The sequence below is a fragment of the Streptomyces albiflavescens genome (assembly GCF_014645835.1).
GTDB lineage: Bacteria > Actinomycetota > Actinomycetes > Streptomycetales > Streptomycetaceae > Streptomyces > Streptomyces albiflavescens.
This window is the reverse complement of sequence record NZ_BMMM01000020.1, coordinates 1-177,232: the sequence shown is the minus strand read 5'-3', so window position 1 is coordinate 177,232 and position 177,232 is coordinate 1. Positions and strand designations below refer to the sequence as shown.

General features: G+C 70.2%; 140 protein-coding genes and 6 pseudogenes. 65 read left to right on the top strand and 81 right to left on the bottom strand.

Annotation, left to right across the window (positions count from 1 at the left end):
- From IEY95_RS39985 to IEY95_RS39970, 4 genes are all read left to right on the top strand, one after another.
- A partial coding sequence (locus IEY95_RS39985) for a CoA transferase (RefSeq protein WP_189191144.1) occupies nt 1-823 on the top strand: 823 nt, incomplete at its 5' end.
- A gap of 1 nt (nt 824) precedes the next feature.
- The gene (locus IEY95_RS39980; protein ID WP_189191143.1) at nt 825-2,978 is read left to right on the top strand and encodes an acetate--CoA ligase family protein; all 2,154 of its coding nucleotides are present in this window, start codon (nt 825-827) and stop codon (nt 2,976-2,978) included.
- A gap of 118 nt (nt 2,979-3,096) precedes the next feature.
- Nucleotides 3,097-4,485: an OFA family MFS transporter gene (locus IEY95_RS39975; RefSeq protein ID WP_189191142.1), complete on the top strand. Its 1,389-nt coding sequence runs from the start codon at nt 3,097-3,099 to the stop codon at nt 4,483-4,485.
- Nucleotides 4,485-5,891: an OFA family MFS transporter gene (locus tag IEY95_RS39970; protein WP_189191141.1), complete on the top strand. Its 1,407-nt coding sequence runs from the start codon at nt 4,485-4,487 to the stop codon at nt 5,889-5,891. The genes IEY95_RS39975 and IEY95_RS39970 overlap by 1 nt, the downstream gene beginning before the upstream one ends.
- A 112-nt stretch (nt 5,892-6,003) precedes the next feature.
- Here the strand turns inward: IEY95_RS39970 and IEY95_RS39965 are convergent, their stop codons facing one another.
- The 16 genes from IEY95_RS39965 to IEY95_RS39890 form a co-directional block, all read right to left on the bottom strand.
- Nucleotides 6,004-7,170 carry a sugar phosphate isomerase/epimerase family protein gene (locus tag IEY95_RS39965; protein ID WP_189191140.1) on the bottom strand — a complete coding sequence of 389 codons (1,167 nt, stop codon included), beginning with the start codon at nt 7,168-7,170 and terminating at the stop codon, nt 6,004-6,006.
- Nucleotides 7,171-7,326: 156 nt separating this feature from the next.
- The gene (locus IEY95_RS39960) at nt 7,327-8,754 is read right to left on the bottom strand and encodes an alkaline phosphatase family protein (RefSeq protein ID WP_189191139.1); all 1,428 of its coding nucleotides are present in this window, start codon (nt 8,752-8,754) and stop codon (nt 7,327-7,329) included.
- The gene (eboE, locus tag IEY95_RS39955; RefSeq protein WP_189191138.1) at nt 8,751-9,920 is read right to left on the bottom strand and encodes a metabolite traffic protein EboE; all 1,170 of its coding nucleotides are present in this window, start codon (nt 9,918-9,920) and stop codon (nt 8,751-8,753) included. The genes IEY95_RS39960 and eboE overlap by 4 nt, the downstream gene beginning before the upstream one ends.
- 3 nt (nt 9,921-9,923) lie before the next feature.
- Nucleotides 9,924-10,772, bottom strand: a complete 849-nt coding sequence (locus tag IEY95_RS39950; RefSeq protein WP_189191137.1) for a TatD family hydrolase — start codon at nt 10,770-10,772, stop codon at nt 9,924-9,926.
- On the bottom strand, nt 10,772-11,527 hold the full coding sequence (locus IEY95_RS39945) for an EboA domain-containing protein (protein WP_373294639.1): 756 nt from the start codon (nt 11,525-11,527) through the stop codon (nt 10,772-10,774). Before IEY95_RS39945 ends, IEY95_RS39950 begins: the two co-directional genes overlap by 1 nt.
- Entirely contained in the window at nt 11,524-12,447 is a 924-nt protein-coding gene (locus IEY95_RS39940) for a sugar phosphate isomerase/epimerase family protein (RefSeq protein ID WP_189191136.1), read from the bottom strand. Before IEY95_RS39940 ends, IEY95_RS39945 begins: the two co-directional genes overlap by 4 nt.
- Complete coding sequence (locus IEY95_RS39935) at nt 12,444-13,658, bottom strand: SCO3242 family prenyltransferase (protein WP_373294642.1); 1,215 nt, start codon at nt 13,656-13,658, stop codon at nt 12,444-12,446. The genes IEY95_RS39940 and IEY95_RS39935 overlap by 4 nt, the downstream gene beginning before the upstream one ends.
- Before the next feature lie 224 nt (nt 13,659-13,882).
- Nucleotides 13,883-15,016 (bottom strand): inositol-3-phosphate synthase, encoded by a 1,134-nt coding sequence (locus IEY95_RS39930; RefSeq protein ID WP_189191135.1) that lies wholly within the window; start codon nt 15,014-15,016, stop codon nt 13,883-13,885.
- 189 nt (nt 15,017-15,205) lie between these two features.
- Nucleotides 15,206-16,582 carry a ThuA domain-containing protein gene (locus IEY95_RS39925; protein ID WP_189191134.1) on the bottom strand — a complete coding sequence of 459 codons (1,377 nt, stop codon included), beginning with the start codon at nt 16,580-16,582 and terminating at the stop codon, nt 15,206-15,208.
- 17 nt (nt 16,583-16,599) lie between these two features.
- The gene (locus IEY95_RS39920; RefSeq protein WP_189191133.1) at nt 16,600-19,095 is read right to left on the bottom strand and encodes a PQQ-dependent sugar dehydrogenase; all 2,496 of its coding nucleotides are present in this window, start codon (nt 19,093-19,095) and stop codon (nt 16,600-16,602) included.
- A 94-nt stretch (nt 19,096-19,189) separates the two neighbouring features.
- A complete protein-coding gene (locus IEY95_RS39915) occupies nt 19,190-20,194 on the bottom strand; it encodes a sugar phosphate isomerase/epimerase family protein (protein WP_189191132.1) in 1,005 nt (334 codons plus the stop codon).
- Nucleotides 20,195-20,207: 13 nt separating this feature from the next.
- Nucleotides 20,208-21,503: a Gfo/Idh/MocA family protein gene (locus IEY95_RS39910; RefSeq protein WP_189191131.1), complete on the bottom strand. Its 1,296-nt coding sequence runs from the start codon at nt 21,501-21,503 to the stop codon at nt 20,208-20,210.
- A gap of 109 nt (nt 21,504-21,612) precedes the next feature.
- Nucleotides 21,613-22,662, bottom strand: coding sequence for a substrate-binding domain-containing protein (locus tag IEY95_RS39905; RefSeq protein WP_189191130.1), 1,050 nt, complete (start codon nt 22,660-22,662; stop codon nt 21,613-21,615).
- A gap of 20 nt (nt 22,663-22,682) precedes the next feature.
- Nucleotides 22,683-23,702, bottom strand: a complete 1,020-nt coding sequence (locus IEY95_RS39900) for an ABC transporter permease (RefSeq protein WP_189191129.1) — start codon at nt 23,700-23,702, stop codon at nt 22,683-22,685.
- Nucleotides 23,699-25,258, bottom strand: coding sequence for a sugar ABC transporter ATP-binding protein (locus tag IEY95_RS39895; protein ID WP_189191128.1), 1,560 nt, complete (start codon nt 25,256-25,258; stop codon nt 23,699-23,701). Before IEY95_RS39895 ends, IEY95_RS39900 begins: the two co-directional genes overlap by 4 nt.
- Before the next feature lie 151 nt (nt 25,259-25,409).
- The gene (locus IEY95_RS39890) at nt 25,410-26,591 is read right to left on the bottom strand and encodes an ROK family transcriptional regulator (protein WP_189191155.1); all 1,182 of its coding nucleotides are present in this window, start codon (nt 26,589-26,591) and stop codon (nt 25,410-25,412) included.
- Between the two features lie 228 nt (nt 26,592-26,819).
- Between IEY95_RS39890 and IEY95_RS39885 the strand changes: the two genes are divergently transcribed.
- Nucleotides 26,820-28,157 carry a low temperature requirement protein A gene (locus IEY95_RS39885; protein ID WP_189191127.1) on the top strand — a complete coding sequence of 446 codons (1,338 nt, stop codon included), beginning with the start codon at nt 26,820-26,822 and terminating at the stop codon, nt 28,155-28,157.
- Nucleotides 28,158-28,320: 163 nt separating this feature from the next.
- Here the strand turns inward: IEY95_RS39885 and tnpA are convergent, their stop codons facing one another.
- A complete protein-coding gene (gene tnpA / locus IEY95_RS39880; RefSeq protein ID WP_189191126.1) occupies nt 28,321-28,737 on the bottom strand; it encodes an IS200/IS605 family transposase in 417 nt (138 codons plus the stop codon).
- A gap of 25 nt (nt 28,738-28,762) precedes the next feature.
- On the opposite strand from tnpA, the pseudogene IEY95_RS39875 reads away from it, so the two are divergent.
- Nucleotides 28,763-29,986, top strand: a pseudogene (locus tag IEY95_RS39875) (RNA-guided endonuclease InsQ/TnpB family protein).
- A 56-nt stretch (nt 29,987-30,042) separates the two neighbouring features.
- On the opposite strand, the gene IEY95_RS39870 reads toward IEY95_RS39875, so the two are convergent.
- From IEY95_RS39870 to IEY95_RS39860, 4 genes are all read right to left on the bottom strand, one after another.
- Entirely contained in the window at nt 30,043-30,720 is a 678-nt protein-coding gene (locus IEY95_RS39870) for a GntR family transcriptional regulator (RefSeq protein WP_189191125.1), read from the bottom strand.
- A 168-nt stretch (nt 30,721-30,888) separates the two neighbouring features.
- The gene (locus IEY95_RS39865; protein ID WP_189191124.1) at nt 30,889-31,827 is read right to left on the bottom strand and encodes a beta-ketoacyl-ACP synthase III; all 939 of its coding nucleotides are present in this window, start codon (nt 31,825-31,827) and stop codon (nt 30,889-30,891) included.
- Nucleotides 31,828-31,986: 159 nt separating this feature from the next.
- Nucleotides 31,987-32,115: an MFS transporter small subunit gene (locus IEY95_RS50275; RefSeq protein ID WP_268240543.1), complete on the bottom strand. Its 129-nt coding sequence runs from the start codon at nt 32,113-32,115 to the stop codon at nt 31,987-31,989.
- Complete coding sequence (locus IEY95_RS39860) at nt 32,087-33,415, bottom strand: OFA family MFS transporter (protein ID WP_189191123.1); 1,329 nt, start codon at nt 33,413-33,415, stop codon at nt 32,087-32,089. The genes IEY95_RS50275 and IEY95_RS39860 overlap by 29 nt, the downstream gene beginning before the upstream one ends.
- A 275-nt stretch (nt 33,416-33,690) precedes the next feature.
- Here IEY95_RS39860 and IEY95_RS39855 point away from each other — a divergent pair, with 275 nt between their 5' ends.
- From IEY95_RS39855 to fdhD, 4 genes and pseudogenes are all read left to right on the top strand, one after another.
- Nucleotides 33,691-34,662: a 2-dehydropantoate 2-reductase gene (locus IEY95_RS39855; protein WP_189191122.1), complete on the top strand. Its 972-nt coding sequence runs from the start codon at nt 33,691-33,693 to the stop codon at nt 34,660-34,662.
- Entirely contained in the window at nt 34,659-35,714 is a 1,056-nt protein-coding gene (locus IEY95_RS39850) for a molybdopterin oxidoreductase family protein (protein WP_189191121.1), read from the top strand. The genes IEY95_RS39855 and IEY95_RS39850 overlap by 4 nt, the downstream gene beginning before the upstream one ends.
- Nucleotides 35,715-35,749: 35 nt before the next feature.
- Nucleotides 35,750-35,884, top strand: a pseudogene (locus IEY95_RS39845) (2Fe-2S iron-sulfur cluster-binding protein); the annotation flags it as partial.
- Nucleotides 35,885-35,891: 7 nt separating this feature from the next.
- Entirely contained in the window at nt 35,892-36,755 is an 864-nt protein-coding gene (gene fdhD / locus IEY95_RS39840; RefSeq protein ID WP_189191120.1) for a formate dehydrogenase accessory sulfurtransferase FdhD, read from the top strand.
- A gap of 100 nt (nt 36,756-36,855) precedes the next feature.
- On the opposite strand, the pseudogene IEY95_RS51115 reads toward fdhD, so the two are convergent.
- Nucleotides 36,856-36,984: pseudogene (locus tag IEY95_RS51115) on the bottom strand (MarR family transcriptional regulator); the annotation flags it as partial.
- Here IEY95_RS51115 and IEY95_RS39835 point away from each other — a divergent pair.
- From IEY95_RS39835 to IEY95_RS39815, 5 genes and pseudogenes are all read left to right on the top strand, one after another.
- Nucleotides 36,981-37,492: pseudogene (locus tag IEY95_RS39835) on the top strand (zinc-binding dehydrogenase); the annotation flags it as partial. The pseudogenes IEY95_RS51115 and IEY95_RS39835 sit on opposite strands and share 4 nt — an antisense overlap.
- A 236-nt stretch (nt 37,493-37,728) precedes the next feature.
- The gene (locus IEY95_RS39830) at nt 37,729-38,001 is read left to right on the top strand and encodes a hypothetical protein (RefSeq protein ID WP_189191119.1); all 273 of its coding nucleotides are present in this window, start codon (nt 37,729-37,731) and stop codon (nt 37,999-38,001) included.
- Nucleotides 37,998-38,750, top strand: a complete 753-nt coding sequence (locus IEY95_RS39825; RefSeq protein WP_189191118.1) for a collagen-like domain-containing protein — start codon at nt 37,998-38,000, stop codon at nt 38,748-38,750. Before IEY95_RS39830 ends, IEY95_RS39825 begins: the two co-directional genes overlap by 4 nt.
- A 118-nt stretch (nt 38,751-38,868) precedes the next feature.
- Nucleotides 38,869-40,779 carry a sialidase family protein gene (locus IEY95_RS39820; RefSeq protein ID WP_189191117.1) on the top strand — a complete coding sequence of 637 codons (1,911 nt, stop codon included), beginning with the start codon at nt 38,869-38,871 and terminating at the stop codon, nt 40,777-40,779.
- A gap of 10 nt (nt 40,780-40,789) precedes the next feature.
- Nucleotides 40,790-42,028: a DUF5005 domain-containing protein gene (locus tag IEY95_RS39815; RefSeq protein WP_189191116.1), complete on the top strand. Its 1,239-nt coding sequence runs from the start codon at nt 40,790-40,792 to the stop codon at nt 42,026-42,028.
- On the opposite strand, the gene IEY95_RS39810 is transcribed toward IEY95_RS39815, so the two are convergent.
- Complete coding sequence (locus tag IEY95_RS39810; protein WP_189191115.1) at nt 41,961-43,010, bottom strand: bile acid:sodium symporter family protein; 1,050 nt, start codon at nt 43,008-43,010, stop codon at nt 41,961-41,963. The genes IEY95_RS39815 and IEY95_RS39810 overlap by 68 nt on opposite strands.
- 136 nt (nt 43,011-43,146) lie before the next feature.
- On the opposite strand from IEY95_RS39810, the gene IEY95_RS39805 reads away from it, so the two are divergent.
- Entirely contained in the window at nt 43,147-44,013 is an 867-nt protein-coding gene (locus IEY95_RS39805) for a LysR substrate-binding domain-containing protein (RefSeq protein WP_189191114.1), read from the top strand.
- 77 nt (nt 44,014-44,090) lie between these two features.
- Complete coding sequence (locus IEY95_RS39800) at nt 44,091-44,624, top strand: GNAT family N-acetyltransferase (protein WP_189191113.1); 534 nt, start codon at nt 44,091-44,093, stop codon at nt 44,622-44,624.
- A gap of 55 nt (nt 44,625-44,679) precedes the next feature.
- On the opposite strand, the gene IEY95_RS39795 is transcribed toward IEY95_RS39800, so the two are convergent.
- Nucleotides 44,680-45,660: an Lrp/AsnC family transcriptional regulator gene (locus tag IEY95_RS39795; RefSeq protein ID WP_189191112.1), complete on the bottom strand. Its 981-nt coding sequence runs from the start codon at nt 45,658-45,660 to the stop codon at nt 44,680-44,682.
- Between the two features lie 112 nt (nt 45,661-45,772).
- Here IEY95_RS39795 and IEY95_RS39790 point away from each other — a divergent pair, with 112 nt between their 5' ends.
- The 8 genes from IEY95_RS39790 to afsR all read left to right on the top strand — a co-directional run bounded on the left by IEY95_RS39790 (nt 45,773) and on the right by afsR (nt 59,633).
- Nucleotides 45,773-47,257 (top strand): MFS transporter, encoded by a 1,485-nt coding sequence (locus tag IEY95_RS39790; RefSeq protein ID WP_189191111.1) that lies wholly within the window; start codon nt 45,773-45,775, stop codon nt 47,255-47,257.
- Nucleotides 47,258-47,595: 338 nt separating this feature from the next.
- Nucleotides 47,596-49,422, top strand: a complete 1,827-nt coding sequence (locus tag IEY95_RS39785) for an AMP-dependent synthetase/ligase (RefSeq protein WP_189191110.1) — start codon at nt 47,596-47,598, stop codon at nt 49,420-49,422.
- Nucleotides 49,423-49,586: 164 nt separating this feature from the next.
- Nucleotides 49,587-50,843, top strand: coding sequence for an ABC transporter substrate-binding protein (locus tag IEY95_RS39780; RefSeq protein WP_189191109.1), 1,257 nt, complete (start codon nt 49,587-49,589; stop codon nt 50,841-50,843).
- Nucleotides 50,844-50,865: 22 nt separating this feature from the next.
- Nucleotides 50,866-53,592, top strand: coding sequence for an ABC transporter permease subunit (locus tag IEY95_RS39775; RefSeq protein WP_189191108.1), 2,727 nt, complete (start codon nt 50,866-50,868; stop codon nt 53,590-53,592).
- Nucleotides 53,589-54,395 carry an ABC transporter ATP-binding protein gene (locus tag IEY95_RS39770; protein WP_189191107.1) on the top strand — a complete coding sequence of 269 codons (807 nt, stop codon included), beginning with the start codon at nt 53,589-53,591 and terminating at the stop codon, nt 54,393-54,395. Before IEY95_RS39775 ends, IEY95_RS39770 begins: the two co-directional genes overlap by 4 nt.
- Nucleotides 54,396-54,538: 143 nt before the next feature.
- Nucleotides 54,539-54,850, top strand: a complete 312-nt coding sequence (locus tag IEY95_RS39765; RefSeq protein WP_189191106.1) for a CU044_2847 family protein — start codon at nt 54,539-54,541, stop codon at nt 54,848-54,850.
- Nucleotides 54,847-55,662, top strand: coding sequence for a trypsin-like peptidase domain-containing protein (locus IEY95_RS39760; RefSeq protein WP_189191105.1), 816 nt, complete (start codon nt 54,847-54,849; stop codon nt 55,660-55,662). The genes IEY95_RS39765 and IEY95_RS39760 overlap by 4 nt, the downstream gene beginning before the upstream one ends.
- A gap of 968 nt (nt 55,663-56,630) precedes the next feature.
- Nucleotides 56,631-59,633, top strand: coding sequence for an SARP-family global regulator AfsR (gene afsR, locus IEY95_RS39755; protein ID WP_189191154.1), 3,003 nt, complete (start codon nt 56,631-56,633; stop codon nt 59,631-59,633).
- Between the two features lie 71 nt (nt 59,634-59,704).
- Here afsR and IEY95_RS39750 read toward each other — a convergent pair whose 3' ends face one another.
- From IEY95_RS39750 to IEY95_RS39695, 12 genes are all read right to left on the bottom strand, one after another.
- Complete coding sequence (locus IEY95_RS39750) at nt 59,705-62,167, bottom strand: PQQ-dependent sugar dehydrogenase (RefSeq protein WP_189191104.1); 2,463 nt, start codon at nt 62,165-62,167, stop codon at nt 59,705-59,707.
- 35 nt (nt 62,168-62,202) lie between these two features.
- Complete coding sequence (locus tag IEY95_RS39745; RefSeq protein WP_189191103.1) at nt 62,203-64,245, bottom strand: glycosyl hydrolase family 8; 2,043 nt, start codon at nt 64,243-64,245, stop codon at nt 62,203-62,205.
- 26 nt (nt 64,246-64,271) lie between these two features.
- Entirely contained in the window at nt 64,272-65,657 is a 1,386-nt protein-coding gene (locus IEY95_RS39740) for a carbohydrate-binding protein (protein ID WP_229703670.1), read from the bottom strand.
- Between the two features lie 230 nt (nt 65,658-65,887).
- Nucleotides 65,888-67,630, bottom strand: coding sequence for a carbohydrate-binding protein (locus tag IEY95_RS39735; protein WP_189191102.1), 1,743 nt, complete (start codon nt 67,628-67,630; stop codon nt 65,888-65,890).
- Complete coding sequence (locus IEY95_RS39730) at nt 67,627-69,810, bottom strand: discoidin domain-containing protein (protein WP_229703669.1); 2,184 nt, start codon at nt 69,808-69,810, stop codon at nt 67,627-67,629. Before IEY95_RS39730 ends, IEY95_RS39735 begins: the two co-directional genes overlap by 4 nt.
- Complete coding sequence (locus IEY95_RS39725) at nt 69,807-71,747, bottom strand: glycosyl hydrolase family 28 protein (RefSeq protein ID WP_229703668.1); 1,941 nt, start codon at nt 71,745-71,747, stop codon at nt 69,807-69,809. Before IEY95_RS39725 ends, IEY95_RS39730 begins: the two co-directional genes overlap by 4 nt.
- A 12-nt stretch (nt 71,748-71,759) precedes the next feature.
- Complete coding sequence (locus IEY95_RS39720) at nt 71,760-72,563, bottom strand: polysaccharide lyase family protein (RefSeq protein WP_189191101.1); 804 nt, start codon at nt 72,561-72,563, stop codon at nt 71,760-71,762.
- 6 nt (nt 72,564-72,569) lie between these two features.
- The gene (locus IEY95_RS49655; RefSeq protein WP_229703667.1) at nt 72,570-74,171 is read right to left on the bottom strand and encodes a glycoside hydrolase family 88 protein; all 1,602 of its coding nucleotides are present in this window, start codon (nt 74,169-74,171) and stop codon (nt 72,570-72,572) included.
- Nucleotides 74,168-75,271: a pyrroloquinoline quinone biosynthesis protein PqqE gene (pqqE, locus tag IEY95_RS39710; RefSeq protein ID WP_189191100.1), complete on the bottom strand. Its 1,104-nt coding sequence runs from the start codon at nt 75,269-75,271 to the stop codon at nt 74,168-74,170. Before pqqE ends, IEY95_RS49655 begins: the two co-directional genes overlap by 4 nt.
- A complete protein-coding gene (gene pqqD, locus IEY95_RS39705) occupies nt 75,268-75,456 on the bottom strand; it encodes a pyrroloquinoline quinone biosynthesis peptide chaperone PqqD (protein ID WP_308429389.1) in 189 nt (62 codons plus the stop codon). The genes pqqE and pqqD overlap by 4 nt, the downstream gene beginning before the upstream one ends.
- A gap of 62 nt (nt 75,457-75,518) precedes the next feature.
- Nucleotides 75,519-76,241 (bottom strand): pyrroloquinoline-quinone synthase PqqC, encoded by a 723-nt coding sequence (gene pqqC / locus IEY95_RS39700; protein WP_189191098.1) that lies wholly within the window; start codon nt 76,239-76,241, stop codon nt 75,519-75,521.
- 18 nt (nt 76,242-76,259) lie between these two features.
- Entirely contained in the window at nt 76,260-76,403 is a 144-nt protein-coding gene (locus tag IEY95_RS39695) for a pyrroloquinoline quinone precursor peptide PqqA (RefSeq protein ID WP_189191097.1), read from the bottom strand.
- A 367-nt stretch (nt 76,404-76,770) separates the two neighbouring features.
- Between IEY95_RS39695 and IEY95_RS39690 the strand changes: the two genes are divergently transcribed.
- Nucleotides 76,771-77,562 (top strand): aldo/keto reductase, encoded by a 792-nt coding sequence (locus IEY95_RS39690; protein ID WP_189191150.1) that lies wholly within the window; start codon nt 76,771-76,773, stop codon nt 77,560-77,562.
- A 150-nt stretch (nt 77,563-77,712) separates the two neighbouring features.
- On the opposite strand, the gene IEY95_RS39685 is transcribed toward IEY95_RS39690, so the two are convergent.
- Nucleotides 77,713-78,324 carry a hypothetical protein gene (locus tag IEY95_RS39685; RefSeq protein WP_189191096.1) on the bottom strand — a complete coding sequence of 204 codons (612 nt, stop codon included), beginning with the start codon at nt 78,322-78,324 and terminating at the stop codon, nt 77,713-77,715.
- A 191-nt stretch (nt 78,325-78,515) separates the two neighbouring features.
- Here IEY95_RS39685 and IEY95_RS39680 point away from each other — a divergent pair, with 191 nt between their 5' ends.
- On the top strand, nt 78,516-79,211 hold the full coding sequence (locus tag IEY95_RS39680) for a glycoside hydrolase family 75 protein (RefSeq protein ID WP_189191095.1): 696 nt from the start codon (nt 78,516-78,518) through the stop codon (nt 79,209-79,211).
- 81 nt (nt 79,212-79,292) lie between these two features.
- On the opposite strand, the gene IEY95_RS39675 is transcribed toward IEY95_RS39680, so the two are convergent.
- Together IEY95_RS39675 and IEY95_RS39670 are read right to left on the bottom strand one after the other, a co-directional pair.
- On the bottom strand, nt 79,293-79,994 hold the full coding sequence (locus IEY95_RS39675) for an SDR family oxidoreductase (RefSeq protein ID WP_189191094.1): 702 nt from the start codon (nt 79,992-79,994) through the stop codon (nt 79,293-79,295).
- Between the two features lie 90 nt (nt 79,995-80,084).
- On the bottom strand, nt 80,085-83,645 hold the full coding sequence (locus tag IEY95_RS39670; RefSeq protein ID WP_229703666.1) for a WD40 repeat domain-containing protein: 3,561 nt from the start codon (nt 83,643-83,645) through the stop codon (nt 80,085-80,087).
- Nucleotides 83,646-83,893: 248 nt separating this feature from the next.
- Between IEY95_RS39670 and IEY95_RS39665 the strand changes: the two genes are divergently transcribed.
- On the top strand, nt 83,894-85,441 hold the full coding sequence (locus IEY95_RS39665; RefSeq protein ID WP_229703665.1) for a glycosyltransferase family 39 protein: 1,548 nt from the start codon (nt 83,894-83,896) through the stop codon (nt 85,439-85,441).
- Nucleotides 85,442-85,452: 11 nt separating this feature from the next.
- On the opposite strand, the gene IEY95_RS39660 is transcribed toward IEY95_RS39665, so the two are convergent.
- A complete protein-coding gene (locus IEY95_RS39660; protein ID WP_189191092.1) occupies nt 85,453-86,319 on the bottom strand; it encodes a class I SAM-dependent methyltransferase in 867 nt (288 codons plus the stop codon).
- Between the two features lie 153 nt (nt 86,320-86,472).
- Here IEY95_RS39660 and IEY95_RS39655 point away from each other — a divergent pair, with 153 nt between their 5' ends.
- Complete coding sequence (locus IEY95_RS39655) at nt 86,473-87,243, top strand: phytanoyl-CoA dioxygenase family protein (RefSeq protein ID WP_189191091.1); 771 nt, start codon at nt 86,473-86,475, stop codon at nt 87,241-87,243.
- A 23-nt stretch (nt 87,244-87,266) separates the two neighbouring features.
- On the opposite strand, the gene IEY95_RS39650 is transcribed toward IEY95_RS39655, so the two are convergent.
- Nucleotides 87,267-88,976, bottom strand: a complete 1,710-nt coding sequence (locus tag IEY95_RS39650; protein ID WP_189191090.1) for a glycoside hydrolase family 6 protein — start codon at nt 88,974-88,976, stop codon at nt 87,267-87,269.
- A 24-nt stretch (nt 88,977-89,000) separates the two neighbouring features.
- A complete protein-coding gene (locus IEY95_RS39645; protein ID WP_189191089.1) occupies nt 89,001-90,476 on the bottom strand; it encodes a cellulase family glycosylhydrolase in 1,476 nt (491 codons plus the stop codon).
- A 253-nt stretch (nt 90,477-90,729) separates the two neighbouring features.
- Between IEY95_RS39645 and IEY95_RS39640 the strand changes: the two genes are divergently transcribed.
- Nucleotides 90,730-93,645: a glycoside hydrolase family 48 protein gene (locus IEY95_RS39640; RefSeq protein ID WP_189191088.1), complete on the top strand. Its 2,916-nt coding sequence runs from the start codon at nt 90,730-90,732 to the stop codon at nt 93,643-93,645.
- Nucleotides 93,646-93,815: 170 nt separating this feature from the next.
- Nucleotides 93,816-93,998, top strand: a complete 183-nt coding sequence (locus IEY95_RS39635; RefSeq protein ID WP_189191159.1) for a hypothetical protein — start codon at nt 93,816-93,818, stop codon at nt 93,996-93,998.
- A gap of 858 nt (nt 93,999-94,856) precedes the next feature.
- On the opposite strand, the gene IEY95_RS39630 is transcribed toward IEY95_RS39635, so the two are convergent.
- Together IEY95_RS39630 and IEY95_RS39625 are read right to left on the bottom strand one after the other, a co-directional pair.
- Complete coding sequence (locus IEY95_RS39630; RefSeq protein ID WP_229703672.1) at nt 94,857-96,683, bottom strand: rhamnogalacturonan lyase; 1,827 nt, start codon at nt 96,681-96,683, stop codon at nt 94,857-94,859.
- Nucleotides 96,684-96,819: 136 nt separating this feature from the next.
- Nucleotides 96,820-97,767 carry a helix-turn-helix transcriptional regulator gene (locus IEY95_RS39625; protein ID WP_189191086.1) on the bottom strand — a complete coding sequence of 316 codons (948 nt, stop codon included), beginning with the start codon at nt 97,765-97,767 and terminating at the stop codon, nt 96,820-96,822.
- Between the two features lie 62 nt (nt 97,768-97,829).
- Between IEY95_RS39625 and IEY95_RS39620 the strand changes: the two genes are divergently transcribed.
- Nucleotides 97,830-98,309: a hypothetical protein gene (locus IEY95_RS39620; protein WP_189191085.1), complete on the top strand. Its 480-nt coding sequence runs from the start codon at nt 97,830-97,832 to the stop codon at nt 98,307-98,309.
- Nucleotides 98,306-98,776 carry a hypothetical protein gene (locus tag IEY95_RS39615; RefSeq protein WP_189191084.1) on the top strand — a complete coding sequence of 157 codons (471 nt, stop codon included), beginning with the start codon at nt 98,306-98,308 and terminating at the stop codon, nt 98,774-98,776. Before IEY95_RS39620 ends, IEY95_RS39615 begins: the two co-directional genes overlap by 4 nt.
- Here IEY95_RS39615 and IEY95_RS39610 read toward each other — a convergent pair.
- The 3 genes from IEY95_RS39610 to IEY95_RS39600 all read right to left on the bottom strand — a co-directional run bounded on the left by IEY95_RS39610 (nt 98,751) and on the right by IEY95_RS39600 (nt 101,090).
- Nucleotides 98,751-99,479, bottom strand: coding sequence for a class I SAM-dependent methyltransferase (locus IEY95_RS39610; RefSeq protein ID WP_189191083.1), 729 nt, complete (start codon nt 99,477-99,479; stop codon nt 98,751-98,753). The genes IEY95_RS39615 and IEY95_RS39610 overlap by 26 nt on opposite strands.
- Nucleotides 99,480-99,484: 5 nt before the next feature.
- Complete coding sequence (locus IEY95_RS39605) at nt 99,485-99,790, bottom strand: 4a-hydroxytetrahydrobiopterin dehydratase (RefSeq protein WP_189191082.1); 306 nt, start codon at nt 99,788-99,790, stop codon at nt 99,485-99,487.
- Nucleotides 99,791-100,019: 229 nt separating this feature from the next.
- Complete coding sequence (locus IEY95_RS39600) at nt 100,020-101,090, bottom strand: ADP-ribosylglycohydrolase family protein (RefSeq protein WP_189191081.1); 1,071 nt, start codon at nt 101,088-101,090, stop codon at nt 100,020-100,022.
- A 27-nt stretch (nt 101,091-101,117) separates the two neighbouring features.
- On the opposite strand from IEY95_RS39600, the gene IEY95_RS39595 reads away from it, so the two are divergent.
- Entirely contained in the window at nt 101,118-101,948 is an 831-nt protein-coding gene (locus tag IEY95_RS39595) for a helix-turn-helix domain-containing protein (protein ID WP_189191080.1), read from the top strand.
- Between the two features lie 16 nt (nt 101,949-101,964).
- Here the strand turns inward: IEY95_RS39595 and IEY95_RS39590 are convergent, their stop codons facing one another.
- On the bottom strand, nt 101,965-102,381 hold the full coding sequence (locus IEY95_RS39590) for a hypothetical protein (protein ID WP_189191079.1): 417 nt from the start codon (nt 102,379-102,381) through the stop codon (nt 101,965-101,967).
- Nucleotides 102,382-102,596: 215 nt separating this feature from the next.
- Here IEY95_RS39590 and IEY95_RS39585 point away from each other — a divergent pair, with 215 nt between their 5' ends.
- From IEY95_RS39585 to narI, 6 genes are all read left to right on the top strand, one after another.
- Nucleotides 102,597-103,460, top strand: coding sequence for a Sco1979 family transcriptional regulator (locus IEY95_RS39585; RefSeq protein ID WP_189191078.1), 864 nt, complete (start codon nt 102,597-102,599; stop codon nt 103,458-103,460).
- 57 nt (nt 103,461-103,517) lie between these two features.
- Nucleotides 103,518-104,333 carry an SAM-dependent methyltransferase gene (locus IEY95_RS39580; protein ID WP_189191077.1) on the top strand — a complete coding sequence of 272 codons (816 nt, stop codon included), beginning with the start codon at nt 103,518-103,520 and terminating at the stop codon, nt 104,331-104,333.
- Between the two features lie 136 nt (nt 104,334-104,469).
- A complete protein-coding gene (locus tag IEY95_RS39575) occupies nt 104,470-108,165 on the top strand; it encodes a nitrate reductase subunit alpha (RefSeq protein ID WP_189191076.1) in 3,696 nt (1,231 codons plus the stop codon).
- Nucleotides 108,165-109,757 carry a nitrate reductase subunit beta gene (narH, locus tag IEY95_RS39570; protein WP_189191075.1) on the top strand — a complete coding sequence of 531 codons (1,593 nt, stop codon included), beginning with the start codon at nt 108,165-108,167 and terminating at the stop codon, nt 109,755-109,757. Before IEY95_RS39575 ends, narH begins: the two co-directional genes overlap by 1 nt.
- On the top strand, nt 109,754-110,353 hold the full coding sequence (gene narJ / locus IEY95_RS39565) for a nitrate reductase molybdenum cofactor assembly chaperone (protein WP_189191074.1): 600 nt from the start codon (nt 109,754-109,756) through the stop codon (nt 110,351-110,353). Before narH ends, narJ begins: the two co-directional genes overlap by 4 nt.
- Entirely contained in the window at nt 110,350-111,072 is a 723-nt protein-coding gene (gene narI / locus IEY95_RS39560; protein WP_189191073.1) for a respiratory nitrate reductase subunit gamma, read from the top strand. The genes narJ and narI overlap by 4 nt, the downstream gene beginning before the upstream one ends.
- Before the next feature lie 21 nt (nt 111,073-111,093).
- Here narI and dnaK read toward each other — a convergent pair whose 3' ends face one another.
- The 4 genes from dnaK to IEY95_RS39540 form a co-directional block, all read right to left on the bottom strand.
- Nucleotides 111,094-112,959: a molecular chaperone DnaK gene (dnaK, locus tag IEY95_RS39555; RefSeq protein WP_189191072.1), complete on the bottom strand. Its 1,866-nt coding sequence runs from the start codon at nt 112,957-112,959 to the stop codon at nt 111,094-111,096.
- Between the two features lie 147 nt (nt 112,960-113,106).
- The gene (locus IEY95_RS39550) at nt 113,107-113,532 is read right to left on the bottom strand and encodes an OsmC family protein (RefSeq protein WP_189191071.1); all 426 of its coding nucleotides are present in this window, start codon (nt 113,530-113,532) and stop codon (nt 113,107-113,109) included.
- 187 nt (nt 113,533-113,719) lie between these two features.
- Nucleotides 113,720-115,522, bottom strand: a complete 1,803-nt coding sequence (locus IEY95_RS39545; protein ID WP_189191070.1) for a vWA domain-containing protein — start codon at nt 115,520-115,522, stop codon at nt 113,720-113,722.
- Nucleotides 115,519-116,580, bottom strand: coding sequence for an ATP-binding protein (locus IEY95_RS39540; protein ID WP_189191069.1), 1,062 nt, complete (start codon nt 116,578-116,580; stop codon nt 115,519-115,521). Before IEY95_RS39540 ends, IEY95_RS39545 begins: the two co-directional genes overlap by 4 nt.
- A 292-nt stretch (nt 116,581-116,872) precedes the next feature.
- Here IEY95_RS39540 and IEY95_RS39535 point away from each other — a divergent pair, with 292 nt between their 5' ends.
- Nucleotides 116,873-118,495, top strand: a complete 1,623-nt coding sequence (locus IEY95_RS39535) for a DUF6345 domain-containing protein (RefSeq protein ID WP_189191068.1) — start codon at nt 116,873-116,875, stop codon at nt 118,493-118,495.
- A 174-nt stretch (nt 118,496-118,669) separates the two neighbouring features.
- On the opposite strand, the gene IEY95_RS39530 is transcribed toward IEY95_RS39535, so the two are convergent.
- Together IEY95_RS39530 and IEY95_RS39525 are read right to left on the bottom strand one after the other, a co-directional pair.
- Complete coding sequence (locus tag IEY95_RS39530) at nt 118,670-120,745, bottom strand: phage holin family protein (RefSeq protein ID WP_229703664.1); 2,076 nt, start codon at nt 120,743-120,745, stop codon at nt 118,670-118,672.
- Nucleotides 120,746-120,844: 99 nt separating this feature from the next.
- Entirely contained in the window at nt 120,845-121,312 is a 468-nt protein-coding gene (locus IEY95_RS39525; protein WP_373294638.1) for a hypothetical protein, read from the bottom strand.
- A gap of 84 nt (nt 121,313-121,396) precedes the next feature.
- Between IEY95_RS39525 and IEY95_RS39520 the strand changes: the two genes are divergently transcribed.
- Entirely contained in the window at nt 121,397-122,170 is a 774-nt protein-coding gene (locus IEY95_RS39520) for an MBL fold metallo-hydrolase (RefSeq protein ID WP_189191067.1), read from the top strand.
- Nucleotides 122,171-122,237: 67 nt separating this feature from the next.
- A complete protein-coding gene (locus tag IEY95_RS39515; RefSeq protein WP_189191066.1) occupies nt 122,238-122,858 on the top strand; it encodes a DedA family protein in 621 nt (206 codons plus the stop codon).
- A gap of 155 nt (nt 122,859-123,013) precedes the next feature.
- On the opposite strand, the gene IEY95_RS39510 is transcribed toward IEY95_RS39515, so the two are convergent.
- From IEY95_RS39510 to IEY95_RS39490, 5 genes are all read right to left on the bottom strand, one after another.
- Nucleotides 123,014-124,570, bottom strand: a complete 1,557-nt coding sequence (locus IEY95_RS39510) for an oxidoreductase (protein WP_189191065.1) — start codon at nt 124,568-124,570, stop codon at nt 123,014-123,016.
- Between the two features lie 181 nt (nt 124,571-124,751).
- On the bottom strand, nt 124,752-125,900 hold the full coding sequence (locus tag IEY95_RS39505) for an MBL fold metallo-hydrolase (RefSeq protein WP_189191064.1): 1,149 nt from the start codon (nt 125,898-125,900) through the stop codon (nt 124,752-124,754).
- The gene (locus IEY95_RS39500; protein ID WP_189191063.1) at nt 125,897-127,144 is read right to left on the bottom strand and encodes an aminotransferase class I/II-fold pyridoxal phosphate-dependent enzyme; all 1,248 of its coding nucleotides are present in this window, start codon (nt 127,142-127,144) and stop codon (nt 125,897-125,899) included. The genes IEY95_RS39505 and IEY95_RS39500 overlap by 4 nt, the downstream gene beginning before the upstream one ends.
- 216 nt (nt 127,145-127,360) lie before the next feature.
- The gene (locus IEY95_RS39495) at nt 127,361-128,395 is read right to left on the bottom strand and encodes a hypothetical protein (RefSeq protein WP_189191158.1); all 1,035 of its coding nucleotides are present in this window, start codon (nt 128,393-128,395) and stop codon (nt 127,361-127,363) included.
- A gap of 216 nt (nt 128,396-128,611) precedes the next feature.
- The gene (locus IEY95_RS39490; protein WP_189191062.1) at nt 128,612-129,328 is read right to left on the bottom strand and encodes an ANTAR domain-containing response regulator; all 717 of its coding nucleotides are present in this window, start codon (nt 129,326-129,328) and stop codon (nt 128,612-128,614) included.
- A 119-nt stretch (nt 129,329-129,447) separates the two neighbouring features.
- Between IEY95_RS39490 and IEY95_RS39485 the strand changes: the two genes are divergently transcribed.
- Entirely contained in the window at nt 129,448-130,575 is a 1,128-nt protein-coding gene (locus IEY95_RS39485) for a PAS domain-containing protein (protein WP_189191061.1), read from the top strand.
- Nucleotides 130,576-130,590: 15 nt separating this feature from the next.
- On the opposite strand, the gene IEY95_RS39480 is transcribed toward IEY95_RS39485, so the two are convergent.
- Nucleotides 130,591-131,385, bottom strand: coding sequence for an RNA polymerase sigma factor SigF (locus tag IEY95_RS39480; protein WP_189191060.1), 795 nt, complete (start codon nt 131,383-131,385; stop codon nt 130,591-130,593).
- Between the two features lie 267 nt (nt 131,386-131,652).
- Between IEY95_RS39480 and IEY95_RS39475 the strand changes: the two genes are divergently transcribed.
- The 3 genes from IEY95_RS39475 (at nt 131,653) to IEY95_RS39465 (ending at nt 133,168) form a co-directional block, all read left to right on the top strand.
- The gene (locus IEY95_RS39475; RefSeq protein WP_189191059.1) at nt 131,653-132,030 is read left to right on the top strand and encodes a DUF2795 domain-containing protein; all 378 of its coding nucleotides are present in this window, start codon (nt 131,653-131,655) and stop codon (nt 132,028-132,030) included.
- Nucleotides 132,031-132,134: 104 nt separating this feature from the next.
- Entirely contained in the window at nt 132,135-132,578 is a 444-nt protein-coding gene (locus IEY95_RS39470; protein ID WP_189191058.1) for a CBS domain-containing protein, read from the top strand.
- Nucleotides 132,579-132,625: 47 nt separating this feature from the next.
- Nucleotides 132,626-133,168: a type 1 glutamine amidotransferase domain-containing protein gene (locus tag IEY95_RS39465; protein ID WP_189191057.1), complete on the top strand. Its 543-nt coding sequence runs from the start codon at nt 132,626-132,628 to the stop codon at nt 133,166-133,168.
- On the opposite strand, the gene IEY95_RS39460 is transcribed toward IEY95_RS39465, so the two are convergent.
- The 3 genes from IEY95_RS39460 to IEY95_RS39450 all read right to left on the bottom strand — a co-directional run bounded on the left by IEY95_RS39460 (nt 133,156) and on the right by IEY95_RS39450 (nt 135,656).
- Entirely contained in the window at nt 133,156-133,593 is a 438-nt protein-coding gene (locus IEY95_RS39460) for a maleylpyruvate isomerase N-terminal domain-containing protein (RefSeq protein WP_189191056.1), read from the bottom strand. The two genes, IEY95_RS39465 and IEY95_RS39460, sit on opposite strands and share 13 nt — an antisense overlap.
- Nucleotides 133,590-133,832, bottom strand: coding sequence for a DUF6158 family protein (locus IEY95_RS39455; protein WP_189191055.1), 243 nt, complete (start codon nt 133,830-133,832; stop codon nt 133,590-133,592). The genes IEY95_RS39460 and IEY95_RS39455 overlap by 4 nt, the downstream gene beginning before the upstream one ends.
- Before the next feature lie 204 nt (nt 133,833-134,036).
- Nucleotides 134,037-135,656, bottom strand: coding sequence for an ATP-binding cassette domain-containing protein (locus tag IEY95_RS39450; RefSeq protein WP_189191054.1), 1,620 nt, complete (start codon nt 135,654-135,656; stop codon nt 134,037-134,039).
- 230 nt (nt 135,657-135,886) lie between these two features.
- On the opposite strand from IEY95_RS39450, the gene IEY95_RS39445 reads away from it, so the two are divergent.
- From IEY95_RS39445 to IEY95_RS39435, 3 genes are all read left to right on the top strand, one after another.
- On the top strand, nt 135,887-137,380 hold the full coding sequence (locus tag IEY95_RS39445; RefSeq protein ID WP_189191053.1) for a bifunctional phosphatase PAP2/diacylglycerol kinase family protein: 1,494 nt from the start codon (nt 135,887-135,889) through the stop codon (nt 137,378-137,380).
- Between the two features lie 111 nt (nt 137,381-137,491).
- Nucleotides 137,492-138,313, top strand: a complete 822-nt coding sequence (locus tag IEY95_RS39440) for a class I SAM-dependent methyltransferase (RefSeq protein ID WP_189191052.1) — start codon at nt 137,492-137,494, stop codon at nt 138,311-138,313.
- Nucleotides 138,314-138,355: 42 nt separating this feature from the next.
- Complete coding sequence (locus tag IEY95_RS39435; protein ID WP_189191051.1) at nt 138,356-138,526, top strand: hydrophobic protein; 171 nt, start codon at nt 138,356-138,358, stop codon at nt 138,524-138,526.
- Between the two features lie 222 nt (nt 138,527-138,748).
- Here the strand turns inward: IEY95_RS39435 and IEY95_RS39430 are convergent, their stop codons facing one another.
- Together IEY95_RS39430 and IEY95_RS39425 are read right to left on the bottom strand one after the other, a co-directional pair.
- Complete coding sequence (locus IEY95_RS39430; protein ID WP_189191050.1) at nt 138,749-140,596, bottom strand: transketolase; 1,848 nt, start codon at nt 140,594-140,596, stop codon at nt 138,749-138,751.
- Nucleotides 140,593-141,939 carry an NAD(P)/FAD-dependent oxidoreductase gene (locus IEY95_RS39425; RefSeq protein WP_189191049.1) on the bottom strand — a complete coding sequence of 449 codons (1,347 nt, stop codon included), beginning with the start codon at nt 141,937-141,939 and terminating at the stop codon, nt 140,593-140,595. The genes IEY95_RS39430 and IEY95_RS39425 overlap by 4 nt, the downstream gene beginning before the upstream one ends.
- A gap of 338 nt (nt 141,940-142,277) precedes the next feature.
- On the opposite strand from IEY95_RS39425, the gene IEY95_RS39420 reads away from it, so the two are divergent.
- Nucleotides 142,278-142,631 (top strand): VOC family protein, encoded by a 354-nt coding sequence (locus tag IEY95_RS39420; protein ID WP_189191048.1) that lies wholly within the window; start codon nt 142,278-142,280, stop codon nt 142,629-142,631.
- 187 nt (nt 142,632-142,818) lie between these two features.
- On the opposite strand, the gene IEY95_RS39415 is transcribed toward IEY95_RS39420, so the two are convergent.
- The 14 genes and pseudogenes from IEY95_RS39415 to IEY95_RS39355 all read right to left on the bottom strand — a co-directional run bounded on the left by IEY95_RS39415 (nt 142,819) and on the right by IEY95_RS39355 (nt 158,511).
- Nucleotides 142,819-144,825 (bottom strand): DUF5107 domain-containing protein, encoded by a 2,007-nt coding sequence (locus IEY95_RS39415; protein WP_189191047.1) that lies wholly within the window; start codon nt 144,823-144,825, stop codon nt 142,819-142,821.
- 99 nt (nt 144,826-144,924) lie between these two features.
- Nucleotides 144,925-145,328 (bottom strand): annotated as a pseudogene (locus IEY95_RS39410) (arginase family protein); the annotation flags it as partial.
- Between the two features lie 26 nt (nt 145,329-145,354).
- A complete protein-coding gene (locus IEY95_RS39405; RefSeq protein ID WP_189191046.1) occupies nt 145,355-145,903 on the bottom strand; it encodes a GNAT family N-acetyltransferase in 549 nt (182 codons plus the stop codon).
- A gap of 26 nt (nt 145,904-145,929) precedes the next feature.
- On the bottom strand, nt 145,930-146,178 hold the full coding sequence (locus IEY95_RS39400) for a LapA family protein (RefSeq protein WP_189191045.1): 249 nt from the start codon (nt 146,176-146,178) through the stop codon (nt 145,930-145,932).
- An 86-nt stretch (nt 146,179-146,264) separates the two neighbouring features.
- A pseudogene (locus tag IEY95_RS39395) lies at nt 146,265-146,468 on the bottom strand (CocE/NonD family hydrolase C-terminal non-catalytic domain-containing protein); the annotation flags it as partial.
- 62 nt (nt 146,469-146,530) lie between these two features.
- Nucleotides 146,531-147,481: a S66 peptidase family protein gene (locus IEY95_RS39390; protein ID WP_189191044.1), complete on the bottom strand. Its 951-nt coding sequence runs from the start codon at nt 147,479-147,481 to the stop codon at nt 146,531-146,533.
- Nucleotides 147,478-147,612, bottom strand: coding sequence for a hypothetical protein (locus IEY95_RS50270; RefSeq protein ID WP_268240542.1), 135 nt, complete (start codon nt 147,610-147,612; stop codon nt 147,478-147,480). The genes IEY95_RS39390 and IEY95_RS50270 overlap by 4 nt, the downstream gene beginning before the upstream one ends.
- Entirely contained in the window at nt 147,609-149,582 is a 1,974-nt protein-coding gene (locus tag IEY95_RS39385) for a prolyl oligopeptidase family serine peptidase (RefSeq protein WP_189191043.1), read from the bottom strand. The genes IEY95_RS50270 and IEY95_RS39385 overlap by 4 nt, the downstream gene beginning before the upstream one ends.
- Before the next feature lie 9 nt (nt 149,583-149,591).
- Entirely contained in the window at nt 149,592-150,896 is a 1,305-nt protein-coding gene (locus tag IEY95_RS39380; RefSeq protein ID WP_189191042.1) for a M20/M25/M40 family metallo-hydrolase, read from the bottom strand.
- Nucleotides 150,889-151,722 carry a M55 family metallopeptidase gene (locus tag IEY95_RS39375; protein ID WP_189191041.1) on the bottom strand — a complete coding sequence of 278 codons (834 nt, stop codon included), beginning with the start codon at nt 151,720-151,722 and terminating at the stop codon, nt 150,889-150,891. Before IEY95_RS39375 ends, IEY95_RS39380 begins: the two co-directional genes overlap by 8 nt.
- 75 nt (nt 151,723-151,797) lie before the next feature.
- Nucleotides 151,798-152,523 carry a class I SAM-dependent methyltransferase gene (locus tag IEY95_RS39370; RefSeq protein WP_189191040.1) on the bottom strand — a complete coding sequence of 242 codons (726 nt, stop codon included), beginning with the start codon at nt 152,521-152,523 and terminating at the stop codon, nt 151,798-151,800.
- Between the two features lie 350 nt (nt 152,524-152,873).
- On the bottom strand, nt 152,874-155,357 hold the full coding sequence (locus tag IEY95_RS39365; protein ID WP_189191039.1) for a SpoIIE family protein phosphatase: 2,484 nt from the start codon (nt 155,355-155,357) through the stop codon (nt 152,874-152,876).
- 151 nt (nt 155,358-155,508) lie between these two features.
- Nucleotides 155,509-157,899, bottom strand: a complete 2,391-nt coding sequence (locus IEY95_RS39360; RefSeq protein ID WP_189191038.1) for an MFS transporter — start codon at nt 157,897-157,899, stop codon at nt 155,509-155,511.
- Nucleotides 157,900-158,067: 168 nt separating this feature from the next.
- Nucleotides 158,068-158,511, bottom strand: a complete 444-nt coding sequence (locus IEY95_RS39355) for an SRPBCC family protein (RefSeq protein WP_189191037.1) — start codon at nt 158,509-158,511, stop codon at nt 158,068-158,070.
- 196 nt (nt 158,512-158,707) lie between these two features.
- On the opposite strand from IEY95_RS39355, the gene IEY95_RS39350 reads away from it, so the two are divergent.
- The 4 genes from IEY95_RS39350 to IEY95_RS39335 all read left to right on the top strand — a co-directional run bounded on the left by IEY95_RS39350 (nt 158,708) and on the right by IEY95_RS39335 (nt 162,481).
- Nucleotides 158,708-159,745 carry an Rv2578c family radical SAM protein gene (locus tag IEY95_RS39350; protein ID WP_189191036.1) on the top strand — a complete coding sequence of 346 codons (1,038 nt, stop codon included), beginning with the start codon at nt 158,708-158,710 and terminating at the stop codon, nt 159,743-159,745.
- Nucleotides 159,746-159,902: 157 nt separating this feature from the next.
- The gene (locus tag IEY95_RS39345) at nt 159,903-161,489 is read left to right on the top strand and encodes an alpha/beta hydrolase (protein ID WP_189191035.1); all 1,587 of its coding nucleotides are present in this window, start codon (nt 159,903-159,905) and stop codon (nt 161,487-161,489) included.
- A gap of 60 nt (nt 161,490-161,549) precedes the next feature.
- Entirely contained in the window at nt 161,550-161,948 is a 399-nt protein-coding gene (locus IEY95_RS39340) for a RidA family protein (protein ID WP_189191034.1), read from the top strand.
- Nucleotides 161,949-161,968: 20 nt separating this feature from the next.
- Nucleotides 161,969-162,481 (top strand): GNAT family N-acetyltransferase, encoded by a 513-nt coding sequence (locus IEY95_RS39335; protein WP_189191146.1) that lies wholly within the window; start codon nt 161,969-161,971, stop codon nt 162,479-162,481.
- Between the two features lie 25 nt (nt 162,482-162,506).
- Here the strand turns inward: IEY95_RS39335 and IEY95_RS39330 are convergent, their stop codons facing one another.
- Nucleotides 162,507-163,097: an adenylosuccinate lyase gene (locus IEY95_RS39330; protein WP_189191033.1), complete on the bottom strand. Its 591-nt coding sequence runs from the start codon at nt 163,095-163,097 to the stop codon at nt 162,507-162,509.
- A gap of 373 nt (nt 163,098-163,470) precedes the next feature.
- Between IEY95_RS39330 and IEY95_RS39325 the strand changes: the two genes are divergently transcribed.
- The 9 genes from IEY95_RS39325 to pssA all read left to right on the top strand — a co-directional run bounded on the left by IEY95_RS39325 (nt 163,471) and on the right by pssA (nt 174,407).
- Nucleotides 163,471-165,276, top strand: a complete 1,806-nt coding sequence (locus IEY95_RS39325; protein WP_189191032.1) for a 3-hydroxyacyl-CoA dehydrogenase family protein — start codon at nt 163,471-163,473, stop codon at nt 165,274-165,276.
- Nucleotides 165,277-165,412: 136 nt separating this feature from the next.
- Nucleotides 165,413-166,225: a TetR family transcriptional regulator gene (locus tag IEY95_RS39320; protein WP_229703662.1), complete on the top strand. Its 813-nt coding sequence runs from the start codon at nt 165,413-165,415 to the stop codon at nt 166,223-166,225.
- 433 nt (nt 166,226-166,658) lie between these two features.
- On the top strand, nt 166,659-167,996 hold the full coding sequence (ccrA, locus tag IEY95_RS39315) for a crotonyl-CoA carboxylase/reductase (protein WP_189191030.1): 1,338 nt from the start codon (nt 166,659-166,661) through the stop codon (nt 167,994-167,996).
- A gap of 12 nt (nt 167,997-168,008) precedes the next feature.
- Nucleotides 168,009-170,036 (top strand): ethylmalonyl-CoA mutase, encoded by a 2,028-nt coding sequence (locus IEY95_RS39310; protein ID WP_189191029.1) that lies wholly within the window; start codon nt 168,009-168,011, stop codon nt 170,034-170,036.
- A complete protein-coding gene (locus IEY95_RS39305) occupies nt 170,033-170,998 on the top strand; it encodes an HpcH/HpaI aldolase/citrate lyase family protein (RefSeq protein WP_095937577.1) in 966 nt (321 codons plus the stop codon). The genes IEY95_RS39310 and IEY95_RS39305 overlap by 4 nt, the downstream gene beginning before the upstream one ends.
- 5 nt (nt 170,999-171,003) lie before the next feature.
- Entirely contained in the window at nt 171,004-171,531 is a 528-nt protein-coding gene (locus IEY95_RS39300) for a MaoC family dehydratase (protein WP_189191028.1), read from the top strand.
- A 2-nt stretch (nt 171,532-171,533) separates the two neighbouring features.
- Complete coding sequence (locus tag IEY95_RS39295; protein ID WP_189191027.1) at nt 171,534-172,739, top strand: acyl-CoA dehydrogenase family protein; 1,206 nt, start codon at nt 171,534-171,536, stop codon at nt 172,737-172,739.
- 170 nt (nt 172,740-172,909) lie between these two features.
- Entirely contained in the window at nt 172,910-173,566 is a 657-nt protein-coding gene (locus IEY95_RS39290; protein ID WP_189191026.1) for a phosphatidylserine decarboxylase, read from the top strand.
- Nucleotides 173,567-173,588: 22 nt separating this feature from the next.
- Nucleotides 173,589-174,407 (top strand): CDP-diacylglycerol--serine O-phosphatidyltransferase, encoded by an 819-nt coding sequence (pssA, locus tag IEY95_RS39285; protein ID WP_189191145.1) that lies wholly within the window; start codon nt 173,589-173,591, stop codon nt 174,405-174,407.
- Nucleotides 174,408-174,741: 334 nt separating this feature from the next.
- On the opposite strand, the gene IEY95_RS39280 is transcribed toward pssA, so the two are convergent.
- Nucleotides 174,742-175,896: a glycerate kinase gene (locus IEY95_RS39280; RefSeq protein ID WP_189191025.1), complete on the bottom strand. Its 1,155-nt coding sequence runs from the start codon at nt 175,894-175,896 to the stop codon at nt 174,742-174,744.
- Between the two features lie 180 nt (nt 175,897-176,076).
- Between IEY95_RS39280 and IEY95_RS39275 the strand changes: the two genes are divergently transcribed.
- Nucleotides 176,077-177,153, top strand: a complete 1,077-nt coding sequence (locus tag IEY95_RS39275; RefSeq protein ID WP_189191024.1) for an ADP-ribosylglycohydrolase family protein — start codon at nt 176,077-176,079, stop codon at nt 177,151-177,153.
- Nucleotides 177,154-177,232 lie beyond the last annotated feature (79 nt).

The window sequence follows — 177,232 nt, the reverse complement described above, 5'->3', positions numbered from 1 at the left end:
GTACGAGGTCGTCGCCCAGGCCATGGGCGGGTCCATGGCGACCACCGGCTTCGAGGACGGACCACCCCTGGCGACCGGCGCCCAGATCGGGGACTCGGGCACCGGTATCCACGCCGTGGCGGGGATTCTCGCGGCGCTGTTCCAGCGGGAGAACACCGGGCGTGGTCAGCGGGTCAACGTGGCCATGCAGCATGCCGTGCTCAACCTCTGCCGGGTGAAGCTGCGCGATCAGCAGCGACTGGCACAGGGTCCGCTCGCCGAATATCCCAACGAGGACTTCGGCGACGAGGTTCCCCGGTCCGGGAACGCCTCCGGAGGCGGCCAGCCCGGCTGGGCGGTCAAGTGCGCACCCGGCGGACCGAACGACTACGTCTACGTCATCGTGCAGCCCGTCGGCTGGCAGCCCCTCAGCGAACTCATCGGCAGGCCCGAACTGGCCGACGACCCCGAGTGGTCCACCCCCGAGGCCCGACTGCCCAAGCTCGAGAAGATGTTCCAGCTCATCGAGGAGTGGTCGTCCACCCTTCCCAAGTGGCAGGTGCTGGAGGCGCTCAACTCCCACAACATCCCGTGCGGTCCGATCCTCTCCACCAAGGAGATCATCGAGGACGAGTCGCTGGTCGCCAACGAGATGGTCGTGAAGGTGACGCACCCCGAGCGCGGCGAGTTCGTGACCGTGGGCAGCCCGCTGAAGCTCTCCGACTCCCCTGTGGACGTCACCGGTTCGCCGCTGCTCGGCGAACACAACGAAGAGGTCTACATCGGCGAGCTCGGCCTCGGCGACGAAGAGCTGCGCCTGCTCAAGTCCAGCGGGGTGATCTGACATGGTGACCCAGGACCGGGCCCTGCGGGTACGCACCCTCCTCGACGGCGTACGGGCCGAGGGAAGGGCCGCGCTCACGGCACCCGAGGGCAAGGTGATCGCCGACGCGTACGGGATCGCCGTCCCCGGCGAGGAACTCGCGAGGGACGCGGACGAGGCGGTGGCCTGCGCGGCACGCTTCGGCGGGCCCGTCGTGATGAAGATCGTCTCCCCGGACATCCTGCACAAGACCGACGCGGGCGGCGTGGTCGTCGGCGTGGAGGGTGCGGGGGACGTGCGGGCCGCCTTCCACAAGATCGTCGAGAACGCACGGGAGTACGACCACCAGGCCCGCATCGAGGGCATACAGGTCCAGGAGTTGCTCCCGCAGGGGCAGGAGGTCATCGTCGGCGCGGTGACCGACCCGACGTTCGGGAAGGTCGTGGCCTTCGGGCTCGGCGGTGTACTGGTCGAGGTCCTCAGGGATGTCACTTTCCGGCTCGCGCCCGTGGACGCCGACGAGGCGCTGTCGATGCTGGACTCGATCCGCTCGGCGCAGATTCTGCGCGGGGTGCGTGGTGCGCGGCCGGTGGACAGGCGTGCCATCGCCGACCAGATCCTCCGGGTCTCCGAACTCGTCGCGGACTTCCCGGAGATCGCCGAGGTGGACCTCAACCCCGTGATCGTCACCGCGGAGGGTGCGGTCGCGGCGGACATCCGCGTGATCCTCGCCGAGCGGGCTCCCACCGAGCGCCGGACGCACACGCGCGAGGAGATCCTCAGCTCCATGCGGCGCCTGATGCGACCCTCGTCGATCGCCGTGATCGGCGCCTCCAACGAGCAAGGCAAGATCGGCAATTCGGTGCTGCGCAATCTCATCGACGGCGGCTTCCCGGGTGAGATCCACCCGGTGAACCCCAAGGCCGACGACATTCTGGGCCGCAAGGCCTACCCGAGTGTCACGGACATTCCGGGTGAGGTGGACGTGGCGGTGTTCGCCGTCCCCGCCCCCTCCGTGGCGCCGCTCCTGGAGGAAGTGGGACGCAAGAACATCCCCAACGCCGTACTGATCCCCTCCGGGTTCGCGGAGAGCGGCGAGCCCGAACTCCAGGACGAGATCGTGGCCATCGGCGAGCGGCTCGGCATCCGGCTGCTCGGTCCGAACATCTACGGCTACTACTCGACGTGGCACCACGTGTGCGCCACCTTCTGCACGCCGTACGACGTGAAGGGCGGCGTCGCGTTGACCTCGCAGTCCGGCGGCATCGGAATGGCCGTCCTGGGCTTCGCGCGCACGACGAAGACGGGTGTCTCGGCGATCGTCGGGCTCGGCAACAAGGCGGACCTGGACGAGGACGACCTCCTCACCTGGTTCGGCGAGGACCCGCACACGCAATGCATCGCGATGCACCTGGAAGACCTCAAGGACGGCCGCGCGTTCGTCGAGGCGGCACGCGCCACGGTCCCGAAGAAGCCGGTGGTGGTCCTGAAGGCCGGGCGTACGGCGGCGGGCGCCAAGGCCGCCGGTTCGCACACGGGCGCGCTCGCGGGCGACGACGCCGTGTACGACGACATCCTGAAGCAGGCCGGCGTCATCCGGGCTCCGGGGCTGAACGAAATGCTGGAGTACGCGCGCGCGTTGCCGGTGCTTCCGACTCCCCAGGGCGACAACGTCGTGATCATCACGGGCGCGGGCGGCAGCGGCGTGCTGCTGTCCGACGCGGTGACCGACAACGGCCTGTCCCTGATGGAGATCCCGCCGGACCTGGACACGTCCTTCCGGAGGTTCATCCCGCCTTTCGGGAGCGCCGGCAACCCCGTGGACATCACGGGGGGCGAGCCGCCGTCGACGTACGAGGCGACGATCCGGCTGGGCCTTGCGGACCCGCGCGTCCACGCGCTCGTCCTCGGCTACTGGCACACCATCGTGACCCCTCCCCTGGTCTTCGCCGAGCTCACCGCGCGCGTGGTGGCCGAGTTCCGCGAGCGCGGGATCGAGAAGCCCGTGGTGGCGTCGCTCGCGGGCGACGTCGAGGTCGAGGAGGCCTGCCAGTACCTGTACGAGCGGGGGGTCGTGGCCTACCCGTACACGACCGAGAAGCCGGTGGCCGTGCTCGGCGCGAAGTATCGCTGGGCGCGTGCGGCGGGGCTGTTGGGGGGCGGGTTCATGACGTGAGTGTGCGCGGGGGCGGCCGACGGTGCGCGTCGGCCGCCCTCGGGACCCATAAGCGCACGAAAGGCATTTGGCAGGGGGCGCTGACCAGATCTTTCGACGCAAGGGGTGTTTGAGCAAGATGACAACCACCGATTACTCGACGTCCGTCCCCTATCAAGAGGTGACGGACCGCAACGGCCGCGTGTACCGCGTCGGCGAGTCCGATATCGACATCATGGGCCGCAAGCGCAAATGGATGGTCATCCTGCCCTGGGCGGGCATGATGGGCATCAGCTCCGCCGAGTACGCGTTCACGTCCGCGGAGGACACGCTCCACGAGGCTCACCTGTGGAGCAGCGGACACATCTTCTGGCTCATGGGCGTCTGGGTGTTCTTCCAGGCGGCCGTGGCCTTCCCGGCCGGGCAACTGCGGGAGAGCGGCCGCCTCCCCGCCCGTACGGCGATGCTGCTGGGCGCGCTCGGCACGCTGCTGGGCTATCTGTCGCTGGCCTTCGCACCGCATGTGCTGATCGCCTATCTCGGCTTCGGCATGTGCAGCGGCATCGGAGCCGGCCTCGTCTACGCCACCAGCGTGAACATGGTCGGAAAGTGGTATCCGGAGCGCAAGGGCGGCAAGACGGGCTTCGTCAACGGCGGTTTCGCCTACGGGTCCGTGCCCTTCGTCTTCCTGTTCACGTCGTACATGGATCTGAGCAACTACAAGGGCGTCCTGGTCGCGGTCGGCCTGCTCTGCTGCGCCGTCGTCGCCGTCGCCGGCTGGTTCTACAAGGACCCGCCCAAGGGGTGGTGGCCCGCGGAGGTGGACCCCCTGAAGGCGTCGGACGACCCGAAGATCCGGCGGGCGCTGGAGAAGAACCCTCCGGCGGTGAAGCAGTACACCCCCAAGGAGGCCGCCCGTACCCCCGTGCTCTGGATGATGTGGTTCTGTCTGCTGTGCACGGCCGGGATCAACATCTTCGGCATCGCCTTCCAGGTGCCGTTCGGCAAGGACATGGGCTTCGCGGGCGGGATCGTGGCCACGGCGATGTCTCTGAAGGCCATCGTCAACGGCACCGGGCGCGGCGTCATCGGCTGGATATCCGACCGCGTCGGCCGGCGCCACACACTGATCATCGTGTGTCTGGTGCTGGGCTCGGCCCAGTTCGGTGTGCTGGTCTCCGGCCAGATGGGCAGCATGCCCTTCTTCCTGTTCTGCTCCATGGTCTCCGGTTTCGGCGGCGGCGCGATCTTCCCGCTGTTCGCGGCCATGACGGCTGACTACTTCGGCGAGAACAACAACGCCTCCAACTACGGAATGGTCTACAGCTCGAAGTTGATCTCGGGTCTCGTGGGCTCCGGTATGGGCGCGGTTGTCGTCGGCGCGTGGGACTACCACGGTGCCTTCGTTCTCGCCGGATCCATCGGGCTGGCATCCGCAGTGCTGGCCCTGTTCCTCAAGGCTCCCGGCCGGCCGCAGGCCCGGAGCATCGTTCCCAACCCGCAACCGCTTGGCGAGGAGATGGCGTAATGACGGCGGAACCCATCGCCGCGAAGGACGCGTCGAACGACCACGACGCCTCGAACCGCGCATACCGTGAAGTCTCCGACTCCCGGGGTCGTGTATACCGGATCGGCGAGACCGACCGGGACATCCTCGGCCACTCACGCAAGTTCATGGTGTATCTGCCATGGATAGCCATGATGGCCATCAGCGTCTTCGAGTACGCGTACGGCTCTGCCGAGGACACCTTGTCCCACGCGCACGGCTGGACGCAGAGCAACACCTTCTGGATCCTGAGCGTCTGGGTCTTCTTCCAGGCCGGCATAGCCTTCCCCGCGGGCTGGCTGCGGGAGAAGGGAATCCTGACCGCCCGCAAGGCCATGTACGCCGGCTCGGGTATGTGCCTGATCGGCTTCCTCGCCCTCTCCCACCTGAGCAACGTCCTTCTCGCCATCCTCGGCTTCGGCGTCATCGGCGGCGTAGGGTCCGGCCTGGTGTACGCGACCTGCATCAACATGGTCGGCAAGTGGTTCCCCGAGCGCCGTGGCGCGAAGACCGGATTCGTCAACGGCGGATTCGCCTACGGCTCCCTGCCGTTCATCTTCATCTTCAACTACGGCTTCGACACGGCCAACTACCACCGCGTACTGGACCTCATCGGCTGCTACGTGATGATCGTGGTCTTCGCCTCCGCGTTCTTCTTCAGGGACCCGCCGAAGAACTGGTGGCCCGCGGACATCGACCCGCTGACCTATGGCGGCTCCGAAAAGGGTGCCGCCAGCCTGTCCAAGAACCCTCCCGCGGTGAAGCAGTACACACCCAAGGAGGCCATCAGGACCGGCATGCTTCCGCTCATGTGGATCGCCCTCGTCATGACCGCGGGTGTGTCGATCTTCGGAATCTCCTTCCAGGTCGACTTCGCCAAGGAAGTGGGCTTCGGACCGCTGGTCGCGGCCTCGTCGATGGGCGTCATGGCCGTCATCAACGGCGTCGGCCGGGGCGTGGTGGGCTGGCTGTCCGACACCTGGGGCCGCAAGCAGACCCTGGTGTTCGTCATCGTCGTCCTGGGTCTCGCCCAGTTCGGCGTGATCTGGGCCGGTGACATCCACAGCGAAGCCCTGTTCCTGTTCTTCGCCTTCCTCTCCGGGTTCGGCGGCGGGGCCTTCTACCCGATGTTCGCGGCTCTGACGCCGGACTACTTCGGCGAGAACTACAACGCCACCAACTACGGGCTGGTGTACAGCGGCAAGCTGATCAGCGGCCTGTTCGGCGGCGGGCTGGGCTCGATGGTGGTCGCCGCCTGGGGCTACAACGGTGCCTACGCGCTGGCCGGCGGCGTCTCGATGGTGGCGGCGGCGATCGCGCTGCTGCTGAAGCAGCCGGGGCGGACCCTGGCGGACACGTCCGCTCCGCAGCCGCAACCGGTCGTCTGAGCAAGGGAGTCCTGACCGAACGGATGAGGCGGCCCTCCCCACGACGCGCGTCGTGGGGAGGGCCGCCTCATCCGTTGGCCCCCGTCATCCGTTGGCCCCCGTCATCCGTTGGTCAGGACTGGTGACGCTTCTTGCGCAGGGCCGCGAGATTGTCGTAACCGATCTTCGCGTGCTTCAGCGACTGCCCCGGGTCGGTGGCGCTCGGGGCGTTGTCCTGCTCGACCATCGGGTTGTGGTAGTTCCGCGCGCCGACGCGTGAGAAGAACGTGGTGTAGTCGATGACACCGGTGCCGAACGGCACCATGTCGTAGCCCATGCCGTTCGTGGTGTTGACCGTGCCGTCCTTGGCGTGGAAGAGCGGGTAGCGCTTGTTGTTGCGGACGACGAGCCCCGCGGGATCGAAGACGTTCTCCTGTGTGGAGCCGTCGTGGGCCGTGTACGTGTGGAACTTGTACTGGGCCACGTGCGCCCAGAAGATGTCCATCTCCAGCCAGACCACCTCCGGGTCGGTGATCTTGAGGAAGTACTCCAGCTTGCGGATGCCGGAGCTGCGGGTCGGACGGCCCTGCGCGTCCAGCGGACCGCCGTCGAGCAGGAAGCCGTACGCCGCGTCGTGGTTGTGGGTGTACAGCTTGATGCCCTCACGGCGGGCGATCTCGCCGAGCGCGTTCCACTTGTCCGCGGCCACGTCCCAGTCGGCGCGGTAGGCGCTGCCGGTGGGGTCGCCACCGGTGCCCATGTGCGCCATGCCGAGGATGTTGGCGATCTCCAGGTGCTTCTTGAAGGTGTCCAGGTCGGCCGTCGTGAAGGGCCAGGACGGCGGTATGAAGCCGTGGTTGCCCTGCGCCCGCAGCCCGTACTCGTCGAGCCAGGAGCGCAGCAGCTTGGCACCCTCCACGGACTCCAGGCTCGCGCCGCCCGGGGCGTTGACGTGCTGTCCGTATCCCGCGAACTCCACCTGCCGGTAGCCGAAGCGCGAGAGCTGCTGGAAGACCTCACGGAAACCGGAGGGCAGGTCGGTGGCGAGCGGGTCGCGGCCTGTCGCATCACGGACGGTGTAGAGGATGATGCCGCGCTTGTTCGCGGGGACGAGGACGTCGCCGCCGTGGTCGTCGCCTCTGCCCAGGTCCTGGGCCAGGGCCGGTGAGGCACCGAAGACGGGGGCGGCGATCGCCGCGGTCGCGGCGGCGGTGCAGGTGCTGAGGAAGCGGCGACGGCTGACGCCGAGAGTGCGACGCAGGGCGTCGCCGGTTCCGGATTCGTCGTTGAACGCGGTCACGGTTTCTCTCTTTCGGATCGGTGTTCTGCGGTGGCGGGTGCCGGGAGGTCTGCTGCTCGTGCCCAGGTCGGACGCCTGCCGAGCGCTCGCCGGACGCGTTGTCAGTGGCGCGTGTTTCACTTTCTGTAGTCGCTCGTCACGGCTTGTCAGGCCTCGTCAGGTGAGGCCGGCCAGGTCGAGCAGCAGGGATTTCACTTCGGTGGCCGCGACGCGGCCGGTGACTGCGCGGGGGGTGGAGCAGATGATGAGCGGACCTTCGTCGTCGCTCATGGGGAGGCGGCCGTGGCTGCCTCGAATAGGTGAGGGATCCAGGGGCACGACCGCCATGCGGTAGCGCATGCCGAGCTTCTTGCGGGCCAGAGCCGTGGCCGCCTTCACCTTGACGTAGGGGTCGAGGGGATCCATGAAGAGTTCGACCGGGTCGTAGCCGGGTTTGCGGTGGATCTCGACGAGCTGCGCGAAGTCGGGCGCATGGGCGTCGTCGAGCCAGTAGTAGTACGTGAACCAGGCGTCCGGTTCCGCGACGGCGACGAGTTCGCCGGAGCGCGGATGGTCGAGGTGATGGGTCTTCTTGCCCTCGTCGTCGAGGAGTTGCTCGATGCCGGGCAGGTCGGCGAGCGCCGCCTTCGTGGCCTCCAGGTCCTCGGGCCGTCGCACGTAGACGTGGGCGATCTGGTGGTCGGCGACCGCGAAGGCACGGGAGGCCATCGGGTCGAGGTACTCCATGCCGTCCTGCGTGTGCACTTCGAGGAGTCCGGCGCGGCGCAGTGCGCGGTTGATGTCGACGGGGCGGTCCGCGCGCGTGATGCCGTACTCGGAGAGCGCGACGACGGTACGGCCTTCGGCCCTGGCGTCGTCGAGGAGGGGAGCCATGGCCGCGTCGAGGTCCGCGGCCGCCTGGAGGGAGCGCGGGTCGTCGGGGCCGAAGCGCTGGAGGTCGTAGTCGAGGTGAGGGAGGTAGCAGAGAGTCAGGTCCGGCCGGCGGGTGCGGTTGATGTGCCGGGTCGCGTCGATGATCCAGCGGCTGGAGACGAGGTCGGCGCCGGGACCCCAGAAGTGGAAGAGGGGGAACGTGCCCAATTTCTCGGTGAGTTCGTCGTGCAGGGCCGGGGGCCGGGTGTAGCAGTCGGGTTCCTTGCGGCCGTCGGCGTAGTAGACGGGACGGGGAGTGACGGTGATGTCGGTGTCGGCGCCCATGGCGTACCACCAGCAGATATTGGCGACCGTGTAGCCGGGGTGCGCGCGCCGTGCGGCGTCCCACAGCTTGTCGCCGGACACCAGGCCGTTGTGCTGGCGCCACAGCAGTACGTCGCCGAGTTCACGGAAGTACCAGCCGTTGCCGACGATGCCGTGCTCGCCGGGGTGGGTGCCGGTGAGGAAGGTGGACTGGGCGGCGCAGGTGACGGCGGGCAGGACGGTGCCGAGCGGGGCACGGGAGCCGGACTGGCCGAGCGCCTTGAGATGCGGCATGTGGTCGAGGAGACGCGGGGTGAGACCTACGACGTCCAGGACGAGGAGAGGGGTGGTACGGGGATGCTCGCTGGAGTGCTCGGGCTGGGCTGTCGGCGCCGGCGGCTGGGTCACGGCAGCTCCTTGAGGCCGAGGTCGGTCAACAGGTCACGGGCGAGGGTGAGTTCGGCGGCAATGCCGTCGGCGAGCTGGGCGCGGGCGCGTGGGCGCAGCTCGGGTGGGAGGGCCTGCCAGGTGTAGGTCTCGACCTCCAGATGACGGGTGCGCGGGTGCGGGCCGCCGACCAGGTCGGCAAGCGCCGCCCGGAGTACGGGGAGTGTGGAGGTGAGGGGCGCGGCGGGGGCCGCGTGCAGGGGGACGTGGAAGTGGGCGCGCCATGGGGAGGCGTCGGGCAGAGCGTCGCCCGCCAATGCTTCGCCGAGATCGTCGGTGCCGCGCAGGCCGGCGGCTGTCCGGGTGCGGGTCTGGTGCAGGAAGCGGGGTTCGTCGAAGGCGGCGAGGGCGGTGCGGACTTCGGGGAGATGGGGGTGTTCGGCGTGCAGGGCGGCTGACAGCTGCGATTTGACGACGGGGACGCGGGCTTGCGCGAGCGCGTCCAGGGCGTGGTGCGGGTCTTCGAAGGAGGTGGCGAGGTGGCAGGTGTCGACACAGATGCCGATGCGCTCGTGGCCGATCGCGGTGAGCGGGGCGAGGGCGTCGGTGGTCGTCTCGACCGTGCAGCCGGGTTCGGGCTCCAGGCCGACGCGGATGGAGCGGCCGGTGAGTTCGTGCAGGGCGTCGAGGCGTTCGGCCAGCGTGCTCAGCGCGGTGTGGGCGGTCGCCGCCCGCTCACCGTCGTACGCCGTGCGCCAGGCGAGGGGCAGTGTGGAGATGCTGCCCTCGGTGACGTCGTCGGGAAGGAGCTGGGCGAGGACACGCGCCAGGGAGGTCGTGTGGGCGAGCCGCTCCGGGTCTGCCCAGTCCGGCTTGTAGACGCGGTACTTGACCTCTTCGGCGCCGAAGCCTTCGTACGGGAAGCCGTTGAGGGTGACCACTTCGAGGCCGCGGCGGTCGAGTTCGGTGCGCAGGCCGCGCAGCGCGGACGGGTCGCCGACCAGTGTGCGGGCGGCGTCCTTGGCGAGCCACAGGGCGATGCCGAGGCGGTCTCTTCCCAGGCGTCGGCGGACGGGTTCGCAGTGGTCGCGGAGTTGGGCGACGACGCCGTCGAGGGTCTCGGCCGGGTGGACGTTGGTGCAATAGGCGAGGTGGACGGTGGAGCCGTCGGGGTGACGGAAGCGCATGGCTCACTCCCCGCCGCGGAGGATGGTGTTGCCTTCGTGGGTCGCGTCGGTGCCGGTCACATCGAGCGACAGCCGCCCGCTCAACCCGTAGAAGGCCACGGGGTTGCGCCACAGCACCCGGTCGACGTCGTCGTCGGTGAATCCGGCCTTCAGCAGGGCGTCGCCGACCCGGCGGGTCTTGAGGGGGTCGCTTCTTCCCCAGTCCGCGGCCGAGTTGACGAGCACCTGCTCAGGCCCGTACTCCCGCAGGACCGCGACCATCCGCTCCTCGTCCATCTTGGTGTCCGGGTAGACGGAGAAGCCCAGCCAGCAGCCGCTGTCCTTGGCCTCCTTGACAGTGGTCTCGTTGAGGTGGTCGACCAAGACCCGGTCCGGGGACAGGGCGGACTCGCGGACGGCGTCCAGGGTGCGGCGCAGGCCCGCCAGCTTGTCCCGGTGCGGGGTATGGACCAGCGCGGGCAGCCCATTGTCGGCGGCGAGCTGCAGCTGGGCGGCGAGCGCGGTGTCCTCGGCGGGGGTCATCGAGTCGTAGCCGATCTCGCCCACGGCCACGACCTGGTCCTTGACGAGATAGCGGGGCAACTCGTCGAGGACGGGGACACAGCGGGGGTCGTTCGCTTCCTTGGGATTGAGGGCGAGCGTGCAGTGGTGGGCGATTCCGTACTGGGCGGCGCGGAAGGGTTCCCAGCCGAGGAGCGAGTCGAAGTAGTCGAGGAAGGAGGCGGGTGAGGTGCGGGGCTGGCCGAGCCAGAAGGAGGGCTCGACGACGGCGCGGACGCCCGCGGCGTGCATGGCCTCGTAGTCGTCGGTGGTCCGTGACGTCATATGGATGTGGGGGTCGAAGATGCGCATCAGGACTCCTTGCCGGAGGCGCCGGACGTGCCGGGCGCGCCGGGGCTTCGGGACGTGCCGGTGGGGGTGGCCGTGGGCTCGGTCAGCGCCAGCACGCGGTACAGGTCCTCGGGTACGGGACGGCCCGCGGCGGCGCGTTCGTCGGCGTAGTCGCCGAGCATGCGGGCAAGTTCCGCATCGGCGTGGGCACGTCGGGGCAGGTCGGCCACGTCGTCGACGGGGACGCCGGTGAACAAGCACTTCAGGACGGCGTGGCGCCAGTTGTGGGGGTCCAGGTGCAGGGCCGCGTACGGGCCGACGGCGGCTGCGACGAGTCGGGTGTCGTTGGTGCGCAGGGCGTCCTCGACGAGGGGCAGCGCGTCTGGTCCCGGCACCAGGTGGGGCAGGGCGTGCAGGACGGCGATGCGTTCGGCGGCGGTGCCCTGGCGATAGACGCGGGTGAGTGCGTCCGGCTCGGCGCGGGCGGCGTGCAGCAGGAGTACACGGGCGGCGTCGGCGTGTTCGGGCCCGCACCGGCGCCCGGCCTCGGCGATCCGCAACTCCCAGGCGGAGATGGGGCCGTGGGTGCCGGGGTGGGCGGCGGCCTCGTCGAGGGCCTGGTCGAGCCAGTCGCGAGCAGCTCCGCCGAGATGGGTGTTCAGGCGGGCGTGCAGGGCGGCGAGGGCGGGCTGAGCTCGGGGGCCGACCTGGCTGTGCCGGGTGCCCTGGATGTGGTGGCTGTCCTGGCCGTGCTGGGCTCGGTGCGGGTGGTTCACGGGGTTCTCCCTTCGGGGCCCTCGGGGATCGCCCGGGCCGCGCGGTGGAGGAACGGGAGGGACTGTTCGGCGAAGTGGGGTCCCGCGTGGGAGTGGCGGGGCAGTTCGACGACGGTCAGGGCCTGGTAGCCGGTGGCGGCCAGGGCCTCGAGTACGGGCGGGAAGTCGATCTCCCCGTCCCCGAACGGGAGGTGTTCATGGATGCCGCGGTGCATGTCCTCGATCTGGACGTGCCGCAGCCAGGGGCCGGCGGCACGTACGCAATCGGCGGGAGAAAGGGGTTCGAGGCACTGGCAGTGGCCGATGTCGAGGGTGAGTCCGAGCGCGGCCGGGTCGCCGAGGGTGCGGCGCAGGCGGTGGAAGTCGGCGAGGGTGGCGAGCAGGTGGCCGGGTTCGGGTTCGACGGCGAGAGGGACTCCGGCGCGGGTGGCAGCGTCCAGCACGGGGGTGAGCGCCTCGGCCAGGCGCTTCCACGCGGTGTCCTCGTCCGTGCCGGCCGGGGTGACTCCGCTGAAGCAGTGCACGGCGTGGGCGCCGAGGTCGGCGGCGACTTGGACGGCCCGGGTGAGCAGGCCGACGCGGCGCGCGCGGTCCTCCGGGGCGGGGTCGAGGAGCGAAGGGCCGTGTTTGCGCCGTGGGTCGAGGACATAGCGGGCGCCGGTCTCGACCGTGACGCCCAGACCGAGCGCCGCCAGCCTGTTGGCCACCTTCCCGGTGCGGGCGGCCAGGTCCGGCGCGAGCGGATCGAGGTGCATGTGGTCGAGGGTCAGGCCCACGCCGTCGTAGCCGAGGTCGGCGAGGAGTGCGAGGGCATCGTCGAGTCGGAGGTCGGTGAGGCCGTTGGTGCCGTAGCCGAAGCGGAGGGGGTGCGGGGCCGGGGCGGGGCGCGTGTGGGTGGCCGTGCGGGGGCTCGGGATCATGTGACGCTCACCTTCCTCGCGAACTTGCGGGCCGCTGGGGCGAGCGCGGCGGTCAGCAGGGCGGTGACGGGGGCGCCCGCGCGGGCGGCGAGGGTGGCCTGGAGGGGGATCATGGCGCGGATTCCGCCGCCGACTGCTCGTTGGGTGAGCGGGGGTGAGGGGTTCAGGACGGCGTGGAAGAGCGGGTGGGCGGAGGTCGCCGCGTAGGCGAGGGTGAGCGCCGTGCGCAGGGTGTCCGTCACGGGGTGAGCGAAGGGGCCCGGAGCGGCACCACGTGCCGGGCCGAGTCTCCCGCCGGTGCCGACGCCCGCCTGGCCCGTGTCCATCGGGGCGCCGACACGCCCTGGGTGCAGCGCCGTTGGGTCATCGCCGATCGGCCGGCTCGCACCGGCTCGGCCGTTCGACAGGCCCCAGGCCAGCGCACCTGTCGTGGCCAGCGCGGCCAGCGGCGCCAGCGGCGAACCGCCCTGCGTCTCGCCGCGCGACACCGTGGTCACCGCGAGGGTGTGGGTGGCCAGGGTGAGGGCGGAAGGGAGGGCGCGGCGGAGGGTGCGCGGGTCGGTGGTCGAGACGAGGGGCACGTCCTGGCCGGGCACGGCACGTCCGGTGGTCGCCTGGCCGAAAAGCCGGTCCCGACGGCGAGCCGTACCTGCGGTGGCCGCGGCGCCGAGGAGTACGTCCAGGCCGCGAGCGGCTGCCATCGCCACAGGTCCGACGGGTGTTCGCTTGAGTGTGAGGTCGTACGCCCAGACGGTGGCCGCGAGGGGTGCGGCGACCGCGAGGGAGGGGCGGCCGGCGCGGGCCGCCAGGGCGAGACCCGCCGCGGTCAGGGCTCCGGCCGCCGCGAGTGCCGCGGCCGGGCGTATGCGCCCGGAGGGCAACGGGCGGTGCGGGCGTTCCACGGCGTCCTCGGCCCGGTCGGCCCAGTCGTTCAGGGCCATGCCCGCCTCGTACAGACACAGAGAGGAACCGATAGCGAGCAAGGTGCGAGAGTTCGGGCGGGCGCCCACGGCAGCGGCCCCCGCGAGGGCGTCCCCGGGAACGGTGAACAGGGCGGGCAGACGCAGAAGCTCAGCCCAGGCCCGGGCCTTCGCCCGGGTCCTCGGGCCCAACGCGGCCGACGCGCTCGCCCGGACCGACCCACTCGCCCCCGCCAACCCAGCCGAAGCGCTCGCCCCGGCCAACCCAACCAGCGCGCTCCCCTTGGCCAACCCGGCCACCGCGCTCGCCACAGCCAACCCAGCCGACAGGTTCGTCCTGACCGACCTGGCCGACCCACTCACCCGGACCGACGCGGCCGACCCACTCGCCCCAGCCAACCCAACCAGCCCGTTCCCCTTGGCCAGCCCGTTCCCCTTGGCCAACCCGGCCACCGCGCTCGCCACAGCCAACCCAGCCGACGCACCCGCCACAACCGCCCCAGCCCGCCACAACCTCACCGGCCCTCCCCAGCGAGGCCCCGAAGGTGTCCCGCCAAGCCCGCCAGTGCCGCGTATTGCTCGCCCAGGGCCGAAGGGCCCTCCCCCATCGGGTCCTTGAAGTAGAAGCCGAGTTCGCTCAGCGGGCCGGTGAGGCCGGCCTCGTGGGCGCGCGTCGCCAGACGGGCGAGGTCGAGGACAAGTGGGGCCGCGAGCGCGGAGTCGCAGCCCTGCCAGGTGGTCTGGAGGATCATGCGCGTGCCGAGGAAGCCGTCGAAGGCGATGTGGTCCCAGGCGGTCTTCCAGTCGCCGAGGGAGGGGACGTCGTCGATGTGGGTCTCGCCCTCGGGGGCCGCGCCCAGGGTGTCCGCGAGTACGCGCTCCTTGCCGGCGCTCTTGGCCGCCGCGGCAGCCGGATCGGCGAGGGCGGCCCCGTCGCCACCGCCCAGGAGGTTGGTGCCGGACCAGGCGCGGACCGCCAGCGCGCGCTGGGCGAACATCGGGCCGAGCACCGACCGCAGCAGCGTCTGACCGGTCTTGCCGTCGCGCCCCGCGTAGGGCAGCCCGCTGGACTCGGCCAGGGCGACAAGGGCCGGATGGTGCAGGCCCGTGGAGGGGGTGAAGTTCACGTACGGACAGCCGGCCCGCAGCGCCGCCGCCGCGTACAGCGAGCTGGGTGGCTGATCGGTTCCGACGGCAGCGGGCTCCGTGGAGGCCACGTTCACCACCACCGCCCGGGTCAGGCCCCGGCGGCGTACGAAGTCCCGTATGTCCGTGGCGAAGGCGTCCACGAGGTCGGCCTGGTCGCGGGTGTCGCCCGGCACGGGCCCGCCCGGGCGGATCTCCTCGTCGGCGGCCTCCAGTTCGGCCGCGATCGCCGACGGGAGGCCGTGCGGGAGCACGCCACCGGCGACCAGGGTCTCCGCCCGCTTCGGGAGGGGGCAGCCCACCGTGTCGTGGCCGCCGAAGACGAGGGACGACAGGGCGGGCAGACCGCAGTCGGCGAAGAGGTCGGTCTCGGTGACCATGCCCGTGGGGGCGTGCAGCCCGGCGGTGACGGCCGCGCAGCCCGCGATGACGGTGGTGGCGACGGAGCCGCGCGCTCCGATCAGCCACACCCCCACCCGGGAATCGGAAAGGGACGCGGACATGGGCAGCCTCCTTGTCGTACGTCAGTCAGGAGATTCATCAGCCGGGAGTTGCACCTCCCGGGAATTGCACTTGCCGGGAGTCGCACCAGCCGGGAATTGCATCGGCCGGGAGTTGCATCAGCCGGGAAATACGTCTCCCGGAGAGGCGAGACGGCGGGCGGGAGTACGGCGCCTCCCGCCCGCCGCCGTTCAGTCGCCCGGCGAAGCCCTGAGTGCGATGGGCTTCGAGGGCAGTTCCTTGATCCGGACGTTGCGGAAGGACACCTGGTCGTCGGCTCCGTGGTTCTGGATGCCGACATGCCCGTCGCGCAGGCTCCGTGCCGGATCGGTGTTGGTGAAATCGTTGATCTTCACGCCGTTGAGCCAGACGCGGAGCCGTTCGCCCTCCACGCGGATCTCGTACGTGTTCCACTCCCCCGGCGGGTTCAGCGCGCGATCGCGCTTGGCGATGTCGGCGGACTGGAAGCTGTACACGGCCCCGGTCGTGCGATCGGGGGTGTCGGTCGCGTCGATCTGGATCTCGTAGCCGTTGTTCACCGCCGACCAGGGGTCGTCGGAGGCCGGGAAGCCCACGAAGACACCGGAGTTGTCGTCCCCGGCCACCTTCCAGTCCAGCTTCAGCGAGTACGAGCCGAAGCCCGCATCGGAGCCGGAGCCCGAGCCGGCGTACCAGAGCATCCCCAGCCCGCCGTGCGACGTCAGCGTGCCGTCGTCCGACAGCGAGAACGAGCCCGGTCCCGCCTGCTTCCACGCCGACAGCGACTCGGCCGAGCCGTCGAAGAGCGGCCGGTAGCCGTTCTCCGGACGGCAGTCGGCCTGCGCGTCACCGATGGCGTACCGGATCCCGCCCAACAGATGTGCACGGAAGGCCGGTTCGGCGTAGGACGCCTTGGTGTGGCCGCCCCCGGTGTAGAAGGCGCGGCCGCCCTGGTACTCCTGGCACCAGGCGATCGGATGGTCGCCGCTCATCGTGCCGCCGGTGTACGACGACTCGTCGAGCGAGGCCAGGACATGGGCCCGGTCCCGTGGATTCGAGCGGTAGTTGTACCACTCGTCGGTGCGGTTCCAGGCCTTCGGCAACTCCGAGGTGGCCGGGTTCCCCCGGTCCTCGACGTCGACCGTCGCGGGCTGGATCGCGGGGTGCGACTGGAAGTACGCCCCTGCGAGGCCGCCGTAGAAGGCCCAGTCGTACTCGGTGTCGGCGGCCGCGTGGACGCCCACGTAGCCGCCGCCCCGCTTGATGTACCGCTCGAAGGCCGCCTGTTGGGTGTCGTCGAGGACGTCACCGGTGGTGGAAAGGAACACCACGGCGTCGTAGCGGGCGAGGTTCTTCGTGGTGAAGGCGCCCGCGTCCTCGGTGGCGTCGACCGCGAAACCGCCGGTCGCCCCCAACTCGCGTACGGCCGCGATCCCCTCCGGGATCGAGTCGTGCCGGAAGCCGGCGGTCTTGGAGAAGACCAGGACCCGGCTCTCGTCGGCTCCCTTGGAGGCGGCCGGTCCCGACACACAGCCGATGAGCAGAGCGGCTGCGGCACCCACCGTCAGCATCTGTGCTGATGTGCGCATGCTCGTCACACCTCCCGTCAGCTCGTCGTGAAGGTGAAGTCGTCCACGTCGTAGAGCGCGCCGGTACCGCTCCCCTTGAAGACGAGGTAGAGCGTGGTGGTCCCACGGGGCGCATCCGAGAGATCCGCGCTCACATCCTGGAAGGTCTCCCAGCCGCCGGTCACCGGCACGGTCGCGGTGCCCAGCAGTCGGCCGGTCGTGGAGCCCGCGCGGACCTCGAGCGTGCCGCCCGATCCGGCGGACGCGATGCGTGCCGTGATCTTCGTGGCGTTGCTCAGGACGTACGGCTCGAACGAGATCCAGTCGCCGTTGTTGATGTCGCCGACCGTCTTGCCGCCGTGCGCGGTCGCCTTCGTCTGGACGGTGATGCCCGAGGCGTTGCCGTAGTGCTCGGCCTGGCGGTGCCGGGGCTGGGCGACATGCTGGTCGTGGCTGGTCAGCGCGGCCTGGCCGCCGCCACCGCCGTCGGTGTACTCGGCGTCGAAGACTCCGAAGATGTTCGCGTCCTCGTCATGTCCGCTGCCCGCCCCGGTGTTGATGGTGCCCGAGCAGCCGTTGGCGGAGGTCAGCAGGTGGCCGTGACTGTCGTGGCCGAGGATGAAGTTGACCTTCACCTTGGAGCAGTCGATCGTCGGGTCCTCCGGGTCGGTCACCTTCACCTTGAAGGGCACGGTGTCCCCGAAGCTGAACAGCTGGCCGTCCCGCGGAAGTTCGAGCGTCACCGTGGGCGCGGTGTTGCCGACCACGACCTGCACGCTCGCGCTGCCCGTGCGCCCGCTCGCGTCCTTGGCCGTCACGGTCGCCGTGTAGGTGCCGTTCTTCTTGTACTTGTAGGCCGGGTTCGCCGCCGTCGACTTGCCGCCGTCGCCGAAGTCCCAGCTGTAGGTGAGGGCGTCACCGTCGGCGTCGGTCGAACCGGCGGAGGAGAAGCGGACCTTGAGCGGGGCCTGTCCCGAGGTGCGGTCGGCCGCGGCCTGGGCGACGGGTGAGTGGCCGTCGGTGGCGTTCTCGATGCGGTAGAGGCCCGAGTTCTCGTCCCCGCCGAACCAGGCGGTGCCGTAGTCGAGGACGTACAGCGCGCCGTCGGGTCCGAACGCCATGTCCATCACCTGGGTGCCCGTCCACGGGACGGAGTTGATGGACTGCACGGTGCCGTCGCCGTCCGAGACGATCCGCTTGATCCAGCGGCGTCCGAACTCTCCGGCGAAGAAGTTCCCGTCGTACGCCTGCGGGAACTTCACCGGCGAGTCGAGGGAGGCGTCGTAGTGGTAGACCGGGCCGCCCATCGGGGACTCCGAGCCGCTGCCGAACTCCGGGACGGACGCGCCGTCGTACGGGATCCAGGCGGGCTGGGCCGGGGGCAGGTCGGTGAGACCGGTGTTGTGCGGCGAGTTGTTCTTGGGCGCGTTGCAGTCGAAGCTCGCGCCGGAGGCCTTCGTGCCGAAGTCGTAGTCCACGTAGGCGTCATTCTTGCCCGTGCAGTACGGCCAGCCGAAGTTGCCGGCGCCGGTCACGCGGGCGAACTCGACCTGGCCGCCGGGGCCGCGCGCCGGGTCGGCGGCGCCCGCGTCCGGGCCGTAGTCACCGACGTAGACGATGCCCGTCGCCTTGTCGACGCTGAAGCGGAACGGGTTGCGGAAGCCCATGGCGTAGATCTCGGGGCGCGTCTTGTCCGTGCCGGGCGGGAAGAGGTTGCCGTCGGGTATGGAGTACGAGCCGTCGGCATTCACCTTGATGCGCAGGATCTTGCCGCGCAGGTCGTTGGTGTTGCCGGCCGAACGCTGGGCGTCGAAGGCCGGGTTGCGGTCGGCGCGCTCGTCGATGGGGGTGAAACCGTCCGACTGGAACGGGTTGGTGTCGTCCCCGGTCGAGAGGTAGAGGTTCCCCGCCGCGTCGAAGTCGATGTCGCCGCCGACGTGGCAGCAGATGCCGCGGGACGTCTGAACGTCGAGGATCTTCTTCTCGCTGGCGTTGTCGAGCGTGCCGTCGGCCTTGAGGACGAACCGCGAGAGGCGGTTGACGCCATCGAAGGGCGCGAAGTCGGCGGCGGTGCCGGTCTCCGGGGCGTCGCCCGCCGGGGTGTTCAGGGGCGGCGCGTAGTAGAGGTAGATGTAGCGGTTGGTGGTGAAGTCGGGGTCGATGCCTACGCCCTGCAGGCCTTCCTCGTCGTGCGAGTAGACATCGAGCTTGCCCGCGATCCTGGTGTTGCCCGCCGCATCGGTGAGGCGGAGTTCGCCGTCGCGCGAGGTGTGCAGAACCGAGCGGTCCGGGAGCACGGCGAGCGACATGGGCTCGCCGACCTCGGGCTCGCCCTTGGCGAGGGTGACTTGCTGGAAGTCCTCGGCCGCGGCGGCCGTGGTGTCACCCGGGTCGGCGACGGCTGCGCCGGCCGAGGGTGTGAGGGTGAGGGAAGCGGCCGCGAGCAGCGCGCCGCTCAGCAGGGCGAGTGCCCCGCGGAGTCTTGGACGTCTCGAGTGGCTCGTGTTCTTCCTGTTTCTGGCGTTCGGGTGCACGAAATGCCTCCATGAAGGGGCTGGTCGTACTGGGCGGGTGCGATACGCCGGGGTGCGCCGTCACCCCGGAATGCGTTGAACTCTTCGACGGGGCCTAGTCGCTGCCGCCGAATGCCGCGTCGAACGAAGCCGACGGCGGCTCGAAGTCGTATGCCTTGAGGCGGGTCAGGGCCTCGGGTGCGCCCTGGAGCCGGTCCATGCCGGCGTCCTCCCACTCGACCGAGATGGGGCCCGTGTAGTCGATGGAGCGCAGCATGCGGAAGACGTCCTCCCAGGGGACGTCGCCGTGGCCCGCGGAGACGAAGTCCCAGCCGCGGCGCGGGTCGCCCCAGGGCAGGTGCGAACCGAGGCGGCCGTTGCGTCCGTCGAGCCGCTTGCGGGCTTCCTTGCAGTCGACGTGGTAGATCCGGTCACGGAAGTCGTAGAGGAAGCCGACCGGATCGAGGTCCTGCCAGACGAAGTGCGAGGGGTCGAAGTTCAGGCCGAAGGCCGGTCGGTGGTCAACCGCCTTCAGAGCACGCTGGGTTGTCCAGTAGTCGTACGCGATCTCGCTGGGGTGGACCTCGTGCGCGAACCGCACGCCCTGCGCGTCGAAGACGTCCAGGATCGGGTTCCAGCGCGTCGCGAAGTCCTCGTAGCCGCGCTCGATCATCGACTCGGGCGCGGGCGGGAACATCGCGACCAGGTGCCAGATCGCCGAGCCGGTGAAGCCGATGACGGTGTCGACGCCGAAGGCCGCCGCCGCGCGGGCGGTGTCGGCGATCTCCGCGGCGGCCCGCTGCCGTACGCCCTCGGGTTCGCCGTCGCCCCAGATCCGGGCCGGCAGGATGGCCTGGTGGCGCTCGTCGATGATGGCGTCGCAGACGGCCTGGCCGACCAGGTGGTTGGAGATCGCCCAGCACTTGAGGCCGTACTTGTCGAGGAGCGCGTGCCTGGAGTCGATGTACGCCGGGTCCGCGAGAGCCTTGTCGACCTCGAAGTGGTCGCCCCAGCAGGCGAGTTCGAGTCCGTCGTAGCCGAAGTCGCGGGCGAGGCGGCAGACCTCTTCGAGGGGCAGATCGGCCCACTGGCCGGTGAAGAGCGTGAAGTTGCGCGGCATTCCCAAGGCCTCCTCAGACCGCGATGGGTGTGTAGACGGAGTTCTTCTCGGCGCTCTCCTCGACGGCCGCCAGCACGCGCTGCACCTGCAGCCCGTCGGCGAAGGACGGCACCGGTGGGCGGCCCGATCCGATGGCGTGCACGAGGTCGCGGGCCTGGTGCACGAACGTGTGCTCATAGCCGAGGCCGTGGCCCGGCGGCCACCAGGCGTCCAGATAGGGGTGGTCGGGCTCGGTGACGAGGATGCGTCGGAAGCCCGCGTGCGCGCCGGGTTCGGTGTGGTCGTGGTACGAGAGCTCGTTGAGCCGTTCCAGGTCGAAGGCCAACGAGCCGCGCTCGCCGTTCAGTTCGATGCGCAGGGAGTTCTTGCGCCCGGTCGCGAAGCGGGAGGCCTCGAAAGAGGCGAGGGCGCCGGAGGCGAAGCGGGCGGTGAAGAGCGCCGCGTCGTCGACGGTGACGGCGCCGAAGCCAGGGCCGGAACCGGAGGCGGAACCGGAACCAGAGGCGGATCCGGAACCGGAGCCGGATCCGGAGCCGGAACCGGAGCCGGCGCCCGAGCCCCCCGTCTCCGACACGGCGGACAGCCCGCTCGACGCACCGCCGGGCAGCGGCCGCTCCCGTACGAATGTCTCGGTGAGCGCCGAGACCCCGACGAGCGGCTCGCCCGCCAGAAACTGTGCGAGGTCGACGATGTGCGCGCCGAGGTCTCCGAGCGCGCCCGATCCCGCGAGTTCCTTGCGCAGGCGCCAGGTCAGCGGGAACTGCGGGTCCACCAGCCAGTCCTGAAGGTACGTCACCCGTACGTGCCGCAGGGTGCCCAGGCGCCCCTCGGCGACCATCCGCCGGGCGAGCGACGTGGCGGGTACCCGCCGGTAGTTGAATCCGACCATGGCCAACTGACCACGTGCGAAGGCCTCTTCTGCCGCCGCCGCCATCGCGGCAGCCTCCTCGACCGTATTGGCGAGGGGCTTCTCGCACAGCACGTGCTTGCCCGCGGCCAGGGCGGCGACGGCGATCTCGGCGTGGCTGTCGCCCGGGGTGCAGATGTCGACGAGGTCGACGTCGTCGCGGGCGATCAGGGCGCGCCAGTCGGTCTCGGCCGCCGCCCAGCCGTGCCGGTCCGCCATCGCTCGCACGGCCTGTCCGTCGCGGCCGCAGACCGCGGCGAGGACCAGGCGGCGCGGCAGGTCGAAGACGCGGCCCACGGTGCGCCAGCCCTGTGAGTGGGCGGCGCCCATGAAGGCGTAACCGACCATGCCCACGCCCAATGGCGGCTTCTCGGCCTCGTCGCCCTGGTGCGGCTGTCCCATGCGGATGTCCTCCTCGTCGTCGTGGCGCGGTGGGGGGTGGAGCCTGACCCCGGTGGGACCTGATCCGACGGAAGCTGATCCACCGGACAGGCCCCTGGGGCAGGGCGCATCACTTGAAGCCGGTGGCCATGTACTGCTGGACGTTGTCCTTGTCGACGACGGCCGAGTAGAGGGTGAGCGACGCCGGGATCTCGAACTCGGCGAGGCCACCGATGCCCTTGCCCTGGCCGAGCGCGCGGGCGAGGTCGATCGCGGACGCGGCCATGGTCGGTGGATACAGGACGGTGGCCTTCAGGACGCTGTTGCCGGCGTCGATGGCCTGGAAGGCGGAGAGGGCGCCGGCGCCGCCGACCATCAGGAAGTCGTCACGCCCGGCCTGCTTGATGGCGCGCAGCGCGCCCACGCCCTGGTCGTCGTCGTGGTTCCACAGGGCGTCGAACTTCGGCTGGGCCTGCAGGAGCTGGGCCATCTTGGCCTGCCCGGACTCGACGGTGAACTCTGCGGCCTGCCGGGCGACCTTCTTGACGTTCGGGTAGTTCTTCAGGGCCGCGTCGAAGCCCTGGGTGCGCTGTTTGGTGAGCTCCAGGTTGTCGAGCCCGGCGAGTTCGATGACCCGGGCGTTCTTCTTGTCCTTGAGCTTCTCGCCGATGTAGTGGCCGGCGCTGAGGCCCATGCCGTAGTTGTCGCCGCCGATCCAACAGCGGTATGCCTGCGGTGAGTTGAAGATCCGGTCGAGGTTGACCACGGGGATGCCCGCTCGCATCGCCTTGAGCCCGACCTGGGTGAGTGCCGCGCCGTCGGCGGGCAGGACGACCAGGACGTCGACCTTCTTGTTGATCAGCGTCTCGATCTGGCCGATCTGTGCGGCCGTGTCGTTGGAGCCCTCGGTGATCTCCAGGGTGACGTCCGAGTACTTCTTGGCCCGGCTCTTGGCGTTGTCGTTGATGGCGTTGAGCCAGCCGTGGTCGGCCTGCGGGCCGGCGAAGCCGATGGTGACGTGCTTGCCGGGCTTGTCGTCGGCGGCCGGCTGGCTGTTCGCGGCCGTCTTCTCGTCCTTGGTGTCATTGCTGGTGCAGCCGACGAGGAGGGCACCGGCCGAGACGGCGGCGGTCCCGAAGAGCAGCCCTCTGCGGCTCGTGAGGCTCGTGGGTTCTGGCATGGCGGTGGACCCTTCCCGTGTCAGGTCGTGCTTGCTGTGCGCCGCTGGACCAGGACCGCGGCGACGATGATCGCGCCCTTGGCGATCTGCTGGACGTCGCTCTGGAGGTTGTTCAGCGCGAAGATGTTGGTGATCGTCGTGAAGATCAGGACACCGAGCACCGAGCCGGTGATGGTGCCGCGCCCCCCGCTGAGCAGGGTGCCGCCGATGATCGCGGCCGCGATGGCGTCGAGTTCGTACAGGTTGCCGTTGGTGTTCTGGCCCGAGCCGGACAGGATGATCAGCAGGAAGGCGGCGATGCCGCAGCACAGTCCGGAGAGCAGGTAGAGATACAGCCGCTGGCGTCGTACATCGATGCCGGCGAGCCGTGCCGCCTCCGCGTTGCCGCCGACGGCGACCGTGCGCCGCCCGAAGGTGGTGCGGTTGAGGATCAGCCAGCCGATGACCGTGACGACGGCGAAGACCAGCACCAGCGGCGGTATGCCGAGCACGTACGCGTCGCGCTCGCCGAGTTTCAGGATCCCGTCGATGGTGACGATCTGCGTCTTGCCGTCCGTGATCTGGAGGGCCAGACCGCGGGCCGAGGAGAGCATGGCGAGCGTCGCGATGAAGGGGACCATCCCGCCGTACGCGATGAGCAGTCCGTTGACCAGACCGCAGCCGACGCCGACGAGCACCGCGGTGAACAGGACGCCGGCGAAGCCGTACTCCTGTGTGGCGACGGTGGTGGCCCACACCGAGGAGAGGGCGACGATCGCGCCGACCGACAGGTCGATGCCGCCGGAGGTGATGACGAAGGTCATGCCGACGGTGACGACACCGATCACCGAGGCCTGGGTGAGGACGAGTTGGAGGTTGCGGGTGTCGAGGAACTCGTCGGGCTTGGTGATGCCGCCGATGACGATCAGGGCGGCGAGCACACCGAGGAGCGAGAGGGTGCGGACGTCGGCACGGGCCGCGAGCGTCCGCCACGGGGCGTGTTCCTTGAACGGTGACACCTCGGGGGTGTCATCCCTGGGCGGAGATACGGGCTGCGTCACGACGCCGGGCTCCCTTCACTGGCCACCGGGCTTCCTTCACCGGCCACGGGGCTTCCTTCCATGACGAGGTCGAGTACGCGGTGTTCGTCGAGCTCCTGGGCGGGCGCCGTATGGACGACGCGCCCCTCGCGGAGCACCAGGACGCGGTCGGCGAGCCCCAGCACCTCGGGCACTTCGCTGGAGACCAGCAGCACGGCGAGGCCTTCGTCGGCGAGCCTGCGGATGACCGCGTACAGCTCGGCGCGGGCTCCGACGTCGACGCCGCGGGTGGGTTCGTCGAGCAACAGGACGCGGCAGCCGCGCAGCAGCCAGCGCGCCAGGACGGCCTTCTGCTGGTTGCCGCCGGACAGCGTCCGGATGGGTACCGACGGGTTGTCGGGGCGTAGGGACAGCTCCCGGGTCGCCGCCCGCGCCGCGCCGCGTTCGGCGCGCCGGTCGATCCAACCCCCGTGCGCGAAGCGGGACATGGAGGACACCGACACATTGCGGGTGACGGACTCCAGCATCAGCAGGGCCTGTGCCTTGCGCTCCTCCGGAGCGAGCCCGAGTCCGGCACGGACGGCGGCGCGTACGCTGCCGGGGCGCAACGTCCGTCCGTTCACGCTGACTCGACCCGCCGTCGGCTTCCGCGCCCCGTAGATCGTCTCCAGGATCTCGGAGCGCCCGGAGCCGACGAGCCCGGCCAGACCGACGATCTCGCCGGGGCGCAGGTCGAGGTCGAGCGGGGCGAACTCGCCCCCACGAGCGAGGCCTTGGACCCTGAGCACCGGCTCACCGGGTGGCCGCGACCGGGGCCGGTCCGGAAAGACGTACTCGACATTGCGCCCCGTCATCAGCGCCACGACCTCGCGTGTCGGCGTGGACTTCGCGGGCAGTCCGCCCGCCACCGCGCGCCCGTCCTTCAGCACGGTGACGCGGTCGCCGATACGGCGGATCTCCTCAAGGCGGTGCGAGATGTAGACGACGGCGACACCGTCCGCGGTCAGATCGCCCACGATGCGGAAGAGATTGTCGACCTCGTCGGGGTCGAGGGCCGCGGACGGCTCGTCCATGACGATCAGGCGTACGTCGTGGGAGAGCGCCCTGGCCATCGACACGATCTGCTGCTGGGCCGCGGACAGCTCCCCGACGAGCCGTGCCGGGTCGATCTCGGGATGCCCAAGTCGCTTGAGCAGGGCGGCGGTCGACGATCGCGCCGCCTTCCCCCGTACGACGAAACCGGCTGCCGTGGGTTCGTGTCCGAGATGGACGTTCTCGGCGACCGACAGGCCCTCTACCAGGTCGAGCTCCTGGTAGATGGTGGCGATACCGAGGCGCATGGCGGCGATCGGCGACCTGAGCGTGACATGGTCGCCGCGCCAGCCGATGGTGCCCTCGTCGGGCTGGTGGGCGCCGGCCAGGACCTTGATGAGTGTGGACTTTCCGGCGCCGTTCTGGCCGAGCAGGCAGTGCACTTCGCCGGCCTGGACGTCCAGGTCGACGCCGTCGAGGGCCCGGACTCCGGGGAAGGACTTGGTGATGCCGGACATGGTGAGCAGCGGTGGTTCTGGTGCCATGACGGTTCCCCTTGGCGGGCGTGCGGGCCGGTTGCAGGGCAGGGCGCTTACACGAGCAAGCGTGTTCAGGGCGTGGCAGAGCAGGGCGCTGTGCCGGTGATCTACATGTGACGTGGTGACGCGGGTGAGAACAGGTGGTCGCTTGACGCGGTTACGCGGGTGAGAACAGGTGATCGCTGATCAGCCGGGCTCCGCCGATCACGCCGGCGGTCGGGCCCAACTCCCCGAGGACGATGGGAAGGTTGCCGGTCGCCAGGGGCAGCGACTGACGGTAGACCTGGGTGCGGATCGCGGCGAGCAGCGTGTGGCCGAGGCCGGTGACACCGCCGCCGATCACCACCAGGCCGGGGTTGAAGAACGACACGAGTCCGGCGATGACCTGACCCGTACGGTTGCCGCCCTCACGGATCAGGTCGAGCGCGGTGGCATCGCCCGCCGCGGCCGCGGCGGCGACGTCGACGGCACTCAGGGCACCGTTCGTCTCCAGACGCGTGGCGAGTTCCGCCGAGCGGCCCTGCTGGGCCGCCTCGATGGCGTCGCGCGCCAGCGCGGCGCCGCTGAAGTGGGCCTCCAGACAGCCCCGGTTGCCACAGGCGCACGGACGTCCGTCGGGCACGGCCTGGATGTGCCCGATGTCGCCGGCGCTGCCCGTCGTGCCGCGGTGGACCTCACCGCCGACGACGATGCCGCAGCCGATGCCCGTGCCGATCTTGACGCAGAGGAAGTCGCCCACGGAGCGTGCGACGCCCGCGTGCTGCTCCCCCATGGCCATCAGGTTCACGTCGTTGTCGACCATGACCGGGCAGCCGAGTTCCTGGCTGAGTGCCTCACGGACCGGGAAACCGTCCCAGCCGGGCATGATCGGCGGGGCGACCGGGACGCCCTCGGGAAAGCGGACGGGCCCCGGTACACCGATTCCGGCGCCGTCGAACCCTTCCGCGAGCCCCGAAGCCCTCAACTTGCCCGCCATGGCGAGGACTTGTTCGAAGACGGCGACCGGTCCCTCGCGTACGTCCATGGGCTGGTTGATGTGCCCCAGGACTTCCAGTTCCGCGTTGGTGACGGCCACGTCGATCGAGGTGGCGCCGATGTCGACGCCGAGGAAGCGCAGGGCCGGTGCGAGCCGGATGTTGTGGGAGCGGCGGCCGCCACGGGATGCGGCGAGTCCGTCGGCCACCACGAGCCCGGTCTCCAACAGCCGGTCCACCTCGACGGCCAGCTTCGACCGCGAGAGGTCGATCTGATCGCCCAGCTGGGCCCGGGAGTTGGGACCGCCGTCACGCAACAGGCGCAGCAGCCGCGCCTGGTGCGCGTTCGCGGGTCGTGCCGTCATACGTCTCACGAGCCCCTCCCCGCCTCAATCGGCCTGCGTCCGTCAAGTTCCGGCCACTTCACCGGTCTTGCTTTCGAGGGGAACGTAGCAGCGGCTGCCGGGAGTGGGAAGAAGTGGCGCATGAATTGCCGTCAACTTTCTCCACTCACAGGACAAAGCGAGGTCCGCGCACCGCGAGGGAGGGCGCGTACATACGATCTGCGCAGCGATCGGTTTCGGGGGGAGCTCATGAGCACGGCAGAGGACGAGGGGGCCAACGCGGCCGTGGACCAGGCGGGACGCACGACCGTGGACGAGGCCGGGCGCACGCCCCTGGAAGAGGCAGGGCTCACAGCCCTGGAAGAGACGGGACGCACAGCCCGGGAAGAGGCAGGACGTACGACCGTGGACGAGGCCGGGCGCCGAGTCAGCACCCTGGAGCTCTTCTTCGACCTGGTCTTCGTCTTCACGCTCACCCAGCTCACCGTGTTGCTCACCGCCGATCTGTCCTTCGCGACGGCGGCACGCGTCGCGCTGATCTTCGTGGTGCTGTTCTGGATGTACGGCGCATACGCGTATCTCACCAACCAGGTGCCGCCCGACCGGCCTTCGCGGCGGATCCTCCTGATGCTGGGCATGGGCGCGTTCCTGGTATGCGCCCTCGCCATCCCGCGCGCCTTCGACGACGGCGGAGTCGTCTTCGGCCTCGGCTTCCTGGCCGTCGTGCTCGTGCACAGCGCGCTCTACACCCGTAGCCACGGCCGCGATGTCATCTGGTACGCGGTGCCGAACTCGCTGGCCGCGCTGTCGGTCACGGCGGCGGGCCTGTTCGACGGACTCGCCGCCGACGGACTGTGGCTGCTCGCGCTGATGCTGCAGTTCGTGACGCCGTTCCTGGCGGAGCACGGTCCGCGGCGCCGGGACGGCCGTGAAGCCGCCTTTCTGCGCGCTCAGTTGGGCGGTCTCGACCCGGCGCATTTCGTGGAGCGACACGGGCTGCTGCTGATTGTCGCGTTCGGTGAGTCGGTCATCGCGATCGGCATCGGCGTCGGTGATCTGCCGCTGACGGTGGGCCTGTTCGGCGGGGCCTTCCTCGCTCTCGCGCTGGCGATCGCGCTGTGGTGGACGTACTTCGTGCGCGACGAGCACGGTGCGGAGGTCGTGTTCTCGGCGACCCCGCCGGACCGGCGCTGGCGCCTGGCGATGAACGCGTACTACTACGCCTTCCTGCCCATGCTGCTCGGCATCGCCTATCTCGCGGCGGGCGTGAAGAAGACCCTCGGGCATCTCACCGAGCACCTGCACACCGGCCCGGCCCTCGCGCTCGCCGGCGGGGTGGCCCTCTTTCTCGCCGGCGACGTGGCGTTCCGCGCCGTGCTGCGGCTGTTCCCGGTGAGCTTCCGCGCGGCCGCGGTGCCCGTCGCCCTGGCCACCGCGCTGCTCGGCGTCCGTCTGTCGGCGGTCGCCGAACTCCTCGCGCTGGTGGGCGTGTTGGTGGCGATGCTGGGGGCGGAGGCGCGATGGTCTCCGTGCCGGGCCGGCGCGGAGACTCCGGAGGGCCCCGATTCCCCGGCGGCCGTCGTCTGATCCGCTACCGGGATTCATTCGCAGTGCATCGGGCTTCAGCCCGATGGTGAAGCGAATCTTGTCGTGGCGTCGCGGATTCCTGGTCGGCGGAGCCGGACGTCGCGTGTTCTCCACCCATGGCGCGGAGCGCCGCGATGGCCTTCCCGGCGGAGCCGGGTGATGCTCACACGGGCCGGTTCTGTTGCTCGATGTACTGCTTGACCACGGAGAGCGGGGCGCCGCCGACGGTTCCGGCGAAGTAGGACCCGGACCAGCGCTTGTTGGCCCGCCAGTAGTGCCGCACCAGGTCGGGGAACTCCTGGCGCAGACGGCGGGAGGAGACACCCTTGAGGGAGTTGACCAGCTTGGTGACGGTGACCTTGGGCGGGAAGTTCACCAGGAGGTGGACGTGGTTGCTCACGCCGTTGAACTCCACCAGTTCGCACTCGAAGTCCCCGCACACCGACCGCATGATCTCCTCCATGCGCGTCAGATGAGCATCCGTGAACACCTTGTGCCGGAACTTGGCCACGAAGACCAAGTGCACATGCATCACAAAAACACAGTGCCGACCAGTTCTGATCTTCTGCATCTCACCCATAACCCACGTATGTAGCGTGGCCGTCATGCAGCTTCGGTACAGCTTCCGCCTGTACCCAAACATCGCCCAGCGCACTGCGCTGGCCCAGGCGTTCGGGTGCGCCCGCGTCGTGTTCAACGACGCGGTGCGCGCCCGTGAGGACGCCCGGAAGGCGGGCGCAGCGTTCCCGACGGCCGGTGAGCTGTCCAAGAAGCTGATCACCCGGGCCAAGCAGACCGTGGAGCGGTGCTGGCTGGCAGAGGTCTCCGTCGTGGTGCTCCAGCAGGCTCTGCGTGACGCCGAGGCCGCCTAGCGCAACTTCTTCGCCTCCCTCAAGGGCGCCCGTAAGGGCACGCGGGTGGGTACACCCCGGTTCAAGTCCCGCAAGGACAACCGGCAGTCGATCCGGTTCACGGCCAATGCCCGCTGGTCGATCACCAGTAGCGGGCAGCTGAACCTGCCGAAGATCGGTGCGGTGAAGGTGAAGTGGTCGAGGACCCTGCCCACTCCCCCCTCCTCCGTCACCGTGATCAAAGACGCGGCCGGACGATACTTCGCGTCCTTCGTCATCGACACCGACCCGGCCGCCGACGCCACCGCGATGCCCGACAGCGACCAGATCGTCGGCATCGACCTGGGCCTGACACATTTCGCGGTCCTCTCGGACGGCCGCGTGATCGACTCCCCACGGTTCCTGCGCCGCGCGGAGAAGAAGCTGAAGAAGGCCCAGCGGGACCTGTCCCGTAAGCAGAAGGGGTCGAAGAACCGCGAGAAAGCCCGCTTGAAGGTCGCCCGTGCCCACGCACAAGTGACCGATGCGCGCCACGAGTTCCACCACCAGCTCTCCACGAAGCTGATCCGCGAGAACCAAGCGATCGCTGTGGAGGACCTGGCGGTCAAGGCACTGGCGCGCACCAGGCTGGCCAAGAGCGTGCATGACGCGGGCTGGGCACAGTTCATGGCCATGCTGGAGTACAAGGCGGTCAGGTACGGGCGCACCCTGGTGAAGATCGGCAGGTTCGAGCCGACCTCCCAGACCTGTTCGGCCTGCGGCGTCAAGGACGGCCCCAAACCCCTCCACATCAGGCAGTGGACCTGCCCCGCGTGCGGCACGGTCCATGACCGGGACCACAATGCCGCGAAGAACGTGAAAACGGCCGCCGGACCGGCGGTCGCAGCCTGTCGAGCGCAGGTAAGACCAGGACCCGTCCTGGCACAGCGCGACGAAGCAGGAAGCCACGGATTCTCCCCCGAACCCCGTGCCGCGTAGCGGCACAGCAACGGACGAGAAGGCCAGAATCCTCGGGCTTCAGCCCGAGGAGCAAGTCAATTCTCGCGCTCGTGGTACATCTTCCGCGTGTGTTCCGTGTGGGCGCGCATGACCGCCGTGGCGCGCTGTTCGTCACGGTCCGCGATCGCCGCGATCAGCTCACGGTGCTCGATCCAGGACTGGTGGCCGCGCTGCCGGGCGACCGGTGTGTAGTACCAGCGGACCCGTCGGTCGACCTGTGCGGCCAGCTCGGCGAGGACCTTGTTGCCCGCGAGCTCCATGACCTTGGCGTGCAGCCGGGCGTTCATCGCGACCGCGCCGTCCACGTCGTCGGCGGCCACCGCACGCTCGCCCTCCTCGCAGAGCTCCTCGAGCGCGGTGATGGCCTCGGTACCCGCATGGGTGGCGGCGAGCCGGGCGGCCTCGGCCTCCAGGAGCGTACGGACCGTGAGGAGCTGGTCCGCCTCCTCCTCGGTCGGTTCGTGCACGAACGCGCCCTGGGCGGGCCGCAGATCGACCCAGCCCTCGGTGCTGAGACGCTGCAGAGCCTCGCGCACGGGCTGCCGGGACACCCCCAGGTGCCCGGCGAGTTCGCTCTCGACGAGGTGCTGGCCCGGTTGGAGGGCGCGGGTGGTGATGAGTTCGAGCAGCGCTTCGTAGACACGGTCGCGCAGCGGGCCGGGCCGCTCGAGCTTGGGCACGGCACCCTGCGGCAGTCCTGTCGTCGACAACATGGCGGTCCCTCCTGGGCAGCGCCGTCGCTGCAGTATGAAAGCCAATTATGAATTGTCTTTCGCCTACAGTCTACGGCGCACAAACGCCAGGAGACACAGGAGTTGGGCTCGTCGCACTAGACGTACGAGGGGTCGAACGGGATGCGTAATAGCGGGCGTACGCACAGCTCACGGACAGCGGACGACCTGTCCCGCGTACGACAGATTCCCGCCGAAGCCGAAGAGCAGGACAGGGTCGCCCGTGGAGATCTCCCCGCGCTCCACGAGCTTGGAGAGGGCGAGCGGGATACTCGCGGCGGACGTGTTCCCGGAGTCGGTGACGTCCCGTGCGACGATCGCGTTGACCGCGCCGATCTTCACGGCGAGGGGCTCGATGATGCGCAGGTTCGCCTGATGCAGGACGACCGCGGCGAGGTCCTCGGGGGCAAGTCCGGCGCGCTCGCAGGCCTTGCGGGCGATGGGCGGGAGCTGGGTGGTGGCCCAGCGGTAGACACTCTGCCCCTCCTGGGCGAACCGCGCGGGCGTGCCCTCGATCCGCACGGCGTGCCCCATCTCGGGCACCGAGCCCCACAGCACGGGCCCGATCCCCTGCTCGCCGGAGGCTTCGACCACCGCGGCCCCTGCCCCGTCGCCGACGAGCACACAGGTCGTGCGGTCGCTCCAGTCCGTCACGTCGGACATCTTGTCCGCGCCGATGACCAGCGCCCGGGTCGCGGCACCGGCCCGCACGGCGTGGTCCGCGGTGGCCAGCGCGTGCGTGAAACCCGCGCAGACGACGTTGACGTCCATGGCGGCCGGAGACGGGACGCCGAGGCGGGCGGCGACCCGGGCGGCCATGTTCGGGGAGCGGTCGACGGCCGTGGAGGTGGCGACCAGAACGAGGTCGATGTCGCCCGGGGTCAGGCCCGCCGCCGCGAGCGCCTTGGCGGCGGCGTGCGCGGCCAGCTCGTCGACCGGCTCGTCGGGCCCGGCGATATGGCGCGTGCGGATGCCCACCCGGCTCCTGATCCACTCGTCGCTGGTGTCGACCAGGCCCGCCAGGTCCTCGTTGGTGAGTACCTTGGCGGGCTGGTAATGGCCGACGGCGGCGATCCGTGAGCCGTTCATGAGTGGTCCCCCTTGTTGCCTTGGGTAGCGGGATCCACCAGTCTGATCAGTGACTCACGGGTACGACGGCAGGTGATGCCACAGGAATGGGACGCCAGGCTTGTCGGCTTCTGTCAGACCATTGGACGCCCGAACACCTCCAGCACACATGCCCGGGCCTCACCCCGTGAACAGCTGCTTGGCCTTCAGTACCAGTTCGTACAGGCCGTAGCACAGGGGCGCGCCCACCCACAGCCAGGCGAACGCGATCAGACCCCGCCTACGGGGCGGACTGCTCTCGCTGGACATCGACGGCCTCCCTCGGTGCGGGAATGTGGTGCCGGACATGGACGGGTCGTACCAGCTCGTTGGCGACGAAGCCGACCGCGAGCAGGCCGATCATGATCAGGAAGGAGAGGCCGTAGAGGGACGAGCCGTGCTTGCCCGCCGCTTCCTGGTGGTCGGCGATCCAGTTGACGATCAGCGGACCGAGGACGCCCGCCGTGGACCAGGCGGTGAGCAGTCGGCCGTGGATCGCACCGACCTGGTAACTGCCGAAGAGATCCTTCAGATACGCGGGAATCGTGGCGAAGCCGCCGCCGTAGAACGAGAGGATCACCAGCGCACAGATGATGAACAGCGGCTTCGAGGAGTCGCCGAACCAGGCGATGAGCGCGTACATCAGCGCGCCCACCCCGAGATAGACCCGGTAGATGTTCTTGCGCCCGATCAGGTCGGACGTCGACGACCAGCCGATACGACCGGCCATGTTGGCCGCCGACAGCAGCGCGACGAAACCGGCGGCCGCGGAGACGGACACCGGCGTGGACGTGCCGGCGAAGAAGTCCGTGATCATCGGCGCGGCCTTCTCCAGGATGCCGATGCCCGCGGTCACGTTCATGCAGAGCACGACCCACAGGCACCAGAACTGCGGGGTGCGCACGGCGTTCCGGGCGGAGACCTGCACACCGTCGAGTGCGCTCGGCGCGGACGCGACCGGCTTCTCGCCACGCGGCACCCGCACCAGCAGCACGCCGAGCGACATGAAGACGGCGTACGTCAGCCCGTGCACGAGGAAGGCGAGCGCGATGCCGGAGGAGTCGGAACCGAACGACTTCAGCATCTGCGTGGACCAGGGCGAGGCGATCAGCGCGCCGCCGCCGAACCCCATGATCGCGATGCCGGTGGCCATGCCGGGCCGGTCCGGGAACCACTTGATCAGGGTGGAGACGGGCGAGATGTAGCCGATGCCGAGGCCGATTCCGCCGACGAAGCCGTAGCCGAAGACGATCAGCCAGTACTGCTCGGTGGCGGCGCCGAGGGAGGCGATCAGGAAGCCGGAGGAGAAGCAGACGAGGGCGACGGTCATCGCCCAGCGCGGTCCGTTGCGCTCGACGAGCGTGCCGCCGAACGCGGCCGACAGACCGAGCATGACGATGCCGAGCTGGAAGGGCAGCGCGCTCTGGGTTCCGCTGAGGCCGAGCGCGGATTCGAGCGGCGGCTTGAAGACACTCCAGGCGTAGGCCTGGCCGATGGAGAGATGGACCGACAGAGCGGCCGGCGGGACGAGCCAGCGGCTCCAGCCGGGCGGTGCGACAGGGGGACTCATGATCCCGGACGATAGGAAGCGGTTGCCCGATGGGGAACCCGCGCGACCGAAACTGGTCGACCGTATGCGATGAGCGGTACCCCTGGCGCGACGAACGGTCGACGCAGCCGGGCGAACGGTCGTCGGAGCAGGGCGAACGATCTCCTGAACGTCGCACGAAAGGCCGCCCGAGTGCGACCCAACCCTTGCTGCCGCCGGCTCCATCCTGTAGACAATATTTCGTCGACAGAGTTCGACAGTTCCTCGGTACCCTCGACCGAACGGAGCGCCACACAGTGAAAGTCGCCGTTCTCGGCGCCGGTGCGATCGGCGCCTACGTCGGCGCCGCGCTGCACCGCGCAGGCGCCGATGTGCACCTCGTCGCCCGTGGACCGCATCTGGCGGCCATGAGGCAGCACGGAGTCAGAGTCCTCAGCCCGCGCGGAGACTTCACCGCGCGTGCCCACGCCACCGACGACCCGGCCGAGATCGGGCCCGTCGATTACGTCTTCCTGGGCTTGAAGGCCAACTCGTACGCGGCGTGCGGGCCGCTGATCGAGCCATTGCTGCACGACACCACGGCGGTGATCGCCGCCCAGAACGGCATCCCCTGGTGGTACTTCCACCGGCACGGCGGCCCGCACGACGGCCACCGCGTCGAGAGCGTGGACCCGGACGGCGCGGTCAGTGCGGTGCTCGCGCCCGAACGGGCCATCGGTTGCGTGGTCTACGCCGCGACCGAGCTGGAAGAACCCGGCGTCGTACGCCATCTCGAAGGCACCCGGTTCTCCATCGGCGAGCCCGACCGCTCCCACTCCGCGCGCTGTCAGGCGTTCAGCGAGGCCATGCAGGCGGGCGGTCTCAAGTGTCCGGTCGAGCAGGACCTGCGCAACGACATCTGGCTCAAACTGCTCGGCAACATCTCCTTCAACCCGATCAGCGCGCTGGCCCGCGCGACGATGCGGCAGATGTGCCTGCACGGCGGCACCCGCAAGGTCATCGAGATCATGATGACCGAGACGCTGGCGGTCGCGGAGGCCCTCGGCTGCAAGGTGGGCGTCTCCATCGAGCGGCGCCTTGCCGGTGCCGAGCGCGTCGGCGACCACCGCACCTCCACGCTCCAGGATCTGGAGCGCGGCAAACCGCTCGAACTCGACGTGCTGCTCGCGGCCGTCGTGGAGCTGGCGGAGATCACCGAGGTCCCGGTACCGACGCTCCGAACCGTCCACGCCATCTCGGATCTGCTCGCGCTGCGCACCGCGGCATGAGCGGACACACCCCGGAGGCCTACGCCCGGCTCGAACACCCGCCGGTCCCGGACTCGCGCGACGAGCGCTTCCGGCAGACCGCATGGGACAAGGCGCCGACCCGCCTCGCCCAGGGGCCGAGCCGGGCGCGCGGCACCTTCGGAATGTTCTCCGGCGCTGATGCGAGGAGTGAAATGAACCATGTGGCAGGGAAGTTCGCACGTGTCGTCATGGGCATGGACAACACGTACTCCCACAACCGGCTCGCACCGAACGCCGGCACCGACATCCCGATGGCTCACGCGATCGGCCGGGAGATCATCCGCGCGGGCCTCGCCGACCACGCCCACATCGAAAGGGCGACGACCGGCTTCGATGAGTACCGGCAACTCGTCGAGCCCTGGACCCCCTCGCTCGCCGAGAAGGTGACGGGCGTACCGGCCTCCGCCATAAGGGAGTTGGCGCACGCGTACGCCCGCGACGAGCGCGCCCGGCTGTGCTGGGCACCAGGCGGCACGGAGCACCACAACGGCACGAAGCACCACAACGGCACGGACACCGCGGGCGCGGTGAGCAATCTGTCCCTGCTGACCGGGCACGAGCACGGGCCGAGCCCGACGGAGCGGGTGTCGCCGGGCGGGCGGGATCCACGCACGCCCTTCCGACTCGTCCGGCACGACCCACCGGTCGACCTGACGGACGAGCGGTACCCGATCCGGCTCACCACGGGGCGCCGCCTCGACTCGTACGGCACCGGTGCGCAGAGCGGCAGTTCCGCGTCGCCGCTGCGGCGCGGCGAGTGTGTCGAGCTGTGTCCCGAGGACGCGGAGCACTACGGCGTGGTCGTCGGCGAGAAGGTCCAGGTCCGCTCACGGCGTGGCTCGATGGTGGTGCCGGTGTGGGTGGACACGGCGCTGCCGCCCGGGCTGGCGTTCACGACCCTGCATTTTTCGGACGAAGCGGACATCGAGCCGCCGACGATCGAGGTGAACTGCCCGATCGTGGGGGCGGAGGAGTTCAAGGCCTCGGCGATCCGGATCGAGAAGCTGCCCGTCGCGGCGGTGCGGAGCTGAGGCCGGACATGGACCTGCCCTTCCACCGCGCAGCGGGCCGCGACCTCACCCTGCGCGTGCAGGACAATGAGATCGTGAAGGTCACCGCGCCGTACGACGGCCCGGTGGCCCACGGCAACCTCCGCAGCAAGGGCCGATTCGGCCACCAGCACGTACAGAACCGGGGCTGATCAGGACATGGGACGAGTCACGGAACGACGCAAGGTGATCCGCATCCGGGACGGGGCCGTGAGCACCCGCCCGGACACGCTCGTCGCCGAGGAACCACTGGAAATCCGCCTCAACGGCAAACCCCTCGCCATCACCATGCGCACACCGGGCGACGACTTCGCGCTCGCCGCGGGCTTCCTGGTCAGCGAGGGGGTGCTCGGCGAGGCCGACGAGCTGCAGAACATCGTGTACTGCGCGGGCGCCACCGTGGACGGCTCCAACACGTACAACATCGTCGACGTGCGGACGGCGCCCGGCGTCGTCATCCCCGACATCACGCTCGAACGCAACGTGTACACGACGTCCTCCTGCGGCCTGTGCGGCAAGGCGAGCCTGGACGCGGTCCGTACGACGGCCCGCTGGAAGATCGACGACACGGCGGGCGACACCACACCCCCGGTGCGGCTGGAACCCGAGCTGCTCGCGAGCCTCCCCGACCGGCTGCGGGCGGCCCAGCGGGTCTTCGACCGGACCGGGGGCCTGCACGCGGCGGCGCTGTTCACGGAGGAGGGCGAGCTCCTCGACATACGGGAGGACGTGGGCCGGCACAACGCGGTCGACAAGCTCGTCGGCCGCGCCCTGCAGAACGGCACGCTCCCTCTCTCCCGGACGGTCCTGCTGGTCTCCGGGCGGGCCTCCTTCGAGCTGGCGCAGAAGGCGGTCATGGCGGGCATCCCGATGCTCGCGGCGGTCTCGGCCCCGTCGTCCCTGGCGGTCGACCTGGCCGCGGAGACGGGCCTGACCCTGGTCGGCTTCCTGCGCGGCGCCTCCATGAACGTGTACGCGGGCGAGCACCGCATCGCTCTGCGGGCCGCAGCCCCCCAGGGCTGACCGGCTCCCCGCGACACGGCGGCGGGGCTCCGAACGGCGGGGAGCGCCCCCTGCGCCGACGGAGCCCCGCCTCTGCCCTGCCGCGCCTGGGCCCGCCGCCTCAGCCCGCCGGCGGCTCCGTGCCGGAAATTCGCGTCAGCAAGGCCATGAACTGCTCCCGCTCGGCCGCCGAGAGCGGCGCCAGCAGGGTGTCGTTCGCCTCACGGGCCGCCGTTTCGCAGCGTTTCAGGCGTCACCCGTTTCAGCGCGGGCGACCGCGTCGTCGGGCTCTGCTTCGGGCACGGGTACGCCGACTGCGCGCCCCTGCTCGAAGCCATGGCCACGCCCGTCCCCGAGAACGCGAGCGCCGTCGACGCGGTCGCCCTCGTCCGCAGCGGTCTGGTCGCGCTCGGCGCCGTCGACTACGCCCTCGACGCGGTCGGCGGCGACCTGCTCACCCCGGCCGTCGCCGCGCTCGCTCCGGGCGGACGGCTGGTCGCGTACAGCTCGGCGGCGGGACCGTCCAGGCGTACGACCTGCTCGTGGGCGCCAAGTCGGTGATCGGCTTCCAGATGGCACGGATCGCCCGCGGGGAGCCGGAGTTGTACGAGCGGTGGCGGCAGGAGCTGTGGCGGCTGTTCGGGGACGGCGCGCTCAAGCCCGCCGTGCACGGGGAGTTCGCACTGGAGGACGCCGCGAAGGCGCACGAGGCGATCGAGTCGCGGAGCAACCTCGGCAAAGTGGTGCTGCGGCCCTGACCCATGGACGGCCCGGTGGCGCCGCGGCTGACCGAACGACGGCACGGCGGTACTGGCCGGCCGCCGATGGACGGCGAGGTGATACAGCGCCCGTGATCCGTGACCCTCCGTCACCACCCGTCCGGAGTACCGGACCTGGACGACGTCCGCACATCCCCAGGCGCCCGGGCTCGTTACTTCTGGCGAGTTCCATCGGGCCACGTCCGCGGCCCGTCGTCCGGGTAGGAGGCAGTTACTTGGATGTCGGCACCACCCTGCTCGGCTCGTCATTGGCCTGTGCGGGCGTGCTGGGCGCGGCCGTCGTGGCGTACTTGGGGAAGCGGGGCGAGAACGCCCTGAACGGTTACTCCAGCCTCACCGACAAGCTGCAGTCCGAGCGCGACCGCCTTGAACGCCAGGTCGCCGAACGCGACTCGCGCATCAACGAGCTGTCCTCGCTGCGCGCGGCGGACCAGTCGGAGATCGCCCGGCTGCGCCTCGACATCCACCGCCTCGGAGGTGCGCCATGAACGGGCTCAAGCGGCTGCTCGCCCTGCGCTGGCGCAGCATCTTTCTCGTCTGCGTTCTGATCGCGCTCTCCGGCATCGCGGTGATCCTGTGGGCGCGCATCGACGCCGGAGACCGCAGGGCCGAGGCACTGCGCTCGGAGGCGGACCGGCGCGGCAAGGCGCTCTCCACACTTGCGGAGGACGTGCGCGCGCTACGCGCCCAGGTGGAGGCCGACGGCGGCACCCCGGCGGCCCCGGACCCCTCCGAGGCCGTGGACAACCTCATCGACCGGGTGCGTGTGCCCGCCGGATCGCCCGGATCGCCCGGAGCTCCCGGCGCGAAGGGCGAGCGGGGAGCGGGCGGCAAGGCGGGTGCCACCGGGCAGCGCGGGGCGCGGGGCGAACCGGGTCCCCCGGGGCCGTCCGGCGCGCCCGGCGCGCCCGGCGCCTCGGGAGTGCCGGGCGCGAACGGCTCGCCGGGCCCGGCAGGGCCATCCGGCCCTCAGGGCGATCAGGGATACCCAGGGCAACCGGGTTCCTCCGGTGCGTCGGGCGTGAAGGGCGACAAGGGCGATTCCGGTCCGGTCGGCCCCAAGGGCGACCCCGGACCCACCTGTCCGGACGGCTACACGCTCCAGGCGCCCGCGAACGACCCCGACGCCCTGGTCTGCCGCAGGAGCGGAGCGGGCCCGGCGCCAACTCCCCAGCCCGCGGCCGTACTTCCGGTGCTGCCGCCCCCACGGCGCCGACGCGAACCGGCAGGAACATGACCGGTGCACCCTTCTTGTGGGGTGCCTGAGAGCCCAAGTAGCGTCTGTGACGCGAACGTTGGACGTGGGATGTCCAGAGTATCCGGATTGCCCAGACGCATGAAGGGCAGGTCGCACCATGCCGTCAAGTCTCCGCACACGTCTGAAATTCACTCCTCAAAGACGTCTCAGATCCACCCTCACCGCCGTTCTCACCGCCGTACTCACCACCGCCGCGCTGCTCGCGCTGCCGAGTCCTGCGGGAGCCGAACAGGTCTCCGCCACGGGCGAGTTCGAGCAACAGGTGCTCTTCAAGGCCTCCCAGGATCCCGGCTACGCCTGCTTCCGCATCCCGGCCGTCGTGAAGACGACCGAGGGCACACTGCTGGCGTTCGCCGAGGGGCGAGTCCTCAACTGCGGGGACGCGGCCGACATCGACATCGTGGTCAAGCGCTCCACCGACGGCGGCCGCACCTGGGGCCCCCTCCAGGTCGTCAACGAGGGCGGCGGCGACACGCACGGCAACCCCGCGCCCATCGTGGACCGCGAGACCGGCCGCATCGTGCTGGCCGAGACATACAACACGGGCCGTACGGACAGCGCGAGTTGCTCCGTGCCCTGCGACCGCACCCCGCATCTGCAGTACAGCGACGACGACGGCCTCACCTGGTCTCAGCCGCGCGACCTGAGCGACGAGATCCTCCCGGCCAACTGGAATTCCTGGTACGCCACCGGACCCGTGCACGGCATCCAGCTGACCCGGGGCCGACACGCGGGACGGCTCGTCTTCGGTGTCAACACCGAGACGTGGAACGGCAGTCGTGTCACGGCGAACAACGCCGCGCTCATCACCAGTGACGACGGCGGAGACCACTGGGACATCGGCGCGACCGACTCGTGGCCGATCGCCGACGACGGCACCTTCCGCCAGAAGCCGTCCGAGATGGCGCTCACCGAACGCACCGACGGCTCCGTCCTCGTGAGCGGGCGCGAGCAGGACGGCACCGACCTCGGCCACCGCACGCAGGCCGTGAGCCGCGACGGCGGCGACAGCTTCGTGACCCCCTTCCGCGACGTCCCCGACCTCTACGCACCCCAGGTCCAGGGCTCCACCCTGCGCCTCGGCGACCGGATCCTGCTGTCCTGCCCCGGCGACCCCGATCGCCGCCGGACGATGATGATCCGCTCCTCGTACGACGGCGGACGCACCTGGGACAGCGTGGACCGCGGCACGGTCGTCACCACCGACTGGTCCGGGTACTCGGACATGGTCCGCGTCGAAGGCGACACCGTGGGTCTGATGTATGAGGGCGGCGCGGTCGACGCGCGCGACGAGATCCGCTTCGCCCGCTTCACCGAGGACTGGCTCAAGCCACGCCGTGGCCCGGACCCGACGACGGCCGACCTCGCCCCGGGCACCAAGCGGGCCGCGGTCCTCGGCGGCGCCCAGGAGACGGACGGCGTGTTCGGCGGCGCGCTCGCCTTCGACGGCGTGGACGACGCCGTACGACTGCCCTATCAGGACCGGCTGCCGCTCGGGACGAAGGACTTCACGGCGTCCTTGTGGTTCCGCTACACCGCCACCACCGGTGAGCAGCCGCTGCTGTGGATGGGCGGGATCGGGACGACGCAGCCGCAGGTGTGGGTGCGCGGCGAGCCCGCGTCCCACCGGATCACCGGGCTGATCACCACGAGGAACGGCGCCTCGGCCCCGACATCGGCGTCCGTGCGCACCACGAGCGCGTACAACGACGGCCAGTGGCACCATCTGGCGCTGCGCCGCGGCGGCAGACAGCTCACGCTGTTCGTCGACGGTACGACGGTCAGCACCGCCGATGTGCCCGGATCGGTCAGCCGCAACTCGCCGTTCGGGGTGCACATCGGACAACGGATGGACAGCCGGGCGTTCTTCACCGGCGCGATCGACGACGTACGCGTCTACGACCGGGCGCTGAGCGACGACGAGCTGGCCACGGCGCCCGGGCAGACCGCGCAGACGGAGGACTCCGTCCTGTGGCTGCCCATGGACCATGTGGGCGGAGGCCACTAACGTCCCGTCCGTGCCCGACGACACACGAGCACGACGGCAGAACGGGACTGGGCTCGGCATCCTGCTGGCCCTGGTCTGCGCGGCCGTGCTGCTCACCGCCCTCCCGGACCACGACCGGGAGGGCGGCGGCGCGTGCACGGCTCGTACGCTCAGGTCCTGGACCGCGGACGCGAGGCTCACCGGCGAGTTCGCCCGGTACGGGGACGACGCCGGCCGCACCGACGACTGGACCGGCGGCGACGGCACCCACTCGGTGCGGCTGCCGGACGGGCGGGTGCTGTGGCTGTTCTCCGACACCTATCTGGGCCTGGTGCACGGGCCGCCGAACCCGGTCGGAGAGTCGTACGCCTGGCGCGACACCAGCGCGCCCCTCGTACGCAACTCGGCCGTCGTGATGTCCCGCGAGGGCCGTCTGCGGACGACACTTCCCGCGCCCTTGTTCCCGGACCCGGGTCCGGGGCAGTGGCGCTGGCCGGTGGCTGCCCGCGTCGAGCCCCGCTCCCCCGGCTCCTCGGAAGAGGTCGTACGCGTCCTGATGTGGACCCGCACCACGGGCCAGGCCCCCTGGATCTACGGTGTGCCCACCTCGACCGAGGTCGCCACGCTCTCGCTGCCGGACCTGCGCCTCCAAGGCATCACCACGGTCCTGGACCAGCGTTCCGTTCCGGACGCCTCCCAGCGGGTGCTGTTCGGCACCTCCGCGGTCGACGAGGGCGACTGGACCTACGTCTTCGGCGGCGACGACGGGCAGGCCGCCTCGCGCCCCGCGTCGAAGGCGTACGTCGCGCGGGTGCCGCGCGGCAGGCTCGCCGAACCAGGGGCCTGGGAGTACTGGGACGGCTCGGGGTGGACGGTGCGGGCGCGTCCGGCGCCGGTGCTCGGGGACGGGCAGCGCACGGGCGTGGGCAGCGCGTTCACCGTGGTGCGCGACGGCGGCACGTACGTGCTGTTCACCATGGCGGCCGGCACCGCGGGCCTGACGACGATCACCTCGTACTGGGCGTGCTCGCCGACCGGCCCCTGGCACGGGCCCACCCGGAGCTTCAGCCCGTCGCTGCCCCAGGGCGACGTGGCTGCGTACAACCCGCAGGCGCACCCGGAGCTGAGCGACGGGGACCGGATCGTGCTCAGTTACGACGTCAACTGGCTGGACGCGACGGGCGCCGCGGCGCAGGCGAACCTCAGCCGGAACGTCTCCCTGTACCGACCGCGATTCGTGACTCTGCGACTGGGGGGACCGGGGTCGTAGGCGTCTCGGCGGCCTCGGGGTCGTGGGCACGGCGCCTGGCGATCACCGCGCACACCATGAGCTGCATCTGATGGAAGAGCATCAGCGGCAGCACGGCGAGCGAGGCGTGCGCGCCGAACAGCACACTGGCCATGGGCAGCCCGGAGGCGAGGGACTTCTTCGAACCGGCGAACTGGATCGCGATCCGGTCCCCACGGTTGAAGCGCAGGGCCTTCGCGCCGTACCAGGTGAGCGTGAGCATCACGGCGAGCAGCGCGGCCTCGACGACCAGGAGTCCGGCCAGCCTGACGGGGCTCACCTGGTGCCAGATGCCCTGCACCATGCCCTCGCTGAACGCGGTGTAGACGACGAGCAGGATCGAGCCGCGGTCGACGTATCCGAGGACCTTCTTGTGCCGCGTGACGAATCCGCCGATCCACGGGCGCAGCACCTGCCCGGCGACGAAGGGCACCAGCAACTGCAGCACGATCTTGATGAGCGCGTGCGCGGAGAATCCGCCGCCGCTGTTGCCCAGCAGGGATGCCGCGAGCAGCGGGGTGATCACGATGCCCGCGAGCGAGGAGAAGGAGCCCGCACAGATCGCGGCGGGCACATTGCCCCGCGCTATCGAGGTGAACGCGATCGACGACTGGATGGTCGACGGGACGAGGGTGAGGAAGAGGAGGCCGGTGTACAGGTTGTGCGTCAGGAAGACCGGCTCGAGGCCGCGAGCGGCGAGGCCGAGCAGCGGGAAGACCACGAAAGTGCAGGCCAGGACCGTGCCGTGGAGCCGCCAGTGCTTGAGCCCCTCGACCGCCTCACGTGTGGACAGGCGCGCTCCGTAGAGGAAGAACAGGAAGGCGATCGCGGCCGTGGACCCACCCGAGGCGACATCGGCGCCCGTACCCCGCGCCGGGAAGAGGGCCGCGAGGCCCACCGTCCCGAGCAACAGCAGGATGTACGGGTCGATCGGCATCCAACTCGGCCATTGCAGGCGTTTCAACGGTGCTCCACTACTCGGTTCTGTGCGTCGTCGTACGAGGTCGGGTCGTGCCCTCTCCATCGTCCTCCTCCGGCCCGCAATCGGGAATCCGTCATACTGCTCTGACTGTCATTGCGATTCGCGATAACGTGACACCATGTACGACCCGTCGCAGCTGCGTACCTTCCTGGCGGTGGCCCAAACCCTGAGCTTCACCCGGGCCGCGCGGCGTCTCGGGCTGCGGCAGTCCACGGTCAGCCAGCACGTCCGCCGTCTCGAGGACAACGCCGGGCGGCAGCTGTTCGCCCGGGACACGCACTCCGTGGAGCTCACGGAGGACGGCGAGGCGATGCTCGGCTTCGCGCGCCGGATCCTGGAGGTGCAGGAGCAGGCGACGGCGTTCTTCACCGGGACACGGCTGCGCGGCCGGCTGCGCTTCGGCGCGTCCGAGGACTTCGTCCTCACCCGGCTGCCGGAGATCCTGGAGGGCTTCCGGTACGACCATCCCGAGGTGGACCTGGAGCTCACGGTCGAGCTGTCCGGCACGCTCCACGAGCGGCTCGCGGCGGGCAGGCTCGACCTGGTGCTGGCGAAACGGCGGCCCGAGGATCCGCGCGGCGAGCTCGTCTGGCACGACCGCCTGGTGTGGATCGGCGCGGAACGGCTGCGCCTGGACCCCGACCGCCCGGTCCCCCTGATCGTCTACCCGCCCCCGGGCATCACCCGCGCCCTCGCCCTGGAAGCCCTGGAGCGCCAGGGCCGCCCATGGCGCATCGCCTGCACCAGCGGCAGCCTCAACGGCCTCATCGCGGCCGCCCGCGCGGGCCTGGGCGTCATGGCCCACTCCCGCGGACTCGTCCCGCCGGGGCTGGTCCGCGTACCGGAGCGGGCGGGACTGCCGGAACTCGGCGAGGTCGACTTCGTCCTGGTGCACGGGCAGCGCCGGACCTCCGCCCAGGAGGCCGCGGACGCACTGGCGGCGGCGGTCCTGAGTGGCGGGGTCCGGTTGCACAGGAGATCTTGACGCCTCAACGCCAGGCAGCGGGGGCTGACGCCCGGTGCGGTGAGCGCTGAAAGGAAGCAAAAGGGCAGGATGGGGCCATGAGCGAGATCCGCACCCCCCGTCTTCTCCTGCGCCGCTGGCTGGATGACGACCTCGTCCCCCTGTCCGAGATCCACGCCGATCCCGAGGTGATGCGCTGGGTCGGCGACGGTACGCCGCGCTCCTTGGAGGAGACCGCCGAGGACATCGAGGCGTGGGAGGAGGAATGGGACGAGGAGGGATTCGGGATCTTCGCCGTCGAGCTCCTCGGATCCGGAGAGCTGGCCGGAGCGGTGGGCCTGTACGTTCCGGACTCCCCGCCCGAGGTCGCGGGCCAGGTGGCGATCGCCTGGCGGCTGGGGCGGGCGTTCTGGGGGCAGGGGTACGCGTCGGAGGCGGCGCAGGCCACGCTCGAGTTCGCGCTCCAGGACCGCGGTCTCGACCGGGTCGTCGCCGTATGCCGGGCGAGCGACACCGCGTCCGCGAACGTGCTGGGCAAACTCGGCATGGGGGCGGAGAGCACGACGCGGGACATGGAGACCGGGCACGATCTGCGGGTGTACGGGATCGATCTCACAGAGTTCCAGGCTTAGGGCTCTCCCACACGCTCCGCCGGCACCTGCGCGAGCGTGACAGCGCGCCGGACGTCTACCGTGCCGGCTTCGTGTACGTGAGTTGCTTGACCCGGCGCAGGAAGGGCGTCGTCTCGACGTGCTGCACGCCTTCGAGGCGGCCGAGTCCCTCGCTCAGGTAGGTGTAGAGGCCCGCCGTGTCGCGCACGACGGCGGTCACGACGATGTTCGAGGAACCCGCTGTCGCGGAGGCGAAGGCGACCTCGTCGTGGGTGGCGAGGGCCTGGCCGACGGAGTGGAGCGCGGCCGGAGCGGCCGTGATCCACAGGCAGGCGGCGAGGGGGTAGCCGAGGATCTCGGAGTGGTACTCGGTGTCGATGTACATCGCCCCTGAGGCGATCAGCCCGGCCAGCCGGCGTTTGACGGCGGACTCCGAGCGGCCGGTGGCCCGTTGGAGCTCGGGGTAGCCGGCGCGTCCGTCGCGCTCGAGGGCGGCGACCAGCGGCTCGTCCTCGGGGCCGATCCGGGCGGGACCGGTGGTGTCGGTCGGCTCGGGGCGCAGCGCGGCGATCTGGTCGTCAGTCAGCGCGGCGAACTTGCCGAGCCATCCGTTGGGTCCGCCGTAGAAGCGATGCAGCAGCTGGTGGGCGCGGATCTCCATGATGCTCGGGGTGCGCGGGAGCTTGCCGAGCAGCAGGTCGTCGTGGTCATCGGGGCTGCGCGGGCGCGTCATGCACACCACCTCGGTACCGCCCGAGGCGAGCCCTATCCAGGCGGTGTCGGGGCGCTTGGCCAGCGCCTCCGCGATGGCCTCGACGCTGTCGGGCGCGCAGCGCAGCCGCAGCATCCACTGGTCCTGGCCGAGCCGTTGGGCGTCCCGGACGGCGACGACGCGGAGCCCGCCCTCGGCGCACAGCCTGCGGTAGCGCCGCGCGATCGTCTGGTCGGAGACGCCCAGCACCGCCGCGATCCGGCTGAAGGGCGCCCGGCCCTCCAGCTCCAGCGCCGCCAGCAGCTGCAGATCGAGCTTGTCGAAAGTGTGGGATTCCATCTCCATGAGGCCTGCTCTTGTCGGATTCCGTCGATCGGACGTCGGCAACCGCTCCGATCATCCGGCACGACCTCATCGTACGGAGGCATACGCATCGGTGACACAAGGAGTTGAAGACATGCGTACATGGGGGCCGCTCACGGCGGTGTGCCTGGGCACGTTCATGTTGTTGCTGGACGTGACGATCGGGATCGTCGCGCTGCCGGACATGGCGCGGACGCTGCACGCGTCGCTGAGTGATCTGCAGTGGGTGATCGACGGGTACGCGCTCGCGCTCGCCGCACTGCTGCTGGGGGTCGGGGCCGCGGCCGACATCCTCGGCCGCCGCCGGGTGCACGTGGCGGGCGTGGCGCTCTTCGCGGTGGCGTCGCTGCTGTGCGGGCTGGCGTCCGGGCCCGGGATGCTGGTCGCCGCGCGCGGACTGCAGGGCGTGGGCGCGGCGGCGATGTTCGCGACGACACTGCCCCTGCTCGGCTCGGTCTACCAGGGGCGACAGCGATCGGCGGCGCTCGGGGTGTGGGGCGCGGTCAGCGGCAGCGCGGCCGCGGTCGGGCCGGTGCTCGGCGGGCTGCTCACCGAGGGGCCCGGCTGGCGGTGGATCTTCTTCGTGAACCTGCCCGTGAGCGTGGCGTCGGTGTGGCTCACGCTGAAGGTGGTGCCCGAGTCGCGCGGTCCACGCGGCATGCGCATCGACTGGGCGGGCACGGCTGCGTTCGCGGGCTTCGCGGGGGCGACGACGTACGGGGTGGTGCGGGCCGGGTCCGACGGCTGGACGTCGGCGGTCACGACGGGCTCGTTCGCGCTCGCGGCACTCTCACTGCTCGCGTTCGTCCTCGTCGAGCGCCGGGTGGCCCATCCGCTGCTCGATCTGTCGCTGCTGCGCAAGCCCGCGTTCGTGGGCGTGATGGTGGGTGCGCTCGCCTTCAACGGGGCGGCGTTCGGTGTCATCCCGTATCTGTCGATCTGGATGCAGACGGTGCTGGACATGAGCCCGGTGCGCGGTGGGCTCACGCTGCTGCCGATGACGGGCGCCTCGGTGGTGGTCGCGATCCTGGCCGGGAAGCTGCTGCACGGGGTTCCGGCGCGGCTGACGATAGGCGGCGGGCTGCTGCTGATCGGCTCGGGCGTGTTCTGCCAGGCCGTGCTGGACGCGGGCACCGGCTGGACGGCGCTGGTGCCGGGCCTGGTGCTGGTGGGGATCGGCACCGGGCTCGTCTCCCCCGCGATCGCCGGCGCCGCGCTCGCCGCGGTGCCGCCGGAGCGGGCGGGTATGGCGGGCGGCGCGGTCAACACGGTCCGCCAGCTCGGCTACGCGCTCGGGGTCGCCGTCTTCGGCACGGTGCTGACCTCCCGCATGCAGGACACGCTGTCGCACGACGCGGCCCACACGCTGGCCGGCGGCGGCGCCGGGGCGCTGCGGGGCACGCTGTCGGAGCACGCGCTGCGGGCCGCCTTCGCATCGGGGATCGACGCGGCGTCGGTGGCGGCGGGTGTGACGGGGATGATCGCGGGTGCGCTGGTAGTGATGTTGGTGCGGACACCGCGTCCTGCGGTGAGCGAGGCCGTGCCATCGGCCGAGACGGTGACGGCGTCTCGCCGGTGAGGCCGCGAGGGTGCCGAGCCGGTCCCGGGTCCACCAGGACCGGCTCGGCACCTTTCGCACAGGGCCTCCCGGGGCGGCACGGAGTCCGGAAGCAGAAGTTCCACATTTGGTGTCCGGGGGCCCGCGCACAGTCATCGGGTCGTACAGATTCCGTGGAGATTACGGGCCAGAAACTTACGGAACCGTAAGGGATTCTGTCCCGCCCTTCCCCTTGTGAGGGCATTTCCAAGGCTGACCATTGGATATGCCGTGCCCCCCGGCGATCCGACCCCCCTCCCGCCAGGCGGCCGGGTGGGGTAGCTTTCACGGCGCTGTGCGGAGCGCCACAAGGAGCGGGATTGCGCGAGTTCACCAACCCTCCGTTGGCGTCGGCGCCGCCGGTGGGCGGCCTTGCCGACGTCGTGTTCGACCATGCCCTGGAAGACCCACTGCACATCGCTCTCGGCCGCAAGGACGAGCAGGGGCAGTGGCGCGATGTGACGTCCGCCGAGTTCCGCGACGAGGTGCTCGCGCTCGCCAAGGGCTTGCTCGCCCAGGGGATCCGGTTCGGGGACCGGGTCGCGATCATGTGCCGTACTCGCTACGAGTGGACGCTCTTCGACTTCGCCCTGTGGACGATCGGCGCCCAGGTCGTGCCCATCTACCCGACCTCCTCCGCCGAGCAGGTCTTCTGGATGCTGTACGACGCCGAGGTGTCGGCCGTCATGGTGGAGCACGAGGACCACGCGATGACGATCGCCACGGTCGTCGACCGGCTGCCTCAGCTGCACCAGCTGTGGCAGCTCGACGTGGGCGCCGTGCAGGAGCTGTACGAGGCCGGCGCGCACATCGACGACGAGGTGGTCCACCGGCACCGGCGCGCGGTCACGCCCGAGTCGACCGCGACGATCATCTACACCTCCGGCACCACCGGCCGCCCCAAGGGCTGTGTGATCTCCCACGCCAACTTCATGTTCGAGGCGGACACCGTCATCCAACGCTGGGAGCCCGTCTTCCACTCCAAGCGCGGCGACGAGGCGGCCACGCTGCTGTTCCTGCCACTCGCGCATGTCTTCGGGCGGATGGTGCAGGTCGCGGCGTTCCGCGGGAAGGTCAAGTTCGGGCACCAGCCACAGCTGAACGCGGCGGCCCTGCTGCCGGACCTGGCCGCGTTCCAGCCGACCTTCTTCCTGGCCGTGCCGTACATCTTCGAGAAGGTCTTCAACGCCGCCCGCCGCAAGGCCGAGAAGGACGGCAAGTCGGGCCCCTTCGAGAAGGCCGTCGAGGTCGCCGTGCGCTACGCGGACGCGGTCGAGTCGAAGGCCTGGGGCATCGGACCCGGCCCCTCCGCGAGCCTGCGCATGCAGCACCAGTTCTTCGACAAGGTCGTCTACTCCAAGGTGCGCGCCGCGATGGGCGGCCGGGTGAAGCACGCGATGTCGGGCGGCTCGGCGATGGACCGCCGGCTCGGACTGTTCTTCGCCGGCGCGGGCGTCTCGATCTACGAGGGGTACGGGCTCACCGAGTCCACGGCGGCCGCGACCGCCAACCCACCCGAGCGGACCCGGTTCGGCACCGTCGGCCAGGCGATCCCGGGCACCACCGTGCACATCGCGGACGACGGCGAGATCTGGCTGCACGGCGAGAACGTCTTCCAGGGCTACCTCAACAACCAGAAGGCCACCGACGCCACCCTGCACGACGGCTGGCTCGCCACGGGTGACCTGGGCTCCCTCGACGAGGACGGCTATCTCACCATCACCGGGCGCAAGAAGGAGATCCTGGTGACCTCCGGCGGCAAGAGCGTCTCGCCGGGGATCCTGGAGGAGCGGGTGCGCGACCATCCGCTGGTCGCCCAGTGCATCGTCGTCGGCAACGACCGGCCGTACATCGCGGCACTCGTCACCCTCGACTCCGAAGCCGTCGAACACTGGCTCCAGATGCGCGGCAAGCCGCAGCTGTCCGCCGCCCAGCTGGTGCGCGACCCCGACCTGGAGACCGAGGTGCGGCGCGCGGTGGTGGCCGCGAACACGCTGGTCTCGCAGGCCGAGTCGATCCGTACGTTCCGGATACTGGCCCACCAGTTCACCGAGGAGCACGGGCTGCTGACGCCTTCGCTGAAGCTGAAGCGGAAGGCGATCGAGAAGGCGTACTCGACGGAGGTCGAAGCGTTGTACCGGGCCTGAGCAATGGCTGTATGCGGCCTGAGCAATACCTGACGGCTACCTGAGCAATACCTGACGGCTCACCCGAGCAATACCTGACGGCTCATCACTTACCGACGCGTCAGATATTGACGGGTCGTCAGATTCAACCGAGACTTTCGGTCACCCGACGGAGGGGGACCGACGTGTCGCGACCGATCCGCACCATCACCGCCGCCGTGGCCGCGCTGCTGCTCGCCACTACCGCCTGCAACTCGGCTGCCGACGGCGGAAGTTCGGACAAGGCAGGAAGCTCCGTACGTGGAGTGACCGACGATTCCATCAAGGTCGGCGGCATCGTCTCGATGACGACCGCCACCGGGTACTCCAAGAAGGACACCGACCTCGGCGCGAAGGCCCGCTTCGACCGCGCGAACGCCGAGGGCGGGGTCAACGGCCGGAAGATCGACTACCTCGGCGCCGAGGACGACGGACAGGACCCGGCCAAGAACCTCGCGGCGGCACGCAAACTCGTCCAGCAGGACAAGGTGTTCGCGATCGCGCCGATGAGTTCGACGACCTTCTCGGGAGCGGACTTCCTCCAGCAGCAGAAGGTGCCGACCTTCGGCTGGGGCACCCTGCCCTCCTTCTGCGGGCCGACGTACATCTACGGCTTCGGCGGCTGCATGGTGCCGATGCCCGGCGGCACCATCTCGCAGACCTGGCCGGAGGGGCTCAAGCAGGTGACGGGCGGCTCGCAGGGCAAGTCCGTGGCGATCCTGGCCAATGACAGCGACGCCGGCACCTTCGCCATCCGCACCTACAAGCAGAGCTTCGCCTCGGCGGGCTACGACGTGACCTTCGCCAAGTCGTCCGTACCGGCGGGCGCCGTACCGAGCGACTGGTCGGCATACACCAAGGAGATCCTGCGCAGCGACGGCGGCAAGGCCCCCGACGCCGTGGTCTCCGTCATGCAGACCCCGTACAACATCGGCCTGTTCACGGCGCTCAAGCGCACCGGATACGACGGCGTCCTCACCGATCCCACCGACTACGACCCGTCGCTGCTCGCCAAGAGCGCGACGAAGAAGGCGCTCGACGGGGTGCACATCCTGCTGTCGTTCCAGCCGTTCGAACAGGACAGCCCGGCGATGCGGCAGTTCAAGGAGGACATCACGAAGGCCGCGGGCAAGGACGTCCCGTTGAACATGCACATGATGACGGGATACATGTCGGCCGACCTCTTCCTCGCCATCGCCGAGAAAGCGGGCAAGGACCTGACGGTGGCGTCCTTCCAGAAGGCGGCGGGCGCCTTCTCCGACAAGGGCACGATGGTCGGCGACCGCGCCGAACCCAGGGGGCGGAAGGAGTCGTTCGGCTGCGGAGCGCTCGTCCAGCTCAAGGGCGGGAAGTACGTCGTGTCGGCGCCCTTCAAGTGCTACTCGCCCATTCCCTTCAAGTAGCGGCTTCCGAAGGGTGCTTGGGATGTCGGACCTGTTGGGGTTCGTACTGAGCGGGCTGGTCTCCGGCGCGCTGTACGCCCTGCTCGCGACCGGGCTCGTGCTGTCCTACTCGGCCTCGGGACTGTTCAACTTCGCCCACGGCGCCACCGCTTATCTGTGCGCGCTCGCCTTCTACGAGCTGCACTCCGGCCTCGGCTGGCCCGCCGTGCCGACGGCGTTGCTCCTTGTGGGTGTCGTGGCGCCCGCGCTGGGCTGGGGCTTGGACCGGCTGATGTTCCGCACGTTGGCGCGGGTCGGCGAGACGGCCCAAATCGTCGCCACCATCGGACTGTTGGTCGCGCTGCCCGCACTGGGGCTGTGGATCGTCGAGCTTCTCGAGGACGCGGGCGTGTCCGTCAGACCCGCCGAGAACCAGTTCGGGCTACCTGGGGTCGGGCCGAGCCCGGCGAAGTCGTGGCAGCTGATGGACGGTGTCGGCGTCGACTCGGACCAGTTGATCACCTGGGTGGCGACCGCCGTGGTCGCCATCGGGCTGTGGATCCTGATGCGCCACACGCCCCTCGGGCTCAAACTCCGGGCGGCGGTGGACAATCGCTCGCTCGTGGAGCTGCGCGGCATGAGCGCGGACCGACTGTCGTCGATCGCCTGGATGCTGTCGTCGGCGCTCGCCGGGCTCGCGGGTGTCCTCGCCACTCCTCTCCTCGGCCTGTCCGCCCACGACTTCACGCTCTTCCTCTTCGTCTCGGCGACGGCCGCGGTCCTCGGCCGCTTCGCGTCCATTCCGCTGGCCTTCGCCGGCGGTCTGGGGCTTGGGGTGCTGCAGAACCTGGTCGCCGGTTATGCGACGTTCGCCGAGCGGATCACCGGTTTCCGTACGGCCGTTCCCTTCCTGATTCTCTTCGCCGGGCTCCTGGTGCTGACACGGCGACAGCGGACGGCGGGCACGGCGGCGGCCGTCGACGCACCGCCGGTCGACTACTTGGCGGGCCGGTCATGGGTACGGCGCTGGGGCCCCTGGACTGCCGCCGGGCTGCTGCTCGCCCTCGCCTTCTACACGGTCACGACCCCCTTCTGGAGCGGCATTCTCGCCCAAGGGCTCGCCCTCTCCCTGGTGTTCGTCTCGTTCACGGTGGTGACAGGGCTCGGCGCGATGGTGTCGCTGGCTCAGGCGACGTTCGTGACGGGCGCGGCACTGGTGGCCGGGCTGCTGATGAGCCATGGCTGGCCGTTCGTGGCGGCCACGGTGGTCGGGACCTGCGCGGCCGCCGTACTGGGCGCGCTGGTGGCGCTCCCGGCGCTGCGGCTCGGCGGGCGTTCGCTCGCCCTCGCGACCCTCGCGCTCGCCTTTCTCGCCGACCAGGTCCTGTTCCAGATGGGCTGGTTGAGAAACGGCGACACGGGCTGGGCGATCCCGCGCCCCGTCTTCGGACCGGTGGACCTGGGCGACGACCGCGCGATGGGCGTGGCGATGATCGTGCTCCTCGCGCTGGTCGTGGCGACGCTCAGCGCGCTGCGGGACTCGCCGTCCGGGCGCGCGATGCTCGCGGTCCGCTCGGCTCCGGCGGCGGCGATGGCCTCGGGCGTATCGGTGATCCGCACCAAGCTCATGCTGTTCACACTGTCGGCGGGGCTCGCGGGCTTCGGCGGCGTGATGTACGCGTCCTACAGCACCCGTATCACCGCGACCGACTTCACCGCGATGACCGGGCTGATCTGGCTCGCGGTGGTCGTGGCGGCGGGGGTACGGCGCCCCCAGTTCGCCGTCGTCGCCGGGCTCGTCTACGCGCTCGTACCGCATCTCGTCTCCGACTATGTGACCGACTCCGTCCACCTTCCGGTGATCCTCTTCGGCCTGGCGGGGCTCGCGCTGGCGAACGACCCGGACGGGTACTGCGCCGCCGTGCCGACGCGGTGGCATCAGCGGCGGGCCGCGACGGCCACGCGCACGGCCGAGGTGTCCGATGCCGCGCCACCATCCCCCGAGGCCGCCCTCGAACTCCGCTCCCTCCACGCCGGATACGACGGCGCCCCGGTCCTGCGCGGCGTCGACCTCATGGTGCGCCCCGGCGAGATCCTCGCCCTTCTCGGCCCCAACGGCGCGGGCAAGTCGACCACTTGCCGAGTCGCCGCCGGACTGCTGCGCCCGCTCGGCGGCCAGGTGTACGTCGCCGGACGCGACGCCACCCGCGAACGGGCCGTCGGGCGGTCTCGCGCCGGGGTGGTGCTGGCCCCCGAGGGTCGCGGGATCTTCCCGGCGCTCACGATCGAGGAGAACCTCGCCCTGTATCTGCGGGACAGAGCCGCCCGCGACGCCGTGTACGAGCGCTTCCCCGAACTCGCCGCGCGGCGCGCCGTCCCCGCCGGTTCGCTCTCCGGCGGTGAGCAGCAGATACTCGCCCTCGCGCCGCTCCTCCAGCGACCGCCGACCGTCCTCGTCGCCGACGAGCCGTCGCTCGGGCTCGCACCCCGCGTCGTCGACGAGGTGTTCCGGCTGCTCGTCGAACTGAAGGAGGCGGGCACGGCGTTGCTCCTCGTCGAGGAGAAGGCGACCGAGGTGCTCGGAGTCGCCGACCGCGTCGCGTATCTCGCTCAGGGGCGGGTGACCTGGTGTGGGTCGCGCGCCGAGGTGGAGGCGGACCGGCTGACGGAGGCGTACCTGGGCATCGCGGCCGGGCAGCCGAAACATCAGGGGCCGCAGCCCGAAGGGATTTCCCGGCCATGGACACCCGAGGGGACGGTCCGGCCATGAACACCCGAGGAAATGGCCCGGCCATCAGCGACGCGCCCGTGCTCGAAGCCGTCGGTGTCGGCGTCCGTTTCGGCGGCGTCCGTGCCCTCGACGGCGTCGGCCTCGCCCTGCGCCCCGGCGAGGTCTGCGGGCTCATCGGCCCCAACGGCGCCGGAAAGACCACCCTGTTCGACGCCCTGTCGGGCATCCGCCGCCCCGACGGGGGCCGCGTCCTGCTCGACGGCACCGACATCACCCGCCGCTCCCCCGTCTGGCGCGCCCGCCACGGAATGCGCCGCACCTTCCAGCGGCAGCAGCTGTTCGGCCAGCTCACCGTGGCCGACAACCTGGTGGTGGCGCAGGAGTGGCGCGGCGGCGGGGGCGGCCTCGCGGCGGATCTCCTCGCGGCGCCCACCCGGCGGACGTACGAGAAGGAGCGCCGCGAGCGCGCGGCGGAGGTGCTGCGCTCCTGCGGGCTGGACGCACTGACCGGAGTCTTCGCCGGAGCGCTCCCGGTGGGACAGGCCCGCATGGTGGAACTGGCGCGCGCGGTGGCCGACCCGCCCCGGGTGCTGCTGCTGGACGAGCCCGCCTCTGGAATGACGGCTGGCGAGAGCAGCCAACTGGCCGCTGTTGTACGCCACTTGGCGGATACGGAGGGCTGCGCGGTCCTCCTCGTCGAGCACGACGTCGCCTTCGTCATGCGGCTATGCTCCCGCGTCGTCGTCCTCGACCTGGGCCGGGTGCTGGCCGAGGGGACGGCCGCGGAGGTGCACGCGGACCCGCGGGTGCGCGAGGCGTACCTGGGCACGGCGACCGTCTGAACAGGGTCGCCCGCACACAAGCCGGCTTACCGGGGCGGGACTTGTCCACGGAAGCGGTCGCACCGCCCGAGCCGCGCGACTAGGCTCTCGCCGAGATCACGTACCACCGACGAAGGTGCCGGGCACACGGGGGAAGTACGGTCATGGCCGATGTCAGGGTCGAGACGGTCGCGCTCGACACAGCCGGGAACAGGCAGATCGCCAGCAGAACACGGGCGACGTCGTCCCTCGGCGAGCGCGCCGCCGAGATCGAGGAGGCGATCGTCCAGGCCTCCTCCATCGCCCAGCAGTCCTTGGCGCAGGTCCCCGAGCGCGACGGCTGGCGGATCACCAGCCTGGACGTCACCTTCGGTCTGACCCTCGCGGCCGAGGCCGGGGTCATCCTGTCCAAGGCTTCCGCGGAGGCCTCGTTCGAGGTCACCCTCACCGTGGAGCGCACCCCGGGGAACCCGTGACGGGCACGGGCTACTGGGTCGACCTCTACCAAGCTCAGCGGCGCCTGGGCGGCGGCTTCCTGCTCACCCGCCGGTTCGTGCTCACCGCACTGCACTGTCTGCGCGGCCTGTCGCTCGACGAGAGCGTCGGCATCGAACTGGCCGACGGGGAGCGGGTCGAGGGCCGCGTCTGCCGCCAGGACAAGGAAGCCGATCTGGCCCTCGTCGAGATCGGCGCCGGGCACCAGGTCACCCTGCCGATCCCCGCGGCCGACGTCGCCCGCGACGGGGACCGCTGGCGCGGCCCCTACCGGCCCGCCGCGCACGACGTGCACCTCAGCGGCCGGGTCAGCGCCGGGGCCGCACAGCATCTCTGCGTCGGGGGCGCGACCATCGAAGCGCTGCAGCTCACGGCGGACCAGCATCTCGGCGACTACTCCGGCTACTCGGGAGGGCCGGTCGAGGGGGTGGGGGACGACGGCACCCGGCAGCCCGCGGTCGTCGGCATCCTCATCGAGCAGGCCCCCGACCGGGCCGCCGAGGCCCGCGCCGCCAACGTGCTCTTCGCCGCCACCATCAGGGAGGCGATCCGCCGCTTCGACCACCTCGATGTCGTCCACCTCATCGACGTGCTCAGACCACCGGCCCCGGACCGCGACCACCCCGTCCAGGACGGCGCGACGCCCGCCCGGTTCGTGGGCACGGAGGCGCTCCTGCTCCAGCTCGACGCATGGGCGCAGCGCAGCCTCATCGATCCGTCCCAGATCGCCGAGCTCAAGTTCATGGCCGTGAAAGCGCTCATCGACGGCGAGGGGAACGGGGGCGGCGCATGAACGACGTCTGGCAGGAAGCGATCTCCCACGCCGCCCGCGCACTGCGGGGCGAGAGCGCGGCCGCCGTACGGACCACCCGCGCCGTCGAACGGCTGCGTGCGGACGACCGCGTGCTGCACCATCCGGCCCTGAGCCGCGACTTGGCGCGCCTCACCGCACTGCTCGACGGCGTCGGTCTGCAGAGTGCGTCGCAGGCGCTCCTCCAGCATGTGGCGTCCCGGCTGGCGTGGGACACCGACGGGCTGAACCTCGACAGCGCCTCGCGCAACCAGCTGGCGGTGACGCTGGCCGATCGCGGGTATCTGGCCGCCGCCGCGACGGTACTGTCTTCGGCGTTGCAGTTCGACCCGGGCGGCGGCGCTGCGACCACGAGGACGCTGGCCAATCTCGCGGCGCTCAAGATCCGGCTGGGTGATGTCGAGGGTGCCGCGGAGGCGGCCGCGCAGGCCCGGGAGCGGCTGGCCGCGGTCGACAACACCGAGGAGGAGTTGGACGTACGCCTTCTGGTGACCTCCGTCCTGACGGCGACGGCGCGGCGGCAGGGGCGGCACGACGACGCGGACGCGTTGCTGGACGACCTCGAAAGCGCCGTCCGCCGTCTGGTGGGCCTGCTCGGCGGCGAACACCCGCAGTCCCTGTCGGCGCTGGTGGCCCTGGCCACCGCGGAGTTCGAGTCCGCGCGGGCCGCCGAAGACCGTGATCGGATGGGACGCGCCGCGGACGTGCTGGCCGTCGCCTCGCAGAAAGCCGCCGCGACTGTGGGGGCGCACCATCCGCAGACGGTCGCCGCGCTGCTCAGCCTCGCCGCCGTCGAGGGCGAAGGAGCTCGCGGCCCTCAGGACGACCGCCATGTCGCCGAGGTCAGGGCCCTGTTCGCGGAGGCCGCGCGGCGCGCCGATGTCATGCGGCGGGGGGTGCAAGAAGCGCCGCGGACGGCGATCTCGCCACCCGACCCCGGAAGCCCTCGCATGCCGGAGCTCCGGTGGCACGTCCCCGACACGACCGTCGGGGACGTGCCGCCGGGCCGACCCGAGGAGGGCACAGCAACGCTGCGCTTCAGTGTGCTCGGTCCGGTTCGGGCGTGGCGCGGCGCGGAGGCGCTGCCCACCGGCTCGCCGCCGCAACGGGCCCTGCTCGCCGCCCTGTTGCTGCGCGAGGGCCGCACGGCCACAGCCGCCGAGCTGATCGACGCGCTGTGGGGCGACGAGCCTCCGTCCCAGGCCCTCGCAGCCCTTCGCACGTACGCGTCCCGGCTCCGCAAGGTGCTCGACCCAGGTGTCCTGGCCAGCGAGTCCGGCGGGTACGCGCTGCGCACCGAGGCTGGTTCCGTCGATCTGGCGGTTGCGCAGCGCCTTGTGGCGGAAGCGGAGTCACTCCGTGCGGCCGGCGAACGGGCGCAGGCACGTGACACGTTCAACAAGGCCCTCGCGCTCTGGAACGGAGAGCCCCTGGCAGGCGTGCCGGGCCCCTATGCCGAGGCACAGCGCGTCAGATTGGAGGAGTGGCGGCTTCAACTCTGCGAGACAAGGCTGGACTTGGACCTGGAACTCGGCCGCCACGCGGAGGCGGTCTCGGAGCTCACCGCGCTCACCGCCGCCCACCCCTTGCGCGAGCGCCTGCGCGAGCTGCTCATGCTCTCCCTGTACCGAAGCGGGCGCCAGGCTGAGGCGTTGGCCGTGTACGCGGACACCCGACGCCTGCTCGCCGACGAGCTCGGCGTGGACCCGCGGGCCGAACTGCAGAGGTTGCAGCAACGCATCCTCCAAGCCGACCCGGGCCTTGCGGAACCGTCCGAGGCGCACCGCGAGACGGCGCCGATTGTCGTACGTCCCTCACAACTCCCCGCCACTGTCACCGACTTCACCGGGCGTGCCGCCTTCGTGCGCGAACTGAGCCAGGTCCTTGCCCACACACCTGGCGCCGTCATGGCCATCTCCGCCCTGGCGGGCATCGGAGGTGTCGGCAAAACCACCCTCGCCGTGCACGTCGCGCACCAGGCGCGCCAGAGCTTCCCGGACGGCCAGTTGTACGTGGACCTGCAAGGGACCGGGGCCCGGGCGGCGGAGCCCGAGACGGTCCTCGGCTCCTTCCTGCGCGCTCTGGGCATGGAGGACTCGGCGATCCCCGACTCGCTGGAGGAACGTTCGGCGCTGTACCGCTCGGTCCTGAACGACCGCCGGGTGCTGGTGCTCCTGGACAACGCCCGGGACGCCGCCCAGGTACGGCCGTTGATCCCCAGCACTCCCGGGTGCGCCACACTCGTCACCAGCCGCGTCCGCATGGTGGATCTGGCCGGGGCCCATCTCGTGGACCTCGATGTGATGAGTCCGGACGAGGCGTTGCAGCTGTTCACCAGGATCGTGGGGGCCGAGCGCGTCGACGCCGAACGCCATGCCGCCCTCGACGTGGTCGCCGCCTGCGGTTTCCTTCCGCTCGCGATCCGGATCGCGGCCTCGCGCCTCGCGGCCCGCCGTACCTGGACCGTGTCCGTACTCGCAGCCAAACTCTCCGACGAACGCCGCCGCCTCGACGAACTGCAGGCCGGGGATCTCGCGGTCAAGGCGACTTTCGAGATGGGGTACGGGCAGCTGGATCCGGCGCAGGCGCGCGCGTTTCGTCTCGTCGGCCTCGCCGACGGACCGGACATCTCACTCGCCGCGGCCGCCGCCATGCTCGACCAGCTGCCCGAGGAGACGGAGGACATCTTCGAAGCGCTCGTCGACACCGGCTTCCTGGAGGCCGCGGCACCGGGCCGCTACCGCTACCACGACCTCACCAGGCTGTACGCCCGCGCCTGTGCGGAGCGGGACGAACAACCCCCCAGCGAACGGGGGGCGGCACTGACCCGCCTGCTCGACTTCTACCTGGCCACCGCGACCGGGGTGTACGCGGTGGAGCATCCCGGTGACCGCAGCGTGGAGCATCTGGAACCCGCCCGGTATCCCGGCGTCGAGTTCTCCTATCTCGACGACGCCAGGCGCTGGCTGGCCTCCGAGGCGCAGTGCATCCTGTCCTGCGCCCGCCAGCTCGCCCACGGCTCCGAACTGCGCAGGTCGATCGATCTGTTGTGGAGCGTGAAGGACATCGTGGGGTCCGGGAACTTCCGCCAGTACCAGGACACGGCGGCCGCGGCGCAGCGTGCCGCGCGCGAGGCTCGGGACGCCCAGGCGGAGGGCCGTGCGTGCGCCGCGCTCACCGCGGTCCATCTCACGGCGGGGAACCTGTGGGAGGCCGACGCGGAGGCGCAGCGCGCGCTGGCGCTGGCCGTGGCGATCGACGATCCCGTGACCAGCGCCTGGGTACCGTACGACCGTGGTGTCATCGCGCTCCAGGAGCGCAGGTACACGGAGGCGGACCGTTGTCTGCGGGAGGCCCTGTCGAGGTTCCGTGACGACGAGAACCCGTTCGGTGTGGCCAGTGCGCTGTGCCAGCTGTCCCATGTGGAGGCGAGTCTGCGCAATGTCCGCAGCGCGGTGGCGCTCGCCGAGGAGGCCATCGAGCGGCTCGGCTCCGAGGCCGCCACGCTCGCGCTCGCCGAGTCGCGCTACGCGCTGGGGCTCGCGCTGTCCGCGGCGGGGCAGATTCCCGAGGCCCTGGAGCAGTTGGACCAGGCGCTGGGGATCTACGAGGAGTGCGGACAGGCCCTCGGGGAGGGCATGGCGCGCTTCCGGCGGGCCGAGATACATCTCGGCGCGGGCCGGCCCGCCCACGCGGCCGCGGAGGCGGAGCAGTCACTCGCCGTGCTGGGCCGGGTGGGAGGTGCCCGGCGCAGGGCCGACGTGCTGATCGTGCTGGGTGACGCCATGGAGGAGCGGGGTGAGTCCGCGCGCGCCCGTACCTGCTGGGCCGAAGCCCTCGCGATGTACGAGCAGCTCTCCAGAGCCGAGAGAAACGAGGTCCGGCCCCGGCTGCTCGCCCGGCTGGACGGCCGTACCGCGGACGAGGAGGCAGGTCGCCTCACGGGGACCTGATCCACCCCGCCCGCGGTTGGCCGCGTATCGCGCTGATCGGCGCGTCTGCGGCATGGTCGACCGAACAGGTCCTAGCTGATACTCACGCGGAAGATCTTGTCCGAGCCGTCCGCCGCACCTCCGTTGTTGTCGCAGTTGGTAGTGGAGAGCCAGAGTTGGTCCGCGCCGGGCACCTTGGTGACGGTGCGCAAGCGGCCGTACGTGCCGACGTAGTACGCGGTCGCCGAGCCGACGCTCTCCGTGTCACCGCTGATCGGGATGCGCCACAGGCGTTCGCCGCGCAGCGCCGCCATGTAGATGACGTTGCGGACGATCGCGATGCCGCTGGGCGAGGCCTCGGAGACGGCCCACGTCTTCTTGGGGTTGGTCATGCCGGAGACGGAGCAGCTGCCCTCGCAGGTCGGCCAGCCGTAGTTGCTGCCCGGCTTGATGAGGTTCAGCTCGTCGTAGGAGCTGTTGCCGAACTCGGCCTCCCACAGGCGCCCGTTGCGGTCGAAGGCGAGGCCCTGCGGGTTGCGGTGGCCGTAGCTGTAGACGTAGTTGCCGAACGGGTTGCCGGGTGCCGGCTGGCCCGAGGTCGTCAGGCGCAGGATCTTGCCGTTGAGGGACGTCTTGTCCTGGGCGAGTGACGAGGTCTGGGCGTCGCCGGTCGAGGCGTACAGGTAGCCGTCGGGACCGAAGGCGAGCCGGCCGCCGTTGTGGTAGCGGTTCTTCTTGATGCCCTGGAGCAGGGTCGTGTAGCCGCTCAGGGAGCTGCCGTTGTACGTCATGCGCACGATGCGGTTGCCCTCGGAGGCGGTGTGCATGAAGTACACGTAGTGGTTGGTGTCCCAGTTCGGGTCGACCGCGACACCGAGCAGACCGCCCTCGCCGTCCGTCGTGACGACATTGGGCACGCTCCCCACCTGTGTCTTCGTGCCGTCCTTGGCCAGCTTGAACACCTTGAAGCTGTCGCGTTCGGTGACCAGGGCGCTCAGCCCGTCGGGCATCCAGTAGGTGCCCCAGGGGATCGTCCAGCCGCTGGAGACGGTGGAGATCGACGACGGAACACCGCCGTCGGTGGAGCAGCTCTGCGTGGTGAAGCTGACCGTGTTGCTCTGCGCGGACACATTGCCGGCCGCGTCGCGCGCCACCACGTTCAGCGAGTACGGACTGTTGCAGGCGAGCCCGGTGACGGTGGTCGAGGTCGCGGGCGGGTTGCCCGTGACGGTCTTGTAGACGGTGGTTCCGCTGCGGATGTCGTACGCGACGACGGCCTTGTCGTCCGTCGAGGCGCCCCAGTCCAGGGTGACGCTGTTGGCGGTGACGTTGGACGAGGAGAGCGTCCCGGGCGTCGTCGGGGCCGTGGTGTCGGAGCTCGGCAGCGTGGTGCAGTCCACGGCGGGGCTGGCGAGCGAGGCGTTGCCCGCGGCGTCGCGGGCGATGACGGTGAGGTTGTAGGTGGTGTTCGGGGTCAGTCCGGTGAGGTTCTTGGACGTGATGTCGCCCGCCGTCTCACCGATCTTGTTGCCGTGCTCGTAGAGGTCGTACGCGACGACGCCGACGTTGTCGGTCGAGGCGCTCCAGCTCAGGGTGAGCGCGTCCTCGCCGATGTTCGAGCAGCTCGGCTGGCCGGGCCGGGTCGGTGCCTGGGTGTCGGCGGCGGTACCCACGCGCAGCCGGTCGAGGTTGGGGCCACCGTTGGCAGTGGTGGCCGTGGCGCGGATCTTGTTGCTGCCTGGCGTGAGATCGGCGTTGAGTGTCTTGGTGGCCCAGGTGTCCCAGTCGGCGGTGGCCGGAAAGGACACGTTCGCGGCGACCACCGTGCCGTTCACGGAGATGTCCATCGGCCGGTCGACGGTCGTGCCGTTGGCGTACCGGAAGGCGAGCGAGGCGCTGCCCGCCGAGACCGCGCTGACCGTGAACTCCACAGACGAACCCGTGACGTTGGTGTAGTCGACGAAGCCCGTTCCCGTGTAGTTCAGATGGTTCGTCGCCACCGTGCCCTGGGAGATCGTGGCGTCCTCGGCCTGGTAGTCGGTCGTGGCGGCAGAGACCTCGAAGTCGGCGTAGTCGGTGTTGGCGAGGCCGCCCGCGCTGGTCGCGGTCAGCCGGATCTTGTTGCTGCCCGCGTTGACGGGGACGGTCAGGGACGAGGTCGTCCAGGCGTCCCAGGTGGTGGTGGACGGAAAGGAGTATCCGGCCTTGACGACGGTGCCGTTGACGGCGATGTCGGCGGGGCGGTCGCTGGTCGTGCCGTTGGCGAAGCGCACGCCGAGCGTGGCGCTGCCCGCGGAGGCGGCGTTCACGGTGAACTCGAGGTAACTGCCCACCGTGTTGGGCGTGTTGACGAATCCTGTCCCGGAGTACCCGGCGTAGTTGCTGTCGATGGTGGAGCCTGAGGTGTAGGCCGCGCTCTCCGCCTCGTACCGGGTGGGGGCCGCCGAGGCGGTCTGCGGGACGGCCTGGACGAGTCCGGCACACAGCAGCACGACGGCGCCGACCACGAGGCGTCTGAACCAGACTCTGCGGAGAGCCTTGCTACGGATACGCATGTGAACCTCCTTCATGTATGTCGCGTGCGGTGACTTCAGGGGACCCAGTAGTTGCCGGACGCCACGATCATCGACTGGAGCTGGACGCTGCCGCCGTAGTAGAGCGTGGAGCTGATGGGTGTGGCGACGAGCTTGTTCCACAGGGAGTCGAGCCAGGCCTGTGAGCCGGAATCGGTCATCGCAGTCACGATGAACGGCGCGGTGAACGCCATGTCGTGCCCGCTGTCGTAGGCGGAACCGCTGAGGTGGTAGCCGGTGACGATGTTGTCGGGGTTGCCACCGGTCTTCGACTTGATCCAGGAGTTGAGCTTGCGGGCCGAGGCGAGCGAGACGGAGTCACCGCTGGTGACGGCGTCGGCGCCGATGCGCCAAGGGTCACGGCAGGCGTTCCAGCTGTAGTCGCCGTCGTTGGGGCCTTCGAGGACCTGTCCGCCCGCGGGCTTCGGGGTGGTGTTGGTGTTGACGATGAAGTCCGCCAACAGGCCGGTGCTCGGCGCGTAGTTGGCTTGCTGACTGGTGATCAGGTTCTGATGGGCGCTGCGGATCGTGTCCCACGCGGCATCGCCGGTGGCCCGCCTGAAGGCCCGGAAGTGGTCGATCATCCAGTCCGAGGAGCGCGTGATGTAGTAGTACTGATCGCCCGACGTGGACCAGTCGCCGAGCTTCATGAGGTGGGTACTCGAGTTGACCTCGCCGGCCTTGATGGCGTTGATGTGCTTCACGGCCAGGCTCTTGTAGTCGTACGTTCCCGCGCTCCCCCACTGCTTGTCGGCGAGCAGCAGCCCGTACGCCACGTCGAGGTCACCGTCGGTCGCCGAGTCCGAGCCGTCGACACTGGTGCAGGAGGAGTCCTGCTCGGCGGCGAGCAGGTTGGAGTTGTGCACCGAGGGATGCGCCAGCATGTACTTGACCAAGCCGTCGAAGATCTTCTTGGCGTCCGGGTCGGCGCCCGCCATCAGGGCGCTGACGACCATGCCGTAGCCCTGCGCCTCGGCGACGTAGGGATGGTCGGCGTCCGGCGAGATCACCTCGTACCAGCCGTTGCCGCAGTTCTGCTTGACGAAGGCGGACTTCCAGGCGTTGTACTTGCTGACGACGGCCTGGTCGAGGGTCGACTGCGCACCCGTGGGCTTCAACGTGCCTGTCGCGTACGGGAATTGATGACTCCCGAAGGGAACGGCAGGACCGCCTCCGCCGCCCGAGGGGCTGCCGAGGGTGAGCTTGTCGAGGTTGGGGCCGCCGTTGGCGGTGGTCGCGGTCGCCCGGATGGTGTTGGTGCCCCCGTTCAGGGAGGCGTTGACGGTCTTGGTGACCCAGGTGTCCCAGTTCGCGGTGGCCGGGAACGACACGTTCGAGGCGACCACCGTGCCGTTCACCGAGATGTCCATCGGGCGGTCGGTCGTGGTGCCGTTGGCGTACCGGAACTGCAGCCCGGCCTGCCCGGCAGCCGCCGCGTCCACCGTGAACTCCACATACGAACCAGCCACGTTGGTGTAGTCCGCGAAGCCACTGCCCGTGTAGTTCAGATGGTTCGTCGCCACCGCGCCCTGCGAGATCGTGGCGTCCTCGGCCTGATAGTCGGCCGCCGCCGCGGTGACATCGAAGTCGACGTAGTCCAGGTTCGGATCACCCGCGGCGGTCGTCGCCGTCAGACGGATGGTGTTGGCGCCCGCATTCACCGGCGCTGCCACCGTCCTGGTCGCCCAGGTGTCCCAGTCCGCCGTCGGCGGGAACGACACATTCGACGCGACGACCGTGCCGTTGACGGAGACGTCGATCGGCCGGTCGGCGGTGGACCCGTTCGCGTACCGGACGGCTATCGAGCCCGTGCCCGCGGACGCGGCGTTCACGGTGAACTCCACATACACACCAGCGGCGTTGGTGGTGTCCGCGAACCCGGAACCGGAGTAGTTCAGATGGTTCGTGGCCACCGTCCCCGACGAGATGGTGGCGTTCTCCGCCTCGTACCGCGTTGCGAGCGCCTGGGTCACACCACTGCCCGCCCAGCCGAGCAGGGGCAGTGCGAGAGCCAGGGAGGTGGACCACGACAGGATGGTTCTGCGACGCGTTCTGTTCATGGCTGTTCTCTTCACGGCTGTTCTCCTCAACCCGCGTACTGGACGAAGACCTTGAGGTAGTCGTACGGCTGCTGTGACACACCGCTGCAGGAGTCCCCGTCAGAGCCGGAGCCGCAGGCCCGGTCGCGGTTCACGGACCAGTAGGTGAGGCGCGCGATGTGGTGCTGCTGCGCGTAGGCGAGCATCGTCTGGAAGTCGGAGACACGGACCAGCTCGCCCGCGTCGTCGGTCTTGCCGTTCATCGAGGAGAGCCCGATGTGCGCGTAGGTGGTCGCGTCGCTGTAGCCGTAGGCGGCCTTGACCTTGCCCTTGAGGCCTTCCATGGCCTGGGTCGTCAGCGTGCCCATGTTGCTGGTGCCGCCGCCGAAGTCGAAGGGCATGATGCACCAGATGTCGTTCGCCAGACCGGAGTTGGCACCACGGTTGATCATGTCGACGCCGGTGGAGTCCGGGCCGTTGGTGGTCGTACCGAAGGTGATGATGGTCTTGAGGCCCGCGTTGTTCGCCTTGACGATCTTCAGTGCGTCGATCACCCGCTGACGGACCGTCGCGCTGGACCACTCGGTGTTCTCGATGTCGATGTCGATGACCTTCAGGCCATAGGCGTTGATGACCTTCTGGTACGCACCGGCGAGGACTGAGGCGCTGGTACATTTCTCGCCGAGCTTGTTGCCGCTCCACCCGCCGAAGGAGACGATCACGTCACCGCCGGCCGACCGGATGGAGTTGATCTTCGCCTGGTCGTCACCGCCGGTCAGCGGGCGCGAGCCGTCCCATGCGGGGTTGCAGGACCCGTCGGAGAGGATGAAGGCCAGCGTGAACCACTTGACGCCGGTCGCCGACATCACGGAGGTGGGGCTCTGCGGGTTGCCCCAGCCGAAGTACTCGTAGGGCGCGACGGCCATCCCCGGGGTGCCGCCGCCCGAGGGGCTGCCGAGGGTGAGCTTGTCGAGGTTGGGGCCACCGTTGGCGGTGGTCGCGGTCGCCCGGATGGTGTTGGTGCCCGCGTTCAGCGAGGCGTTGACGGTCTTGGTGACCCAGGTGTCCCAGTTCGCGGTGGCCGGGAACGACACGTTCGAGGCGACCACCGTGCCGTTGACGGAGATGTCCATCAGCCGGTCAGTGGTCGACCCGTTGGCATACCGGAACTGCAGCCCGGCCTGCCCGGCAGCCGCCGCGTCCACCGTGAACTGCACATACGAACCAGCGACGTTGGTGTAGTCGACGAAGCCCGTGCCCGTGTAGTTCAGGTGGTTCGTCGCCACCGTGCCCTGCGAGATCGTGGCGTCCTCGGCCTGGTAGTCGGTCGCGGCATGGGCGACTTGCGTGGGAACGAGCAACAAGGACAACAGCAGCCCGCAGAGCGCGGCCAGGGCTACGCGTAGTCGGCGTTGGGGTGCGGCAGGGTGCACGTGGATCGTCCTCCCGGGACGGAATGAGGAGCACTGAAAGGATGTTAGGAAACGTTCCTAACCATCACTGCATAGCAGCGTCGGAACGCCGGATTGTCAATGGCATCGGGAGAGTTCACCGTGCACATAAAGCACAGGCACTTCCTGTTTGCGGGCAGCCCTCAAGGGGCGACGGGAACGTCCCGCCCCCCGTGAGGTCCCCCCGGGAAATGACCCTTTTGCGCCTCCTCTCAGCCCCGGTCGAGATGATCGAGATTCGGCGCGCCACCGGCCGTGGTGGCGGTCACCCGAATCGTGTTGGCCCCGGCGTTCAGCGGCACGGTGAGGGTCGAGTCGGCCCAGATGTCCCAGCTGCCGGTGTCGTTGAAGGCACGGCCCGCGGAGACGACGGCGCCGTTGACGCTGACGTCCATCGGGCGGCCCGTGGTCGTGCCGTTGGCGTACCGGATGGTCAGGGGTGCGGTGCGGGCGGTGGCGGAGTCGACGGTCCACTCGACGTACGCGCCGGCCTCGTTGGCGGTGTTCACAAAGCCGGTTCCGGTGTACGCGATGTGGTTGGTGTCGACGGTGGAGCCCGCCGAGGTGCCCGCGTTCTCCGCCTGGTACCGGACGGTCTTGGCACCGAGCGGGGTGACCCTGATGAGCCGTGTCTCCCCCGGACGCAGCGTCGCGCTGTAGGTGTCCGTGACCGTGCCCTTGTGGGAGCCCGACCACAGGTCCGTCACATCGCCCGAGCCCGTGAACCCGACCTGCGACCAGTTCACGCTCACCGTGGAGTCGCCCGACGTACCCGTGTTGAAGAGCGCCACCACGTAGTCACCGCTGTCCTCGCGCTTGCTCCAGACCTGGTTGACGCCGCTGGAGACGATGCGCCCCGCGGCGTATCCGTCCTGGTCGACGCCGATGAGACGGTCGTTGGTGAGCATCGCCGTGTCGACCGGGTCGAGGTGCGTCAGGTCGGTACCGAGCAGCAGTGGGGCGCCCGCCATCGCCCAGAGGGTGAAGTGGGAGCGGCGCTGGTCGGAGGTGAGGCCGGCCTGGTCGCCGTTGCCGATCTCCAGCGAGTCCAGGTCGTTCCAGCCGCCGGGACTCGCGTACTGCTGCCAGTTGGCCGCCGAGGTGAAGCGGGCCGAGACGTGCGACCAGTCGGTGAGCGGATAGCCGCTGCCGTTCGAACCGGAGCCGCAGTAGCACTCGACGTCGCCCTGGGTGCGCCAGCTGTTGGCCAGTGAGCGCCAGGTGGGCGCGTCGGCGATCGCGAGGTTGTTGGACAGGGCGTAGTTGATCGGCCGGCCCGTGGCCCGCAGCGCCTTGTCCCAGGCCCGTACGTCGGGGATGTCCGCGCTTCCGACCCCGTCGATCTTGAGGTAGTCGACTCCCCAGGAGGCGAACTGCCGCGCCCAGGAATCCACAAATTCCTGCGCGCCCGGCTTGCCGTAGTCGATGTAGTACATGTTCTTGCAGTTGTAGTTCTTCTCCAGGGCCGCGGTGTTCGCGATGTCCGCCGCGTGGTACGCCGTGCCCTCGATCGGCGTGTTCTTCAGTACGGCGTTCTTGGCGATGCCCGGAGTGACGTAGAAGCCGAATTTGAGTCCTTTGGAGTGGATGTAGTCGGCGAGCGCCTTGATGCCGGACGGGAATTTCGCCGGGTCGACACTCCAGCGGCCGTAGGAGTCCACGACGAATCCGTTGGCGTCGCACTTCTGCCAGAAGTCGTCGAGATTGACGTACACGAAGCCGTGGTTCACGAGGCCGCTGCTGACCATCGCGTCGGCCTGCGCCTTGATCTTGTCCTCGGTGGGCCAGCGCCGCACGAAGCTCCAGCTGCTCCACCCCATCGCGGGCCGCACGGACTGGCCGTTGCCCGAGGCGGTGGCGGGCGGGGCGGCCATCAGGGGCATCGCCGCGGCGATCAGCATGCCCACCAGGGCAACGAGGAGTCCTCTCCTGAATCGCCGGAACCGGCAGCTCATGGCTCCCTCACCTCCAGATGGTCGAGATTGGGCGCCCCGTTCGCGGTGGTCGCGGTGGCACGGACGGTGTGGGTGCCGGCCGCGAGCGGGACGCCGACCGTGACATCGGCCCAGCTGTCCCAACTGCCGTTCGGAGGGAAGGACTTGGCGGCGGCGACCACGATGCCGTCGACGGAGATGTCCATCGGACGGTCGGACGTCGTGCCGTTGGAGTAACGGAGCGTCAGATCGGCCGTGCCGCCGCCGGTGGCACTGACGCCGAACGACACATACGCGCCCACCTCGTTGGCGGTGTTCACGAACCCCGTGCCGGAGTACCCGGTGTGGTCTGAGTCCACGGTGCTGCCCGCCGAGTAGGTGGCGTTCTCCGCCTCGTAGCGCACGGGCGGCGCCGCGGTGCTCGGGGTCGCGTACGACGTACCGATCCACGCCTCGTCGATCCGCAGCCGCTTGTAGCGGGTGATGTCGGTGGAGGCGGCCCAGGTCGAGTCCACTTCGAGGCGTACGTAGCGGGCGTTGACGGCGGTCAGGTCGATGCCCTGGATGCCGCGGCGGCTCGCCAGTTGCCCCGTCTTGACGGCACTTCCCCAGCTGGAGCCGTCGTTGCTGACGTACACCTTGTAGTCCTTGATGCGGGCGGACTGCTCGGTGTCGGAGCGCGCGTAGGCGACGGAGTCCTCACGCTGGTTGAGGCCGATGTACTGCGCCTTCTTGGCCGTGCCGAGGTCGAAGGTGAGGTCGACCGGCAGCGTCTTGTTGCTGTCCCAGTACGTCAGATAACTGCCGTCCGCCGCGGCCGCGGCCCCGTGACCGCTCGCCGACGCGCTCGCGCTCATCGTGTAGGAGGAAGCGGGCAGGATGCCCTCGCGGCCCGCCGTCGTCACCTTGAAGACGGTGTCGTACGGGTCCCAGCCGCTGAGCCCGTTCAGTGTGAGGACTCCGCCCGACTGGGTCCAGGAAACGGCCGCCCCGGTGCGCAAGTTGGTGACGGACGCGATGCGGTAGCCGTTGTCGCGGATGCGCAGGGTGCTGGTGGTCGGCGGCGTCAGGACGTGGACGTAGTGCCGGTCGGGGTCGGTCTTGCTGATCGTCGTCACGCCGTGCGCGCCGTCGTTCCAGAAGCCGGGCTTGAGGCCGCCGTACATGTAGCCGCCGCCCTCGACTCCGTGCAGCGACTCCCAGATGGGGTTCAGATAACTGGCCGCGAAGTTGTTGAAGGACTCCTGGTTGGACGGGAATCTGCCGTTGACCATCGCCGTCTCGGCCATCAGCGCCTTCACCGACGAGCCCGCGTTGGTGACGAGCCGGCCGAGAGTGAGGGCCCGGTCGACGCTCGGATTCGTGCCGTCGTACCACCACGCGCCACTGGAGGGCAGCTTGAAGTCGGCCTCGGTCAGGCGGGGTTGGGCCGTGTAGACGGCCTGCGGATAGTCGTAGGCCGGCGTCATTCCCGTCTTCTGCTCATTGCTGATCATGTCCATGATCGGTGTGTCTTCGTTGTTGTTGCTGAGCGTGTAGCTCGGCCGCTTCTGCTGGATCTGCGCGTAGAGGTTGTGGCTCTCCCAGTACGCGTTGTCGTTGTCGATCCAGAAGCCGCCGAGGTCCGGGTAGCGGTCCATGACCTCGAAGAAGAGGTCGTAGGAGTACTCGCCGAAACCGTCGCGGGTGGTCAGGTCGACCGAGTGGCCCTTGTAGGCGGAGTAGGCGGCCGAGTCCAGCCACTCGTGACCGCCTTCGGCGTGCCACTGCGGGTCGTCGGTCATGTAGAGGATGACCTTGAGGCCCTTCGCCTTGGCCGCCGCGACCAGCTCACCGAGGAAGTCGCGCTGGGTGGCGCAGCTGCCGGGGATCGCCGAGGGCCAGGGGCGCGCGTACCCGAGACGGCTGTGGAAAGTGGCGAGGACCAGGTACTGGGTGTGCAGCTTGAGGGCTTCGTTCACCCAGTAGTCCGCGCTCCAGCCGCCGCCCGTGACGTCGGACTCCCAGCCACTGCAGCTGGTGTGCTGCGGGGCGGTCCGCTCGCCCCAGTGCAGGAAGAGTCCGCCGGTCGAGGCGCGCAGGAAGTCCTGGCGCGGGTTCTGCAGGTCCGCTCGTGCCGGGGAGGGCAGCAGCAGCGCTCCGAGGAGGAGCGCCACCACGGCCGTCGCCAGACGAGCGCTCACACGTCTGAGAGTGTTCATGCCGGGACGTCCAGGTAGTCGAGGTTGGGGCAGCCGGCCGCCGTGGTCGCCGTCGCCCGGAGGGTGTTGGTTCCCGCGGTGAGCGGGACGGCAAGGGAGACCGTGCGCCAGGTCGTCCAGTCGGCGCTGGGCAGGAAGGAGACGCCGGAGGCGACGACCTGCCCGTTCACCGTGATGTCCATGGGCCGGTCGGAGGTGGTGCCGTTCGCGTACGCGAGGGCGACGGTCTTCGTGCCGGCCGCCGCCGCGTTCACCGCCCACTCCACATAAGCGCCGGTGGTGTTGTCCGTGTTGACGAAGCCGGTGCCGGAGTAGCCCGCGTGGTCGCTGTCGACGGTGCTGCCCGCCGAGTACGTGGCGTTCTCCGCCTCGTACCGGGTGGGGGCCGTGCCGCAGTCCTGGCCGGAGCTCGACGTCGAGATCCGCAGGGAGCCGCCGGACGTGTTGTGGCTGTCGGCGACGCAGTATCCGCTCACGGTCTGGAAGCCCATGTCGTACGGGCTCGCGCTGCCGCGCTGGGTGGTGAACCGGATGAACTTCACCGAGCTGCCGCTGTTGGCGATGACCGCGGGCCGCCCGTCGTCGGCGGCGAACCGCACCGAACTGTCGGTGAAGCTGACGTGGTCGGCGTTGTGCAGGTACCAGCCGTACGCGGGCCGGGTGCCGATGCTGTTCGGGTTGTAGTTGTTCGGGTCGTTGCTCGGCACCGCGGTGGACATGGTGCCGTTGCCGCCGGGGACGGTGATGTTGACGTTGGTGAAGCTGACGCCGCTGATGTGGTTCGGGCTCGACTCGCCCCATAGGGTCGGACTGAAAGAGGGGCTGGAACCGGTGGCCGTGATGTTGTCGTAGGTGATGTCGCTGATCGAACCGACGCCCGGGTTGTTGCCGCAGCGTTTACGGGTACCGATCTTCTGCATGATCGGCGAGTGGACGTTCGTCATGGTGATGTCGCGGTAGTGGACGTCGGAGATCTTGGCGCCGTCCATGGAGACCATGCCGAGCCCGGACTTGTTGGAGCCCTCGATCCTGATGCGCTCGAACTGGTAGTCCGTGAAGTCGCCGCACGTCTCGGAACCGAACATCAGCGCGTTGCAGCACACCGCGGAGAGATACGAGTCGCTGACCCGGCCGTGGCCGTTGGGCAGCTTGGCGCCCAGCGCGTAGTCGCTCTTGAAGACCAGCGCGTCGTCGTTGGCCTTGATGTTCGCGTTCGTCACCGTGACGTTGGTGGTGCTGATGATGTTCCAGCCGTCGCGGTCGCTCGCCGTGTCGATGTTCAGATGGTCCGAGGCGACGTTCGTACAGCCGTTGATGAGCGCTGCGAAATGGCCGCCACGGCGCAGGGTCAGACCGTCGCCGATCCGCAGGCCGTCGCACCGGGTCAGGGAGATGATCTTGTCGGCCTCACCGGAGGACGGGTTGCCGGTGATCAGGTTGCCCTGGCCGTCGATGACGCCGCCGCCCACGAAGCCGATGTTGGTCAGCCGGTCGCCGTAGATCATCGCGTTGTGGAAGTGGCTGTGCCCGTAGTCCTGGTACTGGTCGTACGGGTTGGACTCGGGCGGGTCGTACGTGTCCGCGCTGGAGCCCTGGATCGCGGCGCCCGTGTCGACCTGGAGTGTCACGTTGCTCTTCATGTGGATCGTGTTCTTGGACTTGTAGCTGCCGGGCGAGGGGAACCGCACGGTTCCGCCGCCCGCACCGTTCGCGGCGTCGATGGCCTTCTGGATGGCGGGCGTGTCATTGGTGGAGCCGTCGCCCCTCGCGCCGTAGTCGCGCACGTTGTAGACAGCGGCCGCGGCGGCGGTGAGTGCCTGGGTGCGGGCGACGGCGGGTGCCTGGGCGCGGGCGACGGCCGGGGGCTGGGAGAGGCCCAGCACGACAAGGAAGCCCAACAGGGCCATGGCGACGGATCTGCGGGTTGGATGTCTCATGTCGGCCTCGTCTCAGACCAGTTGGTAGCCACGGAGGTTGGTGAGGAGCAGATGGCAGTCCTGCAGCGAACCCGACGTGTCGCCGAGGGAGCGGTAGATACCCCACTTGGGCCGCACGCGGTCGTCGAGGAAGGTGTCCACACCGGACTTCGACTTGTCGATCACGGTCGTGCCGCCGCTCTTGAGGATCCAGCGCACGGATCCCGACGTGCCGTCGCCGACCTTGATCTGGAAGTCGACGTCCGTCCAGTTGTCGTGCAGCGGGTCCAGACTGGTGCGGCCGATCAGGGTGTCGGAGAGGGCGAGTTTCAACTCGATGGTCTGGGCGCCGTTCACGCGCCGCAGCGATTGCACGACGATCGGCGAAGTCCCGGTCCCCGGCTGCTTCATCTGCATGATGTGGGTGAAGGTCGTGGTCGCCTTCAGCGAGCTCGGAATGTACATCGAGTACGTCACCCGCCAGGTCTGGCCCGGCTGCCACTTCAGATAGCCGGCGCTGCTGGTGCGCAGCCCGGTGACCTCCTGGCGCTGTCGGTCGGTGCTGGTGTCGCGGTCCACCGTGTGCATGGTGAACCGCCAGTTGTTCCCCTCCGGGTAGATGTGCGGCTGCCCGGCGGGGTGCGAGTCGGCACGGTCGTCCTCGATCGTCTCGAAGGCACCGAGCCCGTCGCCGCTCGCGGACGGGGACCACTTCAGCTGCCAGCTCGCCGCGGCGGCGGTGGCCGGGATCCCCGCGGCGAGCGCGGCGCCGCCGAGTGCGGCGCCGATCACCTTCCGGCGGGACGGCCCGTCGTGCGGCGCGGGGGATGAGCTCATCTTCCGTCACCTCGCCCTGAGTTGTTCGTTCATGATCAGAAAGGCGCCGAGACCGTGAAAGTCGTTGGTCGCTCTGGTGCGGGCCACGTAGTAGGCGTAGTCGCCGACGTTCGTGCCGATGGAGATGTCCGTGAGGTTCGTCCGGCCGTCGGAGCCGAGTGAGATCTTCGCCAGGACGCCCTGGTAGCCGCGTTGAGCGACGTCGTTGTAGTGCGCGTCGATGTAGCCCTGCTGGGCGCCGCGCGAGAGGGCGTAGGTGAACATGCTGGAGCAGGACGTCTCGGTCCAGTTGTCGCTGCGGTCGCCCTTGTCGACGACCTGGAACCAGCGGCCGGTGTTCGGGTCCTGGTAGTGCTCCAGGCCCGCGGCCAGCTTCTGCAGGATGGTCAGGAGCTCGGCGCGGCGCGGGTGCGAACTGGGGATCGCGTCCAGCACGTTGACGATGGCCATGGAGTACCAGCCGACCGCCCGGCACCAGTGCTCGGGGGCGAGACCGGTCCCCGGGTCGGACCAGCTCGCCGTGCGCGACTCGTCGTAGGCGTGCTTCAACAGGCCGTTCGTGACCTGGAGATGGCTGCCGTAGACGTACAGCTGCTTGGCCGCCTCGTTGTTCGCGTATGCCGAGTCGTTGAACTCCTTGCCGTACTCCACAAGGAACGGATTGACCATGTAGACGCCGTCCGCCCACAGTTGGTGGGCCCGGCTGTCCGAGGTCGCGTGCCAGAAGCCGCCGTCCGAGGTGCGGGGATAGGTCTCGAGGCGGTCGCGGATCTTCTTGGCCGCGATGCGGTAGCGGTCCTGGCCGGTCTCATGGTGCAGGATCGTCAGCAGCCGTCCGGCCTGCATGCTGTCGAGGTTGTTGAAGCTCTGCCCGATCGTGCCGTCGCTCGACACGAAGCGGTCGACGTAGTTCTTGATGTACGAGAGAGAGCGCGGGTCGTGCGTGCGCTGGTACGTGAGGTACTGGCCGTAGAGGTACAGGCCGACCGGGTACGACCAGCCGCCTATCGTGGTCGGCGAGTAGCGCGCCATCGTCGACTCGACCATGGCGACCGACCAGTCGGTGGTGACCGCGGGCTGTCCCACGGACAGCGAGTCGAGGTTGGGGCCGCCGTTCGCGCTGGCGGCGGTGGCCCGGACGGTGTTGCCGCCCTGCTGAAGCGCGGCGTCGACCGTACGCGTCTGCCAGCCGGTCCAGGAGCCGTTGCCGGGGAAGGACAGGTTGTCGGCCACCAGGACGCCGTTGACGGTGATGTCCATCGGGCGGTCGGCGGTCGTGCCGTTGGCGAAGCGGAAGGCGAGCGGCAGGGTGGCCTGCTCCTCCGCGGTGACCGTGAACTCGACGTAACTGCCCGCCACGTTGTCGTAGTTGACGAACCCGGTGCCGGTGAAGCCGGTGTGGTCCGACTCGACGCTGCCCTGTCCGATCGCGGCGTACTCGGCCTCGTAGCCGACGGCGGCCGGGGCGGCGGACGCGGGAATCGCGGCCTGGGCGGCGGACACCGGGACCCCGGCCAGTCCGACGGCCGGCGTGGCGGACGCCGGGACCGCGGCCAGTCCGGCAGCCGCGAGCGAGACCGCCATCAGCAGCACACGTAGACGTCTCATGTTCCTCCTTCGCGATAGGCAGGGGCCGCGACAGGGGCCGCCGCACGAGCTGTGTCCGCCGCGTACGGCGCTGCCACCAGGTCGCGGACGAGACCGTGGTCGGGCGCGTGACGGCAGACCGGGTCGGTGCGGGCCGCGTCGCCGGTGAGCGCGTGCGCCTGGCAGCGGCAGCCGCCGAAGTCGGTCGTCCGCAGGACACAGCCGCGGCAGGGCTCCTGCATCCAGGCCTCGCCACGGTAGGCGTTGAAGGCATGCGACTCGCGCCAGATCCAGGCGAGTTGGTAGTCCTTCGCGTTCGGCGGGTCGAGGCCGGGAAGGGAGGCCGCGGCCGGGCACGGGAGGACCGTGCCGTCCGGGGCGACGGTGAGCGAGACGGCGCCCCAGCCGCCCATGCACGGTTTCGCGGTGCCGTCGAGATAGTCGGCGGCGACCCAGACCAACTCCATGGCCCTGCCGAGGCTTTCACGTCGGCGGGCTACGGCCTGGCGGGCGTGCTCGACCTGCTCCCGGGTCGGGAGCAGGGACGCACGGTTGCGCAACGCCCAGCCGTAGAACTGGGTGTTGGCCAGCTCGACCCGGTCGGCGCCCCAGGCAAGTCCGAGCGCGATCAGGTCGTCGAGGGCGTCGATGTTGGCGCGGTGCAGCACGACGTTCAGGCCAAGCGGGAGCCCTGCGGCGCGAACCAGCTTCGCGGCCCTCTCCTTGGCAGCGAACGAACGGGCGCCCGCGATGAGTTCGGAGGTGATCGGATCGGCGTGCTGCACGGAGAGCTGGACACAGCGCAGTCCGGCGTCCTTGAGCTCCGCGAGCCGTCGTTCGTGCAGGCCGACTCCGCTGGTGACGAGCTGGGTGTAGAGGCCGGCCGTGTCGGCGGCCGCGACGATGTCGGCGAGATCACGTCTGAGGAGCGGTTCGCCGCCCGAGAGGTGGGTTTGGACGACGCCCAGGTCGGCGGCCTGACGCAGTACCCCGACCCATTGTCCAGTGTTCAGTTCTTCTGACCGACTGATCAGTTCGACGGGGTTGGAGCAGTACGCGCAGCGCAGCGGGCAGCCGTGGGTGAGTTCGGCGAGCAGCGCCCAGGGGGGAGCCACGGTCACTGGAGCCAGCCCTCCTTTCGCAATGCCGTGAGGAATGCGGGGACTTCGTCGGCGACGGGTGCGCCGGGGAACCGTTCGCCGAGCTCCGCGACGATCTCGTCCACCTCGCGGCTGCCGTCGCAGAGCCGGACGACACTGCCGGCGTTGCCGCACAGGACGACGACTCGCTCGGGCAGGAGCAGCAAGTCGGCGCTCCGGACGCTATCGTGACGGAGCATCACGGAGCGGGACAGGACGGGCCGCCAGGTCATGAGCCGCCGCCCCGGTCGACGGCGTCCAGCAGCGCCCACAGCACCTCGCACTTGAACGCGAGTGCCGCCACCGCCCGCTCCTGCTGCTCCCTGGTGCGGGCCCAGGCGTGGACGAGTGCGAGGGCCTCCTCGCTGTCGCGGCCGCCCTGGCCGATGCGGGCCCGGAAGTACGCGAGCCCCTCGGCCTCGATCCACGGGTAGTGGCGTTCGAAGGCGGCGATGCGGGTGCGCATCAGAGACGGTGCCGACAGCTCGGTCAGGGACGCGGCGACGGCGTCGAGCGCGGGGCGCAGGCGGCAGAAGTTGACGTAGCCCTCGACCGCGAGCCGCACCCCGGGCAGCACCCGGGTCGCGTCCCACAGTGTCGGACGGTCGAGGCCGACCGCCTCACCGAGCCGCAGCCAGCGTTCGATGCCGCCCTCACCGTCGGCCGTTCCGTCGTGGTCCTGGATCCTGCGCAGCCAGGCACGGCGCAGCGCGGGCTGGTCGAGCTTGGCGACGATCAGGGCGTCCTTGACGGGGATATGGCGCTGGTAGTGGAAGCGGTTGGCGATCCAGCGGCGCAGCTCAGCAGGCGTCAACTCCCCTTGGTGCATACGGATGTTGAAGGGGTGCCGGTCGTGGTAGCGCTCCTCGGCGACGGCGCGCAGCCGCTCGGTGAACTCGGGGGTTCGCCAAGGGGCCGCGACACCGTCGTCGCGCACGGTTGTCACGGTCATGGTTCGACGACCGATGGTCTAGCGCTCGCCGAGGGCGTACGCGGTGACCTCCAGGGCGGTCTCGACGACGAGATACCCGGGGGTCTCCCAAACCCTTTCCTCCGATGTTTCCCGAATGGTCGATTGTGTACCGGAGGCCTCGGAAGCCAGCTGTTCGTTCATGTGTGCGTACCCGCTTTCCTGATGGGTGGGGGGTGTGAAGCCCAGACAGGTGTGGTGGGGCCCAGACAGACGCTGGTGTTCATATGCGTGCACTGAGTTCATGAGAGCGTTCAGTGACGTGATACAGAGTTGCGGGGTGACGCGACCCGGTCAATGGTCCGGACCGAGAAGGTCGGATCCATTTCCGGCCAACCTCCTCTTGGGGCGAGGCTGGACATCCGGCCCCCACCATGAATCCACGAGGAATCCACCGGTCAGGAATGCATTACGGCCCGTGATCGTTGACCATGGGCATACCACCCGACGACTGAAGGATCGAGAGCTCGTGAGCAAGGTCCCCCCGATCATCCTGAACAACGGCGTCGAGATGCCGCAGCTGGGCTTCGGTGTCTGGCAGGTGCCGGACGACGAGGCGGAGCGGGCGGTCGCCACCGCACTGGAGGCCGGGTACCGCAGCATCGATACCGCTGCGATCTACGGCAACGAAAAGGGCACCGGCAAGGCCATCACCGCTTCGGGCATCGCCCGCAAGGATCTCTTCGTCACCACCAAGCTCTGGAACAGCGACCAGGGGTACGACTCGACGCTGCGCGCCTTCGACGCGTCGCTGGAGAAGCTCGGCCTGGAGTACATCGATCTGTATCTGATCCACTGGCCGCTGCCGTCCCGGGGCAAGTACATCGACACGTACAAGGCCTTCGAGAGGCTCTACGCGGACGGCCGCGCCAAGGCCATCGGCGTCTCCAACTTCCTTCCGGAGCACCTGGAGAAGCTGATCGACGCGACGTCCGTCATCCCGGCCGTCAACCAGATCGAACTGCACCCGCACCTCCAGCAGCACGCGGCACGCGAGTACCACGCGGAGCGGGGCATCGCGACCGAGGCCTGGTCGCCGCTCGGCTCGGGCAAGGGCCTCCTGGAGATCCCGGCGATCGTCGCCATCGCCCAGAAGCACGGCCGCACGCCGGCGCAGATCGTGCTGCGCTGGCACCTCCAGCTGGAGAACATCGTGATCCCCAAGTCCGTCACCCCGTCCCGGATCAAGGAGAACATCAACGTCTTCGACTTCTCGCTGGACACCGAGGACATCGCGGCGATCACAGCGCTGAGCGAGGACCGTCGTCTGGGTCCGGACCCGGCGACCTTCGACATGGGCTGACGCCCGCAGCCGTGCGACCGTCCGCCCCGCCGCATGGTCTCCCGCACGTCGGGGCGGACGCGTACGGGAGCGGGACCGTCGTCGGCCGGCCCCCGTACGGAACACGACCGTCGAACGCCCCACCGTCGGCCGGCTCCGGCGTGGAAGGCGTCAGCCGCCCCGCACATCCGTGAAGACGACCTCGAACTCCTCCAACCCAGTCACGGTCACGTGCGCTTTGGCCGCGCCCTCGTGCCGGGCCGCCGACTGGGGGCCGCGGGACGCGACCAGGGACTCCCGGTCGACGAACACGACGCCGACGAGGCCGCGGCCGCGCTCCCGGTCGATGACCAGTGACGCCCTGGCCAGCCCCGGGAGGTTCTCGAGCTGGGGGACCACCGTCGCCCGGAAGGTGTCGGCAAGCAGATCCGCGTCCGCGGGGTCGAACTCCAGCCTGCTGAGCCGCAGTCCGCCTCCCGCCTGCGGCTGCCGGACCGGATGGAAGACCACCGCCTCGTAGTTGTCGACCGCCAGCGTCACCGCGAACGGCTCCAGGAGCGCCGCGCGCCGCTCGCGCAGCACCTCTTCGCTGTTCCGTCTGGCCTCCTCGGACTCCCACCAGCTCACTACGAAGAGTTTGCCGAGCTTCCGGTCCACGAAAATGCTGGATCCGCGATACCCCGGGCGATCCTCCAGCAGGTCCCGGCCCCGCGTGTTCAAGGACTTGATGGCCGTGTCGATCGTCACGGGATCGCCGGTCGCGTACACAGTCCGCACGAACATGACGACTCGCCTCCCAGAAGCCGGGCGTTTACCCGGAATGTTCGATATAGCCAGTCTTCTCCCGCAAGGGAATGGTCGCAATCGACTCGGAACACCGGAGTTCACACCAGGGGCTTGACGAGGTCACGCAAAGGGGGCCACGTTGTACGGCACCGGTAAGGAAAGTTTCCTAACAGAAGGGTTCCCCCACAGTGCGCACTCGACCACTGACCCTCGCCGCGGCTTCCGGCGCCGCGCTCCTCGCCACCGCCTTACTCCCGGCCAACGCCTCCGGCACCGTCAACCCCCGTTCCGCACAGGAGGGTTCGGTCAGCGCGGCCGACCTGCTCGCCAAGGTGACGTCCTGTTCGCAGATATCGAACGGCAAGTACAAGACCGACGACGAGACGTCGGCCACCATCCCGGTCTGCGGCAAGAACGGCGCCGTGTTCTGGAAGGCCGACATGGACATCGACTGCGACGGCCAGGTCACCAGCAAGTGCAACGGCGACACCGACCCCTGGTTCCAGGACGACACCGCCTTCCACCAGTCCGACGGCAAGCCGCTGCGCGCCGACTCGCTGCCATACGTCGTGGTGCCCAGCACCAGCAGCATCTGGAAGTACACGAGCTCCGGCATCAAGGGCGGCGGCGTGGTCGCGGTCATCTACAACAACAAGGTCGAGTACGCGGTGGTCGGTGACACCGGGCCCACGAAGATCATTGGCGAGGCCTCGTACGCCACCGCGAAGGCGCTCGGCATCGACCCCGACCCGGAGACGGGCGGGACCGACTCCGGTGTGACGTACATCCTGTTCAAGAACTCTCAGGTGTCGCCGATCGAGAGTCACAGTGCGGCGGTGTCGCTGGGTGACTCACTGGCGAAGAAGTTCCTTCAGAACAACTGACCGTGCGCCGAATGCCGTTGGGGAACTGCGTGCCGACCTTGGCCGATCGCGCAGTTCCCCGTGCCCCGTACGGGGCAACCGTCAGACAGGCTGGCCGATCGGGCGTACGACCACGGTGTTCACGTCCACACCTTCCGGTTGCCCGATCGCCCAGACGATCGACTCGGCGAGCTGGTCGGCGGTGAGCAGATGACCCGGCGGCAGGCTGCCGTAGCTGTCCCAGAACGGGGTCTCCACGCGGCCGGGAGAGATCAGGGTCACGCCGACCCCGAATTCGGTGACCTGACGGCGGGTGTTCTCGGCGAGGCCTGTCACGGCCCACTTCGTCGCGCCGTAGATGTTGCCGGGGGTGTGGATGTGACCCGCGACGCTGCCGACCAGCACGATCCGGCCGCGGGTCTCCTTCAGGGCGTCGATGGAGGCCCTGATCAGCAATGCGGGACCCAGCACATTGGTCAGCACCATCTCGGACCAGCCCGCCGGGTCGCCCTCGGCGACCGTGTCGTGCGTGGCGAAGCCGGCGCTGGCGACGACGGTGTCGAGCCGCCCGAACTCCTTGAGCGTCGCCTCGACCGCCGCCTGCACCTGGTCGTACTCCGCCGCGTTCCCGGCAATCGTCAACAGCCCCTCGGGGCGGCCGAGTTCCTCGGCGAAGGCGTGCAGTCGCTTCTCACCCCGTCCGGTGACGGTGACCCGGTGACCCGCGTCGAGTAGGCGTCGCGCGACCGCGGCGCCGATGCCGCTTCCGCCACCCGTGATGAGTGCGACGGGCGAGTCGGTCATGGTTACCCCCTACATTTCCGGTGAACGCCTGGAGTTCATCACTTGGAGCACTCTCGAAGTCAAGCCCGGGGAACTCGGCGCCCGGAAGGCTCAACACGTGCGCCGATAGGGCACGTCGGGCAAATACCTGCTCCACTCGGCACGAGTCGCCCCGCCGTCCGCCCGTGCGCACACCTCGGCTGCCGCCCCGCCCGGTGCCGACTGCACCGAACGGAGGGGCATATGAGCCGTGGCGATATGCAACTCCCGCCCACCCGGGGTGAATCCAACCGCGAGAACGGGCCCGTCGCCCACCGGCAGGGCCGCCCCCTGCAGCCGCGGTGACGCCGTCTCCCATACCCGGACCGAACCGTCGGCCCGGCTCGCGGCCACCAGCGAGCCGTCGGCCGAGAAAGCCAGGGCAGGGCGCTCGACGGTGGAGTCGGCGGTTGCCAGGACGGCGATGCGGTGCCGTCCGCCCCCGTCCCACAGGGTGAGGCGACCCTGGACGTCAGCGGCGGCCAAGAAGCGTCCGTCCGGACTGAAGGACACGGTGGGCAGGAGATCCTCACCTTCGAATCCCTGTCTGCGCCTGCCCGTCGCGACGTCGATCAGGACTCCCTCGAAGGTCACGACCGTGCGTCCGGCAGGGTCGATCGCTGCGGGGCCTTCGGTCCGCTCTCCGATCACGTGGGAGCCGGGTTGCGCGCCCTGCCGTGTGACGCGGATCCCGTCTCGGGTGCTGACGGCGGTGTGTACCGTGCCGTCGGCGGCAACGGCCCTCACCTCAGGCCGCTCCGCGGGTTCGGCCGGATTCCCGGCGGAGTCGAACGCGGCGACGGTCCGCGCCTTCTTCCGCCACGCCGGACCGACGAGACCGCGCAGGGAAAGGGTGCGTACGACTCCTGCCTCGGAGCCTTCGCGGAAGCGCAGCACTCCCTCGCTCGGGTCGAGCCGGATGGCGGTGACGGCCGGGGTGTCGACGGGGAACGTCAGGAGCGGCTCGCGCGGACCGTCGTCCGCCGGAGCCGGGAGGTCCGTACGCCACAGAGCCAGGCTGCCCGGGCTCCAGGTGAGCGCGTAGGTGCCGGTGGGGTCGAACTCGACGGAGAGCGCGCCTTCGCCGGGCATCGGCAGCAGGGGACGCGCCCGGTCGGCGTGGAAGTCCCAGGTGACGACGCCATCGGCGGTTCCCGCGGCCAGAGCGCGGTTGTCGGGGGTGAAGGTCGGCTCGTCCGACTGGCACAGGAGGCGCTGCGTCCGCGCGGGTGGCTCGGTCGCGACCCGGCGCCGCTCGACGACGTCCCAGATGCGCAGCTGTTCACCCTCGTGGGTGCACCAGGCGAGGAACCGGTCGTTCGGGCTCAGTAGCGGCAGCGGTCCGTCCGGATCGCCCTGCGCGTATCGGAAGAGGACCCGCTGACGTCGTATGTCCCAGACCTCGAGCGTGGCGCGCCTGCCGTCCGAGGCACGGTCGAGGCGTCGTACGACGAAGGTGCGACCGCTCGACCCGAACGCGCCGTCGCTGTCGGTCCAACTCCCCGACTCGATGCGGTGGTTCTCTCCGTTCGTCAGGTCTCTGACCGTCGCACCGGACCGGCCGTGGTACGCGATCAGGCGAGCGTCGGCGCTGACGTCGACGATCCGCCCCGACAGACCGGGCAGCGCCACCTCGCGCAGTTGCCGGTGACTGCGTACGTCCCACTGAACGACCGTGTCACGTACGACAGTTGTCAGAATCCGGCCGTCCGTGCCGAGCCAGTACGGCGCGTTGAGCGCGCGGACCTGTGCGGGCTGGGTGAAGGCGTCCTGTTCGCTCTGGGCCGCGGCCTGCCGCACCGCCTCGCGGGTCTCCGGCAGGTCGGCCGTCCGCCAGGCCGCCAGTGCGAGGCGCATCGCCGTGCGCGGGTCGGTCGCCCGGAGCGTGCCGGCGAACGCGGCGACCCGGCGGGCCTCCGCCTCGTCCCGCTGCCGGGCGTTGACCCCGCTCTGCCGCCAGGCGGCCACGCCCGCGACCACCGCCAGGCAGAGCAGCACGGCGAGACCGACGGTCAGGCCGCGTAGCCGTCGTGTCGCACGGTCGGCGACCCGACGGCCGCGCTCGTACGCCTCGATGCTCGCGGCCAGGAAGTCGCGCTCCAGCGGGCTCAACTCGTCCTGCCGGGCACCGAATTCCTCCTGCGCCGCCGTCAGTCGTACACCTCGATAGAGGGCGCCCGTGTCCCGGTTCAGCTCGTGCCAGGTGTGGGCCGCCTCGGTGAGCCGGCGGTGCAGCCGCAGCCGTTCGCGGTCCTCGTCCACCCAGCCGCGCAGCCGGGGCCAGGCCCCGATCAGAGCCTCGTGGGCGAGGTCGACGGTGTCGCCGTCGACGGTCAACAGGCGGGCGCGGACCAGGCGTTCGAGGACCTCGGCGGTCGTCTCCTCGGAGCCGAGCTCGGCGCGGTCGACGGGACGCCGGGTGTCCTCGGCACCGTCTCCCGGGTTCACCAGTCGCAGCAGCAGAGCCCGTACCGCGGCGGCCTCGGCCGGTGTGCAGCGGGCGTACAGCTCCTCCGCGGTGTGGGCGACGGCGCCCTCGACACCGCCGACGGACTCGTACGCGGCGAGAGTGAGCGTCCGTCCGTTCCGGCGCCGCCAGATCTCGCGCAGCGCGTGGGCCATCAGCGGCAGACCGCCGGGCTCGTCGGCCACGTCCGCCACGATCCGTGCGGTCAGGGCGCGTTCGACGACGAGCCGCCGCAGGGCGGCCGGCCGGACGACCGCCTCGCGCAGCCGCTGCGCGGTCATCGGCCCGACCAGCAGGGTGGAGTCCCGCAGCGCCTCGGCCAGCCGGCCGTGTTCGGCGCACCGCCCGTAGAAGTCGGCCCGGACCCCGATGATCACCCGCAGCCGGCTGTCCGGGTCCAGTGCCGTGAGCAACCGCTCGATGAACAGGGCGCGTTCGGCGGGGTCGGTGCAGAGGGCGAACACCTCCTCGAACTGGTCGATGACGAGGAGGGTGTCGCCGGGAGCGTCGTGCGGGCTGAACAGTGCGTCGTGGGTCCGGGCGGGATGGGCGCCGGGGGTGAGGACGCGGATGGCGGCGAGCGGCGCGGGGCTGGGGCCCGGCGGATCGATGACAGGTGCTCCGGAGGCGGCGACGGACGGGGTGCGTGCCCCCGGGGTGCCCGGCGCGGTGCGCCCCTCCGCGGTCCTCTCCCGTAACGCGGGAATCAGACCCGCCCTCAAGAGGGACGACTTCCCGCTGCCGGAAGCGCCGACGACCGCCGATATCCGTCGGCGGGCGACGAGTTCGAGGAGTTCTGCGATCAGGTCGTCGCGGCCGTGGAACCGGTCCCGGTCGGCGGGCTCGAAGCGGGCGAGCCCCGGGTAGGGGCTGTCGGCGTCGTCCGGTGCACGTGTGCCGGCTTCCGTCGCGAGGGTCTCGCGCCAGCGCCGCTCCCACGCGGCGGTGTCGCCTCCGCACGCGGTGACGTACGCCAGGAGCACGGGCAGCGTGGGCAGCCGTTCGCCCGCCGCGGCGGCAGACAGTGTGGGCCCCGAATAGCCGGCATGTCGCGCCATCGCGCGATAGGTCGGTGTGCCCGCGTCGTCGCGCAGCTTGCGCAGCTCGTGCGCGAAACGCGGTACCGCACCCTCGGCCGGGTCCACCGGCTTCTCACGGCGTCCCACTCGTGACTCCCCCTGTTCGCGTCGACCCGATCCGCCGAAACCCGCTCCCACCTGGATTGATTGGTGCGGGGCAACGGGGCTGCCCATCAATCGACCGGCGACTGGACTCGTTGGCGTACGTCCTCGGGGCCCCGTCAGCGGGGACCGCGAGGTTCCGCCACGCACCGGAGCCGACCATCGCCACCACACAGACTTCCAGACCACCGATCGCCCCCGCAGGGTTGCCACCGCGCGCCCCAGGCACCCCGGTGGCGCTGTTCGCTCCCGCCGTTCTCTCGCTCGCCCTCGGGCTGTGGGGCGTGCGGCGCGGCGGCAGCATGTGGCGGGACGAGGCGGTGACGTACGACATGGCCCGGCGCAGTCTGCCCGACCTGTGGTCGACGCTCGCCGGCGTCGATGCCGTGCACGGCCTGTACTACCTGTTCATGCATGTCCTGTTCATGGTCTCCGGTGGGCTGGACCCCCTCCTGGTCCTGCGGCTCCCGTCGGTCCTCGCCACGGTCGCGGCGGCCGGGACGGTGGCCCTCCTCGGGCACCGGCTTGCCGGGCCCCGCGCCGGTCTGCTGGCCGGGACCGTCTTCGCGGTGCTGCCGCAGGTCCAGCGGTACGGACAGGAGGGCCGTTCGTACGCTGTCGTCTGCGCTCTGGTCGTGTGGGCGACGTATCTGCTGGCGCGGGCCGTGCGAAGCCGGGGCGGCGGCCGGGCCTGGGCCGCGTACGGCGCGGTGCTGTTGGCGGCCTGTCTGCTGCACGAGTTCGCCGTACTGGCGCTGGCCGCGCACGCGCCGGCCGTGCCGCGCGGCGCACGCCGGGGCTGGGCCCGGGCGGCGGTGACGGTGCTCGTCGCGATGGCACCGCTCGGCGCGTTGAGTCTGAGTCAGTCGGACCAGGTGTCCTGGATCGGGGGTCCTGGTACGGGTGCCTACGCCGGCTTCGCGGGACTGGCCGTGCTGGGGGTGGCCTGCGCCCGGATACTCGGTCTCGGCGCCGCACGCAGGTCCCGGCAGCCGATGGTCGCGAACCGCTCCGCACCCCACAACCGACCAGCCGTACCCGCGAACCGCTCCGCACCCCACAACCGACGCCCGAAACCGACGGAGGCCCCCACGCTCACCCCCCGACCACCCCGGTTCGCCACCAGCGCCGCATCCCACCCCCGGCTCCCCGCCCTCGGGCTCGCCCTCCTCGTGCTGCCCGCCCTCCTGCTCCTGCTGGTCTCGCTGGTGAAACCCCTGTACGTGGACCGTTACGTGCTCTACGGCCAGACCGGAACCGCTCTTCTCGCCGGCGCCGCGCTGGACCGGCTCATACGGGCCGCCGGACGGATCCGCACGGTGGCGCTGGTCGGCGCGGGAGCCGCGGTTCTCGCGCTGATCCCCGTCACACTGCAGTTGCGCACGCCCGAGAGCCGCACCGACGACGTCACCGCCGTGGCCCGGGCCGTCGCGGAGGCCGGTGCCCAGGGTGACGGCGTGCTCTACATGCCGGCGCGGCGCCGCGTGTGGTCACTGCCGGATCCCGGCTCGGTGCGCGGGCTGCGCGACCTGGCCCTGGAACGCGGGCCCGTCGCCTCGCACACCTTGTACGGCACGGAGGTTCCGGCGCTCGTCATCCGCGCGCGCCTGCTCGCCACGCCCCGCGTCGTCGCCGTACGCGATCCCGCGGGGCAGCCACTGGACCGGACTCCGCGGGAGATCGTCAAACGGCGGGTCCTGGCGTTGTACTTCGAGGAGTGCGGCACGCGGCGGGTGCGGGGTGCGCGGGTCACCGTGTACGCGCACCCGGGCGAGTGCTGAGCGGCAGGGGGCTACTCCGGCTTCACCCCGAGGTACACGGTCTGCGCTGTCAGCAGGAACACATCCGGTCGGTGATGCACGCTCGCCTTGTCGTCCGGGTCGAGGAGTCGGTCGAGGGTGGCGAGGTCGTCCGCGTCGAGGCCCTCGGCCAGGCCGTCCCGGCGCTGGGTGAGGCTGGTGACGACGAAAGCGCGGGCCTCGTCCGACAGCGGAGCGGGGAAGTCGAGGAGGAACGTGCGGGTCGCCGTGTGGCGCAGGCCCGCGGCGGTCAGCAGGGCGGGCCAGTCCTCCGTCTCGGCCACGGCTCCGGGCAGCTCGGCCCGCATCCGGGTGAACCACTCGTCGTGGACCGCATCGATGCGGGACTGCAGACCGGGGCGGCCGATGCCGATGTCGCGCGGCAGGAAGCGCGTGGGCAGGCCGCCCTCCAGGAGGGCGAGGGTGCCGCCGGGCGCGAGACCGCGCGCGAAACCGGAGAGCGCGGCGCGCTGGTCGCCGACATGGTGCAGCGACCTGCTGGCCCACAGCAGGTCTGCGGGGTACTCCAAGAAGCCGAGACCGTCGGCGAGTTCGGCCTCCACGGTGCTGAAGCGGTCGGCGACGCCGAGCCGGTCCGCACGGGCGCGGGCCCGTTCCAGGAGGGGTTCCGCGCCGTCCACGGCGACGACCCGCGCCTGCGGGAAGGTGTCCGCGAGGAGACAGGAGATCACTCCCGGGCCACTGCCCGCGTCCACGATCAGCTCGGGATCCGGCCGCCGCTCCCGGAGCCAGGCCGCCGCCTCGGCGTACAGCGGGGTGAACAGTTCGGCCTCCTGCTCCAGCAGGGGCAGCCAGTCGGCGAAGTCGATCTGTGTGTGGTCGTGGTGGTGGTGTGCCATGGATCCGAGCCTCTCGTCCGGGATGCCGACAGCGTGCGCCGCCACTCCCGGAAACGGCCAGTCTTGTTGCTCAAACAGCAAAACGGACGAGCTGAAAGCGAACGCGCGGAAAATCGGATGCGCCCCCGCCGACGGGCCCCCGAGGATGGCCCCATGGACGACGAGATGGTGGAGCGTTTTCTCGAGGACGGCTTCGTGAAGATCGAGGGCGCCTTCCCGCCGCGCGTCGCCGCGGACTGCGCACGGCTGCTGTGGAAGGAGACGGGGTACGACCAGCACGACCCGTCGACCTGGGCCGAACCGGTGCGCTGGGTCTCCGGCATGGCCCAGGGCCCGTTCGCCGCGGCGGCCAACTCTCCGGCCCTGCACGAGGCGTTCGACCTGCTGTTGGGCGAGGACCGCTGGGAGCCGCGCTACTCGCTGGGCAGCTTCCCGCTTCGCTTCCCGCACGAGGAGGAACCGGACGACGCCGGCTGGCACTTCGAGGGCAGCTATCTGCCCGAGGGCGAGAGCTGGTACTTCACCAACCTCAGGTCCAAGGACCGTGCCCTGCTGATGCTCTTCCTCTTCAGCGAGGTGGGCCCCCAGGACGCCCCCACCCGGATCCGCGTCGGCTCGCACTTGGACGTGCCGCCACTCCTTGAGCCGTACGGCGAAGAGGGAGTCTCGGGCCTCGACATCGCCCCGAAGCTGGTCGAGGCCTCGGCGCACCGCCCGCTCGCGTACGCCACCGGACGCCCCGGCGACGTATATCTGTGTCACCCCTTCCTGGTGCACGCGGCGCAGCCGCACCACGGCACCCGGCCGCGTTTCATGGCGCAGCCCCCGCTCCACCCGGCGGTGCCGTTCGAGCTGGACCGGCCCGACGGCGACTACTCGGCGGTGGAGTTCGCGATCCGCCGGGGGCTGGCCCGGGAGGGCTGACCCCGGCGGATCGCCTCAGGCTGCTACAGCGGCGGGTACGCGTTCGTCATGAGCTGCTGGAACTGGGCGGAGAACCAGTGCCCGGACAGTGGAGCGTTCGGCAGGGCACCCGACAGGTTGTTGCCATTGCGGGCGTTGCCCGTGTACGTCGGGTCGCACATCCGGTCGAAGCCCTTGCCCTCGTCGTTCGCGATGGCCGAGCTGGAGCCGTCGGACTCACCCGGCGGCTTCATCCACACATAGGCGTCGATGCCGGCCGCCGGGGCCGCCTGCGGACGCTCGCCGAGACCGGCGCCGGACTGGTTGCACCAGTTGCCGATGTGGATGCGACGGTCGTAGCGCCCACCGTCGACGTACGTGTCGACGCTGGTCGTCGCGCCGGGACCGGTGGGCCGTGCGGTGCCGCCCCAGCCGTTCCTGGAGGTGTCGATCAGCATGCCGATGCCGGAGTTGAAGCCGACCGAGACGAGCTGGTTGCGGAAGGCCTGGGCGTACGACAGCTCGTCGACGTAGCGGTTCCAGTCGACCCACTTGGACTGGCGCACGGAGGTGCCGTTCACCGTGTCGTTGATGGTGAAGTTGTTCTCCTTCAGGGCGCTGTAGTTCGCCGTGTTGGTGATGAACCCGTGCACGTCGTCGACCGTCGCGCCCTCGCTCGTCGCGGCCTGCTTGAACAGGGTGGCCGAGGGAGCGAAGTTGTCGTCCCAGCCGAGCCAGCCGTGGTGACCGGCGTCGATGTAGTTGTAGACGTTGGGGATCGCGCCGAGCTTGGCCAGGGCGTAGCCGACGCCCTTCACGTAATTGCCGTTGGCGAGCATGGTGTCGCACGCGGGCGTGGCGGTGGCGCGGCTGCCGGTGTTGGTGACGAGGTTCGGCAGCGAGTCGATCTCGATGGTCGTGACGATGCGGAGCGAGGCGTACTTGCTGTCCGCCAGAATCGCCGCGATCGGGTCGATGAACTGTGTCTTGTACTTGTCGATCTCCGTCGCACCGAGCTCACCGTTGGAGGCGAGGGCCGCGCAGTCCCGTCCGGGAAGGTCGTAGACGACGAGTTGGACGACCTCTTCGCCGCTGCCCTTCTGGGCGAGCGCCGCGTCGAGGTGGGCGCGCAGGCCCATGCCGCCGCTCACGCCGTTGATCGCGGCGATCCGGTCGAGCCAGACACCGGTGGGCTGATCGGAGATCCGACTGCCCCCGGTCTCGGCCGCGGCCTTCGCCGACCACTCGGGGTTCACGTACACCTTGGCGCCGGCGTAGGGGTTGTCGACCTTCCCCGACGGGTCCGGATCCGGATCGGTGCTTCCGCCGTCGTCGACGTTGCAGGTCACCCCGTCGAGCGTGAACGTGGTCGGCAGCGCGTTGGTCCCGCTGTAGGAGGCGTTGAAGCCGAAGCTGACCGAACCGCCGGTCGCCAGCGAACCGTTGTAGGTCTCGTTGGCGGCGGTGACGGCCGTCCCGCTCTGGGTGATCTTGGCGTTCCAGCCGCTGGTCACCTTCTGGTCTCCGGCGTACGACCACTTCACCGCCCAACTGCTCTTCGGGGCCCCGTTGTTGGTGACCGTGACGGCGGCGGTGAAGCCGGTGTCCCACTGGTTCTGCACCTTGTAGTCGACGGTGCAGGGCACTGCGGCGATTCCGGCGTCCGGGGCGGCGGCAGCGGCGGCTGTGCCGGTCGCGGTCGCGCCGCCGAGGAGGATCAGGCTTGCGAGTAACGCTGTTCTGGTACGGCTCATGAGTGCGGGTTCCAATCCGTTGGCTTAGCCGTTGAGGGCGCGCAGGTGGTCGCGCAGCCCGATGCCGTACGACGTGGGAGTTCCGTCGTAGTCGGAGATCAGGGAGGGACCGGAGGAGCAGTCCCAGGTGTTCCAGGTCCAGCCGAGGTAGGAGAGCCCACGGTCGTCGAACCACTTCATGACGGTGTCGACAAACGCGTGGGAGCAGGTGTTCTCGCCGATCTCCCCTGCCACGAGCGGGACTTGGGCGGCCACCGGGGCGAGCGTCGAGTTCCAGCAGCTCTCACTGGCGCAGGTGTTGAAGTTGTAGACGTGGTACGCGGCGACGAGATTGCCCGTCGGATCAGTGGGCTTGTACGTCAGCCACTGGCTCAGGTCGTTGGAGTAGGCGAGCCCGCCGGCCAGGATCAGGTTCTTGGCGCCGGTGCCGCGTACCGTGTCGACCAGGTCCTGCATTCCGGCGACCTCGTAGGAGATGCCGGGACAGGTTCCGCCGTCCCGCCAGCAGGTCCACGCCTGGGTGGTCGTGGATGTGGCACGGTCCGGGTAGGGCTCGTTGAACAGGTCGAACGCGACGGCCGGGTCGTCCTTGAAGGTGCTCGCGACCGAGGCCCAGAAGGACGGGGTGTACTGGGCGTCCGGCATCGGTTTCTGGCAGCTGGCGTGCACGTCGGCGCAGCCGGACGAGTTGCCGGTGTACTGACCGTACGACCAGTGCAGTTCGACGAGCGGTGTCATGCCGTGCGCCTCGACCTTGGCGACCAAGTCCTTGACGGCGGCTATGTAGTGGGCACCTCCGTACTGGGCGTCGATGTTCGACAGGCCCAGCCAGCACTCCTCGTTCAGCGGAATGCGGACCGTGTTGGCCTTCCAGTCGGCGATGGCCTTCACCGCCGCGTCGTCGACCGGGCCGTCGAAGATTCCTCGGCCCTGGATACACATGAACTCGCCGCCGGAGCGGTTGACGCCGAGCAGTCGGCGGGTGTTGCCGCCGGCGTCCACGAGCTTGTTCCCCGAGACGCGCAGTGCCGGTGCCGTGCCGTCCGAAGGGGGCTCGGTCGGCGTCGGCGTCGGCGTCGGCTCGGAATCCACGTTGCACGTGGTCCCGTTGAGCTTGAACGCCGTCGGCGCGGCGTTGCTCCCCGACCACGAGGCGAGGAACCCGGCGCTGACACTGGCCCCCGCGCCCAACGAGCCGTTCCAGCTCTCGTTGGACGCGGTGACCGTCGCCCCGGACTGGGACCACTTGGCGTTCCAGCCCTGGTTGATCTTCTGGCCGTTCGCGAAGTCGAAGGCGAGGCTCCAACTGCTCACCGCGGCCATGTTGTTGGTGATTTTCACAGCGCCCTGGAAGCCGGTGTCCCACTGGCCCGTGACGGAGTACTCCACCGTGCACGCGGGTGTGGCTCCTGAAGCCGTGACGACCGGCGCGATCGCGGTGCCCACAAGGGCGACCGCGGCGCCGACCACTAAAAGACTCAAACGCGGGGGGTGTCGCATGAGCGACTCCTTGCAGCTCGGGCGCGTCGTGACGGACGCGTCGACTGATGGAATCGCTCCCACTGGTGCGGATGAAGCTAGCGCCAAGTGACGGTAAAGGACAGAGGTGTTGCACTGTTGATCAATCGAATCATTTCGACTCTTCAAGCACCTTGACCCCTCCCACCCTCCTCTCCACTATGGGAGCGCTCCCACTGGTTCAAGGCTTGTTGCTCCTCCCCCCATTCTCCGAGCCGCAAGGAGGAACCAGCACATGCACCCCAGAAGGAGACGCCGCACCGCGCGGCGGTTGTGGACAGCTGTCGTGGCGGCCCTCGCGCTCCCCCTCGCGACACTGGCGACCGGTACAACTCCCGCACAGGCGGCCACGGTTCAGTGCAGCGTCGACTACAAGACCAATGACTGGGGCTCCGGCTTCACCGCGGATCTGACGATCACCAACCGCGGTACGGACGCCATCAACGGCTGGACACTGACGTACGACTACACGGGCGACCAGACCCTCACCAACGGCTGGAACGGCACCTGGTCCCAGTCCGGCAAAACGGTCACCGCCAAGAACGCCTCCTGGAACGGGACCATCGCCGCCGGGGCCGCTGTGGCCACGGGGGCGCAGTTCACGTACAGCGGCACCAACACCGCACCCGCCTCCTTCGCGATCAACGGCACGACCTGCACGGGCGCGCACCAGCCGCCGGTCACCGTACTGACGAGCCCGACCGCGGGCGCCGTCTACACCCAGGGCGACGCGATCCCGCTGGCCGCCACCGCCGCGGCCGCCGACAGCGCCACCATCAGCAAGGTCGAGTTCTACGACGACACGACGCTGCTGGGCACGGACACCAGCTCTCCCTACACGCTGTCGACCTCCGGGTTGACCGTGGGCAGTCATTCACTGGTCGCCAAGGCGTACGACAGTCTCGGCGCGTCGGCGGACTCCACTCCGGTCGGCATCACGGTCGCCTCAGGTCCCGCCGTGGTGGCCTCACCGACCCAACTCGGCGTCCAGCAGGGCAAGTCGGGCGCCTTCGACGTGAAGCTGTCGACACAGCCGAGCGCGAACGTGACCGTGTCCACCGCTCACACGGACGGCAACACCGGCCTGTCCGTCACCGGCGGCTCCTCGCTCACCTTCACCCCGTCCAACTGGAACACGGCTCAGACCGTGACCATCACGGCCGACGCCTCCGGCACGGGATCCGCGACCTTCACGGCCTCCGCGACCGGCCACACCAAGGCCACGGTCACCGTGACGGAACTGGCTGCCTCGAAGGCGTACGACGCCCGTTTCCTGGACCTGTACGGCAAGATCACCAACCCGGCGAACGGCTACTTCTCCCCCGAGGGCATCCCCTACCACTCGGTGGAGACGCTGATCGTAGAGGCTCCGGACCAGGGTCATGAGACGACGTCGGAGGCGTACAGCTATCTGATCTGGCTGCAGGCCATGTACGGGAAGGTCACCGGCGACTGGTCCAAGTTCAACGCCGCGTGGACGACCATGGAGACGTACATGATCCCCACGCACGCCGACCAGCCGACGAACTCCTTCTACAACGCCTCGAAGCCGGCGACGTACGCGCCCGAGCTGGACACCCCGGGCGAGTACCCGGCCAAGCTGGACACCGGGGTCTCGGTCGGCTCGGACCCGATCGCCACCGAGCTGAAGAGCGCGTACGGCACGGACGACGTCTACGGCATGCACTGGCTGCAGGACGTCGACAACGTCTACGGCTATGGCGACGAGCCCGGAAAGTGCGAGGCCGGGCCGACCGCGACCGGCCCTTCGTACATCAACACCTTCCAGCGCGGCGCGCAGGAGTCGGTGTGGGAGACGGTGCCGCAGCCGACCTGTGACGCCTTCAAGTACGGCGGCACGAACGGTTACTTGGACCTGTTCACCGGGGATTCCTCGTACGCCAGGCAGTGGAAGTACACCGACGCTCCCGACGCCGACGCGCGTGCGGTGCAGGCCGCGTACTGGGCCGATGCCTGGGCCAAGGCGCAGGGCAAGGGAAGCGATGTGTCGACGACCGTCGGCAAGGCCGCCAAGATGGGCGACTATCTGCGCTACGCCATGTACGACAAGTACTTCAAGAAAATCGGCAACTGCGTCGGTCCTTCGACCTGCGCGGCCGGCACCGGCAAGGACGCCTCGCACTACCTTCTGTCCTGGTACTACGCGTGGGGCGGCGCCACCGACACCAGCGCGGGCTGGGCCTGGCGCATCGGCTCCAGCCATACCCACGGGGGCTATCAGAACCCCCTGGCGGCGTACGCGCTCAGCAACAACACCGATCTGAAGCCCAAGTCCGCGACAGGGCAGGCGGACTGGGCCAAGTCGCTCGACCGGCAGCTGGAGTTCTACCGCTGGCTCCAGTCGAACGAGGGCGCCATCGCCGGAGGCGCGACCAACAGCTGGGCGGGACGTTACGCGACACCGCCCACCGGGACGCCGACGTTCTACGGCATGTACTACGACCAGCAGCCCGTGTACCACGACCCGCCGTCCAACCAGTGGTTCGGCTTCCAGGCCTGGTCCATGGAGCGGGTCGCCGAGTACTACCAGCAGACGGGGAACGCGAGCACGAAGGCGATCCTCGACAAGTGGGTCTCCTGGGCGCTGTCCAAGACCACGATCAACCCGGACGGCACCTATCAGATCCCCTCCACCCTCCAGTGGTCCGGCGCACCCGACACCTGGAACGCGTCGAGCCCCGGCGCCAACAGCGGACTTCACGTCACCGTGGCCGACTACACCAACGACGTGGGCGTGGCGGCCGCGTACGCCAAGACCCTGTCGTACTACGCCGCCAAGTCCGGCGACGCTCAGGCGAAGGCGACGGCGAAGGCGCTGCTCGACGGCATGTGGAACAACTACCAGGACGGTCTGGGCATCGCCGTCCCGGAGACCCGCGCCGACTACAACCGCTTCGACGACGGCGTGTACGTGCCGAGCGGCTGGAGCGGCACGATGCCGAACGGCGACGCGATCAACTCCTCCTCGACCTTCACCTCGCTCCGGTCCTTCTACAAGAACGACCCGGCCTGGTCGAAGATCGAGAGCTATCTGGCGGGCGGGGCCGCGCCCTCCTTCACGTACCACCGGTTCTGGGCCCAGGCGGACATAGCCCTCGCCATGGGTTCGTACGCGGAGCTCCTCGAATAAGTCCCCGCCAGGCCCTGTCGTCGAGCTGGCGGCAGTTCGACGACAGGGCCTGGGGCTTCGCGTACCAGGCCCTGCCGCCTCCGTGCGGCAGGGCTCGGGCCGGGCGGTCCTCACCCGCACTGGGGGCCGCCCGGCCGTCGCGCACTTCTCTTCAAGAGAGGACCCCCACCGTGCGAAGAACCCGCATCCTCACGGCCGTGCTCGCGCTCGCGGCCGGTTTACCGGCCGGCACCCCGCCCGCGGCGGCCGCGAGCGCCCCCGAGGCGACGACCCTCGCCCCTGGCGGTCTGTTCGAGCCGGTGCAGGCCTACCTCGACGGGGTTCTACCGCACCGACGAGTTCCGGCGCTGTAGGCCATCCAGCCCAACGTCCCCGTCGATTGCGGCGGGGGCGTTTTAGCGTGGTTTTCCCGACCAGAGGAGGCCGCAATGCCGGAGGAGCCGATACCGGGCCGCTTGGGTACGGAGGCGCGGAGGGTGAAGTTCCCCGACGGGAGCCACGGTGTGATCTTGGTGCGGGCTGGTCTGCCGCAGGATGAGGCTGACCTGATCGCGGCGCAGGTGTGGGCTGAAATACAGGAGGACCGACCTCCGGCGGGCACTCCATCGTCACCGATGGGCGCCTGATTCATGCCTGTGGTGACCCCGCTCACCTTGCCCGTTCTGCACCTGTTGGAGGCTGGTCTTCCGAATCCCGCGACCGGACAGGCTTTCGAGTGCGGCGTGAGGACGGTTCGCTGGTATTGCCGTTGCTCCGTTCGGCGGTGTTTCGGTTACGGCCCGGCGCCCCGGCTCGTTGGTGACGTATGAGCAGAAGCCGCAGGTTACGGGATCTGTCAGGTACGCCGGCGTTCGAACAACTGACGGCGGAGCTAGCTCGTGCCGCCGTCGCGGCGAAGGGTGGTAAGTCGCTGCGGCGGCAGGCTGTCGAGCAGGCGCAGCGCCCGGTGGGTGCAGAGCCGGATAACGACGCTGCGGCGGCGCGGCCGGGGTCGGGGTCGGGGTCGGGCTGATCACTCCCCCTGCTTTCCCACCGCCCCACTGGGCGGTTCGTTTCCGCAGAGCTTGCGGCGCAGGACGGGCACCTGAGACCCAGTCCGAACTGGATCTCCCCAGATCCTGCCCTGCGGCAGTGGATCACGATGGAGACGGCCGTCGACGCGGAGTCCACGGCCGCCTCTTGCGGGGTCTTGCGGATGATGTTTCAGCAGCTCACGGCGTGTAGACCGTCGGTCGCGGCGCCGTCGCCATCCCGGCGCCGATGAAGAAGCTCGGGTGCGGCGGTTGGTTGTAAGCCGTGTTTTGCCAGGCCAGCGCGGTGCGGTACTGGGTGTCGTGGAGCAGCGTCGTGATCTTCGTGCTCGTCTCGTACGGCGTGGAGTAGATCCGCAGTGCTGTGTTGTCGGTCGTCGGCCAGACAACTTCCTCCCGCCAGTCGCCGAGGATGTCGCCGGAGAGGGACGGGGTGGCCTTGGTGCTGTTGTTGGAGTGGACGGAGGCACCCGTCAGCAGGCGGGTGTCGGCCGAGGTGCCGTACTTGTCGATGTGGGTGTCGTCCAGGAGTTCGCGGACGGTGTCTCCGTCCCACCAGGACAGGAAGTTGATGCTGCCGGGCTTGCGGCTCGCCACCACGGTGCCCTGGGGACTGCGTACACCGTCGACGCGGGAGGACCAGGACTCGGCCCCTGCGCTTCCCGCCCAGATGTCCCCGGACGCTCCCCGGCCGTTGTCGCCGTTGGCCGGCGTCGACCACAGGATCGCGCCGGTCTTCGCGTCCGCCATCCAGGACGAGGGCTTCGACGAATCCTCGTCGACCTTGAACTCCTCGAGGCCGGCGCGGGACGGGTCGAGGTCACCGACGTGCAGGGCGTCCCCATGCCCGTTCTTGGTGGTCCACAGGCCGTTCCCGTTGTCGTCCACGGCCATCGAGCCGTACACGATCTCGTCCCTGCCGTCCGCGTCGACGTCCGCGACCGACAGCTGGTGGTTGCCCTGGCCGTCGTACCCCTTGCCGCTGTTGGTCGAGGAGTTGGTGTCGAAGGTCCAGCGGCGGGTGAAGGCCCCGCCCCGCCAGTCCCAGGCGGCGATCACCGTACGGGTGTAGTAGCCGCGCGCCATGATCAGCGACGGCCGGGAGCCGTCCAAGTAGGCGGTCCCGGCGAGGAATCGGTCGACACGGTTGCCGTACGAGTCGTCCCAGGACGACACCGTGCCGCGCGCCGGGACGTAGTCGACGGTGCCCATGGCCGCGCCCGTCTGCCCGTTGAACATGGTCAGGTACTCGGGCCCGGAGAGCACATAGCCACTGGAATTGCGATAGTCGGCGGACGGGCTGCCGATGACCGTGCCCCGGCCGTCCGTCGTCCCGTCCGCCGTCTTCATGGCGACCTCGGCCTTGCCGTCGCCGTCGTAGTCGTACACCTGGAACTGGGTGTAGTGCGCGCCCGAGCGGATGTTCCGGCCGAGGTCGATGCGCCAGAGCCGGGTGCCGTCGAGCTTGATGCCGTCGATGATCGTGTCGCCGGTGTAGCCGGACTGGGAGTTGTCCTTGGCGTTCGTCGGCTGCCACTTGAGGACCAAGTCGAGCTGACCGTCGCCGTCGAGGTCGCCGACGGACGCGTCATTGGCCTCGTAGGTGTACGCGACCCCGTCGGGCGTCGTGCCTCCGGCGGGCGGGGTGATCGGCACGTCCTTGTATCCCGTACGGAACTGGATCGCGTGCACCGAGTCGGTCTGCTCGACGCCGTTCACGATCGCGCGGACCGTGTAATCGGCCTGGGCGGGCGCGCCGGAGTGGAAGTAGTTCGTCGAGCCGGTGATCGGGGTCGAGTTGACCTTCGTACCGGCTCGGTAGACGTTGAACGAGACGTCGTTCGGGTCGGTGCCGAGCCAGCGCCAGCTGACGAGGTTGCCGCTGTCGGTGTGGACGCTGACCACACCCCGGTCGAGGGCTTCGACCTGTCGCGCGGTGGCGGCCTGGGCCGAGCCGGTGCCGAGTGCGGTGAGCCCGGCGGCGACGAGGGCCGTCGTGGCCGCCATCGCCGCTCCGATCGCGCGTCTGCGGTGCTGCCTGTGCGGGTGCTGCACGGTGAGTACCTCCTGAGAGGACAGACTGCTTCTGTTCCCTCAGTTGCCGCTGCGGACAAGGGAGTTGCCGCCCTTCGGAAAGCGCTCGCTATCCCGCGTACGTGCGCGCCAGCGCGGTCACCGTCTGCGCGATCCGCTCCCGCAGCTCTGCCGGTTCGAGCACCTCGATGCCCGTACCGAGGCGGAGGAAGTCGTGGTGGGCGTGTTCCACGGACTCGATGGGGACGGTGGCGCGCGTCCAGCCGTCTGTGCCGGTTCGGCCATGGGCCGCCACCGCGTCCGCCGCCAGGCCGCTCAGCCGGATACCCGGGGCGAGTCGAACGACCGCCTCCGCGCGGTGCAGTCGCTCATGGAAGTCCCTCTGGTACGCGGACCAGTACCCGGCGAGGTCGAAGTCCTCCGGGCGCGTGAACTCCTCCTCGGACGTGACGAGTTCCAGGATCTGGTCGACGCGGAACGTCCGCGGACCCGGACCCGCCACCACGTACCAGCGGCCCGCCTTCAGGACGAGGCCGTACGGCTCCAGTCGACGCTCCACATCGGTGGGCTCGCGCCAGCGGCGGTAGCGGATGTGCAGGACACGGCTGTTCCAGACGGCGTCGGCGACGGCGGGGAGGTAGGGGGTCTCGTCGGCGTCCGCGTACCAGCCGGGCGCGTCCAGGTGGAAGCGGCCGCTGATCCGGTCGGCGTGCTCGCGCAGCTCGCGCGGGAGGGCGGCGCGCACCTTCAGCTGGGCCGCGGCGAGGACCGAGCCTAGGCCGAGCTCGGCGGCGGGGCCGGGGACGCCCGCGAGGAAGAGGGCCTCGGCCTCGTCGGTGGTGAGGCCGGTGAGGCGGGTGCGGTAGCCGTCGAGAAGCTGGTAGCCGCCCGCGTGGCCGGCGTCGCCGTACAACGGGACGCCGGCCGCGCTCAGTGCCTCGACGTCCCGGTAGACCGTGCGCACCGAGACATCGAGCTCCTGGGCGAGCTGGGCGGCGGTCATCCGGCCGCGGGTCTGGAGGAGCAGGAGGATCGAGACGAGCCGCGCTGATTTCACCGCTCCAGAATCCCAGACTTCACTGACAGAAGGTGTCAGTGAAGCGGGCCTAGCTTCCTCACATGGCCTTCTCGGAAAAACTGCTGACCGTGCCGCCGCCCATCGAGGTGGCGGGACGGCGGATCAAGCGCTACCACGTCACCGCCGATCCGACGGGCATCGCCCCCGAGGTGGAGCAGGCGGCGTACGCGATGCTCCCGAAGCTGCTTCCGGAGCCGGACGGCACGCCGCCCGCGACCTTCGTCGTCCTGCACCGGGGCGGCGACGACGGCGCGTACCTCAACGCGTACAGCTGGGTGTGGGACAACGTCCTGCACTTCCGGGGCGCGTCGGCGGGCCAGCCGGTGCTGGGCTGCCCGGACCGGGACCCGACGCACTTCATCACTCCCGACCTGCCGTGGATCGGCTGTGTCTGGGAACTGCCGCCGATCCTGCACGAACGCGACGCCTGGGTGCGGCACATGCTCGCACCCGACGTCCCCGACCTCGACGCCTACCTCGCGGACTCGCTTCCCGAGGGCACGACGGGAGACCGCTCATGAGCGCCGCGCACGACTTCGACTTCTTCCACGGCGAGTGGGACGTCCTCAACCGGCGCCGTACCGACTTCCTGAACGCGGAGAGCGACTGGGAGGAGTTCCCGGCCGTCAACCGCTGCTGGAGCCTGTTCGACGGGGCCGCGAACGTCGACGAGATCGACGTGCCGAGTCAGGGCTGGAAGGGGCTCACCCTGCGGCTCTTCGACCCCGCCGCGCGGGAGTGGTCCCTGAACTGGTCCTCCAGCCGCGGCGGCAAGCTGTTCCCGCCGGTGATCGGTCGATTCGCGGACGGCCGGGGCGAGTTCTACGGGGACGACACGCACGACGGGAAGGACGTGCGGGTGCGGTTCCTGTGGTCGGGCATCTCGGCGACCAGGGCGCGCTGGGAGCAGGCGTTCTCCGTGGACGGGGAGAAGACATGGGTGACCAACTGGGTCATGGAGTTCACGCGGAGGACGCCGGCTTCGTGAAGGCGCGGAGGGTGAACTCGGGGTCCGCCCGCGGCCGGTCCGGGTCCGGCAGCGCCTCGATGCGCTCGGCGAGCGCGGTGCCGCCGGCCCCGTAGATCTCGCCGTCGCGGACATAGCGGGCCAGGCGGCGCGGGATCCGTCCCTGACCGTGGCCCCGGAACCGGGCCGTACCGCTCGGGAGCAGGCCGTGCTCGGCGGCGTACGCCGTGACGAGTTCGGCCTCGTCCGTGGCGCGCTCCGTGCGGTAGGGCGCGGCGAGCGCGTCGATGTCGCTGCCCACGTGGTGAGCGGCGACCTTGTCGACGGTGGTGACGAGAACGCCGCCGGGGCGCAGGACGCGCGCGGCCTCGGCGACGACGGGCGCCGCGTCGTCCAGCAGATGCAGCAGCCAGACGACGGACACGGCATCGAACGAGCCGTCGGCGAAGGGGAGTTGACGGGAGTCTGCGAGGACTACGGCACCCGGGAGGCGTGCGGCCGCCCTCCGCGTCATGCCGTGCGCGGCGTCCGCGCCCGTCACCCTCAGCCCCGGACGTCCGGCGGCGAGGCGGCGCGTCACGATGCCGGTGCCGCATGCGACGTCGAGCAGGCTGCGCGTGCTCTCGGGGAGGAGGCCGCACACGGCGTCGGCGGCCGCGGCGGCCCGGGGCTCGCCGCCCCGCGTCGCGTCGTACTCGTCCGCTTCCTTGTCGTAGTCCAGCACGTGGGTCAGTGTGCCCCGTGTCCCGGGGCGAGGTCCTCCACCCTGCGGGCGAGAGCGAAGTCGAGTTCGGTGACGGCGCCGCCGACGCTGTGCGTGTTCACCGTGAGGGAGACGGTGTTGTAGCCGAGCGTGAGGTCGGAGTGATGGTTCAGCTCCTCCTGCACCTGGGCGATGTGCACGACCATCGCGGTCGCCGCGAAGTGTGAGCCGAGCCGGTAGGAACGGGCGAGTCGGTCGCCGTCCACCGACCAGCCCGGCAGCTCCGCCAGCCGCTCCTCGATCTCCTTCTGCGACAACGGCTCGACGGCCATGACCACGTTCCTTTCGTCCGACGGGGGGTGCGGGTGAGACTCTGCCTCAGCGTCCCACAGTCCCTCGCCGCCGGCGCCGCACACGCCAGGCGCCGGCACACGGAGGGTTCGTTCTCGCCCTCCGCCCCTACCCTCCCCCAAGCTCTCGACTTCGCTCGAGCAGGGGGACCCCCATCGCGCCTGGGGGCCGCGCCCCTTCAGGGGCGGCGGGGGTGAATGACACCCCGCCTCACCGCCGTACGCACTCCGTCGCGAAGTCGTCCGCGAGGGCGGCGATCTGCGGGCGCCCCTCGATCCGCTCCAGCCACTCCTGCGGGAGGCTGTGGTCGCCGTACCGGGCGCCGAGGAGGTTGCCGCAGAGGGAGCCGGTGGAGTCGCTGTCGCCGGAGTGGTTGACGGAGAGGAGGAGGGCGTCAGTGACCTTGTCGCCGGCGAGGGCGGCGTAGACGCCGATGGCCAGGGCCTCCTCGGCGATCCAGCCGGCGCCGAGGGACTCGACCTTCTCGGCACTCGGAGCGCCGAGAGCCGCGAGGTCGAGGGCGCGGTTCAGGGCGGCCGTGGTCTCCTCGTGCCCAGGATGGTGGGCGAGCAGCCGCAGCGTGCGCAGGACGGCGCCCTCAAGGGACTCCCCCGCGACCAGATGCCCGACGATCGCGGCCAGCGCCCCGGCGGCGTAGTACCCCGTGGGGTGCCCATGGGTGATCTGGGCGCACCGCGCGGCCATCTCGAACGCGTGCCGGACCGGGGTGCGCGCCATGAGCCCGAACGGCGCCGAGCGCATCACCGTGCCGCACCCCTTGGACTCCGGGTTGACGGGCCCGGGCCGACCGAGCTCACCCCACGGGTCGGGGACGTGATGCTGCGCGAGCCCGGACAGGCACGCGTTGCCGGGGGCGCGACGCGCGTACAGCCAGGCCTGCGCGGCGAGCCCACCGGTCGCCGTCGCGTCGGGTCCGGCCTTGTGCTGCGTGTCCAGCCACCGCTCGTACGCCTGCCGGACCAGCGCGGTCGACGCACCGCCGATCCCCTTGAGCCGGGCCCGCGTGTGGGCCTGCTGGAGCCCCTCCACGGTGAAGAGCGTCATCTGTGTGTCGTCGCTGACCCGGCCCACGACGCCGTCGCCGTCGGGTACGAGCCCCGTCACGCCCGCGGGCCCGTACGCGGCGCGGATCCGCTCCAGCGAGTCGAACTCGATGGCATAGCCGAGGGCGTCCCCGACCGCCCCGCCCAGCAGACAGCCCCGCACCCGCGCCCGGTAGACCGCCTCGGCCTCCCAGGACAGATTCCCCGGCTCGTTCACGCACGACTCCTCGACTACGGTCCTTGTATGACCATTGTCCCGTCCCGAGCCGCGGCGCCCCCAACTGCCCCCACCGACAAGGGCATCGGCCCGCTCTTGCGCGGCTGGCGCGAACAGCGGCGGGTGAGCCAGTTGGAGCTGGCGCTGCGGGCGGGTTCCTCGGCCCGGCACATCAGCTTCATCGAGACGGGCCGCTCCCGCCCCAGCGAGGAGATGGTGCTGCGGCTCGCCGAACATCTCGACATCCCCGTCCGGGATCGCAACGCGCTCCTGCTCGCGGCCGGCTATGCGCCGCACTACCCGGAGACCCCGCTCGACGACCCGTCGATGGACGCCCTGCGCGAGGGCATGGAGCGGCTGATCCAGGGCTACGAGCCGTATCCGGCGCTGGTGGTCGACGCCACGTACAACGTCCTCGCCGCGAACCGGGGCATCATCATGCTCCTGGACGGCGTCCCGGAGTCCCTGCTCATGCCGCCGCTGAACGCGATGCGTCTCACTCTCCACCCGGAGGGTCTGGCGCCGCGCATCCGCAACCTGCGCGCCTGGCGCGACCATCTGCTCGCCCAGATGGACCGCCAGATCGCCCTGCGCCGCTCCGAGCCGCTGCGTGCCCTGTACGAGGAGGTGGCGGCGTATCCGGTCCCGGACCCGGACGAGGAGGACGAACCCATTGATCCTGTCCCCTACTTCGCGCTCCCGATGCAGATCGAGCACGAAGGCCGGGTGCTGTCGTTCATCTCGTCCATCTCGACCTTCAACACCCCGATGGACGTGACGGTCGCCGAGCTGGCCATCGAGACGTTCCTCCCGGCGGACCCGGCGACGGTCAAGTTCCTTCAGACACACATCTCCTGACAGCCAGGCAACTTGCCTACTGATTGCAGGCCCTCAGCGCCCCGTACTGGAGCGCCGCGAAACCCGCCACGGTCAGCGCCTGCAGCGGCACCCACACCACGCCCGCGGTGCTCGGCGACAGCCACAGCGCCAGGGCCACGAAACTGAGCACGGTCCAGGCGAGGTTGGTCTCGATCACGGTCCGCACGGCCCATGCCCGGGGCTCCCGCCGCGAGGCGAGCAGGCCGACCCCGGCGGCGTACACCGCGAGCACCAGGCCGAGTTCGAGCAGCAGCCCGGAGCCGACTCCGAGCAGCCGCCCGAGCGGACCGGACACGGCGAGGTAGGCGACCGCGTTCGCGCCGGTGACCAGCGCGTCCAGCACAAGGAAGCGGCGCAGCGCGGCGCGCGGTCCGGTCGTAGGGCCCGGTACGGCGAACTGGGTTGCGGACATGGCGGATCACCCTCCGTCGAGGTCGGATTCCAGCAGATGGGAGACCTGGGCCCCAGGCCGGAGTGCGCCGGCCCGGGATCCAGTACGACCACCATGCCGGGCGGGCGGGCGGGCGTCGATTACGTCCGGGGTAATGGCGGCTCGGCAGATCCGGTGAGGGTTCTGGGGGGACATGACACACTGCTCGGGTACTTCGGCGCGTGGGGAGGCGTGGCGTGAGTGAGCGGCGGGCTGCGCCCACCGTGGGGCAGGTGGTGCTGGGGCGGCGGTTGCAGGAGTTGCGGGAGGCCGCGGGGCTCAAGCGGGAGGAGGCGGCCCGTGTGCTGCGGGTTGCCCCGGCGACCGTGCGGCGGATGGAGATGGCCGAGGTCGCCCTCAAGATCCCTTACGTACAGGTGCTGTTGACGACGTACGGCGTGGCCGACGACGAGGTGGGCGCCTTCGTCTCGCTGGCCGAGGACGCGAACCAGCCAGGGTGGTGGCAGCGGTTCCACGATGTGCTGCCGGACTGGTTCAGCATGCATGTCAGCCTGGAGGGCGCCGCCCGGATCATCCGCTCGTACGAGCCGCACTTCATGCCCGGGCTGCTGCAGACCGAGGACTACGCGCGGGCCGTACTGGAGGCCGGGACGGTCGGGCAGACGGGTCCCGAGGCCATCGAGCGGCATGTGGCGCTGCGCATGAACCGGCAGCGGCTGCTCACCCGGGAGAATCCGCCGCACCTCTGGGTGATCATGGACGAGACGGCGCTGCGCCGGCCCGTGAGCATCCATTCCTCGGTCATGCGCGACCAGATCGACCGGCTCCTGCAGGCGATCGAGAGCGATCACATCACGCTCCAGGTCGCCGAGTACGCGAAGGGCCCGCACCCGGGCACGTACACGTCCTTCGCGCTCTTCCGCTTCGCGGAGCCGGAGCTGCCGGACATGGTCTACAGCGAGTACGTGACCGGTGCCCTCTACCTCGACTCCCGCGCCGAGGTGGCCACGCACCTGGAGGTCCTCGACCACATGTCCGCCCACGCGGCCTCCGTCCAGCGCACCAAGAAGATCCTGCGGGAGTTCCGCGAGAACTTCTGATGTGCCACCCGGACGAAACGCCATCCGAACCCATTGAGCACCTTGAGGAGCACCCGTATGACCGGCAGTGAATCCGCGCCCACCCGTGTCGACACCAGTCGGCCCCATCCCGCCCGCGTGTACGACTGGTGGCTGGGCGGCAAGGACAACTACCCGGTGGACGAGGAGCTGGCCCGCAGGATCCTCGCCGCGGACGACACCGTGGTGCGCGGGGCGCGCGCCAACCGCCGGTTCATGCACCGGGCGACCCGCGCCGCCGCCCGGACCGGGATACGCCAGTTCCTGGACATCGGCACGGGCATCCCCACCCAGCCCAACCTGCATCAGGTGGCCCAGCAGGTCGCGCCGGAGTCCAAGGTCGTGTACGCGGACAACGACCCGATCGTCCTGCGGCACGCCGAGGCCCTGCTGCACGGCTCCGCCGAGGGCACCACCGACTATGTGCACGCCGACGTCCGTGACCCGGAGACGATCCTGCGCCTGGCCGGCGAGTTCCTGGACCTCGCACAGCCGGTCGCGCTGTCGCTGATCGCGCTCACCCACTACCTGGGCGACGCGGCCGACGGCGACGACGTGTACGGCCTGCTCAAGGGGTACGTCGAGGTACTCGCCCCCGGCAGCCGGCTGGTGCTGTCCCAGGTCACCTCCGACATCAGCCCCGAGGGTGTCGAGAAGGCCGCGGGGCTCTTCCGCCAGAGCGGCACGCCTTTCTTCCCCCGCACGCGCGCCGAGTTCTCGCGGTTCTTCGACGGCCTGGAGCTCCAGGAGCCCGGCGTGGTCGCGGTCTCCGAGTGGCAGCCGGAGCCGGAGGACGTGGCGGCACAGGCGGAGGGCGCCGTCCCGGTGTACGCGGGGGTCGCGATCAAGGCCTGACCTCTACGCCGGGTCCTGCCTCTACGCCGGGTCCTGCCTCGTACGGGCACGTCCTGACCCGTACGGGTGCCGTGAACAGGTGCGCTCCCGCACTCGCCCCTAGGTTCGAAACCACGGGGCGAGTGAGGGAGCGCACGTGACCGACACGCAGGGACCGCCCGCGGAACCGGGCGCCGCGCTGCTGCGCGCCGGGAAGTTCTTCCGGCCCGGCACGGTCGCGCCCGACCTGCACAGCGTCCGGCTGACGGGAGGCCGCGAGGGGGACTCGTTCTACCGGGACCGCTGGAGCCACGACAAGGTCGTGAACTCCACGCACGGCGTGAACTGCACCGGCTCCTGCCGCTGGAAGGTGTACGTCAAGGACGGCATCATCACCTGGGAGACCCAGGGGACGGACTACCCGTCGGTGGGCCCCGACCGCCCCGAGTACGAGCCGCGCGGCTGCCCTCGGGGCGCCGCATTCTCCTGGTACACGTACTCGCCGACCCGCGTGCGCTACCCGTACGTCCGGGGCGTCCTGCTGGAGATGTACCGGGAGGCGAAAGGCCGACTGCGGGACCCCGTGCTGGCCTGGGCGGACATCCAGGCCGACCCGGAGCGCCGTCGCCGCTACCAGCGGGCCCGCGGCAAGGGCGGCCTGGTGCGCGCCACCTGGAACGAGGCGGTCGAGCTCGTCGCCGCCGCGCATGTGCACACCATCAAGACGTACGGCCCCGACCGCATCGCCGGGTTCTCCCCCATTCCCGCGATGTCGATGGTGTCGCACGCCGCTGGCGCCCGCTTCATGGGTCTCATCGGCGCGCCGATGCTCTCCTTCTACGACTGGTACGCCGACCTCCCCGTCGCCTCCCCCCAGGTCTTCGGCGACCAGACCGACGTGCCGGAGTCGGGCGACTGGTGGGACGCCGCGTATCTGATGATGTGGGGCTCGAACGTCCCGGTGACCCGCACCCCGGACGCGCACTGGATGGCCGAGGCCCGTTATCGCGGCCAGAAGGTCGTGGTCGTCGCCCCCGACTACGCGGACAACGCCAAGTTCGGCGACGAGTGGCTGCACCCGCACCCCGGCACGGACGGCGCGCTCGCCCTCGCGATGGGACATGTGATCCTGAAGGAGTTCTTCGTCGACCGCGAGACGCCCTTCTTCGCCGACTACGTACGGAAGTTCACCGATCTGCCGTTCCTGGTCACCCTGACGGAGAAGGACGGCGCGTACGTCCCGGCCAAGTTCCTGCGCGCCGCCGATCTGGGTCAGACCGGCGAGGGCGCCGCCTGGAAGACGGTGGTCCTGGACTCCGTGAGCGGACGGGCCGTCGTGCCGAACGGCTCGCTCGGCTTCCGCTGGACCGAGTCCGGAAAGGGCCGGTGGAATCTCGAACTGGGCGCCGTCGAACCGCGGTTGAGCCTGAACGGACTTGACGCCGCGGGCGGTGTCGAGGTGCTCCTCCCGCGCTTCGACACCGAGGGCGGCGAGCACGGCCAGGGCCGCGGCGACGTCGTACACCGCGGTGTTCCGGCGACTCAGCTCGGGGGGCCGGGCGGTCCGCTCGTCACCACGGTCTTCGATCTGCTGCTCGCGCAGTACGGGGTGGGTCGCGAGGGACTTCCGGGCAGCTGGCCCTCCTCGTACGAGGACGCGGGGCAGCCCGGGACGCCCGCCTGGCAGCAGGAGCACACCTCCGTCCGGGCGGCCAAGTGCGTGCAAATCGCCAGGGAGTTCGCGCGGACGGCGGAGCGGTCGCGAGGCCGCTGCATGATCCTGATGGGCGCCGGGACCAACCACTGGTTCCACTCCGAGACCATCTACCGGGCCTTCCTCGCGCTGCTCCAGCTCACTGGCTGCCAGGGCCGCAACGGGGGCGGCTGGGCGCACTACGTCGGCCAGGAGAAGTGCCGCCCGTTCACCGGCTGGGCCACGCTCGCGGGCGCCGCCGACTGGAGCAGGCCGCCGCGGCAGATGATCGGCACCGCGTACTGGTTCCTCCACACCGACCAGTGGCGCTACGACCGGTTCGCGGCCGATGTGCTCGCCTCACCGCTCGGCGAGGGCCGCTTCGCGGGCATGACGGGCGCGGACTGCCTCGCGCTGTCAGCGCGTTCGGGGTGGATGCCGTCGTATCCGACGTTCGACCGCAATCCGCTGGAGCTGGGTGAGGTCTTCGGCGATCCGGTGGCGAAGGTCGTGGCCGAACTCCGGTCAGGCACCTTGAAGTTCGCCTGCGAGGATCCGGACGCGCCGGAGAACTGGCCGCGCGTGCTGACCCTTTGGCGCGCCAACCTGCTCGGCTCCTCGGCCAAGGGCGCCGAGTACTTCACCAGGCATCTGCTGGGCACCCACTCGTCGCTGCGGGCCGAGGAGGCGGAGCCCGCCGTGCGGCCGAGGGATGTGACCTGGCGCGAGGAGGCCCCCGAGGGCAAGCTCGATCTGCTCCTCTCGCTGGACTTCCGGCAGACCTCGTCCACCCTTCTGTCCGACGTCGTCCTGCCCGCCGCGACCTGGTACGAGAAGCACGACCTGTCGAGCACGGACATGCATCCCTATGTCCACTCCTTCTCCCCGGCGGTGAACCCTCCGTGGCAGGCCCGCACCGACTTCGACACGTTCAAGGCGCTGGCCGAGCGGCTGAGCGAACTCGCCGTCGACCACCTCGGCGTGCGCAAGGACCTCGTCGCCACCGCGCTCCAGCACGACACTCCCGGCGAGACCGCCCAGCCGGGCGGGGTCGTACGGGACTGGAAGCGGGGTGAGTGCGATCCGGTGCCCGGAAAGACGCTGCCGAACCTGGCGGTGGTGGAGCGCGACTACACGGCGATCGGGGCGAAGTTCGCGGCGCTCGGGCCACTGGTGGAGAAACTGGGCCTGCCCGCCAAGGGGATCGCGCTCAGGCCGGACAAGGAGGTCGAGCACCTCAAGGAGCTGAACGGTGTCGTGCGCGGCGGACCCGCCGACGGGCGCCCGGCGCTCGACACCGCCGTGAAGGCCGCGAACACGATCCTCGCGCTGTCCGGGACGACCAACGGGCGGCTGGCCACGCAGGGCTTCCACGCGCTGGAGGCCCGTACCGGCCAGGAGATGGCACACCTGGCCGCCGAGCACGAGGGCAAGCGGGTCACGTACGCGGACACGCAGGCCGCGCCGGTCCCGGTGATCACCTCGCCGGAGTGGTCGGGGAGTGAGTCGGGCGGCCGTCGCTACACGGCGTTCACCCTCAACACCGAGCATCTCAAGCCCTGGCACACCCTCACCGGGCGCCAGCACTTCTTCCTCGACCACGACTGGATCCACGAACTGGGTGAGGCGCTGCCCGTCTACCGACCACCCCTGGACATGAACCGCCTTTTCGGGGAACCACGACTCGGCCCCGACGGACAACGGGAAGTGACGGTCCGCTATCTCACGCCGCACAACAAGTGGTCCATCCACTCCGAGTACCAGGACAACCTGTTCATGCTCTCGCTCTCCCGTGGCGGCCAGAACATCTGGATGTCACCGCAGGACGCGGACGCGATCGGCGTGAAGGACAACGACTGGATCGAGGCCGTCAACCGTAACGGCGTGGTCGTCGCGCGGGCCGTCGTCTCGCACCGGATGCCCGAGGGCACGGTCTATATGCACCACGCCCAGGAGCGCACGGTGAACGTCCCGAAGACGGAGACCACCGGCAAGCGCGGCGGCATCCACAACTCCCTGACCCGGCTGATCCTCAAGCCGTCCCATCTCATCGGCGGCTACGCCCAGTTGTCGTGGGCCTTCAACTACCTGGGCCCGACAGGCAACCAGCGCGACGAGGTGACGGTTATCCGCCGCCGCAGTCAGGAGGTCGAGTACTGATGCGCCCGATGGCCCAGATCGCCATGGTCATGAACCTCGACAAGTGCATCGGCTGTCACACCTGTTCGGTCACCTGCAAGCAGGCGTGGACCAACCGGGACGGTATGGAGTACGTCTGGTTCAACAATGTCGAGACCCGGCCCGGGCAGGGCTATCCGCGCCGCTACGAGGACCAGGACAAGTGGCGCGGCGGCTGGGAGCTCAACAAGCGGGGTGCGCTGAAGCTGAAGGGCGGCGGACGGTTCAGGAAGCTCGCCGGAATCTTCTCCAACCCCAGACTCCCGGAGATCAAGGACTACTACGAGCCCTGGACGTACGACTACAAGAACCTCACCGACGCCCCGCTCGGCGACGACTTCCCGGTGGCGCGGCCCGTCTCGCAGCTCACCGGCAAGCCGATGAAGATCGAGTGGTCCTCGAACTGGGACGACAGCCTGGCGGGCGCTCCGGAACACGGCGACCAGGACCCCATGGTCCAACGGGTGCGCCGGCAGGCCGCCGAGAAGGTGAAGTTCGCCTTCGAACAGACCTTCATGTTCTATCTGCCGCGCATCTGCGAGCACTGTCTGAACCCGTCGTGCGTGGCGTCGTGTCCGTCCGGCGCGATGTACAAGCGCGCCGAGGACGGCATCGTCCTGGTCGACCAGGACCGGTGCCGGGGCTGGCGGATGTGTGTGACCGGATGCCCGTACAAGAAGGTGTACTTCAACCACCGCACCGGCAAGGCCGAGAAGTGCACGTTCTGCTATCCCCGCGTCGAGGTCGGCCTCCCGACCGTCTGCTCCGAGACGTGCGTGGGACGGCTGCGCTATCTCGGGGTGATCCTCTACGACGCCGACAAGGTGACCGCGGCTGCGTCCACGCCGAGTGAACAGGACTTGTACGAAGCCCAGTTGGGCATCTTCCTCGACCCCGAGGACCCCGTCGTGCAGCGCGCCGCCGAGGAGGCCGGGATCCCGTACGACTGGATGGAGGCGGCCCGCCGCTCCCCTGTGCACGCGCTGGTCGGCAAGTACCGGGTGGCGCTGCCCCTGCATCCGGAGTACCGCACGATGCCGATGGTCTGGTACATCCCGCCGCTGTCCCCCGTGGTCGACGCGCTGACCGAGACCGGGCACGACGGCGAGGACCTGGACAACCTCTTCGGAGCGATCGACACACTCCGCATCCCGCTCGAATACCTGGCCGAGATCTTCACCGCCGGTGACGTCGGGCCGGTCCGCGCCTCGCTCGGCAGGCTCGCCGCCATGCGGTCCCACATGCGGGCCATCAACCTCGGTGAGCCGCCCGACACGTCGATCGCCTCGTCCGTCGGTATGGAGAGCGCGGAGATCGAGGAGATGTACCGGCTGCTGGCGATCGCCAAGTACGAGGACAGGTATGTCATTCCGACCGCCGCCGTCGGAGACGCCAGGCGTCTGGAGGAGTCGGCGCTGCCCGACGGATGCAGCCTCGACTACGACGGCGGGCCGGGCATGGGCGGCGACGGACCGTTCGGCCAGGACTCGGGCCGCAAGCAGCTCCCGCTGGTGTCGGTGGAGAGCTTCCACGCCCTGCGCAAGCGGCAGACCGCGGACCGGGAGGACACGTGAGCGAGCATGCCGTGCTGTATCAGGCCGCCGCGTACTGCCTCTCGTATCCGGACGAGGAGTTCCACGAGCGGTTGCCGCTGCTGCGTCGAGCCGCCGCGGAACTCGGGGAGTTCCTCGATCACGCGGCCGCAGGGCCCCCTCAGGATCTCGCCGCCCACTATGTCCAGGTCTTCGACTTCAAGAACCGGCACAGCCTCTATCTGAGCTGGTGGCGCGACGGTGACACCCGTCGGCGCGGGATGTCGCTGGTGCGCTTCAAGGAGGTGTACCGGGAGCACGGGCTGGAGTTCACCGGCGAGGAGTTGCCCGACTTCCTGCCCGTGGTGCTGGAGTTCGCGGCGCGGACGGGCCATCGGGGTCTCCTCGACGAGTACCGCGGCGGCCTGGAGTTGCTGCGGCTCGCGCTCACCGACTTCGGCACGCCGTACGCGAGTGTCTTGGCAGCGGTGTGCTCGACGCTGCCGGGCCCGTCTCCGAAGGACCGCGCCGAGGCGCTGGCGCTGGCGCGCTCCGGTCCTCCCCGCGAAGAGGTCGGGCTCGAACCCTTCGGCGCCATCGGCCTCGAACCCATCGCCGCCATCGGAGAACGCTCATGACGACCTTCCTCTGGGGCGCCCTGCCGTACATCGCCTTCGCGCTGCTGATCGCGGGGCTCGTCTGGCGCCATCGCTACGACAAGTTCGGCTGGACCACGCGCTCGTCGCAGGTGTACGAGTCGAAGCTGCTGAACATCGCCTCACCCGCCTTCCACTACGGCATCCTGTTCGTGCTCGTCGGACATCTGATCGGCCTGTTCGTCCCCGAGTCCTGGACCGAGTCCCTCGGGATCCGCGAGCGCACGTACCACCTGTTCTCTCTGTACGGCGGCACGGCGGCCGGAGCCCTCACCGTGCTCGGCATCCTGCTGCTGATCTACCGCAGACGGACGAACTCGCCGGTGTTCCGCGCGACGACCGTCAACGACAAGCTGATGTACGTCGTGCTGCTCGGCGCGATCGTGCTGGGCATGATCGCCAAGCTCACACACGCCTCCGGCGACGGCTACAACTACCGGCAGACGATCGCGCCCTGGGCCCGCAGCCTGTTCACGCTCCGGCCCAGGACGGAGCTGATGCAGGGCGTGCCGGTGCTGTACCAGGTGCACGCGGTGATCGGGATGGCGCTGATCGCGCTCGTTCCCTACACCCGGCTCGTCCATATGTTCAGTGCGCCGGTGCAGTACCTGTTCCGCCCGTACGTGGTGTACCGCAGCCGCGACCCGAGGCAGCTCGGGCCGCGGCCCGCACGGCCGGGCTGGGAGAAGACGGATGCCTAGGACCTGACCCTTGGATCACCCCTATGCCGCGCCGCCCTTTTGCTCCCTGTCCTCGTCGACGATCTCGGCGTCGACCACGCCCTCCTCCTCGGCCGGGGCGTGCTCCGTGGGCGGCTCGTCCTGGGGTGTCTGCTGGGCCTGCGCGTACATCGCCTGGCCCATCTTCTGGCTGACGGTGGCCAGCTTCTCGATGCCGGTCCGCAAGGCGGCCGTGTCGGTGGCGGAGGCCTCCAGGAGCCGCTTCAGGTCGGCGGCCGCCGCCTCGACCTCCGTCTTGGTGTCGGACGGGATGCGCTCGTCGTTGTCACGGATGAACCTCTCTGTCTGGTAGACGAGTTGCTCGCCCTGGTTGCGCGTCTCCGCGGCCTCGCGGCGCCCCCGGTCCTCCTCGGCGTACTGCTCGGCCTCACGCATCATCCGGTCGATGTCGTCCTTGGGAAGCGCGGAGCCGCCGGTGACGGTCATCTTCTGTTCGCGCCCGGTGGCGAGGTCCTTCGCCGAGACATGCATGATCCCGTTGGCGTCGATGTCGAAGGCGACCTCGATCTGCGGCACCCCGCGCGGCGCGGGCGGCAGCCCGGTGAGGTCGAAGACGCCGAGCTTCTTGTTGTACGCGGCGATCTCGCGCTCGCCCTGGTAGACCTGGATGCCGACCGACGGCTGGTTGTCCGCGGCCGTGGTGAAGATCTCCGAACGCCGGGTCGGGATCGTGGTGTTGCGCTCGATGAGCTTGGTCATGATGCCGCCCTTGGTCTCGATGCCGAGGGACAGCGGGGTGACGTCGAGGAGGAGGACGTCCTTGACGTCGCCGCGGATGACACCCGCCTGGAGAGTCGCTCCGACCGCCACGACCTCGTCCGGGTTGACGCCCTTGTGCGGGTCCTTGCCGGTGAGTTCCTTCACCAGGTCCGTCACGGCGGGCATGCGGGTGGAGCCGCCGACCAGGATGACGTGGTCGACCGCGGACAGCTTCACGCCCGCGTCCTTGACCGCTTGGTGGAAGGGGGTCTTGCAGCGGTCGAGCAGGTCGGCGGTCAGTTCCTGGAACTGCGCGCGCGTCAGCTTCTCGTCGAGGTGCAGCGGGCCTTCGGCGGTGGCGGTGATGTAGGGCAGATTGATGGTCGTCTCGGTAGAACTGGACAGCTCGATCTTGGCCTTCTCCGCGCCCTCGCGGAGCCGTTGCAGCGCCATCTTGTCGTGGCCGAGGTCGATGCCGTACGAGGCCTTGAAGCGCTGGGCGAGGTGCTCGACGACCCGCTGGTCCCAGTCGTCGCCGCCCAGCCGGGTGTCGCCGTTGGTGGCCTTGACCTCGATGACTCCGTCGCCGATCTCCAGGAGCGAGACGTCGAAGGTGCCGCCGCCCAGGTCGAAGACCAGGACGGTCTGCTCCTCACCGCGGTCGAGCCCGTAGGCGAGGGCGGCGGCCGTCGGCTCGTTGATGATCCGCAGGACTTTGAGGCCCGCGACCTCGCCGGCCTCCTTGGTGGCCTGGCGCTGGGCGTCGTCGAAGTAGGCGGGGACGGTGATCACGGCGTCCGTGACGTCCTCGCCCAGGTAGGCCTCCGCGTCCCGCTTCAGCTTCTGCAGCACGCGCGCGGACAGCTCCTGCGCGCGGTAGCGGGTGCCGTCGATGTCACCCGTCTCCGGAAACCGCCAGCTCGCGTCCCCCATGTGGCGCTTCACGGAGCGCGCGGTGCGCTCCACGTTCGTCACCGCCTGCCGCTTGGCGACCTCGCCGACGAGCACCTCGCCGTTCTTGGCGAAGGCCACCACGGAGGGCGTGATGCGCGCACCCTCGGCGTTGGCGACGACGGTGGGGTCGCCGCCCTCCAGGACGGCCACCACCGAGTTCGTCGTACCGAGGTCGATCCCGACCGCACGTGCCATGTCCGTCCCCTTCCGCCAGGGCTCTGCCCGATCTCCAGCACAAAACTTGAGCGCCTGGTTGTCAATGGGGCGAGTGCCCCGGGCGGGCCCCGAGACGACGGCGCCGCGGCCCTTCGCGGGACCGCGGCGCCGTACCGCTTCCGGGCGTCAGGCCAGCTTGGCCGACAGCGTGATCGTCGTGCCGGTCAGCGCCTGGCTGACGGGGCAGTTCTTCTTGGCCTCCTCGGCCGCCGCCACGAAGCCGTCGTTGTCGAGGCCGGGCACCGATCCCTCGACGGTGAGGTGGATGCCGGTGATGCCCTCGCCGGGCTGGAAGGTGACGTCGGCGTTGGTGACGAGCTTGGTGGGCGGGGTGCCGGCGCCCGCGAGGGCGTGCGACAGCGCCATGGAGAAGCAGCTGGAGTGGGCGGCGGCGATCAGCTCCTCGGGGCTGGTTTTGCCGTTCGCGTCCTGGGCCCGCGACGCCCACGTCACCGGCTGCTGGCCGATGCCGGAGGAGTCGAAGGTGACGACGCCGCTGCCCTCGAGCAGGTTGCCTTCCCACACGGTGTGTGCGGTGCGCGTGGTTGCCACGATGAATCCCTTCGATGAGGTCCCGTTTTCGGGGTCCGTACCCACCATCCGATCACACCTGCGCCCGGCTCACCCGGAAGACGGGTCACCGCACCCGCACGACATGTCACCGCACCGGTGAGACGCCGCCACACCCGCACGACACGTCACCGCACCCGTGAGACGCCGCGCCACACCCGCGGGACGGTCACCGCACCCGGAAGACCGGCCCACGCGCGGTGAACGGGAGCCGCCCGTTCTGCGGAATCAGGTACGCGTGCTCGCGCCGCACCCGCAGCACATCGCAGTAACCGTCCGTGATCACCAGGACGGGCGCGCCCGGCGGGAAGTCGTCGGCGCGGTGCAGCAGGTCGATGCCGGGCTGGAGGACCGTGCCGCCGCGTCCGTGCACCCGGACGCGTCCGGCGATCTCGGTGACCGGCAGGTAGCCCGCGTCGTGCGGGGCGGCGTCGCAGAAGACGACCCGGGCCGCCGGTACGTCGCGGGCCTCGGCGTACGAGGCGATGGCGCCCAGCGCCTTGCCGAGCAGGGTGCGGTCCATGGAGCCGGAGGTGTCGAGGACGACGCCGAAGGTGCAGCGGGCGATCTCCTCGGGCGGGAAATAGCGACCCGCGCGCGGGATGTCGGGGGTCGCCGCCTGGCGGCGCGCCGGACGCGCGTACGTCCGTACGGGCTCGGGGCGTGGCACGAACTCGTCGAACCACCGGGCGAGTCGGGCGTCCCACGGCAGCGGCGGGTGGCTGAGCGCGCGGATCTCCTCCACCAACCCGCCCGGCAGGTAGCCGCGTTCCTGCTGCTGGTGCAGGTCGAGACCGTGTCCGAGGCCGCGGCGGTAGAACTCGTCGAGGTCGACGTAGTCGGGCGGTGAACCGAGCGGGCCGCCGAGGATGTCGCCCGCCCCCTTGCCGCGCAGCGTGGCCAGTCGGCGCATCCGGCGCAGGTCGCCGGCCATCCGGTCGTACACCTCCTCTGCCGACAGGCCCTTCAACTCCGGGTCGTACAGCAGGCCTTCGGGCATCGTGCCGACCTGCATCTCGCACAGCCAGCCGTTGATCACATAGTCGGCGGCGACGTTGAAGAGATACGGGTCGCGGGTGCCGCAGCGGTCGCCGTGGCGCAGGGCGGCGTGCAGCATCTCGTGGGCGAGGACGAACCGCCATTCCTCGTCGCCGAACCGGCGGAGGGGGTTGATGTAGATCTCCGCCGCTTCCGCGTCGACGGCCGCGACGGAAATGTGGTGGGCGCGGGCGAGTTCGGCGTCGGCGACGAGGGTGATGCCGGCCGCGATGCCGCCCAGAAGGGGGTAGGACGAGACGAACCAGCTCAGCGCCTTCTCCCAGGGCTGCAGCCGGGTGGGTCCGCCGCGCATGGACGTGCGGCGGCCGCCCGCCATGTCCATCGCGGTGGCCATGGTGCGGGTCAGCGCGTGTGCGAAGGCGATCTGCCAGTCGGGCGGGGTGCCGCCGATCCAGGTGTTCCAGGGCACCAGGACCTGGTCCGGCTCGGGCCCCGCCGTACCGCAGCGCTCGTACGCGGGCGGGATGCCGTCACGGCGCCAGCGCGCGGCGAGCTGCTCCTCGTCGCCGTCGGGGTACGACGCCGGGAGGTCCTCGGGGGTCTGCCCGATCGGAAAGCCGAGCAGGAAGCGGTTGACCACGACGCAGCGGGCGGCGACGTCGAAGCGGTCGGGCTGCTCTCGCTCGCCGGTCGCGGCCCGGACATGGCCGAAGCCCAGGTGGATGATGGCGTGCGCGATGGCCCAGGCCCAGGCCGCGGGTTCGGCCCGGCGGGTGGAATGCACGTGCAGCGTGCCGTCGGAGTCGACGCTCACCAGACCGTCCCGGGGCGCCATGACGCAGTTCTCCTGACGGCACGTACTGAACCCGATGGCGGCGAGCGCGCGGTTGGCCCGTACCAGCCGCATCCCCTCCGCGAACGCCTCGGCGGCCGGATCCGGCTTCGGGGCGTCCTGCTTGCGGGGTCGGCTCACCGCCGGGCCTCCACGAGACGCGGCATGTCCCGGGCCGCCTCCACGAGGAACCACGCCGGCAGGACGGGATTGCCGTCGGCGTCCGAGGCGATGACGCTCTGGGCGACCTCGACGGAGATCTCGGCGAGCTGGACGAGCAGGGACTTGGCGCGGTAGGCGGTCTGCCGGGCGTTCGCCGAGAGGTGCTCCTTGCTCGCGGGCAGTTCCTTGACGAGGCGGCCGCGGAAGGACTCGGCGAGGTAATAGAGCAGGTCGCGGTCCTCCAGCCGGTTCGGCCAGCGGGCGTCGCCCTTGATGATGGCCTCGATGCCGAACTGGCTGCGCACGATCTTGACATAGCCGCAGAAGGCGACCGCGTGCGCGGGCGTCAGCGTGCCGTGCGCGATCACCTTGAGTGTCGGCTCGTCGAGGGTCGGCCCGAAGGAGCGGAGCGCGTCCGAGAGCATGTGCCAGGAGCGGGGCGTGGAGAAGGGTTCCTCGGTCTTCGGGGGCTTGGACCACAGGTGGTCGGGCCGGTCGGTGAGGTGGTCGAGGACCCACGGGTGGATGTCGTTGACGGCGGCCCAGGCGAGCCAGTCCTTCGGGGACGCCTCGAGGTGGACGTGGGTGAGGCGGTTGACCAGCGCCGAGGCGATCGGGCGCGCCAGCGCGTTGTCCGTCGCGCGGTTGCCCGCGCCGATCACGATGGAGCCCTTCGGCAGCTCGTAGTTGCCGATGCGGCGGTCCAGGATCAGTGAGTAGAAGGCCTTCTGCACATCGGGCGTCGCCGCGTTCAGCTCGTCCAGGAACAGGCAGTACGGCTCGTCGCGGGCGATCGCCTCCGGCGGGCAGAAGACGGAGCGGCCGTCGCGGATCTGCGGGACGCCGATGAGGTCCTCGGGGGCGAGCTGGGTGCCGAGCAGGCTCACGCACTCAAGACCCAGCGACTCGGCGAACTCCCGTACCAGAGAGGACTTTCCGATGCCGGGGGCGCCCCAGATGAAGACCGGCCGCACGGTCGCGAGACCGAGCAGCAGCTCCGGAATCCGGGCGGGAGTGACAGTGACGGCTGCCTGCACGCGCAAGCTCCTTGAGGGTGTTCGAGAGGGGCCCGCAGGTGCGCGGTGTCCGATACGAACAGTGTGGGCACCGGCGTCCGTTCGCCGCAGCCCATTTTCCGGCGCACGGGCCTGTCTCCGTACCACCGGAGCGGCTGTCCGCGAGCGACCGGTGGGGCGCCGTGCCATGCCCGGGGCACGGTCGCTATGGCCGGAATACGCGCTGGGCAAACCCCCGCGCCGGTGACATTTTGTGGCCCCCTCGCCCCTCTGGGACCGAGCGCGGCGAGGTGAACCATCAGGGGGTTTGACCATGCGCATGATCTACGCGGACCGTGGTCCGTCACCACTCGATTCCGGCAAGCCCGGCGCGGCCGACCGTGACTCGACCTTCGGCTGGTGGGGTGCGTTCAGCATCCAGAAGTTCGTGAACCAGAACCCGCTCTCCCACACACACGAGGACGCCACGGGGTGGCTCGCCTATCTCCAGCAGTTCTACGACCGGAACTTCTGGTTCGCGGACGGCGGCGTGCAGGTGTGGGCCTACGAGGAGACGTACGACAACTGGCAGGACCGCTACGGCGTGGACGCCGTGGTCGCCGTCTACCACTCCGGGCACGGCGGGATGGACGGCAACGGGGTGTTCTTCGCGCCGCTCGGCGCGGTGTGGGACGGCCGCAGCGACGCGATCTCCAACCGGATGGGATTCGGCAACGAGAAGGCGAACTATGTCTTCTGGTCCACCTGCAACTCGCTGCGTGTCCTCGACGGGCACACTCCCGTGCGCACCTGGGCGGGCCCCAACCTCGGCTCCCGGATGATCTTCGGCTTCGAGACGACGAGCATCGACAGCCCGGACTACGGCAAGAAGTTCTGGGAGAAGTGGCGGGCCGGGCAGACGTTCTGCGACGCCTGGCTGAACGCGTCCTGGGACATCTACCACGGGCAGGCGCCCTCGGTCTGCGCGACCGGGCCGACCCAGGCGGAGGCGACCAACCGCCTCAACTCCGAGCGGACGTTCTTCCGCGAGCACGTCTCCGACGCCTGGTACGCGTGGCGCTGGTACTACGCCCGCAGCAGCCTGCGCGAGGCGGCGACCGCCGTACCGGAGCAGACCGTTCAGCTGGCGCCGCGGGACCCGAGCGCGGAACTCGCCAGGCTCGGACAGGCGGCGAGCTTCCCGGCCGCCGCCCTCCAGGAGGTCCAGGTCGAACGGCAGGGTGTACTGAGCGCCAACTCCGGTGACCGGTACGTCGCCACGGCGCCGCTCGCCGCGCGCTGGGTCAAGCTCGCCGAGGCCAACCACCGCAACACCGCCCGGCTGGACACCGACCGGGCCGTGGAGTTGGCCCGGGCCTTCGCCGAACAGCACGCGGACGGCGCCGAGTTGATCGCCGACGGCGTGCACGACCTGTGGCAGAACTCCGGCACCATGGACGGCTCGCAGCTCGGCGAGCCCGTGTCCCTGCAGACACATGTGACCTTCCGTCAGGCATTCGACGGCGTGCCCGTCATCACGCCGGGACGCGGCGAGATCCGCGTGGCACTCGACAACGACGGCACGGTCGTACAGGCGCACCTGTCGACGCGGGAGGCGACGGGTTCGACCCGGACGCCGAGTTCCGTGGTCTCACCGCCGTCCGGGCAGGGGACGCGGGCCGCCGCGGCGCCGCTCCCGCGCGACCCGGCCGAATCGCTGGCCGCGGCCCAGCTCAGGCTGGTCCAGCACCTCGCCGTGGTGGGCTCCGACGAACAGCGCTCCGCCGCCGAGATCCACGAACAGCTGGAGATCCGGGACGTGCCGGGCACCTTGCAGGTCGGCTACGAGATCGAAGGCAACGAAGCCTTCCCGGCCGCCCGCAAGCTGATCGAGATCGGGCAGCAGGACAGCATGTACAAGACGCAGCGCTGGGTGGTCGCTCCCCTGGCCCGCTGAGGCGGGCAGGCAGAGGTGCACAGGTCCGCCGAGTGAGCGGGCAGAGGTGCTCAGGCCTGCCGGGCCGGCGGGCAGAGGTCCTCAGGCCTGCCGAGCCGGCGGGCAGAAGTCCTCAGGCCTGCCGAGCCGGCGGGCAGAAGTCCTCAGGCCTGCCGAGCCGGCGGGCAGAGGTCCTCAGGCGGCACGCTCGTTCGGGCGTGCCGCCAGCGGCACCTGGGGCCCATCGCACTCGCGCAGCCACCTTCGCAGTACGCGGTGCACGTGCTCCGCGCCGACGAGTTCGCCGTCTTCCTCGACCGGTGCGGACAGTGCCACGGGCGAGAGCAGGAAGGGCCGTGCCTGGGCCCCGCCGAGTCCGCCGTGCGAGCCGATCTGCTCCTCGAAGGCGAGGACTTCACCCTCTCCGGGTTCGTACCAGGAGTTGACCATGATGTCGGCGACATGGGGGAAGGAGTGCGTGCGCCGTACGGCGTCGGCGGCGCCGGGGCCGAAGTCGGCGAGCGGGCCCGGGTGTGCGTCGTCGAGCTCGTCCACCGGTATCTGCGCACCGTTCGCGCCGAGCACGAGACCGCCGTGCTCCTCGCTGCGGACCAGCACGAAGCCGACGCCGGGGTGATGGGCGAGCGTGGACAGCAGCGCGGGATGACGCCGGTCGATCTCCTCCCGGCTCATCCGATGCGGCACATCGGGGAAGGAGACCAGGCCGAGGTTGCCGGAGGCCAGCACGATGGGCTCGGAGCGGCGCCGCGACGGGCGGTGCCGCTCGCCGCCCTCCTCGACCGGTCGGCGCAGCGCGGCCCGTACGGCGGCCCGTGCCTCGGTACCGCTGTGCGTGCGCTGCGCCTTGCGCGGCACGGGCAGCCCGCAGCCCGCGCGAACCAGATTGCCGAGGCTGAGGCCGTAGCGGGTCAGGAAGGTCTCTCCCGGGCTCTGACCGTGGTCGGACAGCAGCACGATCCGGTACGGCCGCGGCGCGTGCTCGGCGACCTTCGCGATCAGCGCGAGCGAGCGGTCGAGCCGCTCCAGGACTTTCTCGGCGTCCCGGCTGCGCGGCCCGGAGTGGTGTGCCACTTCGTCGTACGCCACCAGGTCCGCGTAGACCGCGTTGCGCCCGACGAGCATGTCGCCGATGACCGCGGCGACGACGACGTCCCGCTCGACGACGGTGGCGAAGGCTCGGACGAAGGGGTACAGCCCGCCGCGCTTGACGCGCGGGCGCCGCTTCTTCAGTCGGGCCCGCGTGGACTGGCCCATCTCCCGCAAAACCTCGGCGACGAAGGACATGGCGGTGCGGACGGCGTTGGCGGGGTCGCTGAAGTAGGCGAAATAGCCCGCCCTGGAGCGGTTCTCCTTGCCCCTTCGCGCCGCGATGGACAGCACGAGGGCCAGCTCGTCGGCACCGCCGCTGAAGAGGTTGCCCCGGCTGGCAGCGTCCACCGTGAGCAGCCCCCCGTCACCGGTGTACTCGATCGCGCGGCGCTGAAGTTCGGCGGCGCTGCTGGGCCGGTTGCAGACCATGACCTCGCCGCTGTCCTTCTCGTACCACCGGAAGGCCGGGACGTCGTGGTTGCTGCCGTGCAGGATGCCGAGCTGGCTGGCGCCGGTCTGGCTGGACCAGTCCGTGCGCCAGGCGGAGAGCCGATGGGTGGGCCGTCTGCCGCCGAGCCACTCGGCGACGGTCGGCATGAGCCCCTTGCCGATGGCGCTCTCCAGGACGTCGTGGCCCACGCCGTCGAGCTGGATGAAGACGGCGCCGGGGGTCGAGGGCCCGGCCTGTCCGGCGGCGCGCCTGCGGCGCCGGTCGGCGAGCCGGTACAGCCTGCGCCGGTACGCGTCGTCGTCCCGTACGGCCAGGGCACCACCCGTGGCCGAGGCGACGGCGGACATCACCGCGGCGACGACCACGGCCGTCTCGGGGGCGACCTCACCCTGCCCGGAGGGACTGATCCGCAGGGCGATGAGCAGCAGGGACCCATTGAGGAAGAAGACGAGCAGCCCGAGCACGAGGGCGGGCACCAGCAGCAACGCCCTGACCAGCAGGGGCCACACGAGCGAGGACAGCAGACCGAAGACGCCCGCGCCGGCCGCCGCGGTGACGGCGATCTGCGTGCCGCTGTCCCCGCTGTCCGACTGCAACTGGAAGTCGGGCAGCAGACCGGCCAGGACGAGCATCATGACCGTGGACACGGCCCACACCGCGATGCTGCGCCACACTCCGCTGAGGACCCGTCGCCAACGTCCTCCACCCACGCCCAGTCCACCTCACGTCCCGGCCCACCCGGTCGACCAGGCCTGCTCCCACCCTGTCACACCGGGCGGGCGCGGCCAGGTGTCCCCGGACAGTGGGGGTCAGCGACCGTCGTACCCCGCCGTCGGCATCGAGAGGCGGCGGTGGACCCGGGCCTTCATCTGGGCGTCGTACGCCGGTTCCGCGCAGCCGACCGTCTCGACCCGTACGCCGCGGCGCACGCACTCGGCCGTGAACTCGTCGACCGAGGCGAGGGCCCGCTCCAGCACACGCCGACTGGGCGCGACGAACAGATCGACGAGGCCCGCCTCGACGTCCGCCCACAGGGTGCGGTGGTCGGGGCGCAGACCGCGTACGAGGAGCTCCCGTGTGACGACGTAGCCGCGCTCGGCGGCCCAGCGGGCGCACATCGCGTGCTGGCTGCGCGAGTCGACGAGGAAGGGATCCGCGTCGAGCTCCTCCAGGGGCGTCAGGCTCGCGATCGCCGTGACGCGAAGCGACGCGGGGCCGCCCTGTTCGAGCGAGCGCTTGAGGGCGTGCATGCCGGAGGCACCGCGCGCGTCTCCCATGGCGTCCCCCTCACCTCCGGGTTTCGCGGGAGACCCTACTCCTGCCCGTAGGCTCGGGGGGAGTCGCGCGAAGGAGGCAAAGAAGTGCCGGTGGAGATCACCTGGTGGGGGCACGCCACCTGCACGCTGGAGGACTCCGGAATACGCGTGCTGACCGACCCGCTCTTCGCGCGCCGGCTCGCACACCTTCGCCGCAGGCGCGGGGCGCCGCCCCCGCCCCGGGCGGCGGTCGCCGACGTGGCACTCGTCTCCCATCTGCACGCCGATCATCTGCACCTGCCCTCGCTGGCGAAGCTCGCGCCCGGTACGCGGCTGCTGGTGCCGAAGGGCGCCCCGCGCGCGGTGCCCGGGCTGCGCAGGCTGGACCATCTCCGGCTCATCGAGGTGGTGCCCGGGGACCGTATCCAGGTCGGTGACCTGGTCCTACGCGCCGTTTCCGCACGCCACGACGGGCGGCGACTGCCCGTCGGGCCGCACCGCTCGCCCGCCGTCGGGTACGTGGTCGAGGGGGAGGCGCGCACGTACTTCGCCGGGGACACCGGGCTGTTCGCGTCGATGGCCGAGGAGGTCGGGCCGGTCGACGTGGCGCTGCTGCCGGTGGGCGGATGGGGGCCGTATCTCGGGGAGGGCCATCTCGACGCGGGGCGCGCCGCGGAGGCGCTCGTCCAGTTGATGCCGCTGAGCGCCGTGCCGGTGCACTACGGCACGTACTGGCCGATCGGAATGGACGCCGTGCGCCCCCACGAATTCCACGCGCCGGGCGAAGAGTTCGTACGCCTCGCCGCCGAACGCGCGCCCCAGGTCACGGTCCACCGCCTCGACCACGGCGAGAGCGTACGCCCGGAGGTCGCGCGGTGACCTACCTGTCGGAGCTCCCCGCACACGGACTGGCACCCGGCGAGGGCGCTCGGCCGGAGGTCACCCGGTGATCTCCCTGACCGCGGCCGCCACGACGGCGCCGGAAACCACTCAGCAGGCGATCGGATATCCCTCGCTGTTTCTGCTGGTGTTGATCGGCGCGTTGGTGCCGGTGGTGCCGACAGGTGCGCTGGTCAGTTCGGCGGCTGTGGTCGCCTTTCATCAGACGGCGCCGTTCGCGCTGCTGACGGTCTTCGCGGTGGCGGCGCTCGCGGCGTTCCTCGGCGATGTCGCGCTGTACTGGCTCGGTCAGCGCGGTATGCGGTCCAAGAACGGCTCGCGCTGGCTGGAGACCCTCCGCGACCGCGCCCCGGAGGACCGGCTCGCCCAGGCCCAGGAGAAGCTGAGCGATCACGGCATCGCCGTACTCGTCCTCTCCCGTCTGGTCCCGGCCGGCCGCATTCCGGTCATGCTCGCCTGCCTCATGGCGAAGATGCCCCTGCGCACCTTCGCCCGCGGCGACGTCCCCGCCTGCCTCGCCTGGGCGGTGACGTACCAGCTGATCGGCATCCTCGGCGGTTCCCTCTTCAGCGAGCCGTGGGAGGGAGTGGTCGCCGCGGTGGCACTCACGTTGGCGATCAGCGTGGCCCCGAGCGTGTGGCGAAGGGTACGGCGGCCGGCCGCGTAGCCGATGGCCCGGGGGGCTTGTCGCGCAGTTCCCCGAGCCTCTTTTAGAACTCCTAACGAAATGATCTTCGAGATGCTCGGATCACTCCGGGACTGTTGATCCGGGGGTGTGCGGTGGCTCGGCCGAGGCCGTGGGAAGTCGATGGCTGTCGGCTGCTAGTTCTTCTGCAGGGTGCGGGTGACACCCGCGATGACGGCGGTCGTCAGCACCCAGCCGAAGGCGATCAGGAGGTAGGCCAGCCACTGGAGGCTGTCGTTCGACCAGTACCAGGCCGTGCGCTGACCCAGACCACCGATGGGGATCAAGAGGTCGAGTGTGTAGACGAAGGGCTGGAACGGGGCGCCTTCGCCTTGTTTGACCGAGTGGGGGGAGTGAGTGCCGAAGGACAGCGTGCCCAGCAAGGTCAACGCGAGGAGCCAGACGCCGGCCAGCCAGGGGCGGTAGCCATAGCCGACCGTCGCGTCGAGCAGGTGCCCCCACACGCGCGCGGCCGGGTGAAGGGTTCGACGCCGATGGCGCTGTTTGGCCAGGAGTACGCGGCGGGCGTCGTCGTCGTGGCCGGCCTTCCGGTACCAGCTCGCCAACTGTTCGTAGGGCTGGGGGTTGTAGCCCGGGCTGCGTCGTATCCACGCCACGCGGTGAGCCACGGAGTCCCGATGCCCCACTGCCTCCCGCCGCGCGCCTGCTTCGTCCCTCTTGATGGAGCCGTAGACGAAGCCGTCCAGCTCCACCACGTCCGGCCAGCTGTGCTCGCTGTCGTGGAGGTAGGACACTTGTGCGCCCCGCAGGTCCACGGTGCTGGACGGAGGCCGGGCGAGGGTGAAGTCGAAGTCCACCGCCTGCATGAGTAGGGCGACCAAAGACGGGCCGTGGCCGTCGGGCGGCCCGTTCAGGACGGCTCCTTCAAACGTCAGGTTGTCCGAGATCCGGGCACCCCGCAGCCGTACGGTCCCGTTCGCGGTGAACCCGCCGGAGAGGTTGAGTGTCGAGGCCACGGCGTTGTCCAGGGCGAGGGCCACTCCGCGCGGGCCGGGCTGTTCCAGGAGCGCACCCTGCATGAACAGCCCACCCGCCAACTGCGCCCCCAGCAGGCGGACTTCACCCCGCGCGACGAACCCGCCCCTGCAGAAGACGCCCCCTTCCATGACCAGGCCACCGGCGGCCACGGCCCACCCTCCGGGCGCGCTGATCTCGGCCTTGTTGAGGACCACGCCGCCGGTCACCCGGGCGTTGGTGAGCGACAAGGCGGTGATGTCGTGGTGGAAGGGTGAGGGGGCGCCGCTCTCCACGAGCGAGCGCCGCAGGTCGAGATTTCCCTCGATGCGGGACGACCCGGCTTCGATGCCAGGCACTCGGCTGCCTGTGATCACGAGCGTCTGTGTCGACGCTCCGAAAAGGTCCATCGACTCCTCGAACCAGCAGTCCTCGAACCAGAGGACGTGAGCGATCTGTGCGCCGGCCAGGTTGAGGCGCCCGGATATCCGCGCCCCGGCGAGCCTCAGGCACGCTACGGCGCCGGGTTGCGTGGTGTTCGCGCCCAGGAGGAGCGCCACCATCACGGCGGCCCGAACCGTCCGCCCCGGGCCCCACTGCCCACCTTCGGCGACAAGGTCGTCCTCGGGCACCCCTGTGCGCAAGTCCACTCGGTGTCCCGCGGGGAACGCGTCCCACAGCTCACGCTCCGGTGAAGTCAAGTCGTCGTATGAGAGCACTCATGCAGAGTAGTGATCTTCCTTCGCGCCCGCTTTGCCTCAGCGCGTGCGGATCGGAGGGCGCTCCATTCTGTGAGGAGTACTTGGGGGCGCGGGGGAACTGCGCAATCCTTTTGCGGGGGGTCTGGGGGCGCAGCCCTCGGATAAGGGACGGGCAGGGCCGGAGGGGGCGAAGAAACTCTCAGGCCAGCACCCGCGACGCCCCGACCGGCAGGTCCCACAGCGTCTCCCGGGCCAGCCCCGCCTTCTCCCACGCCGCCCGCACCCGCGTCAGCGGTTCCAGGACGGGCTCGGCGGAGAGGACGAAGGTGCCCCAGTGCATGGGCGCCATCCGCTCGGCGCCGAGGTCGACAGCCGCCCGCACCGCCTCCTCCGGGTCGCAGTGGACGTCGCTGAGCCACCAGCGGGGGTCGTACGCGCCGATCGGCAACAAGGCCAGGTCGATGCCCGGGTAGCGCCGGCCGATGCGGGCGAACCAGTGGCCGTACCCCGTGTCGCCCGCGAAGTACACACGCTGCCCGTCGGGCGCGGTGAGGACCCAGCCGCCCCACAACGTACGGCAGGTGTCGGTCAGGCGGCGCTTGGACCAGTGGTGGGCAGGGACGAAGTCGAAGCGGACGCCGTGCAGTTCGGCAGCCTCCCACCAGTCCAGCTCGGTGACCTGGGTGAACCGGCGCTCCCTGAACCACCGGCCGAGGCCGGCCGGTACGAACACCGGTGTGTCGCGCGGAAGTCGGCGCAGGGTCGGCGCGTCCAGGTGGTCGTAGTGGTTGTGACTGATGACGACCGCGTCGACGCGCGGCAGCGCGCTCCAGGCCACGCCGACCGGTGTGATCCGGGCCGGGGTACCGAGGATCTTGCGGGACCAGACCGGGTCGGTGAGGACGGTGAGCCCGCCGATGCGGATCACCCAACTCGCGTGCCCCGCCCAGGAGACGGCGACCGTGCGCGCGTCGACCCGGGGCAACGGCCCCGGTTCGAACGGCAGCCGCGGAATGTCGGCGAGCCCTTCGGCCCCCGGCCGCAACGCGCCCTCGCGGGCGAACCTGGCGAAGGCGCGCAGCCCGGGCAGCGGCGCCGTCAGCCGGTCCACGAAGGACCGCGGCCAGACACGCCGCTCGCCGAGCGGACGGGGCTCGGCGAGGGGACCGACAGGAACGGGAGGACCGACAGGAACGAGGGGACCGACAGGAACGGGAGGACCGACAGGTACTTGAGGAACGGCGGAAGACACGGGCCCGGCCGCCGCCGGGGCCGAAGAGGACGCCGGATCGTCGGCGTCCTGCGTGGTCGTAGTCGTGCTCGTGGTCGACTCGGACTGCTGCGTCATCGAGGAGGCTCCCATCGCTGAGCGTCGTCGCGGAGATCGCCGAAGGCCGACCCTAGAAGGGCCAACGCGCGTTGTACCTGTGGCAGTTCCAACGGCGAGGGTGACGTGAGGCATTCCGCCCGCTCCTCGTCCGTGGCGCCGAGCAGCGGCCCGGTGCCCAGGCGCACCCTCAACGACGCGAGGTCGTCGCCGAACCGGTGACCGCCCGGCGCGGGCATGCCGAGCCGGGCGGTGAGGAAGTCCTCCAGGTCCTGGGCGTCGCCCACGCCGTGCGCGCCGAGCGCGGAGCGCAGCGGGCCGAGGTCCACGTACAGGTGTCTGCCGGCCTGCGGGGGCCGCGCGAGGGCGCCCGCGCCGACCACCGCGTGGTGCGCGGCGGCGGCCACACGCGCGTGCAGGTGTACGGCGGCGGTGAGCCGTTCCGTGATCGCGGCGGGCTCGTCGAGTGCGAAGGCGGCCGCAGCGGCGACCGGTTCGGCGACCCGCGCGCCGAGCACGGTGAGCACGTCGAGGACTCGGGCACGCAGCCCGACCCCGGAGTCGGTGTCCGGGAAGCGGGCCACGGCGGCCGGCCAGCCCTGCGGCAGGAAGGCCCCCGCGAGATCCGTGAGGACGGTGACCTCCTCGGGGAGCATCTCGGCGGGGCTGAGCAGCACCGTGTCGTGCGGCCCGTGCAGCGTGTCGCGCCAGGTCTCGTCGCTGACGATGTGCAACCCCTCGCCCACCGCGGCCTCCACGGTCTCGTGGACGACCTCGGGCGGCGCGACGGTCGCGGTGGGGTCGTCCGCCACGGAGAGCACGAGCAGCCGCGGTTCGCCGCCCTCGGCGCGGACTCTGCGGACGGTTTCCAGGAGGGCGTACGGATCCGGAAGACCCCCGCACTCCGCGGGGGTCGCCACATGGAACACGGATCTGCCCAACAGCCGTACCTGTGGAGCCCACCAGGCGGCGCACGGACGCGGCACGAGGACGTCGCCACCGAGCGCACCGGTCAGCGCGAGGAGCAGTGCGGGGGCACCGGGTGCGGCGGCCACCCGGTCGTGTGCGGCGGGCAGTCCGCGTCGGCTCCAGTAGGCACAGGCCGCGTCGAGGAGCGCGGGCCCGCCGCCGGAGGGCTCGGCGTGGGCCCGGTCCGCGGCGGCGGCCAGCACGGAGCGGAGTTCCGGCAGTACGGGCAGGCCCTGATCGGGAAGAGGCGGGCCGTAACGGACGGGGCCGTGCCCTTCCGGATGCGTCCGACGCATACGTTCCTCCGCGCAGTCCGTGGTGCCGTGCCGTGTCGCCGGTGTATCGCACCGTCGCCGCTGCCGTGCCCCGCTCCGGTGCTCCTGCCTCCGTACGGTCTCCGGTGTTCCGTCCCTTCGTACAGCCACTCGTACGGTGCCGCTCGCGCCCTCGGCCTCTCCGTACCCAAGGTTCGGCCACCCCATGGACGGCCGGTCGGGTTGTGCTGTCACCCCTCAGGCGGACGTGTCCTTGTAGCGCAGTCGGTGGGCGGCCGCGCCCAGAGCGCCCGCGATGAGGACACCTCCGGCAGCCAGCGCCGGGACGGAGTCGGTGAAGGCGCCGCCCTCCCCGGCCTGCACCCCACCCTCAATAGCCGGTGGGCGCTGCCCGGTACCGCTGTCCGACGGGCGCTCCGCGGCGTCGCTGTCCGACGGGCGCTTCACGGCGTCACTGTCCGACGGGCGCTCCACGGCGTCGCTGTCCGACGGACTCTGCCCCGTGCCGCTGTCGAGCGGACGTTCCACGGTGCCACTGTCACTCGGGGGGTCCACGGCGCCGCTGTCACTCGTGGGCTCCACGGCCTCACTGTCACTCGGGGGCTCCACGGCCTCACTGTCACTCGTGGGCTCCACGGCCTCACTGTCCGGGAGGCTCTGCCCTGTGCCGCTGTCCGGGAGGCTCTGCGTGGTGCCGCTGTCCGGCAGGCTCTGCCCTGTGCCACTGTCGGGCGGGCGTTCCACGGTGCCACTGTCACTCGGGGGCTCCACGGTGCCACTGTCACTCGGGGGCTCCACAGCGCCACTGTCCGGGAGGCTCTGCGTGGTGCCGGCGGCCGCGGTGAGGCCACGAGCCACGGTGTACGAGGCCTTCCACTTCTCCTCCTGGCCGCCCGAGGCCCCGGGGCACGCGCCGTCGACGCCCCACTCCGACTGGGCGGCCACCGCGTCAGAGCCGGCGTCGACGGCGTCGCTCTGCGGGACACGGGCCGTACCCCGGTAGGCGGCGGCACCCGCCACCCCCTGCTCGCCGCCCTCCACCCGGCGCAGCTGGACCTTTCCCTTCTCGAAGCCCTCCGAGGTGGCGTCGATGAAGTCGGGCGGGGATCCGGCGATCCCGTCACAGGTGACGGAGATGGTGATCGTGCCACCGGGTTCGACGGACCCCGGGCTGACCTCCGCGGCCGGATCCGCGGACGCGGCCGACGCGGCGGCGCCCAGGGCGGCACCGGCCAGGGCGGTTGCGGACAGGGCACGGGCGGTACGGCGCATGGGACGGGCTCCTTCGGCAGGGCGGCTTCCCGGGGGCACGGCCGTCGTGCCCCCGGAGCCCATCACAGCCCGCCCCGCGGCGCGGCGCGCGCGGCCGGGCACCATTCGCGGGACACGGACGCCCGAGCGGGTGACGCCACGGGCTCGAGAACCACCGCATGCCCCAGACACGTGGCCCCCGTCCGCCCGGGCCCGGGGCCCGCCTGCCACAACCGGTCAGTTGGACAGTGCGACGAGCTGCTTCTCCAGTCCCCGACCACGTTTGTCCACGACGGCCGAGGCGACGTCGGACAGTTTGCGGTTGGTGCCCTGCGAGATGCGGCGCAGTACCCCGAAGGCCGTGTCCGCGTCGCAGCCGAGCACGTGCATGACGATCCCGCATGCCTGGTCGACGACGGGCCGGGAGCGCAGCGCGGTGCCCAGCTGGTCGAGCTCGGTGAGCGCGGCGCGGTAGGAGCGGTCGCGGACCAGACAGGTCGCGGCGAGCTCGCCGAGCGCGCGGGCGGGGCCGTGCGGGACGTCCTCCAGGGCGCCGGGCCGGAAGCTGTAGAGGCTGAGGGTGACGGTCAGCCCGGAGCGCCGGAAGGGGATGGTGACGCTGGAGCGCACGCCCGCGTCGAGGGCCATGGCGCGGTACTCCGGCCAGCGCTCCTCGCGCAGCAGGTCCGCCGAGTCGACGGGCTCACCGTGCTCCAGGGCGGCCGGGATCGGCCCGTCGCCGGAGCGGAGCTGCACCGAGACGAGTCCGGCAAGGTCGGGGTGGGTCACCGCGACGGGCAGCTCGGCGCCGTGCTCGCACACCATGCTGCTGGCGCCGCAGCAGTCGGTGGTGCAGCGCACGGCCTGCTCGACGAGTTCCGAGAGCCTCCTTCCGGGAAGGGCGGACTCGGGCGATTCCGTTCCCAGGTGGCCGAGTTGATCGGTTTCCGGCATGGTTCGCTCCCCCTCTCGTTCTCTCCTCGGCGCCTTCCCGCTCACCTGCGTGAAAAACAAGTTCTGCGGGTTCGGCCCCCGCCGCCCCCGGAATGCGCCGCTCGGGTTACGTTCATCGCATGGCGCAGACGGACGAATTCGGTGAGGAACTTGCGGATTTCGTGCGCCGCGTTGCGGAGTTGAAGGCGTCTCGGCCCGTGTCGTCCGACGACCTTCCCACGGTGCTCGACGCGGCGATCTTCGAACTCGACCATGTGGCCGACCAGTTGTGGCCATGGTTCCAGCGCCTGTCGCTGGCCGCCCCGTCCGGCGTCGCCTCGGTGGACCGTCAGGAGCAGCAGCTTCTCAAGGCACTCTTCCAGCGGGTGCCGGTGCCCGTCGCGCTGGTGGACCGCGAGACGGTGGTGCGCAGACTGAACTTCGCGGCGACCGCCTTCACCGGAGTCCGGGCGGGCTATGCGACCGGCCGGCCGCTGACCGGGTTCCTCGCGCACGCCGACCGTGCCGCGTTCCGCTCGCAAGCGGCGGCGGTGGCACGCGGCGAGGGCGACCGCGGTCTCACCGTGCACCTCCAGCAGCAGCCGTCGGTACCGGTGCGCGCCACGCTGACCGCCCTGCGGCCCAGCGGGGAACCCCGGACCGCCGTCCTCGTCGTCCTGCAGCCCGGCGACTCCCGGGTGCCGTCGGAGGGGAACATGCCGGGCCAGGCAGCGCCGAGCCTCTCCGAGACCACCCGGCACGCCGCGCTGATGGACCTGGTGGACGCGATGACCACGGCACTGCTGAGCGCACCCGGCGGGGACCGCTCCGCGGTGCTCGCACGGGCGGCCGGGGTGCTGCACGGGCGCTTCGCGGACTGGGTGGTGGCCGACGCCGGGGCCGCGCGACTGTCCCGTACGACCGTCCTGGGACCGTCGGACCGCGCCGAGGAGGTGGCGGCCGTGGCCGGGCAGGATCCCGCCGCGTGCCCCCTCGTCGTCGAGGCGGCACGCGGCGGTTCCACGGCCCTTCAGGTGCGCCCCGAGGACCCGGACGCCTTCGGGCGTGACACCTCGGGCGCTCCCGTCCTCGTACGCGCGAATGTGACGTCGCTGCTGTGCGTGCCACTGACCACCGAATCCGGGCCCGTACGGGGGGTGTTGACGCTGTTCCGCAGCGGCGCGCGGCTGGCGTTCTCCATGGCCGAGGGGCAGGCGATGGACATGATGTCCCGTCATATCGCGCTGGCCATGGCGCGGTTGAACTGATCCGCGGACCGGGCGCTACGCCACGTCGCGCATCACCTGGTCGCGCAGTCGGGTGCAGCAGCGGCTGATCAGCCGGGAGACGTGCATCTGGGAGATGCCGAGTTCGTCGGCGATGCGGCTCTGGGTCATGTCACCGAAGAACCGCATGTAGAGGATGGCGCGCTCCCGTTCGGGCAGGGCCTGCAGGCGGGGCTTGACGGCCTCGCGGTCGATCACGGTGTCGAGGGCCGGGTCGGGCGATCCGAGGGCGTCGCTGAGCGAGTAGCCGTCCTCGCTGCCCGGGAGTTCGGCGTCCAGGGAGAGGGCGGTGAAGCTCTCCAGGGCTTCCAGGCCGGTCAGGACGTCCTCCTCGCTCATTCGGGCGTGCTCGGCGATCTCGGCGACGGTGGGCCTGCGGCCCGAGATGGTCCCCGACAGGTCCTGGCTGGCGAACCGCACCCGGTTGCGCAGGTCCTGGACGCGGCGCGGCACATGCAGGGTCCACATGTGGTCGCGGAAGTGGCGCTTGATCTCACCGGTGATGGTCGGCACGGCGTAGCTCTCGAAGGCGTTGCCGAGCTCCGGATCGTAGCGGTCGACGGCCTTGACCAGGCCGAGCGCCGCGACCTGGCGCAGGTCCTCGTGACTCTCGCCGCGGCTGCGGAACCGCCCCGCGAGCCGTTCGGCCATCGGCAGCCAGGCCTCGACGATCTCCTCACGGAGCGTGTCGCGCTGCTGGCCCGGGGGGAGCGTGGCGAGCTTGCGGAATGCCTCTGCGGTGTCGGGGGCGTCGTCGTGCGGATGATGCTTCGCGCTCGCTTGAGTTCGCATGGTGCGTAGCAACTCCCTCGGAGGTGCCTTGAGTTGGGCAGTCACCGTGGGAGTGCGTCGATGCGCCGGACGGACACACCCGTGGCGACGGTTCGCCGCTCCCACGGACGTGCCTCCTGTCCGAAGCACTGGGAGTGCGTCTGCCCCGAGGCATGCGGAGCAAACACGCACGGCTACGAAAGTGGGGCGGTTGGTGACCGCTGAGCCACGTGTCGACTCCCGGTCCACGGGTACGTGAACACCACCCCCGAACATCTGGAGGGAGTCATGCAGCGAGGCAGCGACCGGCTGAGTGTCCACCGGGACGAGGAGATGAAGCACGAACTACGAGAGCTGCTCAGGTCGGGGCACCCCACCCGGACCGAGGAGTGGCACGATCCGGAGCCGACCGCCGACGACGACCCGGAGCTCGCGAGCGGCCCCGTGACGCCGGGCCGTGCGGCCGCCCCCGTCGAGAAGGTGCAGCTCGAGCTGGGGCGACTGCTGGGCCGTACGCCGTTCCCCGCAGGTCCCCGCGAGCTGACCGGCCTGCTGCGGGACAAGCACGCCCCGGACGTGCTCGTCGAGGCCCTGGAACGACTGCCGCACAAGGCCCGCTACACCACGGCGCACGAGCTGGCCGAAGCGGTCGTGCGCGTCGGGTGACCGGAAGGGAAGGCATGGGCGCCCGGCTCGGGGGTACTGCGGCCGTCGTCCCGTCGACGCACCCGCACCCCCGCAGCCGGGGAACGCAGGAAGGCCCAACAGCCATGGCAGATTTCGTCAGGGAAGTCATGACACCGGGAGTCGTCGCGGTCAGCCCGGACGCCTCACTCGTCGAGGCCGCGCAACTCATGCGGGCCCAGGACATCGGCGATGTCCTGGTGGCCGACCATCAGCTGATCGGGGTCCTCACCGACCGTGACATCACATTGCGCGCCGTAGCCGACGGCGCCGATCCGCTGACCGTCAGCGCCCAGGCCGTGTGCACCCCCCATCCGGTCGTGATCGGCCCTGACGAGGCCGTGTCCACCGCGATCGAGCTGATGCGCGAGCACGCCGTACGCCGGCTGCCGGTCGTCGAGGACGGTCGGCCGGTGGGGATGGTGAGCCTCGGTGACCTCGCGGTGGCGCAGGACCCGGGCTCGGCACTCGCCGACATCAGCCGCGCCGCGTCGGAGCGGCCGTCCGGCACCCGTCGCCCGCCGCTCTGACGGCCGGGAAAGCCGCTCTGACGGCCGGAAAAGGAGACGGAGCAGCCATGCGTATCGCGTTCCTGATGGCGCCGCAGGGCGTCGAGCAGATCGAACTCACCGATCCCTGGCAGGCGGTGACGGACGCGGGCGGCGAGCCCGTTCTGGTGTCCACCAAGCCCGGGCGGATCCAGGCGTTCCGCCATCTGGACAAGGCGGACACGTTCCCCGTGGACGAGGTCGTCGCCGACGTGTCGGCCCAGTCCTTCGACGGGCTCGTCCTGCCGGGCGGCGTGGCGAACCCCGACACCCTGCGGCTGGACGAACGGGCCGTGACCTTCGTACGCGACTTCTTCGAGAGGGGCCGTCCGGTCGCCGCGATCTGCCACGCACCCTGGACACTCGTCGAGGCCGACGTGGTCCGGGGCCGTGTGCTCACCTCCTGGCCGAGTCTGCGCACGGACATCCGCAACGCGGGCGGCACCTGGGTCGACGAGCGCGTGCACGTCTGTGGGCGGGGGCCCAACACGTTGATCACCAGCCGTAAACCGGCCGATCTCAAGGCGTTCCGCGAGGCGCTCCTGGAGGCGTTCACGCGTCAGGCGGCGTGAGCGGAAGGGGCCGTACGCACAGGGCCGCGCGGAACAGATCCCGGTAGCGGCGGAACGCGTCCTGGAGCCGGCGCACCCCGATGCCTGCCTCGGCGGCGAGTCCGGCGCCGTTGAAAGGGTGTTCGGGGCGCTGGTGGAGGGCGTCGGGGGCCCGCTCGACGGGCGCGGGTCGCAACGGGTGTACGGGCCGGTCGAGTTCGTCCCGGTGGCCGTGTCCGGCGGTTGGCAGCGACCCGTTCTTCCCGGAGCGTCGGGGGCACCCACAGCTGTCCGGAGACCAGATGGTCGACGAGATCACACACCGTCCAGCCGGTGCAGGGCGTGGGGGGGGCGTCCCACTGGTCGTCCCGGACCGTGCGGACGCGGTCGCCGAGCAGGTCGAGGGCCTCCGCGTGGCGGGTGAGCAGCGGTTTCGTGCCCGTCATGCCGGCGGCGCTCCCGCGCACCCCCGCTCCCGGGCCCCGTCACGCGTACGGCCTGCAGTGATCGGGCGGCGAGGATGGCGGCGCAGGTACTCGCCCTCCAGCTGGGCCATGCGCTCGTTGTGGGTCCGCAGCGCGTCGTTCGATCCGTGCAGCAGTGTGTCGTGGCGCGTGCGGTGGATGTTTTCCAGCTCTTTCATGAGCTGCTGGTCGTCCAGCCGGCCCGGGTCGACTCCGGTCATGGTGGTACCCCGCTCGTCGTGTCCTCGGTGCGGTCCGCGTACCCGCCCGGCAAGCAGTTGCCCCGAGCGGCGTCCGGGAGAGAGCCATGGAACTCACCTGTCTCCCTCCACTCTACGAACATCCGGGGTTCCGGGCCCACGTCTGCGCGTGCACTGTGTCGGAAGTGGCCCTCGGGGCGCGCACCGAGGGCGACTCCGGGGGCGCTAGCGGGCCCGTTCCACCCTGCGCTCGTCCCACACCGGCTCCTGGGTCTCGCGGACGCGGCCGTCGGAGCCGAAGACCAGGTAGCGGTCGAACGAGCGCGCGAACCAGCGGTCGTGAGTGACCGCGAGCACGGTGCCCTCGTAGGCCTCCAGACCCTCCTGGAGCGCCTCCGCGGACTCCAGGTCGAGGTTGTCGGTGGGCTCGTCGAGGAGCAGGGCCGTGGAGCCCTCCAGCTCCAGCAAGAGGATCTGGAAGCGCGCCTGCTGGCCGCCGGAGAGCTTCTCGAAGCGCTGCTCGGCCTGCGCGGTCAGCTCGTAGCGGCGCAGCCGGGACATGGCGGCGCCGCGGTCCTGGGCGTGCTCGGTCCACAGGATGTCGAGCAGGGTCCGTCCCTCCAGCTCGGGGTGGGCGTGTGTCTGCGCGAAGTGCCCGGGAACGACCCGGGCACCGAGCTTCCACTCCCCCGTGTGCGCCACGTCGCCACCGGCGAGCAGGCGCAGGAAGTGCGACTTGCCGGAGCCGTTGGATCCGAGCACAGCGACCCGCTCGCCGTAGAAGATCTCCAGATCGAACGGTTTCATCAGGCCGGTGAGCTCAAGTCCCTTGCAGGTGACGGCCCGGACGCCGGTGCGTCCGCCGTGCAGCCGCATCCTGATGTCCTGCTCGCGCGGCGGCTCCGGAGGCGGTCCGGCCTCCTCGAACTTCCGCAGCCGGGTCTGCGCGGCCTGATACCGGGACGCCAGCTCATGGCTGATGGAAGCCGCCTGACGCAGATTCAGCACCAGCTTCTTCAGCTGGGCGTGCTTCTCGTCCCAGCGCCTGCGCAGCTCCTCGAACCGCGCGAACCGCTCCCGCCGCGCCTCGTGATAGGTCTCGAATCCACCACCGTGCACCCAGGCGTCCGCACCGGCCGGACTGGGCTCGACACTGACGATCTTCTCGGCGGCGCGAGCCAGCAGCTCCCGGTCGTGCGACACGAAGAGAACGGTCTTACGGGTCTCCTTGAGCCGCTCCTCCAGCCAGCGCTTCCCGGGTACGTCGAGATAGTTGTCCGGCTCGTCGAGCAGCAGCACCTCGTCGGTGCCGCGCAGCAGGGCCTCCAGCACCAGCCGCTTCTGCTCACCTCCGGAGAGCGTGCGCACCAGCCGCCATTGCGCCTTCTCGTACGGCACGCCCAGCGCGGCCATCGTGCAGATGTCCCAGAGTGTCTCGGACTCGTATCCGCGCACCTCTGCCCAGTCGGACAGCGCCTGCGCGTACCGCAGCTGCGCGGCCTCGTCGTCCACGGTCATGATCGCGTGTTCGGCGGCGTCCACGGCCTTGGCCGCCTCGCGGATCCTCGGCGGCGCCACGGAGACGAGCAGCTCCCGTACGGTCGTCTCGTCCCGTACGGACCCCACGAACTGCCGCATCACGCCCAGCCCGCCACCCACGGTGACGGTCCCCCCGTGCGGCTTCAGCTCCCCCGAGATCAGCCGCAGCAGCGTCGTCTTCCCGGCGCCGTTCGGCCCCACGAGGGCCACCACGGCCCCTTCTCCCACCCGAAACGACACGTCGCCGAGCAGCGCCCTCCCGTCGGGAAGGTAGTACTCCAGATGCGCGGCTTCGAGGTGTCCCATGAGGCGGCATTCTCCGTGGAGCCCACCGCAATGGGCAAACGCGTATTCGGCGGCCCGCTCCCGACGGTTCCGGGCAGCGCCCGAAGGGTCGCGGGGAACTGCGCGCCAAGCCTTCACCGGTCGGCACCCGGAAGACAGCCCAAGGCGGGTCTGGGGGTCGACGCCCCCGGGTACGGGAGGGGCACGGGCGGCGGGGCGATGAAACGCGCGCACCGGGTACCCGCACCGCCATGACCCCAGACGTAGACCTCACCGTCCGCCCCCCGGGGCCTCACCTTCTCAGGGATCGGCTGCTCGCCGCGGACTGCCGCCTCTTCGAGGCGGCAGCGGCTCGACACTGGCCGGGCTGCGACCGCCTCCTGCCGAGGCTGAGCCGCAGCGCCAACCACGGTGCACTCTGGCTCGCCACAGCCACGGCGCTCGCGGCGAGCCGCACCCCCAGGTCCCGCCGAGCCGCCGCCCGAGGCCTCGCCTCCCTCGCCCTCGCCTCCGCCACCATCAACACCCTCGGCAAGCGCTCGGTCCGCCGCCCCCGCCCGATCCTGGACCCCGTCCCGCTGATCCGACAGCTCGCGCGCCAGCCGATCACCACCTCGTTCCCGTCGGGCCACGCCGCCTCCGCCGCGGCCTTCGCGACGGGTGTGGCCCTGGAGTCCCGCGGCTGGGGCGCGGCGATCGCCCCGCTCGCCGCCGCGGTGGCCCTCTCCCGCGTCTACACCGGCGTCCACTTCCCGAGCGACATCCTCGCGGGCGCCGCCCTGGGCGCGGGCGCCGCCTACGCCGTACGCGGCCTGGTCCCGACCCGCGACCAGCTCCCGGCGTCCGGCCGCCCTCGCGTCGACGCGCCCGCGCTCCCGGAGGGCGAGGGCCTGGTCATGGTGGCCAACACGGGCGCGGGCACCCCTGACCGGGTGAACGAGCTGCGCGACGCCCTGCCGCACGCGGAGATCGTGGAGTGCGAACCGCCCGACATCCGGGGCGAGTTGGAGAAGGCCGCGACCCGCGCCCGGGTCCTCGGCGTGTGCGGCGGCGACGGCACCGTGAACACCGCCGCCGAGGTGGCCCTCCGCCACGGCCTCCCCCTCGCCGTCCTCCCGGGGGGCACCCTCAACCACTTCGCGCAGGACCTCGGTGTGGAGGGCGAACGCGACCTGATCCGCGCCCTCCAGCAGGGTGACGCGGTACGCGTGGATGTGGGCCGGTTCTCGTCGGGCGCCACGCAGGGCATCTTCCTCAACACCTGCAGCCTGGGCGTCTATCCCGAACTGGTGCGCGAACGGGAACGCTGGTCGCCGCGGATCGGCGGATGGCCGGCGGGAGTGCTCGGCGCCCTGCGCGTCCTGCGCGCCGACCACCATCCGCTGCGCGCCGAACTGGGCGGCCGCACGCACCCGTTGTGGCTGCTGTTCGCGGGCAACGGGACGTATCACCGCGTGGGGCTCGCCCCGGCCCGCCGCTTCGACCTCTCGGACGGGCGGCTGGACGTACGGGTCGTGCACGGCGGCCGCCGCCCCGCCGTCCGCCTGCTGGCCGCCGCCTTCGCCGGCCCCCTGACCCGCTCCCCCGCCCACGCGGCCGTACGGACACGGCGACTGCGCCTGGCCGGCGTCGCGCCCGGCACCCTCCTCGCGTACGACGGTGAAGTCACAGAGGTGGAGGGAGAGGTAACGCTCCGGAAGATGCCCAAGGCGCTCACCGTCTATCACCCATTCCCCCTTCACTGATCAGGCGGTGTCCCTATCGCAAGAGTCCATATCGCAAGACGCGAGTCTCATTATTCGACATCTGCGCGTACGGTGATGCGTGTACGACGAGGAGACGAGAAGGGGAACGTCATGTCGAAGTCGCAGGAGACCGCCGTCTACACGCACGGCCACCACGAGTCCGTGCTGCGTTCGCACACCTGGCGCACCGCCGCCAACTCGGCGGCGTATCTGCTCGACTCGCTGAAGCCCCACATGAAGATCCTGGACATCGGCTGCGGCCCGGGCACCATCACCGCCGACCTGGCGGAACTGGTTCCCGACGGGCATGTCACGGGCGTCGACCACGCACCGGCGATCCTGGACCGGGCCCGGGCCGTGGCAACCGAGCGCGGCGTGGACAACGTGGGGTTCGCGGTCGCGGACATCCACGCGCTGGACTACCCGGACGACACCTTCTGCGTGGTCCATGCCCACCAGGTACTGCAGCACGTGGGCGACCCGGTCCAGGCGCTGCGCGAGATGTACCGGGTGACCAGGCCGGGCGGGTTCATCGCGGTCCGTGATTCGGACTACTCGGCGATGACCTGGTACCCGCAGTCGCGGGGCATGGACAACTGGCTGGACCTGTATCTGCGGGTGGCCCGCGCCAACGGGGGCGAGCCCGACGCGGGGCGGCGTCTCACATCGTGGGCGCTGGCGGCCGGCATCCGGGAGATCACGGCCACCTCGAGCACCTGGACCTTCGCCACCGAGGACGAGCGGGAGTGGTGGAGCGGCCTGTGGGCGGATCGCACGCTGGCCTCGGCGTACGCGGAACGCGCCACAGGGGGCGGCCACGCGACCACGGAGCAGCTGCGGGCCGTGTCGGACGCCTGGCGGGAGTGGGGACGGCAGCAGGACGGCTGGTTCTCCGTACTGCACGGAGAAATTCTCTGCCGAAAGGAAGTCTGATCCGGACGTTTCGGGAAACCCGGTCAGCAGGAGGTTCACATTATGGTTCCCATCCTGCTGGTACTGCTTCTGGTGCTGATTCTCTTCGGCGCGGGTTTCGCAGTGAAACTTCTCTGGTGGATAGCACTGGTGGTTCTCGTCCTGTGGCTTCTCGGATTCCTGATGCGCGGCACGAGCGCCTCGGGAGGCAGGGGGCGCTGGTACCGGTGGTGAATCCGTTCCCTGGGATCCCTGGGAAGTGAGTGAATCCGGGAAGTGGATGAATCCGTTCCCTGGTAACTGGCGGCCCAAGCGGCCCGAGGTCTGGATTTCAGACCCCGGGCCGCATTTCGTGTTCTTTGGTGTCTCGATCTCGCTGTGTTCTTTGGTGTCTCGATCTCGTGTTCTTGGTTTTCGAGGCTTCGCGTTCTTTGCCCTTTCGGGCGTCGCTTTTGGTCAGGGCACGATGGCCATCTCCACCAGCAGTCGCGCCGCCGCCGCGATCGACTCGGCGTCGATGCCCGCGGCGTGCAGTTGCTCGGCGGGCGTGGCCGAGCCCGGCATCGTCCGCACGGCGAGGCGCACCAGGCGCGGCACCGGGCGGCCGTCGAGGAAGGCGTCGAGGACCGCGTCGCCGATGCCGCCCTCCTCGCGATGGTCCTCGACGGTGATGAGGCACCCCGTGTCCTCGGCGGCCTCGCGCAGGGTGGTGCGGTCGACGGGCTTGACCGAGTAGAGGTCGATGACCCTCGCCCGGATGCCCTCGCGGTCGAGCGACTCGGCGGCGGCCAGGGCCTCGTGGACGGTGACGCCCGCCGCGACGAGGGTCAGCCGGTCCTTGCCGGAGGCCCGCAGCACCTTGCTGCCCCCGACCGGGAACTCCTCGGTGGGGCTGTAGATGACGGGAGTGTCCCCGCGCGAGGTGCGCAGATAGCGGATGCCCTCCAGGCCCGCCATCGTGCCGACGAGCTTCGCGGTCTGGTTGGCGTCGCACGGATACAGCACGGTCGCACCGTGCATCGCGCGGAACATCGCCAGGTCCTCCAGGCCCATCTGCGAGGGCCCGTCCTGGCCGATGGAGACGCCCGCGTGCGAGCCGACGAGGTTGATGCCGGAGCCGCTGATCGCGGCCATGCGGACGAAGTCGTACGCACGGGTGAGGAAGGCCGCGAAGGTCGAGGCGTACGGCACCCAGCCGCGCGCGGCCATGCCGACCGCGGTCGCGACCAACTGTTGCTCGGCGATGTAGCACTCGAAGAAGCGGTCGGGGTGCTCCTTGGCGAAGAACTCGGCGCGCGTCGAGTCGCTCACCTCGCCGTCCAGGACGACGATGTCGCCGCGGGCGGTGCCGAGCGCGGCGAGCGCCTGTCCGTAGGCATCACGAGTGGCGGCCTTGTCGCCGAGCTCGTAGCGGGGCAGGTCGAGATGGCCCGACCGTACGGCGTGCAACATCCTGGCGGCGGGTGGCGAGGGGACCTCCACCCGGCGGTCGTGCACGCCGCCGAGTTCCGCGATCGCCTCGTCGGCGTCCGGCAGCGGCTTGCCGTGCAGGCCCTCGCGGTCCTGGACCGATGCGACGCCCTTGCCCTTGAGGGTGCGGGCGATGATCGCGGTCGGCTGCCCGGCGGTGGACTCGGCCTCGGCGTACGCGCGGTCGATGGCGTCGACGTCGTGCCCGTCGATCTCGACGGTGTGCCAGCCGAAGGCCTGGAAGCGGCGGGCGTACGCGTCCAGGTCGTGCCCGTGCCGGGTCGGCCCGCGCTGGCCGAGGCGATTGACGTCGATGATCGTGATGAGGTTGTCGAGGTGCTCGTATCCGGCGTGCTCAGCGGCCTCCCAGATGGAGCCCTCGGCGAGTTCGCTGTCGCCGCACAGGACCCAGACCCGGTATCCCGTATGGTCCAGCCGCTTCCCGGCCAGCGCGATGCCGACCCCGACGGGCAGCCCCTGTCCGAGCGAGCCGGTGGCCGTCTCGACCCAGGGCAGCCGCTGCGGTGTCGGATGTCCTTCGAGCCGGCTGCCCAGCTTGCGGAAGGTGAGCAGCTCGGTCTCGTTGATGGCCCCGGCCGCCTTGTACGCGGCGTACAACAACGGTGAGGCGTGCCCTTTGGAGAGCACGAAGCGGTCGTTGCCGGGGTGGTGGGGTCGTTCGAAGTCGTAGCGCAGATGGCGGGCCATCAGGACCGCCATCAGATCCGCGGCGGACATGGAGGACGTGGGGTGCCCGGAGCCGGCGGCGGCGGAGGCGCGCACGCTGTCCACACGCAACTGCTGGGCGAGATCGATGAGTTGACGGGTGTTCATGACGACTCTCCTTCCTGTCGGCTCTCGGACTTCCCGAGCGCACCGGGTGCCCTCGCCAGCTCCGGCGAGGCGGTGTCCAGCGGCACCGACCACGAGCGGACCAGGCCCAGCTGCACGGCCTGGCGCGGAAGTACGGCGTCCAGCAGCCAGTCGGACGCGACGCGGATGCGGTTTCCGGGCATCGCGGCGAGGTGGTAGCCACGGGTGACGGCTCCGGCGAGCGGCCCCGACAGCGGGACGCCGAGCGGGTTGGCGGCCGCCTTCGCGCCACCGAGGTCGACGGTGAAGCCCAGGTCCCGGTGGCGATAGGCACGGCGGTCGCCGATGCCGAGCGAGGCGGCGACGTTGCGGCCCGCGACCTTCCCGTGCCGCCAGGCGTGCTGAGCAGTCATCGGCGTGTACTTGCCCGGCTTCTCCAGATCGGGTACGGCGGCCGCGTCCCCGCACGCGAACACCTCTGGTCGGCCCGGTACTTGAAGGTACGGATCGACGAGCAGCCGCCCACGCTCAAGGGACTGTCCGAGCCCCTCGACCAGCGGATCGGGCCGGACGCCGACACACCACACCAGCGTCCGCGTATCGACGAACTCCCCGTCGCTGAGCCGGACTCCGCTCGGCGTGGCCTCCTCGACCGAGGTCCCGGTACGCACGTCGACGCCGCGCTGTCGCAGCACCCGGTCGGCGGTGCGCGAGAGCCGCTCGTCCAGCTCCGGCAGCACGCGCGGCGCGATGTCGAGCAGCAGCCAGCGCGGCCGGACGCCCTCGCGCAGCGGCCGGTTCCGTACCAGCGCGTCGGTGAACAACTGCCCCTGCGCCGCGACCTCCGTCCCGGTGTACCCGGCGCCGACCACGACGAAGGTGCATCGCGCGGCACAGCTCTTCGGGTCGTCGGACGCGGCGGCCAGCTCCACCTGCCGGGTCACGTGATCCCGTAGATACAGCGCTTCGGGCAGCCCCCGGAAGCCGTGCGCGTACTCGGCGACACCCGGCACCGGCAACAGCTTGTTGACGCTGCCGACGGCGAGCACCAGACGGTCGTACGTCAGCGTGCCCCCGTCACCCTCCGGATCCGTGTAATGCACGGTGCGTGCGTCGAGGTCGAGGCCGTCGGCCTCGCCCAGCACCAGCCGTACGTGGGGCAGCGTGCCCGAGAGCGAGACGGTGACACGGCGTGGCTCCAGGACCCCGACGGCGACCTGGGGCAGCAGGGGAAGATACAGAAAGTAGTCGGTCGGATTCAGAAGGGTGATGTCGGCCTTGTGCCGGGTCAGCCGCGACAGGGTGCGGGCCGTCCGGTACCCGGCGAAGCCGGCACCGACGATCAGAATGCGGGGTCGACTCACGTTTCGCCTCCGGCGATGTCGCTCGTACGAGGCTTTCCGCGTCCCCCTGGTCAGGGCACCCAAACGCGGGGGCGCCGGACGTTTCGGGACACGCTCCCCGGGTTACCCGACCGATGACCGCGCCCCGCGGGACAGCGTGTCGCTCGGCCGGCCGGACGGTCGCCGGGTCGGCCTTTCGGTCACTCGGCCTTTCGGTCGCTTGATCTCTCGGTCGCTCGGCCTTTCGGTCGCTTGATCTCTCGGTCCAGACGGTGTCTCCTCTCCCGACCGTCTGGGCCGAGCCCTCCGTCCGCGCGAAACGATCTCCTTGGCCGCCGGACCCAACTAGGCTCCTGCGCATGGAGATTCTGGGAGCCACGCTGCGTATCTGCGTCGACGACCTGGAGGCCTCGGTCCCCTTCTACGAAAGACTTTCGGGCGGGCGCGCCCTCCGCTTCGAGCGTGGCGGCGTCTCGGTGGCTGCCGTCGGCTGCTTCCTGCTGATGAGCGGGCCCGAGGCCGAGCTGGACGTTCTGCGCAAGGTTGCCGCGACCATCGCCGTCAAGGACGTCGACGAGGCCCACCGTGTTCTCAGCGACTCGGGCGCCCGCATTCTGGCGGGGCCGGTCGCGACGCCGGTCGGGCGCAACCTGATCGCGATGCATCCGGACGGGGCGGTGTACGAGTACGTGGACCGGCGGGCGGCTGAGTAGGTTTTCGCCCCCTCCGCCCCTGCCCGTCCCTGGGGGCTGCCGCCCCCAGACCCCCGCTCAAAAGATCGCGCAGTTCCCCGCGCCCCTGAAAGGGGGCGCGGGGAACTGCGCGAACAACCCCCACCCACCCGCAGCCGAAAGGCTGGTGCGGGACGGGTAGGGGCGGAGGGGCGAGGAAACCCCACGTTCACTCGCCCGGCGGCCGCATCCGGAACTCGTATCGGCCCGGCAACGGCTCATCCGTCAACCGAGCCCACAGCTCGGAAATCACCTCGGCACCCTCCCGCAGATCCGCAACGTCGAACCCCGCGTCGAAGACACCCCGAGCCGCCCCCACCTCACCCTCGGCCAGCAACAACTGCGCCTCGATCAAGCGGAAGCGCCCACGCGAGCGCGTGGCGGGCCGAAGCCGTTCCCAGACGGCCCGCGCATCCGCCACACGTCGCACCGCGAGCAGGGCTCCCATCGCCTCACGTCCCAGCGCAGCCGTAGCCGCGGTCCAGACCTCACCGTCGTCCCGCCGCTCCCGGCACAGATCGTCGAACGCCTCGGCGTACCGGTCGGCGGCCCGCTCCCGGTTGCCGGCCTCCTGGTCGGCGACGGCGAGACAGCGGAGCAACGGCCAGAGGGACGGAGCGAGTTCGAGCGCTCGTTCCCAACTCCTCACCGCCTGTGCCAGATCGCCCGCGTGCCACTGGGCAACCCCGAGGTGGTATTCGGCGAGCGGCGCGGCCGGCGCGGTCTCGAGCATGTCGCGCCAGTGCGAGGCGACCAGGGTCTCGCCGGGCGGACCGACCCTTCGCGGCTCCGGAAACGCGCCGGATCGCAGCAACTCCAGCCACGGCGCCTGCGCGGCACCCAGCGTGGACTCGTCGAAGGGGGTGCCCGGCAACTTGTAGGCGGCCCGCCGCACTTCGAGCGCGCCCCAGCCGGATCCCACCGCGAGCACCTCGCCGGGTTCGGCGTCGGCGCGCGGCAACCAAGCGTCGTATGCGGCGTCGACGTCACTCCGAGGAAGGGAGGCTTCGAGCCGGACCTCGGCCTCCGTCCGCGCCGCCTCCCAGTCCGTCCCGTGGACCGCCTCCGCGTCCACCGCCAGCGGCCCGTAGGCCTCCAGCCAGGACACATCGCTCTCCGCGTCGAGCCGGACGTGTTCGAGCTGGGTGCGCGCGAGCCCGGCCTGGATCTCGCAGTATCCGCCGGTTCCCGGTTCGGTGAGCCACTCCTGCCAGCGCCGCCCTCCCGGACCGGAGCCCCAGACGAACAGCTTGCGACCGCGCAGCACGTCGGTGGATGTCTGCACGAGCCCGTCGCCGGAGTCGTCGAGCGCGGCGATCCAGCGCCGCCGCCCGTCGGGGACCTCGTAGAAGTAGTCGGCGGGGAAGGTGCTGTTCAGCGGATATGTCCGGTCGACCCCCTCGAACTCCGGTACCGGCACCCGCCGCAGCCGCCGCTCGTATCCGAAGTGCCATGCCTCGTCGGCCGGTGCCAGCACCCTGCGCTCCTCGGGGACCGCGATGTTGGACCACCAGTACACAGGCGCGGGTTTCTCGTGCGGATTGCGGATCCGGACGCCGACGTACAGGAAGTCGGAGCCGTCCGGCAGCCACAGGTCGACCTGGAAGGGGAGGTCGCGCAGCCGCTCCCACTCCCACAGGCGGAGCATCTCTCCCCCACTGCCTGAACGGCGTGGGCGGTGCCCCCAGCTGTCGGGGGCGGGGACGCGCGCGGCGTGGACGGGCGAGCAGGACAAGGTGGTGTGGCCCGTCGCGCCGATGTTCCACTCGATGCCGCCGGAGAACCAGGCTCCGTTGAGGGCGAAGCAGGCGGGCTGCACCACCGGGTTGCGGTAGAGGAGTTCCCGCCGGGAGGGCTTGTGGAAGAGCGAGACGATACGGCCCCCGTAGCCGGGCAGCACGGTGGCCCGCAGCCGGTCGTTCTCGATCACGATCGTGTCGATCTCGCGCGGCGCCCGCTGTCTCTCGTACCCGTCCCGGATGCGCTCGGGCAGAACACTGCGCAGCGGCTCGTAGCCGATCTGGCGGGCCATGTCGCGGGGCAGGCCCTCCTTGTCCCGTTCGTCGATGCGATGCATCTCGTCGAGCGGCCGGAGCGGCGGCAGCGGGTTGCTCGGACCCAACTCGGCGGCGGGAAGCGTCAGTACGTCACGTCGGATCGTCGTCACCATGACCATGGAACAGGGTCATCGAGGAGCTGACCAGGGTGTGAGCTCGTCAGGATCCGGTCAGGATTCCGCAAAGGCGGCGGCGACGAGGTCCGCGAGCAGCTCCCCATCGTCCTGGCCGCGGCCGGTCGCGAGGGCGAGTTCCTCGCCCCCGGCCGCGCCGATCCGGTCCGAGTTCCCGGGGTGCCGGAAGTCGGCCGAGCCGTCGACGGCGGCGAGCACGTGGTGCTCGATGCGGTCGGCGAGTCTGCGGGTGTACGCGGCGATGGCGGCCGCGTTGAAGACCCCGTCGCCCTCCTGCCAGTCGCCGCGGTCGTAGCGCGGCGGTACGACGACCCCGCCCTCTGGGGGCACCTCCCACGCCCTTAAGACAGTGGGGGAGCGCCGAGACTCTGTACGATCCGCTGCTCACGCAGGGCACCGGCGAGCTTGTGGCAGCCGGGGACGGTTCCGGGCGCGGGAGGGCGTAGGCCCAGGTTGGACGGTGCGTCGAGCACGACGATGTTCCGCATGGAGGTCATCCTCACCCGAGAAGAGCTCAGCGGGAAGAGATCATCTCCGTCGTGATCGCCCACCGCTCGTGGTCCCGCCAGGCCCCGTCGATGAAGATGAAGTCCGGCGAGAAGCCCTCCAGCCGGAAGCCGCAGCGCCTGGCGAGCGCGATGGAGGCGGCGTTCTGCGGCTGCGCATTGATTTCGAGCCGGTGCAGCCCCATCTTTCCGAAGGCGTACCGCACGACGAGCCCGAGGCCCTCGGCCATCAGCCCGCGCCCCGCCGCGTGCGCGAAGGCGCCGTACCCGAGCGCCCCGCACAGGAAGCCGCCCCTGACGATGTTGTTGATGTTGATGAACCCGGCGATGCCTCCTCCGTCCCGTTCGCACACGAGGAACCCGGCCTTCGTCGGATCCTCGATGAGCCGCCGCGCGTATGCGGCATAGGCGTCGGCGCTGCCGGGCGGAAAGAGCCACGGCTGGTGCAGATCCTTGCTCTCCCGCGCCCGGGCGGTGAACTCCGCACCGTCCTCGTACGTGAAGTGGCGTATGCCCACGCGAGGGCCTTCAGCGAGATAGCGGACGTTGTCAGGCATCCCGTCACCCTACGCGAGCGCGCGGCTCAGCCCCTGCGCTTCACGGCGTACGCCCCGCACAGGCCGCCGATCACCCCGGTACCGAGAAGTGCCATCCACAGCGGCATGGTCACTTCCGGAATGAACAGCCGGATCTTGGTACCGCGGGTGTTCTCGAAGACGAAGATCAGGGCGAGCAGGGCCAGTGTGGCGACACTGACCCTGCCGGGTGCCAGCAGCCCGCCACTGCTCGTCCCGCCGCTCGCGCCGGCACTCTCGGAGGTCTTCGGGCTCATGCGCTCAGGATGAGTCGCGAGATGCCGGTCCGCGCGGTGACAGGTTCCTCCGGGTGATCCCGGGCCGATCCCCGGCGGCGAGGCGTTCAGTCCCCGACGACCGGCAGCCGCAGCACCCCGGTGTCGTCGGGCGCGCTGGTGACCGTCACCGGTTTGACCCCCTTGTTCCCGAAGTACGCGTCGTCACTGGCGGCGACGACGAACCGGAGGCGGTGCCCAGCCTCGTACCGGTGCACGATCCCCGGCAGCGTGACGGTGAACCGCTTCGTCACGTCCGGCACCCGCACCGGCGGGTGCTGTGACACGTGTCAGACGAGGTCAATCACCGTGCGGAGACTTTATTGACGAAGATTCAGTGAAGGGTTTGCTGGCTGAGCGCGGGCTCGTCCAGCGTCAACGTCCCGGCGTCCGCGTCGAGTTCGGCCCGGAGCCCGAACGGGATGGTGAGCGCGCCGTCGCAGTGCCCGAACCCGAAGCGTTCGACGATCGGCACGCCGAGCCCGCCGAGCCGGTCGGCGAAGACCGCACGCAATCCCTCGTACGGACCGCAGTCCACCCATGAACCGAGTGCGATCCCAGCGACGCCGTCGAGCCATCCGGCCCGCAGGAGCTGGGTCAGCATCCGGTCCAGCCGGTACGCCTCCTCGCCGATGTCCTCGATCAGGAGCAGCCCTCCCCGGGCGGAGGCACGGGCGTGCGGTGCGCCCAGGTCGGCGGCGAGCAGGCACACACAGCCGCCGAGGGTCACGCCCCGGGCTCGTCCCGGCACCAGCGCGGTGCCCTCGCTCGACGCGATGGTTCGCACCGACTCCGGCTCGAAGAGCGTCGCCCGCAGATGCTGCTGCGCCCGCGCGTTCTTGAGGAAGTCGACGGCCGCCACCATCGGTCCGTGCAGGGTGGCGAGGCCCACCCGGGTCGCGAAGGCCTCATGCAGCGCCGTGATGTCGCTGTATCCGACGAACACCTTGGGCCCCGCGGCCCGTATGGCGTCCCAGTCGAGGAGGTCGACCATGCGCTGCACGCCGTACCCGCCGCGGGCGCACAGCACCGCGGCGACGTCCGGGTCGCACCAGGCGGCCTGGAAGTCCGCGGCCCGGTCCGCGTCCGTGCCCGCCAAATAGTCGAACTCCGCGTGCCGGGCCAGGACATGGGGTGCCACGACCGGGTCGAGATCCCAGCCGCGCAGGATGTCGAGACCGGCTTGAAGCCGCTCGTCGGGCACGGGTCCGCTGGGCGCGACGACGGCGACGCGGGCCCCTGCGGCGAGCCGCGCGGGCCGGGTCAGCGGGGTCGATGAGGTCACTCGGTGTACTCCAGATCCTGATCGAATTCCCGATCGAAGTCCCGGTTGAATTCTCGGTCGAATTGCCGGTCGAATTCCCGGTCGAATTCCCGGTTGGAATGCTGCCCCATATGCTGGCCGAACGGTTTCACTTGGCCAGCTCCAAGGTAGGGATGCCGGACGGGTTGAGGCCGAAGACCTGTGCGTACAGCGAGAGTTCGGACTCCAGCGCCCGCACCAGCGTCTCGGCCCGCCGGAAGCCGTGCCCCTCCGCCTCGAAGGCGATGTAGGCGTGCGGCACGCGTCGCCCCTGTTCCTCCAGTTTGGCCAGGAACCGCTCGCACTGCACGGGCGGGCAGATGGCGTCGTCGAGGCCCTGGAGCAGCAGGAAGGGCGCGGTGATCCTGTCGGCGTGCTCGGAGGGCGAGCGCTCCACGTACCGGCCGGGCACTTCGGCGATCGGCCCGACCAGCGACTCCAGATACTGCGACTCGAAGTCGTGGGTCTCCCCCGAACCCCATCCGACGAGGTCGAGGATCGGATAGAGGATCGTGCCGCAGGCGTAGACATCGGTGCTCGTCAGGGACGCTGCGGTCGTCCAGCCGCCGGCGCTGCCCCCTCGGATGGCGAGCCGCCGCCGGTCGGCGGTGCCCTCCTCGGCCAGCGCGAGCGCGACGGCCGCGCAGTCCTCGACGTCGACGACGCCCCACTGCTCGCGCAGCCGGTTGCGGTACTCCCGCCCGTGTCCCGTCGATCCCCCGTAGTTGACCTCGGCCACGCCGATCCCGCGCGAGGTGAAGTACGCGATCTCCAGGTCGAGGACGAGCGGCGACCTCCCGGTGGGACCGCCGTGTGCCCAGACGACGTACGGCGGCAGCTCGTCGCCGGGGGCCACATGGTCGGGGTGGTGCGGTGGATAGATGTGCGCGTGGATCTCTCGTCCCGCAGGTCCGGTGAAGGTGCGGATCTGCGGCTCCGGGTAGTACGCGGGGTCCACCGGGTCGTCGTGCGCGGCGCCGATCACCCGGGCCCGACCGGTGCGGGCGTCCAGCTCGACGACCTCGTAGGCGCTGCGGGGGCTGGCGCCGACGCCCACGATTCTGCTGCCGTGCGCGGCGAGCGTCGGGGCGAACTCGGTCCAGGGTCCCGCCGCGTCGACGACCTCCCCGGTCTCCGGGTCCAGGACACCGAGCGCGGTGGCGCCCCGCCCGTGCACGACGGCGATCAGCCCGCTCTCCAGCGGTGCGAACCAGCGGTACCCGATCCGCCACAGCGAGCCGCCGAACTCCTCCTCGCGCGGGCAGACGGCCGTCTCCTCGCCGTCCCGGTCGAGCCGGTACAGATTCCACCAGCCGGTGCGGTCACTGACATACAGCAGGGTTCCATCGGGGGCCCAGTCGACCTGGACGACGGACTCCTCCGTGCCGCCGGCCACGGACCGAGCGCCGCGCATCGTGCCGTCGTCGGCGAGGTCCGCGAGGACCACCTCCGTCCCGTCCCATGGCATCCGCGGGTGGTCCCAGGTGAGCCAGGCCGCCTGCCGGCCGTCGGGCGAGAGCCGGGGGCCGGTGACGAACCGTTGCCGCCCGTCGGTCAGCTCCCGCACGGCGTCCCGGTCCTGTGCGGCGGACCCGTCCAAGGGCACCGCGGCGAGGACCCGCCGCACATCGGTCGGCCCGTCCCCGGTGAACTCCTCCAGAACGCACCACACTTCACCGCGCACCACCCGCAACTGCGGGTCCACCCAGCGCAGTCCGTCGCCCACCGGCGATACGGGTGTCAGCGGCCGTGGCTCGCCGTCGGCCTCGTACAGATAAAGCCGCTGATCGGCGAAGTTGACGAAGACGACCAGGGGTCCCTCGGGGCGCATGACTCCGGCCCAGGGGTGACCGCCGTACTCGATGACGCGGCTGCGTACGTTCCAGGGGGCCGGCAGCACCGACTCCTCCGTGCCGTCGGCCTTGCGCCGTACGAGCGTGCGCCGCCCGCCTTCCGTGGGCCGTGGTTCGGTCCACCACGCCTCGTCGCCCACGAAGCCCACGAACTCGGCGTGCCCGTCGTGCGCGGCGGCGAGCGCAGCGTCGATCGGCGAGGGCCACGAACCGTATGACATGCTCTGCATCCCGTCCCCCTAGGCCGTGCGCAGAAAGCGGTCGAGAACGCGGACGCCGAAGTGGAGCGCCTCGACCGGCACGCGCTCGTCGACGCCGTGGAAGAGCGCCTGGTAGTCGAAGCCCTCCGGGAGCTTCAGCGGCGCGAAGCCGTATCCGGTGATGCCGAGGTGCGAGAACTGCTTGGCGTCCGTGCCGCCCGACATGCAGTACGGCACCACATGCCCCTCGGGCGCGAACTCCTCGACGGCCGCGCGCATCTTCGCGTACATCACGGAATCCACCGGCGCCTGGAGGGCCACCTCACGATGGTGGAACTCCCACTCCACGTCCGGTCCGGTGAGCCGGTCCAGGGTGGTGCGGAACTCGTCCTCGCCGCCGAACAGATATCTGCCGTCCACGTATGCGACGGCCTCCCCCGGGATGACGTTGATCTTGTAACCGGCGCTCAGCATGGTCGGATTGGAGCTGTTGCGCACCGTCGCCTCGACGAGCGCGGCGGCGGGACCGAGCTTCTCCAGAAGGCCGTCCACGTCGTCGAGGTCACCCTCGATGCCGTAGAGAGCCGCGAGTTCGGTCAGTGCCGCGCGCACGGTCGGGGTGAGCCGCAGCGGCCACTCGTACGCCCCGATCCGGGTGATCGCGGCGGCGAGCCGCGTCACCGCGTTGCTCCGGTTCACCTTGGAACCGTGCCCCGCCCGCCCGCGTGCGGTGAGCTTGAGCCAGCCGGTGCCGCGCTCGCCGGCCGCGATCGGATACAACTGCCTGCCGCTGCCGTCGTGGAAGGTGAAGGCCCCCGACTCGCTGATGCCCTCGGTGCAGCCCTCGAAGAGTCCGGGGTGCTGATCGGCGAGGAACCCCGAGCCGTCCTCGGCGCTCGCCTCCTCGTCGGCGGTGAACGCGATGACGACGTCGCGGCGAGGCCGCACCCCATCGCGCGCCCACGCGCGGACGACGGCCAGGATCATCGCGTCCATGTTCTTCATGTCGACCGCGCCGCGCCCCCAGACGACACCGTCGCGGATCTCCCCGGAGAACGGGTGCACACTCCAGTCCTCCGCGTGCGCGGGCACGACATCCAGATGGCCGTGGACGAGCAGGGCGTCGGCGGACGGGTCGGTGCCCTCGATACGGGCGACGACGTTCGTGCGCCCCTTCGTGCGCTCCAGGAGTGTGGGCTCCAGGCCCGCTTCGGAAAGCCGCGCGGCCGCGTACTCGGCGGCCGGGCGCTCCTGGCAGTCCCCGCCGCCTCGGTTGGTCGTGTCGATACGGATGAGGTCGGACGTGAACCGTACGACTTCGTCGAGAGCCAGTGCGTCAGCCATATTGCTCCTCCACCGCGGCCGAGACGATCGTGGTGACCGCCTTGAAGGTGCGAATCCCCTCGTACATGGTGTCGCTGGTGTACGCAACCTTCCGTTCCCCGATGCGCTCGACACCGGGTACCACGGTGGCGGCCATCGACAAGTGCTCGGCGTCGAACTCCAACGCGACGGTGAACGGGCCGCCGACGACCGGCTCCTGACGCACCGCCAGTGATGCGGCCTCCTTGGCGGCGGCCCTGATGTCGGCGGCGGTCCTGGACGGCGTACGGCACACCGCCGCGTAGCGCGACACATGGTCCTTGACGGCGACCTTCAGCGCCTCGGGCGCATATCCCAAAGCGTCCTCACAGGCCACGTCGTCGCCGGTGACGAGCACGATCGGCACCCCGTACTCGGCGACGACGTGCGCGTTGAGCAGCCCCTCGCTGGCCCGTGTGTCGTTCACCCACACGCCGGTGATGGAGTTCGCCAGATAGGTGTGCGCGAGGACGCCCTCCATACCCGCGCCCGCGTGGTAGCCGACGAACGCGATGCCGTCCACGTCGTCGTGCTGCACTCCCTCCACCATGGACAGCGACTTGTGCCGCCCCGTGAGCATCTCCGCTCTCTCGTCCAGCCGCTCGAGGAGCAGGTTCCGCATGGTCCAGTGGGCCTCGTTGATCAGCACCTCATCGGCGCCGCCGTCGAAGAAGCCGAGCACGGCGGCGTTGACGTCCGAGGTGAACATCGAGCGGCACCGCTCCCACTGCTCGGTCCCCGGCAGCACGTCGGCCGGCCAGGTCACACCGGTGGCGCCTTCCATGTCGGCACTGATGAGGATCTTCATGCACGAAACCGTACGCGCTTCGGCCCGGGCCCGGCAGAGCCTGTGGACAACTCTCACCGGCCCAGACCACTGGCATCACCCGGTACGCCCCGCCACCAGCCACTTCGACGGAAGTTCGATACGCGCACCGTCAGCCGTGTACTCGGTCGTGACGAGGGGGAGTTCACCGCTCGCGACGACCGTGAGGCCCGCGGCGCGGAGGTACTCGGGGACCGCGGCGTCCGCGACCTCGCCGGGTGCGATGCCGTGCCGGAAGACGGGAGCGAGCTTGGGCGGCGGTCCGTCGGCGCTCTGCGCCAGGCCTCTCAGCATGAGTCCGGCGGCCTCGGCGAGCTCCACGAGGAAGACCCGGCCGCGCTCCCCCACCAGCGTCGCCAGGCCGTCCACCAAGGGCTGCCGGTCGTCCGGCTCGGCCTGGTGGAGCACACCCCGCATATAGACGTTGGCGTCGCCGAGCTCGGCGTGCAGCGTCTCCGCCTCGGTCTTCTCGGCCGCGTCGAGCAGCCGGTACCCGGCCTGGCCCGCCGGGTCGGCAAGGCGGGCGTGGTCGAGTGCCGCGGCCGACAGGTCGGCGCCGACGACGTGGGGGAAGCGGTCGGCCAGGAAGCGGGTCTGGGTGCCGTTGCCGCAGCCGAGGTCGACGAAGGGCAGGTCACGGTCCGTCAAGTGCGGTGCGAAGAGTGGGAGATGGACGCCGACGGTCACCACGGGCTCGGCGTCCCAGATCACCGCCCCCTGTTCCTCGGGGGCCTCGCGCCAGAAGCCCTCCCAGGCTTCCCGGTACCGACTTGTCACACTCATTGCCCGCTCCCCAGGTTGCGACCGCGGCCCGCCGGAACGTGGCAGGCCAGAACGGTCTATCGCGCCCGGCGCGAAGCGACAAGCGGTGGCGCATTCCTTCACGGCGCATTCGATACCCGTACGCCTTCGCACGCCGCCCGCGCCCCCTCCGTCCCGGGCGTCGCACTAGGCCCTGTCGTCAAATTCCCGTCTGCCCCGCGACGCCATGCACGCACTCTCGCCGCACCGGGCACAGACCCAAGTACATCCAGTACGAGGGCCTGTGCCCGGCACGCCGAGAGCACGCACCTGACGCCGCAGGGCCCGCCCTCCGGGCGGACGACGGGAATGTGACGACAGGACCTAGGGGGTCAGCGCCGCGGCAGCGTCAGTTCGAACCACACGGTCTTGCCCGCGCCGGTCCGGCTGGTCCCCCATTCGCGGGCCAGCGAGCTGACGACACGCAGGCCGCGCCCGAACTCGTCGTCGGGCCCGGCGCTGAGCAGTGTCGGCAGCGTGTGATCGTCGTCGGCGACCTCGCACAGCAAGGTGTCGCCCCGGACGAGCCGCAGCTCGATCTGGCGGCTGTGCGTGTGCCGTACGGCATTGGTGACGAGCTCGCTCACCATCAGCTCGGCGCTGTCGGCGAGGGCGGCCAGGCCCCACACATGCAGCTGTTCGCGGATCACGGCGCGTGCCCTGTCCACTTCCAGGGGGTCGAGCGCGAGCTGCCACTCGGCGACGTCCTCGGGCTCGATGCCGTTGAGCCGGGCCATCAGGAGGGCGACGTCGTCCTTGCGGCCACCACGGGTGTTCAGCGCGCGGATGATGGTGTCGCAGGCGTCGTCCATGGACGCTGCCGGGTGGGCGGCGGACTCGCAGAGTGTGGCGAGGCCGACCCCGATGTCCTCGCCGCGCACCTCGACCAGTCCGTCGGTGCACATCACAAGCCGGTCGCCGGGCGCCACGCGCACGCGCACCGCCTCGAAGGGGACTCCGCCGACTCCGATGGGCGCGCCCGTCGGCAGGTCGAGCAGTTCGCTGTACCCATCAGCGGCGCGGACCAGGACGGGCGGGATGTGGCCCGCGTTGGCGATGTGCAGCTCGCCTGCGATGGGGTCGTAGATGGCGTACAGGCAGGTCGCGAGGTAGGTGTCGCCGAGCCGCTGGGCGAGGTCGTCGAGGTTGCGCAGGAGTTGGGCGGGAGGCAGGTCGAGTGCGGCCATGGTCTGCACGGCGGTGCGCAACTGGCCCATCATCGCGGCCGAGTTGAGTCCGTGACCCATGACGTCGCCGACAATCAGGGCGGTGCGGGAGCCGGGCAGCTTCACCGAGTCGAACCAGTCGCCGCCGACCCGCCCGAGGAGCATGCCGGGCAGATAGCGGGTCGCGATGTCACATCCGGACATGCGGGGCGCGATGTGCGGCAGCATGCTGTCCTGGAGGGTCTCGGCGACGCTCTCCTGGTACGTGTACATGCGTGCGTTGTCGAGTACGAGGCCCGCGCGGGCGGCGAGTTCGGCACCGGTGGCCCGGTCCATGTCGTTGAACTCGACCCGCTCGGGGTGGCGCAGCAGGATCATGAATCCGAGCACCACATTGCGGGCCTTCAGGGGCACGACCAGCATGGAGCGGTTGGTGATGAGCGGCCTGATGTCGCGCTTCTCGAACTGCGCGGCGATCATGTGCCCCATCTGCTCGCTGATGCGCGGAACGAGGACGGGTTCACCGGTGGTCATGCACTGGAAGAACGGTGTGTGCGCCGGAAAGGGCATGGCCTCGCCGACCGGTACGACGTCGTCCCAGCGGCCCGGCTCGTCCGTGTGCTCCAGAGCGACCCGGTGCCACATGGTGGTCGTGTCGGGCACCCCTTCGGGGAAGCCCTCACCGGCGACGACCTGTTCACGCAGGTACGTGCCCGCGACATCGGTGAAGCGCGGCACGACGGCCCGGCTGACCTCGACGATGGTCTTCGACAGGTCGAGGGAGGTACCGATGCGGCCGCTGACCTCGTTGAGGAACTCCAGGCGCTCCCGGACGGCGACGTATTCGAGGTCCTCGCCCTCGTCCTGGACGTCCTGGGGCACGGGCTCGCCGGAGGCGGCGGCCCTGGCCACCCGCTCGCGACGCGCCTTGCGCTCGGCTCGCCGGGGCACGCCCCAGTCGGGGGTGACGGGCACCCGGTCGTTCTGGCTGAACTCCAGGACGGGGTAGCCGAGTTCGAGGACCTGCGCGACGATGCGGGCGCTCTCGCCCACGCTCATGCTGGGCAGGATCTCGGGGAGTCTGCGGGCCAGCTCCTCGGCGCCGGGAAAGTCGGTGTACAGCGCGAAACCGGGTGCGATGCGCTCGACGGCCGCCTCGCCGGCATCGGAGACCTCGTGGCGCATCGCGCCCGCGTCGGCGGCGACCACGAGCAGCCGCTCCCGTCCCGGGCCCACGAGCGGGTACGCCCACCACAGGACGTCGACCCGCTCGCTGCCGACCGCGGTGAGCCGGGCGCGCCCGGCGGCCGGGTAGGAGAGCCGCCCGCCGAGGGAGGACTCCAGGTCGGGGCCGAGTCCGTCGTACGCGGCGTAGGCCCCGTAGGGCGCTGTGTCCTCGTCCTCGGGGAGCGCGCCGGAGACGGGGAGCAGGTCGACGACGGGGCGGCCCACCGCGTCCTCCTTGGGGGCACCGAACAGGCGCCTGGCGCCGGTGCTCCAGTGCGACACCAGGCCGTCGCGGTCCACGACGACCACGGCCAGGGGGATGCGGCCGACGGCGGACTCCGCCGCGCCGTGGCCGGCTTCGCGGCCGGGAGTTGCGCCCATTTCGGTGCCACGACCTGCGTCACTCTCTGTGCCACTCTGCATGGCCCCAGGCCCTTTCTCCCCACGGCTCCGCAAGATCTGTGCCGCCTCCACTACCGTACGGCGGCGGCCCGTCGCGATGTGTGGCAATACGGGAATTGACTTCTCCAGGGGCGGCTCCGGCGCACGGCGGGCCGTACAGCGCCCCACCTGTCTAGTCTTCGTGCCCCAATTGCAAGTCCCGTTCCGTCCTGCCGCCCCCGGCGACCTGGAGCACAGTGGCCACGGGCGGATAGCCCGCCGCGATGACGGTGTACTCACCGGAGGACAGGTCGACGAACCGGAACGTTCCGTCTGCGCCGGTGGTCAGCGTGTCCACCACGTTTCCCGCGGCGTCCAGGAGCGTCACGCGCGCGTCCTCGACAGGGCGTCCGCCGCCCGCCCGTACAGTGCCGCGCAGTACGGCGCCGCCGGCCAGTTCGACGTCCTGGCGGGTCTCGCGCGCGGCCTGGACCGTGACGGGGAGCGCGGCCGGGCGGAACGCGGGCGCGCTGCCCGCGAGGGTGTACTCGCCGGCCACCAACTCCGTGATGACATAGCCTCCTTCGCGCCCGCTGCGCGTGGTGGCCACCACCTCACCGTGCACATTGGTGAGCGTGACGGTGGCGTCGCGCACCGGGGTGCCGTCCGCCGTCAGCACGCTTCCGGCCAGGCGTCCCGCACCGCCCAGGACGACATCCAGCTCCACGGGGCGTTCGCCGACCGTCACCGAGACGGCCTGCGGCTGGTGGCCGCCGGCCGCGGCGATCAGGACGTACGAGCCCGAGCCGGGCGTGGACAGCGCATACCGCCCGTCCTCGCCGCTGGCGCCCCGCCCGATCTGCTGTCCCGCGATGTCGATGAGGGTCAGCGCGGCGCGCGGCACGACGGTGCCGTCGGGGTGCTGCACCGTGCCGCAGACGGGGACTCCGGCCGCGTACGCCGAACGGGCCTGCGGAATCTGGGCGTTCACCTGGGCGAACTCCGGGTCGGCGGTGGGGGTGTTGTGGGACACCAGAGGTTTCTCCTTGAGGAAGAAGGCGATGAGCAGTCCGAGGACGAGCACGGGCACGAGGTAGAGGAAGATCCGCGGCATGGCGTCCGCGTAGGCCCCGATGTAGTCGTCGCGCAGAGCGGCGGGCATCGCGTGGACAAGCTGTGGGGTGAGCGACTCGGAGTCCGGAAGACCGGCCCCCGCGCGCGTGGGGAGACGATCGGCGAGCGCGTCGGTGAGCCGATGGGCGAACAGGGTGCCGAAGATCGCGGCTCCGACGCTGCCGCCGATCTGCCGGAAGTAGTTGTTGGCGCTGGTCGCGGTGCCGAGGTCGGCCGGTCGTACGGAGTTCTGCACGGCGAGGATCAGGACCGGCATCACCATGCCGATGCCCGCGCCCAGCACCGCCATCCAGATGCTGTAGTGCAGCCGGGGAGTGTCCACTTCGAGGCGCGACAGCAGCCACATGCCGACGGCCGACAGGGCGCTGCCGAGGACCGGATAGACCTTGTAGCGGCCGGTGCGGCTGATGAGCTGCCCGGAGACCACGGAGGCGCCGACGATGCCGCCCATCATGGGGAGCATCAGCAGTCCGGACTCGGTGGCGCTGGCCCCGTCGACCATCTGCAGGAAGGTTGGCAAGTAGCTGGCGGCCCCGAAGAGGGCGACGCCGATGACCAGGCCCACCAGAGCGGTGGTGTTGAAGACGCCGTCCCTGAACAGCCGTAGCGGGATGAGGGGTTCGGCCGCGAAGCGCTCGGCGACGAAGAAGAGGGCGGTCGCGGCGAGCGCACCCGCCCCGAGCCCCAGGATGACCCGTGAACCCCACGCGTACTCGGTGCCGCCCCAACTGGTGAGCAGCACCAGGCACGTTGACGCGGCGGCGAGGAGCAACACCCCGAGCAGGTCGAGGCGGCCCCTGGCGGTGGGCTTCGGCAGCTTCAGTACGACGGTGACGACGGCAAGCGTGACCAGACCGAAGGGCACGTTGATGTAGAAACACCACCTCCAGGAGAGGTGGTCCGTGAAGTAGCCGCCCAGAAGAGGGCCGGCCACCGAGGCGAGGCCGAACGCGGCGCCGATCAGGCCCATGAAGCGCCCGCGTTGGCGCGCGGGCACGATGTCCGCGATGATCGCCTGCACGCCGATCATGAGGCCGCCCGCACCGATGCCCTGGATCGCGCGGAAGGCGATCAACTCGTCCATGGTGCGCGACCATCCGGCGAGCGCCGAGCCGACGACGAAGACGGCGATCGCGAACTGGAAGACACCCTTGCGGCCGAAGAGATCACCGAACTTGCCGTAGACCGGGAGTCCGACGGTAGAGGTGAGCAGGTAGGCGGTGATCGCCCAGGACATCCTGTCCAGGCCGTGCAGCTCCCCGACGATCTTCGGGAGCGCGGTGGCCACGATCATCTGATCCAGGGCGGCGAGCAGCAGGGCGAGCATGAGCCCGAAGAAGACCAACCGCACCTGACGTGGGCGGAGTTGGACGGGCTCGGCGGTCGCGTCAGCGGAGTCCTGCGGGGGCGTGGGAGCCGGTTGGTCCTTCACCAGAGTGATCCCGCCCACGTACCGCTCCCCTCGTCGCGCCCACTGCACAATTCCCGCTTATCGCGACAACTGCGAGCAAGCACGACGAGTTACGGCGTACCGTCGCGCGACTGGGAGATCCACTCGAAACGGTGAGGCGCCAACGGGCCCTGTATGGCCGACCCTTGGCGAACAGACCGCGTGGGACTACTTCTCCACCTCGGTGGCGAGCTTGGCGAGCACCGCGTCGTAGATCCGGGCGAGGCCCTTGGGTGCGAAGGTCCTCTCGAAGAAGCCGCCGATGCCGCCCGCACCGTTCCAGACGGTGGTGATCACGACACGCGACTTGCCCTCGCCGGCCGGGGTGACCCGCCAGGTGGTGACCATGGAGGAGTTGCGGTCCTTCTCGACGAGCTCGCCGTCGGTGGGCTCGCTCACCTCGAGCAGACAGTCGCGGACACGCTTGCTGGTGGCCTGGAGCTTCCAGTGAACGAGGGTGCCCTCGCCGTCGCCGCCCTCGCGCACCTCGTACTCGCTGAAGTGCTCCGGCAGCAGCTTCGCGCGCGTGCCGCTGTAGTCGGCCAGGGCGTCGAACACCGCCTCCGCGTCCGCCGCGATGACCCGCTCCGTCGTGGCCTCGACCTGCGCCATGGCACTTCCTCCAGCAATTGGTTCCTCGGGGGTGTGCGGCCAGCCAACCACCAGGCGGCCCGGCCGCCCAAATCGGGGTCCGCGCAGGGCGCGGACCGGCCACCGGGAGGCGCTTCGGAGGTGTCGTGGAAAAGGAGGTCGCACGATCAAGGGAACATGTGTTCTATTCTGTGTCCAGTGCTATCGAGGAGGCGTCATGCGCTGGGAGAACCTCACAGTGGACCCCGCCGGGGACCCCGCCCGGGACGCCGCGCTGTTCGGCGCGGACGCGGTGACCACCCGGACCTTCGACACTCCGGAGTTCCGCGGGATCACCTTCCACGAGATCCGTGCGCGCTCGATCGTGAACCGGGTGCCGGGGGCTTCCCGCATGCCCTTCGAGTGGACGGTCAACCCTTATCGGGGGTGCACGCACGCGTGCGTGTACTGCTTCGCGCGCAAGACGCACAGCTATCTGGACCTCGACACGGGACTCGACTTCGACTCCCAGATCGTGGTGAAGGTCAACGCGCCCGACCTGCTGCGCCGCCAGCTCGCCTCCCGCCGCTGGCACGGAGAGCACATCGCGATGGGCACCAATGTCGACTGTTACCAGCGCGCGGAGGGCCGCTACCGCCTGATGCCCGGCATCATCTCCGCGCTGCGCGACCACGCGAACCCCTTCTCGATCCTGACGAAGGGCACACTGATCCTGCGCGACCTCGACCTCCTGAAGCAGGCGTCCGAGGTCACCGACGTCGGCATCTCCGTCTCCGTGGGCTTCACCGACCCCGACCTGTGGCGCACCGTCGAGCCGGGCACGCCGGCCCCGGAGCGCCGCCTGGACGTCGTCCGCACCCTGACGGACCACGGCATCGGCTGCGGTGTCCTGATGGCCCCGGTGATCCCCTTCCTGGGCGACCATCCGGCCCAGTTGCGCGCCACGGTACGGGCGATCGCGGCCTCCGGCGCCACCTCGGTGACCCCGCTCGTGCTGCATCTGCGGCATGGCGCCCGCGAGTGGTTCATGGCCTGGCTGGAGCACTATCACCCGTACCTCGTACGGCGTTACGAGCGGCTGTACGCGGAGGGCGCGTACGCCCCGAAGTGGTACCAGCGCCGGATCACCCGTCAGGTCCACGAGCTGGCCGAGGAGTACGGCATCGGCCCCACGCGCGCGGGGATGCCCCGCAGGATCGCCACCCCCGCCGAGCCGCCCGCGACCGCGGAGCCGACTCAGCTCACGCTGCTCTGACGCACCTTCGAAACATTCCTGACGGCATCCGAGCGCATCCCGCGGCTCAATCGGGTCAAGTCTTGTCAGAACGAGTTCTTCCGGCCTTCCTTTCCGGGACGATGCGGCGAGGGCCGTGGCCTGCACGGCTCAAAATCCTCCGTCCTGGGGAGGCTTTATGAAGAAACGCGCAGCTGCTCTGTGCGGAGCAGCCGCCGTGGTGGCCGGGTTGATCACGTCGATCCCCGCCGACGCGAGCGCCGGCTCCGCGACCGCACCGCGCACCACCCAGACCGCGAAGCTCACCTGGAAGAAGTGCGGGACCAACGACTATCCGAGGCTCCAGTGCGCGTCCCTGAAGGTGCCGCTGGACCACTCGAAGGCGCAGAGCCGACTGATCACACTCGCCCTGTCCCGCGTTCCGCACACCGCGAAGACGTTCCAGGGCCCGCTGCTCGTCAACCCCGGCGGACCCGGCGGCAGCGGTCTCACACTGGCCGGATTCGTCGCGTCCTCGCTGCCGAAGAAGGTGGCGGCGCAGTACGACGTCATCGGCTTCGACCCACGCGGTGTCGGCGCCAGCACGCCCGCCCTGGACTGCAAGCCCGGGCACTTCGACCCGGTACGCCCGGACACCGTCCCCAGCACCCCGGCCATAGAGAAGGCCAATCTCGACCGCGCCAAGGCCTTCGCCAAGGCGTGCCGCACCAAGTACGCGAGCCTGCTGCCGTACATCGACACGGTGAGCGCGGTCCGGGACATGGACTCGATCCGGAGCGCGCTGGGCGCCAAGAAGATCAACTACTTCGGCTACTCGTACGGCACCTACCTGGGCGCCGTGTACGCGAAGCTCCACCCGAACCGCGTACGCCGCCTGGTGCTGGACTCCATCGTCGACCCCACCGGCGTCTGGTACGACGACAACATCGGGCAGGACTACGCCTTCAACGACCGTCACCTGGCCTTCCTCGCCTGGGTCGCCAAGCACAACGCGACCTACAAGCTCGGCACCGACCCGGCGAAGGTCGAGGCCAAGTGGTACGCGATGCGCGCCGCGCTCGCCAAGAAGCCCGCGCAGAAGAAGGTGGGCGCCTCCGAACTGGAGGACACCTTCATCCCCGGCGGCTACTACAACGGCTACTGGCCCTACCTCGCCGAGGCGTTCGCGGCCTATGTGAACGACAAGAACTCGGACCCGCTGATCAAGGCGTACGGCACATTCGGTGCCGTCGACGCCTCGGGCGACAACGGCTACAGCGTCTACACCTCGGTGCAGTGCCGTGACGCCTCCTGGCCGCGCGACTGGAACCAGTGGCGCAAGGACAACTGGGCGGTGTACGACAAGGCGCCCTTCATGGCGTGGAACAACACCTGGTACAACGCGCCGTGCGCGTTCGGGCCGAAGGACTCGCGCCGGCCTGTGGACGTCTCCAACAACGCCCTTCCTCCGACCCTGCTCTTCCAGGCCACGAACGACGCGGCCACCCCGTACGAGGGCGGCGTCACCGTCCATCACCTGCTGCGCGGCTCCAGCCTGGTGGTCGAACAGGGTGGCGGGAACCATGGCATCACGCTGAGCGGAAACGCCTGCCTGGACAAGTACCTGGCGACGTATCTGACCAACGGCACGGTGCCGCACAGCGGCGGCGAGATCGACGCGGTGTGCAAGACACTGCCCGACCCGGAGCCGCTGACCACCACCAAGGCGGCCTCCACCACCTCGCGCGGCTCGGCGCTGCACGGGCTGCTCGGCTTCCGGGGCTGAACTCCCGCTGAGCGGTGCCCCGTCGGGGGCGTTGTCAGACCCATGGTCCACCATGGACGCATGAGTGAGCTGACGCGCATTTCCGCCCCCGGCGGGGTCGCCCCCGCCGCCGCGTACACCCACGTCGTGATGGGTACCGGCCGCTTCGTGGCGGTCTCGGGCCAGCTCGCCCTCGACGAGGACGGCAAGCTCGTCGGCGAGGACGACCCGGCCGCCCAGGCCCGTCAGGTCTTCGAGAACCTGCGCCGGTGTCTCTCCGCCGCGGGGGCCACGTTCGACGACGTCGTCAAACTCACCTTCTTCGTCACGGACATGGCCCACATGCCCGCGATCCGCGCGGCCCGCGACGCGCACATACCCGCCGACCGGCTCCCGGCCGCTTCCGCCGTCCAGGTCGCCGGGCTGGTCCGCCCGGAGTTCCTCATGGAGATCGAGGCGTACGCGGTGGTGGCCGAGTGAGCGGGCTCCTGGTCCGCGAGATGACGCTCGGCGACTGCGACCGCGTGGCCGAGATCCGCATCCGAGGCTGGCAGATCGCGTACAAGGGCCTGGTACCGCAGCCGTACCTCGACGCGCTCAGCGTGGAGAGGGACGCGGCACGGCGGCGCGCGTACTTCGAGCAGGGCGGCGGCGAGGTGGTGAACCTGGTCGCGGAGCGGCACGGCGAGGTGGTCGGTTGGGCCTGCCACGGACCGTACCGGGACGGTGAAGTCCGCACGGACGACATCGAGTTGTACGCGATCTACGTGCATCCCGACCGGGTCGGCGAGGGGGTGGGGCGCGCGCTGCTGCGGGAGTCGGTCGATCGGTGCGCGGCGGCCGGGCACGCACGGATGCTGCTGTGGGTGCTCAAGGAGAACGCTCCGGCCCGCCGCTTCTACGAGCGCGCCGGCTTCGCCCCCGACGGCGCCGAGGAGCCTTTCGACGTGGACGGGGTCGCCGTGCCCGAGGTGCGATACGTGCGGCTGCTGGCCGACGTCGGAGTGGAGTGACGTACGCCTGCGCCGTCTCCTTGGGTCAGACGTCGGCCTGCGCCTCGCCCTTCGGCAGCCGCGCCAGCGCATGCACGGCCGCCTCCGCGAGTGCCGGGTGTGCCAGCGCCTCGTTCAGGACAGGTCTCGCGCGTACGTCCTCCAGTGAGCCCAGGCCCTCCACGCAGGCGAGCGCGACCCTGCGGTACGGGTCGTGCGGGCGCAGCCTGCGCTCCAGGGTGGTGATCAGCGCGGGCACGGCCTCGGGAGCCCGCAGCTCGACGAGCAGCCGTACCGGGTGGAGCGCATAGGCCACGCGCAGCTCGTTCGTGGCGAGTGCGGCCGCCGCGCGGGCCGTGCGGGGGTCGCCGAGCCGGGCCAGGGCGTACGCGGCGGACGCGCAGCGCTGCGGGTCGCGGTGGTTGAGCAGCAGGACGAGCGCCTCGAAGGCGCGCCGGTCCCCGGCGACCCCGAGCCGGAAGGCGACCAACTCCCGGGCCCACAGAGGCTGCCCCGGCGCGGTCAGCGCGGCTGCCAGCTCATCGATCTCCTCGGTCGCCAGGAGTCGGTCGTATGCCGTCGAGGCCCCGGCCTCGGTCCGTAAACGCTCCGTGAGTGATCGCAACGCTTCGTCCATGGCGCCGAGCCTAGAGAAGCCTGTGAGGCGCGGGGACGTACATCACAAACTCGGGGGCTGGCGCGCTCGTTACTGGCGGGTTAAGCTCAGACGAGCGAGTTACCCACTCGCGCAGTACTTACGGCGGCCTGGTGACGCAGCCGCCGTGAGAGCAGTCGGTTCGGTACTTCAGGTACCTGCGTACGACACGGCTCCGGGACAGGGCCGGTCGATCAGCACCGTTCCGCGCGGCGCCCGTTCGTCGGCGCCCTCGGACGGCACCCGGGCGTGTGCGCTCGTCAGCCCGGTAACACCCGCAACCTCCGCACTGTGTGCGCCTGTTGGCGTACCCGCGTGCGCTCCTCAGTCGTCACCCTCTCTCTGGAGTCCCGCGATGGCCACTCCCCTGTCCGACACCCCTCTGTCCCCGCTCAAGACCGTCGCCGTCGTCGGCCTCGGCACCATGGGCACCGGCATCGCCGAGGTCCTCGCCCGGGCCGGCCGCGACGTCATCGGCATCGACATCAGCGAAGCCGCGGCCACCCAGGCCATCACGGCGCTCGAAGCGTCCACCGCCCGCGGTGTGGAGCGCGGGCGCTGCACCGAGCAGGAGCGCGCCGGCGTTCTCTCCCGCTTCCGCACCTTCACCGATCTGCGGGCCGCGGCCGACGCCGACCTGGTCATCGAGGTGACCCCGGAGTCGTACGACATCAAGCAGCAGGTCTTCCGCGCGCTCGACGACATCGTGCGCCCGGAGACGATCCTGGCGACCGGCACCAATGCGCTGTCCGTGACGCGCCTCGCCGCCGACTCGGCCCGCCCCGAGCGCGTGCTCGGTCTGCACTTCTTCAACCCGGCGCCCGCGATGAAGCTGGTCGAGGTCGTCTCGTCCGTGCTCACCGCGCCGAGCGCGGTGACCGCGGTCACCGATCTCGCCCTCGAACTCGGCAAGGAGCCTGTCGCGGTCGGCGACCGCCCCGGATTCGTCGCCGACGGGCTGCTGTTCGGCTACCTCAACCAGGCCGCCGCGATGTACGAGGCGAAGTACGCCTCCCGCGAGGACATCGACGCGGCGATGAAGCTGGGCTGCGGACTCCCCATGGGACCGCTGGCGCTGCTCGACCTGATCGGCGTGGACACCGCGCGGACCGTCCTGGAGGCCATGTACGCCGCGTCGCACGACCGGCTGCACGCCCCCGCGCCGATCCTCAAGCAGCTCAGCGAGGCGGGCCTGACCGGCCGCAAGTCGGGGCGCGGCTTCTACTCGTACGAGGCTCCCGGCAGCACCACCGTCGTGCGGGACGCGCTGACGCCGCTGGAGGGGGCCGCTCTGGCCCCGGGCCGCACGGTCCGCTCCGTCGGCGTCGCGGGCTCCGGCACGATGGCGTCCGGCATCGCCGAGGTCTTCGCGAAGGCCGGATACGAGGTCGTCCTCGCCGCCCGCAGCGAGGAGAAGGCGCAGGCCGCCAAGGCCCGTATCGGCAAGTCGCTTTCGCGCTCTGTCGACAAGGGCCGGATGACGGCCGAGGCGGCGACGCAGACCCTGGAGCGGATCACCCCGGCGGGCTCGTACGACGCCTTCGCCGAGGTCGATCTGGCGCTGGAGGCGGTCGCCGAGGACCTGGAGATCAAGCAGCAGCTGTTCGCCACGTTCGACAAGGTCTGCAAGCCCGGCGCGATCCTCGCCACCACCACCTCCTCGCTGCCCGTCGTCGCCTGCGCCCGCGCCACCTCGCGCCCGCAGGACGTGATCGGCATGCACTTCTTCAACCCGGCCCCGGCGATGAAGCTCGTCGAGGTCGTGCGGACCGTGCTGACCGCGGACGACGTGCATGCCACCGTGCGCGAGGTCTGCGCCAAGATCCGCAAGCACCCGGTGGACTGCGGCGACCGCGCCGGTTTCATCGTGAACGCGCTGCTCTTCCCGTACCTGAACAACGCGATCAAGATGGTGCAGGAGCACTATGCGTCTCTTGACGACATCGACGCGGCGATGAAGCTGGGCGGCGGGTACCCGATGGGCCCGTTCGAGCTCCTGGACGTGGTCGGGCTGGACGTCTCCCTGGCCATCGAGAAGGTTCTGCACCGCGAGTTCCGCGACCCGGGTCTGGCCCCGGCGCCGCTCCTGGAGCACCTGGTGGCCGCGGGCTGCCTCGGCCGCAAGACGGGCCGCGGCTTCCGCGAATATGCCCGGCGCTGAGCGTCCGGGCGACTGGTTCGGAGACAGCGCCGACTGGGGCGGACTGCTCGACCCGACCGGAAACCCCCCGCCCGTCGAGGGCGGGGGGGTCCCCGGACATGCGCGCTCTCCTGCGCACATGCAGTACGTTCGGGTCATGTCCCAGCCCGCCAAGTCCTCACGTACACCAGCTACGCCCGACGCGCCGGAGAGTGCCGCAGGCAGTCGCGCGGCCGCGCAGCGGCTCAAGATGCGCCGCGAGTTGGCGGCCGCGGCCATGGAGCTGTTCGCGACCAAGGGGTACGAGGCGACCACGGTCGATGAGATCGCAGCCCAGGCCGGGGTGGCCCGCCGCACGTTCTTCCGTCACTTCCGCTCCAAGGAAGAGGCGATCTTTCCCGACCACGACGACACGTTGATCCGGGCCGAGGCGGTGCTCAACGCGGCGCCCGCGCACGAGCACCCGCTCGACACCGTGTGCCGTGGCATCAAGGAAGTCATGAAGATGTACGCGGCCCGGCCCGAGATCTCCGTGTCGCGCTACAAGCTGACGCGCGAGGTGCCGACCCTGCGGGAGGCCGAGATCGCCTCGGTGGCCCGCTACGAACGGCTCTTCACCCGCTATCTCCTGGGCCACTTCGACGAGCACGCGCACGACGACGACGCCAATGACGATCCGCTGCTCGCCGAGGTCGCCGCGTCGGCCGTGGTGACCGCGCACAATCATGTGCTGCGGCGCTGGCTGCGGGCCGGCGGCCAGGGGGACGTCGAGGCCCAGCTGGACCACGCCTTCGCCATCGTCCGCAAGACGTTCGGCACCGGAATCGGCGCGGGACGGGAGACCGCGCCCATGCCGGCGCCGGCGTCCTCCTTCACGGAGGGGGACGTACTGGTGACCGTGGCCCGGGTCGACGCCCCGCTGGATCAGGTGATGCGCACCATCGAGCAGGCACTCAAGGAACGGTCGTAACTTCCCTCACAGAACCGCGGCCGAGGCCGCTTGTCCCCCACCGCCGGACGGGCTCGATTTGAGCGCGTCCGGCGTTTTTGCGCCCCGAATTCGATCGATCATCGCGCACTCTGATCGATCATCGCTCACGTGTTACGTAAAGATTTCACCTGAGCGCAACTTCTGGCACTCCGTGCCTTGCGGGGTGACACGCCGTGCCATACGTTGAAGAGGTCCGGGCGGCCGGCGTGCAGAGACCTTTCGTACGCCGGCTGTCCCCGCAAGCCAATGGCGAGCGCGCCCGGACGCCTGCGTCACAGGCAACCTCCCGCGCCACAAAGCGCTGCCACAGCACCACCTTCGCCGAACCGACGGCACACCCCTCACCCCCAGCAGCAGCACCGACGTAACCCTCAGCGTCTTCCCTCGGACGCTTATCGCCGGAGGCAACACCGTGAAGGAAATCCTGGACGCGATTCAGTCGCAGACGGCCACGTCTGCCGACTTCGCCGCTCTGCCGCTCCCCGAGTCGTACCGCGCGATCACCGTGCACAAGGACGAGACGGAGATGTTCGCCGGGCTCACCACCCGCGACAAGGACCCCCGCAAGTCGATCCACCTGGACGACGTGCCGGTGCCGGAGCTCGGCCCGGGCGAGGCCCTGGTGGCCGTCATGGCCTCCTCGGTCAACTACAACTCGGTCTGGACCTCGATCTTCGAGCCGCTGTCGACCTTCGGCTTCCTGGAGCGCTACGGCAGGCTCAGCGAGCTCACCAAGCGCCACGACCTGCCGTACCACATCATCGGCTCCGACCTCGCGGGCGTCGTCCTGCGCACCGGCCCGGGCGTGAACGCCTGGAAGCCCGGTGACGAGGTCGTCGCGCACTGTCTGTCCGTCGAGCTGGAGTCCTCCGACGGCCACAACGACACGATGCTCGACCCGGAGCAGCGCATCTGGGGCTTCGAGACGAACTTCGGCGGTCTCGCCGAGATCGCCCTCGTCAAGTCCAACCAGCTGATGCCGAAGCCCGACCACCTCTCGTGGGAGGAGGCCGCCGCTCCGGGCCTGGTGAACTCCACCGCGTACCGCCAGCTGGTCTCCCGCAACGGCGCCGGCATGAAGCAGGGCGACAACGTGCTCATCTGGGGCGCCAGCGGTGGACTCGGCTCGTACGCCACGCAGTTCGCGCTCGCCGGTGGCGCCAACCCGATCTGTGTCGTGAGCAGCGAGCAGAAGGCGGACATCTGCCGGGCGATGGGCGCCGAGGCGATCATCGACCGCAACGCCGAGGGCTACAAGTTCTGGAAGGACGAGCACACCCAGGACCCGAAGGAGTGGAAGCGCTTCGGCAAGCGCATCCGCGAGCTGACCGACGGCGAGGACGTCGACATCGTCTTCGAGCACCCCGGGCGCGAGACCTTCGGCGCGAGTGTGTACGTGACCCGCAAGGGCGGCACCATCGTCACCTGCGCCTCGACCTCGGGCTACAACCACGAGTACGACAACCGCTACCTGTGGATGTCGCTGAAGCGGATCATCGGCTCGCACTTCGCCAACTACCGCGAGGCCTGGGAGGCCAACCGGCTCGTCGCCAAGGGCAAGATCCACCCGACGCTCTCCAAGGTGTACTCCCTGGAAGAGACCGGGCAGGCCGCGTACGACGTGCACCGCAACCTCCACCAGGGCAAGGTCGGCGTGCTCGCGCTGGCGCCCCGCGAGGGCCTGGGTGTGCGCGACGTGGAGAAGCGCGCCCAGCACATCGACGCCATCAACCGCTTCCGGAACATCTGAGGGAGCCCCTAGATGACAGAGCGCCAGAAGGACCGGCCGTGGCTCATGCGGACGTACGCCGGTCACTCGACCGCCGAGGCGTCCAACGAGCTGTACCGCCGCAACCTCGCCAAGGGCCAGACCGGTCTGTCGGTCGCGTTCGACCTGCCGACGCAGACCGGCTATGACCCCGACCACATCCTCGCCCGCGGCGAGGTCGGCCGGGTCGGGGTGCCGGTCTCGCATCTCGGTGACATGCGCCGGCTGTTCCAGGACATACCCCTGGAGCAAATGAACACCTCGATGACCATCAACGCCACCGCCATGTGGCTGCTGGCGCTCTACCAGGTCGTCGCCGAGGAGCAGGGTGCGGACATCACCAAGCTCCAGGGAACGACCCAGAACGACATCGTGAAGGAGTACCTGTCGCGGGGGACGCATGTCTTCCCGCCGGGTCCCTCGCTCCGTCTGACGACGGACATGATCACGTACACGGTGAACCACATCCCGAAGTGGAACCCGATCAACATCTGCAGCTACCACCTGCAGGAGGCGGGAGCCACCCCGGTCCAGGAGATCGCGTACGCGATGTCCACCGCGATCGCCGTTCTGGACGCGGTGTTCGCGTCCGGCCAGATCGCCGAGGACCGCAAGGGCGACGTCGTCGCACGCATCTCCTTCTTCGTGAACGCGGGCGTCCGCTTCATCGAGGAGATGTGCAAGATGCGGGCGTTCGGGCGGATCTGGGACAAGATCACGCGCGAGCGGTACGGCATCGAGGACCCCAAGCAGCGGCGCTTCAGGTACGGCGTCCAGGTCAACTCCCTCGGCCTGACCGAGGCGCAGCCGGAGAACAACGTCCAGCGGATCGTGCTCGAGATGCTGGCCGTGACGCTCTCGAAGGACGCACGCGCGCGTGCCGTCCAACTTCCCGCCTGGAACGAGGCGTTGGGCCTGCCGCGACCCTGGGACCAGCAGTGGTCGCTGCGCATCCAGCAGGTACTCGCGCACGAGAGCGACCTGCTGGAGTACGAGGACATCTTCGAGGGCTCGCACGTGATCGAGGCCAAGGTGTCGGCTCTCGTCGAGGAGTCGCTGGCGGAGATCGAGCGGATCCAGGAGATGGGCGGCGCGATGGCCGCCGTCGAGTCGGGCTACCTGAAGTCGCAGCTCGTCTCCTCGCACGCCGAGCGCCGGGGGCGCATCGAGTCCGGTCAAGAGAAGATCGTCGGCGTCAACATCTTCGAGTCGACGGAGCCGAACCCGCTCACGGCCGACCTCGACGCGGCGATCCAGACGGTCGACCCGGCGGTCGAGGCCCGGGTGATCTCCGCGCTCCAGCACTGGCGCGACACGCGCTACCAGCCGCCCTTCAACCACCCGCGCCCGTGCAAGGCGCTGGAGCGGCTGAAGGAGGCCGCCAAGGGCACCGACAACCTCATGGAGGCCACCCTGGAGTGCGCCCGCGCCGGCGTCACGACCGGCGAGTGGTCCGGGGCGCTGCGCGAGGTGTTCGGCGAGTTCCGCGCCCCCACCGGTGTCTCGTCCGCGCCCGTCGCGGTCACCGCCGAGGAGGGCACCGCGCTCGCGCTGGTGCGCCGCAAGGTGGAACTGACGGCGAAGGACCTCGGCGTCGGCAAGCTCCGATTCCTGGTGGGCAAGCCGGGCCTGGACGGGCACTCCAACGGCGCCGAGCAGATCGCCGTGCGGGCCCGCGACGCCGGGTTCGAGGTGGTCTACCAGGGCATCCGGCTGACGCCCGAACAGATCGTGGACGCCGCGGTCGCCGAGGACGTGCACGGTGTCGGTCTGTCCATACTGTCCGGGTCGCACGCCCAGTTGGTGCCGGACGTGTTGGAGAAGCTGCGCGAGGCCGGCGCGGCCGACATTCCGGTGATCGCGGGTGGAATCATCCCGAACGCCGACGCCGAACAGCTGCGGGCCGCGGGAGTGGCCGCGGTCTTCACCCCGAAGGACTTCGACATCACCGGAATCATCGGCCGTATCGTCGACGAGATCCGCAAAGCGAACAAGCTCGACCCCCTGGAGGTCCCCGCATGACCACGCCCGTCAACCGCCTTCGCCCGCGGCGCTCCTGCCTGGCCGTGCCCGGCTCGAACCCCCGCTTCCTGGAGAAGGCCCAGGGCCTCCCCGCGGACCAGGTCTTCCTCGACCTGGAGGACGCGTGCGCCCCGCTCGCCAAGCCCGGGGCGCGGCACACCATCGTGAAGTTCCTCAACGAGGGCGACTGGACCGGCAAGACGCGGGTCGTGCGTGTCAACGACTGGACGACCGAGTGGACGTACCGCGATGTCGTGACCGTCGTCGAGGGCGCCGGCCAGAACCTCGACTGCATCATGCTGCCGAAGGTGCAGGACGCCCAGCAGGTCGTGGCTCTTGATCTGCTGTTGACGCAGATCGAGAAGACGATGGGCTTCGAGGTCGGCAAGATCGGTATCGAGGCGCAGATCGAGAACGCCCAGGGTCTGAACAACGTCAACGAGATCGCCACGGCTTCCCAGCGCGTCGAGACGATCATCTTCGGCCCGGCCGACTTCATGGCATCGATCAACATGAAGTCGCTGGTCGTGGGCGAGCAGCCGCCCGGCTACCCGGCGGACGCCTACCACTACATCCTGATGAAGATCCTGATGGCCGCGCGCGCGAACAACCTCCAGGCGATCGACGGCCCCTACCTGCAGATCCGCAACATCGACGGCTACCGCGAGGTCGCCCAGCGCGCAGCGGCGCTCGGCTTCGACGGCAAGTGGGTGCTCCACCCGGGCCAGGTCGAGGCGTCCAACGAGATCTTCTCGCCGTCCCAGGAGGACTTCGACCACGCCGAGCTGATCCTGGACGCGTACGACTACTACACGTCCGAGGCGGGCGGCAAGAAGGGCTCCGCCATGCTCGGCGACGAGATGATCGACGAGGCCAGCCGCAAGATGGCGCTGGTCATCTCGGGCAAGGGCCGGGCCGCCGGCATGCAGCGCACGTCCAAGTTCGAAGCCCCGGAGGCCTGAGCACCATGCAGTTCGGACGCACGTACGAGGAGTTCGAGGTCGGCGCTGTCTACAAGCACTGGCCCGGGAAGACGGTCACGGAGTACGACGACCACCTCTTCTGTCTCCTGACCATGAACCACCACCCGCTCCACATGGACACGAACTATGCGGAGAAGACGACGGACTTCGGCAAGAACGTCGTCGTCGGGAACTACATCTACTCGCTGCTGCTCGGCATGTCCGTCCCGGACGTCTCGGGCAAGGCGATCGCCAACCTGGAGATCGAGTCGCTGAAGCACGTGGCGCCGACCTTCCACGGCGACACGATCTACGGCGAGACCACGGTCCTCGACAAGACGCCCTCCAAGTCCAAGTCGGACCGCGGAATCGTCTACGTCGAGACCAAGGGCTACAAGCAGGACGGCACGCTGGTGTGCGTGTTCCGCCGCAAGGTGATGGTCCCCACCGAGACGTACATCAAGGAGCGCGGCGGCGAGCAGCCCGGCCGCCCGGAGCTGCTGGACATTTCAAAGCGAAAGACGGAGAAGTAGCCATGGCGCGACTCGCCCAGACCGCCGGTCTGACCGACATCCAGCAGGAGATCCTCTCCACCGTCCGCGACTTCGTGGACAAGGAGATCATCCCGGTCGCGACCGAGCTGGAGCACCGCGACGAGTACCCGCAGCAGATCGTCGACGGCCTCAAGGAGCTGGGCCTCTTCGGGCTGATGATCCCCGAGGAGTACGGGGGCCTGGGCGAGTCGCTCCTCACGTACGCGCTGTGCGTGGAGGAGATCGCCCGCGGCTGGATGTCGGTGTCCGGCATCATCAACACGCACTTCATCGTGGCGTACATGCTCAAGCAGCACGGCACGCAGGAGCAGAAGGACTACTTCCTGCCGCGCATGGCGCTCGGCGAGGTGCGTGGGGCCTTCTCGATGTCGGAGCCCGCTCTTGGCTCGGACGTTTCGGCCATCACGTCGAAGGCGGTCAAGGACGGCGACGAGTACGTCCTGAACGGTCAGAAGATGTGGCTGACGAACGGCGGCTCCTCAACCCTGGTGGCCGTTCTCGTCCGGAGTGACGAAGGACACCCCGAGGGCACCGCGCCCCACAAGTCGATGACGACCTTCCTGGTCGAGAAGGAGCCCGGCTTCGGAGAGGTCCGCCCCGGCCTCACCATCCCCGGGAAGATCGACAAGATGGGCTACAAGGGCGTCGACACCACCGAGCTCATCATGGACGGACTGCGCATTCCGGCCAATCGTGTGCTCGGCGGGACCACCGGCCGAGGGTTTTACCAAATGATGGACGGAGTGGAGGTCGGCCGCGTCAACGTGGCGGCACGTGGCTGCGGCGTCGCACAGCGTGCGTTCGAACTGGGTGTCTCGTATGCCCAGCAACGTCACACTTTCGGCAAGCCGATCGCCCAGCACCAGGCCATCCAGTTCAAGCTCGCCGAGATGGCTACCAAGGTCGAGGCAGCCCATGCCATGATGGTGAACGCGGCACGCAAAAAGGACTCTGGGGAACGAAACGACCTCGAAGCGGGGATGGCGAAGTACCTCGCCTCCGAGTACTGCAAGGAGGTCGTGGAGGATGCTTTCCGGATCCACGGCGGCTACGGCTTCTCCAAGGAGTACGAGATCGAGCGCCTCTACCGGGAGGCCCCGATGCTGTTGATCGGTGAAGGTACCGCCGAAATCCAGAAAATGATCATCGGGCGCAGGTTGCTCGAAGAGTATCGACTCCAGGGTTAGATGCCCGGGTTCGGGGTGTTTTCTTCGAGAAGAAGATCACACCCCGTCAACACTCTTCGGCCGCCGACTCGGCTTCCTGGCTTGCCCAGTTACGGCCCGCGACCGGTACCATCCCGGGAAAGCCGCCGTCCCCCGTTACAGCGCGGCATCATCCGCTACGAAGGTCATCCATGCCCCACAGCCAAACCTCTGCACCACGCGACAGCCTGGCAGGCGTACGCCTCGCGCGCGGAGCATCGCCGTGGCTTCTCCCGACCGTTGCCACCGCAGCACTCAGCCTCGCCCGCGCGCGCCGCTCCGGCGCCGCCAAGGCCGTGGCCGTACCCGCCACCGCGCTGGCGGCGGGCATGCTGTGGTTCTTCCGCGACCCCGAGCGCGAGATCGCCCAGGGCCGGGTCATCTCGCCCGCCGACGGTGTGGTGCAGAGCATCATGCCGTGGAAGGACGGACGCACCCGCGTCGCCATCTTCATGAGCCCGCTCAACGTCCACGTGAACCGCGCGCCGCTCTCCGGCACGGTGACCTCGGTCGAGCACATCCCCGGTGGGTTCGTTCCGGCGTTCAACAAGGAGAGCGAGAACAACGAGCGTGTCGTCTGGCACTTCGACACCGAGCTCGGTGACATCGAGATGATCCAGATCGCCGGCGCGGTCGCCCGTCGTATCGTTCCTTATGTCCCTCAGGGTACGAAGGTCGAGCAGGGCGACCGGATCGGTCTGATCCGCTTCGGCTCGCGCGTCGACATCTACCTCCCCGAGGGTGTCGAGGTCGATGTGGAAGTCGGTCAGAAGACCGTGGCTGGGGTGACTCGAATTGACCGTGATTGATCCCGAGACACAGGCCGGCTGGGTGCCGGAGGCCGACGAGGTGGACGACGAGGAGGAGATGCCCCTCTCGCTCCGCCTCTCAATAGCGGACACCCTCACCCTCGGCAACGCCACGTGCGGGTTCATGGCGGTGTACTTCACCACCACGGGCATCCTCATCCCGCACCTCACGGGCAGCCAGGAGACGGGCATGGCGCGCCACAGCGCCGCCACGGCCGTCATCCTCATGCTCTGCGCGGCGGTCTTCGACCTCTTCGACGGACTGGTCGCCCGCAAGCTGCGCTCCTCCCCCATGGGCGCCGAGCTGGACAACCTGTCCGACCTGATCAGCTTCGGGCTCGCGCCCGCGTACTTCGTGCTGGTCTACGGCATGGTCGCGGACGACGCGCATCAGCGGGTGGCGGCGGTCGGGGCCATCGTGGTCCTGCTCGCGGTCGTACTCCGTCTCGCGCGCTTCTCCTGCGTCACCGTCAAGGACGGCACGTTCCAGGGCATGCCGTCGCCGTTCGGTGCGCTCACTGTCGTCTCCATCGTGCTGCTGGAGCTGCCGTTCGTCGCCACGCTCATGGCGATCATCGGTACCGCGTGGCTGATGGTGAGCCGGGTCGAGTACCCGAAGCCGCGGGGGCGCCTCGCCGGGGCGATGCTCTCCTGGATCGTACTCAGCATGGGGCTGCTGGCGGCTTGGGCCTTCGACGCGCCGGGCGGTCAGCTGCTCCTCCAGACGGGCTGTGCGCTGCAGCTGGTCATGGGGGCGGTGATCCCCCTCTTCGCCACCGCTCGGAGGGTGAACAACTTCCGGGACAACCGGCGTGAGGCTCGGGCGGCGCAACTGCCGTAGCGGTAGCCGTTGTACGTGCCTGAAGGGCCCCGAACCGGATTGGTTCGGGGCCCTTCGGGTTGTTCGCCCCCGCCGCCCCTGCCCGTCCCGTCCGTTCCTCGGGGCTGCACCCCCAGACCCCCGCACGGGCTGACCGACCTCGTCCTCAGTCGCCGGACGGGCCGGTGATGTCTGGGCCGGGCCCCGTCAGGGGCGCGGGGAACTGCGCGGCCGACCCCCACCCACCCGCAGCGAGAAGACCCCCGCCGGGGTCCAGGGGCGGAGCCCCTGGCGGGGTCGACGGGGCAGCGCCCCTGGGGTGGGACGGGTGGGGGCAGCAGGGCGAAGAGGCGCCTCAGCCCGCGAGGAAGTCCCGCGCGATGTTCTCCGCCACGCGCTCCAGGATCGGCCCGGCATCCGCGATGCACTTCGCGACGTCGGGCTCGACGTCGGTGAGAGGGTAGGCGCGCCGGATGCCCGCCTTGCCGAGGGCCTCGGGGCTCAGGGCGAGCCGCCCGCAGACCGCGACGACCTCCTTGCCCGCCGCGCGGGCGGCGGCGGCGACACCGGCGGGAGCCTTGCCGTGGAGGGTCTGCTCGTCGAGAGACCCCTCGCCGGTGATCACCAACGTGGCACGGTCCAGCGCGGGTGCGAACCCGAGGACATCGAGCATGACCTCGATACCGGGACGGAAGCGGGCGCCGAGCACGAGAGCCCCGTACCCGATGCCGCCCGCGGCGCCCGCACCCGGGGCGGCCGCGTACTCGGCGGCCTTGGGACCGATCGCCTTGTCCAGGACCGTGGCGAAGTGGGCGAGGGCGGAGTCCAGGGTCGCCACGTCCTCGGGAGTGGCGCCCTTCTGGGGGCCGTACACGGCCGGGGCGCCCTTGGGACCCGTCAGCGGATTGTCCACGTCACTGGCGAGGACGAAGTCGACCGAGGACAGCCGGGTGTCCAGGCCGGACAGATCGGCGGTCACGACATCACGCAGCGCGCCACCACCGGGAGCCACCGGCTCCCCGTCCGCGTCCAGGAAGCGCGCGCCGAGCGCGGACAGCATCCCGGCCCCGCCGTCCGTCGTGGCGCTGCCGCCGACGCCGAAGACGATCGAGCGCGCACCGGCGTCCAGCGCGGCGCGCAGCAGTTCCCCTGAGCCGTACGTCGAGGACGTGAGCGGCGCGAAGGCCCCGGCGGGCAGCCGCTGCAGTCCGCTCGCCTCGGCCATCTCCACGACCGCGGTGTCCCCGCGCAACGCGTACGCGGCCGTGACCTCGTCGCCCAGCGGCCCGGCGACGCGCACCTCGCGCCGCTCGAACCCGGCCGCGACCGCCGCGTCGACGGTGCCGTCGCCGCCGTCGGCCACGGGCAGCGCCTCGACCTCGACGCGCGGCGCGACCCGGCGCACTCCGGCCGTCACCCGCTCCGCGACCTGCACGGCCGTCAGCGATCCCTTGAACTTGTCCGCGGCGATGAGCACACGCGGGGTCCGATCCACAGCAGCGTCCGCCACCTTGCATTCCCCTTGCTTTCCGGGCCTTGCTCACGTCAAGGCAGTCGCGCCGCTGCGACCTTAACCGGAGGAAGCCCCCGCCGTCATGCCCCGCCCAGTCGGCGGAATCGCACGGCCCCAAGAAGTGCCCGGCTCGCGGAATGCCGCGCGTGCCCGCCCGGAATTGGGTAAACCGGAGCTATGACCCCTGTGGGCACTGAGCTCGCCGACCGCATCCTCGGGGGCTGGCTGGGCCGGATCGCGGGCAACATGCTCGGCAAGCCGGTCGAGCAGGGCGACCACTGGACGCGGGACCGGATCGACCGTTATCTGCGGCAGGCCGCTGCCCTGCCGCTCATCGACTACCTCCCCGAGCCCGCGGGCGGCAGCGCGGAGAATGACGAGTTCGAGCTGCGGCCCGAGTGGCGCCAGTGCGTACGGGGTCGCATCCACGGCAGCTGCCGTGACGACGACGTCGACTACGCGATCCTCGGGCTCGACCTGCTGGAGACCCACGGTTTCTCCTTCAGCACCGAGCAGGTGGGAGACCTGTGGCTGCTGCGGCTGCCGTATCTGCAGACGTTCACGGCGGAGCGGGCGGCGTACCGCAACCTCGCCAACGGGCTGAAGCCACCACTGACGGCGACATACGAAAATCCCTACCAGGAGTGGATCGGCGCGCTCATCCGCGCGGACGTCTACGGCTGGACCTGTCCCGGGCTGCCGCGCCGCGCGGCAGCCCTGGCCCGCCGGGACGCCGTCCTCTCGCACACCGGCAACGGCGTGTACGGCGCGATGTGGGCGGCGGCGCTGATCTCGGCGGCGTTCACCGCGCCCACCGTGCGGCACGCCCTGGACACCGCACTGACCGTCATCCCCGCGAGCAGCCGCCTCGCGCGCACCGTGCGGCGGGTGCTCACGCTTCACGAGACCCGGATGACCTGGGAGGACACGCTCAGCACGGTGGCCGAGGAGACCGCAGGCCTCGGCTGGATCCACACGATCCCGAACGCCGCGGTCCTCACGGCGGGGCTCCTGTACGGCGACGGCGACTTCACCCGCACCATCACGCTGACCGTCCGCGGCGGCCTGGACACCGACTCGAACGGCGCGACCGCGGGCTCCGTGGCGGGCGTCCTGTGCGGAGCCGCGGCGGTCCCCTCCCAGTGGAAGGATCCGCTGGAGGACACCGTCCGCAGTGCGGTGTTCGGCTTCGACGGGGTGCGAATCAGCGAGCTGGCGTCGCGCACGGTCGCGCTGGTGGGAGCCGAGGCCTAGGGGCTCATGGGGCCGGGTCTAGGGGGTTTCTGATGGATCTCCGTGGAAGAAGGAGCGGCGTTCGGTGCGTGCTCTCGGC

Excerpts from the sequence above, each read along its gene's own strand:
- IEY95_RS39380 (WP_189191042.1), bottom strand. The coding sequence starts at position 150,896 with ATGGCTGACGCACTGGCTCTCGACGAAGTCGTACGGTTCACGTCCGAC.
- IEY95_RS39675 (WP_189191094.1), bottom strand. The coding sequence starts at position 79,994 with ATGACCGACTCGCCCGTCGCACTCATCACGGGTGGCGGAAGCGGCATC.
- IEY95_RS39750 (WP_189191104.1), bottom strand. The coding sequence starts at position 62,167 with ATGCGTATCCGTAGCAAGGCTCTCCGCAGAGTCTGGTTCAGACGCCTC.
- IEY95_RS39400 (WP_189191045.1), bottom strand. The coding sequence starts at position 146,178 with ATGAGCCCGAAGACCTCCGAGAGTGCCGGCGCGAGCGGCGGGACGAGC.
- IEY95_RS39630 (WP_229703672.1), bottom strand. The coding sequence starts at position 96,683 with ATGGCGGCCACGACGGCCCTCGTCGCCGCCGGGCTCACCGCACTCGGC.
- IEY95_RS39340 (WP_189191034.1), top strand. The coding sequence starts at position 161,550 with ATGAGTGAGCTGACGCGCATTTCCGCCCCCGGCGGGGTCGCCCCCGCC.
- IEY95_RS39435 (WP_189191051.1), top strand. The coding sequence starts at position 138,356 with ATGGTTCCCATCCTGCTGGTACTGCTTCTGGTGCTGATTCTCTTCGGC.
- IEY95_RS39940 (WP_189191136.1), bottom strand. The coding sequence starts at position 12,447 with ATGATCCCGAGCCCCCGCACGGCCACCCACACGCGCCCCGCCCCGGCC.
- IEY95_RS39275 (WP_189191024.1), top strand. The coding sequence starts at position 176,077 with ATGACCCCTGTGGGCACTGAGCTCGCCGACCGCATCCTCGGGGGCTGG.
- IEY95_RS39820 (WP_189191117.1), top strand. The coding sequence starts at position 38,869 with ATGCCGTCAAGTCTCCGCACACGTCTGAAATTCACTCCTCAAAGACGT.
- IEY95_RS39790 (WP_189191111.1), top strand. The coding sequence starts at position 45,773 with ATGCGTACATGGGGGCCGCTCACGGCGGTGTGCCTGGGCACGTTCATG.
- IEY95_RS39525 (WP_373294638.1), bottom strand. The coding sequence starts at position 121,312 with ATGGGAGACGCGCGCGGTGCCTCCGGCATGCACGCCCTCAAGCGCTCG.
- IEY95_RS39590 (WP_189191079.1), bottom strand. The coding sequence starts at position 102,381 with ATGTCCGCAACCCAGTTCGCCGTACCGGGCCCTACGACCGGACCGCGC.
- IEY95_RS39720 (WP_189191101.1), bottom strand. The coding sequence starts at position 72,563 with ATGAGCTCATCCCCCGCGCCGCACGACGGGCCGTCCCGCCGGAAGGTG.
- IEY95_RS39805 (WP_189191114.1), top strand. The coding sequence starts at position 43,147 with ATGTACGACCCGTCGCAGCTGCGTACCTTCCTGGCGGTGGCCCAAACC.
- IEY95_RS39430 (WP_189191050.1), bottom strand. The coding sequence starts at position 140,596 with ATGAACACCCGTCAACTCATCGATCTCGCCCAGCAGTTGCGTGTGGAC.
- IEY95_RS39870 (WP_189191125.1), bottom strand. The coding sequence starts at position 30,720 with ATGTTGTCGACGACAGGACTGCCGCAGGGTGCCGTGCCCAAGCTCGAG.
- IEY95_RS39345 (WP_189191035.1), top strand. The coding sequence starts at position 159,903 with ATGAAGAAACGCGCAGCTGCTCTGTGCGGAGCAGCCGCCGTGGTGGCC.
- IEY95_RS39460 (WP_189191056.1), bottom strand. The coding sequence starts at position 133,593 with ATGACGGGCACGAAACCGCTGCTCACCCGCCACGCGGAGGCCCTCGAC.
- IEY95_RS39660 (WP_189191092.1), bottom strand. The coding sequence starts at position 86,319 with ATGGCACACCACCACCACGACCACACACAGATCGACTTCGCCGACTGG.
- IEY95_RS39305 (WP_095937577.1), top strand. The coding sequence starts at position 170,033 with ATGACCACGCCCGTCAACCGCCTTCGCCCGCGGCGCTCCTGCCTGGCC.
- IEY95_RS39645 (WP_189191089.1), bottom strand. The coding sequence starts at position 90,476 with ATGCGACACCCCCCGCGTTTGAGTCTTTTAGTGGTCGGCGCCGCGGTC.
- IEY95_RS39605 (WP_189191082.1), bottom strand. The coding sequence starts at position 99,790 with ATGGCCGTCGAGCCGTTGTCGCAGAAGGAGATCGAGGAGCGGCTGGCG.
- IEY95_RS39730 (WP_229703669.1), bottom strand. The coding sequence starts at position 69,810 with ATGAACACTCTCAGACGTGTGAGCGCTCGTCTGGCGACGGCCGTGGTG.
- IEY95_RS39415 (WP_189191047.1), bottom strand. The coding sequence starts at position 144,825 with ATGGTCATGGTGACGACGATCCGACGTGACGTACTGACGCTTCCCGCC.
- IEY95_RS39690 (WP_189191150.1), top strand. The coding sequence starts at position 76,771 with ATGCCGCAGCTGGGCTTCGGTGTCTGGCAGGTGCCGGACGACGAGGCG.
- IEY95_RS39695 (WP_189191097.1), bottom strand. The coding sequence starts at position 76,403 with ATGAACGAACAGCTGGCTTCCGAGGCCTCCGGTACACAATCGACCATT.
- IEY95_RS39440 (WP_189191052.1), top strand. The coding sequence starts at position 137,492 with ATGTCGAAGTCGCAGGAGACCGCCGTCTACACGCACGGCCACCACGAG.
- IEY95_RS39480 (WP_189191060.1), bottom strand. The coding sequence starts at position 131,385 with ATGCGAACTCAAGCGAGCGCGAAGCATCATCCGCACGACGACGCCCCC.
- IEY95_RS39325 (WP_189191032.1), top strand. The coding sequence starts at position 163,471 with ATGGCCACTCCCCTGTCCGACACCCCTCTGTCCCCGCTCAAGACCGTC.
- IEY95_RS39470 (WP_189191058.1), top strand. The coding sequence starts at position 132,135 with ATGGCAGATTTCGTCAGGGAAGTCATGACACCGGGAGTCGTCGCGGTC.
- IEY95_RS39445 (WP_189191053.1), top strand. The coding sequence starts at position 135,887 with ATGACCCCAGACGTAGACCTCACCGTCCGCCCCCCGGGGCCTCACCTT.
- IEY95_RS39685 (WP_189191096.1), bottom strand. The coding sequence starts at position 78,324 with ATGTTCGTGCGGACTGTGTACGCGACCGGCGATCCCGTGACGATCGAC.
- IEY95_RS39765 (WP_189191106.1), top strand. The coding sequence starts at position 54,539 with ATGGCCGATGTCAGGGTCGAGACGGTCGCGCTCGACACAGCCGGGAAC.
- IEY95_RS39290 (WP_189191026.1), top strand. The coding sequence starts at position 172,910 with ATGCCCCACAGCCAAACCTCTGCACCACGCGACAGCCTGGCAGGCGTA.
- IEY95_RS39485 (WP_189191061.1), top strand. The coding sequence starts at position 129,448 with ATGGCGCAGACGGACGAATTCGGTGAGGAACTTGCGGATTTCGTGCGC.
- IEY95_RS39615 (WP_189191084.1), top strand. The coding sequence starts at position 98,306 with ATGAGCGCCGCGCACGACTTCGACTTCTTCCACGGCGAGTGGGACGTC.
- IEY95_RS39450 (WP_189191054.1), bottom strand. The coding sequence starts at position 135,656 with ATGGGACACCTCGAAGCCGCGCATCTGGAGTACTACCTTCCCGACGGG.
- IEY95_RS39865 (WP_189191124.1), bottom strand. The coding sequence starts at position 31,827 with ATGAACGGCTCACGGATCGCCGCCGTCGGCCATTACCAGCCCGCCAAG.
- IEY95_RS39595 (WP_189191080.1), top strand. The coding sequence starts at position 101,118 with ATGACCATTGTCCCGTCCCGAGCCGCGGCGCCCCCAACTGCCCCCACC.
- IEY95_RS50275 (WP_268240543.1), bottom strand. The coding sequence starts at position 32,115 with ATGTCCAGCGAGAGCAGTCCGCCCCGTAGGCGGGGTCTGATCGCGTTC.
- IEY95_RS39800 (WP_189191113.1), top strand. The coding sequence starts at position 44,091 with ATGAGCGAGATCCGCACCCCCCGTCTTCTCCTGCGCCGCTGGCTGGAT.
- IEY95_RS39300 (WP_189191028.1), top strand. The coding sequence starts at position 171,004 with ATGCAGTTCGGACGCACGTACGAGGAGTTCGAGGTCGGCGCTGTCTAC.
- IEY95_RS39980 (WP_189191143.1), top strand. The coding sequence starts at position 825 with ATGGTGACCCAGGACCGGGCCCTGCGGGTACGCACCCTCCTCGACGGC.
- IEY95_RS39930 (WP_189191135.1), bottom strand. The coding sequence starts at position 15,016 with ATGTCCGCGTCCCTTTCCGATTCCCGGGTGGGGGTGTGGCTGATCGGA.
- IEY95_RS39725 (WP_229703668.1), bottom strand. The coding sequence starts at position 71,747 with ATGAGACATCCAACCCGCAGATCCGTCGCCATGGCCCTGTTGGGCTTC.
- IEY95_RS39320 (WP_229703662.1), top strand. The coding sequence starts at position 165,413 with ATGTCCCAGCCCGCCAAGTCCTCACGTACACCAGCTACGCCCGACGCG.
- narI (WP_189191073.1), top strand. The coding sequence starts at position 110,350 with ATGACGACCTTCCTCTGGGGCGCCCTGCCGTACATCGCCTTCGCGCTG.
- IEY95_RS39735 (WP_189191102.1), bottom strand. The coding sequence starts at position 67,630 with ATGAGCTGCCGGTTCCGGCGATTCAGGAGAGGACTCCTCGTTGCCCTG.
- afsR (WP_189191154.1), top strand. The coding sequence starts at position 56,631 with ATGCCGGAGCTCCGGTGGCACGTCCCCGACACGACCGTCGGGGACGTG.
- IEY95_RS39915 (WP_189191132.1), bottom strand. The coding sequence starts at position 20,194 with ATGCCGCGCAACTTCACGCTCTTCACCGGCCAGTGGGCCGATCTGCCC.
- IEY95_RS39490 (WP_189191062.1), bottom strand. The coding sequence starts at position 129,328 with ATGCCGGAAACCGATCAACTCGGCCACCTGGGAACGGAATCGCCCGAG.
- IEY95_RS39580 (WP_189191077.1), top strand. The coding sequence starts at position 103,518 with ATGACCGGCAGTGAATCCGCGCCCACCCGTGTCGACACCAGTCGGCCC.
- IEY95_RS39970 (WP_189191141.1), top strand. The coding sequence starts at position 4,485 with ATGACGGCGGAACCCATCGCCGCGAAGGACGCGTCGAACGACCACGAC.
- IEY95_RS39895 (WP_189191128.1), bottom strand. The coding sequence starts at position 25,258 with ATGGCACCAGAACCACCGCTGCTCACCATGTCCGGCATCACCAAGTCC.
- IEY95_RS39535 (WP_189191068.1), top strand. The coding sequence starts at position 116,873 with ATGCGCATGATCTACGCGGACCGTGGTCCGTCACCACTCGATTCCGGC.
- IEY95_RS39910 (WP_189191131.1), bottom strand. The coding sequence starts at position 21,503 with ATGGGACAGCCGCACCAGGGCGACGAGGCCGAGAAGCCGCCATTGGGC.
- IEY95_RS39795 (WP_189191112.1), bottom strand. The coding sequence starts at position 45,660 with ATGGAGATGGAATCCCACACTTTCGACAAGCTCGATCTGCAGCTGCTG.
- IEY95_RS39650 (WP_189191090.1), bottom strand. The coding sequence starts at position 88,976 with ATGAGCCGTACCAGAACAGCGTTACTCGCAAGCCTGATCCTCCTCGGC.
- IEY95_RS39860 (WP_189191123.1), bottom strand. The coding sequence starts at position 33,415 with ATGAGTCCCCCTGTCGCACCGCCCGGCTGGAGCCGCTGGCTCGTCCCG.
- IEY95_RS39505 (WP_189191064.1), bottom strand. The coding sequence starts at position 125,900 with ATGACGCAGCAGTCCGAGTCGACCACGAGCACGACTACGACCACGCAG.
- IEY95_RS39495 (WP_189191158.1), bottom strand. The coding sequence starts at position 128,395 with ATGCGCCGTACCGCCCGTGCCCTGTCCGCAACCGCCCTGGCCGGTGCC.
- IEY95_RS39775 (WP_189191108.1), top strand. The coding sequence starts at position 50,866 with ATGTCGGACCTGTTGGGGTTCGTACTGAGCGGGCTGGTCTCCGGCGCG.
- IEY95_RS39905 (WP_189191130.1), bottom strand. The coding sequence starts at position 22,662 with ATGCCAGAACCCACGAGCCTCACGAGCCGCAGAGGGCTGCTCTTCGGG.
- dnaK (WP_189191072.1), bottom strand. The coding sequence starts at position 112,959 with ATGGCACGTGCGGTCGGGATCGACCTCGGTACGACGAACTCGGTGGTG.
- IEY95_RS39375 (WP_189191041.1), bottom strand. The coding sequence starts at position 151,722 with ATGAAGATCCTCATCAGTGCCGACATGGAAGGCGCCACCGGTGTGACC.
- eboE (WP_189191138.1), bottom strand. The coding sequence starts at position 9,920 with ATGCGCTTCCGTCACCCCGACGGCTCCACCGTCCACCTCGCCTATTGC.
- IEY95_RS39385 (WP_189191043.1), bottom strand. The coding sequence starts at position 149,582 with ATGCAGAGCATGTCATACGGTTCGTGGCCCTCGCCGATCGACGCTGCG.
- pqqC (WP_189191098.1), bottom strand. The coding sequence starts at position 76,241 with ATGACCGTGACAACCGTGCGCGACGACGGTGTCGCGGCCCCTTGGCGA.
- IEY95_RS39825 (WP_189191118.1), top strand. The coding sequence starts at position 37,998 with ATGAACGGGCTCAAGCGGCTGCTCGCCCTGCGCTGGCGCAGCATCTTT.
- IEY95_RS39365 (WP_189191039.1), bottom strand. The coding sequence starts at position 155,357 with ATGCAGAGTGGCACAGAGAGTGACGCAGGTCGTGGCACCGAAATGGGC.
- IEY95_RS39950 (WP_189191137.1), bottom strand. The coding sequence starts at position 10,772 with ATGCGCATCTTCGACCCCCACATCCATATGACGTCACGGACCACCGAC.
- IEY95_RS39890 (WP_189191155.1), bottom strand. The coding sequence starts at position 26,591 with ATGACGGCACGACCCGCGAACGCGCACCAGGCGCGGCTGCTGCGCCTG.
- IEY95_RS39405 (WP_189191046.1), bottom strand. The coding sequence starts at position 145,903 with ATGCCTGACAACGTCCGCTATCTCGCTGAAGGCCCTCGCGTGGGCATA.
- fdhD (WP_189191120.1), top strand. The coding sequence starts at position 35,892 with ATGGGACGAGTCACGGAACGACGCAAGGTGATCCGCATCCGGGACGGG.
- IEY95_RS39310 (WP_189191029.1), top strand. The coding sequence starts at position 168,009 with ATGACAGAGCGCCAGAAGGACCGGCCGTGGCTCATGCGGACGTACGCC.
- IEY95_RS49655 (WP_229703667.1), bottom strand. The coding sequence starts at position 74,171 with ATGAGACGTCTACGTGTGCTGCTGATGGCGGTCTCGCTCGCGGCTGCC.
- IEY95_RS39745 (WP_189191103.1), bottom strand. The coding sequence starts at position 64,245 with ATGAACAGAACGCGTCGCAGAACCATCCTGTCGTGGTCCACCTCCCTG.
- IEY95_RS39355 (WP_189191037.1), bottom strand. The coding sequence starts at position 158,511 with ATGGCGCAGGTCGAGGCCACGACGGAGCGGGTCATCGCGGCGGACGCG.
- IEY95_RS39620 (WP_189191085.1), top strand. The coding sequence starts at position 97,830 with ATGGCCTTCTCGGAAAAACTGCTGACCGTGCCGCCGCCCATCGAGGTG.
- IEY95_RS39850 (WP_189191121.1), top strand. The coding sequence starts at position 34,659 with ATGAGCGGACACACCCCGGAGGCCTACGCCCGGCTCGAACACCCGCCG.
- IEY95_RS39330 (WP_189191033.1), bottom strand. The coding sequence starts at position 163,097 with ATGGACGAAGCGTTGCGATCACTCACGGAGCGTTTACGGACCGAGGCC.
- IEY95_RS39975 (WP_189191142.1), top strand. The coding sequence starts at position 3,097 with ATGACAACCACCGATTACTCGACGTCCGTCCCCTATCAAGAGGTGACG.
- IEY95_RS39770 (WP_189191107.1), top strand. The coding sequence starts at position 53,589 with ATGAACACCCGAGGAAATGGCCCGGCCATCAGCGACGCGCCCGTGCTC.
- IEY95_RS39640 (WP_189191088.1), top strand. The coding sequence starts at position 90,730 with ATGCACCCCAGAAGGAGACGCCGCACCGCGCGGCGGTTGTGGACAGCT.
- IEY95_RS39350 (WP_189191036.1), top strand. The coding sequence starts at position 158,708 with ATGCGCTGGGAGAACCTCACAGTGGACCCCGCCGGGGACCCCGCCCGG.
- narH (WP_189191075.1), top strand. The coding sequence starts at position 108,165 with ATGCGCCCGATGGCCCAGATCGCCATGGTCATGAACCTCGACAAGTGC.
- IEY95_RS39925 (WP_189191134.1), bottom strand. The coding sequence starts at position 16,582 with ATGCGCACATCAGCACAGATGCTGACGGTGGGTGCCGCAGCCGCTCTG.
- IEY95_RS39370 (WP_189191040.1), bottom strand. The coding sequence starts at position 152,523 with ATGAGTGTGACAAGTCGGTACCGGGAAGCCTGGGAGGGCTTCTGGCGC.
- IEY95_RS39295 (WP_189191027.1), top strand. The coding sequence starts at position 171,534 with ATGGCGCGACTCGCCCAGACCGCCGGTCTGACCGACATCCAGCAGGAG.
- IEY95_RS39500 (WP_189191063.1), bottom strand. The coding sequence starts at position 127,144 with ATGCGTCGGACGCATCCGGAAGGGCACGGCCCCGTCCGTTACGGCCCG.
- IEY95_RS39335 (WP_189191146.1), top strand. The coding sequence starts at position 161,969 with ATGACGCTCGGCGACTGCGACCGCGTGGCCGAGATCCGCATCCGAGGC.
- tnpA (WP_189191126.1), bottom strand. The coding sequence starts at position 28,737 with ATGGGTGAGATGCAGAAGATCAGAACTGGTCGGCACTGTGTTTTTGTG.
- IEY95_RS39455 (WP_189191055.1), bottom strand. The coding sequence starts at position 133,832 with ATGACCGGAGTCGACCCGGGCCGGCTGGACGACCAGCAGCTCATGAAA.
- IEY95_RS39420 (WP_189191048.1), top strand. The coding sequence starts at position 142,278 with ATGGAGATTCTGGGAGCCACGCTGCGTATCTGCGTCGACGACCTGGAG.
- IEY95_RS39655 (WP_189191091.1), top strand. The coding sequence starts at position 86,473 with ATGGACGACGAGATGGTGGAGCGTTTTCTCGAGGACGGCTTCGTGAAG.
- IEY95_RS39885 (WP_189191127.1), top strand. The coding sequence starts at position 26,820 with ATGAGCACGGCAGAGGACGAGGGGGCCAACGCGGCCGTGGACCAGGCG.
- IEY95_RS39465 (WP_189191057.1), top strand. The coding sequence starts at position 132,626 with ATGCGTATCGCGTTCCTGATGGCGCCGCAGGGCGTCGAGCAGATCGAA.
- IEY95_RS39475 (WP_189191059.1), top strand. The coding sequence starts at position 131,653 with ATGCAGCGAGGCAGCGACCGGCTGAGTGTCCACCGGGACGAGGAGATG.